General features: G+C 61.3%; 178 protein-coding genes, 2 tRNA genes, 1 other RNA gene and 3 pseudogenes (2 of these 184 running past the window's edge). 84 read left to right on the top strand and 100 right to left on the bottom strand.

Features of this window, described 5'->3' with window-relative positions; genetic code table 11:
* The 7 genes from pssA to mrcB form a co-directional block, all read right to left on the bottom strand.
* On the bottom strand, positions 1-592 hold the 5' portion of the coding sequence (gene pssA / locus ACYU03_RS04200; RefSeq protein WP_461888257.1) for a CDP-diacylglycerol--serine O-phosphatidyltransferase. The gene continues 260 nt to the left of window position 1, outside the view; only the first 592 of its 852 coding nucleotides appear in the window; its start codon is at positions 590-592; its stop codon lies beyond the left edge, outside the window.
* A 148-nt stretch (positions 593-740) separates the two neighbouring features.
* Complete coding sequence (gene ilvC / locus ACYU03_RS04195; RefSeq protein WP_461888255.1) at positions 741-1,757, bottom strand: ketol-acid reductoisomerase; 1,017 nt, start codon at positions 1,755-1,757, stop codon at positions 741-743.
* A gap of 53 nt (positions 1,758-1,810) precedes the next feature.
* Complete coding sequence (ilvN, locus tag ACYU03_RS04190; RefSeq protein WP_116551972.1) at positions 1,811-2,302, bottom strand: acetolactate synthase small subunit; 492 nt, start codon at positions 2,300-2,302, stop codon at positions 1,811-1,813.
* Position 2,303: 1 nt separating this feature from the next.
* A complete protein-coding gene (locus tag ACYU03_RS04185; RefSeq protein WP_461888253.1) occupies positions 2,304-4,028 on the bottom strand; it encodes an acetolactate synthase 3 large subunit in 1,725 nt (574 codons plus the stop codon).
* A gap of 407 nt (positions 4,029-4,435) precedes the next feature.
* Positions 4,436-4,768 (bottom strand): YqcC family protein, encoded by a 333-nt coding sequence (locus ACYU03_RS04180; protein ID WP_461888251.1) that lies wholly within the window; start codon positions 4,766-4,768, stop codon positions 4,436-4,438.
* Entirely contained in the window at positions 4,765-5,526 is a 762-nt protein-coding gene (locus tag ACYU03_RS04175; RefSeq protein ID WP_461888249.1) for a tetratricopeptide repeat protein, read from the bottom strand. Before ACYU03_RS04175 ends, ACYU03_RS04180 begins: the two co-directional genes overlap by 4 nt.
* A gap of 18 nt (positions 5,527-5,544) precedes the next feature.
* Complete coding sequence (gene mrcB / locus ACYU03_RS04170) at positions 5,545-7,866, bottom strand: penicillin-binding protein 1B (protein WP_461888247.1); 2,322 nt, start codon at positions 7,864-7,866, stop codon at positions 5,545-5,547.
* Between the two features lie 116 nt (positions 7,867-7,982).
* Between mrcB and ACYU03_RS04165 the strand changes: the two genes are divergently transcribed.
* The 3 genes from ACYU03_RS04165 (at position 7,983) to ACYU03_RS04155 (ending at position 10,457) form a co-directional block, all read left to right on the top strand.
* Complete coding sequence (locus tag ACYU03_RS04165) at positions 7,983-9,545, top strand: bifunctional aminoglycoside phosphotransferase/ATP-binding protein (protein ID WP_461888246.1); 1,563 nt, start codon at positions 7,983-7,985, stop codon at positions 9,543-9,545.
* A gap of 99 nt (positions 9,546-9,644) precedes the next feature.
* Positions 9,645-9,989, top strand: a complete 345-nt coding sequence (locus tag ACYU03_RS04160; protein WP_461888244.1) for a pentapeptide repeat-containing protein — start codon at positions 9,645-9,647, stop codon at positions 9,987-9,989.
* A gap of 195 nt (positions 9,990-10,184) precedes the next feature.
* Positions 10,185-10,457 carry a TfoX/Sxy family protein gene (locus tag ACYU03_RS04155; RefSeq protein ID WP_461888242.1) on the top strand — a complete coding sequence of 91 codons (273 nt, stop codon included), beginning with the start codon at positions 10,185-10,187 and terminating at the stop codon, positions 10,455-10,457.
* A 178-nt stretch (positions 10,458-10,635) separates the two neighbouring features.
* Here ACYU03_RS04155 and ACYU03_RS04150 read toward each other — a convergent pair whose 3' ends face one another.
* Genes ACYU03_RS04150 through ACYU03_RS04135 form a run of 4 tightly spaced genes read right to left on the bottom strand, consistent with a single transcriptional unit; the run spans position 10,636 to position 14,231 of the window.
* On the bottom strand, positions 10,636-11,538 hold the full coding sequence (locus ACYU03_RS04150) for a ChaN family lipoprotein (protein ID WP_461888240.1): 903 nt from the start codon (positions 11,536-11,538) through the stop codon (positions 10,636-10,638).
* Between the two features lie 10 nt (positions 11,539-11,548).
* The gene (locus tag ACYU03_RS04145) at positions 11,549-12,316 is read right to left on the bottom strand and encodes a heme ABC transporter ATP-binding protein (RefSeq protein ID WP_461888238.1); all 768 of its coding nucleotides are present in this window, start codon (positions 12,314-12,316) and stop codon (positions 11,549-11,551) included.
* The gene (locus ACYU03_RS04140; protein WP_461891383.1) at positions 12,316-13,299 is read right to left on the bottom strand and encodes a FecCD family ABC transporter permease; all 984 of its coding nucleotides are present in this window, start codon (positions 13,297-13,299) and stop codon (positions 12,316-12,318) included. Before ACYU03_RS04140 ends, ACYU03_RS04145 begins: the two co-directional genes overlap by 1 nt.
* A 50-nt stretch (positions 13,300-13,349) precedes the next feature.
* Entirely contained in the window at positions 13,350-14,231 is an 882-nt protein-coding gene (locus tag ACYU03_RS04135) for a heme/hemin ABC transporter substrate-binding protein (RefSeq protein WP_461888236.1), read from the bottom strand.
* Positions 14,232-14,384: 153 nt separating this feature from the next.
* Here ACYU03_RS04135 and ACYU03_RS04130 point away from each other — a divergent pair, with 153 nt between their 5' ends.
* Positions 14,385-14,705, top strand: coding sequence for a Rieske (2Fe-2S) protein (locus ACYU03_RS04130; RefSeq protein WP_461888234.1), 321 nt, complete (start codon positions 14,385-14,387; stop codon positions 14,703-14,705).
* On the opposite strand, the gene sfsA is transcribed toward ACYU03_RS04130, so the two are convergent.
* Together sfsA and ACYU03_RS04120 are read right to left on the bottom strand one after the other, a co-directional pair.
* Positions 14,695-15,408: a DNA/RNA nuclease SfsA gene (gene sfsA / locus ACYU03_RS04125; RefSeq protein WP_461888233.1), complete on the bottom strand. Its 714-nt coding sequence runs from the start codon at positions 15,406-15,408 to the stop codon at positions 14,695-14,697. The genes ACYU03_RS04130 and sfsA overlap by 11 nt on opposite strands.
* On the bottom strand, positions 15,408-16,580 hold the full coding sequence (locus ACYU03_RS04120; protein WP_461888232.1) for a pyridoxal phosphate-dependent aminotransferase: 1,173 nt from the start codon (positions 16,578-16,580) through the stop codon (positions 15,408-15,410). Before ACYU03_RS04120 ends, sfsA begins: the two co-directional genes overlap by 1 nt.
* Positions 16,581-16,791: 211 nt before the next feature.
* On the opposite strand from ACYU03_RS04120, the gene dksA reads away from it, so the two are divergent.
* The 14 genes from dksA to ACYU03_RS04050 all read left to right on the top strand — a co-directional run bounded on the left by dksA (position 16,792) and on the right by ACYU03_RS04050 (position 36,736).
* The gene (gene dksA / locus ACYU03_RS04115) at positions 16,792-17,238 is read left to right on the top strand and encodes an RNA polymerase-binding protein DksA (protein WP_461888231.1); all 447 of its coding nucleotides are present in this window, start codon (positions 16,792-16,794) and stop codon (positions 17,236-17,238) included.
* A 110-nt stretch (positions 17,239-17,348) separates the two neighbouring features.
* A complete protein-coding gene (gluQRS, locus tag ACYU03_RS04110) occupies positions 17,349-18,236 on the top strand; it encodes a tRNA glutamyl-Q(34) synthetase GluQRS (RefSeq protein WP_461888230.1) in 888 nt (295 codons plus the stop codon).
* Between the two features lie 149 nt (positions 18,237-18,385).
* On the top strand, positions 18,386-18,562 hold the full coding sequence (locus ACYU03_RS04105; RefSeq protein WP_003250005.1) for a hypothetical protein: 177 nt from the start codon (positions 18,386-18,388) through the stop codon (positions 18,560-18,562).
* Entirely contained in the window at positions 18,546-21,521 is a 2,976-nt protein-coding gene (locus ACYU03_RS04100) for a sensor histidine kinase (protein WP_461888229.1), read from the top strand. Before ACYU03_RS04105 ends, ACYU03_RS04100 begins: the two co-directional genes overlap by 17 nt.
* A 4-nt stretch (positions 21,522-21,525) precedes the next feature.
* The gene (locus ACYU03_RS04095; RefSeq protein WP_461888228.1) at positions 21,526-22,962 is read left to right on the top strand and encodes a sigma-54-dependent transcriptional regulator; all 1,437 of its coding nucleotides are present in this window, start codon (positions 21,526-21,528) and stop codon (positions 22,960-22,962) included.
* An 818-nt stretch (positions 22,963-23,780) separates the two neighbouring features.
* Positions 23,781-25,166: a polynucleotide adenylyltransferase PcnB gene (locus ACYU03_RS04090; protein ID WP_461888227.1), complete on the top strand. Its 1,386-nt coding sequence runs from the start codon at positions 23,781-23,783 to the stop codon at positions 25,164-25,166.
* Between the two features lie 3 nt (positions 25,167-25,169).
* A complete protein-coding gene (gene folK / locus ACYU03_RS04085) occupies positions 25,170-25,649 on the top strand; it encodes a 2-amino-4-hydroxy-6-hydroxymethyldihydropteridine diphosphokinase (protein WP_461888226.1) in 480 nt (159 codons plus the stop codon).
* 251 nt (positions 25,650-25,900) lie between these two features.
* Positions 25,901-26,701 carry a 3-methyl-2-oxobutanoate hydroxymethyltransferase gene (gene panB, locus ACYU03_RS04080; RefSeq protein WP_461888225.1) on the top strand — a complete coding sequence of 267 codons (801 nt, stop codon included), beginning with the start codon at positions 25,901-25,903 and terminating at the stop codon, positions 26,699-26,701.
* Positions 26,698-27,567, top strand: a complete 870-nt coding sequence (gene panC / locus ACYU03_RS04075; RefSeq protein ID WP_461888224.1) for a pantoate--beta-alanine ligase — start codon at positions 26,698-26,700, stop codon at positions 27,565-27,567. The genes panB and panC overlap by 4 nt, the downstream gene beginning before the upstream one ends.
* A 111-nt stretch (positions 27,568-27,678) precedes the next feature.
* Positions 27,679-29,343 carry a glucose-6-phosphate isomerase gene (gene pgi, locus ACYU03_RS04070; protein ID WP_461888223.1) on the top strand — a complete coding sequence of 555 codons (1,665 nt, stop codon included), beginning with the start codon at positions 27,679-27,681 and terminating at the stop codon, positions 29,341-29,343.
* Positions 29,344-29,536: 193 nt separating this feature from the next.
* Entirely contained in the window at positions 29,537-31,471 is a 1,935-nt protein-coding gene (gene acs, locus ACYU03_RS04065; protein WP_461888222.1) for an acetate--CoA ligase, read from the top strand.
* Between the two features lie 37 nt (positions 31,472-31,508).
* Positions 31,509-32,378: an oxygenase MpaB family protein gene (locus ACYU03_RS04060; RefSeq protein WP_461888221.1), complete on the top strand. Its 870-nt coding sequence runs from the start codon at positions 31,509-31,511 to the stop codon at positions 32,376-32,378.
* 114 nt (positions 32,379-32,492) lie between these two features.
* The gene (locus tag ACYU03_RS04055; RefSeq protein ID WP_461888220.1) at positions 32,493-33,671 is read left to right on the top strand and encodes an acetyl-CoA C-acetyltransferase; all 1,179 of its coding nucleotides are present in this window, start codon (positions 32,493-32,495) and stop codon (positions 33,669-33,671) included.
* 131 nt (positions 33,672-33,802) lie between these two features.
* Positions 33,803-36,736 (top strand): DUF748 domain-containing protein, encoded by a 2,934-nt coding sequence (locus tag ACYU03_RS04050; protein ID WP_461888219.1) that lies wholly within the window; start codon positions 33,803-33,805, stop codon positions 36,734-36,736.
* A 310-nt stretch (positions 36,737-37,046) separates the two neighbouring features.
* Here the strand turns inward: ACYU03_RS04050 and ACYU03_RS04045 are convergent, their stop codons facing one another.
* The 16 genes from ACYU03_RS04045 to rlmE all read right to left on the bottom strand — a co-directional run bounded on the left by ACYU03_RS04045 (position 37,047) and on the right by rlmE (position 52,999).
* On the bottom strand, positions 37,047-37,397 hold the full coding sequence (locus ACYU03_RS04045; protein WP_461888218.1) for a BON domain-containing protein: 351 nt from the start codon (positions 37,395-37,397) through the stop codon (positions 37,047-37,049).
* Between the two features lie 262 nt (positions 37,398-37,659).
* Positions 37,660-39,765 (bottom strand): polyribonucleotide nucleotidyltransferase, encoded by a 2,106-nt coding sequence (gene pnp, locus ACYU03_RS04040; protein ID WP_461888217.1) that lies wholly within the window; start codon positions 39,763-39,765, stop codon positions 37,660-37,662.
* A gap of 249 nt (positions 39,766-40,014) precedes the next feature.
* Positions 40,015-40,284 carry a 30S ribosomal protein S15 gene (gene rpsO / locus ACYU03_RS04035; RefSeq protein WP_103448913.1) on the bottom strand — a complete coding sequence of 90 codons (270 nt, stop codon included), beginning with the start codon at positions 40,282-40,284 and terminating at the stop codon, positions 40,015-40,017.
* 150 nt (positions 40,285-40,434) lie between these two features.
* Positions 40,435-41,352: a tRNA pseudouridine(55) synthase TruB gene (gene truB, locus ACYU03_RS04030; RefSeq protein ID WP_461888216.1), complete on the bottom strand. Its 918-nt coding sequence runs from the start codon at positions 41,350-41,352 to the stop codon at positions 40,435-40,437.
* A gap of 3 nt (positions 41,353-41,355) precedes the next feature.
* The gene (gene rbfA / locus ACYU03_RS04025; protein WP_461888215.1) at positions 41,356-41,754 is read right to left on the bottom strand and encodes a 30S ribosome-binding factor RbfA; all 399 of its coding nucleotides are present in this window, start codon (positions 41,752-41,754) and stop codon (positions 41,356-41,358) included.
* Between the two features lie 122 nt (positions 41,755-41,876).
* Positions 41,877-44,378 carry a translation initiation factor IF-2 gene (gene infB, locus ACYU03_RS04020; RefSeq protein ID WP_461888214.1) on the bottom strand — a complete coding sequence of 834 codons (2,502 nt, stop codon included), beginning with the start codon at positions 44,376-44,378 and terminating at the stop codon, positions 41,877-41,879.
* A 27-nt stretch (positions 44,379-44,405) separates the two neighbouring features.
* Positions 44,406-45,887: a transcription termination factor NusA gene (gene nusA / locus ACYU03_RS04015; RefSeq protein WP_461888213.1), complete on the bottom strand. Its 1,482-nt coding sequence runs from the start codon at positions 45,885-45,887 to the stop codon at positions 44,406-44,408.
* Between the two features lie 59 nt (positions 45,888-45,946).
* On the bottom strand, positions 45,947-46,405 hold the full coding sequence (gene rimP / locus ACYU03_RS04010; protein ID WP_461891381.1) for a ribosome maturation factor RimP: 459 nt from the start codon (positions 46,403-46,405) through the stop codon (positions 45,947-45,949).
* A 130-nt stretch (positions 46,406-46,535) separates the two neighbouring features.
* Positions 46,536-46,612 (bottom strand) — tRNA-Met (locus ACYU03_RS04005).
* A gap of 98 nt (positions 46,613-46,710) precedes the next feature.
* A tRNA-Leu gene (locus ACYU03_RS04000) sits at positions 46,711-46,796 on the bottom strand.
* 21 nt (positions 46,797-46,817) lie between these two features.
* Positions 46,818-47,210 carry a preprotein translocase subunit SecG gene (gene secG / locus ACYU03_RS03995; protein WP_461888212.1) on the bottom strand — a complete coding sequence of 131 codons (393 nt, stop codon included), beginning with the start codon at positions 47,208-47,210 and terminating at the stop codon, positions 46,818-46,820.
* Between the two features lie 2 nt (positions 47,211-47,212).
* The gene (gene tpiA, locus ACYU03_RS03990; protein WP_461888211.1) at positions 47,213-47,968 is read right to left on the bottom strand and encodes a triose-phosphate isomerase; all 756 of its coding nucleotides are present in this window, start codon (positions 47,966-47,968) and stop codon (positions 47,213-47,215) included.
* Between the two features lie 66 nt (positions 47,969-48,034).
* A complete protein-coding gene (glmM, locus tag ACYU03_RS03985) occupies positions 48,035-49,375 on the bottom strand; it encodes a phosphoglucosamine mutase (RefSeq protein WP_461888210.1) in 1,341 nt (446 codons plus the stop codon).
* Between the two features lie 18 nt (positions 49,376-49,393).
* Positions 49,394-50,245, bottom strand: a complete 852-nt coding sequence (gene folP, locus ACYU03_RS03980) for a dihydropteroate synthase (protein WP_461888209.1) — start codon at positions 50,243-50,245, stop codon at positions 49,394-49,396.
* Positions 50,246-50,253: 8 nt separating this feature from the next.
* A complete protein-coding gene (ftsH, locus tag ACYU03_RS03975; protein ID WP_461888208.1) occupies positions 50,254-52,158 on the bottom strand; it encodes an ATP-dependent zinc metalloprotease FtsH in 1,905 nt (634 codons plus the stop codon).
* A gap of 214 nt (positions 52,159-52,372) precedes the next feature.
* The gene (gene rlmE / locus ACYU03_RS03970) at positions 52,373-52,999 is read right to left on the bottom strand and encodes a 23S rRNA (uridine(2552)-2'-O)-methyltransferase RlmE (RefSeq protein WP_461888207.1); all 627 of its coding nucleotides are present in this window, start codon (positions 52,997-52,999) and stop codon (positions 52,373-52,375) included.
* A gap of 102 nt (positions 53,000-53,101) precedes the next feature.
* On the opposite strand from rlmE, the gene ACYU03_RS03965 reads away from it, so the two are divergent.
* Positions 53,102-53,410: a YhbY family RNA-binding protein gene (locus ACYU03_RS03965; RefSeq protein WP_461888206.1), complete on the top strand. Its 309-nt coding sequence runs from the start codon at positions 53,102-53,104 to the stop codon at positions 53,408-53,410.
* Between the two features lie 12 nt (positions 53,411-53,422).
* On the opposite strand, the gene ACYU03_RS03960 is transcribed toward ACYU03_RS03965, so the two are convergent.
* From ACYU03_RS03960 to grpE, 8 genes are all read right to left on the bottom strand, one after another.
* Positions 53,423-53,872 carry an MFS transporter gene (locus ACYU03_RS03960; protein ID WP_461888205.1) on the bottom strand — a complete coding sequence of 150 codons (450 nt, stop codon included), beginning with the start codon at positions 53,870-53,872 and terminating at the stop codon, positions 53,423-53,425.
* Positions 53,850-54,326, bottom strand: a complete 477-nt coding sequence (gene greA / locus ACYU03_RS03955; RefSeq protein WP_461891379.1) for a transcription elongation factor GreA — start codon at positions 54,324-54,326, stop codon at positions 53,850-53,852. Before greA ends, ACYU03_RS03960 begins: the two co-directional genes overlap by 23 nt.
* Positions 54,327-54,328: 2 nt before the next feature.
* The gene (carB, locus tag ACYU03_RS03950; RefSeq protein ID WP_461888204.1) at positions 54,329-57,550 is read right to left on the bottom strand and encodes a carbamoyl-phosphate synthase large subunit; all 3,222 of its coding nucleotides are present in this window, start codon (positions 57,548-57,550) and stop codon (positions 54,329-54,331) included.
* A 107-nt stretch (positions 57,551-57,657) separates the two neighbouring features.
* On the bottom strand, positions 57,658-58,794 hold the full coding sequence (gene carA, locus ACYU03_RS03945; protein WP_461888203.1) for a glutamine-hydrolyzing carbamoyl-phosphate synthase small subunit: 1,137 nt from the start codon (positions 58,792-58,794) through the stop codon (positions 57,658-57,660).
* A gap of 340 nt (positions 58,795-59,134) precedes the next feature.
* Complete coding sequence (dapB, locus tag ACYU03_RS03940; protein ID WP_461888202.1) at positions 59,135-59,938, bottom strand: 4-hydroxy-tetrahydrodipicolinate reductase; 804 nt, start codon at positions 59,936-59,938, stop codon at positions 59,135-59,137.
* 12 nt (positions 59,939-59,950) lie between these two features.
* Positions 59,951-61,075 (bottom strand): molecular chaperone DnaJ, encoded by a 1,125-nt coding sequence (gene dnaJ, locus ACYU03_RS03935; protein WP_461888201.1) that lies wholly within the window; start codon positions 61,073-61,075, stop codon positions 59,951-59,953.
* 209 nt (positions 61,076-61,284) lie between these two features.
* Positions 61,285-63,207, bottom strand: coding sequence for a molecular chaperone DnaK (gene dnaK / locus ACYU03_RS03930; RefSeq protein ID WP_461888200.1), 1,923 nt, complete (start codon positions 63,205-63,207; stop codon positions 61,285-61,287).
* Positions 63,208-63,308: 101 nt separating this feature from the next.
* Positions 63,309-63,863, bottom strand: coding sequence for a nucleotide exchange factor GrpE (grpE, locus tag ACYU03_RS03925; RefSeq protein WP_461888199.1), 555 nt, complete (start codon positions 63,861-63,863; stop codon positions 63,309-63,311).
* Positions 63,864-64,077: 214 nt separating this feature from the next.
* Between grpE and recN the strand changes: the two genes are divergently transcribed.
* Complete coding sequence (gene recN, locus ACYU03_RS03920) at positions 64,078-65,751, top strand: DNA repair protein RecN (protein WP_461888198.1); 1,674 nt, start codon at positions 64,078-64,080, stop codon at positions 65,749-65,751.
* A gap of 70 nt (positions 65,752-65,821) precedes the next feature.
* Here recN and fur read toward each other — a convergent pair whose 3' ends face one another.
* The gene (fur, locus tag ACYU03_RS03915; protein WP_461888197.1) at positions 65,822-66,226 is read right to left on the bottom strand and encodes a ferric iron uptake transcriptional regulator; all 405 of its coding nucleotides are present in this window, start codon (positions 66,224-66,226) and stop codon (positions 65,822-65,824) included.
* Between the two features lie 97 nt (positions 66,227-66,323).
* Between fur and ACYU03_RS03910 the strand changes: the two genes are divergently transcribed.
* Positions 66,324-66,848, top strand: a complete 525-nt coding sequence (locus ACYU03_RS03910; RefSeq protein WP_461888196.1) for an outer membrane protein assembly factor BamE — start codon at positions 66,324-66,326, stop codon at positions 66,846-66,848.
* Positions 66,849-66,905: 57 nt separating this feature from the next.
* Here ACYU03_RS03910 and ACYU03_RS03905 read toward each other — a convergent pair whose 3' ends face one another.
* Together ACYU03_RS03905 and ACYU03_RS03900 are read right to left on the bottom strand one after the other, a co-directional pair.
* Complete coding sequence (locus ACYU03_RS03905) at positions 66,906-67,223, bottom strand: RnfH family protein (RefSeq protein WP_461888195.1); 318 nt, start codon at positions 67,221-67,223, stop codon at positions 66,906-66,908.
* A complete protein-coding gene (locus ACYU03_RS03900; protein WP_461888194.1) occupies positions 67,216-67,650 on the bottom strand; it encodes a type II toxin-antitoxin system RatA family toxin in 435 nt (144 codons plus the stop codon). Before ACYU03_RS03900 ends, ACYU03_RS03905 begins: the two co-directional genes overlap by 8 nt.
* 161 nt (positions 67,651-67,811) lie before the next feature.
* On the opposite strand from ACYU03_RS03900, the gene smpB reads away from it, so the two are divergent.
* Positions 67,812-68,294 carry an SsrA-binding protein SmpB gene (gene smpB, locus ACYU03_RS03895; RefSeq protein WP_461888193.1) on the top strand — a complete coding sequence of 161 codons (483 nt, stop codon included), beginning with the start codon at positions 67,812-67,814 and terminating at the stop codon, positions 68,292-68,294.
* Between the two features lie 70 nt (positions 68,295-68,364).
* On the opposite strand, the gene ACYU03_RS03890 is transcribed toward smpB, so the two are convergent.
* Complete coding sequence (locus ACYU03_RS03890) at positions 68,365-69,132, bottom strand: FCD domain-containing protein (RefSeq protein ID WP_461888192.1); 768 nt, start codon at positions 69,130-69,132, stop codon at positions 68,365-68,367.
* A gap of 254 nt (positions 69,133-69,386) precedes the next feature.
* Between ACYU03_RS03890 and ACYU03_RS03885 the strand changes: the two genes are divergently transcribed.
* The 8 genes from ACYU03_RS03885 (at position 69,387) to ACYU03_RS03850 (ending at position 79,979) form a co-directional block, all read left to right on the top strand.
* Positions 69,387-71,072 carry a lactate permease LctP family transporter gene (locus ACYU03_RS03885; RefSeq protein ID WP_461888191.1) on the top strand — a complete coding sequence of 562 codons (1,686 nt, stop codon included), beginning with the start codon at positions 69,387-69,389 and terminating at the stop codon, positions 71,070-71,072.
* Positions 71,073-71,142: 70 nt separating this feature from the next.
* Positions 71,143-72,288, top strand: a complete 1,146-nt coding sequence (gene lldD, locus ACYU03_RS03880) for an FMN-dependent L-lactate dehydrogenase LldD (RefSeq protein WP_461888190.1) — start codon at positions 71,143-71,145, stop codon at positions 72,286-72,288.
* Between the two features lie 80 nt (positions 72,289-72,368).
* Positions 72,369-75,179, top strand: a complete 2,811-nt coding sequence (locus tag ACYU03_RS03875; RefSeq protein ID WP_461888189.1) for an FAD-binding and (Fe-S)-binding domain-containing protein — start codon at positions 72,369-72,371, stop codon at positions 75,177-75,179.
* A 378-nt stretch (positions 75,180-75,557) separates the two neighbouring features.
* A complete protein-coding gene (locus ACYU03_RS03870; RefSeq protein ID WP_461888188.1) occupies positions 75,558-75,836 on the top strand; it encodes a hypothetical protein in 279 nt (92 codons plus the stop codon).
* Between the two features lie 99 nt (positions 75,837-75,935).
* Positions 75,936-76,327, top strand: a transfer-messenger RNA (tmRNA) gene (ssrA, locus tag ACYU03_RS03865).
* Between the two features lie 187 nt (positions 76,328-76,514).
* Complete coding sequence (locus ACYU03_RS03860; RefSeq protein ID WP_461888187.1) at positions 76,515-77,771, top strand: integrase domain-containing protein; 1,257 nt, start codon at positions 76,515-76,517, stop codon at positions 77,769-77,771.
* Positions 77,772-78,726: 955 nt separating this feature from the next.
* Positions 78,727-79,707 (top strand): integrase domain-containing protein, encoded by a 981-nt coding sequence (locus ACYU03_RS03855; RefSeq protein WP_461888186.1) that lies wholly within the window; start codon positions 78,727-78,729, stop codon positions 79,705-79,707.
* The gene (locus ACYU03_RS03850) at positions 79,704-79,979 is read left to right on the top strand and encodes a hypothetical protein (RefSeq protein ID WP_461888185.1); all 276 of its coding nucleotides are present in this window, start codon (positions 79,704-79,706) and stop codon (positions 79,977-79,979) included. The genes ACYU03_RS03855 and ACYU03_RS03850 overlap by 4 nt, the downstream gene beginning before the upstream one ends.
* A gap of 346 nt (positions 79,980-80,325) precedes the next feature.
* On the opposite strand, the gene ACYU03_RS03845 is transcribed toward ACYU03_RS03850, so the two are convergent.
* Both ACYU03_RS03845 and ACYU03_RS03840 read right to left on the bottom strand, forming a co-directional pair.
* On the bottom strand, positions 80,326-81,555 hold the full coding sequence (locus tag ACYU03_RS03845) for a hypothetical protein (protein ID WP_461888184.1): 1,230 nt from the start codon (positions 81,553-81,555) through the stop codon (positions 80,326-80,328).
* Positions 81,556-81,622: 67 nt separating this feature from the next.
* Positions 81,623-81,913 carry a vWA domain-containing protein gene (locus ACYU03_RS03840; RefSeq protein WP_461888183.1) on the bottom strand — a complete coding sequence of 97 codons (291 nt, stop codon included), beginning with the start codon at positions 81,911-81,913 and terminating at the stop codon, positions 81,623-81,625.
* A gap of 962 nt (positions 81,914-82,875) precedes the next feature.
* Between ACYU03_RS03840 and ACYU03_RS03835 the strand changes: the two genes are divergently transcribed.
* Positions 82,876-83,340 carry a hypothetical protein gene (locus ACYU03_RS03835; protein ID WP_461888182.1) on the top strand — a complete coding sequence of 155 codons (465 nt, stop codon included), beginning with the start codon at positions 82,876-82,878 and terminating at the stop codon, positions 83,338-83,340.
* 70 nt (positions 83,341-83,410) lie between these two features.
* A complete protein-coding gene (locus ACYU03_RS03830) occupies positions 83,411-85,006 on the top strand; it encodes a hypothetical protein (protein ID WP_461888181.1) in 1,596 nt (531 codons plus the stop codon).
* A 17-nt stretch (positions 85,007-85,023) separates the two neighbouring features.
* Here the strand turns inward: ACYU03_RS03830 and ACYU03_RS03825 are convergent.
* Positions 85,024-85,670: pseudogene (locus ACYU03_RS03825) on the bottom strand (transposase).
* A 307-nt stretch (positions 85,671-85,977) separates the two neighbouring features.
* Between ACYU03_RS03825 and ACYU03_RS03820 the strand changes: the two are divergent.
* Positions 85,978-86,904 (top strand): reverse transcriptase family protein, encoded by a 927-nt coding sequence (locus tag ACYU03_RS03820; protein WP_461888180.1) that lies wholly within the window; start codon positions 85,978-85,980, stop codon positions 86,902-86,904.
* Here the strand turns inward: ACYU03_RS03820 and ACYU03_RS03815 are convergent, their stop codons facing one another.
* The 4 genes and pseudogenes from ACYU03_RS03815 to ACYU03_RS03800 form a co-directional block, all read right to left on the bottom strand.
* Positions 86,905-88,416 (bottom strand): hypothetical protein, encoded by a 1,512-nt coding sequence (locus ACYU03_RS03815; protein WP_461888179.1) that lies wholly within the window; start codon positions 88,414-88,416, stop codon positions 86,905-86,907.
* 53 nt (positions 88,417-88,469) lie between these two features.
* Positions 88,470-88,733, bottom strand: coding sequence for a phospholipase D-like domain-containing protein (locus ACYU03_RS03810; protein ID WP_461891377.1), 264 nt, complete (start codon positions 88,731-88,733; stop codon positions 88,470-88,472).
* Between the two features lie 731 nt (positions 88,734-89,464).
* A pseudogene (locus ACYU03_RS03805) lies at positions 89,465-89,888 on the bottom strand (transposase); the annotation flags it as partial.
* Positions 89,889-90,630: 742 nt separating this feature from the next.
* Positions 90,631-92,520, bottom strand: coding sequence for a hypothetical protein (locus ACYU03_RS03800; RefSeq protein ID WP_461888178.1), 1,890 nt, complete (start codon positions 92,518-92,520; stop codon positions 90,631-90,633).
* Positions 92,521-92,781: 261 nt separating this feature from the next.
* Between ACYU03_RS03800 and ACYU03_RS03795 the strand changes: the two are divergent.
* A pseudogene (locus tag ACYU03_RS03795) lies at positions 92,782-92,976 on the top strand (hypothetical protein); the annotation flags it as partial.
* 393 nt (positions 92,977-93,369) lie between these two features.
* On the opposite strand, the gene ACYU03_RS03790 reads toward ACYU03_RS03795, so the two are convergent.
* Entirely contained in the window at positions 93,370-94,470 is a 1,101-nt protein-coding gene (locus ACYU03_RS03790; RefSeq protein WP_461888177.1) for a hypothetical protein, read from the bottom strand.
* Positions 94,471-95,005: 535 nt separating this feature from the next.
* Between ACYU03_RS03790 and ACYU03_RS03785 the strand changes: the two genes are divergently transcribed.
* The 4 genes from ACYU03_RS03785 to ACYU03_RS03770 all read left to right on the top strand — a co-directional run bounded on the left by ACYU03_RS03785 (position 95,006) and on the right by ACYU03_RS03770 (position 99,369).
* Positions 95,006-95,221 (top strand): hypothetical protein, encoded by a 216-nt coding sequence (locus tag ACYU03_RS03785; RefSeq protein WP_461888176.1) that lies wholly within the window; start codon positions 95,006-95,008, stop codon positions 95,219-95,221.
* Positions 95,222-95,419: 198 nt separating this feature from the next.
* On the top strand, positions 95,420-95,803 hold the full coding sequence (locus ACYU03_RS03780) for a nucleotide pyrophosphohydrolase (protein WP_461888175.1): 384 nt from the start codon (positions 95,420-95,422) through the stop codon (positions 95,801-95,803).
* Between the two features lie 24 nt (positions 95,804-95,827).
* Entirely contained in the window at positions 95,828-97,696 is a 1,869-nt protein-coding gene (locus tag ACYU03_RS03775; protein ID WP_461888174.1) for a DNA/RNA helicase domain-containing protein, read from the top strand.
* 689 nt (positions 97,697-98,385) lie between these two features.
* Positions 98,386-99,369, top strand: coding sequence for an IS5 family transposase (locus ACYU03_RS03770; protein WP_461887441.1), 984 nt, complete (start codon positions 98,386-98,388; stop codon positions 99,367-99,369).
* Positions 99,370-99,495: 126 nt separating this feature from the next.
* On the opposite strand, the gene ACYU03_RS03765 is transcribed toward ACYU03_RS03770, so the two are convergent.
* Positions 99,496-99,669 carry a hypothetical protein gene (locus tag ACYU03_RS03765; protein WP_461888173.1) on the bottom strand — a complete coding sequence of 58 codons (174 nt, stop codon included), beginning with the start codon at positions 99,667-99,669 and terminating at the stop codon, positions 99,496-99,498.
* Positions 99,670-99,994: 325 nt separating this feature from the next.
* Here ACYU03_RS03765 and ACYU03_RS03760 point away from each other — a divergent pair, with 325 nt between their 5' ends.
* A complete protein-coding gene (locus tag ACYU03_RS03760; RefSeq protein WP_461888172.1) occupies positions 99,995-101,236 on the top strand; it encodes an OprD family porin in 1,242 nt (413 codons plus the stop codon).
* A gap of 21 nt (positions 101,237-101,257) precedes the next feature.
* A complete protein-coding gene (locus ACYU03_RS03755; protein WP_461888171.1) occupies positions 101,258-102,856 on the top strand; it encodes an argininosuccinate lyase in 1,599 nt (532 codons plus the stop codon).
* 5 nt (positions 102,857-102,861) lie between these two features.
* Here the strand turns inward: ACYU03_RS03755 and ACYU03_RS03750 are convergent, their stop codons facing one another.
* Positions 102,862-104,109 (bottom strand): cation:dicarboxylate symporter family transporter, encoded by a 1,248-nt coding sequence (locus tag ACYU03_RS03750; RefSeq protein WP_461888170.1) that lies wholly within the window; start codon positions 104,107-104,109, stop codon positions 102,862-102,864.
* 102 nt (positions 104,110-104,211) lie between these two features.
* Here ACYU03_RS03750 and ACYU03_RS03745 point away from each other — a divergent pair, with 102 nt between their 5' ends.
* The 5 genes from ACYU03_RS03745 to ACYU03_RS03725 all read left to right on the top strand — a co-directional run bounded on the left by ACYU03_RS03745 (position 104,212) and on the right by ACYU03_RS03725 (position 110,626).
* Complete coding sequence (locus tag ACYU03_RS03745; RefSeq protein ID WP_461888169.1) at positions 104,212-105,135, top strand: LysR substrate-binding domain-containing protein; 924 nt, start codon at positions 104,212-104,214, stop codon at positions 105,133-105,135.
* A gap of 187 nt (positions 105,136-105,322) precedes the next feature.
* Positions 105,323-106,015 carry a response regulator transcription factor gene (locus ACYU03_RS03740; protein WP_461888168.1) on the top strand — a complete coding sequence of 231 codons (693 nt, stop codon included), beginning with the start codon at positions 105,323-105,325 and terminating at the stop codon, positions 106,013-106,015.
* Positions 106,015-107,361, top strand: coding sequence for a HAMP domain-containing sensor histidine kinase (locus ACYU03_RS03735; protein ID WP_461888167.1), 1,347 nt, complete (start codon positions 106,015-106,017; stop codon positions 107,359-107,361). The genes ACYU03_RS03740 and ACYU03_RS03735 overlap by 1 nt, the downstream gene beginning before the upstream one ends.
* A 75-nt stretch (positions 107,362-107,436) precedes the next feature.
* Positions 107,437-109,665: a TonB-dependent siderophore receptor gene (locus ACYU03_RS03730; RefSeq protein WP_461888166.1), complete on the top strand. Its 2,229-nt coding sequence runs from the start codon at positions 107,437-107,439 to the stop codon at positions 109,663-109,665.
* Between the two features lie 64 nt (positions 109,666-109,729).
* Complete coding sequence (locus tag ACYU03_RS03725; protein WP_461888165.1) at positions 109,730-110,626, top strand: alpha/beta hydrolase; 897 nt, start codon at positions 109,730-109,732, stop codon at positions 110,624-110,626.
* A gap of 39 nt (positions 110,627-110,665) precedes the next feature.
* Here the strand turns inward: ACYU03_RS03725 and ACYU03_RS03720 are convergent, their stop codons facing one another.
* From ACYU03_RS03720 to ACYU03_RS03705, 4 genes are all read right to left on the bottom strand, one after another.
* Positions 110,666-112,063, bottom strand: coding sequence for an amino acid permease (locus ACYU03_RS03720; protein WP_461888164.1), 1,398 nt, complete (start codon positions 112,061-112,063; stop codon positions 110,666-110,668).
* A 276-nt stretch (positions 112,064-112,339) separates the two neighbouring features.
* Positions 112,340-113,119 carry an ABC transporter ATP-binding protein gene (locus ACYU03_RS03715; protein ID WP_461888163.1) on the bottom strand — a complete coding sequence of 260 codons (780 nt, stop codon included), beginning with the start codon at positions 113,117-113,119 and terminating at the stop codon, positions 112,340-112,342.
* Entirely contained in the window at positions 113,116-114,177 is a 1,062-nt protein-coding gene (locus ACYU03_RS03710; protein ID WP_461888162.1) for a FecCD family ABC transporter permease, read from the bottom strand. The genes ACYU03_RS03715 and ACYU03_RS03710 overlap by 4 nt, the downstream gene beginning before the upstream one ends.
* Positions 114,174-115,295, bottom strand: coding sequence for an ABC transporter substrate-binding protein (locus tag ACYU03_RS03705; protein ID WP_461888161.1), 1,122 nt, complete (start codon positions 115,293-115,295; stop codon positions 114,174-114,176). The genes ACYU03_RS03710 and ACYU03_RS03705 overlap by 4 nt, the downstream gene beginning before the upstream one ends.
* A gap of 189 nt (positions 115,296-115,484) precedes the next feature.
* Between ACYU03_RS03705 and ACYU03_RS03700 the strand changes: the two genes are divergently transcribed.
* Positions 115,485-116,207, top strand: coding sequence for a response regulator (locus ACYU03_RS03700; RefSeq protein ID WP_461888160.1), 723 nt, complete (start codon positions 115,485-115,487; stop codon positions 116,205-116,207).
* 9 nt (positions 116,208-116,216) lie between these two features.
* On the opposite strand, the gene ACYU03_RS03695 is transcribed toward ACYU03_RS03700, so the two are convergent.
* From ACYU03_RS03695 to ACYU03_RS03670, 6 genes are all read right to left on the bottom strand, one after another.
* The gene (locus tag ACYU03_RS03695; protein WP_461888159.1) at positions 116,217-117,227 is read right to left on the bottom strand and encodes a zinc-dependent alcohol dehydrogenase family protein; all 1,011 of its coding nucleotides are present in this window, start codon (positions 117,225-117,227) and stop codon (positions 116,217-116,219) included.
* Between the two features lie 80 nt (positions 117,228-117,307).
* Entirely contained in the window at positions 117,308-117,898 is a 591-nt protein-coding gene (locus ACYU03_RS03690; RefSeq protein WP_461888158.1) for an HAD family hydrolase, read from the bottom strand.
* Positions 117,895-118,764, bottom strand: a complete 870-nt coding sequence (gene tesB, locus ACYU03_RS03685; protein WP_461888157.1) for an acyl-CoA thioesterase II — start codon at positions 118,762-118,764, stop codon at positions 117,895-117,897. Before tesB ends, ACYU03_RS03690 begins: the two co-directional genes overlap by 4 nt.
* A gap of 97 nt (positions 118,765-118,861) precedes the next feature.
* Entirely contained in the window at positions 118,862-119,431 is a 570-nt protein-coding gene (locus ACYU03_RS03680) for a GNAT family N-acetyltransferase (protein ID WP_461888156.1), read from the bottom strand.
* A gap of 60 nt (positions 119,432-119,491) precedes the next feature.
* Complete coding sequence (locus tag ACYU03_RS03675; RefSeq protein WP_461888155.1) at positions 119,492-121,675, bottom strand: TonB-dependent receptor; 2,184 nt, start codon at positions 121,673-121,675, stop codon at positions 119,492-119,494.
* Positions 121,676-121,880: 205 nt separating this feature from the next.
* Positions 121,881-122,306, bottom strand: a complete 426-nt coding sequence (locus ACYU03_RS03670) for an EamA family transporter (RefSeq protein ID WP_461888154.1) — start codon at positions 122,304-122,306, stop codon at positions 121,881-121,883.
* Between the two features lie 99 nt (positions 122,307-122,405).
* Between ACYU03_RS03670 and ACYU03_RS03665 the strand changes: the two genes are divergently transcribed.
* Both ACYU03_RS03665 and ACYU03_RS03660 read left to right on the top strand, forming a co-directional pair.
* Positions 122,406-123,320: a histone deacetylase family protein gene (locus tag ACYU03_RS03665; protein ID WP_461888153.1), complete on the top strand. Its 915-nt coding sequence runs from the start codon at positions 122,406-122,408 to the stop codon at positions 123,318-123,320.
* 149 nt (positions 123,321-123,469) lie between these two features.
* Positions 123,470-124,723: a TIGR03862 family flavoprotein gene (locus ACYU03_RS03660; RefSeq protein ID WP_461888152.1), complete on the top strand. Its 1,254-nt coding sequence runs from the start codon at positions 123,470-123,472 to the stop codon at positions 124,721-124,723.
* Positions 124,724-124,734: 11 nt separating this feature from the next.
* Here the strand turns inward: ACYU03_RS03660 and ACYU03_RS03655 are convergent, their stop codons facing one another.
* Positions 124,735-126,066: a DEAD/DEAH box helicase gene (locus tag ACYU03_RS03655; RefSeq protein ID WP_461888151.1), complete on the bottom strand. Its 1,332-nt coding sequence runs from the start codon at positions 126,064-126,066 to the stop codon at positions 124,735-124,737.
* Between the two features lie 62 nt (positions 126,067-126,128).
* On the bottom strand, positions 126,129-127,058 hold the full coding sequence (gene yedA, locus ACYU03_RS03650) for a drug/metabolite exporter YedA (protein ID WP_461888150.1): 930 nt from the start codon (positions 127,056-127,058) through the stop codon (positions 126,129-126,131).
* 153 nt (positions 127,059-127,211) lie between these two features.
* Between yedA and ACYU03_RS03645 the strand changes: the two genes are divergently transcribed.
* Positions 127,212-127,670 (top strand): Lrp/AsnC family transcriptional regulator, encoded by a 459-nt coding sequence (locus ACYU03_RS03645; RefSeq protein WP_461888149.1) that lies wholly within the window; start codon positions 127,212-127,214, stop codon positions 127,668-127,670.
* A 1-nt stretch (position 127,671) separates the two neighbouring features.
* Here ACYU03_RS03645 and ACYU03_RS03640 read toward each other — a convergent pair whose 3' ends face one another.
* Both ACYU03_RS03640 and ACYU03_RS03635 read right to left on the bottom strand, forming a co-directional pair.
* Positions 127,672-128,151, bottom strand: coding sequence for an NYN domain-containing protein (locus ACYU03_RS03640; RefSeq protein WP_461891375.1), 480 nt, complete (start codon positions 128,149-128,151; stop codon positions 127,672-127,674).
* A gap of 131 nt (positions 128,152-128,282) precedes the next feature.
* A complete protein-coding gene (locus tag ACYU03_RS03635) occupies positions 128,283-129,005 on the bottom strand; it encodes a DUF2076 domain-containing protein (RefSeq protein WP_461888148.1) in 723 nt (240 codons plus the stop codon).
* Between the two features lie 207 nt (positions 129,006-129,212).
* Here ACYU03_RS03635 and ACYU03_RS03630 point away from each other — a divergent pair, with 207 nt between their 5' ends.
* Positions 129,213-129,869 (top strand): YciC family protein, encoded by a 657-nt coding sequence (locus ACYU03_RS03630; protein WP_461888147.1) that lies wholly within the window; start codon positions 129,213-129,215, stop codon positions 129,867-129,869.
* Between the two features lie 113 nt (positions 129,870-129,982).
* Here the strand turns inward: ACYU03_RS03630 and ACYU03_RS03625 are convergent, their stop codons facing one another.
* A complete protein-coding gene (locus ACYU03_RS03625) occupies positions 129,983-131,413 on the bottom strand; it encodes an HD domain-containing phosphohydrolase (protein ID WP_461888146.1) in 1,431 nt (476 codons plus the stop codon).
* 113 nt (positions 131,414-131,526) lie between these two features.
* On the opposite strand from ACYU03_RS03625, the gene ACYU03_RS03620 reads away from it, so the two are divergent.
* Both ACYU03_RS03620 and ACYU03_RS03615 read left to right on the top strand, forming a co-directional pair.
* A complete protein-coding gene (locus ACYU03_RS03620) occupies positions 131,527-132,321 on the top strand; it encodes an alpha/beta fold hydrolase (protein ID WP_461888145.1) in 795 nt (264 codons plus the stop codon).
* A gap of 191 nt (positions 132,322-132,512) precedes the next feature.
* A complete protein-coding gene (locus tag ACYU03_RS03615; RefSeq protein ID WP_461888144.1) occupies positions 132,513-132,965 on the top strand; it encodes a hypothetical protein in 453 nt (150 codons plus the stop codon).
* A gap of 58 nt (positions 132,966-133,023) precedes the next feature.
* Here the strand turns inward: ACYU03_RS03615 and hrpB are convergent, their stop codons facing one another.
* Entirely contained in the window at positions 133,024-135,561 is a 2,538-nt protein-coding gene (hrpB, locus tag ACYU03_RS03610) for an ATP-dependent helicase HrpB (RefSeq protein WP_461888143.1), read from the bottom strand.
* A gap of 330 nt (positions 135,562-135,891) precedes the next feature.
* Here hrpB and ACYU03_RS03605 point away from each other — a divergent pair, with 330 nt between their 5' ends.
* Together ACYU03_RS03605 and ACYU03_RS03600 are read left to right on the top strand one after the other, a co-directional pair.
* Positions 135,892-136,092 (top strand): hypothetical protein, encoded by a 201-nt coding sequence (locus ACYU03_RS03605; RefSeq protein ID WP_461888142.1) that lies wholly within the window; start codon positions 135,892-135,894, stop codon positions 136,090-136,092.
* 226 nt (positions 136,093-136,318) lie between these two features.
* A complete protein-coding gene (locus tag ACYU03_RS03600) occupies positions 136,319-139,489 on the top strand; it encodes a UDP-N-acetylmuramoyl-tripeptide--D-alanyl-D-alanine ligase (protein ID WP_461888141.1) in 3,171 nt (1,056 codons plus the stop codon).
* A gap of 44 nt (positions 139,490-139,533) precedes the next feature.
* On the opposite strand, the gene ACYU03_RS03595 is transcribed toward ACYU03_RS03600, so the two are convergent.
* The 5 genes from ACYU03_RS03595 to ACYU03_RS03575 all read right to left on the bottom strand — a co-directional run bounded on the left by ACYU03_RS03595 (position 139,534) and on the right by ACYU03_RS03575 (position 151,589).
* Entirely contained in the window at positions 139,534-140,358 is an 825-nt protein-coding gene (locus tag ACYU03_RS03595) for an alpha/beta hydrolase family protein (RefSeq protein ID WP_461891373.1), read from the bottom strand.
* A gap of 89 nt (positions 140,359-140,447) precedes the next feature.
* Complete coding sequence (locus tag ACYU03_RS03590) at positions 140,448-141,644, bottom strand: HlyD family type I secretion periplasmic adaptor subunit (RefSeq protein ID WP_461891371.1); 1,197 nt, start codon at positions 141,642-141,644, stop codon at positions 140,448-140,450.
* Between the two features lie 90 nt (positions 141,645-141,734).
* Entirely contained in the window at positions 141,735-143,915 is a 2,181-nt protein-coding gene (locus tag ACYU03_RS03585; RefSeq protein WP_461888140.1) for a type I secretion system permease/ATPase, read from the bottom strand.
* Positions 143,912-145,330, bottom strand: coding sequence for a TolC family outer membrane protein (locus tag ACYU03_RS03580; RefSeq protein ID WP_461891369.1), 1,419 nt, complete (start codon positions 145,328-145,330; stop codon positions 143,912-143,914). Before ACYU03_RS03580 ends, ACYU03_RS03585 begins: the two co-directional genes overlap by 4 nt.
* A 244-nt stretch (positions 145,331-145,574) precedes the next feature.
* A complete protein-coding gene (locus ACYU03_RS03575) occupies positions 145,575-151,589 on the bottom strand; it encodes a BapA/Bap/LapF family large adhesin (RefSeq protein WP_461888139.1) in 6,015 nt (2,004 codons plus the stop codon).
* Positions 151,590-152,529: 940 nt separating this feature from the next.
* On the opposite strand from ACYU03_RS03575, the gene ACYU03_RS03570 reads away from it, so the two are divergent.
* Complete coding sequence (locus tag ACYU03_RS03570; protein ID WP_461888138.1) at positions 152,530-152,949, top strand: polyribonucleotide nucleotidyltransferase; 420 nt, start codon at positions 152,530-152,532, stop codon at positions 152,947-152,949.
* A 23-nt stretch (positions 152,950-152,972) separates the two neighbouring features.
* Positions 152,973-153,842 (top strand): cation diffusion facilitator family transporter, encoded by an 870-nt coding sequence (locus ACYU03_RS03565; RefSeq protein ID WP_461888137.1) that lies wholly within the window; start codon positions 152,973-152,975, stop codon positions 153,840-153,842.
* 60 nt (positions 153,843-153,902) lie between these two features.
* On the opposite strand, the gene ACYU03_RS03560 is transcribed toward ACYU03_RS03565, so the two are convergent.
* Positions 153,903-154,727 (bottom strand): DUF6515 family protein, encoded by an 825-nt coding sequence (locus ACYU03_RS03560; RefSeq protein WP_461888136.1) that lies wholly within the window; start codon positions 154,725-154,727, stop codon positions 153,903-153,905.
* Between the two features lie 396 nt (positions 154,728-155,123).
* Between ACYU03_RS03560 and ACYU03_RS03555 the strand changes: the two genes are divergently transcribed.
* Complete coding sequence (locus ACYU03_RS03555) at positions 155,124-155,600, top strand: Lrp/AsnC family transcriptional regulator (protein ID WP_461888135.1); 477 nt, start codon at positions 155,124-155,126, stop codon at positions 155,598-155,600.
* A gap of 56 nt (positions 155,601-155,656) precedes the next feature.
* A complete protein-coding gene (locus ACYU03_RS03550; protein WP_461888134.1) occupies positions 155,657-155,860 on the top strand; it encodes a DUF2788 domain-containing protein in 204 nt (67 codons plus the stop codon).
* A 38-nt stretch (positions 155,861-155,898) separates the two neighbouring features.
* Here the strand turns inward: ACYU03_RS03550 and ACYU03_RS03545 are convergent, their stop codons facing one another.
* The 4 genes from ACYU03_RS03545 to ACYU03_RS03530 all read right to left on the bottom strand — a co-directional run bounded on the left by ACYU03_RS03545 (position 155,899) and on the right by ACYU03_RS03530 (position 161,804).
* Positions 155,899-156,537, bottom strand: coding sequence for a pseudouridine synthase (locus tag ACYU03_RS03545; protein WP_461888133.1), 639 nt, complete (start codon positions 156,535-156,537; stop codon positions 155,899-155,901).
* Between the two features lie 6 nt (positions 156,538-156,543).
* Positions 156,544-158,007 carry an AMP nucleosidase gene (gene amn / locus ACYU03_RS03540; protein ID WP_461888132.1) on the bottom strand — a complete coding sequence of 488 codons (1,464 nt, stop codon included), beginning with the start codon at positions 158,005-158,007 and terminating at the stop codon, positions 156,544-156,546.
* A 68-nt stretch (positions 158,008-158,075) separates the two neighbouring features.
* A complete protein-coding gene (locus tag ACYU03_RS03535) occupies positions 158,076-159,728 on the bottom strand; it encodes an acyl-CoA dehydrogenase family protein (RefSeq protein WP_461888131.1) in 1,653 nt (550 codons plus the stop codon).
* An 84-nt stretch (positions 159,729-159,812) separates the two neighbouring features.
* Positions 159,813-161,804 carry a sensor histidine kinase gene (locus ACYU03_RS03530; RefSeq protein WP_461888130.1) on the bottom strand — a complete coding sequence of 664 codons (1,992 nt, stop codon included), beginning with the start codon at positions 161,802-161,804 and terminating at the stop codon, positions 159,813-159,815.
* A 262-nt stretch (positions 161,805-162,066) separates the two neighbouring features.
* Between ACYU03_RS03530 and ACYU03_RS03525 the strand changes: the two genes are divergently transcribed.
* The 4 genes from ACYU03_RS03525 to ACYU03_RS03510 all read left to right on the top strand — a co-directional run bounded on the left by ACYU03_RS03525 (position 162,067) and on the right by ACYU03_RS03510 (position 165,639).
* Positions 162,067-162,864: a hydroxymethylpyrimidine/phosphomethylpyrimidine kinase gene (locus ACYU03_RS03525; protein ID WP_461888129.1), complete on the top strand. Its 798-nt coding sequence runs from the start codon at positions 162,067-162,069 to the stop codon at positions 162,862-162,864.
* 22 nt (positions 162,865-162,886) lie between these two features.
* Entirely contained in the window at positions 162,887-163,507 is a 621-nt protein-coding gene (gene thiE, locus ACYU03_RS03520; protein WP_461891367.1) for a thiamine phosphate synthase, read from the top strand.
* Between the two features lie 21 nt (positions 163,508-163,528).
* The gene (gene hemL, locus ACYU03_RS03515; RefSeq protein WP_461888128.1) at positions 163,529-164,815 is read left to right on the top strand and encodes a glutamate-1-semialdehyde 2,1-aminomutase; all 1,287 of its coding nucleotides are present in this window, start codon (positions 163,529-163,531) and stop codon (positions 164,813-164,815) included.
* 272 nt (positions 164,816-165,087) lie between these two features.
* Entirely contained in the window at positions 165,088-165,639 is a 552-nt protein-coding gene (locus tag ACYU03_RS03510) for a tetratricopeptide repeat protein (RefSeq protein WP_461888127.1), read from the top strand.
* An 8-nt stretch (positions 165,640-165,647) separates the two neighbouring features.
* On the opposite strand, the gene ACYU03_RS03505 is transcribed toward ACYU03_RS03510, so the two are convergent.
* A complete protein-coding gene (locus ACYU03_RS03505; RefSeq protein WP_461888126.1) occupies positions 165,648-165,974 on the bottom strand; it encodes a DUF1820 family protein in 327 nt (108 codons plus the stop codon).
* A gap of 121 nt (positions 165,975-166,095) precedes the next feature.
* Here ACYU03_RS03505 and miaB point away from each other — a divergent pair, with 121 nt between their 5' ends.
* The 5 genes from miaB (at position 166,096) to lnt (ending at position 171,408) form a co-directional block, all read left to right on the top strand.
* Positions 166,096-167,424 (top strand): tRNA (N6-isopentenyl adenosine(37)-C2)-methylthiotransferase MiaB, encoded by a 1,329-nt coding sequence (miaB, locus tag ACYU03_RS03500; RefSeq protein ID WP_461888125.1) that lies wholly within the window; start codon positions 166,096-166,098, stop codon positions 167,422-167,424.
* A gap of 124 nt (positions 167,425-167,548) precedes the next feature.
* Positions 167,549-168,550, top strand: a complete 1,002-nt coding sequence (locus ACYU03_RS03495; protein WP_461888124.1) for a PhoH family protein — start codon at positions 167,549-167,551, stop codon at positions 168,548-168,550.
* A complete protein-coding gene (gene ybeY, locus ACYU03_RS03490; RefSeq protein ID WP_461888123.1) occupies positions 168,543-169,037 on the top strand; it encodes an rRNA maturation RNase YbeY in 495 nt (164 codons plus the stop codon). Before ACYU03_RS03495 ends, ybeY begins: the two co-directional genes overlap by 8 nt.
* A 5-nt stretch (positions 169,038-169,042) precedes the next feature.
* On the top strand, positions 169,043-169,882 hold the full coding sequence (locus ACYU03_RS03485) for an HlyC/CorC family transporter (RefSeq protein WP_461888122.1): 840 nt from the start codon (positions 169,043-169,045) through the stop codon (positions 169,880-169,882).
* An 8-nt stretch (positions 169,883-169,890) separates the two neighbouring features.
* The gene (gene lnt, locus ACYU03_RS03480) at positions 169,891-171,408 is read left to right on the top strand and encodes an apolipoprotein N-acyltransferase (RefSeq protein WP_461888121.1); all 1,518 of its coding nucleotides are present in this window, start codon (positions 169,891-169,893) and stop codon (positions 171,406-171,408) included.
* A 150-nt stretch (positions 171,409-171,558) separates the two neighbouring features.
* Here the strand turns inward: lnt and ACYU03_RS03475 are convergent, their stop codons facing one another.
* Both ACYU03_RS03475 and ACYU03_RS03470 read right to left on the bottom strand, forming a co-directional pair.
* Positions 171,559-172,320, bottom strand: a complete 762-nt coding sequence (locus ACYU03_RS03475) for a YdcF family protein (protein WP_461888120.1) — start codon at positions 172,318-172,320, stop codon at positions 171,559-171,561.
* A 130-nt stretch (positions 172,321-172,450) separates the two neighbouring features.
* Entirely contained in the window at positions 172,451-172,768 is a 318-nt protein-coding gene (locus ACYU03_RS03470; RefSeq protein WP_461888119.1) for a hypothetical protein, read from the bottom strand.
* 239 nt (positions 172,769-173,007) lie between these two features.
* Here ACYU03_RS03470 and leuS point away from each other — a divergent pair, with 239 nt between their 5' ends.
* The 5 genes from leuS (at position 173,008) to ACYU03_RS03445 (ending at position 179,087) form a co-directional block, all read left to right on the top strand.
* Positions 173,008-175,614: a leucine--tRNA ligase gene (gene leuS / locus ACYU03_RS03465; protein WP_461888118.1), complete on the top strand. Its 2,607-nt coding sequence runs from the start codon at positions 173,008-173,010 to the stop codon at positions 175,612-175,614.
* A 61-nt stretch (positions 175,615-175,675) separates the two neighbouring features.
* Positions 175,676-176,281 carry an LPS-assembly lipoprotein LptE gene (locus tag ACYU03_RS03460; RefSeq protein ID WP_461888117.1) on the top strand — a complete coding sequence of 202 codons (606 nt, stop codon included), beginning with the start codon at positions 175,676-175,678 and terminating at the stop codon, positions 176,279-176,281.
* Positions 176,282-176,317: 36 nt separating this feature from the next.
* Entirely contained in the window at positions 176,318-177,355 is a 1,038-nt protein-coding gene (holA, locus tag ACYU03_RS03455) for a DNA polymerase III subunit delta (protein WP_461888116.1), read from the top strand.
* A gap of 189 nt (positions 177,356-177,544) precedes the next feature.
* A complete protein-coding gene (gene arfA / locus ACYU03_RS03450; protein ID WP_434518445.1) occupies positions 177,545-177,709 on the top strand; it encodes an alternative ribosome rescue factor ArfA in 165 nt (54 codons plus the stop codon).
* Between the two features lie 61 nt (positions 177,710-177,770).
* A complete protein-coding gene (locus tag ACYU03_RS03445; RefSeq protein ID WP_461888115.1) occupies positions 177,771-179,087 on the top strand; it encodes a lytic murein transglycosylase in 1,317 nt (438 codons plus the stop codon).
* A 56-nt stretch (positions 179,088-179,143) separates the two neighbouring features.
* Here the strand turns inward: ACYU03_RS03445 and ACYU03_RS03440 are convergent, their stop codons facing one another.
* The 13 genes from ACYU03_RS03440 to ACYU03_RS03380 form a co-directional block, all read right to left on the bottom strand.
* Complete coding sequence (locus tag ACYU03_RS03440; protein WP_461888114.1) at positions 179,144-180,088, bottom strand: S66 peptidase family protein; 945 nt, start codon at positions 180,086-180,088, stop codon at positions 179,144-179,146.
* Positions 180,089-180,222: 134 nt separating this feature from the next.
* The gene (lipA, locus tag ACYU03_RS03435) at positions 180,223-181,242 is read right to left on the bottom strand and encodes a lipoyl synthase (RefSeq protein ID WP_461888113.1); all 1,020 of its coding nucleotides are present in this window, start codon (positions 181,240-181,242) and stop codon (positions 180,223-180,225) included.
* A gap of 2 nt (positions 181,243-181,244) precedes the next feature.
* The gene (lipB, locus tag ACYU03_RS03430) at positions 181,245-181,892 is read right to left on the bottom strand and encodes a lipoyl(octanoyl) transferase LipB (protein WP_461888112.1); all 648 of its coding nucleotides are present in this window, start codon (positions 181,890-181,892) and stop codon (positions 181,245-181,247) included.
* The gene (locus ACYU03_RS03425; protein ID WP_461888111.1) at positions 181,892-182,167 is read right to left on the bottom strand and encodes a DUF493 domain-containing protein; all 276 of its coding nucleotides are present in this window, start codon (positions 182,165-182,167) and stop codon (positions 181,892-181,894) included. Before ACYU03_RS03425 ends, lipB begins: the two co-directional genes overlap by 1 nt.
* 74 nt (positions 182,168-182,241) lie before the next feature.
* Positions 182,242-183,402 carry a D-alanyl-D-alanine carboxypeptidase family protein gene (locus ACYU03_RS03420; RefSeq protein WP_461888110.1) on the bottom strand — a complete coding sequence of 387 codons (1,161 nt, stop codon included), beginning with the start codon at positions 183,400-183,402 and terminating at the stop codon, positions 182,242-182,244.
* Between the two features lie 221 nt (positions 183,403-183,623).
* Positions 183,624-184,622 carry a septal ring lytic transglycosylase RlpA family protein gene (locus tag ACYU03_RS03415; protein ID WP_461888109.1) on the bottom strand — a complete coding sequence of 333 codons (999 nt, stop codon included), beginning with the start codon at positions 184,620-184,622 and terminating at the stop codon, positions 183,624-183,626.
* Positions 184,622-185,632, bottom strand: coding sequence for a lytic murein transglycosylase B (mltB, locus tag ACYU03_RS03410; protein WP_461888108.1), 1,011 nt, complete (start codon positions 185,630-185,632; stop codon positions 184,622-184,624). Before mltB ends, ACYU03_RS03415 begins: the two co-directional genes overlap by 1 nt.
* 17 nt (positions 185,633-185,649) lie before the next feature.
* Positions 185,650-186,753 (bottom strand): rod shape-determining protein RodA, encoded by a 1,104-nt coding sequence (rodA, locus tag ACYU03_RS03405; RefSeq protein ID WP_461891365.1) that lies wholly within the window; start codon positions 186,751-186,753, stop codon positions 185,650-185,652.
* Positions 186,754-186,791: 38 nt separating this feature from the next.
* On the bottom strand, positions 186,792-188,681 hold the full coding sequence (gene mrdA, locus ACYU03_RS03400; RefSeq protein ID WP_461888107.1) for a penicillin-binding protein 2: 1,890 nt from the start codon (positions 188,679-188,681) through the stop codon (positions 186,792-186,794).
* Positions 188,682-188,698: 17 nt separating this feature from the next.
* The gene (rlmH, locus tag ACYU03_RS03395) at positions 188,699-189,166 is read right to left on the bottom strand and encodes a 23S rRNA (pseudouridine(1915)-N(3))-methyltransferase RlmH (RefSeq protein WP_461888106.1); all 468 of its coding nucleotides are present in this window, start codon (positions 189,164-189,166) and stop codon (positions 188,699-188,701) included.
* 9 nt (positions 189,167-189,175) lie between these two features.
* Positions 189,176-189,595 (bottom strand): ribosome silencing factor, encoded by a 420-nt coding sequence (gene rsfS / locus ACYU03_RS03390; protein WP_461888105.1) that lies wholly within the window; start codon positions 189,593-189,595, stop codon positions 189,176-189,178.
* A gap of 44 nt (positions 189,596-189,639) precedes the next feature.
* A complete protein-coding gene (gene nadD / locus ACYU03_RS03385; protein WP_461891364.1) occupies positions 189,640-190,293 on the bottom strand; it encodes a nicotinate-nucleotide adenylyltransferase in 654 nt (217 codons plus the stop codon).
* Between the two features lie 22 nt (positions 190,294-190,315).
* A complete protein-coding gene (locus ACYU03_RS03380; protein ID WP_461888104.1) occupies positions 190,316-191,587 on the bottom strand; it encodes a glutamate-5-semialdehyde dehydrogenase in 1,272 nt (423 codons plus the stop codon).
* 199 nt (positions 191,588-191,786) lie between these two features.
* Here ACYU03_RS03380 and ACYU03_RS03375 point away from each other — a divergent pair, with 199 nt between their 5' ends.
* On the top strand, positions 191,787-192,488 hold the full coding sequence (locus ACYU03_RS03375) for a DNA-3-methyladenine glycosylase (RefSeq protein ID WP_461888103.1): 702 nt from the start codon (positions 191,787-191,789) through the stop codon (positions 192,486-192,488).
* A 4-nt stretch (positions 192,489-192,492) separates the two neighbouring features.
* Entirely contained in the window at positions 192,493-193,809 is a 1,317-nt protein-coding gene (locus tag ACYU03_RS03370; RefSeq protein WP_461888102.1) for a bifunctional DedA family/phosphatase PAP2 family protein, read from the top strand.
* Here the strand turns inward: ACYU03_RS03370 and ACYU03_RS03365 are convergent.
* Genes ACYU03_RS03365 through ACYU03_RS03355 form a run of 3 tightly spaced genes read right to left on the bottom strand, consistent with a single transcriptional unit; the run spans position 193,806 to position 195,481 of the window.
* Positions 193,806-194,396: an LON peptidase substrate-binding domain-containing protein gene (locus ACYU03_RS03365; protein ID WP_461888101.1), complete on the bottom strand. Its 591-nt coding sequence runs from the start codon at positions 194,394-194,396 to the stop codon at positions 193,806-193,808. The genes ACYU03_RS03370 and ACYU03_RS03365 overlap by 4 nt on opposite strands.
* A gap of 9 nt (positions 194,397-194,405) precedes the next feature.
* Positions 194,406-195,122: an LrgB family protein gene (locus ACYU03_RS03360; protein WP_461888100.1), complete on the bottom strand. Its 717-nt coding sequence runs from the start codon at positions 195,120-195,122 to the stop codon at positions 194,406-194,408.
* Positions 195,119-195,481 carry a CidA/LrgA family protein gene (locus tag ACYU03_RS03355; RefSeq protein ID WP_461888099.1) on the bottom strand — a complete coding sequence of 121 codons (363 nt, stop codon included), beginning with the start codon at positions 195,479-195,481 and terminating at the stop codon, positions 195,119-195,121. The genes ACYU03_RS03360 and ACYU03_RS03355 overlap by 4 nt, the downstream gene beginning before the upstream one ends.
* A gap of 163 nt (positions 195,482-195,644) precedes the next feature.
* Here ACYU03_RS03355 and ACYU03_RS03350 point away from each other — a divergent pair, with 163 nt between their 5' ends.
* From ACYU03_RS03350 to ACYU03_RS03340, 3 genes are all read left to right on the top strand, one after another.
* Positions 195,645-196,100, top strand: coding sequence for a MaoC family dehydratase (locus ACYU03_RS03350; RefSeq protein WP_461888098.1), 456 nt, complete (start codon positions 195,645-195,647; stop codon positions 196,098-196,100).
* An 83-nt stretch (positions 196,101-196,183) separates the two neighbouring features.
* Entirely contained in the window at positions 196,184-197,917 is a 1,734-nt protein-coding gene (locus tag ACYU03_RS03345) for a C13 family peptidase (RefSeq protein WP_461888097.1), read from the top strand.
* Positions 197,918-197,943: 26 nt separating this feature from the next.
* Positions 197,944-198,585 (top strand): oxidoreductase, encoded by a 642-nt coding sequence (locus ACYU03_RS03340; protein WP_461888096.1) that lies wholly within the window; start codon positions 197,944-197,946, stop codon positions 198,583-198,585.
* A gap of 34 nt (positions 198,586-198,619) precedes the next feature.
* Here ACYU03_RS03340 and ACYU03_RS03335 read toward each other — a convergent pair whose 3' ends face one another.
* From ACYU03_RS03335 to ACYU03_RS03320, 4 genes are all read right to left on the bottom strand, one after another.
* Positions 198,620-198,907 carry a YceK/YidQ family lipoprotein gene (locus ACYU03_RS03335; protein ID WP_461888095.1) on the bottom strand — a complete coding sequence of 96 codons (288 nt, stop codon included), beginning with the start codon at positions 198,905-198,907 and terminating at the stop codon, positions 198,620-198,622.
* On the bottom strand, positions 198,904-199,533 hold the full coding sequence (gene ubiX / locus ACYU03_RS03330; RefSeq protein ID WP_461888094.1) for a flavin prenyltransferase UbiX: 630 nt from the start codon (positions 199,531-199,533) through the stop codon (positions 198,904-198,906). The genes ACYU03_RS03335 and ubiX overlap by 4 nt, the downstream gene beginning before the upstream one ends.
* Positions 199,530-200,879, bottom strand: coding sequence for a UDP-N-acetylmuramate:L-alanyl-gamma-D-glutamyl-meso-diaminopimelate ligase (mpl, locus tag ACYU03_RS03325; RefSeq protein WP_461888093.1), 1,350 nt, complete (start codon positions 200,877-200,879; stop codon positions 199,530-199,532). Before mpl ends, ubiX begins: the two co-directional genes overlap by 4 nt.
* Positions 200,880-200,945: 66 nt before the next feature.
* The gene (locus ACYU03_RS03320) at positions 200,946-202,934 is read right to left on the bottom strand and encodes a sigma-54-dependent Fis family transcriptional regulator (RefSeq protein WP_461888092.1); all 1,989 of its coding nucleotides are present in this window, start codon (positions 202,932-202,934) and stop codon (positions 200,946-200,948) included.
* 266 nt (positions 202,935-203,200) lie between these two features.
* Here ACYU03_RS03320 and exaC point away from each other — a divergent pair, with 266 nt between their 5' ends.
* From exaC to ACYU03_RS03285, 7 genes are all read left to right on the top strand, one after another.
* Entirely contained in the window at positions 203,201-204,721 is a 1,521-nt protein-coding gene (exaC, locus tag ACYU03_RS03315; RefSeq protein WP_461888091.1) for an acetaldehyde dehydrogenase ExaC, read from the top strand.
* 213 nt (positions 204,722-204,934) lie between these two features.
* Positions 204,935-206,383 carry an ethanolamine permease gene (eat, locus tag ACYU03_RS03310; protein WP_461888090.1) on the top strand — a complete coding sequence of 483 codons (1,449 nt, stop codon included), beginning with the start codon at positions 204,935-204,937 and terminating at the stop codon, positions 206,381-206,383.
* Between the two features lie 49 nt (positions 206,384-206,432).
* A complete protein-coding gene (locus tag ACYU03_RS03305) occupies positions 206,433-207,827 on the top strand; it encodes an ethanolamine ammonia-lyase subunit EutB (protein ID WP_461888089.1) in 1,395 nt (464 codons plus the stop codon).
* 8 nt (positions 207,828-207,835) lie between these two features.
* A complete protein-coding gene (gene eutC / locus ACYU03_RS03300; protein WP_461888088.1) occupies positions 207,836-208,654 on the top strand; it encodes an ethanolamine ammonia-lyase subunit EutC in 819 nt (272 codons plus the stop codon).
* Between the two features lie 107 nt (positions 208,655-208,761).
* The gene (locus ACYU03_RS03295) at positions 208,762-209,220 is read left to right on the top strand and encodes a GNAT family N-acetyltransferase (protein WP_461888087.1); all 459 of its coding nucleotides are present in this window, start codon (positions 208,762-208,764) and stop codon (positions 209,218-209,220) included.
* A 206-nt stretch (positions 209,221-209,426) separates the two neighbouring features.
* Positions 209,427-210,074 (top strand): DedA family protein, encoded by a 648-nt coding sequence (locus ACYU03_RS03290; protein ID WP_461888086.1) that lies wholly within the window; start codon positions 209,427-209,429, stop codon positions 210,072-210,074.
* 7 nt (positions 210,075-210,081) lie between these two features.
* Positions 210,082-210,266, top strand: partial view of a M90 family metallopeptidase gene (locus ACYU03_RS03285; protein WP_461888085.1) — the start only. The gene runs 631 nt beyond the window's last position; only the first 185 of its 816 coding nucleotides appear in the window; its start codon is at positions 210,082-210,084; the stop codon falls past the right edge of the window.

The raw sequence follows: 210,266 nt of genomic DNA, 5'->3' as shown, positions 1-210,266 counted from the left end.
TACCATAGTCGCTGAATGCCCAGACGGTACCCGCCACCACCCCGGCAGCTGCCGGGCTGGCCAGACCGATGAAATAGCGCTTGTCGGCAGTACCGACCTGGGTGTTGAAGCGTGCCAGACGCAAGGCCGCGCCAGCCACATAGATGAATGCGACCATCCAGCCGACCTTGCCCATGTCTCCGAGCGCCCAGCCAAAGGCCAGCAACGCCGGGGCCACGCCAAAGGCAACCATGTCCGACAACGAGTCGTACTCGGCACCGAAAGCGCTCTGGGTATTGGTCATACGTGCCACACGGCCATCCAAGCTGTCGAGGACCATCGCAACGAAAATGGCGATGGCGGCGAAGGCGAAGTATTTGCTCGCCTCGCGAGGATCACCGGCGCTCATGGCGCTCTGGGCGCTGATGGAACTGATGATCGAGTAGAAACCGGCAAACAAGTTGGCAGTGGTGAACAGGTTAGGCAACAAATAGATGCCGCGATGTCGAACCTTACGCCCTTCGGCGTCATGCCCTTCTTCAACATGCTCATCTATAGGTAGCAGGCTTTCGGCGTCGGAGGGCTTGTTCGGCTCTTCGGGACGTTCGCTCATGGACATTACCTTGCAACGGTGGAAAGTGTTCGACAGGGGCTTGCGGCACGGGTCCGCGCGGCAAACCTTTGATGGCTTTATACCAGAAGCTGACCGCCTAAACGAAAAAACGCGGCCGAAGCCGCGTTTTCATCGCATCAAGACAAGATCAGTTCTTGGTCTTGTCGACGATTTTGTTCGCCGAGATCCAAGGCATCATCGAACGCAGTTGCTCGCCGATGATTTCGATGCCGTGGGCAGCGTTGTTGCGGCGCTTGGCGGTCATCGAAGGGTAGCCGGTGGCACCTTCGGAGATGAACATCTTCGCGTATTCGCCGTCCTGGATGCGCTTCAGAGCGTTGCGCATGGCCTGGCGGGACTCGGCGTTGATGACCTCAGGACCAGTCACGTACTCACCGTACTCGGCGTTGTTGGAGATCGAGTAGTTCATGTTGGCGATACCGCCTTCGTACATGAGGTCGACGATCAGCTTCAGTTCGTGCAGGCACTCGAAATAGGCCATTTCCGGCGCGTAACCGGCTTCGACCAGGGTTTCGAAGCCAGCCTTGACCAGCTCGACGGTACCACCGCACAGAACAGCCTGCTCACCGAACAGGTCGGTTTCGGTCTCATCCTTGAAAGTGGTTTCGATGATGCCGGTGCGACCGCCACCCACGCCAGCGGCGTAGGACAGGGCAACATTCTTGGCGTTGCCGGAAGCGTCCTGGTAGACCGCGATCAAGTCAGGGATACCACCGCCCTTGACGAACTCGGAACGTACGGTGTGGCCCGGGGCCTTCGGCGCGATCATGATCACGTCGAGGTCGCCACGCGGCACGACCTGGTTGTAGTGGATCGAGAAGCCGTGGGAGAAGGCCAGAGTAGCGCCCTTCTTCAAGTTCGGCTCGACTTCGTCCTTGTACAGGCGGCCCTGGAATTCGTCTGGGGTCAGGATCATGACCAGGTCGGCGGCGGCAACAGCGGAAGCCACGTCGGTCACGTTCAGACCATGGGCTTCAGCCTTGGCGACGGTGGCCGAACCTTTACGCAGACCGACAGTGACGTCCACACCGGAGTCCTTCAGGTTGCACGCCTGGGCGTGGCCTTGGGAGCCGTAACCGATGATGGCGACTTTCTTGCCCTGGATGATGGAAAGGTCGCAGTCTTTGTCGTAATAAACTTTCATGAAATACCCCTGTTATATCTCGGCCCCAGTGGAGCCATCGCTAATTTTTGAAGTTAGATACTGAGCACTTTGTCGCCACGGGCGATGCCGGTGACTCCACTGCGCACGGTTTCGAGAATCGATGCGGTACCGATGGCCTGGATGAAGCTGTCCAGCTTGTCACTAGTGCCAGTCAATTGCACGGTGTACACACTGCTGCTGACATCGACGATCTGGCCACGGTAGATGTCGGTGGTGCGCTTGATCTCGGCGCGCTGGGCACCGGTGGCCTTGACCTTGACCAGCATCAGCTCGCGTTCGATATGGGCACTTTCCGACAGGTCGACCAGCTTGACCACTTCGACCAGCTTGTTCAGGTTCTTGGTGATCTGCTCGATCACCTCATCGTGACCGACAGTCGTCAGGGTCAGACGCGATAAGGTCGGGTCTTCGGTTGGAGCGACAGTCAGGCTCTCGATGTTGTAGTTGCGCTGAGAGAACAGGCCGACCACACGAGACAAGGCACCTGGTTCGTTTTCCAACAGCAGGGAAATAATGTGCCGCATATTAGGTACGCTCCGTCTTGCTCAGCCACATGTCGCGCATCGAGCCGTCCTTGATCTGCATCGGATAGACGTGCTCGCTGTTGTCGACCTGGATGTCGATAAACACCAGGCGGTCCTTCATGGCGAAGGCCTCTTCCAGTTTCGGCTTGAGGTCCTTCAGGCTGGTGATGCGGATCCCCACATGACCATAGGCCTCGGCCAGCTTGACGAAGTCCGGCAGCGACTCCATGTACGAGTGCGAGTGACGGCTGTTGTAGGACATATCCTGCCATTGGCGGACCATGCCCAATACCCCATTGTTCAGGTTGACGATCTTCACCGGCAGGCCGTACTGCAGACAGGTGGACAGCTCCTGAATGTTCATCTGGATACTGCCTTCACCGGTAACGCAGGCCACGTCCTGGTCGGGGAAGTTGAGCTTGATGCCCATGGCCGCCGGGAAACCGAAGCCCATGGTGCCCAGGCCACCGGAGTTGATCCAGCGGTTGGGTTTGTTGAAGCGGTAGTACTGCGCCGCGAACATCTGATGCTGGCCTACGTCGGAGGTGACGAAGGCATCGCCGTGGGTCACTTCACAGAGGGTCTCGATCACGGTCTGTGGCTTGATTACGCTGCCGTCGCCCTTGTTGTAAGGGAACAGGTCGCGGTCGCCGCGCCACTCTTCGATCTGCTTCCACCAAGCATCCAGAGCGCCTTTGTCAGGCTGCTCGCCGATTTCACGAAGAATGCCGAGCATTTCGCTGAGGACGCTTTCGACAGGACCTACGATAGGTACGTCGGCCTTGATCATCTTGGAAATCGACGCTGGGTCGATGTCGATGTGGATGATCTTGGCGTTCGGGCAGAACTTCGCCGGGCCATTGACCACGCGATCATCGAAACGTGCGCCAACGGCGAAGATCACATCGGCATGGTGCATGGCCATGTTGGCGGTGTAGCTACCGTGCATGCCGAGCATACCGAGGAACTGGCGGTCGGTACCCGGATAGCCCCCCAGCCCCATGAGGGTGTTGGTGACGGGCAGGTTGAGCAACTGAGCGATTTCGGTGAGGGCCTGCGAGCCGCCGCCGAGGATCACGCCGCCACCGGAGTAGACGACAGGACGCTTGGCCGCCAGGAGCATCTCGGCCGCCTTGCGAATCTGGCCGGAGTGGCCACGAACAGCAGGGCTGTAGGAGCGCAGTTTGACCTTCTTCGGATAGACGTATTCGAACTTCTCGGCCGGGTTGGTCATGTCCTTAGGGATATCGACCACGACCGGGCCGGGACGGCCGGACTGCGCCAGGTAGAAGGCCTTTTTCAGAGTTTCCGGGATTTCCGAGGCGTGCTTGATCATGAAGCTGTGCTTCACGATCGGCCGGGAAATACCGATCATGTCAGTTTCCTGGAAGGCATCGGTACCCACCATGGTGCTAGGCACCTGGCCGGACAGGATGACCATCGGGATGGAGTCCATGTAGGCAGTGGCAATGCCGGTAATGGCATTGGTCGCACCCGGGCCGGAGGTCACCAACACCACACCGGCCTTGCCGGTGGCGCGGGCGTAGCCGTCCGCCATATGGGTAGCAGCCTGCTCGTGACGAACCAGGATGTGGTTGACTTCCGGTTCCTTGAACAGGGCGTCGTAAACATGAAGGAGAGCACCACCAGGGTACCCGTAGATGTGCTTAACGCCTTCGTCACGCAAAAAGCGGACGACCATCTCAGCGCCAGATAAAAGCTCCACGTTGTTCACCTCTAAAACGCCAGAATACCGCCCACGCGGGCGGGTCTTAATAGGTTTACTGCCAAGCAGAGCATGAGCGAACGTCAGCACTGACTGAGCAAGTATTGGGAGCGCCCCAGAGTGTTGCGGGGTCTTCCCACCCAGCGCGAGGTAACGCGTTGCGGGGTGTAACAGGTCGGCGCGGGTGTGCGCCTCATGATCTGCTTAGCGGGTCTGCTTCTGGCAGTCCCCCTACAGCGGAAACTGGATTCTTCTGATTCGGCGCCCGCAAGTCAAGAAAAATTATTGCCAATTTTCAGCCAGGACGTTTCCCAGCCACCACGAAAAGCCATAGCCGCAGCAGAAAAACAAAGATTTCCGAGAAAAAGGGCCACAAACTGCGGCCCAGACAGGAAAATTAGGAGAAATCAGGCGGATGGGCTGATCAATTGATCGAATTCTGCCAGCAGCCTTCTGAGCTCGCGGCTTTCTTCCGGGCGGTCGACATACACCGTTTCGGCCATGACCAGGATGCCGGAGGCGTTGGGCAACGCCAGGCCGTTTTCCAGGATGTGCTTCATGCGTGGCAGGAAGATCCACTGCAGCCATTGCTCGAAGCTCATCGAATCGACCGCGAAAGGCACCACGCTGGCCAGCGCCTCGGCACTGGGCGCTTCATCGTCCCACCAGCCCTGGACGTGCAGCTCACGCTCGATCAGTAGCAGGTGGTCGGCGATGTCGAGAATGCGTTGCTCCATCACAGGTTGACCTGGGCTTTCTGGCGGGCCAGCGCAGCGCCAGCGCTATCGCCTTGCTTCTCACGGGCCTGGGCGATGATGTTCCACAGCCCGGCTTGCAGGTCGGGACGACCATTGGCATAAGTCAGGGCTCGCCGTGCCAGTTGCTCGGATTGCGCTGCATCGCCCTGGGCCAGGCGCACCTGGGCAAGACGATAGAGCACCTGCGGCTCGCGCGGGGCAATGCGCTGGGCGCGCTCGAGGCTTGAGGACGCACCGTTGTAGTCACCACTGCCCTGTTGCTGCTGGGCGGTGGTCAACAGCGCCAGCACAGGGCCATCGAGCTGTTCGTCAGCCGACAGGCCGCCGCTGCTCACGTTGCTGCGCGGAATACCTGTCGGCGCGCTGGGAACACTGGGGGCACTGTTGATCGAGGCGATGTCGAACGGCTCGGAGTCGCTCGCCCCCGGCGTGATCGGCCCGGTGCTGATCGGAGCGGCCCCGGTCGAGGCCGGGAAGGTCTGGATCGGCGACGAGCCCGCACCCTGCGGAATCATCACGGTCACTCCCGAGTCCTGGGGCACCGATTGTGCCTGGCTGGCCCCGCTGCTGGCCGGATAGCCCGTCGTGCGATTGGCCGCCACGCGCTCACCGTTGGAAACCCGGGTGCTCGAATCCACGACCGGGATGGAGCCACTCGGGACACTGGCGCAGCCGTTGAGCAAGGCCAGCGCCGTCAATGCAGGAAACCACCACTTGTTCACTTCACACCTCTTCTGCATCGTTAGTGGCCTGGCTGGTTAATTCATCCAGCCCTTGACCCAGTCCATGACCGACTCGGCCGGGTTCGATTCACCGCCACAGGCGGCGCCGGCAGGCGGCTCGCTCCCCCGAATATACGGCATCTGCACCACACCAGGACAGCTGGCGTCGGAGCCCTGGCCGGTGTAAGGATCGATCCAGGCCTGCACCACGTTATCCGGCTGCGGCATGTCCAGCGGCAGGGGGTCGGCCTTGCGCATGAAACTGGTCCAAACCTGCAGCGCCCCGGTTGCACCGGTGAATGGCGTCTTGCCGTTGTCGTCACGGCCCAGCCAGACCACCGCCAGCAGATCCTGGCTGAAGCCGGCGAACCAGCTGTCGCGCGAGTCGTTGCTGGTGCCGGTCTTGCCCGCAAGGCTCAGCGACCTCGGCAGTACACTGTAAACCGAACGCCCGGTGCCCTCACGCATGACCCGCTGCATGGCGTTCTGCACCAGATAGATGGCCCCCGGGTCGAAGGTCTGCTGGATCTGGAACGGATAACGCTTGAGCGGCTCGCCTTCGGCGGTCAATACGCTGCGGATACCGCGCATCGGCGTGTTGAAGCCACCATTGGCCAAGGTCTGGTACATGGTCGCGACCTGCATCGGCGACATGCCGCCTGCGCCAAGCAGCATCGAGGGGAATGCCGGCCAGTCGACGTCCACGCCCAAGCGGCCGATGGTCTTGATCACGCTAGGCACGCCCACCTCCAGGCCGATCTTAGCGGTGGACAGGTTGTAGGAGTTCGCCAGCCCCTGGTACAGGTAGATGGTGCCGTGGGGGCGGCGGTCGTAGTTCTGTGGCCGCCAGACCTGGCCGTTGGCACCCTTGACCGAGAACGGCTCGTCCTGGACCCAACTGGTCAGGGTGTACTTGCTCGGTTTCTCCAGGGCGGTCAGGTAGACCGCCGGCTTGACCAGCGAGCCAATCGGCCGCGAGGCATCGATGGCCCGGTTGAAGCCGGCAAAACCTGCCTGACGGCTGCCGATCAAAGCCTGGACTTCACCGGTTTCAGGGTTGGTCACCACCATCGCCGCCTCGACTTGGTCGGCCCCCGCGCGTCCGGACAGACGCTTGAAGGTCTCGCTCATGGCTGCTTCCGACTTCATCTGCAGGATCGGGTCGAAACTGGTGAAGATGCGCAGGCCCTCTTCAGTCAAGTCTTCGTCGCGGTAATCCTGGCGCAGTTGCCGCTTGACCAAGTCGAGGAAGCCCGGATAGGAGCTGTCGGCCAGGCTGCCGCGCTTGGTGACGCCCAACGGCATTTTCTTCGCCGCCTCGACCACTTCCTTGCTGGCTACCCCCTGTTCGGCGAGCAGGTCAAGCACCAGGTTGCGGCGGCTCAGGGCGCGCTCGGGGTAACGCCGAGGGTTGTAGTAGGACGGGCCCTTGACCATACCGACCAGCAAGGCCACCTGGTGCAGCTTGAGTTCCGACAGCGGTTGGCTGAAGAAGAACTGGCTGGCCAGGCCGAAACCATGCACCGCACGCTGGCCATCCTGGCCGACGAACACCTCGTTGAGGTACGCCTCGAGGATCTCACGCTTGTCGTAGTGCATTTCCAGCAGCACCGCCATCATCGCTTCGGTGAGCTTGCGGTTGAGGCTGCGCTCGTTGGTCAGGTAGAAGTTCTTCACCAACTGCTGGGTCAGGGTACTGCCGCCCTGGCGCATGGCACCCGACGAGGTGTTGACCCAAACGGCCCGGGCAATGGACTTGGGTGAGACACCGAAGTGGTGATAGAAGTCGCGGTCTTCCACCGCCACCAGGGTTTCCAGCAGATACGGCGGCACCTGGTCGATCTTGATCAGGATGCGGTCTTCGAGGTTCTTGGGATAGATGCCGCCGATCAGCAGCGGCTCCAGGCGCACCACGTCCAGCTTGCTGCCATTGGCGCCACTGAGGCCTGCCACATAGTCGCCAGAGAAGCGCACGCGCACTGCCTGTGCCGGCTCCATGCCTTCATAGAACTGGAAGCCACGGGTGTTCAGCTCGACGGTGTTGCCATTGACCGACGCCGCGCCTGGGCCGTTGGCCACGCTTTCACGGCGATAGCCGAGGGCATCGAGCTCAATGAGGAAGTCGTTCCGGCTCAGCTTTTGGCCGACGAACAGCTCCAGCGGCCGGGCATACACCTTGGCCGGGATGGTCCAGCGCTTGCCAGAAAACTTTTCCTGGACGACAGCATCGAGGTAGATCGCGAAGCCGGCGAGCACCACCAAGCCAACCAGGCTGAGCTTGAAAGCCCAGCCCAGCCAGGCGCGGGAGCGGCCGGTCGGGCGTTTTTTCGGGGTACGGGAAGTTCGGGTACGAGTCATGGCGGCGGATTATACGCACTTTATAAAGCCTGGGCAGGCGCCCTCCGGCGGTTTGCAGGGACGGCACCATTGACCATAATGGCGCTTTCGAATTCCCGGACCCAAAAGGATCGCCCGTGAGCCAAGCCTTGATCAACGCGCTACAGAATCCAGCTCTCTACCCTCACCCGGTCGAAAGCTTCCAGCTCATCGAGACACATATATCCTGGGTGCTGCTCACAGGCGAGTACGCCTACAAGATTAAGAAGCCCATGAACTTCGGCTTCCTCGACTTCACCGAACTGAGCCAGCGCGGGCATTTCTGCCGGGAAGAGCTACGCCTGAACCAGCGTCTGACGGACGGTCTGTATCTGGAAGTGTTGCCGATCACCGGTAGCATCGAGGCCCCGCGCCTGGGCGGTGAGGGCGAAGTGATCGAGTACGCGCTGAAAATGCGCCAATTCCCACAGGGCCAAATGCTCAATACCTTGCAGGCCAACGGTGAACTGACCGCCGATCATATCGACCAGATGGCCCGGCAGATCGCCGAGTTCCACCTGCGGGCCCCCAAGGTGGCGGTCGATCATCCCCTGGGCACGCCAGACAGCGTCATGGCGCCGGTGGAGCAGAACTTCGAGCAGATCCGCCCGTTCCTCAGCGACAAGGCCGACCTGGAACAGCTGGATGCCCTGCAGGCCTGGGCCCGTAGCAGCTTCGACCGCTTGCATGGCCTACTCGAGGCTCGCAAGGCCAACGGTTTCATTCGCGAATGCCATGGCGATATCCACCTGGGCAACGCCACGCTGATCGACGGCAAGGTGGTGATTTTCGACTGCATCGAGTTCAACGAGCCGTTTCGCCTCACCGATGTCTACGCCGATACCGCCTTCCTGGCCATGGACCTGGAAGACCGTGGCCTGAAATGCCTGGCGCGGCGCTTCATCAGTCAGTACCTGGAGCTGACCGGCGATTACGAAGGGCTGGAACTACTGAACTTCTACAAGGCCTACCGGGCCCTGGTGCGTGCCAAGGTGGCGCTGTTCAGCATGCCGGCCAACGCCGATGGTGTGCAGCGCGCCACCACCCTGCGCACCTACCGCAACTATGCCAACCTGGCGGAAAGCTACAGCGCCATCCCATCTCGCCTGCTGGCTATCACCCATGGGGTCTCGGCGGTCGGCAAAAGCCATGTCGCCATGCGCTTGGTCGAGGCACTGGGAGCGGTCCGCGTGCGTTCGGATGTGGAACGCAAGCGCCTGTTCGGCGAACAGCAGCAAGAAAGCGCCGGCCAGTTGCAGGCCGGCATCTACGACCAGGACTCGAGCCAAGCCACCTACCAGCGCCTACACGAGCTGGCAGCGATCATCCTGCGGGCCGGTTTTCCCGTGGTACTGGACGCCACCTACCTCAAGCGCGAGCAACGCCAGGCCGCAGCCGAAGTGGCCAGCGAAACCGGCGTACCCTTCCTGATCCTGGACTGCAATGCGCCAGACGCGGTCATCGCCAGCTGGCTGGCGCAGCGCCAGGCGGACCGCAGCGACCCGTCCGATGCGACCCTAGAGGTCGTGCAGGCCCAGCAAAGCAGCCGCGATCCACTGGACGAGCAGGAAGTGCTGCAGAGCAAGCGCGTGCAAACCAATGAAAGCGGCAGCCTCGACCTGCTGATCAAGCAGATCCGCCAGCGCCTGCCGGGCCTGTAAGCACTCAAGGCGTGAAGGAGTCGACACTTCCCGCCTGAAGTCCGGCGCCCCCAAGTGATAGCACTACAATATCAATATCACCGACAAGGAGGCGCCGCCATGAACCAGCCACGGCAACTGGACAACGCCCTATACGCCCTCGTGCACGAAGAACAGATCGCCGCCTTCAACCGCGAAAAGCCCAAGGATGGGCCCATCGACTTTCGAGGAGGTGATTTCCGTGGCCTGGATCTGCGTGAACTGGATACCACCGGTATCGACTTCACCGATGCCTACTTCCGTGCTGCCGACCTGCGAGGCCTAGACCTGAGGGAAAACAGCTTGGAGGGAGCGAGCCTGGCCCACGCGCAAATCTCCGGGACCTACTTCCCCGCCGACCTGAGCGCGGACGAGATCCTCATGTCGGTCAATTTCGGTACGCGCCTGCGCTCCCCGGCACGCTGAGCGCCCAATTGTCCGCGGCTGCCCCTGGCTGACTGGCGATTGCCTCCACTTGCCCCTGGGCAGCTCTGCTCCCCGGAACAACCTGTCGGCCTGCCGATGGCAAAAAGCCGCGTATTTCCCAACCCCCGCTACACTCCTTTTTGTCCTGCTCGCGATTTACTCCAACGACCCGTTCAGCCATCGCAAGGAGGCTTGATGAACGATGAATTGCAGCACCTGAAAAATCTTGGCAAGACTTCTGCGCAATGGTTGCACGCCGCCGGTATCCACAGTGCATCGGACCTTCGTCGCCTCGGCGCGGTCGGTGCCTATCAGGCGGTGAAGACGCGGGGATTCCGGGCTTCGAAGGTGCTGTTGTATGCCATCGAAGGCGCCCTGCTCGATATGCACTGGAACGATCTGCCGGCTGAGCGCAAGCAAGCGCTGAACCAACAACTGGACGCCAAAACCCCATCCACGAAAAAGTAAAAAATAAATGAGGAGAAGTGATTGACTTCGAAATGAGAATCGTTATGATTATCACAACTGGTCGCGAGACTGGTTGGATAAACTGAAAGCCCCTGGTTCGGACTCTCAGATTATCTCCTCATCAGGCTAATCACGGTTATTGACCCGGCACTTTGCCGGGTCTTTTTTTGCCCGCGGTTCAGTGAGCCTTGCGCAGCGCGGCACAGTAGTCCTGCTCCGGCAGTCCAGGGGTATACCAGACATAGTCGGCCATGCCCGGTGCCACCCGCTGCCCTACCTCAGCCAACATCAACACCCGGGTTTCGCCGGTCGCGCCCAGGTCAGCCAGGTGCAGCGGTACCCCTAGGTCCTTGCGTACATGATAGCCCCCAGCGAACAGTAGAGCCGGTTGCGGCGCCTCCAGTACACGTTCGGCAATGCGCCGGTCGCGCTGCTGTTGCACGGCAAGCATGGCCGGCATCTGGCTTTCAGGCAAAAGCCCACAATGACCGTCGCGGACGTACTGGAGCAATGCCGCCTGCACCTTCGCCGCCGTCGACTGCGCACCGCTCAGGACGGGAGGCTGGCGATACACCTGGCGCATTTGGGCAGGCGAAAGATTGGCCGCCAGCAGTGGATAAGGACGGCGCAGGGCTTCCTCGACGATCGGCCCGTACAGGCTCCAGTCCCATCCATCCTGCCAGTCCAGCGCCTTGGGCAGGTCCTCGGGAAGTTGCTCCTGCTCCTTGAGCGCGTCCACACGCTCCTGCTGCTCAGGCTGGAGCATCTCCAGCAGCAGGCTACCCTGTGGACGTTGACGCTCCAACGCACGCAACAGCCAGAGCTGCAAGGCGTGGTGATCCGGGTTGTCATGCTTTTCACCGACCAGCACCCGCGGCGCCGCCGCCAACTGCCGCAGCAATTGCTCAGGGGTCAACGACTGCCCGCTGGCCAGGTCACGGATCTGCCCGAGGTCGGCACTGTTGCGGCCTTCACTGCCTTGCCAGTCTGGCAATACCGGCAGTCTGGCCTGTGGTGCCTGGCAGCCGACCAGCCCGCAAGCCAGGCACAGCAACAGGCTGGACAACAAGGAGTGGCGCATGGAGAGCCTCCTAACGGGTGATGATCAGCGGATGGCCACGTTCAGGGTGCGGCTGTACCAGGACCTCTATACCGAACACTGCTTTGAGTGCCTCGGGACGCAAGACCTGCTGCGGCGTATCCAACGCATGGCAGCGCCCCTGCTCCAGCAAGAGGATGCGGTCACAATAACGGGCGGCCAGGTTCAGATCATGCAGGATCACCAGCACCGCCGCTCCATGGTCGGCGAAGCTGCGCACGGCCTGCAAGGTGGTGTGCTGGTGCAACGGGTCGAGCATGGAAGTCGGCTCATCCAGCAACAGCGTAGCCCCCTCCTCCCCCGGCCAGAGTTGTGCCAGTACCCGGGCCAGGTGCACCCTCTGGCGCTCGCCGCCAGACAAGGCCAGGTAGCTGCGGCCGACCAAATGCCAGGCGTCGGCCGCGCGCAAGGCGGTTTCGATGATTTCCTGATCACGCGCCTGGCCGCTGGCATGAGGCAGACGTCCTAGGCCGACCACTTCCTCTACGCGGAAGGCGAACCCCAGGCTCGACACCTGAGGCAGCACTGCCAGCCGCCGCGCCCGCTCCTGGCCGCTCCACTCCATCAGTTCGCGCCCCAGCAAGCGCACCTGTCCCTGGCTCGGGGCCAGCTCACCGCACAAGGCACCTAGCAGGCTGCTCTTGCCTGCACCGTTGGGACCCAAGACACCCAGGACCTGCCCAGGCGCCAGCGTTAGGCTGATATCGTGCAACACAGCGGTGGAACCACGACGCAAGTGCAGGTGTTCGACCTCCAACATCAGTTGCGCCCCCGCACCAGCAGAAAGAGAAAGAACGGCGCACCAATGAACGCAGTGACAATGCCGATCGGCAATTCCGCCGGGGCCAGGGCCAAGCGCGCCACCAGATCGGCGAACAGCAGCAGCGCTCCACCGGCCAGCAGTGATGCCGGCAAGAGCACACGATGATCCGGCCCGGACAACAGCCGCACCAGATGCGGCACCACCAACCCGATAAAACCGATCAGCCCTGCCGCCGCTACCGCAGCCCCCACGCCAAGGGCTGTGCAGAACACCAGCTCGCGCTTGAGCGCCTCGACCTCGATCCCCAGGTGACGCGCTTCCGACTCCCCCAACAACAGCGCATTGAGCGCCTGGGCTCGCCGTGGCAGCCACAAAGCCACGGCCAGCGCCACCAGCAGCAGTGGCCACAGGCGGTCGTAGCTCGCCCCGTTGAGGCTGCCCAGGTTCCAGAACGTCAGGGTGCGCAGGGTCGCGTCATCGGCCAGGTAAGTGAACAAGCCCACCGCCGAACCAGCCAACGCTGTCAGGGCGATACCGGCCAGGAGCATGGTAGCGACACTGGTCTGGCCGTCGCGGCGCCCAAGCCGGTAGACCAACGCCGTCACGCCAAGCCCACCGATAAAGGCGCAAAGCGACAGCAGGTAAGGAGCTATCCACTCCGGGATACCGCCCAGCCAACTGCCACCGACGATCGCCACGGCGGCGCCCAAGGCTGCGCCACTGGCAACCCCGACCAGCCCAGGGTCGGCCAACGGATTGCGAAACAGGCCCTGCATGGCCACCCCGGAAAGCGCCAGCACGGCGCCAACCGCCAGCCCGAGCAGGGTACGCGGCAGGCGGATCTGGCCAAGGATCAGCTCGGCCTGCTCCAGGCCATCAGCGGCAATCGGCAGGCCGATCAGCCGCAGGCCAGCGCGCAGGGTATCGATAAGCGGCAGGCTGACAGGCCCCAGGGCCAGGGACAGCCAGACCGCCAACAGACACAGCAAAGTCAGGGAGATGAAGAGCGTGCGCGGCAATACCCGACGCTTCATGGAGCGAGATTGGCCTGGGCCGAAGGGTAGAAGGCGCGTGCCAGCTCATGCAAGACTCCCGGCAGACGCGGGCCCAGCCCACCGACCAACAAGGTCGGGTCGAGAGAGACCAGGCGCTTGTCTCGCACCGCACGGGAAGCGGCCAGCGCCGGATTCTCCTTGAGCAACGCCTGCAAAGCCTTCTCGCCATCGAGGCTGCGATCGGAGACCACCAGCACATCCGGGTCCAGTGCTGCCAGGGCCTCAACCGAGAAGTTCTTGTAGCCCTGGTTGTCCGCCAGGTTACGCGCCCCCGCCTGGCGCAGCAGCCAGTCGCCCGCCGTGCCTTTGCCAGCGATCATCGGCTTGGCTCCACCATGACCGACCAGCAACAACACGCCTGGCGCCTCCTGCTTGGCTTGCGCCTGCTTGAGCTTGGCCTGCAGCGCATCGATCTGCTGGCGGTAGTCGGTCGCCAGCGCAGCGGCTTTGTCCTCGGCACCGAGCAAATCCCCCAGGTGCTTGAGGTTGTCATCGACCGCGCCCAGCTCGGCCTTGCTGGAAAACAACTCGACACGTACCCCGGCACCACGAATCTGCGCCAACACCGGCGGCGGCCCCATTTCTTCAGTGCCAACCAGTACGTCCGGACGCAGGCTGAGCACCCCTTCGGCCGAGAGCTGGCGCTGGTAGCCGATGCTTGGCAAAGCCTTGAGGGACTCCGGATGCTGGCTGGTGGTGTCGACGCCGACCAGCCGTTGCTCGCCGCCCAGGGCACTGATCCATTCGCTCAACGCGCCACCGGCGCTGACCCAGCGTTGCGGCAGTTCGGCGGCGCAGGCCTGGGTGGCGAGGACAAGACCGGCGCACAAGGCGATCAGGGCAGTGGGGCGGCGCATCGTCGGATTCCTTTGCAGAAGGCAGATCGCACACCTTGTGGTGTACGGCAGGACTGCGCACTATAAGCAGAACGCAGCAAATGCAGGCAATTTGATAATTATTCGCATTGAAGCGTCAAGCTATCCTTAGGTCTCTCGAGTCAAACCCCTCGCATGCACTTCCTCTGTACCTCCAGCGAACTTGGCGAAGGCCAGAGCCGCGCCTTTACCGTTGCCGGGCAACAATTGTTCGGTGTGCGCCGTCAAGGCCAGGTCTACCTCTACCATAACCGCTGCCCGCACCGGGGCATCGTCCTGAACTGGGAGCCGGACAGCTTCCTCGACGACAGCGCCAGTCTGATCCAGTGCGCCCACCATGGGGCGCTGTTCCTGATCGAGACCGGCGAATGCGTGGCCGGGCCTTGCGAAGGCGAATGCCTGAAGAAGGCCCCGGGCTGCCGCGAAGACGACCAAGGCATCTGGCTCAAGGCGTGAGCAGGACTGGCAAGGGCCGGTCAATATAGACCTGCTCGGCGTCCAGATGGGTACCGTAGGCCAAGACTTCCACGCCGTCCGCCACCGCAGCGCGCAAAGCGTCAGCATAGGCCGAGTCGATCTCGCTGGCTGGGCGCACCGCCTCGATACCAGTCAGGTTCACGCAGTACAGCTGTACCGCGCGTATGCCCTGGCGCGCCAGCGCCGCCAGCTCGCGCAGGTGCTTGGCGCCACGCTGGGTGACGGCATCAGGGAAGGCGGCCACTGGTGTCCCCGGATAACCCAGAGTCACGCTCTTGACCTCGACATAGGCCGGGCCGTCGGCAAACTCCAGACGAAAATCCACCCGGCTGCCCTCCTCGCCATAAGCCACCTCGCGCTTGAGCGCGGTAAAGCCGGCCAGCTCACTGATACGCCCAGCGCGCAACGCCTCCTCGACCAGAGCATTGGCCCGGCCAGTGTTGACGCAGGCCAAGCGGCCCTGGGGCGTCTCGCTGATCTCCCAGGTGCCCGGTAGCTTGCGCTTCGGATCATTGGAGCGGCTGAACCAGACCTGCCCACCCTCACGCATGCAATTGAGCATGGAGCCGGTGTTGGGGCAATGGATGGTCAGTTGCTCGCCATTGGCCAACTCGATATCGGCCAGGAAGCGTTTGTAGCGGCGCAGCAAGCGCGCCTGTTCGAGTACAGGAAAGAACACCATCAGCCTTGCCAGCTCCGAAGTCCACGGGCGATGCGCTGGACCGCCTCTTCCAGGCGCTCCAGGCTCTGGGTATAGGCGAAGCGCACATGGTGGCCAGCCTGGTAGCGCCCGAAGTCCAAGCCTGGGGTGAAGGCCACATGCTCGGTTTCGAGGAAGTGACGGCAGAAGGCGAAAGCATCGCCGCCGAAGGCACCGATATCTGCGTACAGGTAAAAAGCGCCCTGTGGTTCCACGGCGATGTGGAAACCCAGCTCGCGCAATGCCGGAAGAAGAAAGTCGCGGCGCCGGGCAAATTCCGCCCGGCGCTCTTCGAGAATGGCCAGGGTGGCAGGCTGGAAACAGGCCAAGGCTGCGTGCTGAGCCATGCTCGGCGCGCTGATGTAGAGGTTCTGCGCCAGCTTTTCCAGGTCGGCCACTGCGCCAGGAGGCGCCACCAGCCAACCAAGCCTCCAGCCGGTCATGCCGAAATACTTGGAAAAACTATTCAGAACGAAGGCCTGGTCATCCACCTCCAGCACGCTGGGCGCCTCCATGCCATAGGTCAGGCCGTGGTAGATCTCGTCCACCACCAGGTGGCCATGGCGCGCTTGGGTCGCTCCGGACAGGCTGGCGAGGGCCTCACGGTCGAGCACGGTGCCGGTAGGGTTGGCCGGCGAGGCCACCAGCGCACCGACGGTGTCCTCGTCCCAGTAACGGTCCACCAAGTCGGCGGTCAGCTGGTAGTTGACGTCTGGCCCCACCGGCACCAGTTGCGCGCCCCCCTCGACCAGGCGCAGGAAGTGCCGGTTGCACGGATAGCCTGGGTCGGCCAATAACCAGTGCTTGCCGGGGTCGACCAACAGGCTGCTGGCCAGGAGCAGCGCGCCGGAGCCACCGGGGGTGATGAGAATGCGTTCGGGGTCGATGGTGACACCATAGCGTTGCCCATAGAACCCTGCGATCGCCTCACGCAACGCAGGCAGACCGCGGGCTGCGGTGTAGCGGGTGTGCCCATCGGCCAAGGCGGCTTGCCCAGCTTCGATGATCGGCGCGGCAGTGGTGAAGTCCGGTTCGCCGATCTCGAGGTGGATCACGTCGTGGCCGGCTACTTGCAGTTCGTTGGCCCGCGCCAGCAACGCCATGACGTGGAAAGGTTCGATGGCGCGACTGCGCGCACTGTAGGGCTGAGCCATGGGCCTTCTCTCAATTGGGGTCTAAACTGATGATTCTACCCATGCGAGGCGGCGAACGGGTGGCATATGCAGCTGTCAACCCTTGAGACAGGCGGGGTAGCGTACCCCGGTTCTATCTGGTAAGTTCGGCGGCTCGCAGACGCAGGGCCGGCGGGTGCCGGAGATGGAGCAGCCTGCGTAATGGATCAGATGAGTGAGAGGCGGTCTATTCATGTCCACCCAAGAAAAGCAACAAAGCAGTCAACTCGTTCGCGGCTTCGTCCCCTATAAAGAAAGCGAGGGTGAGGAGTACATGGGCGCCCCCATGCGTCAGCACTTCACCAACCTGCTCCAGAAGTGGAAGCAGGAGCTGATGGAAGGTGTGGACAAGACTGTGGACCACATGAAGGATGAGGCAGCCAACTTTCCTGATCCGGCCGATCGCGCCAGCCAGGAAGAAGAGTTTGCGCTCGAACTGCGTAACCGCGATCGCGAACGCAAACTGATCAAAAAAATCGACAAGACCCTGCAACTGATCGAAGACGAAGAATACGGCTGGTGCGAAAGCTGCGGCGTGGAGATCGGCATCCGTCGCCTGGAGGCCCGTCCGACCGCAGACTTGTGCTACGACTGCAAGACCCTGGCGGAAATCAAGGAAAAGCAGGTCGGCAAAGGCTGACACGCGCTCAACTCAAGCCCGCCTATTCCTATAGCTCGCGGCTTGCGGCTAAATCCCAACGGGGCGCTCGAAGCGCCCCGTTTCATTTATAGCGACAGTTCCAGCAACCCATGAACGACTCCAGCTACGTCGGCCGCTTCGCTCCCACGCCCAGCGGCTTCCTGCATTTCGGCTCTCTGGTCGCCGCCCTCGCCTCCTGGCTCGATGCCCGCGCGGTGGGTGGGCGTTGGTTGCTGCGCATGGAAGACATCGACCCGCCACGGGAAGCGCCTGGTGCGCGTGACGCCATCCTGCAGACCCTGGAGCACTACGGGCTGGAATGGGACTGCGAAGTGGTCTACCAGAGCCAACGTCACCAGGCCTACGCCGAAGTGGTCGAGCGCCTGTTCCGCCAAGGCCTGGCCTACGCCTGCACCTGCTCGCGCAAACAGTTGGAGGGCTACAACGGCATCTACCCCGGTTTCTGCCGCAATGCCGCCCATGACCGCACCGACGCGGCGATCCGCCTGCGGGTCCCGGAACTCAGCTATCACTTCACCGACCGTGTTCAGGGCCGCTTCGAACAGCACCTGGGCCGTGAGGTGGGCGACTTCGTCATACAGCGACGCGACGGCCTGTACGCGTACCAACTGGCGGTGGTGCTGGATGACGCCTGGCAAGGTGTGACCGACATCGTGCGCGGCGCCGACCTGCTGGACAACACCCCACGCCAGCTGTACCTGCAGGAGCTACTGGGCCTGCCACAACCGCGCTACCTGCATGTACCCCTGATCGTGCAACCGGACGGCCACAAACTGGGCAAGTCCTACCGCTCGCCGCCACTGGCCGACGGACAGGCGACAGCCCTGTTGCTGCGGGCCCTGCGAGCCCTCGGCCAAGCCACCGACCCAGCACTGGAAGGAGCCAGCCCCAGGCAGGTACTGGCCGTGGCGCGCCAGCAATGGCGCCCCGAGGCCATCGCCCGTAGCTCGACCCTGGCGGAGGCCGAATTGCATTGAAGGCTTGCCGCCACCCGGAAAGCCCAATAAATTCAATTCCTTGGCCAATCCAGCGAAGCCCTTATGCAGCCGGTGGCGCTTGCGTTACCCTCGCCACACCCATTTGCGCCAATAATAAGTCCAGGCGCGCCCTAACCATCGAGGCCAGCATGTATATCTATCGTTTGGTCCTGCTTCTGGTCGTGGGGATCTACCTGTTCTCCCCGGCCATCATGGACTGGTGGATCGAACCAACCGGTGCCTGGTACCGCCCTTACCTGCTCTGGCTGATCCTGATCGTCGTGACCTTTATCCTGCAGAGCCAACGTGATGCCGATGAGCTTTAGCCTGACCCAGATGATCCTGATCAGCGCCGCCTACCTGTTGGTGCTGTTCGGCGTGGCTTGGATCAGCGAACGCGGTCTGATCCCGCGTTCGATCATTCGCCACCCGCTGACCTACACCTTGTCGCTAGGCGTCTATGCCAGCGCCTGGGCCTTCTACGGCTCGGTAGGGCTGGCCTACCAGTACGGCTACGGTTTCCTGGCCTGCTACCTGGGGGTTTCCGGTGCCTTCCTGCTGGCCCCGGTGCTGCTTTACCCGATCCTCAAGATCACCCGCACCTACCAGCTCTCGTCGCTGGCCGACCTGCTGGCCTTCCGCTTCCGCAGCACCTGGGCCGGCGCCCTGACCACGGTGTTCATGCTGATCGGCGTGCTGCCGCTGCTGGCCCTGCAAATCCAGGCGGTGGCCGACTCGATCAGCATCCTCACCGGCGAGCCGGTCAAGGCGCGGGTGGCCCTGGCCTTCTGCGCGCTGATCACCCTATTCACCATTTTCTTCGGTTCGCGACACATCGCCACCCGTGAGAAACACGAAGGCCTGGTGTTCGCCATCGCCTTCGAATCGGTGATCAAACTGCTGGCCCTCGGCGGCATTGGCCTGTATGCCCTGTATGGCGTGTTTGGCGGCCCGCACCAATTGGAGGTCTGGCTGCTGCAGAACCAGACCGCCCTGGCGGCCCTGCACACGCCCTTGCAGGAAGGACCTTGGCGTACCCTGCTGCTGGTGTTCTTCGCCTCGGCCATCGTCATGCCGCACATGTACCACATGGCCTTCACCGAGAACCTCAACCCTCGCTCTCTGGTCAGCGCCAGCTGGGGGCTGCCCCTGTTCCTGCTGCTGATGAGCCTGGCCGTGCCCTTGATCCTCTGGGCCGGCTTGCGCATGGGGGCCAGTACCAATCCGGAGTACTTCACCCTGGGGCTGGGCATTGCCGCCAACAACCCGGCCCTGGCGCTGCTGGCCTATGTCGGCGGGCTGTCTGCCTCCAGCGGGCTGATCATCGTCACGACCCTGGCATTGTCAGGCATGGCCCTCAACCACCTGGTGCTGCCGCTGTACCAGCCACCGGCCGAAGGCAATATCTACCGCTGGCTGAAGTGGACCCGCCGCGCCCTGATCGTAGCCATCATTACCGCCGGCTTCATGTTCTACCTGACTCAGAACTACCACCAGAGCCTGGCCAACCTCGGTATCGTCGCTTTCGTCGCCACCTTGCAGTTCTTGCCAGGCGTGCTCTCGGTGCTGTATTGGCCGACCGCCAACCGGCGCGGTTTCATCGCCGGCCTGCTGGCGGGCATGCTGGTGTGGATGGTGACCATGCTGATGCCCCTGGTGGGTGACCTGCAGGGCTTCTACATCCCGCTGCTGAACATGATCTACGTGCTCGACGACACCAGCTGGCACATGGCGGCCATCGCCTCGCTGGCAGCCAACGTCCTGTTGTTCACCCTGATCTCGCTGTTCACCAACGCCAGCAGCGAAGAAGTCAGCGCCGCCGAAGCCTGTGCCGTGGACAACGTGCGCCGCCCGCAACGCCGTGAACTGCATGCCGCCTCGCCGCAGGAGTTCGCCACCCAGTTGGCCAAGCCGCTGGGTGCCAAAGCCGCTCAGAAGGAAGTCGAGCAGGCGCTGCGCGACCTCTACTTGCCCTTCGATGAGCGTCGCCCCTACGCCCTGCGCCGGTTGCGCGACCGTATCGAGGCCAATCTCTCCGGGCTGATGGGACCGAGTGTGGCCCAGGACATGGTCGAAACCTTCCTGCCCTACAAGTCCGGCAACGAGAACTATGTCACCGAAGACATTCACTTCATCGAGAGCCGCCTGGAAGACTACCACTCGCGCCTGACCGGCTTGGCCGCCGAACTCGATGCCTTGCGCCGCTACCACCGCCAGACCTTGCAAGAATTGCCTATGGGCGTGTGCTCGCTGGCCAAGGACCAGGAAATCCTGATGTGGAACAAAGCCATGGAGGAGCTGACCGGCATCGCCGCCAAGCACGTGGTCGGTTCACGCCTGGTCACCATCGCAGAACCCTGGCGTGGGCTGCTGCTTGGCTTCATCAATGTGCCCTACGAACACTTGCACAAGCAGCGCCTGGGCCTGGACGGACAGACCCGCTGGCTGAACCTGCACAAGGCGGCTATCGACGAACCCCTGGCACCGGGCAACAGTGGCCTGGTGCTGCTGGTCGAGGACCTGACCGAGACCCAGGCCCTGGAAGACAAGCTGGTGCACTCCGAGCGCCTGGCCAGCATCGGCCGCCTGGCCGCCGGCGTGGCCCACGAGATCGGTAACCCGATCACCGGCATTGCCTGCCTGGCGCAGAACCTGCGTGAGGAGCGCGAGGACGACGGCGAGATCACTGAGCTGAGCAGCCAGATCATCGAGCAGACCAAACGCGTCTCGCGCATCGTGCAATCGCTGATGAGCTTCGCCCATGCCGGTGGCAGCCAGCAGAACAGCGAAGAGCCGGTGTGCCTGGCCGAAGTCGCGCAGGATGCCATCGGTCTGCTGGCGTTGAACCGGCGCAATTTCGAAGTACAGTTCTTCAACTTGTGCGACCCGGACCACTGGGTCGAAGGCGACCCGCAACGCCTGGCCCAGGTGCTCATCAACCTGCTGTCCAATGCCCGTGACGCCTCACCGCCCGGCAGCGCCGTGCGTGTGCGCAGCGAAACCAGCGAACATACCGTGGACCTGATCGTCGAGGACGAAGGCAGCGGGATTCCGAAGAGCATCATGGACCGTCTGTTCGAACCTTTCTTCACCACCAAGGACCCGGGCGAAGGCACCGGACTGGGGCTTGCTCTGGTCTATTCCATCGTGGAAGAGCATTATGGACAAATCACCATCGACAGCCCGGCCGATACCCAGCGCCAGCTTGGCACCCGGATCCGCGTGACCTTGCCTCGGCATGTCGTAGCGACGTCCCCAGAAAATCGAGACCGTCGAGAGAATTGAATCAATGCCGCATATTCTGATCGTCGAAGACGAAACCATCATCCGCTCGGCCTTGCGCCGCCTGCTCGAGCGGAACCAGTACCAGGTCAGCGAGGCCGGCTCGGTGCAGGAAGCCCAGGAACGCTTCAGCATTGCGACCTTCGACCTGATCGTCAGTGACCTGCGCCTGCCCGGCGCACCCGGCACCGAGCTGATCAAGCTCGGCCAGGGCATTCCGGTGCTGATCATGACCAGCTACGCCAGCCTGCGCTCGGCGGTCGACTCGATGAAGATGGGCGCGGTGGACTACATCGCCAAGCCTTTCGACCACGACGAGATGCTCCAGGCCGTGGCCCGCATCCTGCGTGACCGCCAGAACGCGCCGGCCGCCATGCCCGAGCCGCGTGCCAATGGCAAGGTTGCCGCCGCCGACAAGGGCCCCAGCACCGCCGCTAATGGCGAAATCGGCATCATCGGCTCCTGCCCCCCCATGCAGGATCTCTACAGCAAGATCCGCAAGGTCGCGCCCACTGATTCCAATGTACTGATCCAGGGCGAGTCCGGCACTGGCAAGGAACTGGTCGCCCGAGCCCTGCACAACCTGTCGCGCCGGGCCAAGGCCCCGATGATCTCGGTGAACTGCGCGGCCATTCCGGAAACCCTGATCGAGTCGGAACTCTTCGGCCACGAGAAAGGCGCATTCACCGGGGCCAGTGCCGGCCGTGCCGGCCTGGTCGAGGCGGCCGATGGCGGCACGCTGTTCCTCGACGAGATCGGAGAGCTGCCACTGGAAGCCCAGGCCCGCCTGCTGCGAGTGCTGCAGGAAGGCGAAATCCGCCGAGTCGGCTCGGTGCAATCGCAAAAGGTCGATGTGCGCCTGATCGCCGCGACCCACCGTGACCTGAAGAGCCTGGCCAAGGCCGGGCAGTTCCGCGAAGACCTCTATTACCGCTTGCACGTCATCGCCCTTAAGCTGCCCGCCCTGCGCGAGCGCGGTGCCGACGTCAACGAGATCGCCATTGCGTTCCTCGCCCGACAGAGCGCACGCATCGGCCGCGACGACCTGCGTTTCTCCCACGAGGCCGAGCAAGCGATCCGCCATTACCCGTGGCCCGGTAACGTGCGTGAGCTGGAGAATGCTGTCGAGCGCTCGGTCATCCTCAGCGAGAGCCCAGAAATCTCCGCCGACCTGCTGGGCATCGACATCGAGCTGAGCGACCTGGAAGACGAAGAAGGCTTCGACAACCTGCCAGCCACCACCAGCGCCAACAATGCCAGCCATGAGCCGACCGAAGACCTGTCGCTGGAGGACTACTTCCAGCACTTCGTCCTCGAACACCAGGACCACATGACCGAAACCGAACTGGCACGCAAGCTCGGTGTCAGCCGCAAATGCCTATGGGAACGCCGCCAGCGCCTGGGCATCCCACGCCGCAAGAGCGGAGCCACCAGCGACAACTGATCGCACATCCGGTAAGCAGGCTGTGTTACGACCGTTTTACGGCCGACGCAGTACCTGCGGAGCGGGTGCGCTGAGAGCACGAGGGTAAGGCGGGGGCTTCACCCTCGCTGTTACCTTCAGCCAGTTTCCCCCTGCACCTCCTCCCCCGCCCGGTAACACCCCATCCGGCAAAAATCTGTTACCACCTCCCCATCGACGTAACAGAAACCGGGGTTTACGGTAACGAAATTCATCCTTTTCTGACCCGCCGCTCGCCAAAAATCCCCCGCAACCCCTTGATTTACTGGGTTTTGAAAAAGTTGGCACGGCACCTGCTATATGTCTAGTACAAGAACAATAACAAGCACTGCAAAGACAACAAGAACAAGACGAATCGGCTCACGCACAATAAGAACAAGACGGCGGAGGCGCAGCTAACTGATTCTTTTGGAGAGGAGTTGTGTTTGGGCTTGCCCCACAACCAGGCAGAGAACAACAAAAACTGCACTAAAGCAGCGCCTGAACTGGTTGGATCGACAGATCAACTCAACATCAGCGACCAAAGCAATCCGTTTGCTCTTCACTCCCGGATTGGGAGTCGTCCACAAGCTTCGGGTTTTGTGGACAGGGCACTCAACAAAAACAAGAAGCCCAGCAGAAAAACAATAAGAGCACGCAACTACTTCTTGGGGAGCTTCGGCTCCCCATGTAGTTTCTCCCCCGTTTCCCGCCCCTGGCGCGACCGCCTACACCATTCCCCGAGTAAATGCTAGAATCCCCGCCCATCATGCGGCCATTCTCCTATTCTTGGCCGAACATTCCTTCAAACAGTGCATCCCATGCTGAAGAAGCTGTTCCAGTCGTTCCGTCCTCCCATCCGTGGCCAGCACCACAGGCGCACCACGCCTGAGGTGATCAACAGCGCTCAACACTCGCTGCAACGCAGCCAGTTCAGCCGCCACGCGGTGAGCATCGTCGAGCGCCTGCAAAATGCCGGCTACCAGGCCTACCTGGTAGGTGGCTGCGTGCGCGACCAACTCTTGGGCATCACGCCCAAGGATTTCGACGTTGCCACCAGCGCCACCCCCGAGCAAATACGCGCAGAATTCCGCAACGCGCGGATCATCGGCCGCCGCTTCAAACTGGTTCACGTGCATTTCGGCCGTGAAATCATCGAAGTCGCCACCTTCCGCGCCCACCACCCGGAAGAAGAGCAAGTCGATAGCCACCGCTCATCGCGCAACGAAAGCGGGCGCATCCTGCGTGACAACGTATACGGCACCTTGGAAGAAGACGCGCAACGGCGCGACTTCACCATCAACGCCCTGTACTACGATCCGGTCAGTGAGCGCATCCTGGACTTCGCAAACGGCGTCCACGATATCCGCAACCGCTTGATTCGCCTGATCGGCGACCCTGTCCAGCGTTACCAGGAAGACCCAGTGCGCATGCTGCGTGCCGTGCGCTTCGCTGCCAAGCTCGACTTCGGCATCGAGAAGCACACGGTGCAGCCGATCCGCGAGCTGGCGCCGATGCTGCGCGAAATTCCGGCCGCGCGCCTGTTCGAGGAAAGCCTCAAGCTGTTCCTCTCCGGCCAGGCGGCCGTGACCTTCGAGATGCTGGTCGACCTGCAACTGTTCGATCCGCTGTTCCCGGCCAGCACCGAAGCCCTGGAAGAACAGCCAACCTATACCCACACGCTGATCAGCCAAGCGCTGATCAACACCGACTTGCGGATCAAGCAGGGTAAGCCGGTCACCCCAGCCTTCCTGTTCGCAGCGCTGCTTTGGCCGGCCCTTCCCGGCCGTATCCTGCGCCTGCAAGGCTTGGGCATGCCGCCGATTCCGGCCATGAACGAAGCCGCCCATGGACTCATCGCCGAGCAATGCCAACGCATTGCGATCCCCAAGCGCTTCACCCTGCCGATCCGCGAGATCTGGGACATGCAGGAGCGCCTGCCACGGCGCAGCGGCAAGCGTGCCGACCAACTGCTGGACAACCCGCGTTTCCGTGCCGGTTACGACTTCCTGCTGCTGCGTGAAAGCGCAGGCGAGCAGACCGACGACCTCGGCCAGTGGTGGACCGACTACCAGGAAGCCAACGACAGCGAGCGCCGCGACATGATTCGCGAGCTGGGCAGCCGCGATGAAGGCACAGGCGCCGGCCCGCGTAAACGTAAGCGCAGTGGCAGCAAACGCAAGCGCAGCGACGAGGCCTGGGACTGAAACATGCCGACCCGCGCCTATATCGGCCTGGGCAGCAACCTGGCCGAGCCCGCTGAACAACTGCGCAGCGCTCTGCACGCCCTCGACAGGATCGAAGGCTCTCGCCTCGCGGGGGTGTCGTCCTTCTACGCCAGCGACTCGCTGTCCCCCGGCCAGCCGCGCTACACCAACGCGGTGGCCGCCCTGGACACCGCGCTGGAGCCGCTGGCCCTGCTCGACGCCCTGCAGGCCATCGAGGCGGCCCAAGGCCGCGAGCGCAAGGAGCGCTGGGGCCCGCGCACACTCGACCTGGACATCCTGCTGTATGGCGACCAGGTCATCGACATTCCCCGGCTAAAGGTCCCGCATTACCACATGCAGGCCCGCCCCTTCGTCCTCTACCCATTGGCCGAGCTGGTGCCAGAGGACTTCCGCCTGGCCGACCAGCGCAGCCTCGCGCAACTGCTGGCAGACTGCCCGTTTGTTGGTCTGGAACGCTTGTAGCCCGGGCGTTCCAGACGGCGGTAACGCCAGTAACACCCCACTCGTAACAATGCAGTAACAGGGTGATTGACTTCCCCCCCCTCGCTCACGACTATAGGCGTCCCGTGGCGCCGAAGTGCCGCATACGCCGTATCTAGGCCTGGAACAGGTCTGTATTTCAAACACCACGATCGATGATGTGCTGTTCCAGAAGATGAATACACGCGTTGTACGCAGTCGTTTTTCACAGCGCCTGAACGAGGATTTCCTACATGCCTGAAGTAACCCTGACCACCCTGCAAAGCCTCAAGGCCAAGGGTGAGAAAATCACCATGCTGACCTGCTACGACGCGACCTTCGCCAAGGCCGCCAGCCAGGCCGGTGTGGAAGTGCTGCTGGTAGGCGACTCCCTGGGCATGGTTCTGCAGGGCCATGACAGCACCCTGCCAGTCACCACCGCCGAGATGGCCTACCACACCGCCTGCGTCAAGCGCGGCAATGAAGGCGCGCTGATCCTCGCCGACTTGCCGTTCATGGCCTACGCCACGCCTGAGCAGGCCTTTGCCAACTGCGCCACCTTGATGCAAGCTGGCGCCCACATGATCAAGGTCGAAGGCGCCGCCTGGTTGGGTAACACCATTGGCTTGCTGGCCGAACGCGGCGTACCGGTGTGCGCGCACATGGGCCTGACACCGCAGGCGGTCAATATCCTCGGTGGCTACAAGGTCCAAGGCCGCCAGGAAGCCCAAGCGCGGCAAATGCGCGCCGACGCCATCGCCCTGGAACAAGCTGGCGCGGCCATGTTGCTGCTCGAGTGCGTGCCCAGCGAACTGGCAGCCGAAATCACCCAGGCGGTGAGCATCCCGGTGATCGGCATCGGCGCCGGCAGCGCCACCGACGGCCAGGTGCTGGTCCTGCACGACATGCTTGGCCTGTCGCTCAGCGGCCGGGTTCCCAAGTTCGTGAAGAACTTCATGATCGGCCAGCCGGACATCCAGAGCGCTCTGGGCGCCTATGTCAGTGCGGTCAAGGATGTCAGCTTCCCTGGTAGCGAGCACGGATTCAGCGCATGAATACAGTCAAGACCGTCCATGAACTGCGCGCCGCCGTGGCGCGCGCGCGCAGCGAAGGCAAGCGGATCGGCTTCGTGCCGACCATGGGCAACCTGCACAGCGGCCATGCCGCATTGGTGATCAAGGCCGCCCAACGTGCCGACTTCGTGGTCGCCAGTATCTTCGTCAACCCGCTGCAGTTCGGGGCCAACGAAGACCTCGACAAATACCCCCGCACCCTCGCCGACGACCAGGAGAAACTGCTCCAGGCCGGTTGCCACCTGCTGTTCGCCCCAACCGTCGAAGAGATGTACCCCGACGGCATGGCCGGGCAGACCCGCGTGAGCGTGCCGCAACTGTCCGAGGGTCTGTGCGGCGCCAGCCGCCCGGGGCATTTCGAAGGCGTGGCGACCGTGGTCAGTAAGCTGTTCAACATGGTCCAGCCGGACCTCGCGGTCTTCGGCCAGAAGGACTTCCAGCAACTGGCAGTGATCCGCGCCCTGGTGCGTGACCTGAACATGCCGATCCAGATCATCGGCGAGCCAACCGTACGTGCGGAAGACGGCCTGGCCCTGTCTTCGCGCAATGGCTACCTGAGCGCCGAGCAACGCGCCATCGCCCCGGCCCTGTACCGAACCCTGAGCCAGATGGCGCAGGCCATCGACCAAGGGCAACGTGACTATCCGGCGCTGATCGCCGAAGGCCAGGCGCAGCTGGTCGCCGCCGGCTTCAACCCGGACTACCTGGAAGTGCGCCATGCCCTGAGCCTACGCCCGGCGAGGGTCGAAGACCGCGACCTGGTGATCCTCGCCGCCGCCTTCCTCGGCAACACCCGCTTGATCGACAATCTGCACCTGGACCTGGACGGCAACGACCAGAGCGTTTAGCCGGCCTGAGGCCACTATTGCCGTGCAGGCTGTGCCTATAATGGAGCCGGCCTGCAACTGGCAATGGCTACCAGTGTCCTAGGCAAGATCACGCACCAAGGAAACCCAGCAATGGCGTATTACCGTACTCCCCATGATGTTACGGCGCTGCCGGCCTGGCAGGCGCTCCAGCAACACCGCAACGCCCTGCAAGGCTTCAGCATGCGCGAAGCCTTCGCTGCCGACCCCAAGCGGTTCGACGAGTTCTCCCTCAGCAGCTGTGGCCTGTTCCTGGACTACTCAAAGAACCTGATCACAGAACAGACCCGCGAGCTACTGGTGTCCCTGGCCAATGAGGTCCAACTGCAGGACGCCATCAAGGCGATGTTCGGCGGCGAGATCATCAATGCCTCGGAAGGCCGCCCGGTGCTGCACACTGCGCTGCGCCGCCCAGTAGGGGACAAGCTCAGCGTCAATGGCGTCAACGTGATGCCAGAAGTGCACAAGGTTCTCAACCAGATCACCGAACTGGTCACGCGTATCCATGACGGCCTATGGCGCGGCTACAGCGAGAAGCCCATCACCGATGTGGTGAACATCGGCATCGGTGGCTCCTTCCTCGGCCCCGAGCTGGTCTCCGAGGCCCTATTGCCTTATGCCCAGCGCGGCGTGCGCTGCCACTACCTGGCGAACATCGACGGCAGCGAGTTCCATGAGCTGTCGGCCAAGCTGCGGGCCGAGACCACGCTGTTCATCGTCTCGTCGAAGTCGTTCAACACCCTGGAAACCCTCAAGAACGCCACGGCGGCACGTACCTGGTACCTGGCTCAAGGCGGCTCCGAGGCTGAGCTGTACCGCCACTTCATCGCCGTATCGAGCAACAAGGCCGCGGCCGTGGCTTTCGGTATGCGCGAAGAAAACATCTTTCCGATGTGGGACTGGGTCGGCGGACGCTACTCGCTGTGGTCGGCCATCGGCCTGCCGATCGCCCTGGCCATCGGCACGGCCAACTTCAAGGAACTGCTGTCCGGCGCCTACACCATGGACCAGCACTTCCAGACCGCGCCCTTCGAGCAGAACATGCCCGTACTGCTCGCCCTGCTGGGCATCTGGTACGGCAACTTCTGGGGCGCGCAGAGCCATGCGATCCTGCCGTACGACCATTACCTGCGCAACATTACCAAGCACTTGCAACAGCTGGACATGGAGTCCAACGGCAAGAGCGTGTTGCAGGATGGCACCCCGGTCAAGACCGACACCGGCCCGGTGATCTGGGGCGGCGTCGGCTGCAATGGCCAGCATGCCTACCACCAGTTGCTGCACCAAGGCACCCAGTTGATCCCGGCAGACTTCATCGTCCCGGTGGTCAGCTTCAACCCGGTCGCCGACCATCATCAATGGCTGTACGCCAACTGCCTGTCGCAGAGCCAGGCGCTGATGCTCGGCAAGACCCGCGCCGAGGCCGAAGCCGAACTGCGTGCCAAAGGCATGAGCGAAGCGGACATCGAGAAGCTGGCTCCACACAAGGTGATCCCGGGCAACCGTCCGAGTAACACCCTGGTGGTCGAGCGCATCAGCCCGCGTCGACTCGGGGCTCTGGTGGCGATGTATGAACACAAGGTCTTCGTGCAGAGCGTGATCTGGGGAATCAACGCCTTCGACCAGTGGGGCGTCGAGCTGGGCAAAGAGCTTGGCAAGGGTGTGTACCAGCGCCTGACCGGCGGCCTGGAAACGTCGGCCGAAGACGGTTCGACCCAGGGCCTGATCAACTACTTCCGCGGCCGCCATCGCGGCTGAGCCCTCCCCTGCGTCCAGCCCCCGGTCCGCGCAACGCGCCCGGGGGCTACACTGTCCTGGCTAGACGTTGCACATTATCCTGCCCCTGGGAACCGGCGCCTGCCGGTGATCGAATCGCTGCATCGCCAGGCCTGGATTGCGTGCAATCCCTCGCCGCATCGTCGGCGCCGACAAGATCAGGACAGGACTCGCCATGTTCGATATCCGTGATTTCCCCGACGCCCAAGCCGTCAGCCAGGCGGCACGACTCTCCCAAGACGAGTACCGCCGCCTCTACCGCCAATCGATAGAAGACCCCGACGCCTTCTGGACCGAGCAGGCCAAGCGTCTGGACTGGATCACGCCCTGGACTCAGGTGCAGGAAAGCGACCTGACAAGCGGCAAGGCCAGCTGGTTCAGTGGGGGGCAGCTCAATGTCAGCTACAACTGCATCGACCGTCACCTGGACAAACGCGCCGAGCAGACAGCCTTGCTCTGGGAGGGCGACGATCCGAACGACGCCAAGGCCATCAGCTACCGCGAGCTGCACCGTCAGGTGTGCCGCTTGGCAAACGCACTCAAACAACGTGGCGTAAAGAAAGGCGACCGGGTGTGCATCTACATGCCAATGATCCCCGAAGCAGCCTATGCCATGCTCGCCTGCACGCGCATCGGCGCCATCCATTCAGTGGTGTTCGGCGGTTTCTCGCCCGACGCCCTGCGCGACCGCATCCTCGATGCTGACTGCCGCACGGTGGTCACCGCCGACGAGGGTATCCGGGGCGGCAAGCGCATTGCGCTCAAGCAGAACGTCGACAAGGCATTGCAGAGCTGCCCAGACGTCAGCAGTGTGTTCGTGGTCCGCCGTACCGGCGCTCAGGTTGACTGGAATGAAGACCGTGACCTCTGGTACCACGAAGCCACAGAGCAGGCCGCTGACGACTGCCCTCCCGAGCCGATGGACGCGGAGGATCCGCTGTTCATCCTCTACACCTCCGGCAGCACCGGCAAGCCCAAGGGTGTTCTGCACACTACCGCCGGCTACCTGCTGCAAGCCAGCCTGACCTTCGAAGTGGTGTTCGACTACCGTGACGGCGAGGTGTTCTGGTGCACCGCCGATGTCGGCTGGGTCACTGGCCACAGCTATATCGTCTATGGACCGTTGGCCAATGGTGCGATCTCGCTGATGTTCGAGGGCGTGCCGAACTATCCGGATGCCTCGCGCTTCTGGCAGGTGGTGGACAAACACAAGGTCAACATCTTCTACACCGCGCCTACCGCCCTGCGCGCCCTGATGCGCGAAGGCGCAGGCCCGTTGCAGGGGACCTCGAGGCAAAGCCTGCGCCTGCTCGGCAGCGTCGGCGAACCGATCAACCCGGAAGCCTGGGAATGGTATTTCGAGGAAGTCGGACAGAAGCGCTGCCCTATCGTCGACACCTGGTGGCAGACCGAGACCGGCGGCATCATGCTCAGCCCCCTGGTGGGCAACCAGCGCCTCAAGCCGGGCTGCGCAACCCAGCCGATGTTCGGTGTGCAACCGGCGCTGCTGGACGAGAAAGGCAAGCTGATCGAGGGTGCCGGCAGCGGTCTGCTGGTGATCAAGGCGAGCTGGCCCGCACAGATACGCAGTGTCTATGGCGACCATCAACGCATGGTCGACACCTACTTCAAACCGATGCCGGGTTACTACTTCACCGGCGACGGTGCCCGCCGCGACGCCGATGGCGACTACTGGATCACTGGCCGTATCGACGATGTGATCAACGTCTCCGGCCACCGTATCGGCACCGCAGAAGTCGAGAGCGCCCTGGTGCTGCACGACAGCATCGCCGAAGCCGCCGTGGTCGGTTACCCTCACGATCTGAAGGGACAAGGTATCTATGCCTTCGTCACACCGATGAACGGCGTCGAGCCGGACGACACGCTCAAAGCCGAACTGCTGGCCCTGGTCAGCAAGGAAATCGGCAGCTTCGCCAAACCCGAGCTGATCCAGTGGGCGCCGGCCTTGCCCAAGACCCGTTCAGGCAAGATCATGCGGCGTATACTGCGCAAAATCGCCTGCAACGAACTCGACAACCTGGGCGATACCTCGACCCTGGCCGACCCAAGCGTGGTCCAGGGGCTGATCGACAAACGACTCAACCAATGAGCGGCGGCCTGCGGGCTGCCTCGTACAACAGGTCGCCATGGAAGCCATTCGCCGCCGTATCGAAACCCAGGTCCTGAGCCTGACCGGGCTGGCCCTCGGCCAGCTCGACCTGGAGTCGCCCAAGGGCGACCCTGGCCTGTTCGGGCCGCAGAGCATGAGTTGGCGCGTGCACGCCGACTTCACCAGCATGCTGGTCGGTGGCATCAGCGCGCTCATGCTGCAGTTGCTGCATCCCTTGGCGCTGGCGGGCGTCTGGGACCACTCCAACTTCCGCGAGGACCTGCTCGGGCGCCTGCGCCGCACCAGCCAGTTCATCTCCGGCACCACCTTTGGCTCGACCCGCGATGCCGAATGGCTGATCGACAAGGTCCGCACCATTCACCTACAGGTCGTCGGCACCGCCGCCGACGGCCGCCCCTACGCCGCCAGCGATCCCGACCTGCTGACCTGGGTCCACGTCGCCGAGGTCAGCAGCTTTCTCGCCGCCCACCTGCGTTACCACAACCCCAGCCTGTCGCGTGCCGAACAGGACGCCTACTATGACGAGATCGCGCTGATCGCCGAGCGCTTGGGAGCCCGGGACGTGCCACGCTCCTGCCAGCAGGTGGCCGACTACCTACAGCGCATGCGCCCACAACTGGCATGCGACGAGCGTAGTCACGAAGTCATGCGGATACTGCTTGAAGCGCCCGCCCCCAGCCGCCTGGCCGAGCCAGTCGGCAAGCTGATGCTGCAGGCCGGCATCGACCTGCTGCCCGTCTGGGCCAGCGATATGCTCGAACTACACCAGAGCCCGCTGCGGCGGCGAATGATCCGCCTGGGCGTGGAACGGACCGCGCCGTTGCTGCGCTGGGCGATGCGCGATGGTTCGGTGCACCGCGCCCGGCGGCGCATGGGTATCGCCTGAAGAAGGGTACGGACCACTAGAGCATTGGTAGCGCATCTATGCCAACATGGCCGCCGACTTGGGCCGTCTAGGCCCTAGCTTGACAAAAATCGAACAAAAATGAGGACCTGCGCAATGCAAGATGTCGTAATCGTTGCCGCCACCCGTACCGCGGTCGGCAGCTACCAGGGCAGCCTGGCCAACGTGCCTGCCGTGGACCTGGGTGCGGCCGTGATCCGTCAACTGCTGGCCCAGACCGGGCTGGAAGCCGAACTGGTCGACGAGGTCATCCTTGGCCAAGTGCTGACCGCCGGTGCCGGTCAGAACCCCGCCCGACAGGCCGCGATCAAGGCCGGCCTGCCCCACGCAGTGCCTGCCATGACCCTGAACAAGGTCTGCGGCTCCGGCCTTAAGGCCCTGCACCTGGCGACCCAGGCCATCCGCTGCGGCGATGCCGAGGTGATCATCGCTGGCGGCCAGGAGAACATGAGCCTGGCCAACTACGTGGTGCCCGGCGCCCGTACTGGGCTGCGCATGGGTCACAGCACCCTGGTCGACAGCATGATCAGCGACGGCCTGTGGGATGCCTTCAACGATTACCACATGGGCATCACCGCCGAAAACCTGGTGGAAAAGTACGGCATCAGCCGTGAAGAACAGGACACCTTTGCCGCCGCCTCGCAACAGAAGGCCTCAGCAGCCATCGAAGCCGGCCGCTTCGTCGACGAGATCACCCCTATCCTGATTCCACAGCGCAAGGGTGAGCCGCTCGCCTTCGCCACCGACGAGCAACCGCGCGCCGGCACCACCGCAGAAGCCCTGGCCAAGCTCAAGCCAGCCTTCAAGAAGGATGGCTCCGTCACCGCCGGCAACGCCTCCTCACTCAACGACGGCGCCGCGGCCGTTCTGCTGATGAGTGCCGCGAAGGCCCAGCAGTTGGGCTTGCCGGTCCTGGCGCGGATCAAGGCCTACGCCAATGCTGGCGTCGACCCGGCGATCATGGGCATCGGCCCGGTCAGCGCCACCCGCCGTTGCCTGGAAAAAGCCGGCTGGAGCCTCGACCAACTGGACCTGATCGAAGCCAACGAAGCGTTCGCCGCCCAGGCCCTGTCGGTGGGCAAGGAACTGGGTTGGGATGCAGCCAAGGTCAACGTCAATGGCGGTGCCATCGCCCTGGGCCACCCGATCGGCGCCTCGGGCTGCCGTGTTCTGGTCACGCTGCTGCATGAAATGATCAAGCGCGACGCCAAAAAAGGCCTGGCAACCCTGTGCATCGGCGGCGGCCAGGGTGTTGCCCTGGCGATCGAACGCTGACCCGCACGGGAGGGGTCGCAATGGCCCCTCCTCGCCTTGGCATCATTGCCGGCCTATTTTCGTCGTTTCTTCGGAACCGTTTTAACGTGCCATACTCCAAGCACTCCCGTTAGAGACAGACGACGTCACACATGCCCAAAGGATTGAAACGCGCCGTTGGCGCCTTGCTGGCCATCGTGGCCCTCTACAGCCTTCTTGGCTTCCTGATTCTCCCCGGTGTGGCCCTGCGGATCGCCAACCAGCAGTTGGCCCAGTACGCCACGGTTCCAGCGCACCTGCAGCGCATCGAGCTCAACCCGTTCAGCCTGGAACTGACCCTCTGGGGGTTGCAGATCGGCGAGCCTGGCAAGGAGCAAGTCGGCTTCGAACGCTTGTATGCCAACCTGCAGCTCGACAGTCTCTGGAGCGGCGCCCTGCACCTTGACGCACTGGAGCTGGACAAGCCGCGCACCGAACTGCTGTTCGCCAAGGACGGCAGCCTCAACCTGGCCCAACTGTTCGAGCTGCCACCCAGCGAGCCGAAGCCGGAAGAACCGGCCAGCGACCCCTTTCCCCTGCGCATCGGCAGCATCAAGCTGAGCGAAGGCTACCTGCACTTCCAGGACCTACGCCCGAGCGACCCCATCGAATTCCTCTACGACTCCATGAACCTGGAGCTGAAAAACCTCAGCACACTGCCTGAAGACAACGCCGACATGACCCTGGTAGCCAACGGCCCGGATGGCGGTCGCATCGACTGGGCAGGCAGCCTGAGCCTGGCGCCTATCGCTTCGGAGGGCACCCTGAAGGTCACTGACGCCAAGATGAGGCTGTGGTGGCCCTATGTCCGGGATGCCGTGCCCCTGGTGCTGGAAGACGGCGTGCTCAGCCTGGACACCCACTACAAGCTGAACCTGGCCAAGGAAACCGAGCTGCTGCTGGACAATACCTCGCTGCGAGTCGCCCCCTTCGCCATCAAGGCACCGGACGGCCGCCAACTGGCTCGCCTAGCGAGCCTTGACGTCAGCGAGACCTCCATCGACCTGGCCAAGCAACTGGTCACCGTGGGCAAGGTCCGCAGCGAGCAACTGGAAACCTGGGCCGCGCTGGAGAGCGATGGGCAGCTCGACTGGCAGAAGCTCTTCGCCAGCGAGCCTGCCAACGCCACACCGCAAGAAAAGACCGAGCCCGCCACGGCCGAGCCCAGCACCGAGGAAAAGGCCGCCGCCGAACCGGACAAGCCTTGGCAGGTACTGCTCAAGGACGTGCAACTGCGCAATTACCAGGTGCACCTGGCCGACCGCAGCCAGAAAGAACCGGTAGCCCTGGATGTCGGCCCGCTCAATCTCGATCTGCAAGGGTTCGACAGCCTCAACCAGTCGCCCTTCACCCTCAAGCTCGATACTGGGATCGGCAAGCAAGGCAAGCTGCAGGCAGCGGGCCAGGTGAGCCTGGAGCCGGTCAGTGCCACACTCGATGTCAGCACCCGTGACATCGACCTGCGTGTCGCCCAAGCCTACCTCAGCCCGTACATTCGCCTGGAACTGCGCAGCGGCATGCTCGCCAGCGACCTCAAAGTCGACCTCAAGAGCACCGAACCGCTGGCCTTCACCGTCGATGGCAAGGCCCAAGTCAGCCAATTGCATACCCTGGACACCATCAAGGGCCGCGACTTCGTCAAATGGCAGCAACTCGATCTAGATGGCCTGTCCTACCACCATGGCGATGCCTTGGTGATCGACAAGGTCAGCCTGCGGCAGCCCTATGCGCGCTTCATGATCAACGACGACCGCAGCACCAATGTCGACGACCTGCTGATTCCCCAACCGGAGGACACTGCCAGCAACCAGGCCAAACCAGCCGCCGCCAGTGCCGACAAGCCTCTGGGCGTGCGCATCGGCGGGATCAGCATCAACGATGGCTCGGCCAATTTCGCCGACTTCAGCCTGACCCCGAACTTCGCCACCGCGATCCAGCAGCTCAACGGTCAGATCGGCACCATCGACAACCGCAAGCCGAACCCCGCCAAGGTGGATATCAACGGTAAAGTCGACCGCTACGCGCCAGTCACCATCCAAGGGGCGCTGAACCCCTTCGACCCGATGGCCAGCCTGGACATCGCCACCAGCTTCCGCCGCGTCGAGTTGACCACCCTGACGCCTTACTCCGGCAAGTTCGCCGGGTACCGCATCCGCAAGGGTCGGCTCAACCTCGACCTGCACTACCTGATCACCAACGGCCGGCTCCAGGCCGAGAACAAGGTCGTGGTGGAGCAACTGCAGTTGGGTGAGAAAGTCGATAGCCCCGACGCCGTGGACCTGCCGATCCGCCTGGCCGTGGCCCTGCTCAAGGACACCGAAGGCAAGATTTCCATCGAACTGCCGGTCTCGGGAGACCTGAACAACCCTGAGTTCAGCGTCATGCCGATCGTCTGGCAGACCCTGCGCAACCTGGTGCTACGCGCTGCCCAGGCACCGTTCAAGTTCATCGGCGGGCTGGTCACCGGCGGCGGCTCGGAGGACTTGGGCACCGTCGCTTTCGCGCCCGGCTCGAGCGAGTTGAGCGCCGATGCCCAGAGCTCCCTCGACAAACTGGCCGCCGCGCTCAAGGAGCGCCCCGCCCTGCGTCTAGAAATCGAAGGCACCAGTGCCCAGAACAGCGACGGCCCGTTGATCGCACAACAGCGCCTGGAGCGTGAATACCAGATCACCTGGTACAAGATCCTCCAGCGCCGTGGCGACAAGGTACCCGCCACCCCCTCCATGCTGCAGGTCGATGAAGACGACAAGCCAGCGATGCTCGAAGGTATCTACCGCACCCGCCTCAAGCAGCAGCCGCCGGTGGAATGGGAGCAATTGAGCCGGAAGGAACGCACCGCTCAACTGCAAGATGCGGTGATCACGTCCTGGGCGCAAAGCGAAGCGTTGCTGCGTCAATTGGGCCAAGCCCGGGCCAGCAGCATCAAGGATTACTTGGTGGACAAGGGGCAGTTGGAAGACGACCGCGTGTACTTCATCGACGCCAGCCTGGGTCAGGCCGAAAGCGATGGGCGGGTGATCACGCCGATGCACCTGGATGCGGAATAGCTCTCTGGGTAGCTTGCAGGAGCCAGCATCAACAAAAAGCCCCGGCGTTTGCCGTAATGCTGTTCACTTAAGACATCTGTCGTAAGGTTTGGGGCCGCTGCGCGCCCATCGCGACACAAGGCCGCTCCCACAGAGGGCTTGCCTTGTGGGAGCGGCCTTGTGTCGCGATGGGCTGCGTAGCAGCCCCACTTGAAGGCACTCCAGCTTAAGTGAACAGCATTACGGCGTTTGCCGGGGCTTCCTTTATAGGTGACCAAGTCCTTTTGGTCGTTCGCATGAACCGTCAAGGATCAGCGATCGGGACAAACCCTTATTCGGACCTCAGGCCATCAGCCGAGACATCTTTCACACCTTTGATGTTCTTGGTGATCTGAACGGCCCGTTCTTTTTGCGCGTCGGTCACGGCAACCTCAGAGGAGAGAGCTACCACGCCCTGGTTGGTCTCAACCTTGATATCGCTGCCAGGAATACCTTTCTCGGTCAGCAGATCGGCCTTCACCTTGGTAGTGATCCAAGTGTCCGAACCCTCTTGCTTCATGTTGCTCACTTCACCGGCAGCCAACGTCATCGGTGCTTGAGCGGTCTGTTGGGCAAACGCCACGTTGCCCAGGGTCAGGCTAAGGGCGGTTGCGGTAGCGGCAGCAATGGCGAACTTCTTCATACGAGACACTCCTGTTTTGCGAAAGGTCTGCGCCGAATCTCCTGGCGGCAGGGGTGCAAGTATCGTTGCAGGGCCTGTGCCAACTCTTAGTGGCAAATAAATCGTTTTAAAACAAAGAGATACATAAACACCTAAATCTCGCTATCGTGCAAATTGCAAGCCCGAGCACAATCCTGCATGCAAGATGCAAGTCCGCAAAAGGTTTCATACAGACATAAAAAAAGGACCCTGCAAAAGGGTCCTTTTCTTTACTGCCGGGAAATTAGACGCCGGAGGCCTTGGCCGCCGCGACATCTTTGATCGACAGCTTGATACGGCCGCGGTTGTCCACGTCCAGTACCAGAACTTCGACTTCCTGACCTTCCTTCAGCACATCGGTCACTTTCTCGACACGCGCATCACTGAGCATGGAGATGTGCACCAGGCCATCCTTACCAGGCAGGATGTTGACGAAGGCACCGAAATCAACGATGCGCTCGACCTTGCCGACGTAGATCTTGCCGATCTCGGCCTCGGCAGTGATGCCCAGCACGCGCTGACGCGCAGCTTCGGCCGCTTCCTTGGTTTCGCCGAAGATCTTGATCGAGCCATCGTCTTCGATATCGATCGAGGCCTTGGTCTCTTCGCAGATGGCGCGGATGGTCGCGCCGCCCTTGCCGATGACGTCGCGGATCTTGTCGGTGTCGATCTTCATCGCCAGCATGGTCGGAGCGTTGGCCGACAGCTCGCTACGCGACTGGCCGATCACCTGGTTCATCTGGCCGAGGATGTTCAGGCGCGCTTCCAGGGCCTGGCCCAGGGCGATTTCCATGATTTCTTCGGTGATGCCGTTGATCTTGATGTCCATCTGCAGCGCGGTGACACCCTTGGCGGTACCGGCTACCTTGAAGTCCATGTCGCCCAGGTGGTCTTCGTCACCGAGGATGTCGGTCAGGACTGCGAACTTCTCGCCTTCCTTGACCAGGCCCATGGCGATACCGGCCACTGGCGCCTTCATCGGCACACCCGCGTCCATCAGTGCCAGCGAAGCACCGCAGACCGAGGCCATGGAGCTGGAACCGTTGGATTCGGTGATTTCCGAAACCACGCGGATGGTGTACGGGAAATCAGCATCGCTTGGCAGCATGGCCTGGACCGAACGACGGGCCAGACGACCGTGGCCGATCTCGCGGCGGCCAGCACCACCCATGCGGCCACACTCGCCCACCGAGAACGGAGGGAAGTTGTAGTGCAGCATGAAGGGGTCTTTCTTCTCGCCTTCCAGGGTGTCGAGCAGCTGTGCGTCACGGGCGGTACCCAGGGTCGCAACGACCAGAGCCTGGGTTTCGCCACGGGTGAACAGGGCCGAACCGTGGGTCTTTGGCAGTACACCGACTTCGATGTTCAGCGGACGCACGGTACGGGTGTCGCGGCCGTCGATACGTGGCTTGCCGTTGACGATGTTTTCACGAACGGTGCGGTACTCGATCTCGCCAAAGATGTCTTTGACTTCAGCGGCGCTCGGTTGGCCTTCTTCACCGGAGAACTTGGCGATCGCCTGATCGCGCAGCTCGCCCAGACGCGCGTAACGGTCGGCCTTGACGGTGATGGTGTAGGCCTGGGAAACGGCTTCGCCGAACTCGGCGCGGATGGCATTGAGCAGTTCGGTATTGGCAACAGCCGGTTTCCAGTCCCAGGTCGGCTTGGCAGCTTCGGCGGCCAGCTCTTTGACAGCCTGGATCACTGCCTGGAATTCGTCATGGGCAAACAGCACGGCGCCCAGCATCTGGTCTTCAGTCAGCTCTTTGGCTTCCGATTCAACCATCAGTACGGCATCGGCAGTACCAGCTACGACCATGTCCAGGCTCGAAGCCTGCAGTTGTTCATAAGTTGGGTTCAGCAGGTAGCCAGTGCTCTCGTGGAAAGCAACACGGGCAGCGCCGATCGGGCCTTCGAACGGAATGCCGGAGATGGCCAGGGCCGCCGAGGTGCCGATCATCGCAGCGATGTCCGGATCGGTCTTCTTGCTGGTGGAAACCACGGTGCAGACGACCTGCACTTCGTTCATGAACCCTTCAGGGAACAGCGGGCGGATCGGACGGTCGATCAGGCGCGAGGTCAGGGTCTCTTTCTCGGAAGGACGGCCTTCGCGCTTGAAGAAGCCACCAGGGATCTTGCCTGCGGCGTAGGTCTTTTCCTGATAGTGGACGGACAACGGGAAGAAGCCTTTGCCTGGATCGGCCTGCTTGGCACCGACCACGGTCACCAGCACGGTAACGTCGTTATCGACGGTGACCAGTACGGCACCGGACGCCTGGCGGGCGATGCGGCCCGTCTCGAGGGTTACGGTCGATTGACCGAACTGAAATTTCTTGATTACCGGGTTCACGGTTTCCTACCTTTTTCAGTGGCTCTGGGGGAACTTGTTCTTGCGAATTCTTGGGCAGAACGGGGAATCGGCCCCATTGACCGTCCAGATAAAACTAGAGGTTGGGAGCCGGGCCTGCTGGGCGGAGAACCGCTCAGGCAAGCCAGACTGCCAACCTCGTAGATACGCGTGACGTGTCCACCGTTACCGCTGCTGGGCAGCGGTACCGAAGCATGCAACACGCCATGCACACCACTGGCCAGGCCGCTATTAGCGACGCAGACCCAGGCGACCGATCAGGGCGCTGTAACGGGTGGTGTCTTTACCCTTCAGGTAGTCCAGCAGCTTGCGACGCTGGTTAACCATGCGGATCAGACCACGACGGGAGTGGTGGTCTTTGCCGTTGGCCTTGAAGTGGCCTTGCAGCTTGTTGATGTTGGCGGTCAGCAGAGCAACCTGCACTTCCGGGCTACCGGTATCGCCGGCGGCTTGCTGGTATTCGGCAACGATCTGAGCTTTTTCTTCAACGCTGAGGGCCATTTGGCTTCTCCTGATCAACGGATCCCGCGAACGGGCTCCAATAGGCCAGGGACTTCAATCCCTGTATTCATGAAAGAGGCGTGACCGTGCCTATTAACAGCCACCCTCGGGTTCGCCAGCCTCGGTCGAAACCTTGGCTGGCGAGTTCGATCATTCCGACCGAATCAGTCGACGCGGCGCAATGCGCCCGTCCTCGCTCACTTCACCGATCCCGATGAAACGGCCATTGTGATCCTGTACCCGGACCATGCCGAACTTCGGCGCGTCCGGTGCACGTACTGGTTGCCCATGCAGCCAGTAGAACGCGCTGTGCTCGGAAAAGCGCAGCAGGGGCCAGTCCTGCAACCCGCTGTCGGAGGGCATCAGGAAACGGTCGAGCGCTTCATTGCCACCTTCGGCATGCGCCTGCTCCAATGCCTCGAGGGTCACGGTCTGGGCCAACTCGAAAGGCCCAGCCTGGGTCCGGCGCAGTTCGGCGACGTAGGCGCCACAACCCAGCGCCTCACCGATATCCTCGACCAGCGTGCGGATATAGGTGCCTTTGCTGCAACCAACCGAGAGGCGCACCCGTGTGCCTTCACACTCGAGCAACTCCAAGCGGCTAATAGTAACAGAACGCGCCTCGCGCTCCACTACCTCTCCTGCACGTGCCAGCTTGTACAACGGCTGGCCGTCACGCTTGAGGGCCGAGTACATCGGCGGTACTTGACTGATTTCCCCGCGAAAACGTGGTAGTACCGCCTCGATGTCGGCGCGACCAACGGTCACCTCGCGGGTCTGCAGGACTTCGCCCTCGGCATCTGCGGTGCTGGTAGTCTGCCCCAGCTGCATGACCGTTTCGTAACCCTTGTCGGAATCGAGCAGGTATTGGGAAAACTTGGTCGCTTCACCGAAGCACAGCGGCAGAACACCGGTCGCCAGCGGGTCGAGGCTGCCAGTGTGGCCGGCCTTCTCGGCATTGAGCAGCCAACGGACCTTTTGCAGCGCCGCGTTGGACGTGAAGCCCAACGGCTTGTCGAGCAGGATGATGCCGCTGACGTTGCGGCGGATACGTTTGACCTGGGCCACCCTTTACTCCTTGGTGTCCGGCTCGTCGAGATCCTTGTGCAGGCGGTCTTCGGCCACCGCACGCTCGATCAGCGCCGACAGGTGGGCACCGCGGCTGACGCTTTCATCGAAGTGGAAATGCAGTTGCGGCACACTGCGCAGCTTCATCACTCGGCCCAACTGCAAGCGCAGGAAGCTCGCGGCGCTGCCGAGCGCCTTGAGCGATTGCTCGACGGCGTCCGAACCATCCGGGCTCATGACCGTGATGAAGACCTTGGCATGGCCGAGGTCACGGCTGACGTCGACGGCAGTGATGGTCACCAGGCCGACTCGCGGGTCTTTCACTTCACGGCGGATCAGTTCGGCCAGCTCGCGCTGCATCTGATCGCCGATACGTTGGGTACGGCTATATTCTTTTGCCATTCTTGCTACCTGTAACTAAAGCGGCAAACGCCCGGCCAGGCTTCAAGCCTGACCGGGCGCTACCTTCAGAGGCGTTGCCAGCCGCCTTGCAGCGGGGCTTCGCGGCCTCCCATGTTCGCTGCTCAGAGCGTACGAGCGACCTGGACCTTCTCGAAGACCTCGATCTTGTCGCCGACCTTGACGTCGTTATAGCTCTTGACGCCAATACCGCACTCCATGCCCGAGCGGACTTCGGCCGCATCGTCTTTGAAGCGACGCAGCGACTCCAGTTCGCCTTCGAAGATCACCACGTCCTCGCGCAATACACGGATCGGGCGGTTACGATAGACCGTACCTTCCACGACCATACAGCCGGCGATAGCGCCGAACTTCGGCGAGCGGAAGACATCACGCACTTCGGCGATACCCAGGATGTTCTCGCGAACATCGCTGCCGAGCATGCCGGTCAGGGCCTTCTTGACGTCTTCGATGATGTCGTAGATCACGTTGTAGTAACGCATATCCAGACCTTCCTGCTCGACGATCTTGCGCGCACCGGCATCGGCACGCACGTTGAAGCCGAACAGCACCGCGTTGGACGCCAGGGCCAGGTTGGCATCGCTCTCGGTGATACCACCGACACCGCCGCCGACCACGCGCACCTGCACTTCGTCGTTGCCCAGACCACCGAGGGAGCCTTGCAGCGCTTCCAGGGAACCGCGCACATCGGTCTTGAGAACGATGTTGAGGGTTTTCTTCTCTTCCTGACCCATGGTCTCGAAGATGTTTTCCAGCTTGCCGGCATGAGCACGGGCCAGCTTGACCTCACGGAACTTGCCCTGACGGAACAGCGCAACTTCACGGGCCTTCTTCTCGTCAGCCACGACGCTCAGCTCGTCGCCTGCATCCGGAGTGCCATCCAGGCCGAGGATCTCGACCGGGATCGACGGGCCGGCTTCCTTCACAGGCTTGCCGTTCTCGTCGAGCATGGCGCGCACGCGACCATAGTTGGAGCCGCAGAGAACCATGTCGCCCTGACGCAGGGTACCGTCCTGAACCAGGATGGTGGCTACAGGACCACGGCCCTTGTCCAGACGCGATTCGACCACGACACCACGGCCAGGCGCGGATGGGGTGGCCTTGAGTTCGAGGATCTCGGCCTGCAGCAGCACGGCTTCGAGCAGTTCGTCGACGCCAGTACCCATCTTCGCCGAAACCTTGACGAACGGCGTGTCACCACCCCATTCCTCGGAGGTCACGCCATGGACGGACAACTCGTTACGGATCCGGTCGATATCAGCGCCCGGCTTGTCGATCTTGTTCACCGCGACAACCAACGGAACGCCAGCCGCCTTGGCATGCTGCACAGCCTCGATGGTCTGCGGCATCACACCGTCGTCAGCCGCCACCACCAGGATGACGATGTCGGTGGCCTTGGCACCGCGGGCACGCATGGCGGTAAACGCGGCGTGGCCCGGGGTATCGAGGAAAGTGACCATGCCGCGGTCGGTTTCCACGTGATAGGCACCGATGTGCTGGGTGATGCCACCGGCTTCACCTGCGGCGACCTTGGCGCGACGGATGTAGTCGAGCAGCGAGGTCTTGCCGTGGTCGACGTGACCCATGACAGTCACGACCGGTGCACGGGCTTCGGTCTCGCCTTCGAACTTCAGCGACTCGGCCAGGGAGTCTTCCAGGGCGGTATCGCTAACCAGGGTCACCTTGTGGCCCAGTTCCTCGGCAACCAGCTGAGCGGTTTCCTGGTCGAGCACCTGGTTGATAGTGACCGGAGTACCCAGCTTGAACATGAACTTGACGACTTCAGCGGCCTTGACCGACATCTGTTGCGCCAGTTCGGAAACGGTGATGGTCTCGCCGATGGTCACGTCGCGGATGACCGGACCAGTCGGGTTCTGGAAACCATGCATGTTGCGCTTCTTCGGCTTGCCCTTGCCACGGCCACCACGACGGAAGCCATCGCTTTCCTCGTCGGTGGTGCGTGGAGCGGCACGTGGGGTCGGCGCTTTTTCCTTTTCCTTGACCTTGACCGAAACGCGTGGCGCTTCGTTGCGGCGCTCACCACGACGGTCTTCGTCACGCACACGGTCATTACGGCGTGAATCGTCCTTCTTGCGCTCGGCAACCGGTGCCGGGGCCTCTACAGCCTCGACCGCCGCCGGAGCCGGAGCGGCTGCCGGAGCTGGCGCCGGGGCAACAGCAGGGGCAGTGGCCGCATTACGACGCGCCTGCTCCTCAGAACGCTGACGCGCCTCGGCCTCGGCCTTCTCGCGGGCGGCGTTTTCGGCCGCACGGCGCTCTTCCAGCTCGCGCTGTTGCTCAGCCTGGATCTCTTCCTGGCTGCGCTGCACGAATACTTTCTTCTTGCGTACTTCTACGCTGATGCTCTTGCTACCGGCGACACGCAGGGTGCTGGTGGTCTTGCGCTGCAAGGTGATCTTGCGCGGTTCTTCCACTTTTGCCTTGTGGCTGCTCTTCAGATGCGCCAGCAAAGCCTGCTTCTCATTGTCGGTCACTACCTGACCGGCGTCGGTGTGCGGCAGACCTGCCTCACGCATCTGCTGCAGCAGGCGCTCTACCGGTGCTTCGACCTCTTGGGCCAGTTCTTTCACCGTGACTTGCGTCATGCACTTCTCTCCTCAGGCCGCGCCTAATTACTCGAACCAATGGGCTCGGGCGGCCATGATCAACTTGCCGGCACGCTCTTCGTCGATGCCGTCGATGTCGAGCAGGTCGTCAATAGACTGCTCGGCCAGGTCTTCGCGGGTAACCACGCCGCGCACCGCCAGTTCCGCCGCCAGATCCTTGTCCATACCCTCAAGAGAGAGCAGGTCTTCGGCCGGATGGGCGTCTGCCAGTTTTTCCTCGGTAGCGATGGCTTTGGTCAACAGGCGGTCCTTGGCACGAGCACGGAGCTCGTTGACGATTTCCTCGTCGAAGCCATCGATGTTGAGCATTTCTTCCAACGGTACGTAGGCAATTTCTTCCAGGCTGGTGAAACCTTCGTCGACCAGCACCTGCGCCAACTCTTCATCAACTTCCAGCTCTTCGATGAAGTTGCGCAGGATGTCGCCAGTCTCGGCTTGCTGCTTGGCCTGGATGTCCTTCTCGGTCATCACGTTCAGGGTCCAGCCGGTCAGCTGGCTAGCCAGGCGAACGTTCTGACCACCACGACCGATGGCCTGGGCCAGGTTGTCCTCCGCCACGGCGATATCCATGGCGTGGGCATCCTCATCAACGATGATCGCCGCGACTTCGGCCGGCGACATGGCGTTGATGACGAACTGCGCCGGGTTCTCGTCCCACAGGACGATATCCACGCGCTCACCGCCCAGCTCTCCGGATACGGCCTGGACACGCGAACCGCGCATGCCGATGCATGCACCTTGCGGGTCGATACGCTTGTCCTTGGAGCGAACGGCGATCTTGGCACGCGATCCCGGGTCACGGGATGCGGCCATGACTTCGATCAGGCCCTCGGCGATTTCCGGCACTTCGATACGGAACAGCTCGATCAGCATCTGCGGCGCAGTACGCGACAGGATCAACTGCGGGCCCCGGTTCTCGGTGCGGATTTCCTTCAGCAGCGCACGCAGGCGCACGCCGACACGGAAAGTCTCGCGGGCAATGATGTCTTCGCGAGCCAGCAAGGCCTCGGCATTGTTGCCCAGGTCTACGATGACGTTGTCGCGGGTGACCTTTTTGACAGTGCCGGAGATGATCTCGCCGACACGCTCGCGGTAGGCGTCGACCACTTGGGCACGCTCGGCCTCGCGAACCTTCTGCACGATGACCTGCTTGGCGGTCTGGGCGGCAATGCGGCCGAACTCGATGGACTCGATCTTCTCTTCGATCACGTCACCGACCTTGGCTTCGGGATGGGTTTCCCGGATCTTGCTCGGCCAGGTCTCGATCGCCGGATCGTCCAGGTCATCTTCCTCGACGACGGTCCAGCGACGGAAGGTCTCGTAGTTACCGGTGTGGCGGTTGATTTCCACACGCAGGTCGACTTCGTCTTCAAAACGTTTCTTGGTTGCAGTGGCCAGCGCCACCTCCAGCGCTTCGAAAATGACGCCGGGCGGTACACCTTTTTCGTTGGATACCGATTCAACAACCAGCAGTACTTCTTTGCTCATCGTACGCCTCGCCTTGCGCAAGCCATTGGGCCCGGATAGTCCGCCGGGCCCGGCACGTCTCAGTCAAAACTGGGAATAATATTGGCCTTGTCGATCGAGTCGATCGGCAACAGGAATTCATGATTGTCTACCTGGACTACCACGTCCTGATCCTCCACACCGCGGAGAAGGCCCTGGAAGTTGCGACGCCCCTCGAAGGGCGTGCGCAGCTTGATCTTCACTTGTTCGCCGGCATGCGAGGCAAACTGTTCAAGGGTGAACAGCGGGCGATCCATGCCTGGAGAGGACACCTCAAGGGTATATTCGGAGCTGATCGGGTCTTCGACATCGAGAATACCGCTGACCTGACGGCTGACCGCTTCACAGTCGTCCACCAGAATCCCGCCGTCCTTGTCGATATATATACGTAAAACCGAATGTCGGCCCTGGGAGATGAACTCAATCCCCCAGCATTGATAGCCAAGACCCTCGACCACCGGGGCCAACAAGGCCTGCAACTGTTCTAGCTTGCTCGACACCTGAACCCCCTCGTGCATGCTGTGCAAATAAAAAATGGGCAAAGCGCCCATCCCTGAATACGCCGTTGAATACCGGCGCTGAGAACTGATCAGCTAGCAAAAAGCCCCTTAAAAGGGGCTCTGCAAAAGCTGGTTGCGGGGGCTGGATTTGAACCAACGACCTTCGGGTTATGAGCCCGACGAGCTACCAGACTGCTCCACCCCGCGTCAAAGCTGGGGTGAAAGTATAAGACCGAACCCTTGGAAGGGTCAATCTAACCTCCACCTGCAAGAAAGCCCGCTAAAGCGGGCTCCCATGCTTCAATTGGTACCGAGAAGGGGACTCGAACCCCTACACCCTATGGGCACAACCACCTCAAGGTTGCGTGTCTACCAATTCCACCACCTCGGCAATACTACTTCTTGAAACCCGTTACTTCTGCTCTTGAGCCGGAGGAGGTACATCACCTGTTGGGGTGGTTTCGCTCTTCTGCTCTTGGAGCACCGGTACATCATCATTTACTGCCGGCTTCTGCTCTTGCACTTCCAGAACCGCTGGATCTGGCAAACCTACTTGAGTCAGCTGATGAGCTTTCTCTTTAGCAAAGTATCCTAACCCAAGAGCAGTCAAGAAGAAAGAGGCAGCTAGTATAGCAGTAATCTTACTCAAAAAGGTAGCAGAACCTTGGCTTCCGAACACAGTATTTGAAGCACCTGCGCCGAAAGATGCACCCGCTTCTGCACCTTTACCCTGTTGCAGCAACACCAGCACTACCAAACCCAGTGCGCCCAACAGATGAAAAACAACTACGACTGTTTCCAGCATGTTCAGTTTCCTGCGGCGCGACAAATTGCACCGAATTCGTCTGCGTTCAGGGAAGCTCCACCAATGAGCCCCCCATCGATATCCGGCATGCCGAACAGCTCGGCCGCATTGGCCGCCTTCACGCTGCCGCCGTATAGAAGCTGCACACCATGGGCAACTTCAGCATCCTCTGCCGCCAACTGGGCCCGGATGGCGGCGTGCACATCCTGGGCCTGCTGGGGCGTGGCCGTCAGGCCAGTACCAATGGCCCATACAGGCTCATAGGCAATTACCGCATTGGCAAAGGCGGCAACACCGAAAGCTTCGATGATACTACCCAACTGACGCCCAACAACTTCGAGCGTCTTGCCTGCCTCGCGCTCTTCCAGGGTCTCCCCTACGCAGAGCACGGGCCTCAAACCACTTGCTTGGGCGGCTGCAAACTTGCGATTGAGCACTTCGTCGCTCTCGCCAATGATCTGGCGGCGCTCGGAGTGTCCAATCAGGACCAGCCTGCAACCTGCTTCAGCCAGCTGGCTCGGCGCAATCTCGCCGGTCAGCGCGCCCTGCTCGGGCTGTACAGCAGAATTCTGGGCACCTACGGTGATCCCTTTACCCTGCAGGCCATCAATCACCTGATTGATGAACAGGCTGGGTGGAAACACCGCGACCTCTACACCGCTCGGCAAGGCGAGATTACTCAAGCCCTGGATCAGCTCAGCGACGCTGGCGCGGGTACCGTGCATCTTCCAGTTACCAGCTACCATGGTGCGACGCATGCTTTACCTCGTCGGTCAAAGTGGGCGCAGATCTTACCCAACCCGAACATCGCTGGCAAGCGTATTTCAGACGCAAACTTCAGCGACGAGCTTCGCCAGAGCCTCGGCATGGCCGCGCACCTGGTTTTCGTCGTCGCCTTCGACCATCACGCGCAGCAGCGGCTCGGTGCCGGACTTGCGCAGCAACACGCGCCCACGGCCAGCCATGGCCTCGGTCGCCTTGGCGCTGGCCTCCTTCACCGCCGGATGCTCCAGCGGATCGACCTTGCTCGCGCCAAAACGCACGTTGATCAGCACCTGCGGGCACTTGCGCAGGCTTTGACGGGCTTGGGCCAGGGTCTCACCCCGGCGCTTGAGCGCCATCAACGTCTGCAGCGCGGCAATGATCGCATCGCCCGTGGTGGTGTGGTTGCAGCACACCACATGCCCAGAGTTCTCACCGCCCAATAGCCAGTTGCGCTCCAGCAGTTCAGCCATGACATAGCGGTCACCGACCTTGGCACGGGCGAACGGGATATTCAGCTCCTGCAGGGCCAGCTCAAGCCCCAGGTTACTCATCAGCGTGCCGACGACCCCGCCCTGGAGCTTGCCTCGCTCCTGCAGGTCACGCGCGATGATGAACAGCAACTCGTCACCGTCGACGATGGTGCCAGTGTGATCGACCATCAGCACCCGATCACCGTCGCCATCGAAGGCGATGCCCAGGTCGGCATGGCCGACCAGCACAGCAGCCTGCAAGGACTCGATATGGGTCGAGCCGCAATTCTCGTTGATGTTCAAGCCATCGGGCTCGGCATGCAGAACCGTCACCTCGGCGCCCAGCTCGCGGAACACGCTGGGGGCCACCTTGTAGGTCGCACCATGGGCGCAGTCGATCACGAGCTTGAGGCCAGCGAAGTCGGTGCTGCTCGGCACGCTGCTCTTGCAGAACTCGATATAGCGGCCCGCAGCGTCGTTGATCCGCGAAACCTTGCCCAATTTGCTCGACTCAACGACATTCATCGGCAGGTCGAGCAACTCCTCGATCATCAGCTCGATCTCGTCCGGCAGCTTGGTGCCCTGCCCGGAAAAAAACTTGATTCCGTTGTCATCATGCGGATTGTGCGACGCGCTGATGACAATCCCCGCCTCGGCATGGAAGGTACGGGTCAGGTAGGCGATGGCCGGCGTCGGCATCGGCCCCAGCAGCATGACATCGGCCCCGGCGGCGGAAAGCCCGGCCTCCAGCGCGGACTCGAACATGTACCCGGAAATACGCGTGTCCTTGCCCACCAACACTCTGCAAGCGCCCTGCTTGCGGAAGGCCATGCCTGCCGCCCAGCCGAGCTTCAGCATGAAATCAGGGGTGATGGGGTATTCGCCGACGCGGCCACGGATACCATCGGTACCAAAGTATTTTCTGCTCATAGGGACTCCAATCTCTTTTTATTCGGCGGCCTGTACCGCAGCGATCATGCGCACCACATCGACGGTTTCAGCCACGTCGTGGACGCGCAAGATGCTCGCCCCCTTGGTCATGGCCAATGCCGCCAGCGCCAGGCTGCCGTAAAGCCGCTCCTCGACCGGACGATCCAACGTCAGGCCGATCATGCTCTTGCGCGAAACACCCACCAGCAGCGGACGCCCCAGGCGATAGAGCGATTCCATGTGCTTGAACAGGCTCAGGTTGTGCGCCAGGTTCTTGGCGAAGCCAAACCCCGGATCGAGGATGATCCGCTGGGTATCGATGCCAGCCGCCGCGCAAGCAGCCATACGCCCTTCAAGATAGCGCGTCACATCGGCCGTCACATCCTCGTATTGAGGATTGTCCTGCATCGTGCCCGGCTCGCCGCGCATATGCATCAGACATACCGGCAAGCCGGTGGCGGCCGCGGCATCCAGCGCGCCATCGCGCTCGAGCGCACGCACGTCATTGATCAAGCCGGCACCCAGGCGGGCCACTTCACGCATGACCGCAGGTGTCGATGTATCGACCGAGATGACAACGTCGAGGCGATCATTGATGGCCTCGACGATCGGCGCCACTCGCTCCAGCTCTTCGAGCACGGAAACGGCGCGAGCGCCGGGACGAGTGGACTCGCCACCGATATCGATCAGGGTTGCGCCGGCGGCCACCATAGCCTCGGCATGAGCCAAGGCCGCATCCAGCTGAGTGAAGCGGCCGCCATCGGAGAAGGAGTCGGGTGTGATATTGAGAATACCCATGACATGGGTACGAGACAAATCAAGAACCCGGTTGCCGCAAGGCAACCGGGTCGGGTACTGCTGTGAGCTCATAGATGCCCTTAGATTTGAGCCGCTGGGCCGCCGATCGGCGTCTCCGGACGATCCTGTGCAGCCGGGGTGCCCGATGCACCGGCATCGCCATCCCAGTCGCGAGGCTCGCGTGGGGTACGACCGGCCATGATGTCGTCGATCTGGTCGGCATCGATGGTTTCGTACTTCATCAATGCATCGGCCATCGCGTCAAGCTTATCGCGGTTATCGGTGAGGATCTGCTTGGCGGTGGCATAGCACTGGTCAATGATGCTGCGCACTTCCGAGTCGATCAGCTTGGCAGTTTCACCCGAGACGCTGGCGTGCGGGCTTGCCGCGCTGCGGCCGAGGAACACCTCGCCCTCCTCTTCGGCATACATCAACGGGCCAAGCTTCTCGGAAAGCCCCCACTTGGTCACCATGTTGCGAGCGATCTGGCTGGCACGCATGATGTCGTTGGAAGCACCGGTGGTCACACCATCGAAGCCCAGGGTCATCTCTTCAGCGATACGGCCACCGTACAGCGAGCAGATCTGGCTGATCAGGGCACGCTTGGACAGACTGTAGCGATCCTCCTCGGGGAGGAACATGGTCACACCCAGGGCCCGACCACGCGGAATGATCGAAACCTTGTAGACCGGGTCATGCTCGGGAACCATGCGACCAACGATGGCATGGCCGGCCTCATGATAGGCAGTGTTCTGCTTCTCTTTCTCGGACATGACCATGGTCTTGCGCTCGGCGCCCATCATGATCTTGTCCTTAGCCAGCTCGAATTCCTTCATTTCGACCAGGCGCTTGCCACTACGGGCAGCGAACAGCGATGCCTCGTTGACCAGGTTGGCCAGATCGGCACCGGAGAAGCCTGGAGTACCACGGGCAATGACTGCGGCGTTGACGTTCTCGCCAATCGGCACCTTGCGCATGTGCACCTTGAGGATCTGCTCACGGCCACGGATATCCGGCAGGCCAACCACCACCTGGCGGTCGAAACGGCCTGGCCGCAGCAGGGCGGGGTCGAGCACGTCAGGACGGTTGGTGGCGGCGATGACGATGATGCCATCGTTCATTTCGAAGCCATCCATCTCCACCAGCAACTGGTTGAGAGTCTGCTCGCGCTCGTCATGACCACCGCCCATACCGGCGCCACGGTGGCGGCCGACAGCGTCGATTTCGTCGATGAAGATGATGCAAGGCGCGTGCTTCTTCGCCTGTTCGAACATGTCGCGAACGCGGCTGGCACCGACACCGACGAACATTTCGACGAAGTCAGAACCGGAAATGGTGAAGAACGGTACCTTAGCTTCGCCTGCGATGGCCTTGGCCAGCAGGGTCTTACCCGTACCAGGCGGGCCGACCATCAGTACGCCACGCGGGATGCGACCACCGAGGCGCTGGAACTTGCCCGGGTCGCGGAGGAACTCGACCAGCTCGCCGACTTCTTCCTTGGCCTCGTCGCAGCCAGCGACGTCAGCCAGGGTAGTCTTGACCTGGTCTTCGGACAACAGGCGCGCCTTGCTCTTGCCGAAGCTCATCGGGCCGCCCTTGCCGCCCGCTCCGCCCTGCATCTGGCGCATGAAGAACATGAATACGGCGATGATCACCAAGATCGGGAAGCTGGCCACCAGCAACTGGGTCCAGATGCTCTGTTGTTCCGGCTGCTTGCCTTCGACTACCACGTGGTTATCGACCAGGTCGCCGATCAGGCCATTGTCGGTGATGGCCGGACGGATAGTCTTGAAGGAGTCGCCATCGGTGCGCTTACCGGTAATGACGTAGCCGTCGACCGCCACTCGCTCGACCTTACCGTCCTTGACCTGCTGGATGAAGTCGGAATAGTTGAGGGTCTGCGGCTCGTTCGGGCTGGAGAAGTTGTTCATCACCGTCACCAAGACAGCCGCGATGATCAACCACAGGATCAGATTCTTTGCCATGTCGTTCAATTAGCTACCCTCTGAGGTCGGCGCACGACGCAGCCGTGCCTCGCATGATATTCACCGGCCTAACTTACTACATTACCTACGCGTCCGCAGGCGCCGTCTGTAACCCTTTGTGAAACCTAGACTACACGATGTTCGGACAGTCGAGGCAGTGCGGCCGATTGGAAAAAACTATCGGACGCCCCGGGATACGCCGGTTGGCGCCCCTTCATTCGCCGCGATACCCCCTGGCCAACAGGTACTGTTCACGGGAGCGGTCCCGCGATGACTGGGGTTTGCGCATCTGCACCTTGTCGAACTTGCCACGCACCTCCTTGAGGTACTGGTCGAAACCTTCACCCTGGAAGATCTTGATCAGGAAGTCCCCGCCAGGCCGCAGCACCCGGGTTGCCAGGTCCAGGGCCAGTTCGCAGAGGAACATGGCCCGAGGCATGTCCACGGCAGGCGTACCACTCATATTGGGGGCCATGTCGGAAATCACAAGGTCCACGTGCGAATCACCGACCGCCTCGAGAATCTGGGCCAGCACCTCATCCTGGGTGAAGTCACCCTGGATGAAGGTAACGTCGGGGATCGTGTCCATTTCCAGGATGTCCGAGGCGATCAGGCGCCCCTGGCCGCCAATCAGACGACTGGTCACCTGTGACCATCCACCCGGAGCCGCACCTAAATCGATCACGCTCATGCCGGGACGAATCAGCCGGTCCTTTTCCTGGATCTCCAACAGCTTGTAGCTCGCACGCGAGCGGTAGCCATCCTTCTGCGCCTGCTTGACGAAAGGATCGTTGAAATGCTCTCTCAGCCAGTTATGGCTGCTCTTGGAACGTTGCGCCACGGGGCACCTCGATGATAAGCGTCGTGATTGACTGGGCGGAGCCACGGGCCCTCGGGTAAAATGGCCGCCAATTTTACAGAATCAGACGAAAAGGGTCAGATTATGCCGCTCAATAACGAGCAGAAGAAGCAGTACAAGTCCATTGGTCACGACCTGAAGCCGGTCCTGATCGTTGCCGAAAACGGCCTGACCGAAGGTGTCCAGGCTGAACTCGAGCGTGCATTGAATGACCATGAACTGATTAAAGTCCAAGTCAGGCTTGAGGATCGCGAAGATCGGGCAGCGACTATCGCTGAACTGTGCAAGGTCGGCCGCGCGGAACTGGTACAGACCATCGGCAAGATGGCGCTGATCTACCGCAAGAATCCTCAGCCGAACAAGCAACTGTCCAATATCCACCGCTACAAGTGACGGTGGCTCCGGTCAGCGGCGCGGCTGGCGCGCCCTGACCGGGACCGGCTGGGCCACCAGCACGATGCCGCTGAAGCCCAGCACCAGGAAGCAGAACATCTGCCAGCGCTCCCCCACGGAAACCCCGTAGCGCAACGTGTAGTAGCTGACACAGGCTGCCAGGCCAAGCAGCAGCATCTGGCCACGGAACTCCCGCCACCAGGCCGCCAGGCCTGCCACCCGCGCCAGCACCGTCAATTGCGTCAGCAGGCCCACAGCCGCGACACCGATCAACCAGCGATCGATCTGGGCCGCGACATCCTGGACCAACAAGGGCGCCAGCCCGCTCACCTTGAGCGCAGGCACCAAGCCAACGTGGAACACCCACAAGCCACCGACCCAGAACACCTGGGCCAGTTGCCAGAGGATACCCTCGAGGGTCGGCGCCCGCAGGCGTCGGTCAGATGTGCTTGACTTCGACAATCTCGTACTCGACCAGGCCGCTTGGCGTTTTGATCGCCACTACATCGCCTTCATCCTTGCCGATAATGGCACGGGCGATCGGTGCGCTGACCGACAGCTTGCCCTGCTTGATATCAGCTTCGTCTTCACCAACGATCTGGTAGGTCACCTGCTCGTCGGTCTCGACATTGGCCAGGTCCACGGTAGTACCGAAGATCACTTTGCCGGTATGGGCAATGGTGGTGACATCGATCACCACCGAGTTCTGCAGACGGCCCTCGATATCGCGGATGCGCGCCTCGACCATCCCCTGCTCCTCACGGGCAGCATGGTACTCGGCGTTTTCCTTGAGGTCGCCCAACTCGCGGGCCTCACCGATAGCCTGGCTCAGGCGCGGACGCTCGACCTTACTCAGGTGCGTCAATTCCTCTTCCAGGGCGCGCGCGCCCCGGACAGTCATGGGGTACTTGTTTATGCTCATGCTTCGAGTCCTGCATGCAGATCCTGCAAGCGACGAACGGTCTTTTCCGGACCGAACTTCAGCGCTTCGCAGATAGCTTCACCAGCCGCAATGGTGGTCGTGCAGTAGATTTTGTGCTGCAGCGCATTGCGACGAATCGAGTAGGAGTCAGCGATCGACTGACGGCCTTCGGTGGTGTTGATGATCAGCGACACTTCGTCGTTCTTGATCATGTCGACCACGTGTGGACGACCTTCGGTCACCTTGTTCACACGGCGCACTTTCAGGCCGGCCGCCTCGATGACCTTGGCGGTTCCTGCAGTGGCAACTACTTCGAAGCCCAGGGCGATCAGGTCGCGGGCAACGCCAGCCACTTGCGGCTTGTCATCATCGCGCACACTGATAAAGGCGGTGCCGCCGGTTGGCAGCACTTCGCTGGCACCCATCTGTGCCTTGGCGAAGGCTTCGCCGAAGCTGTCGCCCACACCCATGACTTCACCGGTGGATTTCATCTCAGGGCCGAGGATCGGGTCAACACCCGGGAACTTGGCGAACGGGAAGACGGCTTCCTTGACGCTGTAGAAGTTCGGGATGATTTCCTTGGTGAAACCCAGCTCTTTCAAGGTTTTGCCAGCCATGACACGGGCCGCGATCATCGCCAGCGAAGTACCGATGCACTTGGAGACGAATGGCACGGTACGCGAAGCACGCGGGTTGACCTCGATCACGTAGATCTTGTCGCCCTGCAGCGCCAGTTGCACGTTCATCAGGCCGACCACACCCAGTTCCAGGGCCATCTTGCGTACCTGCTCACGCACCTCGTCCTGGACGTGGGCCGGCAGCGAGTAAGGTGGCAGCGAGCACGCCGAGTCACCGGAGTGAACACCCGCCTGCTCGATGTGTTGCATGATCGCGCCGATCACCACGTCGGTGCCGTCGCAGACCGCATCCACATCCATCTCGATGGCGCAGTTGAGGAAGTGGTCGAGCAGTACCGGGCTGTCATTGGACACCTGCACCGCTTCGCGCAGGTAGCGCTTGAGCTCTTCAGGCTCGTAGACGATTTCCATAGCGCGGCCGCCCAGCACGTAGGATGGACGCACCACCAGCGGGTAACCGATGGCGGCAGCGGCACGGATGGCTTCGTCTTCGCTGCGCACGGTGGCGTTCGGCGGCTGACGCAAGTTCAGACGCTGGACCATCTGCTGGAAGCGCTCGCGGTCTTCGGCGCGGTCGATAGCGTCCGGGCTGGTGCCGATGATCGGCACACCGGCCTCTTCCAAGGCGCGGGCCAGTTTCAGCGGGGTCTGGCCACCGTAGTGGACGATGACACCCTTTGGCTTCTCGACGCGGCAGATCTCCAGGACGTCTTCCAGGGTCAGCGGCTCGAAGTACAGACGGTCGGACGTGTCGTAGTCGGTGGAGACGGTTTCCGGATTGCAGTTGACCATGATGGTCTCGTAACCGTCGTCACGCAGTGCCAGGGCAGCGTGCACGCAGCAGTAGTCGAACTCGATACCCTGGCCGATACGGTTCGGACCACCACCGAGGATCATGATCTTGTCACGGCTCGACGGATTGGCCTCGCACTCTTCCTCGTAGGTCGAGTACAGGTAGGCGGTATCGGTGGCGAACTCGGCGGCGCAAGTGTCGACACGCTTGTAGACCGGGAAGACTTCCAGCTTGTGACGGTGGCGACGCAGGTTCTTGTCGGTGATACCCAGCAGCTTGGCCAGGCGCTTGTCGGAGAAGCCCTTGCGCTTGAGGCGCAGCATCAGGTCCTTGTCGATCGCGGTCAGGGCCAGGGTCTTGACCTTCTCCTCTTCCTTGATCAGGTCTTCGATCTGGACCAGGAACCAGTGGTCGATATTGGTCAGGGCGAAGATTTCGTCACGGCTCATGCCGGCGCGGAAGGCGTCGGCCACGTACCAGATGCGCTCGGCGCCCGGCACGGTCAATTCGCGCTTGAGGATGTTGGTCGCGTCCGCAGTGCCCGGCTCGAGCTTCGGATCCAGGCCGCTGGCGCCGACTTCCAAGCCACGCAGGGCTTTCTGCAGGGACTCTTGGAAGGTACGGCCGATGGCCATGACTTCACCCACGGACTTCATCTGGGTGGTCAGGCGAGCATCGGCTTTCGGGAACTTCTCGAAAGCGAAACGTGGCAGCTTGGTGACGACGTAGTCGATCGACGGCTCGAAGGACGCCGGGGTGCGGCCGCCGGTGATGTCGTTCTGCAGTTCGTCAAGGGTGTAGCCGACCGCCAGCTTGGCGGCGATCTTGGCGATCGGGAAACCGGTGGCCTTCGAGGCCAGGGCGGAGGAACGCGACACCCGTGGGTTCATTTCGATCACGACCATCCGGCCAGTGTTCGGGCAGATGCCGAACTGGACGTTGGAGCCGCCAGTCTCGACGCCGATCTCACGCAGCACCGCCAGCGAGGCGTTGCGCATGATCTGGTATTCCTTGTCGGTCAGGGTCTGCGCCGGTGCGACGGTAATGGAGTCGCCGGTGTGAACACCCATTGGGTCGAAGTTCTCGATGGAGCAGACGATGATGCAGTTGTCCTTCTTATCGCGGACCACTTCCATCTCGTACTCTTTCCAGCCGATCAGAGATTCGTCGATCAGCAGCTCCTTGGTCGGCGACAGGTCCAGGCCGCGGGCGCAGATTTCTTCGAACTCTTCACGGTTATAGGCGATACCGCCGCCAGTACCGCCCATGGTGAAGGACGGCCGGATGATGCATGGGAAGCCCAAGCGCTCGAGCACCGCGTTGGCTTCTTCCATACTGTGGGCGATACCGGAGCGCGGGCACTCCAGGCCGATGGCCTTCATCGCCTGGTCGAAACGCGAACGGTCTTCGGCCTTGTCGATGGTGTCGGCGTTGGCGCCGATCATTTCCACGCCGAACTTCTCCAGGACGCCATGGCGCTCCAGGTCGAGGGCGCAGTTCAGCGCGGTTTGGCCGCCCATAGTCGGCAACAGCGCGTCAGGACGCTCCTTCTCGATGATCTTGGCCACCGATTGCCACTTGATCGGCTCGATGTAGGTGGCGTCGGCCATGGCCGGGTCGGTCATGATGGTAGCCGGGTTGGAGTTCACCAGGATGACGCGGAATCCTTCCTCGCGCAGGGCCTTGCAAGCCTGGGCGCCGGAATAGTCGAATTCGCAGGCCTGGCCGATCACGATCGGGCCAGCGCCGAGAATCAGGATGCTTTTGATGTCTGTACGTTTTGGCATGGGTTGTCACTCAAATCCGCAGGTCAGTCGGCAAGCCGTCTTGAACATTCTTGGTCAGGCACATCCGGGCGCGGCCAGCGCAGGCCCGGGGCCTTGTCGCAGGATGCTCAGCGGCGCTTGGCCATGGCATCGATGAAACGATCGAACAGTGGCGCGACGTCGGTCGGGCCAGGGCTCGCTTCAGGGTGGCCCTGGAAGCTGAACGCGCTCTTGTCGGTGCGCTCGATACCCTGCAGGGTGCCGTCGAACAACGACTTGTGGATCGCGCGGACATTGCCCGGCAGGGTGGCTTCGTCAACGGCGAAACCGTGGTTCTGGCTGGTGATCATCACCACACCGGTGTCCAGGTCCTGGACCGGGTGGTTGGCACCATGGTGGCCATGCCCCATCTTGATGGTCTTGGCGCCGGAGGCCAGGGCCAGCAGTTGGTGGCCGAGGCAAATGCCGAACACAGGGATATCGGTATCGAGAATATCCTTGATCGCCTGGATCGCGTAGTCGCAAGGCTCGGGATCGCCAGGACCGTTGGACAGGAACACGCCATCGGGATTCAGGGCCAGGACTTCGCTGGCAGGGGTCTGCGCCGGCACTACGGTCAGGCGGCAGCCACGGGCGACCAGCATGCGCAGGATGTTGAGCTTGACGCCGTAGTCATAGGCGACCACGTGGTAAGGCAGTTCGGCAGCCTCCAGGGTCGGGTGACTATCGGTCTGCAGGCTCCACACGCTGGAGCGCCATTCGTAGCGTTCCTTGGTGCTGACCTCCTTGGCCAGGTCCATGCCCTTGAGGCCAGGGAAGCCGCGCGCAGCGGCGATGGCCGCTTCTTCGCTGATATCGTCGCCAGCCAGGATACAACCATTCTGCGCGCCCTTCTCACGCAGGATGCGGGTCAGACGGCGAGTGTCGATACCGGCGATCGCCACGACATTGTTGGCTTTGAGGTAGTCCGGCAGGGACTGGGTGTTACGCCAGTTGCTGGCCAGCAGCGGCAGGTCGCGAATCACCAGGCCTGCCGACCAGACGCGATTAGACTCGGCGTCTTCGGCGGTAGTGCCGGTGTTGCCAATGTGCGGATAAGTCAGGGTAACGATCTGTTGGGCGTAGGAAGGGTCGGTCAGGATTTCCTGGTAGCCGGTCATTGCGGTGTTGAACACCACCTCACCAACGGTCTGACCGTCGGCTCCGATGGCTTCACCGCGAAAAATGCTGCCATCGGCAAGGGCGAGTATGGCTGGCTTAGTCAAGAAGACCTCCCGTAAATCAAGCCTGAAGGGGCGATCGCAGGCTGCAAAAAAGCGGAATGACGTTTGGATACGTCACCCCGCTCTTATATGCTGAATTCTCTGCGCGCTTTTAGTGGACACACTAAAGCTGTAGCTTACAGGAAACGCGTTTTTTGGTCTACCGCGCATGTGCCTCTAAAACACAGGATTGCGACAGCCCAGGAACTGCCTTGCATAGCCTTGGCAGGAGCCATCCCCAGCTGGCGATGGGCGGGGCCCAGCAGCGCTACACCCGTAGCAAGGCTGCGCCTTGCGCCGCCAGCTGATGCTGGCTCCTACCTTGATTGTGCAACCTGCCGAATCAGCGCAGGTCCAGCACGTCCTGCATGTCGAACAGGCCCGGCTCACGACCATCGAGCCACAGCGCGGCACGCACCGCGCCTTTGGCGAAGGTCATACGGCTGGAGGCCTTGTGGGTGATCTCGACGCGCTCACCGTCGGCGGCGAACAGCACGGTGTGATCACCGACCACATCACCGGCACGCACGGTGGCGAAACCGATGGTCTGCCGGTCGCGGGCACCGGTCTGGCCTTCGCGCCCGTAGACAGCCACCTCCTGCAGATCACGCCCCAGCGCCTGGGCCACGACCTCACCCATGCGCAGGGCAGTACCCGACGGCGCATCGACCTTGTGTCGGTGGTGGGCTTCGATGATCTCGATATCCACCTCGTCACCCAGCACCCGCGCCGCGGTATCCAGCAGCTTGAGGCAAAGGTTGACGCCAACGCTGAAGTTGGCGGCGAAGACGATCGGGATCTCCTTACCAGCCTCGGCCAGCAGTTGCTTCTCCTCGACACTGAAACCGGTGGTGCCGATGACCATGGCCTTGCCCGCCTTGCGGCAGAACGCCAGGTTCTTCAGGGTCACGGAGGGGTGAGTGAAGTCGATCAACACATCGAATTCGTCCACCACCCTGTCCAGGTCGCCAGACAGCGGCACTCCGATCCGTCCCAGCGCTGCCAGCTCGCCAGCATCGGCACCGACCAAGGTGCTGTCCGGACGATCGATCGCCGCCGTCAGGCCAGCCCCGGAAGTCTGCTGCACGGCTTCAACCAGGGTCTTGCCCATCCGTCCTGCCGCGCCCATTACCGCGATACGTCGCATAACCTGTTCCTTTTACAAATCGCCGAAGAAGCGCTTCACACCCTCGAACCAGCCATTGGCCTTGGGCGAATGGGAGCTGTCACCTTGCAGAGAGTCACGCAGCTCTTCAAGCAGCTCGCGCTGGCGACGGCTGAGGTTGACTGGCGTTTCGACCGCCACCCGGCACATCAGGTCGCCCGCCGCACCACCGCGCACCGGAGCTACGCCCTTGCCACGCAGACGGAACTGCTTGCCGGTCTGGGTGCCTTCCGGAATCTTCAGCTTGACCCGACCTTCGAGAGTCGGCACTTCCAGCTCACCACCCAGGGCGGCGTCGGTGTAGCTGATCGGCACTTCGCAGTACAGGTGCTTGCCATCGCGCTGGAAGATCTGGTGCTCACGCACATTGATGACCACATAGAGGTCGCCGGTCGGACCACCCTGAGTCCCAGCCTCGCCCTCGCCAGACAGGCGAATGCGGTCGCCAGTGTCGACACCCGCCGGCACCTTGACCGAGAGGGTCTTGTACTCTTCGACACGGCCTTCGCCATGGCAGGAGCTGCAAGGGTCAGTGATGATCTTGCCCTGACCGTGGCAACGAGGACAGGTCTGCTGCACCGAGAAGAAGCCCTGCTGCATACGCACCTGGCCGATGCCACCGCAAGTCGGACAGGTGGCCGGCGTGGAGCCTTTCTTCGCGCCACTGCCATCGCACGGCTTGCAATTGACCAGGGTCGGCACGCGAATATTGACGGTGGTGCCTCGTACCGCTTCTTCCAGGTTCAGCTCCAAGGTATAGCGCAGGTCACTGCCACGCTGGGCACCACCACGCGAACCGCCACGGCCACCACCAAAGAAATCACTGAAGACATCACCAAAGATGTCGGAGAAGTTGGCCCCGCCAAAACCAGCGCCACCAGCCCCCATGCTCGGATCGACGCCCGCGTGACCATACTGGTCGTAGGCCGCGCGCTTGTCGGCATCGGACAGCACCTCATAGGCCTCGTTGGCCTCCTTGAATCTGTCCTCCGACTCCTTGTCGCCCGGATTGCGGTCGGGGTGGTACTTCATCGCCAAACGGCGATAGGCCTTCTTGAGGTCAGCTTCGCTGGCGCCGCGCTCGACTCCCAGGACCTCATAAAAATCACGCTTTGCCATATGTCATTTGCACTCTTGAGGGCGTTCGGCAAACCTCTGCGCTTTTCGCGTGGTGCCGTCAGCACCTGCCGCCACACTCGAAAGAGCCCTGACAGATGCTGTAAAAATTCGGGTATTCCAGACACGCCAACGCGGGAGCAAGCCCCCGCGCGGCGACATCCTACCAGTCACCGCCCAAAGGCAGCCAACCGGCCGACAACCTGTAGCAATTACTTGTTGTCTTTAACTTCTTCGAACTCGGCGTCGACCACGTCGTCGTGCTTGCCAGCTTCCGGTTCGGCCTGCTGCGCGCCGCCCTGAGGCTGTTCAGCCTGTTGTTCGGCGTACATCTTCTGGGCAACCGGCGCGGAAACCTTGGACAACTCCTCGATCTTCGCTTCGATAGCAGCCTTGTCGTCGCCCTTGACAGCAGCTTCCAGGGCAACAACCGCGGTTTCGATCGCTGCCTTCTCGTCGGCAGTCACTTTGTCACCGGCATCGACGACCATCTTGCGAGTCGAGTGAACTAGTGCGTCGCCTTGGTTGCGGGCAGCGGCCAGTTCTTCGAACTTGCGGTCTTCCTCGGCATTGGCCTCGGCGTCACGCACCATACGCTCGATTTCCTCGTCGGACAGGCCGGAGTTGGCCTTAATCACGATCGACTGGGTCTTGCCGGTGGCCTTGTCCTTCGCGCCGACGTGCAGGATGCCGTTGGCGTCGATATCGAAGGTCACTTCGATCTGTGGAACACCGCGTGGCGCTGGCGGAATGTCAGCCAGGTCGAATTTGCCCAGCGACTTGTTCTGCGCGGCCTGCTTGCGCTCACCCTGCAGCACGTGAATGGTGACGGCGCCTTGGTTGTCATCGGCAGTCGAGAACACCTGCGACTTCTTGGTCGGGATGGTGGTGTTTTTCTCGATCAGCGGAGTCATCACGCCGCCCATGGTCTCGATACCCAGGGTCAGCGGACTGACGTCCAGCAGCAGGACGTCCTTGACGTCACCGGCCAGTACCGCGCCCTGGATGGCAGCGCCCATGGCAACCGCTTCGTCCGGGTTAACGTCTTTGCGTGCTTCCTTGCCGAAGAAGTCGGCAACGGCCTTCTGCACCATCGGCATACGGGTCTGGCCACCGACCAGGATCACGTCGTCGATCTTACTGACGTCGATACCGGCGTCTTTCAGAGCGATGCGGCATGGCTCGATGGTGCGGTTGACCAGATCTTCGACCAGCGATTCCAGCTTGGCGCGGGAGATCTTCACGTTCAGGTGCTTAGGACCGGTGGCATCTGCAGTGATGTACGGCAGGTTGACGTCGGTCTGCTGGCTGGAGGACAGCTCGATCTTGGCCTTCTCGGCCGCTTCTTTCAGACGCTGCATGGCCAGCGGGTCGCCCTTGAGGTCCATGCCGCTTTCTTTCTTGAACTCGTCGACGAGGTAGTCGATCAGGCGCATATCGAAGTCTTCACCACCGAGGAAGGTGTCGCCGTTGGTGGCCAGTACTTCGAACTGGTGCTCGCCGTCGACTTCAGCGATCTCGATGACCGACACGTCGAAGGTACCGCCACCCAGGTCATAGACGATGACGGTGTGGTCGCCCTTGGCCTTGTCCATGCCATAGGCCAGCGCGGCGGCAGTCGGTTCGTTGATGATGCGCTTGACGTCCAGGCCGGCGATGCGACCGGCATCCTTGGTGGCCTGACGTTGGCTGTCATTGAAGTACGCCGGGACGGTGATGACCGCCTCGGTTACAGGCTCGCCGAGGTAGTCTTCGGCGGTCTTCTTCATCTTCTTCAGGACTTCGGCGCTGATTTGCGGCGGCGCCATCTTCTGGCCGTTGACTTCGACCCAGGCGTCACCGTTGTCGGCCTTGGCGATCTTGTACGGAACCAGCTTGATGTCTTTCTGTACGACGTCTTCTTCGAAACGACGGCCGATCAGACGTTTTACCGCGTACAGGGTGTTATGCGGGTTGGTGACCGCCTGGCGCTTGGCCGACTGGCCAACCAGGATTTCGCCGTCATTGGCGTAAGCGATGATCGACGGCGTGGTGCGCGCGCCTTCAGCGTTCTCGATAACCTTGACGTTACCGTTTTCCAGAATGGAGACGCACGAGTTGGTGGTCCCCAGGTCAATACCGATGATTTTGCCCATGTTAACTCTCCCGAAACTTGAATTTGGCAGCAGCGGCTACATTGGCCAACTGCGGTAATACTTGAGTGCTTGACACCTAGATGGGGATGCCCGGACGGATTTCAAGCCTTCTCGTCGATCGAAGGCTGGGCAGCTGCCGGTGCCTTGCTGACAACAACCATCGCCGGACGCAGCAGGCGGCCATTGAGCAGGTAGCCCTTCTGGAACACCTTGAGCACGCTGTTAGGCTCGACTTCGGCGCTTTCCTGCATGGCCATGGCCTGGTGGTGTTCGGCATTGAATGGCTCACCGTGCGGGTCGACGGCTTCGAGCTTGTAGCGCTTGAGCGTGTCGTGGAACATCTTCAAGGTCAGCTCGATACCTTCACGCATCGGGCGGATGGTCTCGTCATCGGCGCTGGACAGCTCCAGGCCACGCTCGAGGCTGTCGATGACCGGCAACAGGTCACCAGCGAACTTTTCCAAGGCGAACTTGTGCGCCTTTTCCACATCCTGCTCGGCGCGGCGGCGAATGTTCTGCAGTTCAGCGGCGGTACGCAGGGACTGATCCTGGGCGGCGGCCAGCTGCTCCTCGAGCACCTGTACGCGGGCACCGAGATCCTGTGCACCAGCTTCATCGGTGTTCAGATTCTGTTCATCCAGCTGTTCGTCAGCCATAGGTCTCTCCTCCGCAATTCAGGGTGTGCGAGCCTCGCTCGCTTTGTCTGCGGGCTATATGGGGGCTGAAATGCCAGGTTCAAGGGGTACCCCTGCTTTCCATGAGGTCGAATGGCCGCCGACAGGAGGTACTCCGACAATCGCGCGAGGCATTGTCAGGCAATCAAAAAACACTGTATAAATAACCAGACCTGACCTTTCGGGAGCCGCCTCCATGCTGGTGCACCTGTCCATACACAACTACGCCATCGTCGAACACCTGGACCTCGAGCTCGCCCGCGGGATGAGCGTCATTACCGGTGAAACCGGAGCCGGTAAGTCGATCATGCTCGATGCCCTGGGGCTGGCCTTGGGCGACCGCGCCGACAGCGGCGTGGTACGCCCCGGCGCGGACAAGGCGGACATCCTCGCCACCTTCGATCTGGCGGCGATCCCCGAAGCCCGCGCCTGGCTGGTCGAACGCGATCTGGACAGCGACGGCCCCTGCATCCTGCGCCGGGTCATCACCGCCGAAGGGCGCAGCCGCGGCTATATCAATGGCACCCCCTGCCCGCTTGGCGACCTCAAGGCGATGGGCGAGTTGCTGATCGACATCCATAGCCAGCATGAGCACCAATCCCTGCTCAAGACCGATACCCACCGCCGCCTGCTCGACGAATACGCCGGCGCCAGCGACCTGGCGCGGCAGGTCCAGCTGGCAGCCCAGCGCTGGCGGCAGACGCGCCTCGAGCTCGAGCGCCTGTCCAACTCCGGCGACGAGCAACGCGCCCGCCACCAATTGCTCAGCTACCAGCTCGAGGAGCTGGACAACCTCGGCCTGGGCGAGAACGAGCTGGAACAACTGGAGCAGGAGCACAAGAGCCTGACCAACGCTGAGGCGCTGTTCGGCATTTGCCGCCAGGTGATCGACCAGTGCAGTGAAAGCGACTCGGGCAACGTGCTCAGCGCACTGACGGCCACCCTCAACCGCCTCACCGCCGTTGCCAACGCCCCCAAGGCACTGGGTGAGGCAGCCAACCTGATCGCCAGCGCGCAGATCCAGATCGAAGAAGCGGTCGGCGAGCTCAACCGCTTCCTCGACCACTTCGATGCAGACCCGATGCGCCTACAAACCCTCGAAGAACGCCTCGACACCATCTATACCCTGGCTCGCAAGCACCGGGTCCACCCAAGCGAGCTGCCACACCTGCAGCAGCGCTTGATGGAGGAGCTGGAAGGGCTCAATGCCAGCGACGAATCCATCGAGCGTCTGGGCGAGGAGCTCAGCGCCTTCGCCCAGCACTACCAGGACAAGGCCGAAGAACTGAGCGCCCTGCGCCAACAAGCCGCCCAACAACTGGCCGCCGCAGTGGAGCAAGAGATCCAGCGCCTGGGCATGCCCGGCGGGCGTTTCTGCATCGAGCTCATCCCCAGCAGCGGCCTCGAGCTATCACCCCACGGGCTGGAGCAGGTCGAGCTACTGGTCAGCGCCAACCCCGGCCAGCCGCTCAAGGGCTTGGCAAAAGTGGCTTCGGGCGGTGAGCTCTCTCGCATCAGCCTGGCGATTCAGGTCATCACCGCACAGACTTCCCGCATTCCGACCCTAGTGTTCGATGAGGTGGACGTCGGCATCGGCGGCCCCACCGCCGAGATCGTCGGGCAATTGCTGCGCCGCCTGGGAGAACGTGGCCAGGTGCTGACCGTGACTCACCTGCCGCAGGTCGCAGCACAGGGCCACCACCACCTGTTCGTGCACAAGGTACGCAACAGCGACACCACCCATACCGCCGTGGCCAACCTGGACAAACGCGAGCGCGTCGAAGAAGTGGCCCGTATGCTGGGCGGCATCGATCTGACCAAAGAGTCCCTGGCCCATGCCCGCAAAATGGTAGTAGCGAGCAAAGCTTGAGTTGAGCCCAGCCCTGAAAGCGCAAAGGCGGCCCTGAGGCCGCCTTTGCTATTAGTGACGAAATGAATCGTTACTTTTTCTTGCGTACATAAAGAACCAGATTGTGATCCACCAGCGCGTAGCCGCGCTCGGTCACAATCTCTTTTTGACGCTTTTCGATTTCAGGGTCTACAAACTCGATGACTTCACCAGAGTCCACATCGACCATGTGGTCGTGGTGGCCGCCATCCGACAGCTCGAATACCGCGTGACCGCCGTCGAAGTTATGGCGAACCACCAGACCCGCAGCTTCGAACTGGGTCAGTACGCGATAGACGGTCGCCAGACCGACGTCCTCGCCAGCCTCCATCAGCGCCTTGTAGACATCTTCAGCACTCATGTGACGCTGCTCGGTGGAGTCGAGCATCTGTAGAATTTTGACTCGAGGCAGGGTCACCTTGAGACCGGCTTTGCGCAATTCGCTATTTTCAACCATGGTCAGCTTTCTCGCCGATGCTGCTTCGCAGCTTCTCTGAATACGGGTATGATCGGGGTTTACGTTGTCCAGCCAAGATAGTGGAAGTCGCCCACCGATGCAAAACACCAAGCTCTTGCTAACCAGCCTCACCTTCGTGGGACTGCTCGCACTCGCCGGTTGCTCGTTTCCCGGGGTTTACAAAATCGACATCCAGCAGGGCAATGTCGTTACGCAAGACATGATAGACCAATTACGGCCTGGAATGACCCGCCGACAAGTAAGGTTTATCATGGGCAACCCCCTGATTCAGGACACCTTCAACACCAACCGCTGGGATTACCTCTACAGCCTGCAGCCTGGCGGCAGCCAGCGTCAGCAGGAGCGCATGAGCATCTTCTTCAATGAGAGCGACCAACTGGTCAGCCTGTCCGGTGATTTCATGCCTGGCGTAAGCCGTGACCAAGAGATCCTCGGCGGCAGCGGCGACACAACCGTCAGCCCGGCCACCACACCGAGCCAGCAAACCGAAGAGAAGCCAGCCAGGCCTGGTTCGCTGGAAGAGTCGATCCAAAGCGAAATCGATACCATCGAGACCGTCCCAGTGCCAACCCCAGCACCGCTGGAAACCTCGCCGCAGTAAGTACTGCGCAGGCAATAAAAAGCCCGGCTCATCTCCGGGCTTTTTATTGCCTGGCGGTCAGTGCCGAGCCTTCTTGTAGCTCCGAGCCACCTTGGCCGCACGCTGTTTGCGCGCCTCCTTCGGATCGGCGAGCAATGGCCGGTACAGCTCCAGACGGTCGCCATCGGCGACAGTACGCTCATCGGGGTCATTGACCACCTTGCCAAAGATCCCGACCGGGCAGGCCTCGATGTCCAGCCCCGGAACCTGAGCGGCAATCCCCGACAGGCGCAAGGCCTCGCGCACGGACGTCCCCGGCGCCATCTCGCAGGCCAACAACCATTGCTGTTCGGCCGTGGCGTAGGCCACTTCTATCCGCAGCATGGGCTCAGCCATTGAGTTGCTTGGCCCGCTGGCAGAAAGCATCGACCAGAGTATTCGCCGCTTGGTTGAACAAGGGACCCAAGGTCGCCCGAACCAACGGCCCGGCATAATCGAAGGACAGGTCGAGGCTGATCTTGCAGGCCTTCTCACCTAGCGCCTTGAACACCCAGACACCATGCAGTTGGGTGAAGGGCCCCTCCTCCAGGTTCATCTCGATCGACTGCCCCGGGACCAATACATTGCTTGTAACGAACTGCTGGCTCATGCCGCCCTTGGCCACTTCCAGCTTTGCCCGCATGTGCGTGTCACTGGATTCGATCACCGTCGACGCCGAGCACCAGGGCAGGAATTCCGGGTATCGGGCCACATCGTTGACCAGGTCGTACAGGGCCTGGGCAGGGTATGGCAGCAGGGCGGAACGTTGAATATGGGTAGTCATCCAGGCGTCACTTCCAAAGCTGGGCGGCGCGCTTCACAGCGCATCAGGAACAAAGTCAGAACAAACGACAGCGCACGCATTGTCCGGGATTCATCCCACAGGCTCAAGCACACCTCTACCCCGTAGCCGACAGCGCGGCGACTGCCTATAATGCCGCCCCTATGGCTAAGCAAAAGAAACATCCGACCGGGACCATCGCGCAGAATAAAAAGGCGCGACACGATTACTTCATCGAGCACAAGTTCGAGGCCGGGCTGGTCCTGTCCGGCTGGGAAGTAAAAAGCCTGCGTGCCGGCAAGGCGCACCTGACTGACAGCTACGTGCTGCTCAAGGACGGCGAAGCCTGGCTGATGGGCAGCCACATCACCCCGCTGACCACCGCCAGCACCCACGTCATCGCCGACCCGACGCGCACGCGCAAGCTGCTGCTCAACCGGCGCGAACTGGAGCGGCTGGAGGCCTCGGTACAGCAGAAGGGCTACACCGCGGTGGCCTTGGCGCTGTACTGGAGCAAGCACCTGATCAAGTGCGAGATTGCCCTGGGCAAGGGCAAGAAGGAGTACGACAAGCGCGACACCCAGCGCGAGCGTGACTCCAATCGCGAGATGCAGCGGGCCGTGCGCAGCAAGGGCCGCGACGACTGATTCACGCAGCCTGCAGGGGCGGCCTATCGCGACACAGGCCGCTCGCGCATGACGCTGGAATCCAGCAGGGTCAACGCCCGCTGCGCCGCTCTGCCCGAGCCACTCGCTGGGCTTCTTCCTGCGCTTCCTCCAACACCTCCTGCACATAGAGAATGTGCCGGCTGGACACTTCCCTCGCCTCCTCCGCACGCCCTTCGACGATCGCCTGATACAGGTCCCGATGCTGGCTGATCAGCATGTCGCGGGTTTCTGCGCGCTGCTGATACATGCCGCCGATGTTGGTCACGACGTTGCGCTTGAGCAGGTCGAACAAGCCACGAATGGTGTGCAGTAACACCGCGTTGTGACTGGCCTCGGCGATGGCCAGGTGAAAACGCGCATCAGCAGCGCCCTCCTCGGCCCGGCTGACTTCATCGGCGCGAGCATAGCAGTCCTGCAGCGTATCGAAGGCCGACTTGAGCCGTTCACGGTCCGGGTCGGTGGCTCGGATCGCCGCATAGTAGGCGCAAGACGCCTCCAAGGTGTGACGGAACTCCAGCAGGTCGCGCTGGGCCTCAGGGTTGTGCTCGAGCAATTGCAGTAGCGGGTCACTGAAGGTCGAGCCCAACGCCTCGGCCACGTAGTTGCCGCCACCCTGGCGGCTGACCAGCAGTCCCTTGGCCACCAGCTTCTGGATCGCCTCACGCAACGAGGGGCGGGAAACACCGAACTGTTCGGCCAGGACGCGCTCGGCCGGCAAGCGCTGGCCGGACGTCAGGGTGCCTTCGAGAATCATCCCCTCAAGCCGTTCGACGATATCGTCAGACAAACGGCGCTGGCGGACCTGATTAAAAACCATCACATGCTCTCCACAAACCCGAGTGCTTTCGGGGCGCCCTATTCTGGCTTATCTGCCCCTCGCCGACACCCATCAGTTGGCAATTTTCCCCACCGATCAGCCAGCCCATCCATCGGTATCCGACCAAAGTTTCGCTTGGGACAAATTGACACGCCTGCCGAGAGGCTTTTAACCTAGCGTCCAGCCATTGTAAATTGGTATTACCAATTATCCAATGCCAGCGCCTGACCAACAACAATTAGGGGCCACCCCATATGCAAACCTGGCAACAAATCTATAGTCCGCTTGGTAGTCTCGGCCTGTCCGCATTGGCGGCGGTCATCCCCATCGTATTCTTCTTCCTGGCCCTGGCCGTGTTCCGCATGAAGGGGCATGTCGCAGGCAGCATCACCCTTGGCCTGTCGATACTGGTTGCGATCTTTGCCTTCCAGATGCCTGCCGACATGGCCTTCGCCGCTGCCGGCTACGGCTTCGCCTATGGCCTGTGGCCCATCGCCTGGATCATCGTCGCCGCGGTCTTCCTCTACAAACTGACGGTCAAGAGCGGTCAGTTCGAAGTGATCCGCAGCTCGGTGCTGTCGATCACCGATGACCAGCGCCTGCAGGTCCTGCTGATCGGCTTCTGCTTCGGCGCCTTCCTCGAAGGTGCAGCCGGCTTCGGCGCGCCGGTGGCGATCACCGCCGCCCTGCTCGTGGGCCTGGGCTTCAACCCGCTGTACGCCGCGGGCCTGTGCCTGATCGCCAATACCGCACCAGTAGCCTTCGGCGCCCTCGGTATCCCGATCATCGTCGCGGGCCAGGTGACGGGTATCGATGCGTTCAAGATCGGCGCCATGACTGGCCGCCAGCTGCCACTGCTGTCGCTGTTCGTGCCATTCTGGCTGGTGTTCATGATGGATGGCCTGCGTGGCGTGAAGGAAACCTGGCCTGCCGCCCTGGTTGCCGGCCTGAGCTTCGCCATCACCCAGTACTTCACCTCGAACTTCATCGGCCCTGAACTGCCGGACATCACCTCGGCCCTGGCCAGCCTGATTTCCCTGACCCTGTTCCTCAAGGTTTGGCAGCCCAAGCGTGCCGAAGACAGCGAAGTGGTCGGTGTCTCCGGCGGCGCGGCCGTGATGGGTGGCTTTGGCGGTGCGCGCAACACTACGCCTTCGCCCTACAGCTTCGGCGAGATCCTCAAGGCCTGGTCGCCGTTCCTGATCCTCACCGCACTGGTGACCATCTGGACCCTCAAGCCTTTCAAAGCCGCCTTCGCCGCAGGTGGCTCCATGTACAACTGGGTGTTCAACTTCGCCATCCCGCACCTGGACCAACTGGTGATCAAGACCGCGCCGATCGTCACTACGCCGACCGCGATGCCTGCGGTGTTCAAACTCGACCCGATCTCCGCCACCGGCACGGCGATCTTCCTGTCCGCATTGCTGTCAATGCTGGTTCTGAAGATCAATGTCAAAACTGGTCTGACCACTTTGAAGGAGACCTTCTACGAGCTGCGCTGGCCTATCCTGTCGATCGGCATGGTCCTGGCCTTCGCCTTCGTCACCAACTATTCGGGCATGTCCTCGACCATGGCCCTGGTACTGGCCGGCACCGGCGCCGCGTTCCCGTTCTTCTCGCCGTTCCTCGGCTGGCTGGGCGTGTTCCTGACCGGTTCCGACACCTCGTCCAACGCCCTGTTCAGCTCTCTGCAGGCGACCACCGCACACCAGATCGGTGTCAACGACACCCTGCTGGTCGCGGCCAACACCAGCGGCGGCGTGACCGGCAAGATGATCTCGCCGCAATCGATCGCTGTGGCCTGCGCCGCCACCGGCTTGGTCGGCAAGGAGTCGGACCTGTTCCGCTTCACCCTCAAGCACAGCCTGTTCTTCGCCACCATCGTCGGCCTGATCACCCTGGTCCAGGCCTATTGGCTGACCGGCATGCTGGTTCACTAAAGTGACAGGGGCCGGGAGCGTCTCGAGCGCGCCCGGCAGCCGCCCCTTTCAACCAACGCTGCGAGACCACATGATCATTTCTGCCTCTACCGACTACCGCGCCGCAGCCCAGCGCAAGCTGCCGCCGTTCCTGTTCCACTACGCCGACGGTGGCGCCTACGCCGAGTACACGCTGCGCCACAACGTCGAAGACCTGGCCGGCATCGCCCTGCGCCAGCGCGTGCTGAAGAACATGTCCGAGCTGAGCCTCGAGACCCGTCTGTTCAACGAAACACTGAGCATGCCAGTGGCCTTGGCGCCGGTTGGCCTGACCGGCATGTACGCCCGCCGTGGCGAGGTCCAGGCAGCCCGCGCCGCCGCTGCCAAGGGCATTCCCTTCACCATGTCGACAGTGTCGGTCTGCCCGATCGAGGAAGTCGCTCCGGCCATCGACCGGCCCATGTGGTTCCAGCTCTACGTGCTCAAAGACCGCGGCTTCATGCGCAATGCCCTGGAGCGTGCCAAGGCGGCCGGCGTCACCACCCTGGTGTTCACCGTGGACATGCCGGTGCCTGGCGCCCGATACCGTGACGCGCATTCCGGCATGAGCGGCCCGAACGCACCGCTGCGCCGCATCTGGCAGGCCATGACCCATCCACAGTGGGCCTTGGACGTAGGCCTGCTGGGCAAGCCGCACGACCTGGGCAACATCTCCAAGTACCGTGGCAGCCCTACGGGCCTTGCCGACTACATCGGCTGGCTGGGCGCCAACTTCGACCCGTCCATTTCCTGGAAGGACCTGGAGTGGATCCGTGAATTCTGGGATGGCCCGATGGTGATCAAGGGCATCCTCGACCCGGAAGATGCCAAGGACGCGGTGAAATTCGGTGCCGACGGTATCGTCGTCTCCAACCACGGCGGCCGCCAGCTCGATGGCGTGCTGTCCAGCGCCCGTGCCCTGCCGGCCATTGCCGACGCCGTGAAGGGCGACCTGAAGATCCTCGCCGACTCCGGTATCCGCAGCGGCCTGGACGTGGTGCGCATGATCGCTCTGGGCGCCGACACCGTGCTGATCGGCCGCGCGTTCCTCTACGCCCTCGCCACTGCAGGCGAAGCCGGCGTGAAGAACCTGCTCGACCTGTTCGACAAAGAAATGCGCGTGGCCATGGTGCTCACCGGCGCCAAGTCCATCAGCGAGATCACCCGCGACTCATTGGTACGCGAATTGGGCGCCTGATTGCCGCGCCCACACCCATCACAGCCTGATTGACCGGGGCATGCGGCGCGTCAGACGCCACGGCCCCACGAGGAGATTGCATGAGCCTGCCCACCGCGTTCCTCGCCACGGTAGAACACCTGATCCCCCGCGAGCGGCGTTTCGACGACCCGCTCTCGACCCTGGCCTTCGGCACCGATGCCAGCTTCTACCGCCTGATCCCCAAGCTGGTGATCCGCGTCGAGAGCGAAGAGGAAGTCGCCACCCTGCTCAAGGCCGCGTACGCCCAGCAGGTCGCGGTCACCTTCCGCGCCGCGGGTACCAGCCTCTCCGGCCAGGCGGTGAGCGACTCGGTGCTGCTGGTGCTGGGCGACAACTGGAACGGCCGCGACATCCGCGGCGACGGCACGCAGATCCGCCTGCAGCCAGGCGTCATCGGCGCCCAGGCCAACGCCTGGCTGGCCCCGTTCGGCCGCAAGATCGGCCCAGACCCAGCCTCGATCAATGCCTGCAAGATCGGTGGCATCGTCGCCAACAACGCCAGCGGCATGTGCTGCGGCACGGCGCAGAACAGCTACCACACCCTGGCCGGCATGCGCCTGCTGCTGGCCGATGGCACCCTGCTCGACAGCGAAGAGCCCGAGAGCGTCGCCCGCTTTCGCCAGAGCCATGGCACCCTGCTCGAACAACTCGGTGAACTGGGTCGCAAGACCCGCGCCAATACCGAGCTGGCCGCGAAGATCCGCCACAAGTACCGCTTGAAAAACACCACCGGGCTGTCGCTGAACGCACTCGTGGACTACGACGAACCACTGGATATCCTCACCCACCTGATGGTCGGTTCCGAAGGCACCCTCGGCTTCATCAGCGCGGTGACCTACGACACCGTGCCCGACCATCCGAACAAAGCCAGCGCGCTGATCGTCTTCCCCGACGTGGAGACCTGCTGCAACGCGGTGACGATGCTCAAGCAGCAGCCGGTATCGGCGGTCGAACTGCTCGACCGCCGCAGCCTGCGCTCGGTGGAAAACATGCAGGGCATGCCGGTGTGGGTAAAAAGCCTGTCCGGCGGGGCCTGCGCGCTCCTCATCGAATCCCGTGCGGCAACTCAATCGCTGCTGCATGAACAACTGGCGCAGATCAGCGCCTCCATCGCCGAATTCCCGGTGGAAAAGCAGGTCGACTTCAGCGAAGACCCGGTGGTCTACAACCAGCTCTGGCGCATCCGCAAAGACACCTTCCCGGCCGTCGGCGCGGTGCGCGAGACCGGCACCACGGTGATCATCGAAGACGTCACCTTCCCCGTCGAGCAACTGGCCGAGGGCGTGAACCGCCTGATCGCGCTATTCGACAAGCACAGCTACGACGAGGCCATCCTGTTCGGCCATGCCCTGGAAGGCAACCTGCACTTCGTCTTCACCCAGGGCTTCGACTCGCCGGAGCAGATAGCGCGTTACTCGGCCTTCATGGACGACGTCGCGCACCTGGTGGCCGTGGAATACGGCGGCTCGCTCAAGGCCGAACACGGTACCGGACGCAACATGGCGCCCTTCGTCGAGCTGGAATGGGGCCATGACGCCTACCAACTGATGTGGCAGCTCAAGCGCCTGCTCGACCCCACCGGCATCCTCAACCCCGGCGTGGTGCTCACTGACGACCCACAACTGCACCTGAAGAACCTCAAGCCGCTGCCGGCCGCCGACGAGATCGTCGACAAGTGCATCGAATGCGGCTTCTGCGAGCCGGTCTGCCCTTCCAAGGGGCTGACCCTCAGCCCGCGCCAACGCATCGTCATGTGGCGCGATATCCAGGCCAGGCGCCGTGCCGGAGAAGACACGGCCGCCCTGGAGCGCGACTACCAGTACCAAGGCATCGATACCTGTGCCGCGACCGGCCTCTGCGCCCAACGCTGCCCGGTGAACATCAATACCGGCGAACTGGTGAAGAAGCTGCGCAGCGAAGCCGCCGACCACCCCAAGACCGCCGACTGGCTGGCCGAGCACTTCCAGTCCGCCCTGCGCGGCGCCCGCTTGACCCTGGCCGCAGCCGACGGCGCACGCAAGCTGCTCGGCGCACCACGCCTGAGCCGTCTCAGCGCCTCTCTGAGCAGGGTCAGCAACGGCCGCCTGCCGCAGTGGACACCGGCGATGCCGCAGCCGCTACGTGCAATCGACTTTGGCCCAGCGAGCAACGATGCCCGGCCACGGGTGGTCTACCTGGCCGCCTGCGTCTCCCGCGTCATGGGGCCGGCCGCCGGCGACCGTGAACAGAGCTCGCTGCTCGACAAGACCCGCGCCCTGCTGGAGAAAGCTGGCTACCAAGTGGTGTTCCCGGACAATGCCGACAGCCTGTGCTGCGGCCAACCGTTCGCATCCAAGGGCTACCCCGAGCAAGCCGAGCACAAGCGCCAAGAACTGATCAATGCCCTACTCCACGCCAGCCGCGGCGGGCTCGACCCAATCTACTGCGACACCAGCCCCTGCACCCTACGCCTGGTCCAGGACCTGGGCGAAACCCGCCTGGACCTCTACGACCCGGTGCGTTTCATCCGCACCCACTTGGTGGACAGGCTGGAGTTCACGCCCCAGGACGAGCCGGTGGCCGTACACGTGACCTGCAGCACCCAGCACCTGGGCGAAAGCCAGGCGTTGATCGACCTGGCACGGCGCTGCAGCAAGCAGGTGGTGATTCCCGAGGGCATCCATTGTTGTGGCTTTGCCGGCGACAAGGGCTTCACCACGCCGGAGCTCAACGCCCATTCGTTGCGCACACTCAAGGATGCGGTGCAGTACTGCAGCGAAGGCATCTCCACCAGCCGCACCTGTGAGATCGGCCTGTCCAGCCACAGTGGCATCGACTACCACGGCTTGGTCTACCTGGTAGACCGCGTGACCCGGGCGCGGCCCCTGTAGCCTAGGGGCTACAAGGCTAGGAGCCAGCGTCAGATGGCGATGGATCGGTGCCGCATGCCTGTGCGTAGCGGCCCGATCTTTTAGCAAGGGGCTCCCATAGAGAATCTGTAGGAGCGGGCTTGCCCGCGATTGCGTCGGTAAATTCACTGCCGCATTCGCGGGCAAGTCGGGGCGCCGAACCGCCGCTTACAGGGGACTCGCCATGCTTGCAGCATTTGTTCTCTGCGCGACGGCGCAACCCAAAGACTGGGCGATCTCCTACAACGACAGCGTGAGGCTTGCCCTGCGCTCCGCAACTCGATTGAACCCCCGTCTTTCTGGCGCAGTCCACCCCATAGGCCCACCTTCCAGAGGCCTTCAAAGCCCAAGGAGACACCCATGAAAGGTACTGCGCTTTCCGCTCTTTTCGCAGCAGTCACGCTGCTGGCCTCGCCGGTGTTCGCTGACGAGGACCTCTGTACCCTCAACCTGCAGAAGATAGACGACAAGATAGCCACCGCCGGCGCCACATCCGAAGGCCTGGACAAGGCCATCACCGAACACGTCGACAAAGCCAAGGCAGCCCAGTCCGCAGGCAATAATGAGGACTGCATCGCCATTACCAGCAAGGTACTGGAGCGCCTGGAGAAAACCGAGAAAGGCGGCAACGGCGTATAAGCTCTTCGTATGGGCGACCGGACCTGCTGTCGACGTCGCCCGCGCGATCACGTATACTGGCCCCACGCGTTGAAGAGCGCGTCAGCTAGAGCAGCAAATGGGGCCGATTAGGATTCGACGCCGGTAGCGAAACTCTAGGTGCATGCCGAGTTGGTAACAGAACTCGTAAATCCACTGTTGCAACTTTCTATAGTTGCCAATGACGAAAACTACGAGGGTTACGCTCTCGCTGCGTAAGCAGCCGAGCCCGCTCTCCTGGTAGCTTCGGCTCCAGCAATCATTAGGGGATGCCTGTAAACCCGAAATGATTGTCATACAGAACAGGATCGCCGCGTAGTACGTTGTGGACGAAGTGGCTAAAACTTACACAACTCGCCCAAAGCACCCTGCCCGTCGGGCGGCTGCGGGTTAACTCAATAGACACGGCTAAGCATGTAGTACCGACAGCGGAGTACTGGCGGACGGGGGTTCAAATCCCCCCGGCTCCACCAATTGATCAAAAAAAGACGTCCACGGACGTCTTTTTTTGTGCCTGCGATCCAGTAAATACGCGGCCTCCAGCGCTTTTGCGGTCTTTTGAGAGTTTTTGAGTTCCAACCGTTCGGGTATTCCAGGCGGTATTCCACCTCATCCGGTGCTAGTCTTTGGAATACCGAATCAGTGCCTGAGGAGAATCTCATGCCTGCTCAGAACCTCCGTCTCTCCGATCGACAGCTCAAGGGAGTCAAACCCGCGTCCAAGGATTACGTCCTCACTGACGGCGACGGTTTGCAGCTCCGCGTACGCAGCAACGGCTCGTTGCTGTGGAATTTCAACTACCGCGAACCGGTGACCAAAAAGCGCATCAACATCGGCTTCGGGACCTACCCCGAACTGTCTTTGGCGAACGCACGAAAGAAGGCAGTCGAAGCGCGCGAGCTGCTAGCCCAAGGCATCGATCCCAAGGTGCAGCGCAATACGTTGAATGAAGCCAAGCGCGCAGAAACGGAACACACCTTCGAGAACGTGGCCACCGCGTGGTTCGAGCTCAAGAAAGACTCGGTCACCCCGGCCTATGCCGAGGACATTTGGCGGTCACTCTCTCTGCATGTATTCCCCGATTTGAGGACGACACCACTGACGAAAATCACCGCGCCGATGGTGATCGCATTGCTTCGACCGATAGAAGCGAAAGGCAGCCTAGAGACGGTCAAGCGTCTCAGCCAGCGACTAAACGAGATCATGACCTACGGCGTGAACTCCGGCCTGATCTTCGCCAACCCGCTGAGCGGCATCAGGGCAGTCTTCAAGAAGCCCAAGAAAGAGAATATGGCTGCGCTTCCGCCCGAAGAACTCCCAGAGCTCATGCTGGAGATCGCGAACGCCAGCATCAAACGCACTACCCGCTGCCTGATCGAATGGCAGTTGCACACTATGACTCGCCCCTCCGAGGCGGCAACTACTCGCTGGGCAGACATCGACTTTGAAAGGCGTGTCTGGACTATCCCGGCGGAGCGGATGAAGAAGCGCCGCCCACATAACATCCCGTTGAGTGATCACGCTATCGCCCTGTTGGAATCACTGAAAACTCACAGCGGCCATCGCGAATTCGTCTTCCCGGCAGACAGAAATCCACGTACCCACGCCAATAGCCAAACCGCCAACATGGCGTTGAAACGCATGGGGTTCCAGGATCGGTTGGTGAGCCACGGCATGCGCTCAATGGCCAGCACCATCTTGAATGAACATGGGTGGGACCCGGAACTCATTGAGGTCGCACTGGCGCACGTCGATAAGGACGAGGTACGCAGCACCTACAACCGAGCCGACTACATCGAGCGCCGACGCCCGATGATGGCTTGGTGGAGTGAGCACATCCAGAAAGCCGCCACCGGCAGCCTGCTCGCCTCAGCATACGGCCAAGTCAGAGACAAAAACGTGGTGCCGATACGCTAGCGCTGTGCAGGCGCATTAACGGCAGCAACAACAATTGAGCGTTCAAGATTCAGGGCGAGCAGCCTCGCTTTTCCGCTTCTCAGCGCGGGTCCATCCAAACAGGGCTGCAAAGCCGCCCTGTTTGGATGGACCTTACTTTGAAGAGCTAAAAGCAACCACGCTGTCCGGGGTTTGCCACGGAGTTCCACCGGTGGACAATCGTTTTTCAAGTCCAATGTGGCCCTGAATCTCGACCCTTGACCCGGTTTATCCACAGGCGTAGAACTGGCTGTGCAAGCGCTGTCGATGACAGCAACCCAGGTGACCCGAACCTTGAAGGTCACGCCGTTCTCGCGGTGGTTCTCCCCCCCAAATGGCGACTCGCATCCGGCAGCTCGCCCGGTCACCTCCCCGGTGATGGATGCCTACTTCACATCTTGGCCCTCGTGCGCCAGACAACACCTCCTACTTCGCTGCCCTGCAGCAACCTATCCGCTTAGCCGAATCTTGCGCCAACCTGCGCCCGTCTCTTTCTCCTGGAAAGAGACGGGCACTTCTAACACTGCTGCAGCCCTGATCGCACGAGGCTTTGCGGCATTCCCCCTCGTGACAATCGGCGTGACAAACGCCGATGTCACCAGCAACAGCCATGCAGATGATGGTGCCGCAGACCAAGGAATGGACTGCACCTGACTGACAGTCAGGCATGCCCCGGTCATCGCATTGCTGCGTTCACCCGGCTCAGGATCTTCAGGCGCTGGTTTAGTCAGCCAGCACTGCCTCCGCCCGCCCACCGGTAACGGTGTTCAGGAGGCCAGATCATGAGATGCCCTTGCTCTCGGACGTAAGGAGCCGCCAGTCCCGCGAAGAGGACATTCCCCACAGGTCGCAGGGGCCTTGATCCCTGATAACACTCAACATTCTTGGCGGGATGACGTGGGGCGAGGATCGGAGAGCGAACGATGAGGTGACCGATATGGCATTGGTGGGTAGACGCGATGGCCGAAATTTCGGCTACGGCAGGCAATTGAGCTATGCAGCGCCGCAGGCGTTGAAAGACATGTTCGGCAGCGGCCACTACGGCACGGTGAAGGCACACTGTGATCGGTGGCAGGCATTCGTTAAGTGGTGCCGCTCCGAACAGGGGCCCGGCATCAATGATGCGCGGCAGATTGATCGGAAGGTGTTGGCCGACTATGCGGCGTATCTGCGCGACGTGGTTAGGCGCGGTGACCTCGCCGTCAGTACCGCACAAAATCGGCTATCCAGCGTTAACAGGACCATGGCGGCGCTTCGCGGTGATCAGTACGTGAAATTGCCCAGCCCGAGCAAGGCGTTGGGTATGCAGCGCACCGGGGTTAGACAGTCGACGCCGCAGGGCCAAGACCGCGCGCAGGTTAAGCAGATCGTAGATGCGCTTTGCCGCCATCATCAGCTTCGGGCCGCCGCTGTTGTCCTATTGGCGCGAGCCACCGGCATGCGCTTGCGTGAGGCGATCCTAGCCGACTTGCCACGGCTGAGCCGTGAGGCTAGCGACCTAGACAGGATTAACATTCAAGAGGGCACCAAGGGCGGCCGCGCCGGCGCTTCGGCGCCACGTTGGATAGCAGTGAACGACCATATTCGTGGTGCACTTGGGTTCGCATGGCAGGCGTCACCTGCAGGTAGCCGCAACCTGATTGCGCCAAACGAAAGTTACCTGAATCTTCTGCAAGAAAGCATCCGCTCTGCGCGAGACATCCTGCAAATACACGAACTCAAAGGCTTCCATGAACTACGAGCGGCTTACGCATGTGAGCGCTACGAGCAGATCACCCAACACCCCGCGCCAATCAATGGGGGCCAATGTTGCCAGGTCGATAGGAACCTTGATCACGAGGCCCGGAGGCAAATCAGTTACGAGCTTGGGCACGGTCGTATCGAGGTGGTCGCGGCCTACATCGGAGGACGGAAATGAGCAAGCGATTCGATATGGAACTGTTCTTGGCTGGCGTGCTGACCGGGTCGCACGCGACGCGGCAACGCCATTTGCGGCAGGCGAGGGTTATTCAAGCTGAAATTGCAAATCGCTGGCAGCGAGAGACACCTTGGGTCTGGCAGAGAAAGCATGTTGACTGGTTTCTCCAGCATCGCCTAGGTCAAAGCAGTGACGCGACACGGTATTACTACCTGCTAACTGCGCGCTTTCTCGCTCGTAGATTAAAGAAATCTTGGTTCCTTAAACACTAAATTAGTATCTATCTAGTAAAGAATGGTGGCAAATCGGCTTAAGTGGTCGTCGGTGGCTGGTCAATGTTGGATGTCACTCACCAGTAACTTCTAGTTGATGTAAGCGATACACAAAGAATGCAGCCAGCATCCAGGCATGCACATCGTAAGCACTCGTCTACGCGAAGAAAGTGTGCGATTTTTGTTCAGTGAGTGTGCTAGGCTGGGTTACTATTAAGTGACGTAAGTTCTGACTGTGACCGTAAATCTGTCCTCTGTTTAGGGCAGATTTACGGGGGATTTATGTTATGACCGTTGTCGATGCTCTAAAGTTGACAGAGCAAATTAAGCACTGGTCTACGGACTATTATTCGCTTAGTTCCTGGAACGCCAAGTGTAATGCATCCGGGCTTGAGATTTTTTGCTCGTCAAGAATGCGATGAGCAGACCCGTAATCTAAACCCTGAACGTTCATAAAGCAAGTTGGTCCGCCACTTAGGAATCTAATTACTTCTTTGTGTGGCGGAAGTGAAGGGTTGTTAGAGTTGTAGTCTAGCTTTGCTTGCTCGTAGCTCGCCCTATCCCATAGGCATGATTCGTCGCCAATTAATTTAATTCCGCATTGCAGTGAGTGCCCTATATCATCTTTTAGGTAAGGCTTGGCGCCGAGCGGTGAGATACTCTTGGCGTACATAAATATCAATGGGGATTTATCGTTGTTGATTTTTGGGATATAAATTACTAATGCATCAAAACAAAATTGGTACTGGGTTTGAGTGTCGATGGCGTTTATTGTGAGTATGTTGTCTGAAGTCAGGTTTTCTACTTCTGCATGTCCGGAGCAATGCAAGTTAATGAAGTCGCAGCCGTATCTTATTTCGTCCCCCTGCATTTGTTTTAATATTGATAAGGCTTTCAATGGTTCTTTGACAATGAAAGAGCTGGAATCGCTAACGTTTTTAATTCCATTTAATTGCAGTGCTACTATTAAACGTTCTACAGTTAGCGCTTTTATCTTGTTTTGTAGTTCTCCGTATGCGGCCTTTGTCAGGCGATATGCGCGATCTAACTCTGTCCGACCTTGGCCCTCTAGATAAGGTGGGCCGATCAAAGGGCTAAAGAATTCGTCCAGCTCGGCAAGGAATTTTATTAAAACATTAGCTACCTCGGTCTCGCGTAGAAGTACTGCGCTGTGAGTAATATTGTTACGCCAGCCTTCAACTTTTTTTAAGTTTTTCACGAGTTTTTCGCTCATGGTGACGCCGCAAATGTCCCTTAAGCGCTCAATGGATTCCTTGAACGTGACCGTATGCAAACCTTCAAATTCATATAGTTCTTGGATAGCGCCGTCACGGCGACTCTTGTAAGCTTCTTTCAGTTTTGAGATGTCTGTAAAAAGAAGTAGCTCGTTCTTTTCTTTAAGTGAGAACTTGAAGAGTATTTCGACTCCGTGCTGAATGGAAAGCACGGAATCCTTCAAGGCTGAAAATCGCTCCTCATCGCTAGCTTGCTTGTTTAGTAATGCCTCATATTTTTCAAGGTGTACATAACCTTTTCGTAAAGAATCAAGTCCGTTGTCTATGAGCGAAATCTTCATTTTATTGTCCTGAATTTTATGTGCGATATCTAGTAAGTCACCGATCGAGCTGGGCCTCAAAGATATATCAATCTACCCACTGTTTATTTGGGTGTGAGGCATTCGCGGCGCGAACCCCTGCGACTCGTATTTGTGCTTTACGGCTCTCGAGCATGTCCAAGCCAATGGTAATGGCTTGACCCACTGAGGTGTCGCCTTGCTCCACTAGCTTCGGAGGGTAAAAACCATCGACAATGGTGAGTGGCATCTCCACCTTTTCTGGTACTTCCAAGCGTTGCATTACGAGCGACTCGGCAGCCAGTTCATCTTTGAGCTGCTGTAGGCCTGCGTTCAGTTCCGTGAGCGGGCGACCGCGCATGCTTACCGACACGTCCAGAAGAAGTAGGCAGGGGACCCTAGGCTCAGGGTTATCGGCGAATGATCGTCGTTGAACAGTACTTGATCTGTCATGTGAACTCTCTATTGGAAGGGGGAACTCATGCATACGAACCGTGAAATCCCTTTCCGGATAAGCAAGTAGGTTCTAGTCTTTCAGTAATAGGAGCTAAGGGCAATATGCTGGCATCAGCAGCGGATGAAGTGCTCACCCGCTAGGTCGTAGCCGAAGTCTAGGTGCTTAGCACCAGAGAGTCATGGTGCATCCTTAATCCCCCCAGGAGGAGGATGCATTTTGGAAGGACGTATCCATGGTGTTCAGCCCGCACGACGCCGCGAATTCGAGCCAAGTTCAAGTGTGGAGAGAGTCGGATCGAAAGCTCGCCGCCCGCTACTGACTGAACGTGAAGACCATCGCCATGTGGCGATCACGAACCACTAAGAAGGATGCACGGATGGGGCCTGCCAATCCGTGCAGCGCCAAGCTGACAGCCTCTGAAGAGGCGATGGTGTTGGAGTTCCGGCAGTGTACTATGATGCCCCTGGGCGACATGTTTGGGCACCTACTTGACTAGTTTCCGCAACTTACTCGCAGCGCTATACACCGCTGTCTGGTGTGCCACAGGGGCAGCCAAGCACCCCAAATCGGAGCCGCAGCCAAGCGCGGTATATTCGACAATACGTAGATGGGCTATCTGCACATCGCTACTTTTGTTTAGTGCAAGGAGTTGTGATATGGAGTATGGCGCACTACAAGGCAGTGCGCAGGCCCAACAGAAGGTAGGTGCACACAACAGCCTACAAGACATTAAGAATAAGCCACAGCAAGGAAGCATTGAGGCACGGAGAGGCGGAGCGCTTTCAATAATAAAGGGAAAGCAGCAAATGATGGGCGCGTAACGTGTAGTGAGCGCATTAAAATAATTTATTATGAGATTAAGTGAAATGGATATTTCAGCAGCTCTTGAAAGGTTCCGGGCTCACGCAACACCCTCTGAAATGATAAGTGTATTTGATCCCGATGTTCTGACGGAAAGCTCTAAATCCGACTATAAGAGTTACTTAAAAAAGCTTTCTTCCCTCTTCGAATGCCAAGATACTCATGAGTCCGCCGCGCTCGCTCTCGCGTTATTACAAGCAAAGAGGGAGCAAGCAGTGTGGGATATGCGTGACAAAGGATTTTTCCGGATTTCTAGATACGATTTCGGAGAGTCAGCGTGCAATGCAGTTGATGTAATGATATTGGTGGGGAAAAACTGCAGCTTCAAATCGGAAGCTTTAGAATACCTGCTATCTGTGCAAGCATTACACAGCTTGCGCTTGCAAATAAAGCCTATTTACTCATATATAGTCGGAGAGGTCGAAAGATTTAGGGGGGGTTATATTAAAATCTATATTTGTTGTAATTGATCGTATGTTTTTGGGGCAGTGGAATGGCGGCGACAAAAATCTGCCCAGCGACAATCCGCTACATCACAGCATGGAGGATTTCGCTGAAGCGTTTTCTACCGTGGTTGGAATTTTCAAAAAACGTTTTGGGGTAACTTTATCGGACTGGCAGAGGGTTGACCCAGATGGGCTAAATGGCTCTAATGCATATATATTTATTTTGACTGCTGCCGCTCAGCTAAATGCTTTTAAACAAGCCGAGGTGATGTTAGATGGCTTGCCTTACGGGGCTAGACAGGTTGGGAACAAAGTTCATGTTTTCTCGACAGATCAAATATTCGAGAAAACCGTCCGTCTAGGTTACGTACAGCAAGAAAAGCAATCAATCATACGGGTTCAGAAAACTGCAGAGCTTCACCACTCTTCTAAATTGAAAATGCCGTCACTCATAGAGGAGGCGAAGAAACTCTATGATGCTGGACTAAAAAAATTTATTTACATAAAAGAAGAGCCTGTGCGTCGGCTAGTTTTTGCAGTCCCTCATTCTGTAGTTGGTGTAATAGGTTACAAGGGCTTATTCATAGAAGAATTTCTCTCAGTGATGAAATTGGATGTTGACGATTACTCTGATGATGACCCCCTTGTCCGGGAAATTAAACCGGGGATTAATATTCGTCACCTCCTGCATGCGCAAAGGTTACTTTCGTTTATTGCATGCATGTATGAATTGGCCTTGGAGGAGATGCCCGAAGATGAGAGGAAATTTATAACGGCTCAATCTGCTATAAATATCATTCCAAGAAAAGGTGTGGTGACGTCTCTAACTCTTGGGATGCCAGAGGAGGTGGCTGAGGAAGTAATTAACATGCTATCCCTTCCGGTGGAGGGCGATTTGATTGACATTCAGTACTTCCCGCTTATTCCAGCAGGCGATGATATTGTTTTCTCATCCAGAGTTCTTTCTGCTTCAAATATTGCAAGAAATATATACGTCTCGAATCGGCTCCATAAAGGTTGGCCAGTAGGTTGCGATCCTATGATTGTAAAGCTGAGGTCGGCTTTGTTGGAGGCAGGCTTTCTCGTGGAGATAGAGGTAGGCTTACCCTTCGGGAAAGATCTTGATGCTGACATATTGGCATATAAAGATGGCATGCTTTTATTTTTGGAGTGCAAACATGTCTACCACCCCTGCAATATGCATGAAATGCGCAACACTTTATGGCATATAGAAAAAGGAGGAAGTCAATTAAAAGCTCGAGTTCCTTTATTGTCAGACAGCAAAAATCTCGATAGCCTATTGTGTCAAGTCGGCTGGGGTCATGCTAAAGTTGATAAGGTTCGCGGATCAATTGTTACATCTACCCGGGTACTCCATGGATGGAAAGTAGATGGATATCCTGTAATTCAAGCCAATGAATTTATAAATGTCCTGGTGCGTGGGTTTATAGCTGGACCTGAAGGCAATTATCATTTCTGGGAGGGGGATAAACTTGCAGTTAGAGATATAGACCTGTATTTGGATGGGGTCACAATCATAGATGACCAGTTAAGTGGAATGAAGTCCAGGCTGGAGGTTCATCCGTACGGCGCTAGTCAGCTGATTTATGAAACCTGGAGTGTCAATGAGGAAGGTTTTGCAGACAGGCTGGCTAAGAAGTATAAATTTACGAGGCGTCCATCCAATTAAAATAATGTATAACTTTACTAGGCTCTGTATGAAAAGTAATGTCGCAAGCATCGCAGCCAACAGGCGAGCGTGACCATTGCGACATAGCTTTTCGCGAGCTTGTCGAAGCGCGTTACGATCCAGCGGTTTTCTTTCAGCCAGCCAAACATGCGCTCGATGATGTTGCGCTGTCGGTCCTTGGGCCGATCAAAGAGCCTGGGCAAACAAGGCTTAGGCTTGCTCTTCATCGAGCGCAGAGGGATAACGGGTTGCTTTCGATATTGGTCGCAGTAGCGGCGTAGCGCTTCGGCGTCGTAGCCCTTTTCGGCAAACAGCCATTTACAGCGCTTGCGTTGGCTTGATGGAATGCCGACTTCGTCCAGCAGTGGCAAGGCGTAGTTGATGCCACTGGCTTTACGGCCAGAGAGAAGGAAGCGCAACGGCCCCCTTTTTTCCAAGCGTCAGAAGAGGCTCGAGTCGCATATACTGCGGTTGAGTCGATCATCCAGATTTGCAGACGTTTGGGTATCTGATCGAATGTCCCCTGATTCCGCCAGCTTCGACACCGTTGATATATCGTTGACCATGGACCGAAGCGCTCTGGCCGCCCTCGGCCATGAACTCCGATGACGAGGTCGGAGGCCACACACCAGGCCTCGTCCGAGAGTCCGTAAAGCTTTGCCATCAGAGAACTCCTTTCCGTCGATGGCGTGGGATTCTACAAAATATCAGCGTTCGAGGGGCAGCGATTGGGTTTCTCGAGATTTCGTACAGAGCCTAGCTATGATGTGAAGGGAGCTTCTCGTCAGCAAGCTCAGAGTACCTGCGTGGTAGATTAATTCGTCTACCGCGTCGCTAAATCCTATGGTATTTTCTGACCAGTGGCTGGATGACTGACTGCGGTTACGTCCGTGGGTACGAGTCCGTACTCGACATTTTGAGGTCTTACAAATTCCATCCAGCCACTCCATCCCTCATTTCGGCATGCCTCCATGACTAAAGCTAAAATCGATCAGATTCACGATATTGCTGAACTGTCGGTTGCAGTGGGCACCCGGCCGGAAAGGCTTTTAGAGTACATGCAAGCTCAATGTCAGGCAGATTATTATCAGATTTTAAACATACCCAAGCGAGGAAGAGGTCGGAGCGGAGAATTCAGGCAGGTCTATAAAGCCCAGGATAAGTGGCTTGCTAATCTTCATCGGTCCATCGCAATGATTGTCGCAAATAGCGTCTGCTTTGAACAGCATGTACAAGGTTTTTTGAAAGGACGATCAACTATTTCGAATGCAGCACTACATCTTAATAAAGATGTGGTTGTGCATGCGGACATAAAAGACTTTTTTAATTCAATTACTGAGTCGCAAGTTTTTCAAGCTTTTGTATCATTAGGAGGGGATAGACATATAGCAGAGCTTTTAGCGAGACTGTGCACTATAGATGGCTATTTATTGCAAGGCACAAGGTGTAGTCCCGTAATTTCAAATATTGCATGCAGAAAATTAGATTTAGATATGTTGGAACTAGCTAGGGTGACTTCATCTACGTATAGTCGCTACGCGGATAACATCACGTTTTCAGGGAGCACACCTCCTGCATCGCCAACAATTAAGCAGTTAGTTGAGGCTAGCGGCTTTACATTGCGAGGAAGTGGCTGCTACATCCAGTACCGTGGCGCTCGTCAATTTGTCACTGGTTTGTCTGTCGTTGATCACGCGAAACCCAGGCTGCCAAAACAAATGAAACGGAAACTTAGGCTGATTGCGTACTTCATAAATAAGTATGGAGACGATCATTTTCATTTTTCTTCCGGCAGTAATTCCATTGCACCTTCGAGAGCTCAATTCGAGGGGTTTATCGCGTATGCTCATTCTGTCGAACCGCAATTTGCCAAAAAATTATGGGCGATGATCGATTGATCATGCAATTGGGTTTCTATCCCTGAGATGCTTTTCTCCCGTAGCAATATTTTCGCCATATCGAATTCTGGTTCTAATGTAAGCTATGTATTCTGGTGGGTAAGTTGAGCCGCTCGTAAGAAAGCTTGCGGCAATATTGGCAATTAGATCTGAAAGCTGAACTAGTTCTTGTTTGTTTTTTGCATAAGTGCTGGCAATCTTCGGCTGAATCTGTCGGCGGTATCTCTCTAAAACCTCATGTGACGCAGTATTCGTAATGCGTTCAATTTCAGGTATTTCCGAGTATACTGTTTTAATTGTCTCATGCTTATGGCTTAAGCGGTGAAGTATAGGTGTCATTATAATTTCTTTCTCTAGCTTCTCAGCCCCCCATTCATTCACACCATCAGTATTCCTAGCGTAGTAAATATAGATAGAAAGTTCGGCGGTGGCTAGCTCTTGCAATAAGATGTTCGCGAAATGGAACTTCTTGAAAAGATCGGTTAAAGACATGTCGTCAAAGCTGCTGTTGTCATCGCTCAATAGCAATGAGCTGCGTTTTAACTTATTCTTCCAGCGTTTTATTTCATGTGCAAGCGCTTGAGGGTTGTCAGTGACTATAATAACTGTGACGTGTATAAGGCCGCTCTCTAAATTTAAGCTTGATAAAATTGCATCGCAGATTGTAGCGTCCGCTATACATTTATGCTGCTGTTCTTGATTCAGATGGGGTGTTTTTACTAGCGTTTTCAGATCAGCTATATCGCTGGTAAAGGCGAATAACGGATATAACTTTCGCTTTAGCGATTCCCTATCAAAACTCGCGGCGACGCTAGCGCCTTCTCTAGCAATATTTTTTAAGCTTTCCAATAAGCCACTCGCTCGATGAGGTGCTGTCAGGACCTGGGCTAATCTGTTTATCGTTTCTGTATTAGTAATGGATTCTGGAGTAAGAATATCAAAATGCAATATCACAAAATTTTTCAAAAAATTATGAAGTTCTGAATCTGAAAATAAAATTTTATTATCTGATAAAATTGTGCGAATTATTTTTATAAAGTCGTCGAAAGACTTGCTTGCCGTTCCGGATTTGTTGTTTCTTGAGAAGAAAATCTTTTCATTATGGCTGTTTCGAGCGGCCAAGCATACTGTTCTTAAATTGCGTAGACCTTTACTGGAGATTGATCCAGTTGCAGCTCCGTAATTATTATGTAAATGCGTGTTTTTGGGGTCTTTAAAGGTTGACCATGAGTTTATAACTACCTCTCTGAAATCTGTATTGGTTTTTGCAGCCGATATTATCAAGGCTCGCTTTACTTGTAAGTGTAGCGTTGATTGGTAGGAGTCCTCGAATGTGATTATGATATCATCAAGTGGTGCGCCAAAAGCTGATTGCTGCATTGCAACGGACTTGGCTCGTAGGTTGAAAGGTGGGCGTACGTCACTGGTCAGCAATGAAGAAAGAAAATAAGCGGCTATATGCCCCTCAAAATCAAAGCCCGCGCCGCCAGTTAATTCAGAAGATTGCGCCATTTGTTTTCCTTACATTATTATGTGTCTTGGCCTATTTAAGGTTGGTAGTTAGGTTATGTACCTATTCGCCACTCCGGTGCTGACCATCTAGATGTCCAGTCGAGCTCCTCGGACATAGCCGCAATTTGTCCGAATTCGTTGAAGTATGCATTAACTACTGCCTTGTCAGTAATGTATAGCGCATTTTCCAATGACATGGTTGCATTTTTAGTCAGATTGAAAGAGCCTGTCCATACGGCGTAAGGTGTGACTACTTCCGGTATAGAGTCATCTAAACTTTCTTGAACTCGTGCGAATATCAAGAATTTGTTGTGCATGCGTGGAAAAGCAGGTTTTTTATCAGAGTTATGATTGCCCACACATCGAATTGGCGGCATTGCGGGGTCGCTGGCAACTGATACTGAACTCAGTATGTTGTTGAATGAGTACCTTGTAAGGCTGCACTTCAATGCATTGTACTTTCGACGCAATGCTTTATCAAAGTCCGCGTTTGCACCAACATCAGGGCGTAAAAAATCCTCTTTTTGTACTATGATGGCTACGTTGTCTAGCTTGGATAGTGCATTAAGAACTCTGGTGCTTGTTAACCATGCGACTGCTCCGAAAACTGCGTCTGATTTTTTATGTGTTCAATTAGATTTTTCTCGATTTTTCTAAAATAGACTGTTATTCCGCTGTCTGAGCTTGTGCTGTTATCGACAAAGTTTAAATCAAAATTACCATCGTTATTAATCTGGTAAGAATTCAGGTTGTTCATTCGTGCGTCACTCTCCAGAATAATAGACTCGTAGTTTGGTTTTTATTTTTAATGAGCCAGGTGTTGGATTTGTTACGAGGTTTTTGAGATCGCCTGGCACCTCTTTTACTTATTGCAAATAATAGTATGATTTTAGGTTTTAATCTAGTGCTTAGCATAATTTATCAGGTGGCATTGCTCTGGTGTAGTACTCAATATTTGTTAAAGAGGCAGTCAAGCGCTTTTATTTTCGAACATGTAATTTTCTCTTTCAGTAATATTTCCATAACTAATATGGCCAAGCCTTGAAGGAGTTGATTGGCCGCCTCTGCTGGGGCCTATTGCAGCAATGACCTGGACGGCAGTCTTCGTTTCTGCTGCAGTTGGTCTAATAGCTGCATCCGGCCTAGCACCAGAATAGGCTTGGGTTGCGCGTACAGTAGTTGAGTCGACCGTCCAGGTTTGCAAATCGATTAGTTGTTGCCCATTCAAACTCAGGTACAAGCGTTTAAGCATCTGATCGAATGTCCCCTGGTTTCGCCAGTCCCGAAACCGTTGACCACAGGCAAAAGCGCTCGGGCATATCTCCCCACGCAGCAACCGAGCAAAGCAACCAGAGCACGCCATCGAGCTTCAGGCGGTTGCCCAGTCGGGATCGTCCTTGGCCATGGGTTTCGGTGAAGAGATCAGCAACCACAATCCAGGCCTTAACCAAGAGCTCATAACGCTTTACCATCACAGAATTCCTTTCCTTAGATGGCGGGAAGCCCTGCAAAATTTCAGCCTCCGAGGGGCCTCGATTCAGGTTCTCTTACTTTCGTACAGAATTTAGTGCACAAGGATTATAAGGGGGGAAAGCGAACGTCTGCTTCTGGCCGTTTTATGTCGTTCCCTACCTGGGATTTGAAGCGGGTGGTCGGATCTCTCACTGGAGTCCAAATTTTCCAAGTTCGATTCCACGGAAAGCCATAACTAACTGATTTTTTTATAGATACCCTATGAGGTACATCAAAAAATCCACCAAATTCCAGCCCCGCGAAAACCGGGCCCTCACGTCCAACAACCGTCTGTCTGTCTCCGCACCATTCAAGTGACCTGATTACAATCCCCCGCAATCAGGCTTCAAGCAATACGCACCCCGCACTCCTAGAATATCGCAGCCCCCCAGCACTTACTCGGTCCCCATTGTGGGAGCAGCGCTTGCCGGCGATGGGCTGCGAAGCAGCCCTACTATCTCAGTACTACAGGTATTCATATCTTGCCTTACGAACATGGTTTGTCAGTAATAGGCTTCACCGTACGGCAGATAATTCGGCTGGGATCTGATCTGATGGATCGTAGATCCGTGAACTAAAGAAAGCTGAGGCTGCAAGATTAGAGTTGCCCAGCGCTATATCAATACAGAGGGAGAAACCTAAGTTAAAAAAGATTCTCCTATTACCCTTGTGATTACGCACGCGCTGACCTTGATCTCGACCTTAGGAAAACATTTCGCACAACAGGTCTTCGCGCATTCTTGCCCAGACCGGTTCAAGCATCTGTTTAACCCACTTCACGTCACTATCAGTCCAGATCAAATTCTCACTGCAGCAAATTAGCGATCGAAGCGCCATTTCCAGCATCGTGCAGTTGGTCGAATTAGTATTATTGGACGCTATCAGTTCAGCGAGGCTCTCTACCAGTGGTTCTCGACCAAGTTGAAGGTTGCCCCGGATGTAGTTATGATGCTGCTCAGGTAGGCGGTAAGCCAAATGTTGAACGCATCGCAACACGCTGATAAGTAGATCTTGCTCGAGAACAGCCGAAGTGCTAAGGCAACTGAAATGCAATTGCATGGCATGTAGGCAGCGATTCAATTCTTCGACTGTCATTGCCTCAGCAATATGCCGCATGCTGAGCCGAGCTAGTGAAATGACATAATCCTCCATGGCTAGAACGGGAGAATTCCCTGTTAGCTTTTCAACCGGATTGGTCAACCAAGATAGATTCTGCTGGCTTTTACGTTGGTGCCAATCCCTGACGTTAGGTAGAAGTGTCAACCTCAGCCAATCATGGGTGAATTCAGCATCCCATTGTCCCCTAGGGCCCCAAGGACTGGAAAGCTCACGCAGATTATTGGGATTCCAACAGATATTGATGTTCGGCTCATAGCGGCCGGTTGGACCACCTTCATCATAGGCATACGAAATAAGATGATACCCAGCATCCAGCGCCGGTGTAGTAGCTGGTGAGAATACTTTCAGGACACTATTGGACGCATCGAAAATATGCTGATCAGATTCACCTTTGACGTAATCATGCTCGCTAACATATTCCATTATTAGACGCCAGAGAGTACGTGGAAGGCTAATAAGTGCATGGACTGGTTGGGATGATCCACTTAGCCTCTTGAACCTAAGGCATCTCCAATCGTTTTCCAGTGTTTGGATTGCGGACAGGTAGTGAGTCCATATATGTCGCAGACACCAGTCTAGCTGTTCGAATTCAGAACTGCTCAAGCTCAGTTGAAATTTTGGGGTGGTCAGGAGAAAGCGATCCGGATTGCTCAATGGCAATGTAAAAGGACCTTTCAACGGATCGTGAGGATGCCCCGCCCATTGCAGCCATCGCACAAGATCTTTTCCATCGATAGCCAGTGAGACGCCTTCTAAATTTGACCGAGCAAATGATAGGATGGCAGACGCATGGGAAGAATTTCGAGTGGGCAGAATGACTTCCACTCTGACACTTTCATTTTCGGCAGTGAGGTGGGAATCGGACTGGCCAATATAGTTGCGGCGGAATAGGCGTGGCTCCTCGGTTGGCATGCTAAGGGTGTAACAGAAACGGTCTCGAATCTCTTTGGAGAAAAAGCGCTCTACAAGCTCAGGACTACCTCGCAAGAGCTCTTCAATAAAGCCTCGATCCCAAACCAATGCTTGAATGTCATGTGACTCTAGCTCAGTTTTCGCGGCGTCCCATGCCATCACCAGTTTAGTATCATCCTCGATATTGACTGAGAGACACAGAATCCATATTTGAGAATCCGTTGCACGCTCACCGTCTAGGAATGCTTTAAGCCATTTTTGAATATTCGATGGCTTAACTACTTTCCAATGTTTTACCTCGGCGACACTATATTTACATGCATCTGTAGTTTTCCAAATTATGTCAATCCCATCTTGCTCTTGGCCAGATTTTCCGTACTGGAAGACCTGAATGCCACTTGGTAGGTACTGACGTTGGACCAGGCGAGCGCACAATTTCTGAAAGTCTTCCCAGTGCATCTGTTCCCACGGTAGCTCTCCGAGTTTGGGCTCGATGCTGTTGGTGGTTACCGGTTTTGGATCAGCCAGTAGGTTCCCGAGATCAATATCTGTGTACGCCATTCATCTGACCTGATTTTAGAATGTAATCGATTAAATTTCGAACGACCCGCTTGAGTAAATGGTTCAGGCCCCCGGATATAAATCTATCGGAACGCTTCCTGTTCTTGACCGCCATCTAGAGCGATATCGATACGTTTTTTCGCTCACGGTCAGCTAGCTCGGCTGGAGTACCCGCACAAGAGTCCTCAAAATACTCATGAGAACTGTATAAATCAACAGTGTTTTCGTTCGAGGAGTACTTGACGCTTATGCTGGTGTGATCAGGCGAGAGTCATCCAAGCAGAAATCTCAGAGCGTTGGCAGCGACAGACGCCTTGGGCTTGGCAGAAAAAGCATGTGGATTGGTTTCTTGAGCATCGCCTAAATCCATGCAGCGAGGCGACGCGGTATTACTATCTGCTGACTTTGCGGCTGCTCGCCCGTCGTTTGCAAAAAGCATGGGTGTTCAATCTCTGAGCGAGGTACTGCTCTTGATAGGCACGACTGGAAGCAATCGACCCATAGCTGCTCTTCGTGGAGGACAGCTAACGACTCATATCAGACGCTGAAAAAATAACGGGTTTCGTAAGCGCGACGCGCACTCTGTGGGAGCGGGCGCGCCCGCGAACACCGGCGCAGCCGGTGCCAGGCTCCGCGTTGGATTCTTCGCGGGCGCGCCCGCTCCCACAGGGTACGCGGAGCGCCCAGCATCAGTGCCCTGAAAAGGTCGATTGCAGCCGTTTACTACTGACCGCTATCGACCCAAAGCTGTCTTTCGCGAAAGACAGGAATCGGTCAAAAGCAGTCAGCGGCGGGTAGTAGCTTTCTCCCCAAAGGCGGCTCTAGACATAGAATAAATCTGTTAGCGCCTCACCAATTGCGTTCCATTGAAAGCAAATAAGAATAAGGACTATCTATTATCGTACGCCGTCTCTGATTTGCTAATAAGACCGCTGATGCTGTCAGCGAGATTCCCACTCCAGCAACCAAAGCGATAGAGGTTGGAATACCTGCAAGGATTGCTGTCGAGGTTGGGGCAGCTGAGAAGAATGAAACCTTTAATAACCCGCTAAGGCCTGCATCCCAACGTTGAGCCCGCAGGGACTCTCGGAGACTATGCATCGCTGGCAATACGTTGGCCTGATACTGGTCTGATACGGCTTGTCGCAGCGCCTCGATAGGTACCTCTTTAGGCAAGTCCGCGGTAAGACGTGAGATTTCTCGCCGAAATACAGCCAGCTCTTCCGCGTGGTATTTTTTGAAATTGATAATTTCACCCACCGACAGATGCTCAGGCAAAGAAATTCCTTGCACCATAAGATCAATGAGCAAACTAGGGGCAACATCTGTTGGCAATGAGCGCCTCGATCCAAACGCGTCGAACTGACGGCCAACGCGTCGATGACCAGTAGTGCCAAGCGGTTTTCCCTTGCGCACAGCGATTGCCAATTGATCTGCTGCAGACGACTCGGTCACCAAGCCTAGGCCTAGTCGCTCAGCCAATTGAGAGGCGAGGAGCGTCATGTAGAAATTTGCGAAACCAGGTGCGACGTGAAGCCAACCGTCATCATTAAGCCCACGCTCAAGTTCCGAGCGGATCATGTATGGCAGCTTTTCCGGATGAATATGAGCAAGCTCGCGCAGCTCGTAGGACATCTTCTCGGGATGAATTCTACGAGTCGGGTGTTTGTCTGTATCAAACATTACACCGGCCGAGGCTGGGTCCGTAAGAAATTCGAGAACTTTTTCAGTGAGTTCCTCAACTTCGTCCATATCCGATGAAACACGAACTGGATTGAGTACGCCTTCATCACAAAGGGCACGAGCAAAATCATTCGAGTAAGGTTCACGATGGGAAACGGGGACTATTGTTCGGATGGAGTCCCAGAACAACACCGCACTTCGTAGCCAACGCTCATTTTTTATGTCGATGTATGGGTAGTAAAGCGCTGTTGAAAAGGCTGTGGGCATCAGAGTTCCTCCATGATAATTTTTGATTGACTAGCCGCCGTGCAGCTACATCAGTGTGGCATGGAACTTCCTTCGGCGTGTCCATGGCCGGTTTCTGCCGGTGTTGACCGACCGCTTCGGGTCGTAAGAAGTCATTCACCAGCATCCCCGAGGGACCGCTTTTGGTCGAAAGCAGACATGTGAAAATGGCCGTAATGGGTCGTTTTCGCCGTTCCTCACGTAACGTTTGAAGCGGGTGGGCGTAGCTCTCACTGGACCTCCGCAACTCCCGATTCGATTCCACTAAAAGCCATAACTAGCTGATCTGTTTATAGATACCCTATGAGGTACAATAAAAAATCCACCAAATTCCAGCCCCGCGAAAACCGGGCCCTCACGGCCAACAACCTCCCGTCTGTCTCCCGAAATCGAAGTGAACCCTCGTCTCGTCAAAATGATGATCAAAAACGAGGCCAGCATGAATCTTAAACCTGCCTAATTCTGACCGTAAGTGAGAGTTGGGAAGCGGGCCAAGGGAAATGGGGCAGCCTCACTATTGGAGCCTGCCAACCTCGCACGGCTGGTCGAGCAGTTGCAAGATGAAGGGGCATTGTTGCAATACCAGGAGAACGCTCCTCCTTATCCGCCCCAATTGGACAGCGTCAGCCGCCACTGGAAAGCGCTGCTGCCCTATGTGCAAACAAACGAACAGGATGAAGAGAAGGAGGGGCATGGCGGTCGCCTCGAAAAACTGCGCTACGCCCGCCGATAGCCACTGGAAGACCAGTTTGTAGCCGGCCCACTTCGCCACTCTCGAAGGATATAGCGAGCCCTGGCAAGCAATTCTGCCTACAGACAGTTTGTGGGAGAAAAACCACAAAAAAACCTGCGAAAACAGCGAAAACTCTTACAATCCAAGGCTGGATTTCCTACACATTTTCGCCCCCACTGATACCCAAGAGACAGCCCCGTGATTGACACAGACAGCTCATCCGCGCCATTGGTTGACGTAGTGAAGCTTGCCGCATCCCTTCAGCGGTTCGCAGATGATCGCGACTGGCAGCAGTTCCACTCCCCCAAAAATCTCATCCTGGCTCTCACTGGAGAGGTAGGCGAGCTGTGCGAGATATTCCAATGGATGAGCGATGCCGACTCGATATCCGCCGCAACAGACCCAGAAATCGGCCAAGCCGTCAAAAATGAACTGGCGGACGTACTGATGTACCTGGTTCGCCTGAGCAGCGTACTCGGCATTGATCTCAACGAGGCCGTGACACAGAAACTCGCCTCGAATGGCCAGAAGTACCCCGTAGATAAAGCCAGAAGCAACAGCAAAAAGTACGACCGACTCTGACCAACACGCACCTAAGGACAACCCGTGATCGTTTACGCTGCAACCAAACAGCAATTTCTTAAAGACAACGATAACGATGACATTGAGGAGGTGATCCTCAGGCATTACAAGGAAGCTACCGGCAAGAACGTTGGCTCCTCGGAAATCAGGTCGTGGCAAGGGTCCCTAACGTACATGGCCAAGGTCCTTAGAGATGAGGGCCTCCCGAGCGATGCAGGCCTGGCCATTGAATTGCACATTCCGCAGTCGTCGAAGCGAATCGACTTTCTACTCACCGGTCGCGACGAAAACCAGGCAAAAAAGGCCGTACTGATCGAGCTGAAGCAATGGAGCAAGGCCAACGCCACAACCAAAGACGCCATCGTCAAAACGGCGTTGGGTGGCGGCCTCATTGAGACCATTCATCCGTCCTATCAAGTATGGTCCTATGCAGCGCTGCTGGAAGGCTTCAACGAGGCGGTGTATGACAAAAGCATCGAAATCCGTCCGTGCGCCTACCTCCATAACTACGTCAGCGACGGGGTCATAGATTCAGCCCACTATGAGCCCTACATCAGCAAGGCTCCGCTGTTTCTGAAAGGCCCGGAAGAGCTCAGTAAACTCAGAACCTTTCTGAAAAAGCATATAAGTCATGGCGACAACAAAGAGGTTCTTTACGAGCTGTCCGAAGGAAAAGTTCGCCCATCCAAGGCGCTAGCCGAAGCCCTCGCGGGGTTGATGAAAGGCAAACCCGAGTTCGTATTGATTGACGATCAGAAAGCAATTTTTGAGTCGGCGCTTGCTGCGGCAAGCGAGGCTTCGGACCAAGCACCCAAAGTGATGATCATAGAAGGTGGACCGGGCACCGGAAAAACCGTTCTGGCTATCAATCTGCTGGTGAAGCTCACCGAATTGAAGCTGATGAGCAAATACGTCTCCAAGAATGCCGCCCCTCGCAAGGTCTACGAAAGCAAACTGGTTGGCACCATCAAGCGCAGCCATTTCTCGAATTTCTTTTCAGGCTCTGGGGCATTCATCGACACTGAGCCCAACACATTCGATGCGCTCATCGTGGACGAAGCTCATCGGCTGAATGAGAAAAGCGGGCTTTATGGAAACCTTGGGGAAAACCAGATCAAGGAACTGATTGACTCAGCGAAATGCTCCATTTTCTTTATTGATGAGGACCAACGTGTAACGTTGAGCGATATCGGCAGCAAGCAGGTGATACGCGCCTTTGCAAAAGCCAAGGGTGCTGTAGTTGAAGAACACGTGCTGTCTTCGCAGTTTCGCTGCAGTGGTTCTGACGGTTACCTGGCATGGCTGGATGACACGCTGGGCATTCGCTCGACGGCAAATCCGACGCTTGAGACCCAAGAGTACGAGTTTAAGGTGTTCGACTCACCTCAGGCGATGCATGACGCAATCAACGAGAAAAACCACGGGAACAAAGCTCGTGTGGTCGCGGGCTATTGCTGGCCTTGGTTGAGCAAGAAAGACCCCACCGCTGCTGATATCGTGATTGGTGACTACAAACGCCAATGGAACCTGGATCAGGATGGCAGCCTATGGATCATCGCTGAGAACTCCATTGAGCAGGTTGGCTGCATCCATACCTGCCAAGGCTTGGAAGTCGACTACGTCGGGGTGATCATCGGGCCAGACCTAGTCGTACGTGACGGTAAGGTCGTGACATCCCCAGATGAGCGCGACAAGCATGATAAATCGATTCGCGGCTGGAAAAAAATGATGAAAGAGCAACCTACCCTCGCGAAAAGAGAAACAGACCTGATCATCAAAAATACGTACCGAACCCTGATGACACGCGGGATGAAGGGTTGCTACCTGTACTGCACGGACAAAGAGACTGCGCAGTACTTCGAGAGTCGGCTTAGCCAGCACGGTAATCATTGACGTATCGTTGTCAGGAGCTCCTGTAAGTGCGAGTAGGGACATCGTACGCACAGGGGCGACAATCAACAGCACGACCATTTGCTTGATAGATTTGGACCCAATTCGCTTTTGGGGGCAGCTCACAAAAGCACCGTCCATCGGAATCCAGACCACGCTGCGTTCCAGCTGGTATTCCAAGCAAGTTGACCAATAAATTATTAACTAGAAAAAACAGATAGATACCGACTTGTTTCAAATTACCCCGGCACGTCTTTTTTACACCTGCGATCCAGTAAAAACACAGCCTCTAGCCATTTTTCGGTCTTCTGAGATTTTTTGAGCTCCAGCCATTCGAGTATTCTTGAAACACCGAAGCATCGCCGAGGGTAGATCTCATGCCCGCTCCAGGTCTCCGTTTTTTCGATCGCCAGCTCAAGTCAGTTCTGCAAAAAAGGCACTTAGCGAATCCCGCAAGTGCCTTTTTTGTGCATGAATGGGCTGTTTCAGCTGGGGGGGGCCAGCTTAATGCCAGAAAAACATTCCTATAGACACGTGAAAATCCGATATTCATTGCTGAACATCGGATTTCACTACCCGCCGATGTAGGTCAACGAAACACCTGGCTAAGGATTCTCCGATCAAGTCAGCACAGGCTGCACGACCTGTGCTGAAATGGCCCTTCGTTTAGCCACCCCAAGCAAGCCTTGCCCATGAGTCAGATGAGCTTCTCCGATTTCGAGTACGCCGGTAAGCGCAAGCAGACCCGCCGAGAGCGTTTCCTGGCCGAAATGGAGCAGGTCGTGCCGTGGAGCGGGTTGGTCGCGTTGATCGAGCCGCACTATCCAAAGGCCGGTGGCGGTCGTAAGCCTTATGCATTGGAAACGATGCTGCGCATTCACTTGTTGCAGAACTGGTTTTCGCTGAGCGATCCGGCGATGGAAGAAGCGTTGTACGAGATCACCTCTATGCGCCAGTTTGCTCGGCTGACGCTAAGCGCGCCGATTCCCGAAGACACGACGATCATGAATTTCCGACACCTCCTGGAGAAGCATCAGCTCGCAGCAGGGATTCTGGAAACCATCAACAACTATCTGCAAGACAAAGGCCTGTCACTGCGCCAGGGCACGATTGTCGATGCCACGATCATCCATGCGCCCAGTTCGACCAAGAACAAGGAAGGCAAGCGCGATCCAGAGATGCATCAAACCAAGAAAGGCAACCAGTACTTCTTCGGCATGAAGGCGCATATCGGCGCCGATGTTGAGTCGGGGCTGGTGCATCACGTTCACGGCACTGCCGCGAACGTCGCAGACGTGACGGAAGTCGCGCAACTGCTGCATGGTGAGGAGAATGTCGTCTGTGCGGATGCGGGTTATACAGGTGTCGAGAAACGACCAGAGCATGAAGGGCGGCAGGTGATCTGGCAGATCGCAGCCCGACGCAGCACCTACAAACGCTTGAGCAAACGCAGCGCGCTGTACAAGGCCAGACGCAAGATCGAAAAGGCCAAAGCCCAGGTACGTGCCAAGGTCGAACACCCATTTCGGGTGATCAAGCGCCAATTCGGCTATGTGAAGACCCGCTTCCGTGGGTTGGCCAAGAACACGGCGCAATTGACCACGTTGTTTGCGCTGTCGAATCTGTGGATGGCGCGCCGGCAGTTATTGAGCCCTGCGGGAGAGGTGCGCCTGTAAGGTGCGATAACCAGGGCTGAGCCCTGGCTATCGCAATGATCGGCGGCCGAAATCGAGTCGGCCTGGGTCAAGATGCCGTTCAGTGCTGGTCGCTGAGTAACTTGTTCGGAGTTTCCCTAACCGGCATTAACTCTTATGGCCACCAGGGAGCGTAATGCAAGAGATCGGGTTGATCCTGCAGATTATCTCATTTGTCTTATCGATGATTGAGTCCACAGGTCCTGCGGCCTGCGCTTGCATGCTAGCCATGCCAAGCATGCTGACCAAGGCAAGGAATACTGTTTGTTGTTTGATGTTCATGTCGAGTTCCTGATGGGTTGGTGCGAGGAGTATTCGCCAGGAGAATCTATCAACCCATGACCGGCACGACGGGAAGTTAAACGACAATTCCTAACTTTTCACAGCCGTTCATAACCTCTTCCACGAATTTCACGTGTGTGTTAAGCGATGTCTTTACAAGGACGTACGACAGGTGAGTTCATCGAAAACTCAACATATTTAAAAAGTATTAACACAAGACGAACAATATATTTTAGATGTCAAGCAAGGCCGACTAGCATCGCCCTGCCGCCGCGCCCCTTGCGGGATCGGTGGCCCCTAACAAGAACAATCAAGGAACACACCGATGCTCAAGTCACCGCTGCCTTGGGGCGCGGCGGCAGTCGCTCTGTGCGGCACCGCCTGCCCGGAATTCGCTATGGCCGATTTCCTTGCCGACAGCAAGGCCTCCCTCAAACTTCGCAATTTCTACCTCAACAGCGATTACCGCCAGGACGGTGCCAGTCAGTCCAAGCGCGACGAGTGGGCGCAGGGCTTCCTGCTCGACTACCGCTCCGGCTTCAGCGACGGCCCGCTGGGTTTCGGCGTCGACGCGTTGGGGTTGCTCGGCTTGAAGCTCGACTCTGGCCCACAGCGGCAGAACACCGGCCTGCTGCCGGTGGGTGACGACAAGGCGCCTGACGACTACAGCCAACTGGGCCTCACGGCCAAGGCGCGCTTCTCGAAGAGCACACTGCGTCTAGGCACGCTGATGCCGAAGCTGCCGACGGTGCTACCGAACGATTCGCGGCTGTTGCCGCAGACCTTCCGGGGCGGCCAGCTGACTTCCCGTGAGTTCGACGGGCTGACCCTGGATGCCGGCAGGCTGACCCGCAACAGCCTGCGCAACACCGGTGCCAGCGAAAAGCTGGCAGCGGCCGGCAAGGGCCTTCGCGGCGGCCGGGAGAGCGACCGCTTCGACTTCGCCAGCGCCTCCTACCACTGGAGCAAGACGCTCACCAGCGGTTATCACTACGCCCACTTGGAGCGCAACTATCGCCAACACATCGTCGACCTGCTGCACGTCTGGCCGCTCGGCGAGGGACACAAGCTCAAGACCGACCTACGCTTCGCCCGCTCGACCGACGATGGCGCCAGCAACGTCGACAACGACGCATTCGGCGCCCGTTTCACCTATCAGGCCGGCGCCCATGCCTTCACCGGCGCCTACCAGAAAATGCACGGCAAGACCGGCTTTCCACACCTCGAAGGGACCAACTCTTACCTGGTCAACTACGTGATGATCTCGCCGGACTTCGCCAACCCGGGAGAGCGTTCCTGGCAATTGCGCTACGACTACAACTTCGCCGCCCTGGGGCTGCCCGGGCTGACCCTGATGACCCGCTACCTGCGCGGCGACGGTTACGACGGTCCTGGCGGGCGCGACGGGCGCGAGTGGGAGCGCAATACCGATATCGCCTACACCCTCCAGGGTGGCCCGCTGAAGAACCTCGACTTCAGGCTGCGCAACGGCACCTACCGCAGTGACGGCAGTAACGATATCGACCAGACCCGTTTCATCATCAGCTACACGTTGCCGCTGCTCTAAGTGGCCAAGGAGACCTGTCCGATGCACCTGAACAAGTACCTGAGTCCTCTCACCATCGCCCTCGTCCTGGCCGCCAACTCGCTGTCCCTGCATGCCGCCGATACCGCCGAGGTGGCCTGCCGCAGTACCGCCGAATGTGCCGCGCAGACGGAAAAGATCGGCGCCACCGTCGACCGCTCGGCCCGCGACGGCAAACACCTGCGGGACGACCAGTTCGCCTGGATCAACCGTATCAACAAAGCTTCGATCGTGATGCTCAGCGAGGAAGGCATCGTCAGCCAGCAACAGGGCCAGGAGATCGCCGGCGGTGTGCAGTATGTGCTCGACCAGGCTGGCCGGGCGAACGGCAAGCGGCCCAGCGACCTGCTGCAGATCGAGCGCATCATGATCGACCGGATCGGCCCGCAGGCCTCACTGATCCACTCCGGGCGCAGCCGCCAAGACATGTACGCGACCTATCGCCTGGCAACGCTACGCAGCCAGTTGCTGGCCTATACCGAGGCGATGAACGCCACGCGCGCGCGTCTGCTGGCGCTGGCTCGCGACAACGTCGACACCCTGGTCCCGGCCTACACCAACGGCGTGCAGGCCCAACCGACCACCTACGCTCATTACCTGCTGGCCTACGAGGCCTCCTTCGAGCGCGACGCCCAGCGCATCCGCGAGCTGTACCAGCGGCTCAACCTCAGTCCGATGGGCAGCGCGGTGCTGGTCAACTCGGCCTGGCCGCTGAACCGCAAGCGGCTGGCAGAACTGCTCGGCTTCGACGGGGTACGCGAGAACTCGCTGGACGCCGGACAGGTGTCCAGCTATGACATCCCTATCGAGGCCGCAGGCATCGCCTCGTCGGCGGCGATCCGCCTTGGCGCGATGCTCGGCGACATCCACACCCAGTACCACCAGGTCCGCCCGTGGCTGCTGCTCGACGAAGGCTCCACCTATTCCAGCAGCGCTATGCCACAGAAGCGCAACCCAGGCCTGATCATGCGCGCACGGGAGTCTGCCTCCGACGTCGTCGGCCTGTCCCAGACTGTGACCCTACGCGCGCATAACGTCACCACCGGGATGACCGACTACAAGTTCGCCTTCGGCGAGCTGGAGCTGTTCGGCAACGCTCGAACGATGTTCGTACGTATGCACAAGGTGCTGGATGCACTGACGGTCAATCCGGCACGCGCCCGTGAGGAGTTGGAGGCTGAGTGGACCACATCGATGGAGCTTGCCGACACCCTCGAACGCGAGCACAAGGTACCGTTCCGTATCGGCCACGGCTTCGCCTCCGCCATTGTCGGTGTGGCGCGCCGTGAGGGCTTCACCCCCGCCAACTTTCCCTACGCGCAGGCGCAACAGCTGTTCACCCAGGCAGCCGACAAATTCCAGTGGAAGACCCGCATCCTGCCATTGGACGAGTCAGCGTTCCGCGCCACGCTGTCGCCGCAGAACATGGTCAAGACCCGAGTAGGCATCGGTGGGCCGCAACCGGCGGAGGTCCGGCGCATGCTCGGGGAGGCCGAACAGTCCCTGGCCAGCGACCGCCGCTGGACCCAGGAGCGCCGCGAGCGCCTTAATGCCGCCGAAGCCAAGCTGAACAAGGCCTTCAGCGCCCTGGCCAAGGGCTGACCACGCTAGCGCTTCCCTCCCTCCAGGCCGGGAAGCGCCTGCCCTCGGCGGGTGTCCAGAGCATCGCGTAGCGCCTGTCGGTCGAGCGTCCCGGTCCAGGCCGAGATCGCCACGCAGGCCAGCGTGTTACCAATCACGTTGGTCAGCGAGCGGCACTTCATCAACCGCTCCACACCGAGCAGAATCCCCAGGGTGTCCAGCGGTACAAGGTTCAGCGCCGCCACCGTTGCGGTCAGTGTGAGAAAGGCCGAACCGGCAGCGCTGGTCGAACCGAGCGAGGTCAGCAACGCCACCGCCAACAGCACCAGCCAATCCGACCCGCCGAGCGACACCCCGGCCTGCTGTGCGACGAACACCAGGGCACAGGCCAGGTACAGATTCGAGCCTGCGAGGTTGAAGGTGTAGCCGGTGCTCAGCACCAGACGCACCAGCGGTGGACAACAGCCAGCGCGCTCTAGCTTGGCCACCAGACCCGGTATGGCCGCCACCGACGACCCGGTAGAAGCTACCAGATACAGCTCGCCCCGGACGTAGGTGATCAGTCGTATCAGGGCGACGTCGGAGCAGCGGGCGACGCTCGCCATGACGATTCCGAGGAACAGCAGGCAGGCCAGGTAGACGGTGCCGACGAATTTCAGCAGCGGCCAGGCCGAGCCCGGCCCATAGCGGCCTATGCTGAAGGCCACCGCCCCGAACGCGGCCAGCGGTGCCAGACGCAACAACTGGCGCAGGAGCTTCAGCAGCCATTCGGCCACCCTCTCGAACACCCGGCGCCAGCGCTGGACGACCGCACCGTCTCGACCGAGCAGCAGCCCGCAGAACAACGCCGCGAGCAGGACCGGGAGGATAGGCACATGACCGAAGAGATACAGCAGGCCGCTGGAGAGTGCCGTCGGCAGATCGCCAACGGCTCGCCTCGTCAGGGCCTCGGACAGATCCGCCGCGCCGGGGGCCAGCAGCAGGGTCAGCGCAGCACCGGTAAGCAGCGACAGCAATGTCATGAGTTGGAAGTAGCCAATCACCCGGCCGACCCAGCGGCTCCGTGGGCCAAGGGTGCCAAGCCCGGTGACGGCGCTGGCGACGAGAACGAACATGACCGCCGGCACGGCATGGCCGACCACCATGAGGAAAGTATCGCTGAGCGGTTTCATCCTCACCGCCAGGGCCGGGTCGGCGATGCCCAGGGTCAGGCCGAGGACGATGGCGATCAGAAGCAGAGTGGTGTCGTTGCTGGCAAGCTTGATCAAGATCATTGGCCGTTGCGCTTTTGTTGTTGTGGTCGCGGCGACGTGCCCTATCCTACCCCAGCCGGCACGCCCCTGCCGACACTACGAGACCACCAGGAACGCCCCCGCATGGAACTCCGTCACCTCCGTTACTTCGTCATGGTCGCCCAAGAGCGGCATTTCACCCGAGCCGCCGCCCGCCTGAACATCCAGCAGCCGCCCTTGAGTCAGCAGATCCGCGCGCTCGAAGAAGAACTCGGTTTCGAACTGTTTCGCCGGCACCCCAAGGGCGTGGACCTTACCCCGGGCGGTACCGCCTTCCTCGAAGAGGCGCGAGCCATCCTGGCTCGCGTGCAGAGCGGATCACACCGTGCGGCGCGGGTCGCACAAGGCATAGAAGGCACTCTGGTGATCGGCTTCACTTCGTCCGCCGCCGCGCACCCGCTGATCCCCCGGATCATCCGCACCTACCGTGAACGTTATCCGGCGGTCTCCATCAGTCTCGACGAGGGCAGCGCCAGCCGACTCACCGAGCGGATTCAGAACGGCGACCTCGATATCGCTGTGCTACGCGCACCGGTCACCCGCCCCAAGGGCTTCGAGTACCACCGCCTGCTGCTGGAGGAGCTACTGCTGGTGCTGCCGATCGGCCATCCCGCACTCGCTGGAGCCGACCAGGCCGTCGACCTGCGCACCCTGCGCGACGAGCCATTCATTCTGGTCCGCCGTCCAGGCGCGCCAGGGATGTATGCCAACCTGCTGCGCGCCTGCCAGGCCGCAGGATTCGAACCGCACATCGCCTTCGAGGTGGAGCGCATGCTGACCAACGTCAGCTTGGTGGCCGCTGGCGAGGGAGTATCCGTGGTACCCGCCTCGATGCGCGACATCCATCGCGAAAGCGTGGCCTACCGCCGCATCCTCGGCGCCCGGCCACGCCTGGTTGCACCGCTGACGCTGGCCTGTCGCGCGCTGGAAGGCTCGCCAGCGCGAACCAACTTCATCGGCCTGGCCCGCGAGCTGGCCAAGGCCTATCGGCAGCGTCGCGACATCTGAGTACAGATCGGTCGTTCCCGGCGGGCGGCGCAGACGCCAAGCGCTCCGAAAACGTTGGGATCAGTTGCAGGGCATTGGACTAAAGGAGCGACGAAACTATCTGCGGTGCGATGCAGGGCCATTGCCCCAGGGAGCCCCACAATGGGATGATTCGTAACTGCATCGAATTCTCATCCAAGGCCACGCCGTGTCCCCCACGCTCCTTCTCGCCGAAGACGATCCACGCCTGCGCCAGGATCTGGAACGCCATTTTCAGGGCCGTGGCTTCAGCGTGCACGCCTGCGAAAACGGCACCCAAGCCCTGGACGCGATAGGCAAGTTCGGTTTCGACCTGGTCCTGCTGGACATCATGTTGCCTGGCGTCGACGGCCTCAGCCTGCTGGACGAGCTGCGTCGCCACCAGGCCGTGCCGGTGATGCTGATGTCTGCCCTGGGGGCCGAACAGGATCGTATCAGCGGCTTTACCCGCGGGGCCGACGACTACCTGCCCAAGCCCTTCAGCCTCGCCGAGCTGGACGCCCGGGTCGATGCGCTGCTGCGCCGGGTAGCCCTTGACCAGCGCCAAGCCCAACCGCGCAGCGATCACTCGCTGACCCTCGACCAAGACACCCAGGACGTGACTCACCAAGGCCGCAGCGCAGGCCTCACCGGCTCCGAATACCGTTTGCTGGCGACCCTGCGCGCCCACCCCGGCGAGGCGCTGAGCAAGGCCTTCCTCTATCAGAGCGTCCTGCACCGCGCCTATACCCGCCTGGACCGTGGACTCGATGTGCACGTCTGCAACCTGCGCCGCAAGCTTGCCGCCATCGGCGCCCAGCACCTGCAGATCCAGGCAGTGCGCGGCCAAGGTTACATTCTGGTCGAAACGGAACACAGCTGATGCGTCGTCACCCGCTGCTGTGGAAACTGGCGTTGCTGCAGGTCTGCTTCTGCCTGCTGCTGACCTGGCTGATCTGGACCTGGGGCCTTTCGGTGGAACGCAGCACCTACTTCCTGGACCCTGCCGACCGTCTTTACCTGGCGCGCTACGCCCAGCAGGCCGAGCAAGCCTGGCGCAAGGGCGGGGCCGCCGGCGTCGAATCGTACCGGCGCCAGCTTGAGCGCGAGGAGAACACTTGGGTGGCTGTGATCGGCCCGCGCCTGGAAAGCCTGGGCACCACCCCGCTGGACGCTGAAGAAGCGAGCCACCTGACCTTCATGCGTAAGCTCGATTGGCCTATGAGTCGGCGCCTCCAGGACCAACTGCCCTACGTCAGCATCGAGTTTCCCGAACACCCCGAGGACGGCCGCCTGGTCCTCCAACTGCCCGAGCGCTTGCTGCCCACCGGCCTGACGCCTTGGACACACGTGGTCACCCACGGCGTGGCGCCGGCCCTGCTCGCCTTGCTGCTCGGTTTGCTCCTGTACCGCCACCTGATGGTGCCGCTCAATCGCCTGCGCGACCGCGCCGACGCCTTGCGTGCAGATGATCTGGACAGCCCCGGACTGCCACTGCAAGAGCGCCGCGACGAACTGGGCGAACTGGCCCAGGCCTTCGAGCACATGGCCGGACGTCTGCGCCAGAGCCTGGAACAGCAGCGCCTGCTGCTGCGCACACTGTCCCATGAGTTGCGCACGCCCCTGGCACGCCTACGCATCGCCCACGACAGTAACCTGCCGCCAGAGCAGTTGCGCGAGCGCCTGGATCGTGAAGTGGACGACATGCAGCGGCTGCTGGAAGACACCCTCGACCTGGCCTGGATGGACACCGAGCACCCGCAACTGCCCACCGAACCCGTGCTGGTGCTCTCGGTGTGGGAAGCGCTGTGCGAAGACACCTGCTTCGAAAGCGGCTGGGAGCGAGCCCGCCTGCCCTGCTCCCTGGGCACCGACTGTCGCGTGCAGGCACACTTGGACAGCCTGGCCCAGGCCCTCGAAAACCTGCTGCGCAACGCCATCCGTCATTCGCCGGCGAATGGCCAGGTCAGCCTCGATGGCTGGCGCGACGGCGCGTACTGGCACCTGCGCCTGCGTGACCATGGCCCAGGCGTAGGTGAAGCCGACCTGGAGCGTATCTTCAAGCCCTACCAACGCCTGGCAGGCAGCGGCTCTGGCTTCGGCCTGGGCCTGGCCATCGCCCGCCGCGCCGTCGAACTGCAAGGTGGGCGGCTGTGGGCGAGCAATGCTCACCCAGGCCTTTGCTTGCATCTGCTACTGCCGGCAGCGGAGGAATGTTTAGAAAGTTAATGCGCTTTACTCTCAATTAGGAGTAATTATCATCCTTGATCTCTCGCATTCAGCTCGACGTTCCGGAGATCGAAGATGTCGCCCCGTCCACTTCCCCTTGCCCCCTTCCTGCTGCTGTCCAGCTGCCTGCTGGCCAATGCCGTGCAAGCCGCCAGCCAGACGCAGCCTATCGAGCTGGAAAGCCAGACCGTGGTGGCCACCGCTCTGGAAGAGACCAAGCAGGCCCCGGGCGTATCCGTCATCACTGCCGAGGACATCAAGAAACGTCCACCGGCCAATGATCTGTCGCAGATCATTCGCACCATGCCGGGCGTCAACCTGACCGGTAACTCCACCAGTGGCCAGCGCGGCAACAATCGACAAATCGATATCCGTGGCATGGGCCCGGAAAACACCCTGATCCTGGTCGACGGCAAGCCGGTCAGCAGCCGCAGCTCGGTGCGCTACGGCTGGCGCGGCGAGCGCGACTCACGTGGCGACACCAACTGGGTGCCGGCTGACCAAGTCGAGCGCATCGAGGTGATCCGTGGCCCGGCGGCGGCGCGCTATGGCTCCGGGGCCATGGGCGGAGTCGTGAACATCATCACCAAACAAGCGGGCGAGCAAACCCACGGCAATGTCACGGTCTACCAGAACTTTCCCCAGCACGGTGACGAAGGCGCCACCAAGCGCATGAGCTTCGGTCTCAATGGCCCGCTCACCGACACCCTCAGTTACCGGCTATACGGCAATGTGGCCAAGACCGATGCGGATGACTGGGACATCAATGCCGGCCACGAATCCGAACGTACCGGCAACCAAGCCGGCACCCTGCCCGCTGGCCGCGAGGGTGTACGCAACAAAGACATCAACGGCCAACTGAGCTGGCGCCTGAGCCCAGAACAAACACTGGAGCTCGAAGCGGGCTTCAGCCGCCAGGGCAACATCTACACCGGCGATACCCAGAACACCAACTCCAACGCCAACGTGAAGAGCATGCTCGGTCACGAGACCAACATCATGTACCGCGAGAACTACGCGATCACTCACCGCGGCGACTGGGACTTCGGCAGTACCATGGCCTACCTGCAATACGAAAAGACCCGCAACAGCCGCATCAATGAAGGCCTGGCCGGCGGCACCGAAGGTATTTTCAGCAGTACCGACTTCTACACCTCGACCCTGCGCGACCTCACCGCCCACGGCGAGGTCAATCTGCCGATGCACGCCTGGCGCGACCAGACCCTGACCCTGGGTGCCGAGTGGAGCCAGCAAAAGCTCGACGACCCCAGCGCCAACACCCAGACCACCAGCGAGGGTGGCGCCGTCGGCGGCTTGGACAGCACTGGCCGCGACACCACCTCGCAAGCACAGATCTTCTCGCTGTTCGCCGAAGACAACATTGAGCTGATGCCCGGCACCATGCTCACCCCGGCCTTGCGCTTCGATCACCACAGCATCGTCGGCGACAACTGGAGCCCATCGCTGAACCTGTCCCACGCGCTGACCGACACCGTCACTCTGAAGGCCGGTATCGCCCGCGCCTACAAGGCGCCGAACCTGTACCAACTGAACCCCGACTACCTGCTCTATAGCCGCGGCCAAGGCTGCTACGGACAAAGCACCAGTTGCTATCTGCAGGGCAATGAAAACCTCAAGGCCGAGACCAGCGTCAACAAAGAGTTAGGCATCGAGTACCAGGACAACGGCTGGGTCGCTGGCCTGACCTACTTCCGCAACGACTACAAAAATAAGATCGACTCCGGCTTGAGCCCAGTGGGCAATGCCAGTGGCGGCACCGGCGAGTATGCTGACGCCTCGATCTACCAGTGGGAGAACATTCCCAAGGCGCTGGTCGAAGGCCTGGAAGGTACCTTGACCATTCCACTGGCCGAACAGCTGAGCTGGAGCAACAACTTCACCTACATGCTGCAGTCGAAGAACAAGGAAACCGGCGAAACGCTCTCGGTAACGCCTGAGTACACGCTCAATTCGATGCTTGACTGGCAAGCCAGCGACGATCTCTCGCTGCAGCTGAACGTCGCCTGGTACGGCAAGCAGAAACCGAAGAAATACGACTACCACGGCGACCGCGTGACAGGTAGCGCCAATGACCAACTGTCACCCTATGCCCTGGTTGGTCTCAGCGGTACCTACGCCATCAGCAAGAACCTGAGCCTGACCACCGGGGTAGAGAACCTCTTCGACAAGCGTCTCTACCGGGCCGGTAACGCTCAAGGCGTGAACGGTATTGCCGGGGCCGGCGCGGCCACCTACAACGAACCCGGCCGCACCCTCTACACCAGCCTGACCGCCTCCTTCTGATGGCCAGCCGCTTCGTGCATGACGAGGCGGCTGCTGCTTGCAGAGGACATAACGAGAACGCCTGATGAACAACACCACCTTGTCCCTAGCCCTGGCCCTGACGCTGGTCGCACCGGCCGGCGTGGCATTGGCGCAGCCGCGAGCGGAGCAGAAGATGGACACCCGTCTACTGCAACGCCAGGACCTCTCCTATCGCTTCACCAGCCTGCGACTGGACTCTGCCGACGGCAAACGTCACTACCAACTGTGGGTCGGCAAGCCCGACCGCCCAGCGCCTGCCACTGGCTACCCGGTGCTGTGGATGCTCGACGGCAACGCCGCGCTGGGCGCCCTCGATCCGTCACAACTGAACCGACTAGCCGCCGGTCAGGCGCCACTGCTGGTCGCCGTGGGCTACCAGACCGAGCAGCGCATCGAGCGTAGCGCCCGTACCTACGACTACACCCCGCCATTGCCCATCCAAGGCGAGCAACTCGACCCACTGACCGGTCACCCCAGCGGCGGCGTGGACGCCTTCCTCGATCTGCTGACCCAGCGTATGCGTCCGATGATCGCCACCATCGCCCCCATCGACCTCAACCGCCAGACAATCTGGGGCCACTCCTACGGCGGCCTTGCCGTGCTCCATGCACTGTTCACCCGCCCCGACGAATTCAGTGACTATGCTGCCGCCAGTCCCTCACTGTGGTGGCACGACGGCGCCATCGTCCGCGAAGCTGCAGGCTTGCAGCAACGCCTGGGCGACAGCCGCCCGCGCCTACTGTTGATGCGCGGTGGTGACGAACCGTCCCACCCGCGCGGCCCAAGCAAGGGCAACGCGGAGCGACCAGCCCGTGAGCTGAGCACTGACCTGGCGAAAGTGCCAGGCCTTCAGGTCAGCTACGAACACTTCGACGGCCTCGGCCATGGGCCTATGCTGCCGGCATCACTGGGCCGGGTGATCGAGCGGATGTCCAAGTGATCGCCCCCCGGGCTTGCCGATCACAAGCACCTCGGCCACCTACCCCAATGATTGCGCCTGCACCGGCCGCGCATGGCTGCGCGCAGTCACAATCCCGATGAACGAAATGACAATCGCCAGGCTCAACGTCGCCGTCACCTCGGCACGATGCTCTGGCGTATACATCATCACCCCGAGCGCGCAGCCGATGAAGATGATCACTGCCCAGGTCAGCCAGGGGAACAGCCACATGCGGCACTGTAGCTCGACGCTCTCCCGCTCCAGCCTGCGCCGCATGCGCAGTTGCGAGATGGCGATCACCAGGTAGACCAGCAGGGCAATGGCGCCGGAGCTGGCGAGCAGGAATTCGAACACGCCCTTGGGTGCGAAGAAGAAGTTGAGGATGGCGATGGCGGCACCGATCAGGGTGCTGCCAATCACTGCCGCCCGCGGCACGCCGACCTTGGACGTCTTGTTCAGCATCGCCGGCGCTTCACCACGCTTGGCCAGCGAGTACAGCATGCGCGAGGCGATGTAGATCGAGGAGTTCATGCAACTGGCCACGGCGATCAGCACGACCAGATCGACCATGAATGCGGCATAGGGAATGTTCATCAGTTCCAAGGCACGCTGATAGGAACCGACCACTGCCAACTGCGGATCATTCCATGGCACCACGGAGATGATCACGAAGATCGACAGAATGTAGAAGGTGCTGATCCGCCAGATCACCGAGCGGGTGGCCCTGGCGATGTTGCGGGCCGGGTTGCTGGATTCGGCGGCCGCGATGGTCACCGCCTCGGTGCCGATGAAGCTGAACATCACGGTGATGAACGCCCCGACCACGGCGGCCGCGCCTTTCGGTGCGAAGCCGCCGTACTGATCCATCAAACTGCTGAGGCCGCTCACCTGACGATCAGGCAACCACCCCATCAAAGCGCTGAAGCCCAGGGCGATGAACGCCATGATCGCGGCGACCTTGAGGATCGCGAACCAGAACTCGAACTCACCGTACTTGGCCACGCTGAACAGGTTGGTGGCGGAGAGAAGAACGACGGAAAGCAGGGCGAAGAACCAACTGCCGATCTCAGGAAACCAGTTGTGCAACACATGGCCTGCGGCCAGGGCCTCGATGGGAATGACCAACACCCAGAACCACCAGTACAGCCAGCCGATGGTAAAGCCGGCCCAACGGCCGATGGCCTGGTCGGCATAGGTGGAAAACGACCCGGTATCAGGCCTGGCGACTGCCATTTCGCCGAGCATGCGCATGACCAGGACGACCAAGGTCCCGGCGACCAGGTAAGCGAGGATGGTTGCAGGCCCGGCAGCCGCGATCGCGTGCCCGGAGCCTACGAATAGTCCCGCGCCGATGATGCCGGCAATCGACAGCATCGTGACGTGACGTGGTTTGAAACCTTGCGCGAGGTTACTACCATCGGATCCCACGGTGTTCATTGATCTTGTTCTCTTTTTGCTGACACAAGGAAAGGACGGGCAGGCGTAGGCGGAAGGCCCCCTCATGGAAGGACAGATGATGAACACGTCACTCGCGTGGTGGTGTTGGGCTTTTCACGCTTTCAGAGCAACGCATAGGCTGGAGTCGCGGACCACTTTAAGCTGGGTGCGCGAGCGGCAAATTATTTGAAAACGCCACGCAGGTGTTCGATCACGACACCGCGTTCTATAGAGGCATGCTATCAATTTGCCTGACTTGAGCGCTGTGGGGGCCCCTCAGCGCCCACCCTGCGCCGCAGGCAGCGCCCGATCCACCAGCACCTGCAAACGCTGCTGCGAGCAGCGCTCGACCCGTGCCTGGACGCCATACACCTCGGCCAGCAAGGCTGGCGTCAGGATCTCGCTGGGCGTGCCACAGGCCACCACTTGTCCCTGGCGTAGCATCACCAGCCAGTCGGCTTGGCTGGCGGCCAGGTTGATATCGTGCAGCACTGCCAACGCCAGCAGCCGGTGCACCTGCACCCGCTCGCGGACGGCCGCCATTACCCGCAACTGGTAATGCAGGTCCAGGGCACTGGTGGGTTCGTCGAGCAGCAACACCTGCGGTTGGCGCGCCAGCAACTGGGCCAGGGCCACCAGTTGCCGCTGGCCGCCGGACAGGCGATCCAGCGACTGCTCGGCCAGATGTTCGATGCCCAGCCGCGCCAAGGCCTCATAGGCGGTGGCCAGCAGGTTGTCGGTACCGCTGACCCGTAGCGCCGCGACAATGCTTTCCAACACCCCCAAGGCGATACCCGGCGGCAGTTGCTGGGGCATGTAGGCCAGCCGCCGCGAGCGCTCGGCCAGTGGCAAGCCGGTGACCTCCTCGCCATCGAGCCGCAACGAGCCTTTCATCCGCTCCAGCCCGGCCAGGGCGCGCAACAGGGTGGACTTGCCCGCGCCGTTGGGCCCGACCAACGCCACCAGGCTGCCGGCCGGCAGTTCGGGTAGGCTCAGGCCGTGGATAATGGAGCGCTGCCCATAGGCCACTGACAGGTCATTGATGCTCAGGCTCACAGGTTTCTTCCTCGACGAAACACCAGCATGACGAACACAGGCACGCCGACCAGCGCCGTGACGATCCCCACCGGCACGATCACTCCAGGCAGGATCAGCTTGCTGGCGATGGATGACAGCGACAGCAGCACGGCGCCGACCAGCGCACTGGCCGGCAGCAGGAAGCGCTGGTCCTCCCCCACCAGCAGGCGGGCGATATGCGGGCCGACCAGGCCGATGAAACCGATGGTGCCAACGAAGGCCACGGCAGTGGCCGACAGCAGGCTGATGCGCAATAGCGAAGCAAAGCGCAGGCGCCGCACATCGACCCCGAAACTGCGTGCCCGATCCTCCCCCATGCGCAGCAGGGTCATGGCCGGGGCGGCACGCAGGGAGAACGGCAGCAACAGCGCCAGCACCAAGGCCAGGATCGCCAGTTTTTCCCAATTGGCCCTGGCCAGGCTGCCGAGGGTCCAGAATACCAGTTGCTGCAGCACATCCTCGGTGGCCAGCAGCTGCAACAACGACACCAGGGCATTGCAACTGAATACCAAGGCGATGCCAAACAGAACCAGGCTCTCGACCCCGGCGCCACGCACCCGGGCCATCGCCTGCAGCAACAGCACCGACAAGCAGGCGAAGATGAATGCCATCAGCGTGACCTGCACGCTGGGCGCTAACCAGGCGACGCCCAGCGGATAGGCGATGGCCAGCGAGGCGCCCAAAGCTGCCGCCGAGGACACACCGAGGGTAAAGGGGCTGGCCAACGGATTGTCGAGAATGACCTGCATCTCGGCACCGGCCAGCGACAACGCCGCCCCCACCAGTACGGCCATCAGCGCATAGGGCAAACGCACGTTCCAGATGATCACCCGCTCGGTGGCGCTCAAGGCCGAAGGTTCGAAGACCCCGCCCAGCAAGCGGCCCAGGCTCATCCCCGAAGCACCGCTGGCCAGGTCGCCCAACACCGAGGCCAGCAGCACGGCAGCCAGGGCCACCACCAACAGGCTGCGCCGCCGCAACAGACGCCGGTAGCCCTGAGCGGCCAGCACAGCGCCTTCCTGTACAAGAACGGTCATGGCTGTGCCTGGGCGTCGACCCAGTAGTGCCCATCCAGGCCGATGTGCAGCATCTGGTTGATCTCGGCCATCGTCGCCTGAGGATCGATATCGCCGAAGCGCTCGGGATGAATCCAGCGGGCCATGGCTTCGATGGCCAGGATGTTGAACGGCGAATTGTAGAAGTCATGCCAAAGGCCGTGCGCCTGGCCGGCCTGGATCGGCCTAAGGGGTGCGAACTCGGGACGTGCGACGATGCGAGCCAGGCTTGCACGGGCCACGTCGGCCGTCACCCCTGCCCCCAGCAACACCCCGGGCGAACGGTTGCCGGTAGCGATGTAAACGTCCGGATCAGATTCGAGCACGTACTCGACGCTGACGTCACCGAGGGCGCCGGGCACCACATCGGCAGCAATGTTGTGTCCGCCCACCGCCTCAACGACGCTGCCCAGCCCGCTCTTGCCGGTGGTATGGCCGGGTGCCTGCCAGACGCCCGGCAGCAGTTCGAGGAATACCTTGGGCCGCTCGTTCGGTTTAAGCGCGCTGACCCGTCCGGTCACCCGGGCCAGATGCTGGTCATAGAAGTCCAGGTACTGCCTCGCCTCGTCCTCACGACCGAGCAAGTGGCCCAGCGCTTCAAGGCTAACCCGGGTGTTGCGGATCGGGTGCACGCGGAAGTCGATGAACAACACCGGCACGCCAGCCTTCTCCAGCAGGTCGGCCACCGGGCTGTGCTGAGTCGGACCTTCCCCGGCGATGCTAAACACCGCGAGGTCGGGCTTGAGGGCCAAGATCTGTTCGGCGCTGACGCTCTGCTCGGAGGCCTGGCCGATCAGTGGCAGCTGGGTGATCTGCGGGTAGTTTTCGGCGTACACCTGGTAAGTGTGCGGGTCGAGCAGGCGCATGTCGTTCTGCCAGCCGACCACACGCTTGAACGGCGCGTCGCGATCCAGAAGGGCCAGGGCGAAGAACAACCGTCCTTCGCCAAGAACGATGCGCTGCGGCGTGCCCGGCACCTCGACCTGGCGCCCCAGGACATCGGTGACCTGGAGGGCACTGGCAGAGGGCGCCAGGCCCAGCCATGCAGCGAACACGATCAGCACAGGCAGCAGGCGCCGCCAGAAGAATGGAATGGGCACGGCGGGTTCTCCGGGTGTCAGTAAAGACAATCAGTCGCATTTGTAGCCCGGAATTCTATAGACCCGTGCCCCACGCCCTAGGTCGCAAATGTATTGGTCTGCGTGCCGATAGTCAGCCAACACATTCCATTACATCTGTCCTGGCCAACCGGGTGTATGTTGCCCCCAACACAGCGTGCCAGGTGTTCCATGTCCAAGCCCGACCACATCCTGATCGTCGATGACGATCCTGAAATCCGCGAGCTGCTTTCCAGCTACCTCATCGACGCCGGCTTCCAGGCCTCGGTTGCCAGTGATGGGCGAGAGATGCGTCGCCGGCTGCAAGAGCACCTGGTCGACCTGGTGTTGCTCGACCTGATGCTGCCCGGTGAGGACGGCCTGAGCCTGTGCCGCGAACTGCGGGTGCAAAGCCATGTCCCGGTGATCATGCTGACTGCCCGCGGAGCACCGGTCGACCGCATCGTTGGCCTGGAGATGGGCGCAGATGACTACTTGGGCAAGCCCTTCGAACCCCGCGAATTGCTGGCACGGATCAAGGGCGTATTGCGGCGGACCCAAAGCTTTCCTCAACGGGCCCGCCTGGATGAAGTCGCCCTCCTGCGTTTCGCCGGCTGGCAGTTGGACACCACCTCACGGCAACTGTGCTCCCCGGAAGGCCGGGTACTGAACCTGGGCAATTCGGACTACCGTCTGCTGCGCCTGCTCCTGCAGCATCCCAACCGCCCCCTGGGCCGCGACTTCCTGCTCAATCACGTGTTCGACAAGGAGCGCGCGCCCTTCGACCGCAGCATCGACGTCTGCGTCAGCCGCTTGCGCCAGCACCTCGATGACGATCCGCGCAATCCTTCGTTTATCCGTACCGTGCGCAACGAGGGCTACATGCTCACGGTAGGGGAAGTGCTCGGCGAATAAAGCCGGGCTTCAAAAGGTCAGGCAGATCTTGCCGAAATGCTGGTTGCTCTCCTGGTAGCGGAAGGCTTCGACCATCTGTTCCAACTCGAAATGCTTGTCGACGATCGGCCGCAGGCCATTGGTGTCGATGGCGCGGACCATCGACTGCTGTTGGGCGCGGCTACCGACCAGTACGCCTTGCAGGCGGATCTGCCGAACCAGGGCCTGGACCAGCGGCAACTGGCCGGCCACGCCGGTGAGGATACCGATCAGCGAAACGTGGCCGCCGATGCGCGCGGCGATCATCGACTGCTCCAGGGTGGCCGGGCCACCGACTTCGATCACATGGTCGACTCCACGGTTGTCGGTGAGCTGGCGCACCTTCTCGCCCCAGGCCGGGGTGCTGCGGTAGTTGATCAGGTGATCGGCGCCCAAGGCCTTGAGCCGCTCCAGCTTGGCATCGTTGGAAGAGGTGGCGATGACCGTGGCGCCAGCCAGCTTGGCGAACTGCAAGGCGAAGATCGACACACCACCGGTGCCCTGGACCAGCACCGTATCGCCAGGCTTGAGATGATCGTCGCTCATCAGCGCGCGCCAGGCGGTCAGGCCGGCGGTGCTCAGTGTCGCCGCCTCGGCATGGCTGTAGCCCTTGGGCGCCAGGGTGAACGAAGTGGCGCGGGCGGTCACCTGCTCGCGGGCGTAGCCATCGACACCATCGCCGGGGACCGTGGCAAAGCCTTCGACCTGAGGCTGGCCATCGAGCCAGTCAGGGAAGAACGTGCTGACCACGGCGTCACCGACCCGGAACTCGCTCACGCCCTCCCCGACCGCGATAACTTCGCCCGCACCATCGGCCATGGGGATACGCCGCTCACTCGGCCCCCACATGCCGCTGACCACCGCGAAGTCGTGGTAGTTGAGGGAGTTGGCGCGCAGGCGCACAGTGATTTCGCCGGCCAGCGGAGCCGGTGCTTCGTAGGTGCCGACCTGGACCTTGTCATAGCCACCACCCGGTTGAACGTAGATCGCCTTGCTGCTCATTACCGTATCTCCCTTGAATGATTGCTGGCCTGCAAGTGGCCAGTCTTGATGGCTGGGAGGGGCAGGTCAAGCCAGAGCGGTCAGCTCAGCAAGGCCTGCAATGCCCGGCAATCCGCCGCATGCCAATCCACCAGCTCCGGCCAGGGGTTGTCCGGCAGGTTGACCAGCACCGTGCGTGCGCCAGCGGCGCGGCCGCAGTCGAGGTCGAAACGGTAGTCGCCGACCATCACCAGCTCGCTCGGCGCCACGTCCCAGGCCTGGGCGATCTTCAGCAAGCCGTCGGGGCTGGGCTTGGGCTCGGCTTCGTCACGGCCGAGGATATGCTCGACCGCAAAACAGTCGGCCAGGCCGATGGCCTCCAGGGTGACATGGGCCAGCTCGCGGGCATTGCGGGTGAGAATGCCAAGGCGGCAACCGCGCTCGGCCAGGTCGCGCACCAGTTCCACGGCACCGCAGGCAGCCTTCGAAGCGATCGCCAGGTCACGCTCGTGCTCTAGCAACCAGGCGTGCTTGGCTGCCGCCTCATCCGCAGGCAGCGCCGCCAGGTGGGTGAGAATGTCGTGCTCGGCGGGGATGTCCAGGGCCTCGCGGATCGCTGCGAAGTCATGCACCGCCACGGTGAGAGTGCCATCCATGTCGAACACCCAGTTGCGTATCTGCGACAGGTTCATGCCCAGTCCTTGCGATGGCGAATCAGGCCTTCCTGGCAAGACGAAGCCACCAGTTGCCCAGCACGGTTGTAGATGCTGCCACGGGTGAAACCGCGGGCATTGCCGGCCCAGGGGCTGTCGATGGCATACAGCAACCAGTCGTCGGCACGCAGGTCGCGGTGGAACCACAGCGAGTGATCGAGGCTGGCGATCTGCATGTCCTTCTGCCATACCGACTTGCCATGGGGCATCAGCGAGGTCGTCAGCAGGCCGAAGTCCGAGGCATAGGCCAACAGGTACTTGTGCAGCGCCGGGATGTCCGGCAGGTTGCCGTCGGCGCGGAACCAGGCGTACTTGATCGGATCCCCCGGCTTGGGGTTGAACGGGTCGAGCTCGGTGACCGGACGGATCTCGATCGGCTTGGCGCACAGCACCTTGTCACGGATACGCTCGGGCAACTGGTCGGCCATGGCCTGAGCCAGCTCCACTTCCGTCGCCAGGTTCTCCGGGCCGACCACATCGGGCATTTGCGCCTGGTGCTCGAAACCGCCCTCGCCGTACTGGAAGGAAGCGCTGCAGGTGAAGATCGTATGTCCCTTCTGGATCGCCGTCACCCGCCGAGTACTGAAGCTTCCGCCATCACGGACCCGGTCGACCGAATAGACCACCGGCATGCTGGCATCCCCGGGCCGCAGGAAATAACCGTGCAGCGAATGCACATGGCGCGCGTCCTCGACCGTCTGACTGGCCGCCGACAGGGACTGGCCCAGCACCTGGCCGCCATACAATTGGCGAAAGCCCAGGTCCTGGCTGCGCCCGCGGAACAGGTTTTCCTCGATGGATTCAAGACTCAACAGGTCGACCAGGTCGTCCAACACATGACTCATTGGGGGTTCTCCTCGCAAGGCACTACGGCACTACAGCACGCAATTATGCGGACAAATGATACAGGGTTTGCCATTACTGCCGCGCATGATCAGCCATTCAGGCTCGGAGGGTCTGCTGCCAGCGGTCCCGGTCGATGCGGTACAGCACATGGGGGCGCAAGGGATGGCCTGGCGGCAAACGGGGATGTTCGAAGCTGCCGTCCGGGTCCTGGACCATGCCGATGGCCTGCATGACCTTCTGCGACGGCAAGTTGCTTTCGCTGGTGAAGGACACCACCTCGTCCAGGTGCAGTTGGGTAAATGCGCAACGTAGGCAGGTCCAGGCGGCCTCGCTGGCGAAACCCAGACCCCAGTGGCGGCGGGCCAGGCGCCAGCCGATCTCCACTGCCGGGGTGAAGTCGGCGTCGAAGCTGACGTTGAGCAACCCAGTCATGCCGATGAAAGCGCCACTGTCCTTGCGCTCGAGCGCCCACAGGCCGAAACCGTATTCACTGAAGTGTCCACGGATACGGCCGATCAGCGCCGCACTCTCAAGACGTGTCAGCGGCGCCGGGAAATAGCGCATCACCAGCGGGTCGGCGCACAACGCGGCAAACTCGCGCAGGTCGTCGTCCTGCCACTGACGCAGGGTCAGGCGCGCGCTTTCCAGCTTGAGGATAGGGTTCATGGCCTGCTCCGTATTCCCTACCTTGCATTTTAGGCAGGCGATGAACCTTTTACCCAGGCGTCAGAACCTGAAATTGGCCGTCAGCTCGGCAGAGCGGCCAGGTGCCACGGTAGCGAACAGCCCGACATGGGACGCGTCGTAGATGGTTTCGTCGGTCAGGTTGAGCAGGTTCAGCTGCAGGTCGAGGTTCTTGTTCACCTTGTAGCCAACCATCGCGTCGTAGCGCCAGTAGTCATCGACGGTGATGGTGTTGGCATCGTTCATGTAGCGCTTGTCCATGTAGTTGGCACCGGCACCGACCGTCCAGCGAGCGTCAATATCGTAGGACGTCCACAGGCTGAAACTGTGCGGTGCAATGAACTTGGACTTATTGCCGTCGTTGCTGCCATCACCGCCCGACTTCACCACCTCCGCATCCAGGTAGGTGTAACCGGCCCAGACAGCCCAGGCATCGGTGATGCGTCCGGTGGCGCCCAACTCGATACCGGTCACGCGCTGATCGCCGTCGAGCGCGACCAGGCCAGTGGTCGGGTCGGTCACCCGCGCGTTGGTTTTCTCGGTGCGGAACACGGCCGCGGTCAACGAAAGCTGTTCGTTGAACACGTCCCACTTGGTGCCCAGCTCAAGGCTGCGGGACTTTTCCGGGTCCAGGTCGGCCTTGTTGCCATTCAGGTTGCCGGCGCCCGCGCCATCCGCGCCGCCCGACTGCGTGTTCTCGCCAGAAGGGTTGGACGAAGTGCCATAGGAGAGATAGATGCTGCCGTTGGGCAAGGGCTTGAAGACGATACCCACCTGGTAGTTCCAGAGCTCGCTGGACGACTCGGCGCCATTGGCGACACGGTTTTTCACCTCGTAGTCGTCGTAGCGCAGCCCCAGGTTCAGGTCCCACTGCTCGTGCAGGGCCAGGGTGTCGAAGACATACAGCGACTTGACGTCGGTCTGGTACTTGCCAGTGACCTCGCCGGTCCCTGGCAGCAGGGTCCAGCCACCATCATGGGGGTTGGGGTTGTCCAGGTCAGCGGGCTGGCCGTTGTTACCGGCGTGCTTGTCCTTGTCGGTGATGGTTTCCCGGCTCAGTTCCAGGCCAGCCGAATACGTGTGCTTGATGCCACCGGTATCGAATGTGCCGAAGATGTCCGTCTGGTTGATCAGCGAGGTGTTCACCACGTTGCGCGGGCGGAACCCACGGCCGACCTGGCCACTTTCTTCCTGTTCGACATTGGCGAACACCGGGCGGCTCATGACGTAGTTCTGCATGGTGCGCCCGCCGCGCAGGGTATTGCGCAGCGCCAGCCGGTCACTGAAGTCATGCTCGACGATCAAGGTGGCCAGGTCGGCGGATGTCTTGCGGAAGTCCCGGTCGACCAGACCATAGAAGTTGTCGCGGTCGACATCCGCCGGCTTGTTGGTGATCAATGAAACCGGATGCCCCTGGTCCGGGATATCGTCGGTCTTCAAATGGTAGTAACTGGCGGTGACCCGCGTAGGCCCGGAGAGCCCCCAGGTAATGGTCGGCGCGATACCCCAGCGGCTGACCTCGACATCATCGCGGCCCGGTGTGTCGGCCTCATGCTTCATCGCGTTCAGGCGAAACGCCAGGTCCTGCTCTGGCAGGTACTGGTTGATATCCAGGGTGTGGCGCCACAACTGGTCAGTGCCCATGGTGACACTGCCGGCGATGAAGTCCTCGGCCTTGGCGCTCTTGCTGACCAGGTTGATGGAACCACCGGTCGATCCACGACCGCTGTAGGCCGCCCCCGGGCCTTTGACGATTTCCACCGATTCGAGGTTGAACGCCTCGTGGGAAGCCCGGCCGAGGTCGCGCAGGCCGTCGATCTGAATGTCGGTACTGGCTTCGAAGCCGCGAATGAAAGGGCGGTCGCCCAGCGGCGTACCGCCCTCGCCGGCCCCCAGGGTGATACCCGGCGTAGTGCGTAGTACGTCGGTCAGCGAGGTGGCGCCACGCTCCTTGATCAAAGCCTCGTTGATGATGGTGATCGACTTGGGAGTCTCTCGCAGCGGTGCCGTGAACTTGGGCGATGACATTTCATCGACCTTGAAGGTTTCGTGATGCACCCCGGTGACATCCGTCGCATCCAGCTCCACAGCGGTCTTTTGTTGCTGGGCTGACGAAGTAGGTGTCTCCGCAAGACTTGCCGATGACCACGACGCCAGGGCCAGGCCCAGCGCGGTATAGATTTGACCGGATTCGGAACGACGAACTGCTACGGGATTGTTTTTCATCACGATTGCCATCACCAGAAAATGATGCGCAATGCTATTTACGAAGAATTTTCACTCAAAGGGGATTTACAACATTTACTCCGGGTAACTGTGTGTTGCTAAATATCTGGTTACACACAATTTTCACCCACGAAACACTGCACTTCCAGCGCTGGAAAGATGTGCATCGGAATGCCGATTTACCCACATGCAACGACCGTGTGGATCAACGCCAAGCCAGCATCACGACACCCAGCGTGATCAGGCTGACACCGGCCCACTGGCGTATGTCGAGACGCTCACCCAGCAACGTGACGCCGAGCACAGCTACCAGCACCACGCTGAGCTTGTCCACAGGAGCGACCTGGGATGCCTGCCCCAGTTGCAAGGCCCGGAAGTAGCAGACCCAGGACGCCCCAGTGGCCAGCCCGGAGAGCACCAGGAACAGGTAGCTGCGCGCAGAGATAGAGCCCAGCGATTGATACTGGCCGGTGGCATAAAGGATGAGCGCCAGGCTGATCAACACCACCACCGTGCGCAACAGTGTGGCGAAATCGGAGTTAATGCCGGTGATGCCAACCTTGGCGAAGATGGCGGTCAAGGCTGCGAACACGGCGGACAGCACCGCCCAGAAGGTCCATGAGGCAAGCACTGGGCAGACCTGAGCAATGGGTGAGCGGTCAGTCTACAGGCTGGCGCTGGACGCCCGTCAACTGGCAAGATCCAAGGCTGCCCCGAGCCAGAACCCGCCATGCCCCTGCCACTGATCTATCACGACGACTACAGTCCGCAATTCCCTCCGGAACACCGCTTCCCCATGGACAAGTTCCGCCTGCTGCGCGACCACCTGGTCGACAGCGGCCTGACCACGGACGCAGCTTTGTTGCGCCCGGAAATCTGCCCCAACGATATCCTCGCTCTGGCCCATGACCGCAATTACATCGAGCGCTACCTGCATGGCGAGCTGTCGCGCGAGGACCAGCGCCGCCTCGGCCTGCCCTGGAGCGAGGCCCTGGCCCGGCGCACCGTACGCGCCGTCGGCGGCTCGTTGCTGAGCGCTGAACTGGCCCTGCAACACGGCATCGCCTGCCACCTGGCCGGCGGCACCCACCACGCCCACTACGACCATCCCGCTGGCTTCTGCATCTTCAACGACCTGGCAGTGATCAGCCGCTACCTGCTCGAAGCCGGCCGGGTGCACCGGGTGCTGATATTCGACTGCGACGTGCACCAGGGCGATGGCACCGCGCGTATCCTCCATGACACACCAGACGCCATCACCGTGTCGCTGCATTGCGAACAGAACTTCCCGGCACGCAAGGCCCAGAGCGACTGGGACATCCCACTGCCCCGTGGCATGGGTGACAGCGCCTACCTCAAGGTGGTGGAGGATGCCCTGAACTACCTGCTGCCGCTGTACCAACCGGACCTGGTCCTGTATGACGCCGGCGTCGATGTGCACAAGGACGATGCCCTGGGTTACCTGCAAATGACCGATGCCGGTGTCGCGGCCCGCGACGAATGCGTGATGCGCCACTGCCTGGGGCGCGACATCCCGGTGGTCGGGGTGATCGGCGGCGGCTACAGCAAGGACCGCCAGGCCTTGGCCAAACGCCACGGGATCCTCCATCACAGCGCCAGCCGAGTGCTGGGTTACTCACAATGACTGTGGAACCGCCTGTGGATAACCTGAGCGAAAGCCGCTCCAGCCCTTTAACTACCTGATCTGCAAGGGCCTGTTCATTTTTTGCACAGTGTTGCCGGAGGACTGGCTGCGGTAGAATGCCGGTTCTTTTCCACAGCCTGCAGCCTGCCATGACCGACCAACGCCCCACTTCCCGTCCCCTCGTCGCCGTCATCGGCGGTGGCCCAGCCGGGCTGATGGCCGCCGAAGTCCTGACCCAGGCCGGTGTCGCGGTGGAAGTCTTCGATGCCATGCCTTCGGTAGGGCGCAAGTTCCTGCTGGCCGGCGTCGGCGGTATGAACATCACCCATTCCGAGCCCTACCCGGCCTTTGTCTCGCGCTACGCCGAACGCCGCCGGGAAATCGACGGGCTACTACAGGACTTCGATGCCGATGCCTTGCGCCAGTGGATTCACGGGTTGGGCATCGAGACCTTCGTCGGCAGCTCAGGGCGCGTGTTCCCCCGTGATATGAAAGCCGCACCGCTGCTGCGTGCCTGGCTCAAGCGCCTGCGCGACGGCGGCGCAGTTATCCACACCCGTCACCGCTGGCTTGGCTGGAATGCCGATGGCAGCCTGCGGATCGCTTATCCACAGGGTGAGTTGCAGCTCAAGGCCGACGCCGTGGTATTGGCGCTCGGCGGCGGCAGTTGGGCCCGGCTAGGGTCAGACGCAGCCTGGTTGCCGCTGCTCGGCGAACGGGATGTGGATATCGCCCCGCTGCAGGCCAGCAACTGTGGCTTCGAAGTGACCGCGTGGAGCGACCTGCTCAAAAGCAAGTTCGCCGGTGCGCCGCTGAAGAACATCGCCCTCAGCCTGCCAGGATGCCCGCCGCGCAAGGGCGAGTGCATCCTCACCGCGCAAGGCGTCGAAGGCAGCTTGGTGTATGCCTGGTCGGCCCAGGTCCGCGAAGCCATCAACCGCGACGGCAGCGCCACCCTGCTGCTCGACCTGCTGCCGGACCGGCCTGTGGATAAAGTCGAGCAGGCACTGGCCAAGCCACGCGGCTCCCGCTCCATGGCCAAGCACCTGCACAGCCAACTGGGGTTGGACGGTGTCAAGGCAGCCTTGCTTCGCGAACTGACCGACCAGGCCAGCTTCGCCAGCCCGGCGTTGCTGGCAAGGGCGATCAAGGCCCTGCCGGTCACCCTGGTACGGCCACGACCGCTGGACGAGGCCATCAGCAGTGCCGGTGGGGTGCGTTTCGAGGCACTGGACCGAGGCTTGATGGTCAAGCAGTTGCCAGGGGTCTTCTGTGCCGGAGAGATGCTCGACTGGGAAGCACCGACTGGGGGCTATCTGCTCACGGCATGTTTTGCCAGCGGACGCCGCGCAGGATCGGCGGCGGCGGATTGGGTCCACATGGGTTCACAGAACATCCCGTAGAAGCCCCCTCATCAGGGCTTGCGCTTGCGCGGTCCGCCATTGAAGCTCGGCACTTTGCGCACCGGTTTGACCAGCGGCTGCGTGATCTTGTCTTCGGCACTGTCCATCCAGCGTCCCAGCCCACGCTTGGCGCTGTTCTCCTTGGGCTTCTTGGTTTTTTTCGGCTTCTTCAGCACCTGGCCATCAGCATCGGTCAACGGCACCCGGTGATCGGGAATGAAGTCTGGCTCTTCATGGCGCGGCAGGATCTTGCGGGTCAGGGTTTCAATGGCCGCCAGCAGTTGCACTTCATCGGCGCAGACCAGCGAAATGGCCTCACCGGTGTTGCCCGCACGCCCGGTACGGCCGATCCGGTGCACATAATCCTCGGCCACGATCGGCAGGTCGAAGTTGACCACCAACGGCAGGTCGTCGATATCCAGTCCGCGGGCGGCCACGTCGGTGGCAACCAGGATCTGCACCTCGCGGGCCTTGAAGCTGTCCAGTGCCCGCTGGCGGGTAGCCTGGGGCCGGTCGCCGTGGATGCCATCGGCATTGACGCCCTCTTCGCGCAGGCGCTCGACCAGTTGGTCGACACCATTGCGGGTCTTGGCGAACACCAACACCTGCTTCCAGCGCTGCTTGCGCATCAGGTGAATGAACAGCTCCGGCTTGCGCTTCTTGTCCACAGGCACCAGCCACTGCTTGACCGTGCTGGCGGCGGCGTTGCGCGGGCTGACTTCGATGCTCAGCGGGTCGTTCAGGGCCAAGCCGGCGAGCATACGGATCTCGTCAGAGAAGGTCGCCGAAAACAGCAGGGTCTGGCGCTTGCGCGGCAGCGCGGCGTACACCGCCTGAAGTTCCTCGGCAAAGCCCAGGTCGAGCATGCGGTCGGCTTCGTCGAGCACCAGCACCTGCACCTGGTTGAACTTCACCGCGTTCTGACGGAACAGGTCGAGCAGGCGCCCCGGAGTGGCGACCAGCAAGTCGACGCCGCGGCGCAGACGCATCATCTGCGGATTGATGCTGACGCCACCGTAGACCGCGTAGGTGCTTACCGGCAGATGTTCGGCGTACTGGCGGATATTGCCATGGACCTGCTCGGCCAGCTCGCGGGTCGGTACCAGCACCAGGGCACGGATCGAATTGCTGGCCACCTTGGCGCCTTCCAGGGCCAGGCGTTGCAGCACCGGCAGGGCGAAGCCGGCGGTCTTGCCGGTGCCCGTCTGGGCCGCGGCCATCAGGTCGCGGCCGGCCAGCACGGCGGGAATGGCCTGGGCCTGGACCGGAGTCGGAGTGTTGTAGTCCAGATGCTGCAAGGCGCGCAGCAAGGGTTCGATCAGGCCGAGTTTGGCGAAAGTCATGGCAATACCGTAAGGGGGTTCAGCAAAGGCGGCAGTTTACCGCAAAGCCCTGCCACGCCCCATTACTTGCACACTTGCTCCTTCAACGGCTCGGCCGGCACTGCTGGCTCCGGCGCCTTGCGCCACTGCGGCAGGCCGATCAGCACCACCGCGCCGATGATCACGGCCATGGCCAGGCATTCCTCGAAACCGATGCGCTCCCCGGCGAAGAGGATACCGAGCAGCACCGCCACCGCCGGGTTGACATAGGCATAGCTGGTCGCCGCCGCCGGACGCACATGTTTGAGCAGGTACATGTAGGCACTGAACGCCAGGATCGAGCCGAAGAACACCAAGTACGCCAGCGCGCCCCAACCGGCGGCGGTGGGCATGTGGGTCATGCGTTCGCCGCTAAGGGCGCTGCCCGCCAGCAAGGCCGCACCGCCCACCAGCATCTCCGCGGCGCTGGCCATGGCGCCCTGGGGCAATGGCAGGCTCTTGCTCCACACCGAGCCGAAGGCCCAGGACGCTGCGGCGAACACGATCAGCGCCGCCCCCATGGGGCTGGCCTGCAGATTGGAGCCCAGGTTGAGCAAGGCGATGCCGATCAGACCGAGGATGATGCCGGCCCATTCCAGGCGGGTGTTGCGGTGGCCCCAGAACAGCCCGAACAGCAAGGTGAACAGTGGCACAGTAGCCACCGCCAGCGCCGCCACGCCCGACGCCACGCCAGCATGCTCGGCCAGGGTCACCCCACCGTTGCCGCAACTGAGCAGCAAAAAGCCGATGGCCCCTGCCGCACGCCATTGCGCCCAGGTCGGTGCCGGCACACCGCGCCAGCGCAGGAAGCCATAGAGCAAGGTCCCGGCAATCAAAAAACGGATCCCCGCCATCAACAGCGGCGGCCAGGACTCGACGCCGATACGGATGACCAGGTAGGTCGATCCCCAGACCAGGTACAAGGCCAGGAAGGCACCGATGAGAACCAGGGGAAAGCGGCGAGAGGCAGGCATGAGAAAGACTCGAAATCCGTTTACGGGGGATCAGTTTAAAAAGCTCCCGCCGTAAACTTAAGTTACAAAACCTGTTTAAAACACCGAAACACTTTTCAAAACACGGTTCTTGAGCCACTTTTCCATCGAATGCAAAAAGCCTCCGGAAAGCCCATGGACAAATACGATCGCATGCTCCTTGCCGCCCTGCTGGAAAATGGCCGGGCCTCCTTCGCGCAACTGGCGCGCCAGGTCAACCTATCGGCACCGGCGGTGGCCGAGCGGGTGGCCAAGCTCGAAGCCAGCGGCGTCATCACCGGCTACCAGGCCAAGGTCGACCTGGACAAGATCGGCCTGCCGATCCAGTGCGTGATCGAGCTGCGCTTGGCCAGCCACGGTAACCAACAGGCCTACGAAGCGCTGACCCGCATTCCCCAGCTCACCGAATGCCATCGGGTCACGGGCGATCCTTGCGTGATCATGAAGGCCGCCGTGGGCTCGATGCAGGAGTTGGAGGCGCTGATCAATCAGGTCGCCCAGTTCGGTTTCAGCAAGACCTCGATCGTGCTCTCCAGCGCCATTGAACCACGGGTGCCACTCGATCACCTGGAAGCCAACGGCAGGAAGGCCTGAATCAGTGACGCAGCAACAGTCGCCCTTCGATAGGCATATAACGGCTGGCGGCGCGGATCAGTGAGTGAGCGGTCAGGCCCGGGACACCGTAGGCCACCGCCTCGACGCCATGGCGCTGGATGACCCGCTCCAGCAACAGGTCGAAATCCCCATCACCGGAGGCCAACACCACCTGGTCGACCCGCGCGGCGGCGTCGATCACATCCAAGGTGATGCCCACGTCCCAGTCGCCCTTGGCCGAACCATCGCTGCGCTGGATGAAAGGCTTGAGCCGAACGGTGAAACCCAGATTGCGCAGAATCTGCTGAAACTGCTGCTGTTTACTGTCGCCACGGTCGATGGCATAGGCCACCGCTTCGACGATCTGCCCGTGCTGGCTGACATCAGCCCAGAGGGCCGCATAGTTGAAATGACAGCCGTAGGCCTGGCGCACGGTGTAGTAGAGATTCTGCACATCGGCGAATACCGCGATTCTTTTCACCACAGGCCTTGCTCTCCGGATAACGGGCGACTTTGCCACTGCGCGAGCGCCCTGTAGGAGTCGCGGTTCGGCGCTCCTACAGGCCCTCGGCGTTCAGTGCCTTGCGCAATGGCACCAGTATGCCCGAGCCGTCAGATGAAAGTGTCGTCATCGGAGAAGAAGCCCCCCTCATCACCGTAGTCGCTGTCCATGAACTCACCCTGGTCGTTGCCATAGGCACCGTTGTCGGCGACCTGGCGCTGCTCGTCCTGGCTGCCCCAGCCACCGGTGTCACTGGCCGGTGCCGGCTCTTCCTTGATCACTTCGACCACTTCCTCAGGCTGCGGGTGATGGTTGAACAGGCTGCTGATGCCCTGCGCCAGCATCACGCCGCCGGCCACCCCCGCCGCGGTTTGCAACGCGCCGCCCAGGAAGCTGCCGGCGCCACCACGGGCCGCGCCAGGTGCCGCATTGAAACCGGGCTGTTGCGCCTGGCCGAACGACCGCGACGGCTCGCGCCAGCCGCCGCCATTGGACGCCGAACGCTGTGGCTGCGGTTGCGGCGCGGGCGCGCGGGTGCTGGCCCCGAAGAGACTGGACAAGAAGCCTCCGCCGTTGCCCTGGGGAGTGGCCGTCACCTGGCTGCGTGCCTGCTTCAGCTCGGCCTCGAGCTGCTTGTTCTGCTCGTCCAGGCGCTTGAGCGCGGCTTCTTGCACCAGGATCGCCTGGGCCATGTAGTACGGCGCCGCTGGCTGCTGCCGCACATGCTCGTCGATGCATGCCTGGGCCTGAGCATCACGTGGCTGGTTCGGGTCCTCGGCCTGCCTGAGCCGGGTAAACAGGCCGTCGATCAAGGTTTGTTCTTCAGTGTTCATGGGCTACCTCATACAAGAACCAGGACATCGGACAGGGTTAAAGATGGGGGGCAAGGCAGTCTGATTCAATCGCCGGGCGAGTGAAACTTTCTTCAGCTTGGGCGACGGCTGGGCCAGGGTTTGCTGACGTATGAGTCCCGGCCTGGAATTAAACCTCAACAGCCCCTAAAGTTACGCCCTGCTTTTTCTGCCATGCGATGTTGACTGATGAATCCGCTGAGCGTTCTGCGCGACTCCCTGTATTTCTTCCAACGCCACCTGGTCAGCATCCTCCAGCTGTGCCTGCCGCTGGTGGTGCTCGAGGCCCTTTGCACCCAACTGCTTTATCTGCAGTTGGGCGAAAAGGCGTCGCCGGCCTACGGCATGCTGGTCAGCCTGCTGTTCTACCCGCTGTATAGCGCCGCGCTGATCCTCTACCTCGACACCCGCAGCAACGGCCTGGTGCCGCTCAAACGCGACCTCTTCGCCAGGGCCCTGCAATTGTGGCCGACCCTGGCCCTGATGATTCTGATCAGCTCGCTGCTGATCATGGCCGGCCTGGCGCTGTTCGTGCTGCCGGGCATCTGGCTGATGATCAACCTGGTGTTCGCCGAATACCTGCTGGTGCTGCGCGGCATGCCGGTAGTGGCCTCGATGCGCGAGAGCGCACGGATGACGACCGGCCACTTCTGGCGCATCCTGGTGTGCGTCCTCGCCGTGCTGGCACCGCTATGGCTGCTCGACGGCCTGTTCCTGACCCTCTTCCCCGAACCGCAACCGGCCCTGCAACTGGCTCTGGACAGCCTCAACGGCTTCCTCCAGCTGTTCAGCAACGTGGTGCTGTACCGCCTGTTCATGCTCCTGGAAACCGAAGCCGGCACCTGACCTGGCCTGGCGACGAACGGCTCGGTTATGCCTGGGGCGAACTGAACCTCGCGAAACCCTACAGATTTCCGATCACTTGCCAGTCAGTGCGCAGTTGGTGCTACCGGCGCGACCTAGATAAGCCCGAGGGTCAAGGCTTTCAGGGTCGCCGCCGCGCGAGTGGTGCACTCGAGCTTGCGAAACACGCTCTCGACATGGGTGCGCACCGTGCTCGGGCTGATACCCAGTTGACGGGCCACCTCCTTGTTGCTTCCTCCTTTGCTGATCAGCCCCAGGATCTCGCTTTCCCGCTCGCTGAGCGGACCATTGGCAGCCTTGGCCAGGCTGACGCTCTGCTCGCCACGAGCGGCGGCGATCACGGCCTTGCAAGCCTGGACGTCGAAACGTCCCTGGGCTGCGTCCTCCAGCAATAGCCGCTGAGCCTCGGGCTCGCTGAAGGCCGGGCGCCACGGCCGCTCGGAACACAGCGCCAGCCAGGCCAGCGAGGCGGCCAGCAGCCGGTGTTCAGGCAGCAGCGACTCGCCACCCAGGCCTCGGTAATAACCACTGCCGTCCAAGCGCTCGTAGGCATGCGCGGCCAATTGCCCAGGCACCTCCAGCTCGGCAACCTGCCCACATGCACGGGCCGTCCAGTAGGGAACGAGGCGGACCTGTTCGCTATCGCCTTCCAGCAAGCTGCCTTCGGTATTCCAGATGCGATTGGGCACCGCGGCGCGACCGATGCCATGTACCAGCGCCGCCTTGCCCAACGCCTCGATGGACGCCTCCGGCAACCCCCAGAGCTGCGCAGCACGGCGCACAAGATCGGCCGCGCCACGCGAATACCCCGCCAGCCAGGGCAGCTTGAGGTCGATGACATCGCCCACCAGCGTCAGCGGCACCCTGTGCTCACCGGTCGCCGGGGCCATCTCCGGAACACGCAGGGCCTCCAGCCATTGCGCAGCATGCCGCGAAACCTCGGAGGCCAGCGCTGCCGGGTAGCGACAATCCCCCTGGCTGGCGATCCACCCCAGGGCGGCGTCCAGGCCATGGACCCGTGAAAGGATCTCCAGGTCCCCTGCCAGGATGACCTGGTAGACCACGTCGGGCACGTCCGGATGGCGCAAGCCATAAGGCCTGCCCTGGCCATCGAACTGCTCGAAGATATGCCGCAGTCCCTGTTCGACCGCTTGCCCCAGCCCGAGGGTGACGGCGATCTCGCCGGAGACCTCACAGTGCACCCGGGCCAAGGGCGAGGTCTTGCGCATGGCGCGCTGGCCGGCGGAATCCAAGGTATGGCTGAGCATGGCGTTGCGTCCAACCACGTCATCGCCGAGCAAGCGGGTGAAGCCGTCGGCATTGGCGGTACAGCCAGACCAACGCAGCAAAGCGACCTGACGGGCGGCCTGGACGTGCTCGCCCTCGCCATTACAGGCCTGCGCGAGCAGATGGGCCAGCCGCGCAGTGCGGCGTGACTGGCCCAAGGGTTGCCCCATGCTCAGGTCGCCAACCATGGACAGCGTCTGGACGGCACCTTGCAGGGTGATGTGGTGATTCTCGAACATGGTGTTTTCCACAGTGTCATTCCTGATTACCGGGCTGCCTCGGATAAACGACCGATACCGGGATAGTGGGCTGCTCCTGACAATAGGTCATCACCCACACAGGAGATCCAACCATGTTCCGATTCAAGACGCTCGCCCTGGCAATGGCAATGACCGGCTCGGTCTTCGCTGCCACCACCCATGCCGCCACCGAAAAGCCCTCGGTGGTGATCGTACACGGAGCTTTCGCCGATGGCTCGGACTGGGCCAAGGTCGTCCCTCTGCTGCAGGCAGAAGGGGTCAAGGTGACCGTGGTGCAAAACCCACTGACCTCGCTGGCTGACGACGTGGCCGCCACGCAACGGGTCCTGGACAACCAGCCAGGTGACGTGGTGCTGGTCGGCCATTCCTGGGGCGGTACGGTAATCAGCCAGGCCGGTACTGACGAGCATGTACGAGGGCTGGTCTACGTCGCCGCCTTCGCCCCGGACGCCGGCCAGAGCAGCGGCGAACTGGGCAAGGGCTACCCGACTCCGCCCGGCCTGAGCCAGCTCACTGCCGACAAGAGCGGCTTCCTGTACCTGACGCCCCAAGGCATGGCGACCGATTTTGCCCAGGACCTGCCGAAAGCGCAGACCGCCATTATGGCCGCGACCCAAGGGCCTATCCGGGCCTCGGCCTTTGATGATCGGACCAGCGCCGCCGCTTGGACGAGCAAACCGTCCTGGTACGTGATCAGCAAACAGGACCGCATGATCGACCCTGGTCTGCAGCACGCCTTCGCGAAAAAAATCGGCGCCCAAGCCACCGAGCTCGACAGCAGCCACGTCCCCCAGCAGTCCCGCCCGGCCGATGTGGCGAAGGTGATCCTGGAGGCCGTGAACAAAAGCCAGGCAGCGTCCGACGCCTCCACACAGGCAAAGAAATGAACCTGGGTAGTCGATGCCAGGCATAACGAGCAAGGCCCCACGTAAATGCAGCGTGCCCTGCGCGCTGCATTCACTAAGCCGACTCAAGGAAAGCTTTCGATCTCCACGCTTCATTTACCAGTGCCTAAGGTGCAGGCCGGCGCGATCAACAACGCCGACGACCAGACTGGTAAATGGAAAAGGAGTTTCACATGTCCGATGTCGAGCAAGAAACGCTATGGGCCGAAGAACTGGAATCCTTCCGGGGCAAAATCTATATGGTGAAGGATGGAGGCTTGGTTCCCCTGCGCCTCAGCCGCTCCGACGACAAGTTCACATGGGGTATAACCCCCGAATATGACTGGCTCCAGGCAGGGGGAAAGGAAGACTCGCCGGTGTTCCACTTCGTATTTCATTCACAAACCGAGAACCGCTTGCACTTCAACATCTCGGGCACTGGACGCAACGCCGCCAAAAAATTGGGTATCAGCCGCAATGGCTACCTGGGGCTATACCAACACGCCGAGGTCAAGCACTACTGGAAGATCGAGCCGCTGACCTGGACTGAGCAAGGGCTCTTTGCCGCTTTCGAGACCACGAAGGGCATCAGGTCAAAGCCATCCCTGATCTGCCTCATTGGCGGCAGGCCGGTATCTCCCTCCTGACTGTCGGGGAGGGCGATATCCATGAGTTCTTGATCACACGTGTTGATTGAGGAGGCGTTCAGCGTTTCCTCGGCTTCGCCCGCGCTGTCGCCTCCGCCACCAGAGGGTCATCCGGCCAGTAGTGCTTGGGGTACCGGCCTTTTAGGTCTTTCTTGACCTCGCCGTAGGTCGACTTCCAGAAGCTTTCCAAGTCTTGGGTGACCTGCACGGGACGCCGCGCAGGCGACAGCAAATGCAGCTTGAGCACCTGCCGTCCATTGGCGATGCGCGGTGTGTCTGCCAGGCCAAACAGCTCCTGGAGCCTCACAGCCAATACCGGAGGCCGCTCGCTGTAGTCGATTCGGATATTCGACCCTGAGGGCACCGCGATTGTCTGAGGCGCTTGCGCATCGAGCTGCTGTGGCAGTGGCCACGGCAGCAGATTGCGCAGAATCGATGTCAGGTCGAGCTGGCCAAAGTGACTGAGCCTGGTGATCTTTCCAACGTAGGGGCCTAGCCACTCGCCTAGTGACTCCAGCAGCACTGGGTCACGTAGATCCGGCCATTCACTCGTTCCTCCGCTCGCTAGGTCCAGATCCCGGAGAAGCGCCACACGCGCCTGCCACTGGCGCAGCTCGGGAGTCCAGGGCAACAGCTCAAGGCCCTTGCGCCGGATGTAGTTGATCAACGCTTGGACACGGGCTTGGTCATCCAGGTTTGTCAACGGAGCAGAGGAAAGTACCAATTCCCCGACCTTCAACTGTCGTTCCGCCCGGAGCCCACCTTCCCGCTCATCCCAATCCAGCTCGTCCACCTGACAGACTTGCTCTTTCAGGACGGAATCGAACAACGCCTCATCCAGGTCCGCCGCGAGATAGATACGCTCTTCCCTTTGGCCTTGGCGGCTCCCTAGATCAGCGATCACCAACCATGGGTGCTTCATCAGCGCATCGCTCTCGCTGAACAACGCGGCACGGCCATTGGCGAGGCGGTACTCAGCGCCACCAGCGCGCCGCTGTTGTGCAACGCGGTCAGGGTAGGCAAGCGCTAGCAGGCAGCCCACCCACTTTGGACTTTCGGGGTCCGGGACGGTGCCGGCCCTAGGCCCGCGCAAAAATGAACGGTACTGCTTGGCCAACTGCTTCGCCCGCTGAGCGCCCCCCTGCCCGCCACGCTGGGCACGTTGCTCTCCAGACAAGACGGCCAACCGGCTATGCAGGTCGGCACCGCCGCCGCGCTGGATATCCCGCTCGCTCAGCAAAGCGGCGATATCGCACGCCATCTCCGTCAAGCCCAGCTCATGTCCGCGTAACAGCAGGTGAGCAATCCGAGGATGAGCAGGCATCTCGGCCATCGCCTGGCCGTGTTTGGTTAATTGCCCATCCTGTTGCAGGGCGCCAAGCCGGCGCAACAGATCACATGCCTGCGAAAAGGCAGCAGCGGGCGGCGCATCGAGCCATTTGAGCTGATCCGGCTCAACGCCCCACCTCGCGAGCTGCAGTGCCAATCCGGCCAGGTCAGCCTGTTGAACCTCCGGCGAGCTAAAGCCGGCCAACTGCTCGTGTTGGGCTTCAGACCACAACCGATAGCAAACACCCGCTTCAAGCCGCCCTGCCCGACCTGCCCGCTGGGTAGCGCTAGCCTTGGAAATACGCTGCGTGTCGAGCCTGGTCATGCCACTGCGCGGATCGAACCGCGGCACCCGCTCAAGGCCTGCGTCAATAACGACTCGCACACCATCGATGGTGATACTGGTTTCCGCGATGTTCGTTGCCAGAACGATTTTTCGCTTCCCAGGCGGCGCGGGATCTATTGCTGCGCGCTGCTCGTTCAACTGGAGTTCGCCATGCAGCGGGCAGATCAGGATGTCCCCCTGGGCATCAGTTGCATCTTTGCCAAGGCTATCCAGAAGCCCTTGATGAACACGTCGAATTTCCGCTTGCCCGGGCAGGAAGACAAGGAGGCTGCCGCTTTGCTCCGCCAGTGCATCGAGGCACGCCGCAACGATACGGGGCTCGATGAACTCTCCGGGCTGTTGCGGTTTGCCCCAGACCGTCGTGACCGGATACATCCTGCCTTCGCTAGTCACAATGGGAGCCTCGTCGAGCAGTCGAGAAAGCCGCTCCCCTTCGAGCGTTGCTGACATCAACAAGACCTTTAGCGGGACATCATCGCGAAAGAGCTCGCGGCCGTTGAGCGTGAGTGCCAAGGCCAGGTCCGCATCCAGGTTTCGAAGGTGGAATTCGTCGAAAATGACCAGGCCCACGCCATCCAACGAGGGGTCGTCTTGAAGCCTCCTTGCCAGGATCCCTTCGGTCACGACTTCAATGCGAGTCTTCGGGCCCACTTTGCTTTCAAGACGAATGCGGTAACCCACCGTCTCACCTACCCGCTCGCCGAGTTCAGCCGCCATGCGCTCAGCGGCAGCGCGCGCGGCAAGACGCCGTGGTTCGAGCATGATGATCGTTTGCTCTTTGAGCCAAGGTTCCTCAAGGAGCGCTAGAGGGACGCGGGTAGTTTTACCAGCACCTGGCGGAGCCTGGAGCACGACTTCATTGCGCTCCTGGAGAGCTTTCAGAAGAGCCGGCAAGGCGGCGTCGATGGGCAACGAACTCATGATTACTCCTGCAACAAGGCGTGCAGTATACAGAGGTTCATTGGCCATCCGGCGAGAGGCCACACCAGCAGAGCAACCGTCTTCAAAACGGCCGTATCACGGACTATCAATAATACTGAGGTGGAGTATGACTGGCCGAGGAACTCGTATTGGCACATCGACTCAGCACATGAATCTCTACACCCGCCTAGAGTAAAGTAGAAAATCCGCAACGGTTGAATTATAGTCCGTACAGCGCCTTGGAAGTGCCATTTAACACCTAGTTTCCATCAGGAATTGGAGAGCCGACCGCAGCATGAGTAACGTCTGCGGATAGAAAAGGGATTGCACATGCATAAAAAGACCGTTCGCCTCACGATACTGATCGATCTGCCGACTAAAAAAAAATTAGAGGATCTCTCTGAGACCGTCGATCTAACCGTATCGCAAATCCTCCGAAAGCTAATAAAGAACCACCTGAGCGAGCATGAGCAACCGGGCGTTTTTTCTCCCAAGGAGAAACCCCGCGATGACTCTCTCCCGCTAAACTAGTACGAAGGTACTAACTTGGTGATACTTTAGTATGGTGAGCGTGCTTATTCCAAAAAAGCACACACCAATACTTTATGTGATGAAGTTCACACTATTAGCCGACGACACCTCACTTTGCTTGGACGCAGGAAGGTCTAATGTTCTCAGCAGAGTTCGATTATCGAACAAGAGAACTCTCACATAGCAAAAATTCTGTCTTCATCCGACATTGACAATGGATTTTCTTATGTCTTTGAAACAGCAACTAACCGCCTGTTACAATTTCTTAAAAACGCAGACGGCAGACCTCATCGCCAACACCGAGGCCTCATCAGCCTGTACGCTGTTTTTCTCCCTCAGCGACGGTACACAGCGGGCTAGGGTTTTCCACGTCACCGCTGAGAGTTTCGAGACCGCCTGGAACAGCGCGCTACTAAATTTCCCACAGCTACAGGCCACACCAGAGCAGGATCGGCCATCCGCACGGCTGTGGCTCCGGGTCGAGCGCGCAGTCAACCTGACGACACTGTCGTGGGCACAACTGCAGGAGCGCCTCAAGCGCCACAAACGCAACTACTTCCGGCACGGCATCGCCTTCGACAAGGAGCTGAAAATCGCCCTCACCGAACAGGAAATCAACGCCAACGCTATCCTGTACGGCGGCTCCACCATTCCTGTTGCTAGCTTCAACCTGGGCAATTTCTCGGTATACGCGAAAAAACGCTTTGTCGGTTCAACTGCACTGGCGGCAGCCCAACATGCCCAAGCTCACCCTCAGACCCCCGTCTACCTGTTCCAGACTCAAGGTGTTTTCTGTGCCGAAGACGGCGTTGTCCATGCCCTCAATAGCAATGGACTCGATGTCGGCCGACGCAAAACGGATGTGCTGGAAGCCGGCGAAGTCCGGGAAAAAATCGTAACGGCCTCGGACTTTCTCTCGCGTCAGGTCAAAGACAGCGGGCAATTCGTCTACGGCCACTTCCCCTGCTTTGACCGCACGATCCAGAACTACAACACCCTGCGTCACGCCAGCACCGTTTACTCCATGGTCGAAGCCTGGGCGCTGATCCAGGACGACACGCTCAAGGCCTCGATACTTCGCGCCCTCGACCACCTCACCCAGACGCTGATCAAGCCCTACACCCTGCCCGACGGCAGTGCCGCCGCCTTCTTGGTGGACACAGGCGACGAAATAAAACTAGGGGGCAATGCGGTATGCCTGCTGGCCCTGGTGAAATACAGCGAAGTCACCGGAAGCCGCGACTATCTTCCATTGCTGGAAGCACTGGCCAATGGCATTGCCTGGATGCAAGACCCGCAGACAGGGATCTTCAACCACGTTCTGCATGCCAAGGACCTGAGTGTCAAAGAGCCCTTCCGGATTATCTACTACGACGGTGAAGCGGCATTCGGCCTGATGCGCCTCTACGGTTTGACCGGCGACGAGCGTTGGCTACACATGGTCGAAAAAGCCTTCGATCATTTCATCGCCAAGGAGCATTGGCGCGAGCACGATCACTGGTTGAGCTACTGCGTCAACGAGCTGACTCGTTATCGGCCCGAAGAAAAATACTTCCGCTTCGGCCTGAACAACTTCATCGACTACCTGGGCTTTGTGCAGCAGCGCATCACCACCTTCCCGACCCTGCTGGAGTTGATGATGGCCGCACAGCAGATGCTGCAGCGCATCGAACAACTGCCCGCACTGCGTCATCTGCTCAATGAGGTCGACCTGGAAGCGTTCTATCGTGCCTTGCACCACCGCGCCGGGTATTTGTTGAACGGTTATTTCTGGCCGGAAATAGCGATGTTCTTTGGCAACCCGGCACGCATCGTCGGTTCATTCTTCATCCGTCATCACGCCTTCCGCGTGCGGATCGACGATGTCGAACACTACCTCTCCGGGCTCATTGCCTATCACCGCTACCTGCTCGATGGCGCACCGCAAGTCCAGCGCGAACTGCCGCGCGAGCAACATGGTATTGGCGGCTGGTACTGGAACGCGGCAAATGTCGCACAAGCCACCGGCGGCATTTGGGCGGTAGCGCCTACGGCGGATTGGCAAGCCAGCGGGCTGGCCCCCTCCATGTCGTACTTCAAACCGCAACGCATGTTAATCAGGCACCCGAGCAAGGTGGGTGCCAATGAAGCCCGATTGGCACACCTGTGGGCCAAGGCTGACCCACAACAGCGCCCGTCAGCCTTTGTGTGCACCGACCCTACGCCCTACCTCGACGCCGGCTTGCCGGTGCTGCAAGTCCCGGACACTGCCGACGCCATGCTGGACTTGGGGCGCTACGCCCGGCAAACCTTCGGTGGCCAGGTATTCGGGGTAACCGGTAGCGCCGGTAAAACCACCGTGGTCGCCATGCTCACCCACGCCCTGCAGCAACTCGGAACGGTGGCGCAGACCGAAGCTAACGCCAACCTGCCCCACGGCATTGCCTGGAACCTGGCCAGCATGACCGACCCGGCCCGCTTCTGGGTCCTGGAAATGGCCGTTGGCAGGATGCCCATCAACTCCGACCTGGTTCGCCCCCATGTCGCCGTCGTCACCAGCCTGGCGCCGGCACACCTGGAATACCACGGCACGCTGGCAAACCTGGCCCGCAAGAAAAGTGCGATCTTCAGGTCCATGGCGCCCGGCGGTCATGCCGTGCTGAACCGCGACATGCCTTACTACCAAGTGTTCGCTGACGCCGCCAAGCAAGCACAATTGGCCGAGCTCAGCTACGGCGAGCATGCGCAAGCCGATCTGCGCGTGATCGACTGCCTCGCCACCGCTTCCCATTTGCAAGTCAATGCCAGCCTTCGAGGCGCGCCATTGCGCTTCAAGCTGCGTGCCCGTGGCAAGCACATGGTCCTCAACGCCCTGTCGGTGCTGGCCTCACTGGTTGTCGCCGGCTTGCCCATAGAGCAAGCACTGGCTGCACTGGAGACATTCGAGGCGGTTGACGGCCGCGGGAACACACTGACCATCCCCTGTGGGGATGGCGACTACCAGTTGATCAATGACGCCTACAACGCCAACCCAGGTTCCATGGGAGCCTCGTTGAAAATGCTCGCTGATCTGCCCGGCCGGGCCGATCAGCGCGTCGCGGTGCTGGGAGACATGCTCGAACTGGGGCCGCAGACCCAAGGCTATCACCTGGACCTGGCCGAACACCTGTTGGCGGCGTCTCCACGGCATACCCTGCTCTGCGGGCCGCTAATGCACGCGCTGTATGTGCAAGTGCGTGACCAGTTGAGCGTCGAGTGGTTCGAGGACGTCAACGCCCTGCTGGAAAAACTGCCCGAACAGGCTGCACGCTGGTTCCACAAGGGCGATTGGGTGCTGGTGAAGAGCTCTGGCGGAACCGGCCTCTCGCAACTGGTCGACTCACTCACCCACACCAAGCAACTGGCCACAGCGCTCTGACGCCACAGGCTGAAGCGACTCGCAGGTGACAGCGAGTCGCTGCTTCAAGGGTGAGCACACTGGGCCGCTGTCTTCAGCCCGATATCGTTGCGCAGCTGATGAAACGCCGGACCAGCAGCCGGCGCTTCAGTCAATCGCGCTTTGAGCCCTGCATCGCTTAACGCCTGGTAGAAGCGCTCCTGCAGGACAAAGGGGGCGACCTGGTCGTTACGATTGCCTATCACGATCAACGGTCGGTCAGGCACCCGGGCGATACCGTCAACGTGCTGCAAGGGCTCATAAGGATGCTGCAGGCCGTTGGTGTCGCGCCCATCGCGGGCAGGCAGTCCTTTGCTGCGACGAATCATTTGCGCCCGTTCGAGCACGGCGAATACCCCAGAAGTCATGACCGCGCATTTGACATCCTCACGCCCCAGTGTCATCAAAGCCGCCACCACCGTCGCCCCGCCGCTGTGCCCGAGCAGCACAAAACGACCGATGGAATAACGCTGGCGCAATTGGTCGAGCGCCGCGTCCAGCGCCTGAAACTCGCTGACCTGGCGGCGCTGCCCATGATTGCCACTCGAACCATAGGTTCCCGGACGCGCGACAATCACCACCGGCACTCCGGCACGTTGGCTCAGGGCTGCCGCTTGCTTGTCCTTGGCCCGCAGGGTATTGCCGGCAATGTCTTCCGGTGCACGGTGCATTTCGATATTACGGTCACCGTGAAACATCACGATCACCACCGGCGCCCCCTCAAGCGGCGCAGCACTGAAGTAACGAATGCAGGCCTGGCCGCTGGCAAACTTGACCCACAGGGCCGAGTCCGGATCGACGCAACTGGCCTGGTCTGCCGGGGTATTCCACAGCAACGGCAGATCATCCATACCCCTGGCCAACAGAGGCGCGCTGACCACCAGGGCCAGGCACGACAGCCACCGCGCGACGCTCGATACGAACATGCGGTTATCCCCCACTAGCGTTCGCGCAAGGCTTCACGAGCCCGGTTCATGGGTTTGATCAGATAATCGAGCACGGTCTTCTGGCCGGTCTTGATATCTGCTGTCGCGATCATCCCCGGCACGATAGGAAACGCTTTGCCGACCTTGTTGTGCAGTTCATTGTCATTGGTGCGAATGAACACGCGGTAGTAGAACACCTCCGGTTTGACTTCGTCCTGAATGGTATCGGGGGAGATCGTCACCACCTTACCGTCCATGCTGCCGTAGATGGCGTAATCGTAGGCAGTGATCTTGACCTTGGCGTCCTGGCTGGGGTGGATGAAAGCAATGTCGCGAGGTGAAATGCGCACCTCGATCAGCAACTGGTCGTCCATCGGCACGATCTGCATCAAGCGGCCATTGGGGGGAATGATCCCGCCGATGGTGGTGACCTCGATGTCCTTGACGATCCCCCGCACCGGCGAGCGCAATGTCAGGCGCGAGACTGAGTCGGAACGGCCCTTGAGCACCGACGACAGGGTTTGCACATCGGAGTTGGCCTTGGCCAATTCTTCGCCGGCACGCACCATGTACTCGGAGCGGGACTGGGTGAGTTTCAGTTCAAGTTCGGACTTTTGCCGTTTCAAGCGTAGTACTTCGACATTGCTCGCAGCACCGACACGGGCCAGGTTTTCGGTGATTTCCAGCTCGCTGCGCACCAGCGCCAGGGAAGTCCTGACCCCCGCTTGAGACTCTTCCAGCCCCTTGCGCCGAGTCTGGTACAGATCGCTCTCAGCTGCGATCAACTCCGGATAAGCCTTGAGTTCCTCGGGAAATGTCAGCTTGGTACCGTTCACTTCCGCCTGCAACCGGGCAACGCTGGCCAGGGCCGCGCGGTACTTGGCCGCACTCTCGCCGAAGGTGGACTCGGTCTTGGTCGGATCAAGCTTGGCGAGCACTTCACCTTGCTCGACGATATCCCCTTCGGCAACGTTGAGCTCGGCGATGATGCCGCCCTCCAGCGACTGAATGACCTGCTCGCGCGAGCTCGGGATGACCTTGCCGGTGCCGGTCGACACTTCGTCTATTTCAAACAGGTAGGCCCATACCCCAAACGTCAGCAGCATCAATGCTACATACCAGACGATACGCGTCGAGCGCACCACGGTAGCGTCATCGAGGCTGTCGTCGCGGGACAGGTCGGCGTCTTGAGAGGATCCGAGCAGAGGCATCTGGGCCTGCTCCAGGTTCCATCTCGAAGCACAATTTTCATTGGCCATCAGAGCTATCCTTTTGCGCAGTCAATTGCATGGGCAGCCGGCTCACTGCGCCTGGTTCCTGGGTTTGGAAAGGCGGGCAATGGCGTTGTCCTTCGTGTCATCAATCACTACCGAACCGTTGTCGACGACGATGATGCGATCCACCAGGCTGAGCACACTCATCCGGTGTGTGGCGATGATCAAGGTGCGCTGCGCCCCCCATTGAGCAAGGCTCTGAATCAGCTTGCGCTCACTGGCATCGTCCAGCGCGGCGGTAGGTTCGTCCAACAACACAATCTGTGGCTGACGAATGATCAACCGTGACAGCAACAGCGACTGGCGCTGGCCACCAGAGAGGCCAAGCCCGCCCTCCAGAATCATGTGGTCCATACCCATCGGGAATCTGCTGATGAACTCCAGGGCCCCCGTCAGCGCCAGGGCTTCGAGAATCTCCTGGTCGCTGGCGTGGGGCGTGCCCATCATCAGGTTCTCCCGCAGAGTGCCGTGGAACAGCCGAGCGTTCTGGGTCAGCAGACCCACATCGCGGCGCACATCGGCCGGGTCGATATGACTTAAACCGACGCCATCCAGCGTCAGCGAGCCCGAACTGAGGTCGATCATGCCGGCCATCGCCTGCAACAAAGTCGACTTGCCCGCGCCGTTACGCCCAAGCACCGCGATGCGCTCACCCGGGGCAATCCTCAAGTCCTTGACCATCAAGGCCGGAATGGGCGCATCTTCGCTGTACTTGAACTCCGCCTGATTGAACTCATAGTTGCCGCGGATCACGGGAAGGTGCACACGTTCGCTGCCATCGGCCTGGTCGACCGGCATCTGCATGATTCGGTGCAGGCCCTGCAGGGCGACTTTGGCCTGTTGCCAGCGCGTCAGCACGACGGTGATCTGCGACATCGGCGCCACCATGCGCGAAGCCAGGATCGATGCGGCTACCAGGCTACCGGTGGTCATGTCTCCTCCCATCACCATCGGCGCACCGAACACCACTACTACCGCAAATACCCCCCCCTGCACGCTCTGCCCCCAGGTCACCAACCCGTTGGTGAGCGTCCGCGAGCGCAAGCTGGCCTCGGCGGCGGTCGCGTTGTAGTGGTTCCATTGCTGCTGGAAACGCTGCTCGGCCTGGAGCATCTTGATGTCTTCCAGGCCTTGCACGGTCTCCACCAGCATGGCGCTACGCAGTGAACTTTCGCGCATAGACTGGTTGGCCAACCTGGCCAGTTTGCGCTGCGACAACAGCCCCGGAATCACCAGAAAGATCACCGCACCCAGCGGCACGGCTACCAGCGGCCCGGCAATAAACCAGTAGATCGCCACGAACATCAGGAAAAACGGCAAGTCGGCCAAGGCGCTGGCAGTGCTTGAGGTAATCAGTTCGCGAAGCTGTTCAAGCTCGCGCAACTGCGAGATAAACGATCCGGTAGATTTCGGCCGAGCGCTATTGCGCAAGCGAATGGCATGGCCGAAGACCAGGTCCGACACCCGCATGTCCGCGCGCTTGCCCAGCAGATCGGTGATTCGCACACGCGTGACCCGCAAGAGGAAGTCGAAAGACAGCGCCAGTATCACCCCGCCGAACAGCACATACAGGGTCGGCATCGACTCGGCCGGAATCACACGGTCATACACCTGCATCGAGAACAGCACCCCGGCCAAGCCGAGCACGTTCGCCGCCAGCGACGCCAACATGACATGAGCGTACGGGCGCAAGTCGCGCAATATGATGTTCCTGAACCAGCTTTTCTCGTAGGGCTTGATGTAGTCGTCGACCCGGGAATCCTTGGCCGCTTGCACCGGCCGCAGAATCAGTACCTTGCGTACAGAGGTGACCAGATCCGCACGGCTGATGCGGCTTTGCAGGCCCTGGTCACCGCTGTAGACAATCCCCAGCTCGTCGTCGCTGAGGGTCTGCAGCACCCCGATTTGACCATCATCGAACTGCAGCACCAGCGGCAGGCGCCGCTGCGCCAACAACGAGGGGGTGAAATTGACGATTTTCAGGCTCAGTCCGGCTTGGCGAGCCATCTGGCGCAGCACCTCGTCGACACTTGCACCTTTGCTCCACTGGCCGGCGATGCGCACATTCTGCGCCGAGCAATCCAGGCGATGGTGCCGGGCAACGGCCAGTATCGCTTCTAGCCAGCCTTCGTAACTGGGCGCGCTTACCGCCTCCAAGGTCTGGGGTTCAGTGGCGCTCGGGGTATCAAGGTTCACAGCGTCGTTCATGGTTGAATCTCCACACCTTGGATCGTACTGCTCTCCAGATTGAAGGCCGTGCGCAAGGCGCTGCTGTTATAGAGGCAATCGATTTCCAAGCGATGCAGATCGGAGGTGGTGTTGGCCCGATCCATGGCAGCCTGGTGGATTTCCTGCTCGGCGTTCAACAGATCAAGCAGCGGCCGCGTGCCCAGCTCGAGGTATTGCTGGCGATACAAATCGCGGGTTTCAGAAATGCTGCGTTCGCGAAAGTCCAGGGTCGACAGGCGCTGCTCGAGGCTGGAGGTTTGGTCCCGGGCCTCAAGCAAGCCCTGGCGCACCGCCAGTCGCGCGGCATCGTTGGCCGCCTCGGCAGCGCGCAACGCTTGAGCGGCCGCCGATTTACGGGCATTGATAGCGCCCCCCTGGTACAAGGGCACTTCCACGTTGATGAAGATCCCATAGCGAGTACGGTCACGCCCGCCAGCGGTACCATTCTCATCGTTGTTGTCCAGGTACTGAGTGACAGAAGGGTCCAACGACACAGTCGGCATCCCCTCGGCCCGCGCCCGAGCGACTTGCGCCAGCGCATCGACCTGCTGGGCCTGGGCGATCAACAGCGAAGGCGTCAGCACTTCGTCAGCATTGATGCCTTGGCAGGACTGCCGTAGTGCGGCAGGCATCTCGGCGGTGACATTGACCGGCGCTTGTGCACCGAGCAGGTTGCCCAGCGCCGTCCGCCAGCGGTTGTAGAGCGCGGTGTATTGCAGTTCCGTTGCAACGGCTGCCTCAACCCGCGAGCGCGCCTGGATCATGTCGGAACGGGTGCTGGCCCCCATATCGCTGCGCTGTTGCGCCAGCTCAGAGATGGCCGTAAGCCCCTTGACCTGCGCGCGAGAAATGTCGAGCAACGCCTGATAACGCTGCAGTTCGATCACGGCAAAAGCGGTATCGCGTGCCACCTGATCGATGGCCAACAGGACCGCAGCCTGCTGGCCATTGACCCGGGCCACGGCGCTATCCACGGCACTGTCCACCTTGCCGAAGTCATACAGCATCTGCGAGAGCGACAGGGAGAAGGTCTGGCTTTGACCATTACCGGTCAGGCCACTGTCATAGCCGCTGTTGAAACCACCGCGAATCTGCGGGTAATAGCCTGCACGGGCCACGGTGACATTGTCGTGTTGCTGGTAAAGCTGACCGATCGACTCTGCAATGGCGGGATGCCAAGCAACGGCCAATTGAATGGCGCGAGGCAGATCGAGGTTGTCGGGGACTACGTTCCTGGGGGCAGCCAACTGGCCGGCACCGAACGAGTCACTCGGTAAATTCTTGCCCACATCTTTTGGGCTGATGGTGTTGATACTTTCAGGTTCGTAGTCACGTGTCAGTGCTACGGCCCGTTCTATCTTCAATGGCTGTAAGGCGACGACCAACAACGCCACAAACAGGAACTCGAACCGATCCTTGGGTTTCAAGTAATGCTCCATATCATCTTGTGATGAAAAAGATTGGCGCTTACTTGCCATGCAGCTCTTTCAGTTTCAGGAACATACACGGCACTGCTCAAATTCACTGTGTAACGCCAAAGCGGCGAAAAGCGCGCCGCCCGGCAGTTACAGTTGATGAGTGAAGTGATGAGAAGAGAACGCCAGGCCTTACGGCCTGACGCTCCCCGCCACAACATGGTTAGACCACGTTGATACCGCTCTGCACCCAAAGTTGATGGGTCTCATCTTCCTGGTTGACGTACACCACGTACTCCTGTCCGTTCTCTAGTTGAGTAGAAACCACCGACCAGTCACCAGTCAGATGGACGCTGTCTTGCTCGTCACCCTGGATAAACAATCTATCCGTCTCGGGCGCCGTCACTGCCACCAGATCTTCCAGACTCACGGTCAGTTCGACTGCACTGAAGTCGTTCAGGTCGATGCTCTCGATATCGCTGACATTACCGACCAGCAAGCTCAAGTTGATCGTCGCATCGTCGCCCTCCCACACCAACGTGTCAGGGCCACCCTCGCCATCCACCGCTACAAACCCGGTGTCATGGCTCGCGGTCTGATCAGCACCTTCGGCACCTTCGTTGACCGTTGCATGTGACGAGTCGTCCACGAACGAGGCTGCTGCGAAGCCTGGGGCTTCGGTGGCAGGATCACCCGGGTTGTCATCGTCCCAGACAAGATCAAGGTCCGGCGAGTCAAGGCGTACGTACAAGGTTGCGGTGTCCTCCTGGCCACCTGGTGTGGTGAGTTTGTAGGTGAAGCTGTCCACTTTGCCGAGGTCAGCCACTGGCAGACCTGGGGTCGGCGTGTAGCTGTAGTCACCGTTCGCATACAACGTCAGCGTGCCGTATTCACCCTGCACCACTGCTCCGGTTTGACCCGGTATGACGTAGACCCCATCGACCAACACACTCAGCACCGTCAACGTCGAGCCGAGGCTGTCTGCTGGCGAGTTAGCGCCCTCCGCCAGGACATTGCCCGTTGCGGCGACCGCGTCACCCGTAACGAACTCCGTCGCATGGGTGGTCGTCAGCGTTTGGCTAACGGTAACCGTACCGGCCAGCGATACAGCTCCCGTCGACCCGCTCACCCGGTACGTACCAGCCTCCAGTCCCGTGAAGGTGAAGGGGGAGCTTGTCGTGGTCTGCCCCGTGGAAACCCAGCTGACCCCGTTGAACACCTCCAAGGTGAGCGTGGTTGTCGGGAACAGTCCAACTCCAGAGAACTGGACACTGACGGCAAGGTCTGCCGTTGTGTCTGGCTCCACTACGAACTCTGCCCCGGTGCCTGAGCCGGTACCGATGAGGAGCGGCGTCGAGTACTGCAATGCCGTCAGGCTTTCAGTCTCTACCAGGTTGTCGCGGTCGATCATGGCCGTTCCGATATCATCGGTGGCAATCACTTCCAGGACACCCTCCTCCGATGGATCGTCAGGGCTCCAGATAACCGTCGAGTCGGTGCTGTCGATGCGCACGTACAGAGTGGCCGAAGCCGTTCCGCCCGCCGCTGTCCCCAGTTGATACTCGAAGGCATCTACCTTGCCGATGTTCGCCACATCGCCATTTGGCGTGTAGGTGTAATCGCCATTGGCAAAGATCGTCAGGTCACCGTACAGCCCGTGTACAACGGTACCGACTGCAGGATCGTCACCGATTTCCACACCGTTGACTGTCTCAACCACCGCATCACCTGCGGTACCTGGGGAGTCCGGCACGCCTTCGAAGCCGTCATCGGTAATGACATTCCCGCTGACCTCACCTCCTGTTGCAATGAAGTCGACCAGGCTTGCGTTATCAACGCTCAGTTGCGCCGTAACGCTAGCGCCAACTGCCACCACCGCTGGGTCCATGGTGAGCGTGAAGCGATACTCACCTGCCGCTAGACCTTCGATTGTCGCGCTGGTATTACCCGAACCGAACAGCCCAAGCAGATCGAGCAAGCCACCGCCTATGCTGCCCTGATTAACCGGGATCCAGCCGCCAGCACCGTCGCTGACCTCAAGGGTCGCAGTGAACCCGCTACCCAACACGGAGACCAGGTCACCCGCACCGAAAGACAGATTCAAGGTGCCGGTACTTTCATCCGTCACAGTGAACTGCTGCGACAACTCAGGCACACCGATCTGAATTCCACCAACCCCCAGCAACGTGAACACGTTCATGCTGTTGAGCGCGGTGTTGGTTGTAACCGGAGTTACAGTCAGTTCAGCTGTCGCGAGGTCGTCGAAGGCTTCTAGGTCGGAGTCTGCGTCGGCGTCGGCATCGGCATCCGCATCCGCATCCGCATCAGCGTCGGCGTCCGCATCGGCATCGGCATCGGCGTCCGCATCCGCATCGGCGTCGGCGTCCGCATCGGCATCCGCGTCGGCATCAGCATCCGCATCCGCGTCGGCATCCGCGTCGGCATCGGCGTCCGCATCCGCATCGGCATCCGCGTCGGCATCGGCATCGGCGTCCGCATCGGCGTCAGCGTCGGCGTCGGCGTCGGCGTCGGCGTCCGCATCAGCATCCGCATCAGCATCCGCATCCGCATCCGCATCAGCATCAGCATCAGCATCAGCATCAGCATCAGCATCAGCATCAGCATCAGCATCAGCGTCCGCATCAGCATCAGCGTCGGCGTCCGCATCGGCGTCGGCATCCGCATCGGCATCCGCGTCCGCATCAGCATCCGCATCCGCATCCGCATCCGCATCCGCATCAGCATCAGCATCAGCATCAGCATCAGCATCAGCATCAGCATCAGCATCAGCATCAGCATCAGCATCGGCGTCGGCGTCGGCGTCAGCATCGGCATCCGCATCCGCGTCGGCGTCCGCATCAGCGTCGGCGTCAGCATCCGCATCCGCATCGGCGTCCGCATCAGCGTCAGCGTCGGCGTCGGCGTCGGCGTCCGCATCGGCATCCGCATCCGCATCCGCATCCGCATCCGCGTCGGCATCGGCGTCGGCGTCGGCGTCGGCGTCCGCATCAGCATCCGCGTCCGCATCGGCGTCGGCGTCGGCGTCGGCATCAGCGTCGGCGTCCGCATCAGCATCCGCGTCCGCATCGGCATCGGCGTCCGCATCAGCATCAGCATCAGCATCAGCATCAGCATCAGCGTCGGCGTCGGCGTCGGCGTCGGCGTCCGCATCGGCATCGGCATCGGCATCCGCATCCGCATCCGCGTCGGCATCGGCGTCGGCGTCGGCGTCCGCATCAGCATCCGCGTCCGCATCGGCGTCGGCGTCGGCGTCGGCGTCGGCGTCGGCATCAGCGTCGGCGTCGGCGTCGGCGTCGGCGTCCGCATCAGCATCCGCGTCCGCATCAGCATCAGCATCAGCATCAGCGTCGGCATCGGCATCGGCATCGGCATCGGCATCGGCATCGGCATCAGCGTCGGCGTCCGCATCGGCGTCGGCATCCGCGTCGGCATCCGCGTCGGCGTCGGCGTCGGCGTCGGCATCAGCGTCGGCATCCGCATCGGCATCGGCATCGGCGTCGGCATCCGCATCCGCGTCGGCATCCGCGTCGGCGTCGGCGTCGGCATCAGCGTCGGCATCGGCATCCGCATCAGCGTCGGCATCGGCATCCGCATCGGCGTCGGCATCCGCGTCGGCATCCGCATCGGCGTCCGCATCGGCATCGGCATCGGCATCGGCATCGGCATCGGCGTCAGCATCAGCATCGGCGTCGGCGTCCGCATCAGCATCAGCATCCGCATCAGCATCAGCATCAGCATCAGCATCAGCATCAGCATCAGCGTCGGCATCGGCATCGGCATCGGCATCGGCATCAGCGTCGGCGTCCGCATCGGCGTCGGCATCCGCGTCGGCATCCGCGTCGGCATCCGCGTCGGCGTCGGCGTCGGCATCAGCGTCGGCATCCGCATCGGCATCGGCATCGGCATCGGCGTCGGCATCCGCATCCGCGTCGGCGTCGGCATCAGCGTCGGCATCCGCATCGGCATCGGCATCGGCATCCGCATCGGCATCGGCATCGGCATCCGCATCAGCGTCGGCATCGGCATCCGCATCGGCGTCGGCATCCGCGTCGGCATCCGCATCGGCGTCCGCATCGGCATCGGCATCGGCATCGGCATCGGCGTCAGCATCGGCATCCGCATCCGCATCCGCGTCGGCATCAGCATCCGCATCCGCATCCGCATCCGCATCAGCATCAGCATCAGCATCAGCATCAGCATCAGCATCGGCGTCGGCGTCCGCATCGGCATCGGCGTCCGCATCGGCATCCGCATCCGCATCCGCGTCGGCGTCGGCGTCGGCGTCGGCGTCGGCGTCGGCGTCGGCATCAGCATCAGCATCCGCATCGGCATCGGCATCGGCATCGGCATCGGCGTCAGCATCAGCATCGGCGTCGGCGTCGGCGTCCGCATCGGCGTCGGCATCGGCATCCGCGTCGGCGTCGGCGTCGGCGTCCGCATCGGCATCCGCATCCGCGTCGGCGTCGGCGTCGGCGTCGGCGTCGGCGTCCGCATCAGCATCCGCGTCCGCATCGGCGTCCGCATCAGCGTCGGCGTCCGCATCAGCATCCGCGTCCGCATCGGCGTCGGCATCGGCATCGGCGTCCGCATCAGCATCAGCATCAGCATCAGCATCAGCATCAGCATCAGCGTCGGCGTCCGCATCGGCATCGGCATCGGCATCGGCATCGGCATCAGCGTCGGCGTCCGCATCGGCGTCGGCATCCGCGTCGGCATCCGCGTCGGCGTCGGCGTCGGCATCAGCGTCGGCATCCGCATCGGCATCGGCATCGGCATCCGCATCGGCATCGGCATCCGCATCAGCGTCGGCATCGGCATCGGCGTCGGCGTCGGCATCCGCGTCGGCATCGGCATCCGCATCGGCGTCCGCATCGGCATCGGCATCGGCGTCGGCATCCGCATCGGCGTCGGCATCCGCGTCGGCATCCGCATCGGCATCGGCATCCGCATCGGCGTCGGCGTCGGCATCCGCATCGGCATCCGCATCCGCGTCGGCATCGGCATCCGCGTCGGCATCCGCGTCGGCGTCGGCGTCGGCGTCGGCATCAGCGTCGGCATCCGCATCGGCATCCGCGTCGGCGTCCGCATCGGCATCGGCATCGGCATCGGCATCGGCATCGGCATCGGCATCCGCATCAGCATCCGCGTCGGCATCGGCATCGGCATCGGCATCGGCATCGGCATCCGCATCAGCATCCGCGTCGGCATCGGCATCCGCGTCGGCGTCGGCATCCGCGTCGGCGTCCGTATCATCAATATCCGGTGCAGTTACTTCGGACGGGCCTGAAACATTTCCTGCAGCATCGGTCAACGTAACCGTGAGGGTTTCTCCGTTGACCTGTGGGGGAGTCACCACAATGTTGAAGGTGCCATCAGCGCCGACGGTACCGGTACCGATCACCTCGCCATTGGCATCCTTGATAGTGACTGTGGAGTTGGGCTCGCCTTTGCCACTGACAGTGGTGCCATCGTCACTAACGACTAGATCTGTCGGCGCATCAGGGGCTGTGGTGTCGCCTGCGGTGATCGAGGTGGGAGGGGATACCTTGCCCTCAGAGTCTGTGAGCGTGACCTCAACTGTTTCGCCGTTGGTTTGCGGGGTATTCAGGTTGACCTGGAAGTTGCCATCCGAACCCACGACCCCTGTGCCGATGACTTGCCCATTCGCGTCCTTGACCGTCACGGTCGTACCCGGCTGGCCCTTGCCACTCAGCACCGTACCGGCGTCATTGAAGGCAAGGTCGGTGGGAGCATCTGGAGCGGGCGAACCGCCGTCACCACCTCCGCCGCCACCACTGCTGCCATTACTACCGACGAAGAACATCGAGGCGAGGCCGCCAACACCCAGCAGACTCAACCCCCAGGTCACCCAGTCCGGCGTTGCGCCGGCCACCAGGTCATCCAGGGTGCCGATCTCGCTAAAGGTGAAACCGGAGTACGGCGAAGAGTAGCTTCCCAGGAGCAAGGTCCCATCGGCCTCTTCCAATACCAACTGGTTGGCTTCGCCATCGCTGCCAACCACAAAGAAGTTCTGGACCGTGACCGTGCCACCCGACTTGAGCGTGATGACCAAGTCCCTGCCCGACTGCTGCATCGACTGGATGCTACTCGGGCTAATGGGCACTTTTACAATACTGGTTCCGTTCAGGGCGACGTTACCGAACGCTTGCTCGGTCGCCGCCCCCGTCGCCTTATCGACAACTACAATATTTTCCATTGCACACCTGTCTTTGCTTCAGCTAGTCAGTCCCATAACAAAGCGACCCGAACGCGTGCGCAACCGCTTGAATAGCGGCTGAACGTTCGAATTAGCGAAAGTTATATAAAAAGGGTTAATCCGGAAGTAGTGCTTAGCCCACACCCGAGCGCTCACTGGGCGCAAGGTATCTCACTTGGCCAGCAAGAGGGGGGTTTGGATTACACAGGGGAACTACAACAGCATGTTGTATGGGGGTTAGGCGGTAGAACAAGCATTGGCAGAGGGACCTGATCACCTTGAAGACTCCCTGTCTGTTACCCGTCATCGGGGTTCGCGTCCTTTCGCCAAGCGTCCCTAGCACGCTTGTAAAAGGTGCAAGAAGTAAGCGTGAACCCATCGTGGCTGAACTTCTCAAGCACACTAAATAACGGGCCGCTTGCAGGGATACTAGCAATCAAAAAACCGGCGTCAAAGAAAAAGTTCAATTCACAAATACCCACATAAAAACAACGTAAAAGTCGATTAAACATTGATGAGAAAACAATTAACACCAAGCATTACTGGATGATAATTTCATTATCATAAAATACTACTCAAGTAGACCTAAGCGCATATTTGATAGCCAAGGCATGCCAAAACCATGAGTGTGCTACCTCTAAATCCGACTTCTCAGCTGAGCGGTACATCCAAGGCCATCCAGGATGTGAAGTAAGCACAGGTGCCCACGATCAGCACGACGAGCGTCGCGCGCTGGCCGGCCACCTCGGGCACAGCTCTGCCACGCTCACTCAAGGCCTGGCGCAGGGCCAGCGATACGGCATCGATTGGTAATGAAATCGTGGTGGCTCTCGAACAATCGGCCGGGTATAACGGCGAACCGAGCCAGCCTTATCATGGTCTTAGCATCAGGTGCAGGTGTCCTGCCTGCCCCGTAGTGGTTATCCATCCGGAGATTTACATGCGAATCCATTCCCGCGTCATTGGTGGCGCCCTGATCGCCACCCTGCTGACCCAGCTGACGGCCTGTGGCACGCTGTTCTACCCTGACCGGCGCGGCCAGATCGAAGGCAAGATCGACCCTGTGATCGCTGCCATGGATGCCATCGGCATCCTCTTCTATGTCATCCCAGGCCTGATCGCCTTCGGCATCGACTTCGCCACCGGCGCCATCTACTACCCTGGCGGCAAGACCGCACAGGTCGCCCCGGAAACGCTCAAACAGGCCATCACGGCCGACGGCAGGGTCGACAATGCCAAGCTGCAGGCTATTCTCGAAAGCGAACTGGGCCAGCGCCTGCCGCTGAACGACCCGCGCCTGATCCAGCACCGCGGCAGCGTCGAGCAACTGGCCGCCTACGGCCTGGTACCGGCTGCCTGACCCGCAAGGACACCCACACCCGCATGACCCCAACAGCGGAACAGCAACGCCTGCTACGCCTGGCCACCCGAGCTTCGCTCGCGGTGGCCAGCATCCTGGTGCTGAGCAAAGCCATCGGCTGGTGGCTCAGCGGCTCGGTCAGCCTGCTGGCCGGCCTCACCGACTCGGCCCTGGACGCCGTGGCCTCCTTTCTCAACCTGCTCGCCGTTCACTATGCCTTGCGCCCAGCTGACGATGATCACCGCTTTGGCCATGGCAAGGCCGAAGCCCTCGCGGGCATGGCCCAGGCGTTGTTCATCGGCGTCAGTGCGATCCTGATCGGGGTGCAGGCCATCGAACGCCTGCAGTCGCCACAACCGCTGGGGGATACCAGCGCCGGTATTGCGGTGATGCTACTGTCGCTGGTGCTGACCTTGGCTTTGCTGGCCTTCCAGCGCAAGGTCATCCGTGCAACCGGCTCCACGGCGGTACGCGCCGACTCCCTGCACTACCGCTCCGACCTGCTGCTCAACGGCAGCATCCTCCTGGCCCTGCTGCTGGCACGCCTGGGTTGGCCCCAGATGGATGCGCTGTTCGGCCTGGGCATTGCCCTTTACATCTTCTGGAGCGCCCTGCAGATCGCCCGGGAAAGCACAGCGATCCTGATGGACAAGGAACTACCCGCCGACATCGGCGAGCGGATGCTGGAGTTGGTCTGCGCGATACCAGGCGTGAAAGGCGCACATGACCTGCGGACCCGGGTCTCGGGCAGCCACTGGTTCGTCCAGGTGCATCTGGAACTGCCCGGCGAGCTGCCGCTGCATGAGGCCCATGAGCTGTGTGTGCAGGCCTCGGCGGCGATACGCCAGCGCTATCCGCGTGCTGATGTGATGGTGCATGCCGATCCGGTGTGAAACGGGCCACCGCGACCGAGGGCAAAGCCCTCGCCTTGCCAAAGGCAGGGCCTGGGGAGATCAATTAACGCTGTACCCCCGCCCACTCAAGCACGCACCCAACGCCCGCCGATAGGTATCGGCCACGTTGGCCGGTGGCGCATGACTGGCCGCCGCCGGGTCGAAACCGGACTGCTCGACCGCCCAGCGATGGCACTGGTAGCGGTCCTGCTCCTGCTGTTGCGGCGCCTGGCCATAGGTGGGGTAGACGATCACGTCGTAGCCACTGCCAGGTTGCGGCCCCGGCGCGGCTGTCGGCGGGTTGACCACCACGTATTCGCGGCTGTCGGCCAGATACCGGTAATAGGTGTCGGCCACCAGGAAGAACAACGCGCCGCCAAACCAAACCTCGCGGGCATAGGCCGGCAGATAGCTGACCCGCACGCCGTAAGGCGGCCTGACCACCACATAGCGCGGCCCCTGCGGCCGGTACCAGTAGCCACCCGAGTAGTAATAGTCGTGCCCCCGGTACGGCACCTTCCAGTAGCGCTCGGGAAAGCGGTCGATCATGTGCCCAGGGCGGTACCGTGGACCCGCCCCCCAACCATCGCCATGGCCGCCCGGCCGACCCGGCCAGTCATTGCCCAGCCTCTGCCCAGGACCTCCGGCCTGCCAGTGCCGATCATCGCCGGGGCGCCGTGGGATATCCTGGTAGTCACCATGGCGTGGCGGCTGGGTCTGGTGCGCCTCGTTGCGCGAGTTCAACGGTGAGCTGCCCATGCCGCCATTGGGATCCTGCTGGCCATGACCGCCATGTCCCTCGCCCGGCCCCTGGGCCAACGCGCCCAGGCTGGCACTCAAGCCAAACAAACCAACACCTGCCCACTGCCAGATGCGTGATCTCATACTGCCCTCTCGGCGGAAACTGGACTGAACGACAGCCAGTCTACCTTCCCCCGCTAGCCGCCAAAATGAAACTCCAGACATGAAAAAAGGGAGGCCCATGGGCCTCCCTTCGAGAATTGTTGTCCGTGCTCGGCGCTTGTGACACCGGCTCACCTCACGCCGCCTTCTGGACGGTGTGTAGCCCGGGGGCCTGGCCGATCCTGTTGGATGGCTGGCCGCAACCGCCCTGATTGGGCCGGTCGCCGTGGACTGATGTCCGGGCAGTGATTCTGTTGATAAAGATAGAGGATCGAGTGCGGCAGAGGATTGCGAAGATTGCTCAGATAAATAGCACTTGCGCAATTTTTAACCCTGGAATGATAATTTGCCGCAATCTGAACAGAAAAGGCACTTTCCATGAGCAAGCTTGACCGCTATGACCTCAGCATCCTTGCCGAATTGCAGCGCGATGCGCGCATCTCCAACCAAGAGCTGGCCGAACGCATCGGCCTGTCGCCCTCCCCTTGCTCACGGCGGGTCAAACAGTTGGAGGATGACGGCTACATCGCCCGCCAAGTAGCGCTGCTGGACCGCAAGAAGCTCGGCCTGAGCCTGACCGCCTATGTGCTGATCGGCATGGACCGCCACACCCCGGAACGTTTCGAGACCTTTGAGGCGGCTATCCGCAACCTGCCCCAGGTGCTCGAATGCAGCCTGGTCACCGGGATGGATGCCGACTACCAGCTCAAGGTGGTGGTACCGGACATGGACCACTACCAGAGGTTGCTTCTAGGCAGCCTGACGCGTATCGAAGGGGTCACCAGCGTGCGCTCCAGCTTCGTGCTCAACCAGGTCCTGGCCAGTACTGAGCTGCCGTTGACCCACCTGCGTTAGGCAGGCACGGTCAGCCGGCGTATAATCCGGCGCTTCAGCCTGCCTGGAGAATATCGATGGATCCTGCAGTATTCGAAGAGTGGATGATGATCATCCTGGTCACTATCCTGATCGGCTTCATGGGCTTCATCGTCTGGGACCTGGCGAAGAAGTCCAAAGCAGGCCGGTTTGGCACCCTCATTCTGTTCTTCGTGCTGGGCCTTGGTGTGCTCGCCTTCATTATCAAGAGCGTGGTGGTCGGTTTCATCGAAGGCGTTTGAGCCTCGAACTCAATAGTCAAGGGATGCAGGGAGGGGCGCTAACGCCTACCCAGCGTCGCCGGCACCTCCCGCCAACTCCCCTGCTCCAGCCCGTCCAGGCTCCAGTCGCCGATCCGCACACGCACCAGCCGCAGGGTCGGCAAGCCGACGGCGGCCGTCATGCGCCGCACCTGACGGTTGCGCCCCTCCCGGATCACCAGTTCCAGCCAACTGGTGGGCACGCTCTTGCGAAAACGCACCGGCGGATTGCGCGGCCACAGCTCCGGCTCCTCCAGACGCCGCGCCTCAGCTGGCAAGGTCGGCCCGTCATTGAGCTCGACGCCGTCGCGCAGGCGTTGCAACTGCTCGTCGCTCGGCTCCCCTTCCACCTGCACCCAATACGTCTTGGCCAACTTGTGCCGCGGATCGGCGATGCGCGCCTGCAGGCGACCGTCGTTGGTCAGCAGCAACAACCCTTCACTGTCACGGTCCAGGCGGCCGGCCGGGTAGATGCCGGGAATGTCGATGTAGTCCTTGAGGGTCGCGCGCCCTTCCCCGTCGCTGAATTGGGTCAGGACATCGAACGGCTTGTTGAACAGGATCAGGCGAGGCTCGGCCGGCGGCGCCTTGGGTTGGCGACGCGGGCCGGCAGGCCGCGCAGCAGGACGGCGCGGCTTGGAACGGGGTGGCAAGGACATGGGGCCTCAGCGGAACGGCGGCTCATCGAAGCTGCGCAGTTTACGCGAGTGCAGCGAGTTGAGCTCGGTGCGCAGCAGGTCCAGGGCGGCGATACCGATCTTCAGGTGCTGGCTCACAGCGCGATTGTAGAAGGCGTTGGCCGCGCCGGGCAGCTTGATCTCGCTGTGCAGGGGCTTGTCCGAGACACACAACAAGGTGCCGTAGGGCACCCGCAGCCGGTAGCCTTGAGCGGCGATGGTGCCGCTTTCCATGTCCACCGCCACGGCCCGCGATAGGTTGATCAACGGCCGTTCCTGGGCCCAGCGCAGCTCCCAGTTACGGTCGTCGTAGGTCAGCACTGTACCGGTGCGCAGGCGTTTCTTCAGCTCGTCACCACGCTCGCCGGTGACCTGCGCCGCCGCCTCCTGCAGGGCCATTTGCACCTCGGCCAGGGCCGGGATCGGGATGTTCGGCGGCACCACCCGGTCAAGAATACCGTCACGGCGCATGTAGGCGTGGGCTAGCACATAATCGCCGATGGTCTGCGACTGCCGCAGGCCGCCGCAGTGGCCGATCATCAGCCAGCAGTGCGGACGCAGCACGGCCAGGTGGTCGGTGATGTTCTTGGCGTTAGATGGACCGACACCGATATTGACCAGGGTGATGCCATCGCCATCGGCGGCAATCAGGTGATAGGCCGGCATCTGGTAACGGTGCCAGACCACCCCAGCGACCAGCGCCTGGGCCTCGCCGTTGTCCATGCTCTTATCGATGATGACATTGCCCGGCAGGACCATCTGCACAAAACGTGGGTCCTCCCGCAGTTGCTCCAGGCCGTGGGCGATGAACTGGTCGACGTAGCGGTGGTAGTTGGTCAGCAGGATCCAGGGCTGCACATGGCGCCAGTCGCTGCCCGTGTAGTGCACCAGGCGACGTAGGGAGAAGTCGACCCTCGCCGCGTCGAACAGCGCCAGTGGCAGGGTCTCGGCATTACCCCAGTCATACAGCCCGTCGGCGATGCCATCGGTGGCCGCCGACAGGTCGGTGCTGGGGAAGACCCGTGCCAGCGCCGCAGCAGTGATGCCCGTACCGGCCAGCTCGTCGCCCTGCTCGACTACATAGGGATAGGGGATGTTCTGTTCGCTGACACCCACTTCCACAGTGACGGTGAAATCGCTCATCAGCGGCCGCAACTGCTCTAGCAGATAGCCACGGAAGGCCGCTGGTTGGGTTACGGTGACGCTGTAGGTGCCGGCCACCTGGACTTTGGCATAGGCCCGGGTCGTGGCTGGGACTTCACCCTGGCAGTAATAGGTCAGACGCAGGGCCGGGTAACGGAACAGCGCACGCTCGTCGGCATCCGGCTCAGTACGGTCCTTGAGGTAGCGTTTGAGGGCCTGGCTCAGGGCCTCGGTGGCCTGTTCATGCAAGGCCGCCAGACGATCGACGGCCTGCTCGGCGGTATCTACAACTACAAAAGCTTGGCTCACACTGTGCTTCCTGTCTGGACATGCATGCCGTCCATCTTGCCTGCATTCGCCGCTGAAGACATCCCCTGTTATAACGGCCACGCCGGTGTCGAGCGGGCGACCAATGCCTCTACGTCGAGACCACGTGGCAACGCGCCATAGACCCGCCCGCCAGCGCCCAGGCGACTGCCGATGAACGCATCGCTGACCTCCGTGTTCCCCGCCTCCAGCAACAGCTTGGCCTGCAGGGCCAGGGCGATGTCCTCGGTGAGCTGGCGGGCGCGGTACTGGATGTCGCTGGTGTCGGAGAACGCCCCCTTGAGATTACCGATATGCGCGGCCAGGCGCGGGTCGCCATGGCCGTCGCCCAGCTCCGTGAACAACGCATCGAGCACGCCCGGCTCCTTGGACAGGGCACGCAGCACGTCCAGGCATTGCACGTTGCCCGACCCCTCCCAGGTCGAGTTGACCGGTGCTTCCCGGTACAAGCGCGGCAGGATGCTGTCCTCGACATAGCCGGCACCACCCATGCATTCAGCAGCTTCGTTGATCATGGCCGGGGCGCGTTTGCAGATCCAGTACTTGCCCACTGCCGTCACCAGGCGGGCGAAATGGGCCTGCTGCGGGTCGTCCAACTGGTCGAGCGCCTGCCCCATGCGCAGGCTCAGGGCCAGTGCCGCCTCGCTTTCCAGGGCCAGGTCGGCCAGTACGTTCTGCATCAGCGGCTGTTCATTGAGCACGCGCCCACCGACCTTGCGATGGGCGCAGTGGTGTGCGGCCTGGGTCAGTGCCTGGCGCATCAGGGCGCTGGAACCGACCATACAGTCGAAGCGGGTCATGGCGACCATCTCGATGATGGTCGGCACGCCTCGTCCTTCCTCGCCGATCATCCAGGCCAGGGCGCCACGGAACTCCACCTCGCTGGAAGCGTTGGAGCAGTTGCCTAGTTTGTCCTTCAGGCGCTGGATGTAGAACTGGTTGCGGTTGTCGTCCGGCCGGTGGCGGGGCAGCAGGAAGCAGCTCAGGCCCTTCTCGGTCTGAGCCAGGGTCAGGAAGGCGTCGCACATCGGCGCCGAGCAGAACCACTTATGCCCGACCAGCTCATAGGCCTGCCCCGGTCCGGGGCTGCCGACCGGGTAAGCGCGGGTGGTGTTGGCGCGCACATCGGTGCCGCCCTGTTTCTCGGTCATGGCCATACCCAGGGTGACCCCCGCCTTGTGCCGGTCACCAACGTTGCGGGGGTCGTACTCACGCGCCAGCACCTTGGGCAGCCAGTACTGGGCCAGTTCCGGCTGCAGCCTCAGCGCCGGCACGGCGGCGAAGGTCATGGTCAAGGGGCAGCCGCTACCGGCCTCGGCTTGGCTGTGCAGGTAGGTCATGCATGCCCGGGCGACATGGGCACCAGCCCGCGGCTCAGCCCAGGGCAGCGACGGCAGGCCGTGCTCGATGGCCGTACGCATCAGCTCGTGATAGGCCGGGTGGAATTCCACCAGGTCGACACGATGGCCGTAACGGTCATGACTGCTGAACCTGGGCTTGTGCAGGTTGGCCAGGAAACCGGCAGCCATCAGCGGTCCGCCGGCCAGGGCACCGTAGGCATCGATCCGCGACTCGGCCCAGCCCGCGCCAAAGCGCCGTGACCACTCCTGCAGGGGCTGGTCGAGACGGTACAGATTGGCGCCATCCAGGGACGGTGGCTGGTTGGTGACTTCGTGGGTTTCAGCGTACTGGTGCAGGTTCATCGGAGAACTCCTGAATCCGGTCATGCCTGGAAAACCCAGTGAAGCACTCCTTCCCCTGCATCTCAAAGTGACAAAAATGCCTAATCAGAAGCGTTTTAGTCCGCTTGCGATCTGGACCGGAGCGACCTGCGGCTGAGCCACAGGCAGGGTCAGGCTCAACTCGAAGCGGCTGCCCAATCCGCGGGTGGACTCATGCGACAGCCGTGCGCCGATCAGTTCGCCCAACTGCCGACAGATCGACAGGCCGATGCCCAGGCCGCCGTAGCGACGGGTCATGGAACCGTCGACCTGGAAGAAGCGCTGGTAGAGGATCGACTGGTCCAGGTCATCGAAACCGATGCCGCTGTCGCTGACACCGACGCTCAGCGCCAGGATGTCCGGCCCCAGGCGGCGGCCACGCACCTGCACCATGACACCGCCCTGATGGGTGAACTTGAGCCCGTTCTCGACCAGACAGGCCAAGCAGCGCGCTAGCTTTTGCGCATCACCGACGAAGTGGTCGGGAAGTTCGGCGGGAATGTCCAGACTCAGGTACAGGCCCTTGCCCAGCGCCTGCCCGGCATAGCCGGCGCGCAGGTCCTGAAGCAGGTGGCGCAGGCTGAACGGGGCGGTTTGGGCCCTGAGACGCCCGGCCTGCAGCTCGGTGAGGATAAGTATGTCGTCGACCATGGCCATCATGTCCCGGGCCGCGCCACTGGCAGTGCGCTGGTACTGAGCCAGTTCGGTGTCCAAAGGCAGGGTCTGCATCAGTTCGAGCGAACCGATCACGCCGTTCATCGGCGTACGCAGTTCGTGGGTCACCGTGGCGAGGAATTCGTCCTTGAGCCGGTTGCTCTGGGCTAGTTGCTGGTTGAGCTGCTCCAGGGTGCGGCCGGTGTCGCGCAGGGCCTGCGCCTGCTGTTCGCGCATGCTGTTGATGCGGTCGGCCAGGGCCAGCGACAGCAACGCTACCTCGAGCGCCGCACCAAGCTGGCTGGCATACATGGTCAGGAACACATTGGGCAGGTAGCCAAGCACCATCAGGGTGTTGACCAGCCCGCCAAGGAGAAACGCCGACCAGGCGATGATGAAATAGCGCGCGGCTCGAACCCCGCGCGACCAGGCGAACAAGCCCGCAGCGAAGATGCTCACGGTGAACAGCAAGGCCAGCGCAGTGGCCATGCGCAAGGCGATGCCGTAGCGCATACTCACCGCCAACACCATCACCACCACGCCACCGAGCATCAACAATTGCAGCAGGCGGTCGAAGCCACGGCTCAGCCTGCCCATCTGCAGGAAGTGGCGGGCGAACTGACATCCGAACAGGCCGGATGCGCCGATGAACAGCGGGGTCGCGGCATTGGCCCACCAGGGGTTGTCTGGCCAGAAGTAGGCGACGCCGGCGCCATTGACCGATACCTGGTAGAGGCCGAACGAGGCGATATAGAGGATGTAGTAGAGATAGCTGGTGTCACGCACGCTGACATAGATGAACAGGTTGTACACCAGCATCACCAGCAGCACGCCGTAGATGATGCCCAGCACATACAGGCGGGTCGGCTGCTGCTCCAGGTAGGCCTCGGCCGACCACAGTGTCAGCGGAACCTGGATCGAGCCCTGGCTGTGCAGGCGCAGGTAGACCGTGGTCGATTGGCCCGGACTGAACAGCAGCTCGAACAAGTAGTTGTTCTGACGAATCTGCCGGCTGGCGTAGGGCAACGCGTCGCCGGTGCGCTGCGCCAAATGGTAGGTGCCCGCGTCATCCGGAAGATAGAGTTCAAGATGGTCCAGCGGAGGATAGGCCAGCTCCAACAGCCATTGTCGTGGAGCGGCCGTGGGCATGGCGGTGTAGGCAAGGTCGACTTTCAACCAGAACACCGAGGTCGAATAGCCGGCGTTGAGCACATCGCCCCTATGCTGGTGAAAACGGCTGGCGAACGCAGGAGCGCTGACCTCGGCGATGGTGGCGGTACCGTCACGGTCCTCGAAGACCTGCATGACCTTGCCCAAAGGCATACTCCGGGTCGCATCGTCGAAGTCGACCGCTCCCGCCAGCAAGGGCAGCCAGCCCAGCACAACAATCAGCAAATAGCGCATACAGCCCCAGCATGGCGTCTCCGGTCGCGTCGCGGGGCCTCCTATCCCTTTGAGCCGACGAAATCAGAGTACCTGTTATCGAGTTATTCGAGCACTCTAGCATAGCTTCCAGAGGCTGCTACCGAGCACCTAAAAATTTAACGTAGAAGCTCTAGAACAACACTTTCAGAGCATCAAACAAACAACAATCTGACCGCTCGATCAACAAAACCCACGCACGGGGCAACCCGGTGAAAAAGGTTTGGTGGTAAGCTCGCCCACCATGAATACCTACAGCTCCCGCCCCGTTGTCCTCTGTCTCTCCGGCCACGACCCCAGTGGCGGCGCCGGCTTGCAGGCAGATATCGAAGCCCTGATCGCCCAGGGGTGTCATGCCGCGCCGGCCGTGACTGCCCTGACCGTGCAGGATACCGTCAATGTCACCGACTTCCGGGTGCTCGACCGCGAGTGGGTGCTGGCCCAAGCCAACGCCGTGCTGGCCGACTCGAACGTCGCCGCGGTCAAGCTGGGCATGCTCGGCTCGATCGAGATGGTCGATACGGTTGCCGAACTGCTCTCGGCCCACCCACACCTGCCACTGGTTTGCGACCCGGTCCTGCGCGCTGGCGGCGGTGGCCGCTTGGGCAAGGACGAAGTCGGCTATGCCCTGCGCGAGCGCTTGCTGCCACTGGCCGCCATCGCCACGCCGAACCTGCCGGAGGCGCGAATCCTTGCCGACCTGCCCGAAGGCACAGCGGACGAATGCGCCGAGAAGCTCCTGCCGTTCTGTAGACACCTGCTGATCACCGGTGGTCACGGTGACGAAGAAGAAATCCACAACCGCCTGTACAGCCGCGACGGCCAACGCCACACCTGGACCTGCCAGCGCCTGCCAGGCAGCTACCATGGCTCCGGCTGCACCCTGGCCAGCGCCCTGGCCGGCCGCCTGGCCCTGGGCGAGCAACTGAACAGTGCCGTACGCACGGCCTTGGAGTACACCTGGCGGACACTGCGCGACGCCGAGCAACTGGGCAAAGGCCAGTACGTGCCCCGCCGGCTGCCCCTGGACTTCTGTTCCTGACCCCTAGACTTGAGGCCCGATGATGAAGTTACGCGGTTTGTATGCCATCACCGACAGCCAGCTGCTCGCCGGCCGTTTCCTGTCCTATGTCGAGGCGGCACTGGAAGGCGGCGTCTGCCTACTGCAGTACCGCGACAAGAGCGGCGACGAAGCCCGCCGCCTGCGTGAAGCCGAAGCCCTGAAGACGCTCTGCGAACGCTACGGCACCCGTCTGATCATCAACGACGATGCCGAGTTGGCCGCGCGCCTGGGCGTCGGCGTACACCTGGGGCAGACCGACGGCCCGCTGACCCCGGCCCGCGCCCTGCTTGGCCGAGACGCCATCATCGGTTCGACCTGCCATGCCCAGGTCGAACTGGCTGAACAGGCTGCCCGCGAAGGCGCCAGCTACGTGGCCTTCGGCCGCTTCTTCAACTCCGTGACCAAGCCCGGCGCGCCCGCCGCCAACCCCGAGCTGCTGGTCGAGGCCCGCGCCCGGGTGAAGCTGCCGATCGCCGTGATCGGCGGCATCACCCTCGACAATGCTGCGCCACTGGTCGCCCACGGTGCCGACCTGCTGGCGGTGATCCATGGCCTGTTCGGCGCCGACAGCACGCAGGAAGTCACCCGCCGCGCCCGTGCCTTCAACGCCCTGTACGCCTGAACCTGATTTGAGAGAACCCCCATGTCCCGTTCCGAATCCCTGTTCGCCAATGCCCAGAAACACATCCCCGGTGGCGTGAACTCGCCAGTGCGTGCCTTCCGCAGCGTCGGCGGCACCCCGCTGTTCTTCAAGCACGCCGAAGGCGCCTATGTCACCGATGAAGATGACAAGCGCTACGTCGACTACGTCGGCTCCTGGGGCCCCATGATCCTCGGCCACAGCCACCCGGACGTACTGGCTTCGGTCCGCAAGCAACTGGAGCACGGCCTGTCCTACGGGGCGCCGACGGCCATGGAAACCGAGATGGCCGACCTGGTCTGCTCCATCGTGCCGTCCATGGAGATGGTGCGCATGGTCAGCTCCGGCACCGAGGCGACCATGAGCGCCATCCGCCTGGCCCGTGGCTACACCGGCCGCGACAGCATCATCAAGTTCGAAGGCTGCTACCACGGCCACTCCGACAGCCTGCTGGTCAAGGCAGGTTCTGGCCTGCTGACCCAGGGCGTGCCAAGTTCGGCCGGTGTGCCAGCGGACTTCGCCAAGCACACCCTGACCCTCCCGTTCAACGACATCGCAGCGGTCGAGAAGACCCTGGGCGAAGTCGGCCAGAACGTAGCCTGCATCATCGTCGAGCCAGTGGCCGGCAACATGAACTGCGTACCGCCGGCGCCGGGTTTCCTCGAAGGCCTGCGCGAGCAGTGCGACAAGCATGGCGTGGTGCTGATCTTCGACGAAGTGATGACCGGCTTCCGTGTCGCCCTCGGCGGCGCCCAGGCCCATTACGGCGTCACCCCTGACCTGTCGACCTTCGGCAAGATCGTCGGCGGCGGCATGCCGGTCGGCTGCTTCGGCGGCAAGCGCAAGATCATGGAGCAGATCGCCCCATTGGGGCCGGTCTACCAGGCTGGCACCCTGTCGGGCAACCCGCTGGCCATGGCCGCCGGCCTGACCACCCTCAAGCTGATCAGCCGCCCGGGTTTCCATGACGAGTTGAGCGCTTTCACCAGCCGCCTGCTCGACGGCCTGCAACAACGTGCCGATGCCGCCGGCGTCCCGTTCGTCACCACCCAGGCCGGAGGCATGTTCGGCTTGTACTTCAGCGGTGCCGACGACATCGTCACCTTCGATGATGTGATGGCCAGCGATGTGGAACGCTTCAAGCGCTTCTTCCACCTGATGCTAGAAGGCGGCGTGTACCTGGCGCCAAGCGCCTTCGAAGCGGGCTTCACCTCCATCGCCCATGGCGAGGCCGAGCTGCAGATCACTCTGGACGCGGCCGAGCGAGCGTTTGTCGAGCTGGCGAAATAACGCATCAGAGCCTGTTGGCACTATAACTGTAGGAGGAGCCGGCCTGCGCGCCGGCGCCCCGCGACACGTCGCCCCTGACAATAGGGTTGTTTGATCTGACGCTTCGCGGGCAAGCCCGCTCCTACAGGCCCTTGCATGCCTCCATGACAGGGCAAGGCTTCGGTGCCGCCAATACAGAAATTCGCGTAAAACTTTGTAAGGTTGGCGCTGCTTATCCCATAATGTGCCACCAGAGACATTGGCCGCAGCTTTGCAGAGGTAAGTCGATCCCCATGAACCGCACCGGCCGCGCCCTTACCTTGGGCTGCCTGTTGCTTCTTCAGCCCCTGCTGGCCTTGGCGGAGGGTGGTAATTCGTTGCTCATTCCGGCAACGGGTCGCTGCACTCTCAATGCCCAGCCCGAGGACCTGCCTCAGGCCTTGACGGCGTGCGAGCAGACGGCAGCGTCGGGGGATGCGCAGGCGCAATACGAGCTGGGCGAGTTCTATTACAGCGGCAGCCAAGCGCCACGCGACCTGAACAAAGCGCTCAACTACTTCGAACAAGCCTCGCTGCAGGGGCATGCCGAGTCCCAGTTCCGCCTCGGCGCCATGTTCTTCCATGGCGAAGGGGTCGCGGCCAACAACGTGCAGGCCTACATCGTGCTGAAGATGGCAGCGGTCAACGGTGCCGAGGAGGCTTTGGACCTCGCTGACGAAGTCTCGGCACAGATGTCGCGCGACGACCTGGAGCATGCCACCCAAGTGCTCGGCCAGATCTTCCGCAAGTACCTGCTGGAACTACAGAGCGCCGACGGGCGCACGCCCTTCTCACCGCTGCCTTAGATTTCCGCTCACTTCTCCGGCATCGGCACCGGGAACGGCATGACATTACCCCCGCCCTTCGCTTCACTGATCTTCGCCGTACCCAGCCGCTCCACCTCATCGATGCGCACGATCGAATGCATCGGCACGAAACTGCGCACCACGCCTTCGAACTGGGCCTTGAGCTTCTCTTCGCTGGGGTCGACCACCACCTGGGTACGCTCGCCAAAGACGAACTCCTCGACCTCGAGAAAGCCCCACAGATCACTCTGGTAGATCTGCTTGGCGTACATCTCGAACACCTGGCCCTGGTTGAGAAAGATCACTTTGTAGATGGGAGCTTCGCGTTTGGTCATGTTTGGCAGGACAATCGTGAAAGGGTAAAGAGGGGCGAATCATAACAGACCGGGAACCCTAGGAAGCACCGGAATACCCCTTTATAATGCGCGGTTCTTCAGCATCAGCAAGACGATCCCCATGGCCAAGAAGCTTTATATCGAAACCCACGGTTGCCAGATGAACGAGTACGACAGCTCGCGCATGGTCGACCTGCTGGGCGAACACCAGGCCCTGGAGGTCACTGCCCGCGCGGAGGACGCCGATGTCATCCTGCTCAACACCTGCTCGATCCGTGAGCGCGCGCAGGACCGCGTCTACTCCCAGCTGGGCCGCTGGCGCGAGTTGAAGGAGCAGAACCCGGAGATGGTCATCGCCGTCGGCGGCTGCGTGGCCAGCCAGGAAGGCGAGTCGATCCGCAAGCGCGCGCCGTACGTCGACGTGGTGTTCGGCCCACAGACCCTGCACCGCCTGCCGGAAATGATCGACGCCGCGCGTACCACGCGCCTGCCGCAGGTCGATGTGTCCTTCCCGGAAATCGAGAAGTTCGACCACCTGCCCGAGCCACGCATCGATGGCCCGACCGCTTTCGTCTCGGTCATGGAAGGCTGCAGCAAGTACTGCACCTTCTGCGTAGTGCCCTACACCCGTGGCGAGGAGGTCAGCCGGCCGTTCGACGACGTGCTTGGCGAAGTCATCCACCTAGCCGAGAACGGCGTGCGCGAGATCACCTTGCTGGGCCAGAACGTCAATGGCTACCGCGGCCAGACCCACGACGGCCGCCTCGCCGACCTGGCCGAACTGATCCGCGTGGTGGCAGCGGTCGATGGCATCGAACGCATCCGCTACACCACCTCGCACCCGCTGGAGTTCTCCGACAGCCTGATCCAGGCCCACGCCGAAGTGCCGCAACTGGTCAAGCACCTGCACCTGCCGGTGCAGGCCGGCTCCGATCGAGTGCTGGCAGCGATGAAGCGCAACCACACCATCCTCGAGTACAAGTCCAAGCTGCGCAAACTCAAGGCCGCCGTGCCAGACATCTGCATCAGCTCGGACTTCATCGTGGGGTTCCCCGGCGAGACCGAGAAAGACTTCGAACAGACCATGAAGCTGGTGGCCGAAGTCGGCTTCGACTTCTCCTATTCCTTCGTCTACAGCCCGCGCCCGGGCACCCCGGCCGCCGACCTGCCCGACGACACCCCGGAAGAGGTGAAGAAGCAACGCTTGCAACTGCTGCAGCACCGCATCGACCAGCAGGGCTTCGAAATCAGCCGGCGCATGGTCGGCAGCATCCAGCGCATCCTGGTCACCGACTACTCCAAGCGCGACCCCGGCCAGTTGCAAGGGCGCACAGAGAATAACCGTATCGTCAACTTCCGCAGCGATAATCCCAAGCTGATCGGTCAGCTCGTCGACGTGCATATCGATGAAGCCCGTCCGCACTCGCTGATCGCATCGCTGGCGCATTGACAGCTCAAGGCCGGGTCCGGCGACGGGCCTGGCGACCCTTGATCGTTTAAGTGCTTTCGCCACTGTCTTTCAAGGGTTATTCTTGGGTTCATATCCATTGCCGTTGGGCGGCTGAAAAACGACCTTGAACGCACCCATACAACCTCATCGCTTCATCCTCGAACCTTTCGAGGCCCACCGTTTCGCCAATTTGTGCGGCCAGTTCGACGAGCACCTGCGCCTGATCGAACAGCGCCTGGCCATCGAGATCCGCAACCGCGGTAACCAATTCGAACTGATCGGCGAACCCAAGACCACCTCCTCTGCCGAGCAACTGCTGCGCCGTCTCTACCGAGAGGCCAAGGCCACCGAGCTGTCGCCGGAAATGGTCCACCTGTACCTTCAGGAGTCGGCCGTGGAAACCCTCGACAACCCTGCTGTCAACGAAGTCAGCGTGTCGCTGCGCACGCGCAAGGGCAACATCCGCCCGCGCGGCGTCAACCAGCAGCGCTACGTCAAGGAAATCCTCGCCAACGACATCAACTTCGGCATCGGCCCGGCCGGTACCGGCAAGACCTACCTGGCCGTGGCCTGCGCGGTCGATGCCCTGGAGCGCGAGCAGGTCCGGCGCATCCTGCTGGTGCGTCCGGCGGTCGAGGCCGGCGAAAAGCTCGGCTTCCTTCCCGGTGACCTGGCGCAGAAGATCGACCCTTATCTGCGCCCGCTGTACGATGCCCTCTACGAAATGCTCGGCTTCGAGCACGTAGCCAAGCTGATCGAGCGTCAGGTGATCGAGATCGCGCCGCTGGCCTACATGCGTGGCCGCACCCTGAACAACAGCTTCATCATCCTCGACGAGAGCCAGAACACTACCGTCGAGCAAATGAAGATGTTCCTCACCCGCATCGGCTTCGGCTCGACCGCGGTGATCACCGGTGACATCACCCAGGTCGACCTGCCGCGTGGCACCAAGTCGGGCCTTGCCCATGTGATCGAGGTGCTCAAGGATGTGCCCGGCATCAGCTTCACCCACTTCCAACCCAAGGACGTGGTGCGCCACCCTCTTGTGCAGCGTATCGTCGAGGCCTACGAGCGCTTCGACGTCCGTACCCAGGCCAAGTCCGAGAGTCCAGCCAGCGATGCTTGAACTCGACCTGCAACGGGCCACGGACGCCGCCGCCCCCGATGAAGCCGCGTTCCGCCGCTGGTGCGAGCTGGCCCTGCGCCAGCGCACGGCCGACTCGGAGATGACCATCCGCCTGGTCGACGAGGCCGAGGGGCGCGAGCTGAACCACACCTACCGGCACAAGGACTACGCGACCAACGTCCTGTCCTTCCCGGCCGACGTTCCCGACGACCTGCTCGATATCCCGCTGCTGGGCGACCTGGTGATCTGCGTGCCGGTGGTCGAGCGCGAGGCCGCCGAACAGGGCAAAGCCCTCGAGGCACACTGGGCGCACCTGGTCATCCACGGTTGCCTGCACCTGCTCGGCTACGACCACATCGACGACGACGAGGCCGAGGAAATGGAAGCGTTGGAACGAACATTGCTGGCTGAACTGGGTCATCCAGACCCATATGCCGACGACGAAACCGATCTACCTCACACTGATATCTGCAAGGATCACGAGTAACCGCCATGAGCGAAGACCGATCGAGCAACGGGCAGAAGTCCTGGCTGGGTAAACTGACCCAGGCTTTTGTCCATGAGCCGAAAAACCGCCAGGAGCTCCTTGAGCTGCTGCGCGAAGCCCATCAGAACAAGCTGCTCGACAGCGAAGCGCTGACCATCGTCGAAGGCGCCATCCAGGTCGCCGACCTGCAGGTACGCGACATCATGGTGCCGCGCTCGCAGATGAACAGCATCAAGGCCAGCCAGTCGCCGCGCGAATTCCTGCCGGCGGTGATCGACGCCGCGCACTCGCGCTACCCGGTGATCGGCGAGAGCCATGACGATGTGCTCGGGGTCCTGCTGGCCAAGGACCTGCTGCCGTTGATCCTCAAGGAGAACGGCGACAGCTTCAACATAAAGGACTTGCTGCGCCCGGCCACCTTCGTGCCCGAGTCCAAGCGCCTGAACGTGCTGCTGCGTGAGTTCCGCGCCAATCACAACCACATGGCCATCGTCATCGACGAATACGGCGGCGTGGCGGGCCTGGTGACCATCGAGGACGTGCTGGAGCAGATCGTCGGCGACATCGAAGACGAACACGATGTCGAGGAAGACAGCTACATCAAGCCACTGCCCAGCGGCGATTTCCTGATCAAGGCCCTGACCCCCATCGAGAACTTCAACGAATTCTTCGACAGCCAGTTCTCCGACGACGAATTCGACACCGTCGGCGGCCTGGTGATGAGCGCTTTCGGCCACTTGCCCAAGCGCAACGAGACTACCGAGATCGGCCCTTACCGGTTCCGTATTCTCAACGCCGACAGCCGGCGGATACACTTGCTGCGCCTGACCCCTATCACCCGTTAAGGACAACCATGCGCTGGATCACCCGCCCCGGCTGGCCCGGTAACCTGCTGGCCGTGGCGGCCGGTGGCATCACTTCCCTGGCCCTGGCGCCGTTCGACATCTGGCCCCTGGCGCTCGTCGCCATTGTCCTGTTCTACCTGGGTTTGCGCGACCTGAGCCCACGCCAGGCCCTGGGCCGCGGCTGGTGCTATGGCTTCGGCCTGTACGGCGCTGGCACCAGCTGGATCTACGTCAGCATCAACACCTACGGCGGCGCTTCGCCTTTGCTGGCGACCCTGCTGCTGCTGGCGTTCTTCGCCGCCATCGCCTGGTTTTTCGCCCTACCCGCCTGGCTCTGGGCGCGCTGGCTGCGGCGCAACGAGGCGCCCTTGGCCGATGCCCTGTGCTTCGCGGCCCTGTGGCTGCTACAGGAAGCCTTCCGCGGCTGGTTCCTCACCGGTTTTCCCTGGCTCTACTCAGGCTACAGCCAGCTCGACGGCCCCCTGGCCGGGCTTGCGCCACTGGGCGGCGTATGGCTGATCTCCTTCGTCCTGGCCCTGAGCGCGGCCCTGCTGTGCAATCTGCACCGCCTGCGGGCACGGCCATCCTTCCTCGCCGTGGGTATCCTCTTGCTGCTGGCACCCTGGACGACCGGCCTGGCGCTGAAAGGCCATGCCTGGACCACCCCGTCGGGCGAACCGCTCAAGGTCGCGGCCCTACAGGGCAACATCGAACAGGACCTGAAGTGGGACCCCGCGCACATCGACGCGCAATTGGCCCTGTACCGCGACATGAGCTTCAGCTCGAAGCCGGTAGACCTGCTGGTCTGGCCAGAAACCGCGATACCGGTGCTCAAGGACCAGGCCAAGGGCTACATCGACATGATGGGCAGCTTCGCCACGGACCGTCACAGCGCCTTGATCACCGGCGTACCGGTGCGTGAGGTGGTCGATCAGCAGCGCCGCTACTACAACGGCATCACCGTGACCGGCGAAGGTGAAGGCACCTACCTCAAGCAGAAGCTGGTGCCCTTTGGCGAGTACGTACCCCTGCAAGACATGCTGCGCGGCCTGATCGCCTTCTTCGACCTGCCGATGTCGGATTTCGCCCGCGGACCGGCCGACCAGCCGTTGCTGCAAGCCAAGGGTTACCAGATCGCCCCCTACATCTGCTACGAAGTGGTCTACCCGGAGTTCGCTGCCAGCCTGGCGGCACGCAGCGACATCCTCCTGACCATCAGCAACGACACTTGGTTCGGCACCTCGATCGGCCCGCTGCAGCACCTGCAGATGGCGCAGATGCGTGCCCTGGAGGCTGGCCGCTGGATGATCCGCGCTACCAACAACGGCGTTACCGGCCTGATCGATCCTTTCGGACGCATCACCGCGCAGATCCCGCAGTTCGAACGAGCGGTCCTCTACGGTGAAGTGGTGCCGATGCAGCAACTCACGCCGTACCTGCAATGGCGCTCCTGGCCGCTGGCGATACTCTGCGTACTGCTGCTGGGCTGGGCCCTGCTGGCCAGCCGTATTGCCAAAACGGTGTAGCGCAATACTTTTTTGGCTGCGTCGCCCCCATCGCGGGCACGCCCGCTCCTACAGGTCCAATGACACGCCCGGGTCAGGTATTACCTTGTAGGAGCAGCGGTTCAGCACCCCGACTTGCTCGCGATGGGCCGTGACGCGGCCCCGAACACCTCAATAGAAAAGCCGGTACCCAAGCAGACCAACGGCCTCATTGAGCAACTGGCCGCTCTGCCACATAGCCCGACTCTCCGGCAACCAACCGCCAAAGGGAAGCGCAGGATCACGGCCAAGAAAGCCGACAGGCGCCACGACCACTTCCAGGCCGCTCCGCTCGAAGCTCCAGCGCGCACGCTGCATATGCCAGGCCTGGGTGACCAGCACCACCCGACGGATCCCCAACGACCGCAACAGCTCCGCAGTCAGCTGGGCATTTTCCCAGGTGGTGCGGCTGGCCTCTTCCTTCCACGTCACTGTCACACCGAAATCCCGCTGCAGGCTATCGGCCATCAGCTGTGCCTCGCTCGGCGGGGAGCCATAATGCAAGCCACCACTGGTCAGCACCGGCAGACCCGAGGCCTTGGCCAACTGCGCGGCGTAGCGCATACGCTCCAGGGCCACGCCGGTGGGCTGGTCCTGCCCGTCCCAGGCCGGATCGCCCCGCTCGCGCCCCGAACCCAGGATCACGATGGCATCGGCGCGATTGGCCAACCCCGCCCATGCCTCAATCGCCAGGGGCTGCTCGGTCTCCAGTTGCCGAGCCACCTGCTCGACCACCACAGGTAGGCTCATCAGCCATAACCCACCCAGGCCCAGGACGAAACACAGCGCGCCCAGGCGCGGCCAACGCTTGCGCAACCACCAGGCGGCCAGCAGCAACAGGAACAGAATGCCTGGCGGCAGCAGCCCTTGTTTGATCAGGTAGCGAATCGGCATAGAGCACCTCCATGGAAGGTGCGCAGCCTAAGAGGATCGGCGCCGGCCCACAAGTGCGCGACCGACGCCGATGATTGAGTGTTGAAAGAAGAACTGGCGCACTCCTGACTGCGCCTGAAACCCTGAACGACTATCTGGATGGCAGCGTCCTGGATCTTACGGTGGTAGTGGAGCGTTTCTTGTCCTTCAGCCAGACAACCTTGGCACTAGACACCGGCTCCGGTTGCTGTAAAGCGCCGGCGCTTGCAAACCGACTTTCCGGAAGCGACTCCAGGTAAGCCTGGATCACCTCGAATTCGGCGCGGCTCAAGCCGCGCAACTCCAGTTCGGCAGGCATTTCATCGCGTAATCGTACAGACGTCCTGGCCACTTCGAGAGCAAGGCCCAAGCGATCGATCAAACGTTCGTAAAGCTCCGGTTTCATTGCGGGTAGCTGCGACTCTCCCATCCGTTCACCTCATTGAAGATAAGAATATCTCCCCCCACAAATGAGCTTAGCGTTGCTGCAAAAAGCAGCAGGGCGCCGCGACCAACGGCCCGTGGGACGGGCTCTGGATGCAATCAGGGTTTCCCACGATGCGCAGCGCTCATGTATGCTACGGCGTTCACTCTTTTGACACCGGATTGCCGGATGCAGCGAGTTCGCTGCCTGGATAAGGTCTCTCATCTCTCAGCGCAAAAGTAGCCATGCACGAACAATATCAGCCCCGTGAAATCGAAGCCGCCGCCCAGAAGTTCTGGGACGAGCAACAGTCGTTTGCAGTCAGTGAACAGCCAGGCAAGGACACCTACTACTGCCTGTCGATGTTCCCGTACCCGAGCGGCAAGCTACACATGGGGCACGTGCGCAACTACACCATCGGCGACGTGATCGCCCGCTACCAGCGTATGCTGGGCAAGAACGTCCTGCAGCCGATGGGCTGGGACGCCTTCGGCATGCCGGCGGAAAACGCGGCGATGAAGAACAGCGTCGCCCCTGCGAAGTGGACCTACGAAAACATCGACTACATGAAGACCCAGCTCAAGAGCCTGGGCCTGGCCATCGACTGGTCGCGTGAAGTCACCACCTGCAAGCCGGACTACTACCGCTGGGAACAGTGGCTGTTCACCCGCCTGTTCGAAAAAGGCGTGATCTACCGCAAGAACGGCACCGTCAACTGGGACCCTGCCGACCAGACCGTACTGGCCAACGAGCAGGTCATCGACGGCCGTGGCTGGCGTTCGGGCGCGCTGATCGAAAAGCGCGAGATCCCGATGTACTACTTCCGTATCACCGACTACGCCGACGAGTTGCTGGAAAGCCTCGACGAGTTGCCGGGCTGGCCTGAGCAGGTCAAGACTATGCAGCGCAACTGGATCGGCAAGTCGCGCGGCATGGAAGTGCAGTTCCCCTATGACCAGGCGAGCATAGGCCATGCCGGCGCGCTGAAGGTCTTCACCACCCGTCCGGACACCCTGATGGGCGCCACCTACGTGGCCGTCGCCGCCGAGCACCCGCTGGCCACCCAGGCAGCCCAGGGCAACCCTGAGCTGCAAGCCTTCATCGACGAGTGCAAGAGCGGCAGCGTCGCTGAGGCCGACATGGCCACCCAGGAGAAGAAGGGCATGCCCACTTCCCTGTTCGTCGAGCACCCGCTGACCGGCGAGAAGCTCCCGGTCTGGGTCGCCAACTACGTGCTGATGCACTATGGCGATGGCGCGGTCATGGCGGTCCCAGCCCACGACGAGCGCGACTTCGAATTCGCCCACAAGTACAACCTGCCGCTCAAGGCAGTGGTGCGCACCAGCGCAGGCGACGAAGTCGGCAACGAATGGCAAGCCGCCTACGCCGAGCACGGTCAACTGATCAACTCCGCTGAGTTCGACGGCCTGGATTTCACCGGCGCCTTCGACGCCATCGAAGCAGCCCTGATCCGCAAGAACCTCGGCAAGTCACGCACCCAGTTCCGCCTGCGCGACTGGGGCATCAGCCGCCAGCGCTACTGGGGCTGCCCGATCCCGATCATCCACTGCCCGTCCTGCGGTGACGTGCCGGTGCCGGAAGACCAACTGCCGGTCGTGCTGCCGGAAGACGTGGTGCCGGACGGCGCCGGTTCGCCACTGGCGCGCATGCCCGAGTTCTACGAGTGCAGTTGCCCGAAATGCGGCACCGCGGCCAAGCGCGAAACCGACACCATGGACACCTTCGTCGAGTCGTCCTGGTACTTCGCCCGCTACGCCTCGCCAAACTACGAGGGTGGCATGGTCGATCCGAAGGCCGCCAACCACTGGCTGCCGGTAGACCAGTACATCGGCGGCATCGAGCACGCCATCCTGCACCTGCTGTACGCGCGCTTCTTCCACAAGCTGATGCGTGACGAAGGCCTGGTCAGCTCCAACGAGCCGTTCAAGAACCTGCTGACCCAGGGCATGGTGGTCGCCGAGACCTACTACCGCGTCGCCAGCAATGGTGGCAAGGACTGGTTCAACCCGGCCGACGTCGAAGTCGAGCGCGATGCCAAGGCCAAGATCATCGGCGCGCGCCTGAAGACCGATGGCCTGCCGGTGGAAATCGGCGGCACCGAGAAGATGTCCAAGTCGAAGAACAACGGCGTCGACCCGCAGGCCATGATCGATGCCTACGGCGCCGACACCTGCCGTCTGTTCATGATGTTCGCGTCGCCACCCGACATGAGCCTGGAGTGGTCCGACTCCGGCGTCGAGGGCGCCAGCCGCTTCCTGCGTCGTGTCTGGCGTCTGGCCCAGGCCCACGTCAGCCAAGGCCTGCCGGGCAAGCTGGATATCGCCGCCCTGGACGATGCGCAGAAGGTGGTGCGCCGCGCCATCCATGCGGCCATCAAGCAAGCCAGCACCGATGTCGGCCAGTTCCACAAGTTCAACACCGCCATCGCCCAGGTGATGACCCTGATGAACGTGCTGGAAAAAGCCCCGCAAGCCACCGTCCAGGACCGAGCCCTGCTTCAGGAAGGCCTCCAGACCGTGGCCTTGTTGCTGGCTCCCATCACCCCGCACATCAGCCACGAACTCTGGCAACAACTGGGCCACGATCAGGCAGTGATCGATGCCGGCTGGCCGGCGGTCGACGAAAGCGCCCTGGTTCAGGACAGCATCGTCCTGGTGGTGCAGGTCAACGGCAAGCTGCGTGGCCAGATCGAAATGCCCGCCGCGGCCAGCCGTGAAGAAGTCGAGGCCGCAGCCCGCAGCAACGAGAATGTCCTGCGTTTCATCGACGGCCTGACCATCCGCAAGGTCATCGTGGTACCAGGCAAGCTGGTCAACATCGTCGCCAACTGATGGCAACGCCCGTCCGCAGCTGATGCGGGCGGGCGGAATCGGCCCACAAGGGAGCAACAACATGATCAAACGCAATCTGCTGGTAATGGGCCTAGCCGTGCTGCTCAGCGCCTGCGGTTTCCAGCTGCGTGGCACCGGCACCACCGAGCTAGCCATCAAGGAACTGGACGTCACCGCGCGCAACGCCTACGGCGAGACCGTGACCCAACTGCGCCAGGTACTGAAGAACAGCGGCGTCAACGTCCATACTGGCGCGCCCTACCACTTGGTACTGACCAACGAGCAGGAAAGCCAGCGTGCCGCCACCTACAGCGGCGGCAGCCGTTCGGCCGAGTACGAGATCACCACGGTCCTGAACTACAGCATCGAAGGCCTGAACAACACCCAACTGCTCAACGACAAGCTCGAAGTGCGCAAGATCTATGTGCATGACGGCAACAACATCACCGGCTCCGACCAAGAGGCCGTACAGGTCCGCGAAGAGATGCGCCGTGATCTGGTCCAAGCCATGGTCGTTCGCCTGCAACTGCTGACCCCGGCCCAGCTCGAAGCCCTCCAGCAGGAAGCCGACGAGCGCGCCAAGGCAGAAGCCGAAGCCCTGGAAGCGGCACGCCGTGCCCAGGACGAAATCCCTCAGCAGTCGCCGATGCAGCTGCCAGTCAACTGAGCCTGAACGGGGCGTTCCGGCGCCCCGCCCCTTCCCATGAAGCTCTCTCCCGCCCAGCTCAACAAGCACCTGCAAGGCAGTCTCGCCCCCGTCTACGTGGTCAGCGGCGACGACCCTCTGCTGTGCCAGGAAGCCGCCGACGCGATTCGTGGCGCCGCACGCCAGCAGGGCTTCGATGAACGCCAGGTATTCAGCGCCGATGCCAACTTCGACTGGGGCACCCTGCTCCAGGCCGGGGCCAGCCTGTCGCTGTTCGCCCAGCGCCGCCTGCTAGAGCTGCGCCTGCCTTCTGGCAAGCCTGGTGATAAAGGCGCCGCCGCGCTGATGGAATACTGCGCCAACCCCGCCGACGACACGCTGCTGCTGATCAGCCTGCCCAAGCTCGATGGCAGCGCGCAGAAAACCAAGTGGGGCAAGGCACTGATCGAGGGCCCGCACTGCCAGTTCATCCAGATCTGGCCGGTGGACAGCCACCAACTGCCGCAGTGGATCAACCAGCGCCTGTCTCAGGCAGGCCTGTCCGCCCAGCGCGACGCGGTCGAGCTGATTGCTGCTCGGGTCGAAGGCAACCTGTTGGCCGCCGCTCAAGAGATAGAAAAGCTCAAACTGCTGGCCGAGGGTAACCAGGTCACTGTCGAAACAGTCCAGGCGGCCGTGGCCGATAGCGCGCGCTTCGATGTCTTTGGCCTGGTCGATGCCATTCTCAACGGCGAGGCCGCCCATGCCTTGCGTATGCTCGAAGGGCTACGTGGCGAAGGTGTCGAACCGCCCGTGATCCTCTGGGCCATGGCCCGTGAATTGCGCCTGCTGGCGGGGCTGGCCCAGCAATTCAGCCAGGGCGTACCGCTGGACAAGGCCTTCAGCCAGGCCCGCCCCCCAGTGTGGGACAAACGCCGCCCGCTGGTCAGCAAAGCCCTGCAGCGCCTCTCGGCACAACGCTGGGCCCAACTGCTGCAGGATGCCCAGCGTATCGATGCACAGATCAAGGGCCAGGCCGAAGGCTCGCCCTGGACCAGCCTGGCGCGGCTTTCGCTGCTGATGGCCGGGCAGCGACTGGCGCTGCCGGCAGAGTAAACCAAACTCTAGAGTGACGCTGCCCCTGTAGGAGCGGCGGTTCGGCGCCCCGACTTGCCCGTGATAGCGTCCATCCAGATAACCAGGCCAGCCCGCCTGACATATGCGACCATACATACAATCAATTGGTCCTTACCGGACATTCGCCCTACAGTGCGCCTCGCCCTAACCCCCAACCAGGAATCTGCCATGAGCAAGAAACCGAAGAAGCACGGGCCGAACAAGGCCAAATCCATCGTCGCCCAACCGCTGTTCCGCTGCCGCCAGGAGCAGCCAGGCAAGGGCAAAGGCAGCTACCGCCGCGAAGCCTTCCAGTCGAGAGATTGGGAGGCTTCTTACTTTTTGGCCGCATGAGGGCACGAAGGCCACAGGCATGATATGGTCGGCACCTGACCTGCAATTCCTGGACCTGTGCATGCCCCTTCGTCTTTCCCAGCGCTGGCAACCCCGCCAGCTGATCGCGGCCTCCAGCCTCATCCTGCTTGTCGCCTGCGCGGAAAAACCCACCGCCGCCGACGCCCTGCCGCTGGCACCCGCCCAGCCCGCTCCGGTCGTGACCCTGCCCACTGCCACACCCGACGTCAGTACCGAAATCCAGCCACTGCAGACCTTTGCCCAATGGCAGGCCGGCTTCCGCCAGCAGGCCCTGCAGGCCGGCATCAGCGCAAGCACCTTCGACCGTGCATTCCTCGGCGTCACTCCGGACATGGACGTGATCAAAGCCGACCGCAGCCAACCAGAATTCACCCGCCCGGTCTGGGAATACCTGGAGGGCGCCCTGTCGCCGCTGCGCGTGCGCAGAGGCAAAGCGCTGCTCGAACAGAACGCTGAACTGCTAAGCCGTATCGAACAGCGCTACGGCGTTGACCGCCATGTGCTGGTCTCGGTATGGGGCATGGAAAGCAACTTCGGCCAGTTCCAGGGCAACAAATCGGTTATCCGCTCCCTGGCAACCCTAGCCTACGAAGGACGCCGTCCAGCGTTCGCCCAGTCCCAACTGCTGGCAGCCCTGGAGATCCTGCAAAACGGCGATATCCAGCCTGACGCCATGCGCGGCTCCTGGGCCGGCGCCATGGGTCAGACCCAGTTCATCCCGACCACCTACAATACCCATGCGGTGGACTTCGACGGCGACGGCCGTCGCGATATCTGGAACAGCACAGCCGATGCCCTCGCCTCGACGGCCCACTACCTGCAGAGTTCAGGCTGGAAGAAGGGCGAGCCCTGGGGCTTCGAAGTGCAACTGGAGCCGGGCTTCGACTTCTGGCTGGCCGATGGGGTGCAGCGCAAGCCCGTCAGCGAGTGGCTGCAACTTGGCCTGAAACTGCCGACCGGCACCCGCCTGCCCGCAGGCAGCAACCAACTCTCCGCCGCCCTGTTGCTGCCAGCTGGAGCCCGTGGCCCGGCGTTCCTGGTGCTGGACAACTTCCGCGCCATCCTCAAGTACAACAACTCATCGTCCTACGCCCTGGCAGTCAGTCTGCTGGGTGACCGCTTCTATGGCTGGGGCTACATCGCCGGCGCCTGGCCCAAGGACGACCTACCCTTGAGCCGTAGCGAGCGCATCGAGCTGCAGAACCTGCTCAACGCCAGCGGCCACGATGCTGGCAGTGCCGATGGCATCATCGGCGCCAACACCCGCAAAGCCATCCGCAATGCCCAGCAGGCACTGGGCTGGCCCGCCGATGGCTACCCAACTCACAAGCTGCTGGATAGCCTGCGTCGCCGCTGAACCGCTGTAGAAACGGCCACTCCCGGGTTGGGCGTGGCCGCAGCGCCAGAGACCAGTCAGCCGCAGAACAGGTCTTGCTCCAATACCAGACGACTACCCGCAGTCTCCAGGCGCACCCGCGCGCCCAACGGTAGGCACAGGTTGGGATTGCAATGCCCACTGCGCCAGCCGGCCAGCACCGGGATCTGCAAGGGTCCGAAGATATCCCGCAGCAGAGGCGCCAGGGCCTGGGTCGTGATGCCGGCGAAATCGCCCACCAGTACACCGCGCACACCTTGCAACTGACCCGCCAGACGCAGTTGGGTCAACAGACGGTCAACGCGGTACAGCGGCTCGTTGACGTCCTCGATGAACAAGATACTGTCTTCGCCCTGGATCTGCGCCGGCGTGCCCAGGGTCGCCGCGAGCAAGGACAGGTTGCCACCCGTCAGCCGTCCACTGGCCACACCCGGCAGCACCTCGGCAAGCGGATAGTCTGCGGGGTGCACAAGTACATCCCCTTCCCTCAAGCGCCCACCCAACTGCGCTAGCAGCGAACTCACGGTCGGCTCCAGCTTCTCTCCCAGCAAGTCTGCATTGAGCATGGCGCCGTGGAAGGTGACAAAGCCAACATGCCGGGCGATGGCCGTGTGCAGGGCTGTGATGTCGCTGTAGCCGATCAGCGGCTTGGGATGGCGACCGATCAGCTCGAAGTCGAGTTTGTCCAGCAGGCGCATGCTGCCGTAGCCGCCGCGCATACAGAGGATGGCGTCGATCTGCGGGTCGGCGAAGGCGTCGTGCAGGTCCTGCAAGCGGCGTTCGTCCGGGCCGGCCAGGTAGCCTTCGGCCTGGCTGAGCCCTGGATAGAGGCGGCATTGATAGCCCCGGAGTTCGAACCATTGACGGGCCTTGTCGGCGTCCAGTCGGGCGGGGCCCGCTGGGGCGATGATGGCGAAGCAGGCGTTGGCTGGCAGGGGCACAGGCAGGCGCGAATCGAAGGGCTCAGTACTGGCAGGGATCATCCGGGCAACTCCTTGTAGGGACAAACCCGCCACTCTGCGCCGCCGCAACGGCACCAGGCATGTGGAAAGCGTCCCGCAAACAAAAATGCCGATGCCGCCTTTCGGCGTGCATCGGCATGTTCAGCCAGCCAGGATCAGAGCTTGATCTTGGCTTCGTGGGCCTGTTGGTCGGCATGGTACGAAGAACGCACCAGCGGGCCGGAGGCCACGTTCTTGAAGCCCATGCGGTAACCTTCCTCGGCGAACCAGGCAAAGGTGTCCGGGTGGACGAAACGCTGTACCGGCAAGTGGCTACGTGACGGCTGCAGGTACTGGCCGAGGGTCAGCATGTCGATGTCATGCTCGCGCATGCGCTGCATCACCTCGATGACTTCCTCGTCCGTCTCGCCCAGGCCAAGCATCAGGCCAGACTTGGTCGGTACATGCGGCACCAGTTGCTTGAACTTCTGCAGCAGGTCCAGCGACCAGTCATAGTCCGAGCCCGGACGCGCAGCCTTGTACAGGCGCGGTACGGTTTCCAGATTGTGGTTGAACACATCTGGCGGCTCTTGGGCGGTAATGGCCAGGGCCACGTCCATGCGTCCACGGTAGTCCGGCACCAGGGTTTCCAGCTGGATACCAGGGGACAGCGCACGGATCTCGCGGATGCAGTCAGCGAAGTGCTGGGCGCCACCGTCACGCAGGTCGTCACGGTCCACCGAGGTGATCACCACGTACTTCAGGCGCAGGTCGGCGATAGCGACGGCCAGGTTCTTCGGCTCATCGACATCCAGCGGCTTCGGCCGGCCATGGCCGACGTCACAGAATGGGCAGCGACGGGTGCAGATGTCCCCCATGATCATGAAGGTCGCGGTACCGCCGGAGAAGCACTCGCCCAGGTTGGGGCAGGACGCTTCTTCACAAACGCTGTGCAGCTTATGCTTGCGCAACAGCTGCTTGATCCGGTCCACTTCCGGCGAAACCGGGATGCGTACGCGAATCCAGTCAGGCTTTTTCGGCAGTTCTTCGGTGGGGATGATCTTTACCGGGATGCGGGCAACCTTCTCCGCACCACGCAGTTTGACACCCGCCTCCACTTTCGGCCGAGGGGCCGGACGTGGAGTGACATCCTGAGTCGGTATCAGGGTTGGCACGGCTTCTTGCACAATAGTCATATTCAGTCGATTCCGCCCGTGAGGGTCGTCTGCTCAGCATAGTCGAGGTGCTTGACCAGCTGTCCGCGCAGCCTTGTCCTGACCTCGGAGAGTTCGATCGGGCCTGCCTGATCGCGCAGCTGGGTCATGGCCAGCCCCGCATACCCGCAGGGGTTGATTCGGCGGAATGGCGCCAGGTCCATATCCACGTTCAGGGCAAGGCCGTGAAAGGAACGGCCATTGCGGATCCGCAGGCCGAGGGAAGCGATCTTCGCCCCATCGACATATACGCCAGGCGCATCGGGCTTGGCCACGGCCTGGACATCATAGCTGGCGAGCAGGTCGACCAGACTGCGCTCGATGCGGCTGACCAGTTCGCGCACGCCGAAACCCAAGCGGCGCACATCCAGCAGCAGGTAGGCCACCAATTGCCCAGGGCCGTGGTAGGTCACCTGGCCGCCGCGGTCGGTCTGCACCACCGGGATATCGCCCGGCACCAGCAGGTGCTCGGCCTTGCCGGCCTGGCCCTGGGTGAACACCGGCGGGTGCTCCACCAACCAGACTTCATCGCCACTCTCGGTGGTGCGCTGCTCGGTAAAGCGGCGCATGGCCTCCAGCACCGGTTCATAGGGCTGTAGGCCGAGGTCACGAAAGCCGAGGCTCACCGGCATCAGAGCACCATGTGCACGATGCCGGTCGCGCGCAGGGCGCTGTTGATATCGCGCAACTGGTCTTCACCGGTCGCCACGATGTGCAACTGCACCGTGGTGTACTTGCCATTGCTGCTCTGGCGTTCGGCCAGGGTGCTCATGTCGACCTTGGCGTACTTCGTGAGGATCTCGATGACGGTCTCCTTGAAGTTGACCACAGTGTCACCGATCACCTTGATGGCGTAATCCGGGCAGGGAAATTCGATCTTGGGCGACTTGACGTCTTGTTCGCTCATGGCAGAAACGGCCTCGCAAGCCGTGGCAACAACAATACCCCCGCGACAACCGGCGGGGGCTTGCAGGTCACGTATCAGTTGAACAACCCGTAGAAGAATAGACGAATGCTATCCCACATACGGCGGAAGAAACCACCTTCCTCGACCGCGTCCAGGGCGATCAGGTCAGCGCTGTGTACTACCTTGTCGTCCAGTTTGACTTCCACTTTGCCGATCACGTCACCTTTGGCGATAGGCGCGGTCAGTTGCGGGTTCATGATCATGCTGGCAGCCAGTCGTTTCAATTGGCCTTTAGGCATGGTCATGCTCAGGTCATCGGCCAGACCGGCCTTGACCTGGCCGGTCGCGCCCTTCCAGACCGGAGCCTGGGTCAACTCGGTGCCCTTCTGGTAGAAGGTCTGGGTTTCGAAGAAGCGGAAACCATAGGTCAGCAGCTTCTGGGTCTCGGCAGCACGGGATTGCTCGCTGTTGGCCCCAAAGACCACGGCGATCAGGCGCATGCCGTCGCGGACGGCAGAGGCCACCATGCAGTAGCCGGCTTCCTCGGTGTGCCCGGTCTTCAGGCCATCGACGGTCTTGTCACGCCACAGCAGCAGGTTGCGGTTGGGCTGCTTGATGTTGTTCCAGAAGAACTCCTTCTGCGAGTAGATCGCATAGTGCGCCGGGTCTTCGTCGATGATCGCACGAGCCAGCACTGCCATGTCATGCGCCGAAGAGTAGTGCTCCGGGTGCGGCAGGCCGGTCGGGTTCATGAAGTGACTGTTGGTCATGCCCAGGTCGGTGGCGCTCTTGTTCATCATGTCGGCGAAGGCATCTTCGCTGCCGGCGATGTGCTCGGCCAGGGCGACGCTGGCGTCGTTGCCCGACTGGATGATGATGCCGTGCAGCAGGTCGCTGACGCTGACCTGGCTGCCAACCTTGATGAACATGCGCGACCCGCCGGTGCGCCAGGCGTTCTCGCTGACGGTCACCGGATCGTTCTCGCCGATCTGGCCACGACGGATGTCCAGGGTGGCGAGATAAGCGGTCATCAGCTTGGTGAGGCTGGCCGGCGGGAGACGCTCGTCACCATTGTTCTCGACCAGGACATTACCGCTGGACGCATCCATGAGCACGTAGGACTTGGCTGCCAGTTGCGGCGGCGACGGCATCATCTGCTCTGCCGCGAATGCAGCAGGGGTGATCATCAGCGGTACAAGCAGGCAAAGGCGTTTGGCAAAGGTGGTGATGTTCATCCGTCTCTCGAAATGGCTAATGGGCTCATGCCCTCAAGGGCAAAACGTTAACAGGCCTGGGGCCTTGCAGGCAAAACGGCCATTGTACATGGCCGCACTCCCCGCTTCATGACAAAACAGACGGGGGAGCTTCAAGCGATAGGCTACACACTGCAAGGAAAAGCGGGCTTGGCGTCGATCCGGCTTTTTCTTGTTGTTGGCAGCTTATCGCTTGCGGCTATCTAGTCTGCCCTGACCACTTTTGCCTGGCCGAGATTGGCCAGGCGCACGCTGTCCTGCATCTGCTGGGCTTCGCCCTGGCTGTTGATCGGCCCGAGGCGCACCCGGTGCAGGGTCTGCTGGTTACGCACGATGGAGCTGATGAACACCGGTGCGCTGACCATGGTGCTGAGTTTGGAACGCAGCAGTTCGGCAGCGTCCGGGTTGGCGAAAGCGCCCACCTGCAGGTACAGGCCACCGCCGTCGTTCATGGGATTGTGGCTGGCCACTTGTACCGGTACCACGGCGGCAGCGTGCTGCTGGGCAGGCGGGGTCCACTGTTCGACCTTACCGGTGCTGGCCGGGACCGGCTTGGCCTGGGCCACCTGCGGCTGCTGCAGCACCAGCGGTGCCGGGCGGCCGCGTTCGGCCCACCACTGCTGCGGGTCGATACCCTCGACACGTACCCGCGCAGTGCCACTCTCGGCATAGCCAAGCTTCTTCGCGGCGGCATAAGAGAGGTCGATGATTCGGTCGGAGTAGAACGGGCCGCGATCATTGACCCGCAGGATCACCGAACGCTGGTTGTCCAGGTTGGTCACCTTGACGTAGGCCGGCAGCGGCAGGGTCTTGTGCGCCGCACTCATGCCGTACAGGTCATAGACTTCGCCGTTAGCGGTGTTCTGGCCATGGAACTTGGTGCCGTACCAGGACGCGGTGCCTTCGGCGCGATAGTTACGCGACTCCTGGATCGGATAGTAGGTCTTGCCCAATACGGTATAGGGGTTGGCCTTGTACGCACCGGTGTGCACGGTCGGCGTGGCGTCGGGGATCTTCGTCACATCGACATCCCACCAGGGCGCGCCGTCCTTGTGGGCCCGGTTGATATCCAGGCCAGGCTGGGCACGGACGACATTGCCGCTCTGCTGCGGCGCACGGCTGGAGGAGCAGCTGGCCAGGGCCAGGCCCAGGGCAACGCAGGTGAACAGTTTGAACGAATTGGCAGAAAACAGTACGCGCATTACTTGACGCCCCGTGCTTGAACCAGCAGGTCCGAAAGCTGATGTACCGCCATGGCGTACATCACGCTGCGGTTGTAGCGAGTGATCGCGTAGAAGTTCTTCAGGCCCAGCCAGTACTCCGGACCGTTGTCACCTTCGAGCCGGAAGGCGGTGACCGGCAGATCATCGCGCAGCGCATCATGACTCGACCACCCCAGTGCCCGCAACTCCCCGACCGTCTTGACAGCCTCGATGCCGGGGCTCAGGCCCTCGTCGACGCGCTCGCCACGGACCATGGCGCGGCTGACCACAGGCTCGCCGGCCACCCAGCCATGGCGCTTGAAGTAGCTGGCCACGCTGCCGATGGCATCGTCCGGGTTGTTCCAGATATTGATATGGCCGTCGCCGTCGAAGTCCACGGCATAGGCGCGGAAGCTGCTGGGCATGAACTGAGGCAGGCCCATGGCGCCGGCGTAAGAACCCTTGAGGGTGAGCGGGTCGAGCTGCTCTTCGCGGGCCAGCAGCAGGAACTCACGCAGCTCCTTGCGGAAGAATTCGGCACGCGGCGGATAGTCGAAGCCAAGGGTCGAGAGCGCGTCGATGACCCGGAAGCTACCGGTGTTGCGGCCAAAGAACGTCTCCACGCCGATGATCGCCACAATCACCTGGGCCGGCACGCCGTACTCCTGCTCGGCCCGGGCCAGGGTCGCCTCGTGCTGGCGCCAGAAGTCCACACCCCGGGCAACGCGGGCGTCGGTAAGGAACATGGGACGGTATTCCTTCCACGGTTTAACCCGTTCGGCCGGACGCGAGATCGCGTCGAGGATCGACTGCTTGCGTTGCACCTCACGGAACACGCCCATCAGTTGCTCGTCGGCAAAGCCGTAGTCGCGGGTCATCTCACCGACGAACTCGGCCAGTTTGGGCGAGCCGTCATAATCCCCGGCATTGACCTGCTGGACAGCGCCGAACAGACCCACCGCGCCGATCCAAGGCGCACAACGGGCAGCCCAGCCACGCACTGCTTGCATGAAATTCTTCACCTTATTCAAACCTGTGCAATCCATTTGCGATGCGTATGGATCGACATCAGAACGCCAAACGCTGACAGCAGCGTCACCAATGAAGTTCCGCCATAACTGATGAAGGGCAGCGGCACCCCCACCACGGGCAGCAGACCGCTGACCATGCCAATATTGACGAACACGTAAACAAAGAAAGTCATGGTCAAGCTGCCTGCCAGCAGTTTGCCATAGAGGGTCTGGGCTTGGGCCGTGATCACCAACCCGCGCCCGATCAGCAGCAGGTAGAGCAGCAGCAAGGCACAGATGCCGACCAGACCGAACTCCTCGCCGAGTACGGCGATAATGAAGTCGGTGTGGCTTTCCGGAAGGAAATCCAGGTGCGACTGGGTGCCAAGCAACCAGCCCTTACCGAATACCCCACCCGAGCCGATGGCCGCCTTGGACTGGATGATGTTCCAGCCGGTACCCAGCGGATCGCTCTCCGGGTCGAGGAAGGTCAGTACCCGCTGCTTCTGGTAGTCGTGCATGACGAAGAACCACATGGCCACTGCCACCGGCACCGCCGCCGCCAGCACGCTGAGGATCCAGCGCCAGCGCAAGCCGCCCATGAACAACACGAAGGCGCCCGAAGCCATGACCAGCAGCGCCGTGCCCAAGTCCGGCTGACGCACGATGAGGATGAATGGGACGCCGATCAGTATCAGGCTGATCATCACATGTTTGAGGTCTGGCGGCAGGCTGCGCTTGGCCAGGTACCAGGCGATGGTTGCCGGCATGATGATCTTCATGAACTCCGCAGGCTGGAAGCGAATGACCCCGGGAATGTTGATCCAACGCGTGGCGCCCATGGCGTTGTGCCCCATGACATCCACCACGATCAGCAGGAATACCCCGCCGATATAGGCCACGGGCACCCAGCGCGCCATGAAGCGCGGCTCCAGCTGGGCAATGATGAGCATCGACACCAGGCCGATGCCGAACGAGGTGGCCTGTTTGAGCAGCATGTCCCAGTTCTTGCCGCTGGCCGAATAGAGGACGAACAGGCTGCCAGCCGCCAGGGCCAGCAGCAGGATCAGCAAGGGGCCGTCGACATGGATGCGCTGCAGGAAGCTGGCGCGCCGGCGCATCACGTCCTCGCTGGAGAGCATGCGATCGAAATTACTCTTCACTGGGCCGCTTCCTGAGCAACGGTTGAAGGTGCGAACTCGGTCTTGAGCTTGCCGTTTTCGTCGAGCAGCCAAGCGTCCATCACCTGGCGCACCACAGGGGCCGCGACGCCGGAACCAGACTCACCGTTCTCGACCATCACCGCGACCACGATCCTCGGGTCATCGGCCGGGGCGAAGCCGACGAACAACGCATGGTCGCGGTGGCGCTCCTGAAGCTTGTTGCGGTCATACTTCTCACCTTGCTTGATCGCCACCACCTGGGCGGTGCCGCTCTTGCCGGCGATACGGTACTGGGCGCCAAGCGAGGCCTTGCGCGCGGTGCCCCGGGCACCGTGCATCACCTGCTCCATGCCGTGGGTAACCTTGGCCCAATCGGACTTGTCGCGCAGGACGATGTCTTCCATCGGGTTCTCGTCCACCGGCGGCTTCCCTTCGATGCTCTTGGCCAGATGCGGCCGGTTCCACTTGCCTTTGCTGGCGATCAGCGCCGTGGCCTGGGCCAATTGCAGTGGCGTGGCCTGCATGTAGCCCTGGCCAATCCCAAGAATCAGCGTCTCGCCCGGGAACCAGGCCTGGCGGCGGGTGGCGCGCTTCCATTCGCGCGACGGCATCAGCCCCGGGGATTCCTCGAACATGTCCAGGGAAACCTTGCGGCCGATACCGAAGCGGTTCATGTAGACGGACAGGCGGTCGATGCCCATCTTGTGCGCCAGATCGTAGAAGTAAGTGTCGTTGGAACGCATGATCGCCGTGTCCAGGTCGACCCAGCCGTCACCGCTGCGGTTCCAGTTGCGGTATTTGTGGTCGTAGTTGGGCAACTGGTAGTAGCCCGGGTCGAAAACCCGGCTGCTGGCGGTGACCACGCCACTGTCGAGACCGGCAACCGCTACCGCTGGCTTGATGGTCGACCCCGGTGGATAAAGGCCACGCAGCACACGGTTGAACAGTGGGCGGTCGATGGAGTCGCGCAGTTCGCCATAGGCCTTGAAGCTGATGCCAGTGACGAACAGGTTGGGATCGAAGCTCGGCTGGCTGACCATCGCCAGCACCTCGCCAGTACGCGGATCGAGCGCGACGATGGCCCCACGGCGGCCACCCAGGGCCTCCTCGGCGGCTTCCTGCAGCTTGATGTCGAGGCTCAGGACGATGTCCTTGCCAGGGATCGGGTCGGTTCGCTTGAGCACCCGCAACACGCGTCCGCGAGCATTGGTTTCGACTTCCTCGTAACCCACCTGGCCATGCAGCTCGGATTCGTAGAAGCGCTCGACGCCGGTCTTGCCGATATGGTGGGTACCGCTGTAGTTGACCGGATCCAGGGTCTTGAGCTCTTTCTCATTGATACGCCCGACGTAGCCGACCGAATGAGCGAAATGCGCCCCCTGGGGATAATGCCGCACCAACTGGGCAGCCACCTCCACACCCGGCAGGCGGAACTGGTTGACGGCGATCCTGGCAATCTGCTCCTCGGTCAGTTCGAACAGGATGGGCACTGGCTCAAATGGCCGGCGCCCCTGCTTCATGCGCTTCTCGAACAGGGCGCGGTCATCAGGCGTCAGTTGCAGGACATCGACGATCACATCCAACACCTGCTGCCAGTCACCGGAACGCTCCCGGGTCATGGTCAGGCTGAAGCTGGGCCGGTTGTCGGCGATGATCACGCCGTTGCGGTCGAAGATCAGCCCGCGGGTCGGCGGGATCGGCTGCACATGCACCCGGTTGTTCTCCGACAGCGTCGAGTGATAGTCGTACTGGATCACCTGCAGGTAGTACAGGCGGGCAATGAGCACGCAGATGAGCAGCATGATCGCCACCGCACCGACCACGACGCGGTTACGCACCAAACGGGCGTCTTTCTCGTGGTCCTTGAGACGAATCGGCTGCGACATTGAAAAGGCTTACAGGCTCATTTGTGGTAGGGGTGCCCGGACAGCACGGTCCAGGCGCGGTACAGCTGTTCGCCGATCAGTATCCTTACCAACGGGTGTGGCAGCGTCAGCGGTGACAGCGACCAGCGCTGCTCGCTGCGCGCACAGACTTCCGGCGCCAACCCTTCCGGGCCGCCGACCATGAAGTTGACGGTACGCGCGTCCAGCCGCCAGCGATCCAGCTCGACCGCCAGTTGCTCGGTGCTCCAGGGCTTGCCATGGACCTCGAGCGTGACAATGCGCTCACCAGGCTGCACCTTGCTCAGCATCGCCTCCCCCTCCTGACGGATCAGGCGAGCGACATCGGCGTTCTTGCCACGGGTGTTCAGCGGGATTTCCACCAGCTCCAACGCCAGCTCCGGGGGCAGGCGCTTGGCATATTCATGCCAACCATCCTCGACCCAGCGGGGCATGCGCGAGCCGACCGCGATCAGACGCAGACGCACAGCGCTACCTCAACCCCGGTCTTTCAGGTTGTCGGAGTAGCTGTGGGTGTTTTCCGGGCTGTGGTGCTTGCCATCGGCGGCACGGCTCTGCTCGGCACCCAGCCACAGGCGCTCCAGGTCATAGAACTGGCGGGCAGCGGCGGTCATCATGTGAACAATGACGTCGTTCAGGTCGAGAAGAACCCAGTCGCTGTCACCCTTGCCTTCTTCGCTCAGAGGCTGGACGCCCTTGGCCTTGACCGCTTCGCGCACCTTTTCCAGCATGGCGTTGATCTGGCGGTTGGAAGTACCGGTGGCAATGATCATGTAGTCGGTCAGGCTGTGCTTGTCGCGCACATCGATGACCTGGATGTCCTGGGCCTTGACGTCTTCCAAAGCCGCCTTGGTCAGCTCGACCAGGTCTTCGCCGTTGATTTTCTGCTTGGTCATATAAAACTCGTTCAACTCATTGGATGAGGCGCCGTGTGGCGCCTTCAGTTCGGCGCACGGTAAAGGGCGTGCGCATCGATATAGGCCAGTACTGCGTCCGGCACCAGAAACCGCACCGACTTGCCGCTGGCCAGCAGCTGCCGGATCTGTGTGGCAGACACCGCGAGCGGCGTCTGCCAGACGAATGAAATGTGCCCCGCCGGCCCGGACAGGGCGTTGGGATCACTCACCGAGCGTGCGGCCAGCAGGTTGCGCAGCTCGTCTGGTGGTTCGACATCGGCATCCGGGCGTTGCAGCACCAGGATGTGACAGTGTTGCAGCAGCTCTTCCCAGCGATGCCAGCCGGGCAAGCCACAAAAAGCATCCCAACCCAGCACCAGGAACAGTTGGTCTTCGTCGGCCAGCTCGGCCCGGATCGACTCCAGGGTATCGATGGTGTAGGACGGTTTGTCGCGAGCCAGTTCACGGGCGTCGACGCTCAGCCGGGCAACGCCCTCGACCGCACTGCGGACCATGGCCAGACGGTCCTGGGCCGCCACCTGTGGGGTATCACGGTGTGGCGGTCGGGCGTTGGGCAGCAGGCGCAGCTCGTCCAGCGCCATGAACTCAGCCACCTCCAGCGCACTGCGCAGGTGGCCGATATGCACTGGGTCGAAGGTTCCGCCAAGGACGCCGACGCGCCGGACAGCCTGGCCCACGGCCGAGATCGCCTGAGTCAACTCAGCAGGACTCCTGGCCGCGCAGTTGGCCGTCACCGATCACCACGTACTTCTCGCAGGTCAGGCCTTCCAGGCCGACCGGGCCACGGGCATGCAGTTTGTCGGTGGAAATACCGATCTCGGCACCCAAGCCATACTCGAAGCCATCGGCGAAGCAAGTCGGAGTGTTGAGCATCACCGAGGCCGAGTCGACCTCGGCCAGGAAGCGCCGGGCCTGGCCCTGGTGCTCGGTGATGATCGAGTCGGTGTGATGCGAGCCGTAGTGATTGATGTGTTCGATGGCCTGGTCCAGACCGTCGACCACACGGATCGACAGGATCGCTGCCAGGTACTCGGTATGCCAATCATCTTCGCTGGCCGGCAGCGCCTCGATGAGCCCGCGGGTGCGCTCGCAGCCACGCAACTCGACGCCCTTCTCCTGGAAGCGGCGGGCCATTTCCGGCAGAAACGCGGCCGCCACACGCTGGTCGACCAGCAGGGTTTCCATCGCCCCGCAGATGCCATAGCGGTAGGTCTTGGCGTTGAAGGCGACGCGCCAGGCCTTGTCCAGGTCGGCGTGTTCGTCCACATAGACATGGCAGATACCGTCCAGGTGCTTGATCACAGGCACCCGTGCGTCACGGCTGATGCGCTCGATCAGGCCACGGCCGCCACGCGGCACGATCACGTCGACGAATTCCGGCATGCTGATCAGCGCGCCTACGGCTTCGCGGTCGGTGGTCTCGACTACCTGCACCACTGCCGCAGGCAAGCCAGCTTCGGCCAGGCCGCGCTGGATGCAGGTGGCGATGGCACGGTTGGAGTGGATAGCCTCGGACCCGCCACGCAGGATAGTGGCGTTGCCCGACTTCAGGCACAGGCTGGCGGCATCGATGGTCACGTTGGGCCGAGATTCGTAGATGATCCCGATCACCCCCAGGGGCACGCGCATCTTGCCAACCTGGATGCCCGAAGGCCGGTAGCTCATGTCACGCATGGCGCCGACCGGGTCCGGCAGGTTGGCGACCTGGCGCAGGCCGAGGATCATGCCATCGATGCGCGCCGGCGTCAGGGCCAGGCGGTCGAGCAACGCCGGCTCCAGGCCACTGGCGCGACCGGCGGCCAGATCCTGTTCGTTGGCTGCGGTCAGCTCATCGCGGGCGGCATCCAGTGCATCGGCGGCGGCCTGCAGGGCGCGGTTCTTCTGCGCGGTGCTGGCACGACCGATCACCCGGGAAGCCTCACGGGCGGCGCGACCCAGGCGGGTCATGTAGTCAAGAACGGACTCAGTCATGGGCTCAGTGTCTTGGCGAAAGGGGAAATCGGCTGATTATAACTGGCGCGCCGGTATACGCCCAGCGGTGGCTGGCGGATGGTCGAAATCAGACGAACCGAGCACAAGACTTCTCCTACAGGGCCTGTGGCAATAACGGCGTTACCGTTCAGGTTAGGTCAAGCAATTAATTGTTATCATCGCCGCCCCACAACCTCGAATGGCCCGCATGCAAGACTCAGCACCCTGCCCCGCCCGCGCCCTGCCAGACAGCTTTTTCGACCGCGATGCCCAGACCCTGGCCAAGGCCCTGCTGGGCAAGGTCATCCGTCACCGCCACGGCAACCTGTGGCTGGCGGCGCGAATCATCGAGACCGAGGCCTACTACCTGACCGACAAAGGCAGCCATGCGTCCCTGGGCTACACGGAAAAGCGCAAGGCCCTGTTCCTCGACGGCGGGCACATCTACATGTACTACGCCCGGGGCGGCGACTCGCTGAACTTCAGCGCCCAGGGCCCCGGCAACGCCGTCCTGATCAAATCGGCCTACCCCTGGCTGGATGCCATCTCCGACGCCAACAGTCTGGCGCAGATGCAACTGAACAACCCCGCCGCCAACGGCCAGCTGCGCCCGCCGGAGCGCCTGTGCGCCGGCCAGACCCTGCTGTGCAAGGCCATGGGCCTGAAGGTGCCGCACTGGGACGCCAAGCGCTTCGACCCAGACCGGTTGTTCGTCGAGGATTGTGGCATCGATGTGAAACGGACCATTCAGACAAGCCGTCTCGGCATACCCCACGGCCGCGACGAACACCTGCCCTATCGCTTCGTCGATGCCGATTTCGCCCGCCACTGCACACGGAACCCGCTACGCCGGGGCCAAGTCGAAGGGCGGGACTATTTCATTCTGGAACAAGGAAGCTGACACCATGGGCCAATGGCTCGACAGCCTGAGCGGCTGGCTCAGCGCCAACCCGCAGTGGCTTGGCCTGGCGATCTTTCTGGTGGCCTGCATCGAGTGCCTGGCTATCGCCGGGCTCCTCGTGCCAGGCACCGTCCTGTTGTTCGCTGTCGCCGCCCTGGCGGGCAGCGGCGCCCTGTCGCTGGGCGAGACCCTGGCACTGGGCTTCTTCGGCGGCTTGTTGGGCGACGCCCTGTCCTACGCCCTGGGCCGCCGCTTTCACCAGAACATCCGCCGCCTGCCTCTGCTGCGCCATCACCCGGAATGGATCGGCAGCGCCGAGACCTATTTCCAACGCTACGGTATCGCCAGTCTCCTGGTAGGGCGCTTCATCGGCCCGCTACGGCCCATGCTGCCTATGGTCGCCGGCATGTTCGACATGCCGCTGCCGCGCTTCATCGCCGTCAGCCTGCTGGCCGGCGCTGGCTGGTCGGTGGCCTACCTGCTGCCCGGCTGGGCCACGGGCGCAGCCATGCGCCTGCCCCTACCGGAGGGTTTCTGGCTGGAGGCCGGCTTTATCGCCACTGGCCTGGCCGTGCTGGTCGGCCTGAGCATCAACAGCAGCCTGCGTAGCTATCGTCATGGTACCCGGCTGATTGCCGCGGCGAGCCTACTGGCCCTGGTGGCCCTGTTCCTTGGCTGGCCGCGCCTGCATGAGTTCGATCAGGGCCTGATGACCCTGATCCAGGAACACCGCAATCACGCCATCGACAGCAGCGTGGTGCTGGTCACCCGCCTCGGCGATTTCCGCACCCAGTTTTTCCTGGGCGGCTTGCTGACCGGCCTGTTGCTACTCGCCCGGCAATGGCGGCATGCCCTGTTCGCTGGCGCCACCCTGATGGGCACGGCGCTGGCCAATGGCAGCCTGAAGTGGTTGTTCGCTCGTTCTCGTCCAGAAGTGCTCACTGATCCACTGACCAGCTACAGCATGCCCAGCGGCCATAGCTCGGCATCTTTCGCCTTCTTCCTGGTCCTGGCCGTACTGGCCGGCCGCGCCCAACCGCCGCGCATGCGCCTGACGTGGATCCTGCTGGGCTGCCTGCCGGCCTTGTCGATCGCTTTGTCGAGGGTCTACCTGGGCGCGCACTGGCCAACCGATATCCTCGCCGGCTCGCTACTGGCCTGCTGCATCTGTGCCCTCAGCCTGACCTTGGTACAGCATCGCCAGCCCCTCAGCGCGCTACCTCTACGGGTGTGGTGGCTGATCCTGCCGGCTTGCACGGCCTTGCTTGCCTTTTTCGCACTCTATGCCCTGCCTCAGGCCTTGTTGCGCTACCAGTACTAGGCAAACAGCTCGCCCTGGATGCGCTCCAGCAAGGTCTGGATCGCCTCCAGGCGCCGCGGCGGCGAATCTATGGCCAGCAGGTCGAGTTTGTCTTCCTCGATGAAGGGCAGCAGGTAGGCCAGTTGGTTGGCCAACGACTGCTGTCCATCCACCGCCTTGGGCATGTCGAGGGCGGCCACCATAGGGTGTTCCCCCAAGGCGAGCAGCAGCGCGAGCAAATCGTCATCCTGCTCGACCAAGGGGCTGTCCGGCCGCTCGGGTAGCCATTGCACCTCGCCAAGCATTAACTGGTCCTTCTGCACCTCGGTCCGCTCGACGCGAAAACGCCTCGCGCCCTCGACACGAATGCCCAACAGGCCATTGTCCTGCTGCTGAAAATCGCGGATCAGCGCTTCGCAGCCAATCGACGCCACCCCTAGCGGCGCCTTGCCGACCTGCTCGCCTTCGAGAATGCACACCACGCCGAAGCCGCCGCCTTGCTTCATGCAGCGGCCGATCATGTCCAGGTAGCGCGCTTCGAAGATCTGCAGATCGAGCACGCAGCCGGGAAACAACACGGTATTGAGGGGAAACAGCGGTAGCGTCATCACAACTCCTCAAGCCACCAGACTGACCGCCAACGGCAAGAAAACCGCCGTGGCCACGCCCATCAGGCTCATCGCCAGCGCGGCAAAGGCACCACACTCGTCACTTTCCTGCAGCGCCACGGAGGTGCCCACGGCATGGGCCGTCACCCCCAGGGCCATGCCACGGGCCTCAGGACTGAGTACTCCACAACGCGACAACAATGCGGGGCCGAAGATGGCGCCGATCACCCCGGTGATCAGCACGAACACTGCTGCCAACGCCGCCACGCCACCGATCTGCTCAGCTACCAGCATGGCGATCGGCGAAGTGACCGACTTGGGCGCCATGGTCATGAGGATCATATGTTCGGCACCAAACCACCAGCCCAGGAGCACACACGCCAAGGTGGCGAACACGCCTCCGATTACCAGCGTAGTAAAAGTCGGCCAGAACAGTTGGCGAATTCGCCGCAGGTTAAGGTAAAGCGGCACGGCCAGGGCAACGGTGGCCGGCCCAAGGAGAATGTTGAGGATCTCGGTGCTCTTGCGGTACTCACCGTAGGTGATGCCGCAAGCCACCAGGACGCCGATGACCAGCAGCATCGACACCAGCACAGGTTGCAGGAAGATCCAGCGGGTTTTCTCGTAGGCTGCGAGCACCAACTGGTAGGCGCCCAGCGTGATACCGATACCGAACAGCGGATGATGGATGACAGCGTCGAGCGCGCCTTGCCAATCGAGGATCATGGCTGCTCCTTGCGCTTGCCCTGGCGGTGGATGAGCTTTTGCATCAGCACACCGACGAAGGCTAGGGTCACCAACGCGGAGATCACCAGAGCGCCGACGATGGCCCAGAAATCAGCGGCAATGTCCTTGGCATAAACCATCACCCCGACCGCCGGCGGCACCAGCAGCAGCGGCAGGTAGCGCAACAGGCTCGAAGAAGCTTCGTTCAACGGCTTGCCGACCTCGCCCCGCACCATCAGAAACACCAGCAACAGCAGCAGGCCGATGATCGGCCCCGGCAGGATCGGCACCAATAGATGGTTGATCGCCGTACCCAGCAGCTGAAACAGCACCAGCCAGGTCAAACCACGCAACAGCATAAAGATCTCCTTCGGGCTCTGCGGCCATTATAAGCATGCTAAGCAACCACCTATAAGGCGATATTCGCCGAAAAGATGGCAACTTGACCTCAACCCGCCGACGTGCTGATCTTGGACTGTCGTACCACTCGAACAACAATGAATGACAGTCTGGAGAGTCACGATGCCCTATGTACCTGTTGCAGAGCTTTCGCAGTACGTTGGAAAGGAGCTGGGACGTTCCGAATGGCTGAAGATCGATCAAGAGCGCATCAACCTGTTCGCCGAAGCCACCGGCGACTTCCAGTTCATCCATGTCGACCCGGCGAAGGCCGCCAAGACCCCCTTTGGCACCACCATCGCCCATGGTTTCCTCACCTTGTCGCTGATACCCAAGCTGATGGAAGACATCCTTGTCCTGCCTGAAGGCCTGAAGATGGTCGTCAACTACGGCCTGGACAGCGTGCGTTTCATCCAGCCAGTGAAGGTGGACAGCAATGTGCGCCTGAAGGTCGAACTGGTCGACGTTACCGAGAAGAAACCTGGCCAATGGCTGCTCAAGGCCACGGTCACCCTGGAGATCGAAGGCGAGGAAAAACCCGCCTATATCGCCGAGCCGCTCTCGCTCTGCTTCGTCTGATCCAATGCTGCTGAAACAGCCTCGGCTGTTTCAGCCAGCGCATTCTGCGGCATACTCGGGGCCTCTTTTGTCCGGACCCCGTCATGCGCCCTCTCCTACCCCTTGCCCTGACCCTGCTGCTCACTGCCTGTGGTGACGGCGAGCCTTTGTCGTCACCGGATGCTCGCCTTCCTGACGGAGGGCGCTACCGGGGGCAAGTCGTCGATGGGTTGTTGCAAGGCGAAGGACGCATCGACTACCCCAATGGCAGTTGGTACGCCGGCACCTTCCTCAATGGCCAATGGCATGGCCAGGGCGAGTGGCACGGCAGCAATGGCGAGGTCTACCGCGGGCAGTTCGCCGAAGGCCTGTTCCATGGCCTTGGCACCCTGACCACGCCAGGCAGCTACTACAGCGGCACCTTCAAGCACGGCCGGCGCGACGGCGAAGGTACGCTGAAGGAGAGCGAACTGCTCTACCGTGGCCAGTTCAAGGACGACCAGTACGAAGGTGCCGGCCAGCTCGAACTGGCCGATGGCAGCCGCTACCAGGGCCTGTTCGCCCGGGGCAAGCCCAACGGCGCCGGCGTACGCAGCGATGCCAACGGCAATCAATTCAGTGGCCGTTTCGTCGATGGCCAGTTACAAGGCAGCGGAACCTTCAACAGCGCCGAGGGCGAGCAATATATCGGTGAATTCAAGGACAACCGCCTCGAAGGGCGTGGACGCTACGAGAATGCCGAAGGTGATGTCTGGATCGGTCAGTTCAAGGACGGGGCGCTCAGCGGCGAAGGCGAACTGCTGGGCAGCGACGGCAGCCGCTACAAAGGCGCGTTCCGCGACTGGCGCTTCTCCGGCAATGGCCGCTTGCAACTGGCCGATGGCAGCCTCTATGTCGGCGGTTTCGCCAATGACGCCTATCAAGGCCATGGACGCCTGACCCGTAGCGATGGCCACGTAGAAACCGGCTACTGGGTCAATGGCCTGCGCACCCGGGACGAACACGGCAAGCTGCTGTCCGATCCCCTGGAACTCGCCCTCCTCAATCAAGGCAAGCTGCTGGAGCAGGCACTGGCCAAGGTGCCGCGCTCAACACCCCCGATCGAGCTGTACAGCCTAGTCCTGGCCGGCGATGGCCAGCAGAGCGTGTTCCTGCGTGAGGCCGACTATGTCAGCAACCTGCTCAAGGTGCGCTTCGGTGCCCATGGCCAGGTCAGCCTGGTCAACCACCGCGACCACCTGGCCGACCGCCCCATGGCCACCCGCGAAAACCTGAGCCGCGCCGCCCGCACACTGGCCGAGCGCAGCGGGCCGGAAGATCTGGTGTTCATCTACCTGACCAGCCATGGCAGCCATGACCACCAGTTGGTGCTCGACCAGCCACGCTTGCAACTGGCCGACCTGTCCGCCAACGAACTGGCCAGTGCCCTGGCGCCGCTGAAAGACCGCGACAAGATCATTGTCATCTCCGCCTGCTATTCAGGAGGCTACATCGCTCCGCTCAAAGACGAGCGCACCCTGATCATGACGGCAGCGCGAACTGACCGGGTCTCCTTCGGCTGTTCGGAGGAAGCCGACTTCACCTATTTCGGTGACGCCTTGTTCGCCCAGGCCTTGAACCAGACAGACGACCTGAAACAAGCGTTTGAACTGGCAAGCGCCAGCGTTGCCGAACGAGAACAGAGTGAAGGTTTCGAAGCCTCGGAACCCCAGATCTGGGCCCCTCCTGCAGTCCTGGCGCATTGGCAGCGCCTGCGCCAGCAGCAGGCGGAAGAAGCGCTGCAGAATGATGCACGGTCAGCCTCGGTGGAACAGGAAAAAAAACCGGCCACCCACTAAGCTGACTGTAACAAGGGAGAGACATCATGTACTTGACGCCTCAGCATGTCCTGCTCGCCGGAGCCACCGGTCTTACGGGTGAACACCTGCTCGACCGGCTGCTCAACGAACCCACCATCAGCCGGGTCTTGGCCCCGACCCGCCGACCGCTGGCCGAACACCCGCACCTGGAAAACCCGGTGGGCGACCCTGCCCTCTTCCTTCCACAATTGGCTGGCCGCGTGGACATCGCCTTCTGCTGCCTGGGCACCACGATCAAGGAGGCCGGTTCCGAATCGGCCTTCCGCGCCGTCGACCTGGATATGGTGGTGGCCTTCAGCAAGCGCGCCCGCGAACTGGGCGCCCGACACCTGCTGGTGGTCAGCGCGATCGGCGCCGATCCGGACTCCTCGATCTTCTACAACCGGGTCAAGGGCGAGATGGAAGAAGCGCTCAAGGCTCAGGACTGGCCGCAACTGACCATCGCCCGCCCGTCACTGCTGCTCGGTGAGCGCATCAAGCCACGCCTGGGCGAACAACTGGCTGCGCCGTTTGCGCGCCTGTTCCCCGGCAAGTACCGAGGCATCGAAGCCTGCCAACTGGCCAGGGCGCTGTGGCGCCTGGCACTGGAAGAGCAGGATGGGGTGCGTATCGTCGAGTCGGATGAGCTGCGCAGGCTGGGAAAATAGCAGCCCAACGCAGTCCTTGTAGGAGCGGCAAGCGCTACAAGCCCCCCGTGGCCTGAAACCCCACACCCAGGACCGTCAGCACCGACAACGGCAACAACAAGGTATCCAGCAACGCACTTCCCGGTAGGTCAAGACCGGGATAGGTCGGCGCTGGCGCACCGAAACGGTCTTCAGCGCAGCAACCACCGTTCAGGGCATACAGGTTCAAGCGCGTTCCGGAATACACCACCGGCGCGCCCGGCTTGGCCGCATCCAGGGTCCGAACCGTAGCGCACCCCGCGAGCAAGGCCAGCAGCGCCAGCCCCACCAGCAGCCGTGTCACTCGTCGGCGCCCAGGTGATGTTCGCCCCAGCGCGGCAGCATGTCCTGTGGGATATCCAGGAGGTTGAGAATGCGCGCGACGACAAAGTCGACCAGGTCATCGATGGTCTGCGGCAGATGATAGAAGCCCGGCGCCGCCGGCAGGATCACCGCGCCCATCTGCGACAGCTTGAGCATGTTCTCCAGGTGGATGGTCGACAGCGGCGCCTCGCGCGGCACCAGGATCAACTGACGGCGCTCCTTCAGGGTCACATCGGCAGCCCGTTCGATCAGGTTGTTGCAAGCCCCCGTGGCAATGGCCGACAGGGTGCCGGTCGAGCACGGCACCACCACCATCGCGGCCGGCGCCCCGGAGCCCGAGGCCACCGGTGACATCCAGTCCTCCTTGCCATAGACGCGGATCTGCCCAGCGGCAGCCCCGGTGTACTCGGTCAGGAAGGCCTGCATGGCCTGGGGCTTGGCCGGCAGCAGCACGTCGGTCTCGGTGGACATCACCAGTTGCGCCGCCTTGGAGATGAGAAAGTGCACCTCGCGGTCCTCGCGCACCAGGCAGTCGAGCAGGCGCAGCCCATACTGCGCCCCCGAAGCACCGGTCATGGCCAGGGTGATACGTTCCGGCCCGCTCACTTCAGAGCCTCGGCCAGCTTGCCGTGTAGGCCGCCGAAGCCGCCGTTGCTCATGATCACCACCTGGGTGCCGGGCTGCGCCTGGCTCTTCACCCGCTCGATGATGGCTTCCAGGCTGTCGGCGACCACCGCGGGCACCTTGCACTCGGCCGCCGTGGCGGCCAGGTCCCAACCCAGGTTGGCTGGCGCGTACCAGATGACCTGGTCGGCGTCATTGACGCTCTCCGGCAGACCGTCACGGTGGGCGCCGAGTTTCATGGAGTTGGAACGGGGCTCGATTACAGCAATCACCGGTGCCTCGCCCACACGCTTGCGCAGGCCATCGAGCGTGGTGGCGATAGCCGTCGGATGGTGGGCGAAGTCGTCATAGATAGTCACGCCGCGTACCTCGGCGACCTTCTCCATGCGCCGCTTGACGCTTTTGAACGCGCTAAGGGCGGCGATCCCCATGGCCGGCACCACACCGACATGGCGCGCGGCGGCCAAGGTAGCCAGTGCGTTGGCAACGTTGTGCTGGCCCGTGAGCTCCCATTCGACCACACCCTGCACTTCGCCTTCGAAACTCACCTCGAAACGCGAGCCATCGGCACTGAGCAAGCGTACCTGCCACTGCCCGCCCTCCCCGGTGGTCTGCACCGGGGTCCAGCAACCCATGCCGATCACCCGTTCCAGAGCCTGTTCGGTGGTCGGGTGAATGATCAGCCCTTCACTTGGAATGGTTCGAACCAGGTGGTGGAACTGTCGCTCGATAGCGTCCAGATCAGGGAAGATATCCGCATGATCGAACTCAAGGTTATTGAGGATCGCGGTGCGCGGCCGGTAATGGACGAACTTGGAGCGCTTGTCGAAGAAGGCGCTGTCGTATTCATCGGCCTCGACCACGAAGAACGGTGTGCCACCCAAGCGCGCTGACACCGCGAAGTTCTGCGGCACGCCGCCAATAAGGAAGCCCGGGCTCATCCCGGCATGCTCCAAGACCCACGCCAGCATGCTGCTGGTGGTGGTCTTGCCGTGGGTGCCCGCTACGGCCAGCACCCAGCGGCCCTGCAGCACGTGGTCGGCCAGCCACTGTGGGCCGGAAACATAGGGCAGGCCCTTGTTCAGCACGTACTCCACTGCTGGGTTACCACGCGACAGGGCGTTGCCGATCACCACCAGGTCAGGCGCCGGATCCAACTGGGCAGCGTCGTAGCCTTGTGTCAGCTCAATGCCCTGGGCCTGCAGTTGCGTGCTCATCGGCGGATAGACGTTGGCATCGGAGCCAGTGACCCGATGGCCCAACTCCTTGGCCAACACCGCCAGCGAACCCATGAAAGTGCCGCAAATACCGAGAATATGAATGTGCATGATCGACCTCGCAAAACGTCGAGGCAGGGTAGCCCAGGCCGAAGGAAATCGCACCCGCTGTTTCGTTCAGAGGGCCCGGGCGATACCGTGTTTGCGCAGTTTCCGATACAGGGTGTTGCGACTGATCCCCAGGTGAGTGGCGACGTTGGTCATGTGCCAGCGGTGCTGGTCGAGCGTGAAGAGCAAAGTTTCGCGCTCGGCCGTATCCAGCGGCGTTTCATCGGCCCCGTAGGAGCGGGCTTGCCCGCGATTGGGAGCACTGCCATCACCGGGATCCTGTGGCATCGAATCTGGCGCCATCGCGGGCAAGCCCGCTCCTACAGGGGCCACCGGCGCTCTGACGACTGCAGGTAGGTCGCTGTACCGGATGCGGTTTCCCTCGGACAGCGCCACAAGTGTACGCAGCACATTACGCAACTGCCGCACATTCCCCGGCCAGGCGAAATCAAGCAGCGCCTGCCGCGCCTGCGGCTCCATGTGGAGCACTTGGCCATCCGCTTCCTGCTGCAACAAAAAGTCCAGCAACTGCGCTTTATCGCTGCGCTCACGTAGAGCCGGCAAGGCAACTTCAAGGCCGTTGAGGCGGTAGTACAGGTCTTCGCGGAAGGTGCCCTGCTCGACACGCTCTAGCAGGTTGCGGTGGGTCGCACTGATGATGCGCACATCCACCGCCTGCGCTTCACCACCAATGGGCACTACCCGACGCTCTTCCAGTACGCGCAAGAGCCGGGTCTGCAGGCCCAAGGGCATGTCGCCGATCTCATCGAGCAACAAGGTGCCACCGTCGGCCTGCAGCAGCTTGCCACGCATGCCTTCCTTGCGCGCGCCGGTGAAGCTGCCGCCACGGTAGCCGAACAGCTCGCTCTCGATCAGGCTCTCCGGGATCGAGGCGCAGTTGATCGCCACGAAGGGTTTGTGACGGCGCTGGCTGGCCTGATGCACAGCCTGGGCGAATGCTTCCTTGCCGCAACCGGTCTCGCCCTTCAGCAGCAGCGGCACATCGCGCTCGAACACCCTTACGGCGCGGCGGAAGTCATTCTGCAAGGCCGGGTCGAGCAAGCAGATACTCGGTGCCGGCTCGGCACGGGCCAATGGCAGCGTCGCCGGCACCGACCAGGCCGGGCTACGCGCCTGCCCCCGCAGGCTGGCGAACACCTGGCGGCCATCGCGGGTGCGCAGGGGCCAAGCCGTGCTGCCCTGGGCCGTGGCACGGCTGAATAGCTCGTCCTTGGCACAATCGAAGAACATGTCCACCGGTTTGCCCAATACCCCGCCACGAATGGTCCCGAGCAGGTTCAGGGCGCTCTGGTTGACGGCGCAGATCCGTCCGTCACCGTCGAACGCCAGCAAGCCTTCGCTGAACAAACCGACCGACTCGGCCCGCAAGTGGAAACGCAGCAACCAGTGGTGCTCGAAATGACGCAGGAAATAGCAGCTCTCGATCATCTTCGCCGAGAGGTTAACCAGCGCCATAGTATGGAACTGGCTCTGCCGCGAGACATCCGGGCGTGCCGACGACACGTCGAGAACCGCCAGCAGCTCGCCATGGGGGTCGAACACAGGGCTAGCCGAGCAGGTCAGGCCGGTGTGGCGGCCACGGAAATGTTCGTCCTGATGAATGGTCAAGGCATGGCGCTCGACCAGGCAGGTGCCGATGCCATTGGTGCCTTCGCGGGCCTCGCTCCAGTCAGCCCCCAGCCACAGCCCCGCGCGCTCGAAGATGCGCCGCTCGGTGGGCGCGGTGACGCAATTGAGGATCACCCCACGGGCATCGGTCAGCAGCACCGCATGGCCGGCACCGGAGAGTTGCTGGTGCAGGCTGTTCATCTCGCTGTCGGCGATCTGCAACACTTGCTGAAGACGCTCGCGGCTCTCCAGCAGACGGCCATGTTCCAGCACGATCGGCGCTTCGCTCAACGCCGGGTCCAGGTGGTAATCCTCCAGGCAACGCAGCCAAGAACGGGCAATCGAAGGATCGCTGCCCGGCCCATGATGCTTGCCCTGGGCGACGGTGAGGACCTGTCGGGCGTGGCGGGTGAGATGGTTGTTCTGCATTTCTTGTTGTTCTCCGCAGACGAGAGATTCCCAGCATCCCCCACCTGACCGGGCATTGCAATCGCGCCTTGACCATTGGGTCACGTGTTGCGCCAGAAAAGGTACAAACTGTCACAGGGCGCGTGTCACGTTTGCCACAGGCCAGCTGTTCCACCTGTCCTGAGCAAAGCTAACCCTTTGATTTAAAAGACCCTGAAAACGCTGGCCCGGGCTTTGCTCTACGCTTCTTATCCTCCCTAACAAGCACAATAGCCAGGAGACACACCATGCGTTACGCACATCCCGGTACCGAAGGCGCGAAGGTTTCCTTCAAGAGCCGTTACGGCAACTACATCGGTGGCGAGTTTGTAGCGCCGGTCAAGGGTGAGTACTTCACCAACACCTCACCGGTGAACGGCCAGCCGATCGCCGAATTCCCCCGCTCCACCGCCGAAGACATCGAGAAGGCCCTGGACGCCGCCCACGCCGCTGCCGATGCCTGGGGCAGCACCTCGGTGCAGGCGCGTTCGCTGATCCTGCTGAAGATCGCCGATCGCATCGAGGCCAACCTGGAAACCCTGGCCATCACCGAAACCTGGGACAACGGCAAGGCCATCCGCGAAACCCTCAACGCCGACATCCCGCTGGCGGCGGACCACTTCCGTTACTTCGCCGGCTGCCTGCGCGCCCAGGAAGGCAGTGCCGCGGAGATCGATGGCAACACCGTGGCCTACCACATCCATGAGCCCCTGGGCGTGGTCGGCCAGATCATCCCGTGGAACTTCCCGATCCTGATGGCCGCCTGGAAGCTGGCCCCGGCCCTGGCCGCCGGCAACTGCGTGGTGCTCAAGCCGGCCGAGCAGACGCCGCTGGGCATCACCGTGCTGGTCGAGCTGATCGGCGACCTGCTACCGCCAGGCGTGCTCAACGTGGTGCAAGGCTATGGCCGCGAAGCGGGCGAAGCCCTGGCCACCAGCAAGCGCATCGCCAAGATCGCCTTCACCGGCTCCACCCCGGTCGGCTCGCACATCATGAAATGCGCCGCCGAGAACATCATCCCGTCCACCGTGGAGCTGGGCGGCAAGTCACCGAACATCTTCTTCGAAGACATCATGCAGGCCGAGCCGGCCTTCATCGAGAAAGCCGCCGAAGGCCTGGTGCTGGCGTTCTTCAACCAGGGCGAGGTCTGCACCTGCCCGTCGCGGGCGCTGGTGCAGGAGTCGATCTACCCGGCGTTCATGCAAGAGGTGCTGAAGAAGATCAAGCAGATCAAGCGCGGCGACCCGCTGGACACCGACACCATGGTCGGCGCCCAGGCCTCCGAACAGCAGTTCGACAAGATCCTCTCCTACCTGGAGATCGCCGAGAAGGAAGGTGCCGAGCTGCTCACCGGCGGCAAGGTCGAGAAGCTCGAAGGCAGCCTGGCCAGCGGCTATTACATCCAGCCGACCCTGCTCAAGGGCACCAACCAGATGCGCGTGTTCCAGGAAGAAATCTTCGGCCCGGTGGTCAGCGTCACCACCTTCAAAGACGAAGCCGAAGCCCTGGCCATCGCCAACGACACCGAGTTCGGCCTCGGCGCCGGCGTCTGGACCCGCGATATCAACCGCGCCTACCGCATGGGCCGCGGTATCAAGGCCGGCCGCGTGTGGACCAACTGCTACCACCTGTACCCGGCGCATGCCGCGTTCGGTGGCTACAAAAAGTCCGGCGTCGGCCGCGAGACCCACAAGATGATGCTCGACCACTACCAGCAGACCAAGAACCTGCTGGTCAGCTACGACATCAATCCGCTGGGCTTCTTCTAACGCTCTGACCTGCGGGGGCTGCTTTGCAGCCCCATCGCGGGTAACCCGTTCCAGCAGGATCGCTGCAAAGCCCCAAATTAGAGCCTGACGCAGCCCCTGAAGGAACTGGCTTGCCGGCGATGGCCGCGTAGCGGCCCCTGGCTCACTTCCTGCTAGACAAATCACCACAGGCCCGCAGTCCCTGCGGCACCCAAGAAAAAACAGGTGAACACTATGCCAAGCGATCATACCGGCAGCGTGCCGGTGAGTTCTTCTGTCGACTTCGAAAAGGTCGGCTCGGAGTATTTCCAGCAACGAGAACTGAAAAAGGGCGCCGCGGGCTGGGTGCTGCTGGTGGGCCTGGGGGTGGCCTACGTGATCTCCGGCGACTATGCCGGGTGGAACTTCGGCCTGGCCCAAGGTGGCTGGGGCGGTATGTTCCTCGCTACCTTGCTGATGGCCACCATGTACCTGTGCATGTGCTTCTCCCTGGCCGAGCTGTCGTCGATGATTCCTACCGCAGGCGGTGGCTATGGCTTTGCCCGCAGCGCCTTCGGGCCATGGGGCGGCTTCCTCACCGGCACGGCGATCCTCATCGAGTACGCCATCGCTCCGGCAGCCATCGCCGTGTTCATCGGCGCCTACTGTGAGTCGTTGTTTGGAATCGGCGGCTGGATGATCTACCTGGCCTTCTACATCATCTTCATCGGCATCCACATCTTCGGCGTCGGTGAAGCGCTCAAGCTGATGTTCATCATCACGGCCATCGCCGCGATCGCCCTAGGGGTGTTCCTGGTGTCCATGGTGCCCCATTTCGATACACGCAACCTCTTCGACATCGCCCAGACCGACGCCGCCGGCGCCAGCAGCTTCCTGCCCTTCGGCTATGTCGGCGTATGGGCGGCAATTCCCTATGCCATCTGGTTCTTCCTCGCCGTCGAAGGCGTGCCGCTGGCTGCCGAGGAAACCAAGAACCCCCGCCGCGACCTGCCTCGCGGCCTGATCGGCGCCATGCTGGTGCTGCTCAGCTTCGCCCTGCTGATCCTGGTGATCGGCCCCGGTGGCGCAGGCTCCGAAGCGTTGAAAGCCTCAGGCAACCCGCTGGTCGAAGCCCTGTCCAAGGCCTATGGCGGCTCCACCTGGATGGGCGGCTTCGTCAACCTGGTCGGCCTGGCCGGCCTGATCGCCAGCTTCTTCTCGATCATCTACGCCTATTCGCGGCAGATCTTCGCCCTCTCCCGTGCGGGCTACCTGCCTCGCAAGCTCTCGCAGACCAATAAGAGCAAGGCCCCGGTACTGGCCCTGGTGATCCCCGGGATCATTGGCTTCGCCCTGTCACTGACCGGCCAAGGTGACCTGCTGATTCTCGTCGCGGTATTCGGCGCTACCCTGTCTTATGTACTGATGATGGCGGCGCACATCACCCTGCGTATCCGCCGCCCCAAAATGGAGCGTCCGTACCGTACCCCGGGCGGCATCTTCACCTCGGGCGTGGCTTTGGTGCTGGCCTGCCTGGCAGTGGTCGCCGGCTTCCTGGTCGACCCACGCGTAGTGATTGGCGCTGCGGTGATCTATGGCGTGCTGATTGCCTATTTCGCGTTCTACAGCCGGCACCACTTGGTCGCTGGCACGCCAGAAGAGGAATTCGCCGCGATCCAGAAGGCCGAAGAGGCGTTGCACTGATCGCTGCTTTTCGCCGCAGGCCAGCCCTGCGGCGCCCTGGAGATTCTGTATGGCAAGTTTCGTACACACGGTAGGCAACCAGGTCTACCGCTTCGATAGCCTCAAGGAAGTCATGGCCAAAGCCAGCCCGGCGCGCTCCGGCGACTTCCTGGCCGGCGTCGCTGCCAGCAACGACGGTGAGCGTGTCGCCGCGCAGATGGCCTTGGCCGATATCCCACTGTCGCACTTTCTCAACGAGGCCCTGATCCCCTACGAAGAGGACGAAGTCACCCGATTGATCATCGACAGCCATGACCCCCAGGCCTTCGCCCCGGTCAGTCACCTGACCGTTGGCGGCCTGCGCGATTGGCTGCTCAGCGAGCAGGCCGACGAAGACAGCCTGCGCGCCTTGGCTCCCGGGTTGACCCCGGAGATGGCCGCCGCCGTGTCGAAGATCATGCGCGTGCAGGACCTGATCCTGGTGGCGCAGAAGATCCGCGTGGTCACTCGCTTTCGCGGCACCATGGGCCTACGCGGGCGCCTGTCGACCCGCCTGCAGCCCAATCACCCTACCGATGAGCCGGCCGGCATCGCGGCCAGCATCCTCGATGGACTGCTGTTCGGCAACGGCGACGCCATGATCGGCATCAACCCAGCCACTGACAGCATCGCCTCGATCTGCGCTCTGCTGGAAATGCTCGACGCCATCATCCAGCGCTATGAGATTCCGACCCAGGCCTGCGTGCTGACCCACGTCACCACCTCCATCGAGGCGATCAACCGCGGCGTGCCGCTGGACTTGGTGTTCCAGTCCATCGCTGGCACCGAGGCGGCCAACGCGAGCTTTGGCATCAACCTCAACGTCCTGCAGGAAGGCTACGAGGCCGGCCTGAGCCTCAACCGCGGCACGCTGGGGCAGAACCTTATGTACTTCGAGACCGGCCAGGGCAGCGCCCTGTCGGCCAACGCTCACCATGGCGTCGACCAGCAAACGTGCGAAACTCGCGCCTATGCCGTGGCCCGCCACTTCAAGCCATTCCTGGTCAACACCGTGGTCGGCTTCATCGGCCCGGAGTACCTGTACAACGGCAAGCAGATCATCCGCGCCGGCCTGGAGGACCATTTCTGCGGCAAGCTGCTGGGCGTGCCCATGGGCTGCGATATCTGCTACACCAACCACGCCGAAGCCGACCAGGACGACATGGACACGCTGCTGACCCTCCTCGGGGTCGCCGGAATCAACTTCATCATGGGCATCCCCGGCTCCGACGACATCATGCTCAACTACCAGACCACCTCCTTCCACGACGCGCTCTACGCGCGCCAGACCCTGGGCCTCAAGCCCGGGCCGGAATTCGAGGCCTGGCTCGCACGGACCGGCATCTTCACCCAGGCCGACGGCCGGGTGCGTTTCGGTGACAACCTGCCACCGGCCTTCCGCCAGGCCCTGGCGCAGCTCGGATAGAGGTGAGCATGAGCAAGCACACTCCCAGCCCTGACAACCCCTGGCTGGCCCTGCGCAACCTGACCCCAGCGCGCATTGCCCTGGGCCGCACCGGCACCAGCCTGCCGACTGGCGCTCAACTCGACTTCCAGTTCGCCCACGCCCAGGCCCGTGATGCCGTGCACCTGGCGTTCGACCATGTCAGCCTGCGGGCCCAGCTCAGCGAGCGCAAGCGTGACAGCCTGCTGCTGCACAGCGCGGCCAGCGACCGCCACCAGTACCTGCAACGCCCCGACCTGGGCCGGCGCCTGGATGAAGACTCGGCCCGTCTGTTGCGTGAGCATGCCCAGGCCAACCCGGGTGGCATTGACCTGGCGATCGTCGTCGCCGACGGGCTCTCGGCCCTGGCCGTGCACCGCCACACCCTGCCCTTCCTGGCCCGCTTCGAAGAACAGGCGGCCGCCGAGGGCTGGTCGAGCGCCCCAGTGATCCTGGTGGAGCAAGGCCGGGTCGCGGTGGCGGACGAAGTCGGCGAACTGCTCGGTGCACGCATGACCGTCATGCTGATCGGCGAACGCCCCGGCCTCAGCTCGCCCGACAGTCTGGGCCTGTATTTCACCTATGCGCCCCGCGTCGGCCTGACCGACGCGTACCGCAACTGCATTTCCAATGTACGCCTGGAGGGCCTGAGCTACGGGATGGCCGCCCACCGCCTGCTGTACCTGATGCGCGAGGCCTGCCGCCGGCAGTTGTCCGGCGTCAACCTGAAGGACGAGGCGCAGGTACAGACGCTGGAAAGCGATCACCCCTCCGGCAAAAGCGGGAACTTCCTGCTGGGTGAAGGGTGAAAATCATGTCATCTATGGCCGATTGCGCTTTTTACCCGCATTGGGCAGCATTCGGACGAAGGCTACCGGCGACCCGCCGCTCCCCCAATGGACTCTGAGGCCTGCTTATGCGCATCATCAAAGCAACCCTGGAACACCTGGACTTGCTCACCCCGCTCTTCGTCAAATACCGCGAGTTCTACGGGCAGCTACCCTACCCGGACACCTCGCGCACCTTCCTGGAAAAACGCCTCAAGCGCGACGAGTCGGTCATCTACCTGGCCCTGCCAGACGATGAAGACAGCAAGCTGCTGGGCTTCTGTCAGCTGTACCCGAGCTTCTCCTCGCTGTCGCTCAAGCGGGTCTGGATCCTCAACGACATCTATGTCGCCGAGGACTCCCGGCGCATGCTGGTGGCCGACAACCTGATACGCGAGGCAAAAAAAATGGCCAAGGAAACCAACGCCGTGCGCCTTCGCGTGTCCACCAGCACCAACAATGAAGTGGCGATGAAAACCTACGAGTCTATAGGCTTTCATGAAGACACCGAATTCAAGAACTACGTCCTGCCGATCCAATCGGACTGAGCCCTACCCCCGGCAGGCGCCCGCCTGCCGGCTCACCCGCCGAAATCCTCCGCTACAAAGTGTCCGGGCACAATCCTGACATGGCCGTATAATGCCGCCCTAGTCATGTGTGAAAATTTACTCACCCCTGGGTAATCAAGCCTACGCCCTCGTAATATTCGTCATCGCGCGCCCGTAGCTGCGGGTCAAGAACACAGGTGCTGTACATGGATTTCAACCCGCTGGACCTTATCCTGCATCTCGACGCCTACCTCGATCTGCTGGTCAACAACTACGGCCCCTGGATCTACGCCATCCTGTTCGCCGTGATCTTCTGCGAGACCGGTCTGGTGGTCATGCCGTTCCTGCCCGGCGACTCGTTGCTGTTCATCGCCGGCGCGGTGGCCGCTGGCGGCGGCATGGACCCGGTGCTACTCGGCGGGCTGCTGATGGCTGCAGCGATAATGGGCGACAGCACCAACTATGTGATCGGCAGGACGGCGGGTGAAAAGCTGTTCCGTAACCCGAACTCGAAGATCTTCCGCCGCGATTACCTGCAGCAGACCCACGATTTCTACGAGCGCCACGGCGGCAAGACCGTGACCCTGGCGCGCTTCCTGCCGATCCTGCGGACCTTCGCCCCGTTCGTCGCCGGCATCGCCAAGATGCACTACCCGCGCTTTCTCGGCTTCAGCGTGGCCGGTACCGTGCTCTGGGTCGGCGGCCTGGTAACCCTCGGCTACTTCTTCGGCAACGTGCCGTTCATCAAGCAAAACCTCTCACTGATGATCGTCGCGATCATCCTCCTGTCGCTGGTGCCGATGATCATCGGCCTGGTCCGCAGCCGCCTGGGCCGCACGGCCAAGGCTCACTGACCGGCCCATGTGGTCACTGCGCGCCTGGCGGCGCCAGCGCACGCTGGCGCGCCACCCCATCGACCCTCAGCGCTGGCAGGCCGTGCGCGAACGCCTGCCGCTGCTCGATGGCATCAGCGAAGAGGAGGACAGCTGGCTACGTGAGGCCTGCGTGCTGTTCCTCCACGATAAGCACCTGACCCCATTACCCGG

The sequence above is a fragment of the Pseudomonas sp. X10 genome, assembly GCF_054889225.1.
Note: the sequence above shows the minus strand (reverse complement) of the source record. Positions and strands in the feature narration are given on the sequence as shown.

Bases quoted from the DNA above. Each gene is read 5' to 3' on its own strand.
- ilvC (WP_461888255.1), bottom strand. From the start codon at position 1,757: ATGAAAGTTTATTACGACAAAGACTGCGACCTTTCCATCATCCAGGGC.
- ilvN (WP_116551972.1), bottom strand. From the start codon at position 2,302: ATGCGGCACATTATTTCCCTGCTGTTGGAAAACGAACCAGGTGCCTTG.
- ACYU03_RS04175 (WP_461888249.1), bottom strand. From the start codon at position 5,526: ATGCAGAAGAGGTGTGAAGTGAACAAGTGGTGGTTTCCTGCATTGACG.
- mrcB (WP_461888247.1), bottom strand. From the start codon at position 7,866: ATGACTCGTACCCGAACTTCCCGTACCCCGAAAAAACGCCCGACCGGC.
- ACYU03_RS04160 (WP_461888244.1), top strand. From the start codon at position 9,645: ATGAACCAGCCACGGCAACTGGACAACGCCCTATACGCCCTCGTGCAC.
- ACYU03_RS04155 (WP_461888242.1), top strand. From the start codon at position 10,185: ATGAACGATGAATTGCAGCACCTGAAAAATCTTGGCAAGACTTCTGCG.
- ACYU03_RS04150 (WP_461888240.1), bottom strand. From the start codon at position 11,538: ATGCGCCACTCCTTGTTGTCCAGCCTGTTGCTGTGCCTGGCTTGCGGG.
- ACYU03_RS04145 (WP_461888238.1), bottom strand. From the start codon at position 12,316: ATGTTGGAGGTCGAACACCTGCACTTGCGTCGTGGTTCCACCGCTGTG.
- ACYU03_RS04135 (WP_461888236.1), bottom strand. From the start codon at position 14,231: ATGCGCCGCCCCACTGCCCTGATCGCCTTGTGCGCCGGTCTTGTCCTC.
- ACYU03_RS04130 (WP_461888234.1), top strand. From the start codon at position 14,385: ATGCACTTCCTCTGTACCTCCAGCGAACTTGGCGAAGGCCAGAGCCGC.
- sfsA (WP_461888233.1), bottom strand. From the start codon at position 15,408: ATGGTGTTCTTTCCTGTACTCGAACAGGCGCGCTTGCTGCGCCGCTAC.
- ACYU03_RS04120 (WP_461888232.1), bottom strand. From the start codon at position 16,580: ATGGCTCAGCCCTACAGTGCGCGCAGTCGCGCCATCGAACCTTTCCAC.
- dksA (WP_461888231.1), top strand. From the start codon at position 16,792: ATGTCCACCCAAGAAAAGCAACAAAGCAGTCAACTCGTTCGCGGCTTC.
- gluQRS (WP_461888230.1), top strand. From the start codon at position 17,349: ATGAACGACTCCAGCTACGTCGGCCGCTTCGCTCCCACGCCCAGCGGC.
- ACYU03_RS04105 (WP_003250005.1), top strand. From the start codon at position 18,386: ATGTATATCTATCGTTTGGTCCTGCTTCTGGTCGTGGGGATCTACCTG.
- ACYU03_RS04100 (WP_461888229.1), top strand. From the start codon at position 18,546: ATGCCGATGAGCTTTAGCCTGACCCAGATGATCCTGATCAGCGCCGCC.
- ACYU03_RS04095 (WP_461888228.1), top strand. From the start codon at position 21,526: ATGCCGCATATTCTGATCGTCGAAGACGAAACCATCATCCGCTCGGCC.
- ACYU03_RS04090 (WP_461888227.1), top strand. From the start codon at position 23,781: ATGCTGAAGAAGCTGTTCCAGTCGTTCCGTCCTCCCATCCGTGGCCAG.
- folK (WP_461888226.1), top strand. From the start codon at position 25,170: ATGCCGACCCGCGCCTATATCGGCCTGGGCAGCAACCTGGCCGAGCCC.
- panB (WP_461888225.1), top strand. From the start codon at position 25,901: ATGCCTGAAGTAACCCTGACCACCCTGCAAAGCCTCAAGGCCAAGGGT.
- panC (WP_461888224.1), top strand. From the start codon at position 26,698: ATGAATACAGTCAAGACCGTCCATGAACTGCGCGCCGCCGTGGCGCGC.
- pgi (WP_461888223.1), top strand. From the start codon at position 27,679: ATGGCGTATTACCGTACTCCCCATGATGTTACGGCGCTGCCGGCCTGG.
- acs (WP_461888222.1), top strand. From the start codon at position 29,537: ATGTTCGATATCCGTGATTTCCCCGACGCCCAAGCCGTCAGCCAGGCG.
- ACYU03_RS04060 (WP_461888221.1), top strand. From the start codon at position 31,509: ATGGAAGCCATTCGCCGCCGTATCGAAACCCAGGTCCTGAGCCTGACC.
- ACYU03_RS04055 (WP_461888220.1), top strand. From the start codon at position 32,493: ATGCAAGATGTCGTAATCGTTGCCGCCACCCGTACCGCGGTCGGCAGC.
- ACYU03_RS04050 (WP_461888219.1), top strand. From the start codon at position 33,803: ATGCCCAAAGGATTGAAACGCGCCGTTGGCGCCTTGCTGGCCATCGTG.
- ACYU03_RS04045 (WP_461888218.1), bottom strand. From the start codon at position 37,397: ATGAAGAAGTTCGCCATTGCTGCCGCTACCGCAACCGCCCTTAGCCTG.
- rpsO (WP_103448913.1), bottom strand. From the start codon at position 40,284: ATGGCCCTCAGCGTTGAAGAAAAAGCTCAGATCGTTGCCGAATACCAG.
- rbfA (WP_461888215.1), bottom strand. From the start codon at position 41,754: ATGGCAAAAGAATATAGCCGTACCCAACGTATCGGCGATCAGATGCAG.
- infB (WP_461888214.1), bottom strand. From the start codon at position 44,378: ATGACGCAAGTCACGGTGAAAGAACTGGCCCAAGAGGTCGAAGCACCG.
- nusA (WP_461888213.1), bottom strand. From the start codon at position 45,887: ATGAGCAAAGAAGTACTGCTGGTTGTTGAATCGGTATCCAACGAAAAA.
- secG (WP_461888212.1), bottom strand. From the start codon at position 47,210: ATGCTGGAAACAGTCGTAGTTGTTTTTCATCTGTTGGGCGCACTGGGT.
- tpiA (WP_461888211.1), bottom strand. From the start codon at position 47,968: ATGCGTCGCACCATGGTAGCTGGTAACTGGAAGATGCACGGTACCCGC.
- glmM (WP_461888210.1), bottom strand. From the start codon at position 49,375: ATGAGCAGAAAATACTTTGGTACCGATGGTATCCGTGGCCGCGTCGGC.
- folP (WP_461888209.1), bottom strand. From the start codon at position 50,245: ATGAGCTCACAGCAGTACCCGACCCGGTTGCCTTGCGGCAACCGGGTT.
- ftsH (WP_461888208.1), bottom strand. From the start codon at position 52,158: ATGGCAAAGAATCTGATCCTGTGGTTGATCATCGCGGCTGTCTTGGTG.
- ACYU03_RS03965 (WP_461888206.1), top strand. From the start codon at position 53,102: ATGCCGCTCAATAACGAGCAGAAGAAGCAGTACAAGTCCATTGGTCAC.
- carB (WP_461888204.1), bottom strand. From the start codon at position 57,550: ATGCCAAAACGTACAGACATCAAAAGCATCCTGATTCTCGGCGCTGGC.
- dapB (WP_461888202.1), bottom strand. From the start codon at position 59,938: ATGCGACGTATCGCGGTAATGGGCGCGGCAGGACGGATGGGCAAGACC.
- dnaJ (WP_461888201.1), bottom strand. From the start codon at position 61,075: ATGGCAAAGCGTGATTTTTATGAGGTCCTGGGAGTCGAGCGCGGCGCC.
- dnaK (WP_461888200.1), bottom strand. From the start codon at position 63,207: ATGGGCAAAATCATCGGTATTGACCTGGGGACCACCAACTCGTGCGTC.
- grpE (WP_461888199.1), bottom strand. From the start codon at position 63,863: ATGGCTGACGAACAGCTGGATGAACAGAATCTGAACACCGATGAAGCT.
- recN (WP_461888198.1), top strand. From the start codon at position 64,078: ATGCTGGTGCACCTGTCCATACACAACTACGCCATCGTCGAACACCTG.
- fur (WP_461888197.1), bottom strand. From the start codon at position 66,226: ATGGTTGAAAATAGCGAATTGCGCAAAGCCGGTCTCAAGGTGACCCTG.
- ACYU03_RS03910 (WP_461888196.1), top strand. From the start codon at position 66,324: ATGCAAAACACCAAGCTCTTGCTAACCAGCCTCACCTTCGTGGGACTG.
- ACYU03_RS03905 (WP_461888195.1), bottom strand. From the start codon at position 67,223: ATGGCTGAGCCCATGCTGCGGATAGAAGTGGCCTACGCCACGGCCGAA.
- ACYU03_RS03900 (WP_461888194.1), bottom strand. From the start codon at position 67,650: ATGACTACCCATATTCAACGTTCCGCCCTGCTGCCATACCCTGCCCAG.
- smpB (WP_461888193.1), top strand. From the start codon at position 67,812: ATGGCTAAGCAAAAGAAACATCCGACCGGGACCATCGCGCAGAATAAA.
- ACYU03_RS03890 (WP_461888192.1), bottom strand. From the start codon at position 69,132: ATGGTTTTTAATCAGGTCCGCCAGCGCCGTTTGTCTGACGATATCGTC.
- ACYU03_RS03885 (WP_461888191.1), top strand. From the start codon at position 69,387: ATGCAAACCTGGCAACAAATCTATAGTCCGCTTGGTAGTCTCGGCCTG.
- lldD (WP_461888190.1), top strand. From the start codon at position 71,143: ATGATCATTTCTGCCTCTACCGACTACCGCGCCGCAGCCCAGCGCAAG.
- ACYU03_RS03875 (WP_461888189.1), top strand. From the start codon at position 72,369: ATGAGCCTGCCCACCGCGTTCCTCGCCACGGTAGAACACCTGATCCCC.
- ACYU03_RS03870 (WP_461888188.1), top strand. From the start codon at position 75,558: ATGAAAGGTACTGCGCTTTCCGCTCTTTTCGCAGCAGTCACGCTGCTG.
- ACYU03_RS03860 (WP_461888187.1), top strand. From the start codon at position 76,515: ATGCCTGCTCAGAACCTCCGTCTCTCCGATCGACAGCTCAAGGGAGTC.
- ACYU03_RS03855 (WP_461888186.1), top strand. From the start codon at position 78,727: ATGGCATTGGTGGGTAGACGCGATGGCCGAAATTTCGGCTACGGCAGG.
- ACYU03_RS03850 (WP_461888185.1), top strand. From the start codon at position 79,704: ATGAGCAAGCGATTCGATATGGAACTGTTCTTGGCTGGCGTGCTGACC.
- ACYU03_RS03845 (WP_461888184.1), bottom strand. From the start codon at position 81,555: ATGAAGATTTCGCTCATAGACAACGGACTTGATTCTTTACGAAAAGGT.
- ACYU03_RS03840 (WP_461888183.1), bottom strand. From the start codon at position 81,913: ATGCGCGGTCGCCCGCTCACGGAACTGAACGCAGGCCTACAGCAGCTC.
- ACYU03_RS03835 (WP_461888182.1), top strand. From the start codon at position 82,876: ATGGATATTTCAGCAGCTCTTGAAAGGTTCCGGGCTCACGCAACACCC.
- ACYU03_RS03830 (WP_461888181.1), top strand. From the start codon at position 83,411: ATGGAGGATTTCGCTGAAGCGTTTTCTACCGTGGTTGGAATTTTCAAA.
- ACYU03_RS03820 (WP_461888180.1), top strand. From the start codon at position 85,978: ATGACTAAAGCTAAAATCGATCAGATTCACGATATTGCTGAACTGTCG.
- ACYU03_RS03815 (WP_461888179.1), bottom strand. From the start codon at position 88,416: ATGGCGCAATCTTCTGAATTAACTGGCGGCGCGGGCTTTGATTTTGAG.
- ACYU03_RS03810 (WP_461891377.1), bottom strand. From the start codon at position 88,733: ATGCACAACAAATTCTTGATATTCGCACGAGTTCAAGAAAGTTTAGAT.
- ACYU03_RS03800 (WP_461888178.1), bottom strand. From the start codon at position 92,520: ATGGCGTACACAGATATTGATCTCGGGAACCTACTGGCTGATCCAAAA.
- ACYU03_RS03790 (WP_461888177.1), bottom strand. From the start codon at position 94,470: ATGCCCACAGCCTTTTCAACAGCGCTTTACTACCCATACATCGACATA.
- ACYU03_RS03770 (WP_461887441.1), top strand. From the start codon at position 98,386: ATGAGTCAGATGAGCTTCTCCGATTTCGAGTACGCCGGTAAGCGCAAG.
- ACYU03_RS03765 (WP_461888173.1), bottom strand. From the start codon at position 99,669: ATGAACATCAAACAACAAACAGTATTCCTTGCCTTGGTCAGCATGCTT.
- ACYU03_RS03760 (WP_461888172.1), top strand. From the start codon at position 99,995: ATGCTCAAGTCACCGCTGCCTTGGGGCGCGGCGGCAGTCGCTCTGTGC.
- ACYU03_RS03755 (WP_461888171.1), top strand. From the start codon at position 101,258: ATGCACCTGAACAAGTACCTGAGTCCTCTCACCATCGCCCTCGTCCTG.
- ACYU03_RS03750 (WP_461888170.1), bottom strand. From the start codon at position 104,109: ATGATCTTGATCAAGCTTGCCAGCAACGACACCACTCTGCTTCTGATC.
- ACYU03_RS03745 (WP_461888169.1), top strand. From the start codon at position 104,212: ATGGAACTCCGTCACCTCCGTTACTTCGTCATGGTCGCCCAAGAGCGG.
- ACYU03_RS03735 (WP_461888167.1), top strand. From the start codon at position 106,015: ATGCGTCGTCACCCGCTGCTGTGGAAACTGGCGTTGCTGCAGGTCTGC.
- ACYU03_RS03730 (WP_461888166.1), top strand. From the start codon at position 107,437: ATGTCGCCCCGTCCACTTCCCCTTGCCCCCTTCCTGCTGCTGTCCAGC.
- ACYU03_RS03725 (WP_461888165.1), top strand. From the start codon at position 109,730: ATGAACAACACCACCTTGTCCCTAGCCCTGGCCCTGACGCTGGTCGCA.
- ACYU03_RS03720 (WP_461888164.1), bottom strand. From the start codon at position 112,063: ATGAACACCGTGGGATCCGATGGTAGTAACCTCGCGCAAGGTTTCAAA.
- ACYU03_RS03710 (WP_461888162.1), bottom strand. From the start codon at position 114,177: ATGACCGTTCTTGTACAGGAAGGCGCTGTGCTGGCCGCTCAGGGCTAC.
- ACYU03_RS03700 (WP_461888160.1), top strand. From the start codon at position 115,485: ATGTCCAAGCCCGACCACATCCTGATCGTCGATGACGATCCTGAAATC.
- ACYU03_RS03695 (WP_461888159.1), bottom strand. From the start codon at position 117,227: ATGAGCAGCAAGGCGATCTACGTTCAACCGGGTGGTGGCTATGACAAG.
- ACYU03_RS03690 (WP_461888158.1), bottom strand. From the start codon at position 117,898: ATGAACCTGTCGCAGATACGCAACTGGGTGTTCGACATGGATGGCACT.
- tesB (WP_461888157.1), bottom strand. From the start codon at position 118,764: ATGAGTCATGTGTTGGACGACCTGGTCGACCTGTTGAGTCTTGAATCC.
- ACYU03_RS03680 (WP_461888156.1), bottom strand. From the start codon at position 119,431: ATGAACCCTATCCTCAAGCTGGAAAGCGCGCGCCTGACCCTGCGTCAG.
- ACYU03_RS03675 (WP_461888155.1), bottom strand. From the start codon at position 121,675: ATGAAAAACAATCCCGTAGCAGTTCGTCGTTCCGAATCCGGTCAAATC.
- ACYU03_RS03665 (WP_461888153.1), top strand. From the start codon at position 122,406: ATGCCCCTGCCACTGATCTATCACGACGACTACAGTCCGCAATTCCCT.
- ACYU03_RS03660 (WP_461888152.1), top strand. From the start codon at position 123,470: ATGACCGACCAACGCCCCACTTCCCGTCCCCTCGTCGCCGTCATCGGC.
- ACYU03_RS03655 (WP_461888151.1), bottom strand. From the start codon at position 126,066: ATGACTTTCGCCAAACTCGGCCTGATCGAACCCTTGCTGCGCGCCTTG.
- yedA (WP_461888150.1), bottom strand. From the start codon at position 127,058: ATGCCTGCCTCTCGCCGCTTTCCCCTGGTTCTCATCGGTGCCTTCCTG.
- ACYU03_RS03645 (WP_461888149.1), top strand. From the start codon at position 127,212: ATGGACAAATACGATCGCATGCTCCTTGCCGCCCTGCTGGAAAATGGC.
- ACYU03_RS03635 (WP_461888148.1), bottom strand. From the start codon at position 129,005: ATGAACACTGAAGAACAAACCTTGATCGACGGCCTGTTTACCCGGCTC.
- ACYU03_RS03630 (WP_461888147.1), top strand. From the start codon at position 129,213: ATGAATCCGCTGAGCGTTCTGCGCGACTCCCTGTATTTCTTCCAACGC.
- ACYU03_RS03625 (WP_461888146.1), bottom strand. From the start codon at position 131,413: ATGTTCGAGAATCACCACATCACCCTGCAAGGTGCCGTCCAGACGCTG.
- ACYU03_RS03620 (WP_461888145.1), top strand. From the start codon at position 131,527: ATGTTCCGATTCAAGACGCTCGCCCTGGCAATGGCAATGACCGGCTCG.
- ACYU03_RS03615 (WP_461888144.1), top strand. From the start codon at position 132,513: ATGTCCGATGTCGAGCAAGAAACGCTATGGGCCGAAGAACTGGAATCC.
- hrpB (WP_461888143.1), bottom strand. From the start codon at position 135,561: ATGAGTTCGTTGCCCATCGACGCCGCCTTGCCGGCTCTTCTGAAAGCT.
- ACYU03_RS03605 (WP_461888142.1), top strand. From the start codon at position 135,892: ATGCATAAAAAGACCGTTCGCCTCACGATACTGATCGATCTGCCGACT.
- ACYU03_RS03600 (WP_461888141.1), top strand. From the start codon at position 136,319: ATGTCTTTGAAACAGCAACTAACCGCCTGTTACAATTTCTTAAAAACG.
- ACYU03_RS03595 (WP_461891373.1), bottom strand. From the start codon at position 140,358: ATGGATGATCTGCCGTTGCTGTGGAATACCCCGGCAGACCAGGCCAGT.
- ACYU03_RS03590 (WP_461891371.1), bottom strand. From the start codon at position 141,644: ATGCCTCTGCTCGGATCCTCTCAAGACGCCGACCTGTCCCGCGACGAC.
- ACYU03_RS03585 (WP_461888140.1), bottom strand. From the start codon at position 143,915: ATGAACGACGCTGTGAACCTTGATACCCCGAGCGCCACTGAACCCCAG.
- ACYU03_RS03575 (WP_461888139.1), bottom strand. From the start codon at position 151,589: ATGGAAAATATTGTAGTTGTCGATAAGGCGACGGGGGCGGCGACCGAG.
- ACYU03_RS03570 (WP_461888138.1), top strand. From the start codon at position 152,530: ATGCGAATCCATTCCCGCGTCATTGGTGGCGCCCTGATCGCCACCCTG.
- ACYU03_RS03565 (WP_461888137.1), top strand. From the start codon at position 152,973: ATGACCCCAACAGCGGAACAGCAACGCCTGCTACGCCTGGCCACCCGA.
- ACYU03_RS03560 (WP_461888136.1), bottom strand. From the start codon at position 154,727: ATGAGATCACGCATCTGGCAGTGGGCAGGTGTTGGTTTGTTTGGCTTG.
- ACYU03_RS03555 (WP_461888135.1), top strand. From the start codon at position 155,124: ATGAGCAAGCTTGACCGCTATGACCTCAGCATCCTTGCCGAATTGCAG.
- ACYU03_RS03550 (WP_461888134.1), top strand. From the start codon at position 155,657: ATGGATCCTGCAGTATTCGAAGAGTGGATGATGATCATCCTGGTCACT.
- ACYU03_RS03545 (WP_461888133.1), bottom strand. From the start codon at position 156,537: ATGTCCTTGCCACCCCGTTCCAAGCCGCGCCGTCCTGCTGCGCGGCCT.
- ACYU03_RS03535 (WP_461888131.1), bottom strand. From the start codon at position 159,728: ATGAACCTGCACCAGTACGCTGAAACCCACGAAGTCACCAACCAGCCA.
- ACYU03_RS03530 (WP_461888130.1), bottom strand. From the start codon at position 161,804: ATGCGCTATTTGCTGATTGTTGTGCTGGGCTGGCTGCCCTTGCTGGCG.
- ACYU03_RS03525 (WP_461888129.1), top strand. From the start codon at position 162,067: ATGAATACCTACAGCTCCCGCCCCGTTGTCCTCTGTCTCTCCGGCCAC.
- thiE (WP_461891367.1), top strand. From the start codon at position 162,887: ATGAAGTTACGCGGTTTGTATGCCATCACCGACAGCCAGCTGCTCGCC.
- hemL (WP_461888128.1), top strand. From the start codon at position 163,529: ATGTCCCGTTCCGAATCCCTGTTCGCCAATGCCCAGAAACACATCCCC.
- ACYU03_RS03510 (WP_461888127.1), top strand. From the start codon at position 165,088: ATGAACCGCACCGGCCGCGCCCTTACCTTGGGCTGCCTGTTGCTTCTT.
- ACYU03_RS03505 (WP_461888126.1), bottom strand. From the start codon at position 165,974: ATGACCAAACGCGAAGCTCCCATCTACAAAGTGATCTTTCTCAACCAG.
- miaB (WP_461888125.1), top strand. From the start codon at position 166,096: ATGGCCAAGAAGCTTTATATCGAAACCCACGGTTGCCAGATGAACGAG.
- ybeY (WP_461888123.1), top strand. From the start codon at position 168,543: ATGCTTGAACTCGACCTGCAACGGGCCACGGACGCCGCCGCCCCCGAT.
- ACYU03_RS03485 (WP_461888122.1), top strand. From the start codon at position 169,043: ATGAGCGAAGACCGATCGAGCAACGGGCAGAAGTCCTGGCTGGGTAAA.
- lnt (WP_461888121.1), top strand. From the start codon at position 169,891: ATGCGCTGGATCACCCGCCCCGGCTGGCCCGGTAACCTGCTGGCCGTG.
- ACYU03_RS03475 (WP_461888120.1), bottom strand. From the start codon at position 172,320: ATGCCGATTCGCTACCTGATCAAACAAGGGCTGCTGCCGCCAGGCATT.
- ACYU03_RS03470 (WP_461888119.1), bottom strand. From the start codon at position 172,768: ATGGGAGAGTCGCAGCTACCCGCAATGAAACCGGAGCTTTACGAACGT.
- leuS (WP_461888118.1), top strand. From the start codon at position 173,008: ATGCACGAACAATATCAGCCCCGTGAAATCGAAGCCGCCGCCCAGAAG.
- ACYU03_RS03460 (WP_461888117.1), top strand. From the start codon at position 175,676: ATGATCAAACGCAATCTGCTGGTAATGGGCCTAGCCGTGCTGCTCAGC.
- holA (WP_461888116.1), top strand. From the start codon at position 176,318: ATGAAGCTCTCTCCCGCCCAGCTCAACAAGCACCTGCAAGGCAGTCTC.
- arfA (WP_434518445.1), top strand. From the start codon at position 177,545: ATGAGCAAGAAACCGAAGAAGCACGGGCCGAACAAGGCCAAATCCATC.
- ACYU03_RS03445 (WP_461888115.1), top strand. From the start codon at position 177,771: ATGCCCCTTCGTCTTTCCCAGCGCTGGCAACCCCGCCAGCTGATCGCG.
- ACYU03_RS03440 (WP_461888114.1), bottom strand. From the start codon at position 180,088: ATGATCCCTGCCAGTACTGAGCCCTTCGATTCGCGCCTGCCTGTGCCC.
- lipA (WP_461888113.1), bottom strand. From the start codon at position 181,242: ATGACTATTGTGCAAGAAGCCGTGCCAACCCTGATACCGACTCAGGAT.
- lipB (WP_461888112.1), bottom strand. From the start codon at position 181,892: ATGCCGGTGAGCCTCGGCTTTCGTGACCTCGGCCTACAGCCCTATGAA.
- ACYU03_RS03425 (WP_461888111.1), bottom strand. From the start codon at position 182,167: ATGAGCGAACAAGACGTCAAGTCGCCCAAGATCGAATTTCCCTGCCCG.
- ACYU03_RS03420 (WP_461888110.1), bottom strand. From the start codon at position 183,402: ATGAACATCACCACCTTTGCCAAACGCCTTTGCCTGCTTGTACCGCTG.
- ACYU03_RS03415 (WP_461888109.1), bottom strand. From the start codon at position 184,622: ATGCGCGTACTGTTTTCTGCCAATTCGTTCAAACTGTTCACCTGCGTT.
- mltB (WP_461888108.1), bottom strand. From the start codon at position 185,632: ATGCAAGCAGTGCGTGGCTGGGCTGCCCGTTGTGCGCCTTGGATCGGC.
- rodA (WP_461891365.1), bottom strand. From the start codon at position 186,753: ATGCGCCGGCGCGCCAGCTTCCTGCAGCGCATCCATGTCGACGGCCCC.
- mrdA (WP_461888107.1), bottom strand. From the start codon at position 188,681: ATGTCGCAGCCGATTCGTCTCAAGGACCACGAGAAAGACGCCCGTTTG.
- rsfS (WP_461888105.1), bottom strand. From the start codon at position 189,595: ATGACCAAGCAGAAAATCAACGGCGAAGACCTGGTCGAGCTGACCAAG.
- ACYU03_RS03380 (WP_461888104.1), bottom strand. From the start codon at position 191,587: ATGACTGAGTCCGTTCTTGACTACATGACCCGCCTGGGTCGCGCCGCC.
- ACYU03_RS03375 (WP_461888103.1), top strand. From the start codon at position 191,787: ATGGCCCGCATGCAAGACTCAGCACCCTGCCCCGCCCGCGCCCTGCCA.
- ACYU03_RS03370 (WP_461888102.1), top strand. From the start codon at position 192,493: ATGGGCCAATGGCTCGACAGCCTGAGCGGCTGGCTCAGCGCCAACCCG.
- ACYU03_RS03365 (WP_461888101.1), bottom strand. From the start codon at position 194,396: ATGACGCTACCGCTGTTTCCCCTCAATACCGTGTTGTTTCCCGGCTGC.
- ACYU03_RS03360 (WP_461888100.1), bottom strand. From the start codon at position 195,122: ATGATCCTCGATTGGCAAGGCGCGCTCGACGCTGTCATCCATCATCCG.
- ACYU03_RS03355 (WP_461888099.1), bottom strand. From the start codon at position 195,481: ATGCTGTTGCGTGGTTTGACCTGGCTGGTGCTGTTTCAGCTGCTGGGT.
- ACYU03_RS03350 (WP_461888098.1), top strand. From the start codon at position 195,645: ATGCCCTATGTACCTGTTGCAGAGCTTTCGCAGTACGTTGGAAAGGAG.
- ACYU03_RS03345 (WP_461888097.1), top strand. From the start codon at position 196,184: ATGCGCCCTCTCCTACCCCTTGCCCTGACCCTGCTGCTCACTGCCTGT.
- ACYU03_RS03340 (WP_461888096.1), top strand. From the start codon at position 197,944: ATGTACTTGACGCCTCAGCATGTCCTGCTCGCCGGAGCCACCGGTCTT.
- mpl (WP_461888093.1), bottom strand. From the start codon at position 200,879: ATGCACATTCATATTCTCGGTATTTGCGGCACTTTCATGGGTTCGCTG.
- ACYU03_RS03320 (WP_461888092.1), bottom strand. From the start codon at position 202,934: ATGCAGAACAACCATCTCACCCGCCACGCCCGACAGGTCCTCACCGTC.
- exaC (WP_461888091.1), top strand. From the start codon at position 203,201: ATGCGTTACGCACATCCCGGTACCGAAGGCGCGAAGGTTTCCTTCAAG.
- eat (WP_461888090.1), top strand. From the start codon at position 204,935: ATGCCAAGCGATCATACCGGCAGCGTGCCGGTGAGTTCTTCTGTCGAC.
- ACYU03_RS03305 (WP_461888089.1), top strand. From the start codon at position 206,433: ATGGCAAGTTTCGTACACACGGTAGGCAACCAGGTCTACCGCTTCGAT.
- eutC (WP_461888088.1), top strand. From the start codon at position 207,836: ATGAGCAAGCACACTCCCAGCCCTGACAACCCCTGGCTGGCCCTGCGC.
- ACYU03_RS03295 (WP_461888087.1), top strand. From the start codon at position 208,762: ATGCGCATCATCAAAGCAACCCTGGAACACCTGGACTTGCTCACCCCG.
- ACYU03_RS03290 (WP_461888086.1), top strand. From the start codon at position 209,427: ATGGATTTCAACCCGCTGGACCTTATCCTGCATCTCGACGCCTACCTC.